Origin of the sequence: Mycobacterium lentiflavum, from assembly GCF_022374895.2 — a bacterium.
Lineage (GTDB): Bacteria > Actinomycetota > Actinomycetes > Mycobacteriales > Mycobacteriaceae > Mycobacterium > Mycobacterium lentiflavum.
Map to the genome: position 1 here is coordinate 2,386,205 of NZ_CP092423.2, position 230,686 is coordinate 2,616,890.

The following is a 230,686-nucleotide window of genomic DNA, read 5'->3' on the forward strand; positions in this document are numbered from 1 at the left end:
ACCGAGTCCGCCACCGCCGGTGGCAAACCCCCATTCGTATCCCGGTCGGTCCTGGTGACCGGCGGAAACCGGGGGATCGGTCTGGCGATCGCCCGGCGGCTGGCCGCCGACGGCCACAAGGTGGCTGTCACCCACCGCGGATCCGGAGCGCCCGAGGGGTTGTTCGGCGTCGTGTGCGATGTCACCGACAACGAAGCCGTCGACCGCGCCTTCAAGGAGGTCGAGGAGCATCAGGGGCCGGTCGAGGTGCTGGTCTCCAATGCCGGCATCTCCAAGGATGCGTTTCTGATCCGGATGACCGAGGAGCGATTCGAAGAGGTCATCAATGCCAACCTCACCGGGGCGTTCCGGGTGGCTCAGCGCGCCTCGCGCAGCATGCAGCGCAAGCGATTCGGCCGCATCATCTTCATCGGTTCGGTGTCCGGCAGCTGGGGCATCGGCAACCAGGCCAACTACGCTGCCGCCAAGGCCGGCCTGATCGGCATGGCCCGCTCGATCTCCCGGGAGCTGTCCAAGGCCGGTGTCACCGCGAACGTGGTCGCCCCGGGCTATATCGACACCGAGATGACCCGCGCGCTCGACGAGCGCATCCAGGAGGGCGCCCTGGACTTCATCCCCGCCAAGCGGGTCGGCACCGCCGAGGAGGTCGCCGGGGCGGTCAGCTTCCTGGCGTCCGAGGACGCGAGTTACATCGCCGGTGCGGTGATCCCGGTTGACGGCGGCATGGGCATGGGCCACTGAGAGACGAAGGACGGACGAGAGAAAAATGTCAGGACTACTCGAAGGCAAGCGGATCCTCGTCACGGGGATCATCACCGACTCGTCGATCGCCTTTCACATCGCCAAGGTGGCGCAGGAGGCCGGCGCGCAGCTGGTGCTGACCGGGTTCGACCGGTTGCGGCTGATCCAGCGCATTGCCGACCGGCTGCCCGAGCAGGCCCCGCTGATCGAACTCGACGTGCAAAACGAAAAGCACCTGGACACCTTGGCCGAGCGGGTGACCGCCGAGATCGGTGAGGGCAACAAGCTGGACGGTGTGGTGCACTCCATCGGCTTCATGCCGCAGACGGGGATGGGCATCAACCCCTTCTTCGACGCGCCTTACGAAGACGTGTCCAAGGGCATCCACATCTCGGCGTACTCTTACGCTTCGCTGGCGAAAGCGCTTCTGCCGATTATGAATTCCGGCGGATCCATCGTCGGCATGGACTTCGACCCGACCCGCGCGATGCCGGCTTACAACTGGATGACGGTCGCCAAGAGCGCACTCGAGTCGGTCAACCGGTTCGTGGCTCGCGAGGCCGGTAAATCCGGTGTTCGCTCGAATCTCGTTGCCGCCGGGCCGATCCGGACGCTCGCGATGAGCGCGATCGTCGGTGGCGCGCTCGGCGAGGAGGCCGGCGCCCAGATGCAGCTGCTGGAGGAGGGCTGGGACCAGCGCGCTCCGATCGGCTGGAATATGAAGGACCCGACGCCGGTGGCCAAGACGGTATGCGCGCTGCTTTCGGACTGGCTGCCGGCGACCACCGGCACCATCATTTACGCCGACGGCGGCGCCAGCACCCAACTGCTCTAGACGGCAATGGATTTCGTGGATTTTGACGCCGTTCTGCTGCTTTCCTTCGGCGGACCAGAGGGTCCGGAGCAGGTCCGGCCGTTCCTGGAGAACGTCACCCGGGGCCGCAACGTGCCGCCGGAACGACTCGACGACGTCGCCGAGCACTACCTGCATTTCGGCGGCGTCTCACCGATCAATGCCATCAACCGCGCGCTGGTGATGCAGCTGGAAGCCGCGCTGGCCGGCCGCGGTCTGGATCTGCCGGTGTACTTCGGCAACCGCAACTGGGAGCCGTACGTCGAAGATGCGGTGACGGCGATGCGCGACAACGGTATTCGTCGCGCCGCGGTGTTCACCACGTCGGCGTGGAGCGGGTATTCCAGCTGCTCGCAATATGGTGAAGACATCGCCCGCGCCCGCGCCGCCGCAGGTCCCGATGCGCCCGAGTTGGTAAAGCTGCGCCCCTATTTCGATCACCCGCGGTTCGTGCAGATCTTCGCCGATACCATCGGTGCCGCCTCGGGGGCCCTCACCGCCGAGCAACAGGCCGGCGCGCGGCTGGTGTTCACCGCGCATTCGATTCCGGTGGCCGCCGATGAGCGCCTTGGGCCACGACTGTACAGCCGCCAAGTCGCCTACGCCGCAAGCCTTGTCGCGGCGGCCGCCGGGTACACAGAGTACGACCTGGCCTGGCAGTCGCGCTCGGGTCCGCCGCAGGTGCCATGGCTGGAACCCGATGTCGCCGACCATCTCACGGCGCTGGCCGCGGCGGGCACCAAGTCGGTCATCATCTGCCCGATCGGTTTTGTGGCAGACCACATCGAGGTGGTGTGGGACCTCGATCTCGAGCTGGCGGCTCAGGCCGAGGCGGCCGGCTTGGAGCTGGTGCGGGCCTCGACGCCCAACGCCCACCCGCGTTTCGCGCAGCTCGCCGCCGACCTGATCGACGAACTTCGGTACGGCCGTGCCCCCGAGCGGGTGGCGGGCCCGGATCCGGTGGCGGGCTGCCTGGGCAGCGTCAACGGCGCGGCCTGCCGCCCGCCGCATTGCGTTGCGCGAGAAGGTGTTTAGTCGGCCCAGGCCGAGTACATGATCGCATTTACCGCGGCCATTCGCGCCGAACGCACCACCGCGTTGAGCGGTCGCAGTGCTTCGCCGGCGATCCGCGCCTCCGACGACGATTGGGTGCCCACCGGCTCCAGCCCGGATGCCACGCGGGCCGCGAAGCGATCCGGCGCAGCTGCATCCGGGGCCCGGCTGAGTCCGGAGCTCACCGTGATGATCGCGTCGACGTGTGCGGCGTTCTCCAGCACCCGCAATGCACGCGACGGTGCGTGGTCGGGAATCCGATGTTGCCGTGTGGATTCCAGTAACTGCTCGACGAGCCCACGCGGGTCGTCGATGTCGCTGGCCGAGCCCAACCCGATTGCGCCGAGCGCATCAGCGGCCGACCGCACCGCCGACCGCAGCGAGTATTCGGCATCGCCCAGCTCGTGGTGATCGAACACCGGCGCGCTGGGCAGCGAGTACACCGTCCAGGCCAGCGCACACGGCTCCGGTGAATCCGGCTCGTCGTCGCCGGCGTCGTCGAGATCGGCATAGGAGCACTCGGGGACCAGACCGACGGCCGCCGTGGGATCGTCGGGGTGCGTGATGATCACCGCCTCACCGGCGGCCAGGGCGTCGCGCTCGAACTGCGTCCCGGGGGCCAGGCCGCGCACGTCGCCGGGCACCGGCAACACCACGTTGATCGTCCCGCGCAGTGCACCCGGGGCAGCGGCGATCCCCGGCAGTGCCACCCGGCCAACCGCGGCGCGCAGCGTCTGCAACAACGACACGGTCCCGGCGTCGTGGATGTCGGGCCACGGCAGTCCGGTGTGACCGGCCGCGACGGCATCATACGCGGTGACGGATTGCTTTGGCGCCCAAAGAGATAACGCGTCCAACACGTCGTCGGGCGCGGCCTTGCCCGCGAGCCAGGCGTTGGCCCACACGGACAGCGAAACACTGGGACACCACATGATCTCGCAGTGTAGTTGTTCGGTCCGGCAAAGGCCGATCACGCGTATTCTGACGGCATGGCGATCGCGCTGAGCTGGCTGATCTTCGCGCTGGCTCTTGCCGGTGCCGAGGCGCTGACGGGCGATATGTTCCTGCTGATGCTGGGAGGCGGTGCGCTGGCCGCCTCGGCCACGGCCTGGTTCACGCATTGGCCGGTCCTGGCCGACGGCGCGGTGTTCCTGGTCGTCTCGGTCCTGCTGGTCGTGCTGGTCCGGCCCGCATTGCGGCAGCGGATGACTCCCAAGTCGTTGCCGACGGGCATCGAGGCGCTCGAGGGCAAAAGTGCGCTGGTGCTCGATCGGGTTGCCCGCGACGAGGGTCAGGTGAAACTTGACGGGCAGGTGTGGACGGCGCGTCCGTTCAACGACGGCGACGTCTACGAGCCCGGCGAATCGGTCACCGTCGTGCACATCGACGGCGCGACCGCGGTGGTGTTCAAGCACTGATCGGTCTGCGCAGGCGCTGCGAAGACGCTGCGAGAGAAAGGAACTCCGGTGGAAGGTGCGGTTGCGGGTTTGGTGTTGCTGGCCGTCCTGGTGATCTTTGCGATCATCGTGGTGGCCAAGTCCGTGGCGTTGATACCGCAGGCCGAGGCGGCGGTGATCGAGCGTCTGGGTCGGTACAGCCGCACGGTCAGCGGGCAGCTGACGCTGCTGGTGCCGTTCATCGATCGCGTCCGGGCCCGGGTCGATCTGCGCGAGCGGGTGGTATCGTTCCCGCCGCAGCCGGTGATCACCGAGGACAACCTGACGCTCAACATCGACACCGTGGTCTATTTCCAGGTCACCGTTCCGCAGGCGGCCGTCTACGAGATCAGCAACTACATCGTCGGCGTCGAGCAGCTCACCACGACCACGCTGCGCAACGTCGTCGGCGGCATGACGCTAGAGCAGACCCTGACCTCACGCGACATGATCAACGGCCAGTTGCGCGGTGTGCTCGACGAGGCGACCGGCCGCTGGGGCCTGCGGGTCGCCCGGGTCGAGCTGCGCAGCATCGACCCGCCGCCCTCGATTCAGGCCTCGATGGAAAAGCAGATGAAGGCCGACCGGGAGAAGCGGGCGATGATTTTGACCGCGGAAGGCAACCGGCAGGCGGCGATCACACAGGCCGAGGGTGCCAAGCAAGCGCAGATCCTGGCCGCCGAGGGTGCCAAGCAGGCCGCGATCCTGGCCGCCGAGGCCGACCGGCAGTCCCGGATGCTGCGCGCCCAGGGTGAGCGCGCCGCGGCCTACCTGCGGGCGCAAGGTCAGGCCAAGGCCATCGAGAAGACGTTCGCCGCGATCAAGGCCGGCCGGCCCACCCCGGAGATGCTGGCCTACCAGTACCTGCAGACGCTGCCGGAGATGGCACGCGGGGACGCCAACAAGGTGTGGGTGGTGCCCAGCGACTTCAGCGCGGCGCTGCAGGGTTTCACCAAGCTGCTGGGCACGCCAGGCGAGGACGGGGTGTTCCGGTTCCAGCCGTCTCCGGTCGAGGACGTGCCACAGCACGCCGCCGCCGCGGACGACGCCGAGGTGGCCGACTGGTTCTCCACCGAGACCGACCCCCAGATCGCCCAGGCGGTTGCCAAGGCCGAGGCGATAGCCCGCCAGCCCGTCGATGGCCGGCCGGACGCGCCGCCGGAATTGACCCAATAGGATTGCCAGATGAGCGTTTTGACTTCCCCAAAGACGTATGCGGCGCTGGGCGCGTTTCACGCCGTCGACGCCGTGTTGTGCGGCGTCCAGATCGCGCCGATCAGGAAAATCCTCGATGACGTCGGACTCCCGGAGAACGTCAGGCCCGTGCTGCCGGTGGTGAAGGCCGCCGCCGCGGTCGGCTTGCTGTCGGTCACCCGATTCCCCGCGCTGGCGAGGCTGACGACGGCGATGCTGACGCTGTACTTCGTGCTCGCGGTGGGCGCGCACGTGCGAGTGCGGGACAAGGTCGTCAACGGTCTGCCGGCCGCGCTGTTTCTGGGCCTGGTCGCCGCGATGACGGTGCAGGGACCGGATCAGAATTAGATTCGCCCGAGTGAATGTGCTGGTGCCACCTGAGCTGCGCCGCGGCCGCTGCCCGGGCCTACGGTGATACCGGTGCCGGCAACGCGTGGGGCGTAATGCCCTCCGGGGGCCCAGGTGGGCGCGGGGGCATCGGCGCCACGCTCGTCGGGGCGGGGTAGCCGGCGGTCTGCGAGAACGGCGGTGGATAAGGCGGCGGGGGCAGCTGGACGCGGATCGTGAACACCAGCCCGGTGATCGCGAAGGCGGCAATCGCGCCGACGACCAGGCCTACCAACCCGGCAGCGACGAGCGCGGCGGTGGAAAAGCGCCGTCCGGGTGCGCCGGTGTGCGTGGTGTCGGAGGTCATCTCGCTCCCGAGTGGTCTCGAGGCCGCTCAGCGCGGTCCGGATGATGGTGCGGTCATGGCGGTCAGATGCCATTGGTCCAGCCACGGCTGCACGAGTTCGGCAACCGAGAACTTAGCCGGGGCCAGGCACCCGGCGGCGGGATCGGCGGGATTGCTGCCCCGAATGTCGATGCCGACCGCGGTGGCGGTGCCGTCGTTTCGGATGAGGTAGACCGGGCCGCCGGAATCACCGCATTGGCCGCCCGCCGCGAACGAGACCTTGCTCTCGGTGACGTCGAGGATCGCGCCACATTCGGCCTCGCCACTGCTCATGCCGTACTTGCACAGCTGCTGTCCGATCGTCAGGTCGGTGCTGACCCCTGTGATCGGCAACGCGGCGGCGATGGCCGGACTCTGCGGGACATTGTCGCCGTCGAGCACGATCAGACCGATGTCGTGCTGTTCGTCGTGGACGCCCTCGTTGACGGTCTGGACGAACGTACCCAGCTTCGCGTACGGGAGGATCCCGGCGAGGTTCATCATCACCTTGCTCGGTTGCCGGGATCGATTACAGTGCCCCGCGGTGAGAACAGCGGCCTTGCCCTCGCTGGTGCGCACCAAAAACCCAGCCGTGCAACCCATCCCACCGGAACCGTCGGTGTATTCGACATAGATGCCCGCACCCGGTCCCGCGGCAGCGGACGCGGGCAAGGCGATGGGCGTCAGGTCGGGCTGCACCGGTTCTTGGGCGTATTGGACATTCTTGGGTGCCAGCCAGATGGCCGTGATACACCCGACGGCGGCGATCGCCGCGCCGATCGTCAGCCATGAGGTATGCGTCCGATCTCGCGGTACCGGCGGGTAGCGGATCGCCGGTGAGGCGAGGACGCCGCCGGCCGGCACCCGATACAGCTTGATTCGGCCGAACAGGAAGGACAACAGCGCGACGGCCACCGACGCGAGGGCGCCGAGCAAGAGCACGAGGAGGCCGGCCCGCGACGGCTGCAAGCCGATACTTGCCAGCTGCTGCGCGTAGACCCGCTCCATTGAATAGATCTTTCAGGCAAGCGGCGGCCCGCTCAAGAAAACGGCGCAGTTAGCTGAAAATGACCGGTTCGGCGGCGGCCTGGTCGGGTGCGCGGTGGTGCCGGCGGTAATGACGTATTTCGAGGAGCAGCCCGGTGAGCCCCAGCGCACCGGTGACCAACGACACTCCGAACAGCAGCGGACTGGGGTGGCCGGCCAGCGCGTCGCCGAGAAACACGACCGCGGCGGTTCCGGGTAGCAGGCCGGCCAGCGTGGCCAGCGTGTACGGCAGGATGCCGACGGCAGAGGCGGCGGCCGCATAGTTCACCACGGAAAACGGCAGCACCGGAATCAACCGCAGCGACACGACGGACACCCAGCCGCGCTCGCGCAGACGCTCGTCGGCCCGGTGGATCGCCCGGTAGCGAACCAGCCGGGACAGGCGCCATCCCGCGGCGCGCACCAACACCAGCGCCAGCACCGCGCTCGCCGTGCTGGCGACCACCGCGATCACCACGCCCAGGGCCGGCCCGAACAGCAGACCTGCGGCGAGGGTGAACGCCGTGCGGGGCACCGGCACCACTGTGACGACGATGTGCGCCGCCAGAAATGCCAGCGGGAACCACGGCCCCAGCGATTGGGCCCAATCGCGCAGCTGCACCGCGCCGGGCAGCGGAACCCATAGCGCCACAGCCACCAAGACTGTGATACCGACCACTGCCGCGATGGCGCGTGGCCGGGACAGCTGGCGCGCGCTCACCGCCAGCGCGCGCCAGAGACTGCGCAGCGTACTGGTGGTTTTGGCGGTGGCCGGACCCGTCACGGCACTCAACGTTACGGGCCGGATATGAATACCTTGTATCTCAGCCTTGGGTGTTTCGGCACCGACCTGGACCGACCGATTCACCGCACGGTTTTTTGGCGGCGGGGGCAATCAATTAGCCTGATTAGCGAGTCGCGTGTCCTCCGCAACCTCAAGCAACGTTGCCAATAGCTGCGAAAACAGGAGCAGTCGGTGTCCATTGATGTACCCGAGCTCGCCGACCTGGAACAGGTTCGCGAGCGCTGGCGCACCGCGGTTGCCGGTGTGCTCGCCAAGAGCACCCGCAAGGATCCCGCCGAGTTGGGGGGCGAACCCGAGCAGCTGCTGGACAGTCCGACCTACGACGGGTTCGCCGTTCGTCCGCTTTACACCGCGTTCGACGAGCTGCCCGAGCCGCCGCTGCCCGGCGAGTGGCCCTACCTGCGCGGCGCGGACCCCTGCCGCGACGTCAAGTCCGGCTGGAAGGTCGTCGAGGCGTTCCCGTCCGCCGGCGCCACCGCCGCTGAAACCAACGCGGCCGTGCTGGGTGCGCTCGGTGACGGGGCCAGCGCGCTGCTGCTCCGGGTCGGGGCGGACGGCGTGGCGCCGCAGGACCTCGAAGGGCTGCTCGCGGGTGTCTACCTGAGCATGGCGCCGATCATCCTCGAGGCAGGCGCACAGTATGCGGCGGCAGCCGACGCGCTGCTGGCACTGGTGGACGAGGTCGAATCCGACCAGCGCGCCACCCTCTCGATAGACCTGGGCGCCGACCCGCTGACCGCGGCGCACAGCGGACGCCCCGCGCCGACGCTCGACGACGTCGTCGTGGTCGCGTCGCGCGTGGCCGGCGATCACGGCGTGCGGGCGATCACCGTCGACGGGCCCGCGTTCCACAACCTTGGCGCCAACGCGACTTGGGAGCTGGCCGCCAGTGTCGCCGCCGCGGTGGCCTATCTTCGGGTGCTCACCGAGTCGGGGATGCCGGTCCGCCGGGCGCTGGCCCAGATCAGCTTCCGGTTGGCCGCCGACGACGACCAGTTCATGACGATCGCCAAAATGCGTGCCGTGCGCCAACTGTGGGCGCGGGTCGCCGAGGTCGTGGGGGAGCCCGATGCCGGCGGGGCCATCGTGCACGCGGAGACGTCGCTGCCGATGATGACCCAACGCGACCCGTGGGTGAACATGCTGCGCTGCACACTTGCCGCCTTCGGCGCCGGTGTCGGCGGTGTCGACACCGTGCTCGTCTTCCCGTTCGACGTCGCAATCCCGGGCGGCTTTCCCGGTACGGCGCGAAGCTTCGCGCGGCGCATCGCGCGCAACACCCAGCTGCTGCTGCTGGAGGAGTCGCACGTTGGCCGGGTGCTGGACCCCGCCGGTGGGTCGTGGTTCGTCGAAGACCTCACCAAACGCATTGCCGAGGGCGCGTGGGCACACTTTCAGGACATCGAGGGCCGCGGCGGATTCATCGACGCTCGTGACTACATTGGCGAGGCGATCGCCGACGTCGCCGCCCGGCGTGCCGACGACATCGCGCACCGCCGCACCGCGATCACCGGCGTCAACGAATTCCCGAACTTGGCCGAACCTGCACTGCCGCAAAGCGATTCGATCGGCCAACCCGACGTCGGAAACTTGCAGCGCTACGCCGCGGGATTCGAGGCGTTGCGCGACCGCTCGGATGCCTTCCTGGCCCGCACCGATGCCCGCCCCAAGGTGCTCCTGCTTCCACTGGGCCCGCTGGCCGAGCACAACATCCGCACCACGTTCGCGGCGAACCTGCTGGCCTCGGGCGGCATCGAGGCGGTCAACCCGGGTACGCTCGACGCAGCCGGGGTCGCCGCGGCGGTGTCCGACGCGGGATCGCCCGCCGCGGCGGTGATCTGCGGCACCGACAAGCGTTACGCGACGGAGGTGGCCGCGATCGTCGACGCGGCCCGCGACGCCGGAGTGTCGCGGGTCTACCTGGCGGGACCGGAAAAAGCGGTCGCCGATACCGATCCCGAGCACCGGCCCGACGAGTACCTGACAGCTAAAATCAATGCGATCCAAGCCCTTTCGGATCTACTGACTCGGTTGGGGGCCTAATACGATGACGACGTCGACTCCTGTGATCGGCAGCTTCGCCGACATCCCGCTGCACGGTGATCGCGAGGGGCGGCGGCCCACCGGAGCGGCCGTGGACAAGCACATCGCCGCGGCCGCGGCGGCGCACCTGTACACGCCCGATCAGTTGGTGTGGCATACGCCGGAAGACATTGCGGTCAAACCGGTTTACATCGCGGCCGACCGTGCTGCCGTAGAGGCCGACGGCTACCCGTTGAACAGCTTCCCCGGTGAACCGCCGTTCGTGCGCGGCCCGTACCCGACGATGTATGTCAACCAGCCGTGGACAATCCGCCAATACGCCGGCTTCTCCACCGCTGCCGAGTCCAACGCGTTCTACCGCCGCAACCTGGCCGCCGGCCAGAAGGGCCTGTCGGTGGCCTTCGACCTGGCTACCCACCGCGGATACGACTCCGACCATCCCCGCGTTCAGGGTGACGTCGGAATGGCCGGTGTGGCAATCGATTCCATCCTGGACATGCGACAGCTGTTCGACGGCATCGACCTGTCGTCGGTGTCGGTGTCGATGACCATGAACGGCGCCGTGCTGCCGATCCTGGCGCTGTACGTGGTGGCCGCCGAGGAGCAGGGGGTGCCGCCGGAGAAGCTGGCCGGCACCATCCAGAACGACATCCTCAAAGAGTTCATGGTGCGCAACACCTATATCTATCCGCCCAAGCCGTCGATGCGCATCATCTCCGACATCTTCGGCTACACCAGCGCCAAGATGCCGAAGTTCAACTCCATCTCCATCTCCGGCTACCACATCCAAGAAGCCGGTGCCACAGCGGATTTGGAGCTGGCCTACACGCTGGCCGACGGTGTGGACTACATCAAAGCCGGGCTGGACGCCGACCTGGACATCGACAAATTCGCGCCGCGGCTGTCCTTCTTCTGGGGCATCGGGATGAACTTCTTCATGGAGGTCGCCAAACTGCGCGCGGGCCGGTTGCTGTGGAGCGAACTGGTCGGCCAGTTCAACCCCAAGAGCGCGAAATCGCTTTCCCTGCGCACACACTCGCAGACCTCGGGCTGGTCGCTGACCGCGCAGGACGCGTTCAACAATGTCGCCCGGACCTGTATCGAGGCGATGGCCGCGACCCAGGGCCACACCCAGTCGCTGCACACCAACGCGCTCGACGAGGCGCTGGCGCTGCCCACCGACTTCTCCGCGCGGATCGCCCGTAACACCCAGCTGGTGCTGCAGCAGGAGTCTGGCACCACGCGGCCGATCGACCCGTGGGGCGGCTCCTATTACGTGGAGTGGCTGACCCATCAGCTCGCGCAGCGCGCGCGGGCCCACATCGCCGAAGTCGCCGAGCACGGCGGTATGGCCCAGGCCATCGACGACGGCATTCCCAAGCTGCGCATCGAGGAGGCCGCCGCACGCACCCAGGCCCGGATTGACTCGGGGATTCAGCCCGTGATCGGGATCAACAAGTATCAGGTCGAGGAGGACCAGGAGGTCGAGGTCCTCAAGGTCGAAAACAGCCGGGTGCGCGCCGAACAGCTGGCGAAGCTGAAAGACCTACGGGCGAACCGGGATTCGCAGGCTGTCGAGGCCGCACTGGCCGATTTGTCCCGGGCTGCCGCCGCGCACGGCCGCGCCGGCGAAGACGGGCTGGGCAATAACCTGCTGGCGCTGGCCATCAACGCCGCGCGGGTGAAGGCCACGGTCGGGGAGATCTCGGACGCGCTGGAGAAGGTGTACGGCCGCCACCAGGCGGAGATCCGTACGATTGCCGGCGTCTACCGCGACGAAGCATCGGGAGGCGGAAACATGACGTCCCTCTCTGACGCCACCGAACTCGTCGAGAAATTCGCCGAGGCAGACGGCCGCCGGCCCAGGATTCTGGTGGCCAAGATGGGTCAGGACGGCCACGACCGCGGGCAGAAGGTGATCGCGACGGCATTCGCCGACATCGGATTCGACGTGGACGTCGGATCGCTGTTCTCCACACCCGAGGAAGTGGCACGCCAGGCCGCCGACAACGATGTGCACGTCGTCGGCGTGTCCTCGCTGGCCGCCGGACACCTGACCCTGGTTCCCGCGCTGCGCGACGCACTCGCCGAAGCGGGCCGACCCGACATCATGATCGTGGTGGGTGGCGTCATCCCGCCCGGCGACTTCGACGAGCTTTACCAGGCGGGTGCCGCAGCCATCTTCCCGCCCGGAACGGTGATCGCCGACGCCGCAATCGGCTTGCTGCACAAGCTCGCCGAGCGGTTGGGCTACCACCTCAGCTAGATGGCGACCAGTGCCGGCAAGGCCGACAACGCCGTCGAAGGGTTAGCCGAGGCCATTCGCGGCGGTGATCGTGCGGCGCTGCCACGAGCCATCACGATGCTGGAGTCCACCCGTGCCGACCATCGTGAGCGGGCCCAGCAGTTGCTGCTGGAATTGCTGCCCGACTCCGGCAACGCCCATCGGGTGGGCATCACCGGAGTGCCCGGGGTCGGAAAGTCCACCACCATCGAGGCGCTGGGTATGCACCTGATCGACCGCGGCCACCGGGTGGCGGTCCTGGCGGTCGATCCGTCCTCGACGCGGACCGGCGGCTCGATCCTCGGCGACAAGACCCGGATGTCCCGATTGGCGGCGCACCCGAACGCCTACATCCGGCCGTCGCCGACATCGGGGACTTTAGGTGGCGTAGCAAAGGCCACCCGGGAGACGGTCGTCCTCCTGGAGGCGGCCGGTTTCGACGTGATCCTGATCGAAACCGTCGGCGTGGGTCAGTCCGAGGTGGCCGTGGCCAACATGGTCGACACCTTCGTGCTGCTCACCTTGGCCCGCACCGGTGACCAGCTGCAAGGCATCAAAAAGGGCGTGCTGGAGCTGGCCGACATTGTCGTGGTCAACAAGGCCGACGGCGAGCATCTGTCCGAGGCACGCAAAGCCGCCCGGGAGCTGTCGTCGGCGATCAGGCTGATCTATCCACGCGAAACCCTATGGCGGCCACCGGTTCTCACGATGAGCGCGGTGGAGCTCAGTGGGCTGGCCGAGATGTGGGACACCGTGGAGCGTCACCGCCAGGTGCTCACCGAGGCCGGAGAGTTCGAAGCCCGTCGGCGCGAGCAGCAAGTCGACTGGACCTGGCAGATGGTCCGCGACACGGTCCTGGACCGGGTGCTGTCCAACCCGGCGGTGCGCAAGATGCGCGCCGATCTGGAGCGGCAAGTCAAGGCCGGCGAGCTGACCCCGGCGATGGCCGCCCAGCAAATACTGGACGCAGCGTCGCGCTAACGGAAAGGTAAATTAATTCGCGTTTGTGCCACCGTCGGGCCGATCCGAAGTAAATTCGGAATCGTGACGGTAGACAACGGGGTCGATCGCCGCACGAACCCCTCCCGCGATGTCCCTGACGCAGGTCATCGCGTGTTCGGTGCGGTGGACCCAAACTTCTCCTGCGTTGTACGCGGCTTTTCGAGCCTGTTCCCCGGTCGCCGCTTCGGCGGTGGAGCGCTGGCGGTCTACCTCGATGGCCAACCGGTTGTTGACGTATGGACGGGCTGGTCGGACCGGGCGGGCAAAGTGCCCTGGACGGCCGACCGGGCTCCAATGGTTTTCTCCGCCACCAAGGGGATGGCCGCGACGGTCATCCACCGGCTCGCCGATCGGGGGCTGATCGACTACGAAGCGCCCGTCGCCGAGTACTGGCGTGAGTTCGCGGCCAACGGGAAGTCCACCCTCACCGTCCGCGAGGTGATGAGACACCGCGGCGGTCTGTCGGGATTGCGTGGCGCCACCCAGGACGACCTGCTGGATCACCGGGTGATGGAAGAGCGGCTGGCGGCGGCGCCGCCCGGACGGTTGCTGGGCAAACCGGCTTACCACGCCCTGACCTTCGGCTGGCTGATGTCGGGCTTGGCCCGGGCCGTGACCGGCAAGGGTATGCGCACGCTGATCCGCGAGGAACTGGCCGAGCCGCTGGGCACCGATGGCATGCACCTGGGGCGCCCACCCGCCGGCGCGCCGACCAAGGTTGCGGAGATCATCATGCCGCAGAACGTCATCGGCAACCCCGTCATCGGCTACGCGGCGCGCAAAGTAGCAACCGAACTGTCGGGTGGATTCCGCTCGTTGTACTTTCGCGGCGTCATGGCTGCCGTGCAGGGCGAGATTCCATTGCTGGACGCCGAGATGCCGGCAGCCAACGGGGTGGCGACGGCTCGCGGATTGGCGCGGATGTACGGCGCCATCGCCAACAACGGTGAGATCGACGGCACGCGCTTCTTGTCGCCGGAGATCGTCGCCGGGCTGACCGGACGGCGCAGCCTGAAGCGGGACCGAAACATCATGGTGCCCTTGTCATTCCACCTCGGCTATCACACCGTGCCGTTCGGCAATGTGATGCCGGGCTTCGGGCATGTCGGAATGGGCGGATCGTTCGGCTGGGCCGACCCCGCGTCGGGGCTGGCATTCGCTTTCGTGCACAACCGGCTGCTGTCGCCCTTCCTGGTGCTCGATCACTCTGGCGTGGCCACGCTGGGCAATTTGCTCCGGGTGGGGGTCGGCAAGGCCCGCAAGCGTGGTTTCCGGCCGGTCACCGAGTTCGGGGCGCCGTTCAGCGAACCCGACGCCGCCGTCGGCTGACCTGCGTTCCCCCGCGCAAATTCGGGTGCGGCGGTAGAATCGGTCAATCCTCGATGGTGAACACCCGGTTACCAGCCAACAAACCACGAGGTAGGGGGCCGAGTGAGAGGCTTTCCGTGCGTACACACCCCTACGCAATCGCCGCCCGAGGGCCGATTTTCCCGCAGTCGCGTAAATTAGCTCCGGTAGTGATCGGAAGTCGATGTTGCGGCTCGATACACGGGGTGGGGGCGCCGCACGTCTGGCCCGCGGGCCAGATCGACCGACGTAGGGCGGCCTCCGCATCCGGTTTGGAGTCGTGTTCGTGACGGCGACGGACGGCCGGGCCAAGGGCAATCCCCAGCCCAAGAGCGCACATCGCAGGGTCGTCCTTTTCGTACTGGGGCCGCAACGATCCGGCACGTCGGCAATTACCCGCGTTCTTTCCCTCTCCGGTGGTGTGCTGCCTGCCGGGATGCTGGGCGCCGACGCGGGCAATCCGCGCGGTTACTGGGAACCGCGCAAGGCCATCGCCATCAACGAAACCATTCTGTATCGCCACCACACCGCCTGGTTCGATCCGTCACTGCGCTCCGTGGACGGCGACGCGCTCGACGCCGACGAGCGAGCCGCCTGCATCGGCCAGATCGAGGCCTATCTGGCCCAGCTGCCCGTCGCACCGGTGCTGGTGATCAAGGAACCCCGGATAACCACGCTGTCCCCGCTGTGGTTTGAAGCCGCGCGACGGGCCGGTTTCGACGTAGGGGCCGTCATCGCGGTCCGCCACCCGCTGGAGGTCATCTCGTCGGTGGCCGCGACCTGGCAAGTCTCGCGCGAGCTCTCGGGTGCCCTGTGGTTGAAATACAGCCTGCTGGCAGAGCGCTACACGCGCGGCCTGCCGCGCGTGTTCGTTGACTACACCGACTTCCTCGACAACTGGCGCCGGGAAGTAAAGCGGATCGCCACCACACTCGACATCGATCTGAACACGCAGCGAGAGGACGCAATCGAGGAGTTCCTCACTCCTGATCTGCGGCGTCAGCGCCAGTCCGGATGCGTGAAGGGGCTCGGCGGCGCGGATTGGATTTCCACGGTCCATAACACGTTGTGCGACGCCGCGCACGACGAGCCGCTGGACACCGCCGCGCTCGACAGCATTTTCGATTCGTATCGCGCGAGCGATCAGTTGTGCACGGCCTTCGAGGATTTCCGCACTCTCTCCAAGAAAGCCCTCTACCGGTTCCTGCGGCCGTCGATCGCGATGCCGATGATGGAGCTTGTCGCGATGGCCCACGGGCGCCGGGGGACCTGGGCCTAGCGGTTTGCCAGACTGCCGAAAAAGCTTGTCCCGCAGGCATAACGAAGCTGTTCATAATCCGGAACGAGCAGTCTAAACCCGTCGATCCGGCACCACATCCGCTGTCGGGTGCGTGGTAGCTGCGGACCTATATCGGAAATGCCACTAGCGCGAGGGCGCTGCTCGATATGATCGACCAGACCCATTGACGAACGGGAGACTTTGGCTCTTGTCACAATCCGTGCTTATCACCGGTGGAGCTGGATTTATCGGGTCTGCGCTGTCGCGCCGTCTCGTCAAGGCCGGTTACGACGTCGCGGTGATGGATGTCCTGCATCCACAGGTGCACGCCCCTGGTCAGGCGATCGACTTGCCGGCAGCGGTGCGGTTGTTCACCGGCGACGTCACCCACGCGCCCGACTGGGATGCCGTGCTGCGGTTGTTCCGGCCTTCCCAGATCGTCCATCTGGCCGCCGAGACGGGCACAGCGCAGTCGCTCTCTGAGGCGACGCGGCATGGTTCGGTCAACGTAGTGGGCACCACCCAGCTTCTGGACGGCTTGAGCCGCTCGGGATTCGTGCCCGATCAGCTGGTGCTGGCGTCATCACGGGCCGTCTACGGCGAGGGCGCTTGGCAGACCGGCGGGCACATCTTCTATCCGCGGCCGCGCAGCCACGCGCAATTGGTGGCGGGCATCTGGGATCCGCAAAGCCCGACGGGTGAAGCCGCGGTGCCGCTGCCCAGCTGCGCGGGCCGAACCGAGCCTCGACCCACCAATGTCTACGCCGCGACCAAACTCGCCCAGGAGCACACGTTGGCGGCCTGGGCCGCCGCACACGACACGAATGTCAGTGTGCTGCGCCTGCAGAACGTTTATGGGCCGGGCCAGTCGTTGACCAATTCGTACACCGGAATAGTCGCTCTCTTCGCGCGATTGGCCCGCGAGCGTCATTCGCTGGAGGTCTACGAAGACGGTCGAATTGTGCGCGATTTCGTGTACATCGACGACGTTATCGACGCGCTGTTCGCGGCGGTGCAGCAACCCGCGGCCGAGCCGCGCTGCCTTGACGTCGGATCAGGTACCCCGACGACGATTCATGAGCTGGCACAAACGATTAGCGTCGTTTGCGGGGCTCCCGAACCGGTCATCGTATCGAAATTCCGCGATGGCGATGTTCGTGCCGCGAGCTGCGACGTCGGGCCCGCGAAAGAGGCACTGGATTGGCGCCCGAAATGGTCGCTCGACGACGGTTTGCAAAAGCTCCTGGAATGGATCGGCCAGCAACGCGAATCTTCTTCCGCGGCAACCGATCACACCGTCGATGCCCACCGCTCGGTAGCGGAACATGCCGGGCGGAATTAGCGGAACCCACACGTCATACGGCGTGGTTGGTAGCGACGGGGGCACGCACCGCACTCGGTCGTTGGCGCCGATCCCGCCGCGGGTCAAAGGTCAGGCCCGTCGGGTGGTTTGGGCTAGCGATGTCGGGTTCGCTGCACGGCTCGTGGTGACTTATGAGCAATCGTGTGGTTCATTCAATAACTTGGAGCGATTCGCCTTAGTCTAGCCAGAACAGGGAGGTGAACCGGTGGGCGTCGTAGCTGACAGGCCGCAAGTGGAGCGGGCGGCAGTTCATCGTCTGTGGCAAGCGGTGCTCATTGGCACTGCGCTTGTCGTAGCTGCGGCGTGCTTCTACGTGCCGGCTCTCCTCATCCCGATCGCCGCAGTCCTGGTGTTGCTGGTAGGCGCACGCATTCTTTATCCGGGACGAGATCGCTACATTCCCAATTTGTATGCCCGTGACACCAGGATTTATGACGACGGCTACCGTGATTTCATTCGCCAGACCATGTCAGATTTGCGACGGCGCCGAATTCGAAATCACACATTGTTGTCGGAAGCATCGAGCCTGGCCGGGCCGTCCCTGGGCGATTCCGACGAACTGATCCTCGACCTCGGCGTTTGGATCGGTTGGTCGACGAGGCTGATATCCGATGCCAGCGACCGGATGGTCTACGGTTTCGACAGCTTTGAGGGTCTCGTCGAGGACTGGAAACTCGAGGACCATGTCGTCAAGCGCGGAACGTTCTCCTTGTCGGATCCGTTCGCGCAACGATTCATGCAAGATACCGGCGTCAGTTTCCACGACGGCCTGCCCGACGCCCTCGGCCGGAAAGTCCAGTTCATCAAGGGCAGCACCTACGACACGCTCGCGCCATTTTTGGCCGACCGGCCAAATGCGCCGATCAGGCTGTTTCACATGGACCTGGACACCTACGAGAGTTGCCTGCATGCATTGGAGACGTGCAAGGAACACTTCGTTCCGGGGTCGATCCTGGTGTTCGACGAGTACCTCGTCACCAACGGCGAAATGCGGGCGTTCTTCGAGTTTCAGTCTCGCTACGGGCTGGAATGGCAATACCGGGCCTGGGGTCTCGAGATGATGGAGATGAATCTCGAGATGGTCACCGCCCGTTGGAAACGCATCTTCTACCGTATGGTCGCGATTCCGGTGTATTGGCTGATCGGCGAGGGCAGCTTCGCGGTGAAGTTCTTACGAAAGCCGTTCTGGCGATTTTGGTTGGGCGCTCCGATAAGCGACATGATTTTCCTGCTCGGCGCGGCCGGGTCGCGCAAGTCGGTCAGTCTCGAGATCACCGGTCTGGGCAAGCTCGAGCAGACGCGCTAGTTTGGCCGGCGATCGACGGTAGACTCCCACACGCTGCGGGGGCGGGTCAGCTGGCGCGCGGACGCGAAGTCGCTTGAGGGAAAACCGCGAAACGCGTTGCCGACCTCGGTCGGCCACTAGGCTGAACAACCGGTTCACACATGGGAGTTAGAGGATGGGACATTGGGGGCAGATTTGACCGCGACTGAATGCGATTCGCGATCGGCTTATCTCGACCTGCTCCGCCGTGACCTCACCAGATATGGTCAGGATCAGCTGGTGCCGGTGGGGTGGTATCGCTTGGGCCGGCCGGTATTCAATAGCCGCAATTTCATGCTGGTGCGTAAGTATCCGTTCGACAAGCATGCGCGTGACTTGGGCCTGGATTGGCCGACGGATGCCTTGACGATGATCGGAATGCAGCGGCTGACCAGTCTGCAGCACTGCGTCGAGACGGTGCTGGCCGACGGGGTCCCCGGCGATCTGGTCGAGTGCGGCGTATGGCGTGGTGGCGCTTCAATCTTGATGCGTGCGGTTCTTTCGGCTTACGGCGATCGGACGCGCACGGTGTGGCTGGCCGATTCGTTCGCCGGTGTACCGCCCCCGGACACCGCGAATTACAAGGCCGATAAAGGGATTAAGCTGCACCGCCACGCGAAGATCCTGGGCGTTCCGGAGGCGGAAGTCAGGTCGAATTTCGAGCGTTACGGGTTGCTCGATGACCAGGTCCGCTTCATCCCCGGCTGGTTCAAGGACACGTTGGCCGACGCTCCGGTCGAGCAGATTGCGGTCTTGCGGCTCGACGGCGATCTCTACGAATCCACGATCCAGGCCCTCGACGCCCTTTACCCACGCTTGTCGTCCGGCGGCTATTGCATCATCGACGACTACCACGCCCTGAAAGCGTGCGAGCAGGCCGTGGCCGACTACCGCGCGAAGCATGGGATCGCCGCCAAGATCGAAGAAATCGACGGCACCGGCGTGCTCTGGCGTAAGCCATAACGCCACACGAACCTAAAGGCCGGAGTTCGCAATGAAATTCGTGCTGGCAAATTACGGAACTCGAGGCGATGTCGAGCCCTCCCTCGTTGTCGCACGCGAACTGCAGCGCAGAGGCCACGACGTGCAGATGGCCGTCGCGCCTGACCTGATGGAATTCGTCGAGGCGGCCGGTCTTCCCGCGGTCGCCTACGGGCTGGACACGCGGACCTGGCTGGACGTGTACCGCGACCTGTGGACGTCCTTCTTCAGCAGGTTCTGGCGGGTCCGGCGGCTGAGACGACTGTGGCACGAAATGTGGGAGTTCAGCGACGAGTGCTGGGCCAAGATGAACACCACGCTGGTGTCGCTGGCCGAAGGTGCCGACCTGCTGTTCGCCGGGTTGAGTTACCAGGAAACCGCCGCCAATGTCGCGGAGTATTACGACCTTCCGTTGGTCACGTTGCATCACGTCCCGATGCGGCCCAACGGCCAGGTCGTCTCGTTCCTGCCGGCAGCGCTGGCCCGCTACTCGATGACTGCGTTCGATTGGTTCTGCTGGCGGCTGAACAAGAAGGTCGAGGACGCGCAGCGCCGTGAACTCGGCCTGCCGAAGGCGACCGGCCCTTCGCCGGGGCGCATCGCCAGACGCCAATCCCTGGAAATCCAGGCGTACGACGAGGCGTGCTTTCCCGGGCTGGCAGACGAATGGGCGAAGTGGGACGGCCATCGCCCGTTCGTCGGCACGCTGACGATGGAGCTGACGACTGAGGTCGACGAGGAGGTGGTGTCCTGGATCGCGGCGGGCACACCGCCCATCTGCTTTGGTTTCGGCAGCATGGCGGTGGAATCTCCGGCCGACACGATCGAGATGATCAGTTCGGCCTGCGCGGAGTTGGGGGAGCGGGCACTAGTGTGCGCCGGCTGGAGTGACTTCAGTGGCGTCACGCTTCCCGACCACGTCAAGGTGGTGGGCGCGGTGAACTACGCGAAGGTCTTTCCCGCCTGCCGCGCCGTCGTGCACCACGGCGGCTCGGGCACCACTGCAGCAAGCATGCGGGCGGGCGTTCCCACCTTGATTCTCTCGATGGACCCCAACCAAACGATCTGGGGGTCCCAGCTCAAGAAACTCAAAGTGGGGACCACCCGGCGTTTCTCGAGCACCAACCGCGAATCGCTGGTCGCGGATCTGCGCCGGATCCTCGACCCGGATTACGCGACGAGAGCCCGCGAGCTTGCCACCCGGATGACCAAACCCGCCGACAGCGTCAGTGCCGCCGCCGATCTGGTGGAAAACTTTGCCCGCGCGAAGCACCTTGCCTAATCCCGAATGGAGCCGCGAATTGCGCGGAATCAATCGCCCGCGTCATGCTCAATTCGCCAGAGGTTGTTCGCTGCGCTCACATCCGCCGCGGGACGTCTCTGAATATCAAGTTTGCCGACCACCATTAGCCTTCCGATCACGATGTCTGATGGTCGGCCCGAGCACATTAAAGAAGAACGCTGACGCGTTCGCGGCGACGGCGAATTTGCGGCTGATCGGGACAGCCAAAAGCCGATGTGAACCAGGAGTAAACGCGCTCGCCTGGGCTTGCCTAGGTCGACGGGAAGTGATAGGTCTAGCCTCGCGATGAAATTTGCTCTGGCATGTTATGGAACCCGGGGGGATGTCGAGCCCTCGCTGGCTGCTGGGCGCGAACTGTTACGCAGGGGCCACGAAGTTCGCATGGCCATCCCGCCCAATCTCCTTGGCCTGGCTGAGACGGCCGGCCTCGACGCGGTCGCCTATGGACCAGACATGCAGGCGTTCTGGGACGACGAGTTCCTGCGCAACTTCTGGTCGAGGTTCCGCCGCACGTTCTGGACCATCAAGGGTCCGATCGACCTGGTGCGCGAAGCCTGGGAGCCCGTGCTGCGGTCCTGGACGGATATGAGCGAGACCCTGACGGCGCTGACCGCCGGCGCCGACGTGCTCTTCACTGGCCAGCTGTACCAGGACCTCGCGACTAACGTCGCGGAGTACTACGACATCCCTTTGGCAGTGCTGCATTACATCCCGATGCGGCCCAACGGGCAGCTCATCCCAAACCTGCCGGCACCGCTGGTACGCACCGGTATGGCCGCGTACGACTGGATGGTCTGGCGGATGAACAAGAAGGCAGAGGACGCCCAGCGGCGCAAGCTCGGCCTGCCGAAAACCACCTGCGCGTCTCCGAAGCGGATTGCCCAGCGCGGATCACTGGAACTACAGGCCTACGACGAGGTGTGCTTCCCCGGGCTGGCCTCCGAATGGGCGAAATGGGGCGAGCGACGCCCGTTTGTCGGCGCGCTGACGATGGGGTTGACGACGGACATCGACGACGAGGTCGCGGCGTGGGCCAACGCGGGAACACCGCCCATCGTTTTCGGCTTTGGCAGCATGCCGGTCAGCGAAACCCCGACCGACACGGTCGAAATGATCGCCGCGGCCTGCGAGCAATTGGGCGAGCGGGCGTTGATCTGCGCCGGTTGGGCCGACTTCAGCGAGGTGCCGCATTTCGAGCACGTCAAGGTGGTCGGTGCGGTGAATTACGCGAAAGTCTTCCCTAGCTGCCGTGCGGTGGTACACCATGGCGGCTCGGGCACCACGGCCGCCGGCCTGCGCGCCGGGATCCCCACGCTGATCCTCTGGACGGCAGGCGATCAGCCGTTCTGGGGTGGCCACCTCAAACGCCTGAAAGTTGGTGCGGCCCGGAAGTTTTCGGTCACCACCAAAGAAACGTTGATCGAGGATCTGCGAGAGATCCTCACTCCGGAATGCGCGGTCAAAGCGCGGGCGCTGGCAACCCGGATGACGTCGGCCGAGGACAGTGTCACCCGCGCCGCGGATCTGCTGGAAAGTTTCGCCTACTCGGGACGTTTCGCGTGATCGGCGGGAGCGCCGGCGCGGTCGCGTAGTCGGCCCAAGCCGCACGCCAGCGCCTCGATTCGGAGGTTTGCTGCGGGGTACTCAGTTAACATGCTGTTGGGGTTGGTACGGTCTTGAGCCTTGTCGGGGATCGGGACTTGTCGAGCTGGGGAGTTGACGGAAAACCGTGGAACGCTTTGGTGACGTCGAAGGGCGTCTAGGCTCCATGATTGGGAGTAGTCGTATGCGAGGAGAGGGCCGTTTTGACCGTGACTGATACCGACGCGCGGTCTGCGTACCTTGACCTGCTCCGTCGTGACCTCACCCGATATGGTCAGGATGAGTTGGTGCCGGTCGGGTGGTACCGGCTGGGGCGGCCGATTTTCAACGCCCGCAACTTTATGCTGGTGCGTAAATATCCGTTCAACGCGTATGCGCGGGACCGGGGCCTGGATTGGCCGGCGGACGCGTTGACGATGATCGGCATGCAGCGACTCACCAGCTTGCAGAAGTGTGTCGAGACGGTGCTCAACGAGGGTGTTCCCGGTGATCTGGTCGAGTGTGGCGTATGGCGTGGCGGCGCTTCGATTTTGATGCGCGCGGTTCTCTCGGCTTACGGAGACCGGACGCGCAAGGTGTGGCTATGTGATTCGTTCGCCGGCGTACCTCCGCCGGATACGGCGAATTACCAAGCCGATAAAGGGATTAAGCTGCATCGGCATGCGAGCATCCTTGGAGTCTCGCAGGAGCAGGTCAAGGCGAATTTCGAGCGCTACGGGTTGCTGGACGAGCAGGTCGGTTTTGTCCCCGGCTGGTTCAAGGACACGCTCGCCGATGCTCCGATTGAACAGATTGCGGTGCTGCGGCTCGACGGCGATCTCTATGAATCGACGATTCAGGGCCTCGATGCGCTCTACCCACGCCTGTCGTCGGGTGGTTACTGCATCATCGACGACTACCACGCTCTGAAAGCGTGTGAGCAAGCGGTGACTGACTACCGCGAGAAGCACCATATAACCGCCGAAATCGAGGAAATCGACGGCACCGGTGTGCTGTGGCGCAAGCCATGACCACCACACGGCCCTAGGTCTGAATCCGGTTTCCCAACGCACGGACGGCAATCGCCGTTCGCCGTAAACCCATGTCCGAGAACGCGTTTGCGTTATCTGGCGCAGCGCGATCGGTCAACTAAGTTGGCGGTGAACCCATCCCATTCGCCGGAGACCCGGTTCGCGCCAATGCTATCGTTGCCGCCGTGGCAAACGGTCTAGACGTTAAGACTCGCTTCCTGATGTGGTGGGTGCGCGGTGAGTATTGGCTCGCGCGCAAGGTGCTGCCCGACGTGTACGCAAGCGACGGCCTGATCAGCTTCCACAACGACGCGTTTCTGGACGACCCCGCGTTCCAGCGTGCCTACAAACGTGGCGCGCGTGCGCTCCCCGACCAGGACTGGTATCAGTGGCAGTGGCGGGTGCATGTGGGGTTGTGGGCGGCAAAGACCGCGAGCCGGCTGGACGGCGATTTCGTCGAGTGTGGCGTCAGCTACGGGTTCTTGAGCAGCGCCATCATGGAGTACCTCGACTGGGACAGCCTGGGCAAAACGTTCTATCTGCTCGACACCTTCGCCGGAATCGATTCGCGGTTCGTCACCGAGGCGGAACGCGAATCCGGCGAGTATGAGCGAAGCCAGTTGAAGCTGCGCAACGGGATGTACGTCAGCGGAGTCGAGGGCGTCCGCGCCAATTTCGCCCAGTGGAAAAACCAGCGCATCATCGTCGGTGCGGTGCCGGAAACCCTCGACGAGGTCGAGGCGCAGACGGTGGCCTACCTGCACATCGACATGAACTGTGCGCCACCCGAAGTCGCGGCCCTGCGCCATTTTTGGCCACGGCTCACGCCGGGTGCCGTAGTGCTCCTCGACGACTACGCCAATCGGGGGCGCGACGAGCAGCGTGCTGCGATGGATGCCTTGGCCGCCGAATTCGGTGTGGTGATCTGTGCGCTGCCCACCGGTCAGGGCTTGCTGCTCAAGCCGGTGCAGTGACCCGCTTAGACGGACGTATCTCTGCGGGCGGCACCCTCTAGGAGATCGGCAGCGCGGCCGATGCTTTCGGCGGGTTTGGTCATTCGGCTCGCGAGTTCGCGGGCGCGGGTGGCGTATTGCGGGGCCAGAATCTCGCGCAGATCCGCGATCAGCGTTTCTCGCGTGGCCGACGAAAAGCGCCGAGCAGCGCCGACCTTCAGCCGTTTCACCTGCGCGCCCCAGTACGGCTGATCGGCCGAGCTCCACAGGATCAGCGTGGGAATCCCGGCGCGCATGCTCGCGGCCGTGGTTCCCGAGCCACCGTGGTGGACCACTGCGCGGCAGGCCGGGAAAATCGTGGCGTAGTTCACCGGGCCCACCAGCTTGACGTGGTCGGGATGCGGCACGTCGGTGAAGTCGGTGCCGCCGAAGCACACCAAGGCTCGCTCACCCAACTGCGCGCACGTCGTGCCGATCATCTCCACCAGTTCGGTCGGAGATTCGACCGGGATGCTGCCCGAGCTGAAGCAGATCGGGGGCGTTCCCGCGGCGATCCACGACGTGACCCCTTCGTCGGCGTCCGTGGCCAATTCCATTGTCAGCGCACCGACAAAGGGTCTGCGGCCGTCCCATTTCGCCCACTCGGCGGCGAGCCCTGGATAGCACACCTCGTCGTAGCCCTGGATTTCCAGGGCTCCCCGGTCGGCGATGCGTCGCTGTGAGCGAGCCGTCGCGTTCGGCAGCCCCAGTGCGCGGCGCTGCTCGTCCTCGACCTTCTTCGTCGCGCGCCAAAACAGCCATTCGATCGCGGTCATCGAGGAGCGGACCAGCGGCGCCGGCACGGTCGGGACCAGTTGGCCGTTGGCCCGCATCGGGAAGTGATGCAGGGTGACCAACGGAATGTCGTAATGCTCGGCCACATTGGCGGCGGCCTGCTCGAAATTGATGCCGGTGGACACCAGGTCGGCCCCGTGGGCCAGCGACATCAGCGTCGTACTCACCTGGGCCCAGTGCACGATGATGGGCTCCCAGACTTTGCGCACCGTGTTGATCGGGCCGCTGATCGTCCAGGCGCTGCGAAAGAAATCCGTCCACATGTTGCGCAGGAAATCCTCGTCCAGGAAATCTTCGATGGGCGGCCCGTAAGACACGGCCCGCAGCCCCGCCGTCTCGGTGAAGTCCACCAGCCCCGGCGGGACCGCCAGGGCCACGTCGTGCCCTCGGCGCTGCAGTTCGCGACCGACGGCGGCGGACGGCTCGATATCGCCGCGTGTTCCGTAGCTAGCCAGCACGAATTTCATCAGGATGCCAGCCTTTCAGATGCCGTGCGCCGGCGCGCTCCGGGTATCGGTGGCGGGAATGATCCGGTACCGATCCGACATCCGCGGTTGTCGTATGCGTAGGTACATCGGTGATGTATTTGTTAATGCGCTACCTATCGGACGAATTCGAGTAAGGTGTTGGTGTTCTGCTGTTCGTCTTGGTTTTGGCGGCCGGAATGAGTACGCGGTAGACGGGGGAGCACGAAGGGATTCACTCCTTGTCGGACCCGTCGGTCACGAATGCATCGCAGCAGGCCGAGAATAGAATTCACTTCCAAAACGCCGCATCAACGCTGCCTAAACCTACCGCCGGCGCGGGCGCGCGCCCGGCGCACGCGAAGTTCCGCCCGGACATCGAAGGCCTGCGCGCCGTCGCGGTGTTGGGAGTTGTCCTCTTTCATGCCGGTGTGCCCGGAGTCGGTGGTGGCTTCATCGGCGTGGATGTCTTCTTTGTCATCTCGGGTTTCCTTATCACCGGGCTGCTTTGGCGCGAGGTGAGCACGGCTGGGACCATCCGGTTGCGCCGCTTTTACGGGGCGCGCGCCCGTAGATTGCTGCCGGCGTCGGCCACGGTGGGGGTGATCACCGCGATTGCCGCGTTCCTGCTGTTGCCCCCGTTGGCGATCCGGCCCGTCCTGCTCGACGGGATCACCAGCGCGCTGTACGTCGGAAATTGCTGGTTCTTTCTCGAGGCCACCGATTACTTTTCCGCTACCGACAGTGCGTCGCCTTTCCTGCACTATTGGTCGCTGGGCGTGGAGGAGCAGGTCTATCTGGTCTGGCCGGCGATCATCCTCGGTGCGGCTTGGGTGATCCGCCGCACGCGCCGACGCGCTGGCGCCACCGGTCCGTCGTCGAAGATCCCGTACCTGATCATCCTGGTGCTGATCGGTGCGGCGTCGTTTGCGGCGGCGCTGGTGATTACCCGCATGTGGCCTCCCGCCGGGTTCTTCTTGATGCCCAGCCGCGCGTGGGAGTTGGCCGCCGGCGGCCTGGTGGCTCTCACGGCGGGACAGTGGAGCCGCCTGTCGCCACGGTTAGCTGCGGCTGCCGGTTGGCTTGGCCTGGGCGCGGTCGTGTTGACCTGTGTCCGGCTGAGCTCCTCCACGCAGTATCCGGGTATCGCCACGCTGGTGCCCGTTCTTGGGACCGCGCTGGTCATTGGCGCGGGGTGTGCGGCACCTGACCGGGGAGCCGGGCGGGCGCTGTCGTTGGCGCCGATGCGAGCGATCGGCCGGGTGTCGTACTCGTGGTATCTATGGCACTGGCCCGTGCTGCTGCTTGCGGTGCCGTTGCTGGGTCATCCGCTGGGGCTGACGGGCAGGCTGGTGACCGTCGTGATCTCCGCCGGCTTGGCCGTACTGACGCTGCACTACATCGAGAACCCGGTCCGGCTCTCCACCGCGGTGAACAGCTCGCCCGGCCGCAGCTTGGCGGTCGGGGGCGCGGCCACCGCGGTAGCGGTTTGTGTGGGAATGGTGCTGCTGATGTTCGTGCCCATCCCCGTTGGCCCCGGTCCGGCGGCTCCAACGCTGACTGTCAGCGAGCCATCTCGCTCCGCGATCCAGGGCTTCGACGGTTACAACGCGGCGGTGAACTATGCGCTCGAGCAGGTGCAGGCGGCGGTCGCGGCGTCGGCCAACCTGAACGCCGTGCCGTCGAATCTTGAACCCCCCCTTGCCGATGCGGCCGCAGAAGAACCCCGGATGTACGTCCACGGCTGCATGCGCGATTTCTTCCAAGTCGATCTGCCGGAGTGCGCGTCCGGCGACACCGCATCGAAGACGACGGTGGCGTTGGTCGGCGATTCGAATGCCGCGATGTGGAACCCGGCGTTCGAGTGGGTCGCCGCGCGGCGGCACTGGCGGTTGGAGAGCATGGACAAGGTCGGCTGCGCACTGGTCGATCTGCCGTTGACTACGCCGCACCTTCGCCGGGAGTACACCGAGTGTGAGCGGTGGCGGGAGCAGGTGATCACCCGGTTACAGGCCGAGCATCCGCGACTGATCGTGCTGGGGATGTCACGCGCCTATCTCAACCAGGGTTTTACGTCCTACGACCCGGCGTGGATCGCCGGCCTGAGCCGGCTGATGCAGCAACTACGCGGCACCGGCGCGAACGTGCTGGTCCTCGGGCCGATTCCGGATCCGCAGTCAGCTGTGCCGGCGTGTCTTTCCGGGCACCTCGACGACGTGCTGGCGTGTTCACCGCGACGGTCGGTTGCGGTCAACGAAGCTGGCATTGCGGCCGAGGCGGTCGCCACGAATGTTGGTGGGGGGCAATACGTCGACGTCACCCGGTTGTTCTGCGCCGGTGACCGCTGCCCGGTGATCGTGGGCAACGCCCTGGTGTACCTGGACAGGGTGCACTTGACGTACGAATACTCCCGGCTGCTGGCGCCGGTGATGGGCCTGCTGGCCGACCGAACGCTAGCTTCGGGATGACCGGGCGTTAGGTGGGAACCGCGTGTTGCCGTAGCACATCGTCGTACACGCGCTTGACCGTGACGGGAAACGGCGTGATCGCCACGGCCTGGAACTCGTGCGGGAAGTCTGTGCAAACCCGCAGGTCCCGCACGTGATAACGAGAGGACGGGCTGGACCCGAGTGCGATCCGAACGCTACGGTGGGCGACCTGCTGCACCGTCCGCATGACGGTGCAGACGGACACGGGTCGCCGCGACGCGATGTTGCGCAGCACCGGTGTCGACGGCTGATTCTGCACGGCGTTCTCGACCAGCATGCGCACCATCGCGGCGGCATCGTCGACGTAGAGGTAGTCGCGGAGTGTCTCCATCGGTACGAAAACGTTCAGCGATTGACGCGTGACCGCGGCTCGGCAGAGCTGGCTGACCAGACCCTGCTGCTTGGTGAGGTTCTGACCGGGCCCGGCGAGATTGGAGAACCGGCCGATGACGACGGGCAGGCAGCCGCCGAGCGTCGCCCGCAGCATCTCTTCCTGAGCGAGTTTTGTCTCGCCGTACGGACTTAGCGGCCGTGGCGTGGTGGACTCACTGAACGGTGGGCGAGCCGATCCGGCGTAGATGCCTCCGGCCGAGGACGACAGAAAGAACGCGCCCCGACCGGCTGGCCGCGCGTCGCGCAGCCGGGTGACCAGGTGAGTCAGGATGCGCGTCTCGGCCGCGAGTGTCTCTGTCGTGGAACCGATTACGCCGCTACCGGCGGCCCAGATAATCGACCAACGGTCGTCTCCGGCCGCATGAGTGAACCGCTCGAGTTCGGCGTCCAGCACATCGGTCGCGGCGGCGTGATCCTGCCATGGCACCGGGTGTTCGACGTACGTCGAACCCACGGCCCGCGATACGGCGCTGCCAAGCAGGCCGCCGCGGCCGACGATCCAGGTAAGCACCCGTCACTCCACCGGGCTGTCGAATACCTCAGCGGGATCACGTACCACGACGTACACCGGCCGACCCATCGCCATGCTGGCCGACGCGGCGATGTATTCGGCGATGATTCCCAGCGCGAACAGGATGGCTCCGCCGACGACGAGCACCGCCACGAATACCGATGTCCACCCCTCGACGCTGATGTCCCCGACCGCTTTCTGGATCGCGCTGTAGATCGCCACGCCGAAACCGAGTAGTGCCAACACAATGCCCATCGTGGAGACGAAGCGCAGCGGCCGGGTCCCCGATGAGATGACGAGCCGCCAGAAATGCGAGACGAGACGACGCAGGGTGTACGCACTGGCGGGCCGCCCTTCTTGGCGCATCGCCACTGGACAGGTCGAGGGGTTCGCAACCACCCACGACAGCGCTACGTCCAGAAACACCCCCGCGCCGGCGTACGCCGCGACACTGCGCCCGGCCTCGCCGAGGATCAATCGATAACTGTTGAAGGCCCTCACCCCGTCGGCGGCCACCAGGATGTGCAGGAATATCCACTTCGTCAGCCAGGACGCCGCGTTGCGAAAAACGCCGTGCGGTGGCCGGTTCGTCGGGGAGGCGTACACGAGCTGGGTGCGATCGCGGTAGGCGATGTCGAGAAATTCGCCGATGTACGCCGGATCGTGTTGGCCGTCCTCGTCCATCGTGACGATCCAGTCACCGCCCGACGACGTCATGCCGGCGAGGGTGGCGGGATGCTGGCCGAAGTTGCGGGACAACCAAACTGGGCGGACCCATTCGTCGCGCTCGGCCAGCTCGCGCACGGCTTCTTCGCTGCCGCGAATGCCCCGGTCCCACACCAGGAGCACCTCGTCGACGCGGAATTGCCGGCCGGTCGGTGTTTTCTGGGGCGAACGTAGCTCCTCGAGCTCCTTCACCACATCGGGCAAAGTCACAGCTCCGCTGTAGACGGGGATCACAACGCTGATCGAATCCACACGGGCCGATTGACGGTCGTCAGTCACCCATTGCCTCCCGAACGGACGGTCCGGGGAGTAACTGTACCGATGGCGTACCGACCAAGTGACGCCAACTCCGATTTTGTGCATGTCAGCCGCCGAGAACAGCGCCGGGACTTCCGAAGACGCCAACTCTTGGACAGGGTGCGGTGATGTCGGGTAATTTGCCGCGAAGCTGAGCGCGCGGGTATCGAGAAGGGTGGGCACGTGTCGAACCGCAATGCCCGAAACGGGGACCGAAAACTTGGCTGAGCTGAAATGCCTGTAACGACAGAACGCCGAACCGCGACGGTGCATCGTCGGACAACGAGGCCGCCGCGACCGGCCGTTATGCTCCGGCCCAGGCCATCGCGAGGGCCGTCGCCGGTGTACGCTCACCGCGTGTCCCTGGTCACGGCTCCGGTGTTCGGGCAGCGGTTGGGATCCCTTTTCCGCATTCGTCCGCTTTCAGGAAATTCCACACCAGGGCGGCCCCGATGAAAGCCGTTCTGCTGGCCGGCGGTCTGGGCACTCGCCTGAGCGAGGAAACCACGGTCCGCCCCAAACCGATGGTGGAGATCGGCGGCCGACCGATCCTCTGGCACATCATGAAGCTGTACTCGCACCACGGTATTCATGAATTCGTCGTTTGCTGTGGCTATAAGGGCTACGTCATCAAGGAGTATTTCGCCAACTATTTCCTGCACATGTCCGACGTCACTTTTGATATGTCGGCCAACAAAATGGAAGTGCATCGGCGTCATGCGGAACCCTGGCGCGTAACGCTGGTCGACACTGGTGAGGACACCATGACGGGCGGCCGCCTGAAGCGGGTAGCGAGCTACATCCGCGATGACGAGGCGTTCTGCTTCACCTACGGTGACGGCCTCAGCGACGTGAATATTGGTGCGAGCATCGAATTCCATCGACAGCACGGTCGGCACGCCACGGTTACCGCGGTGCTTCCCCCGGGACGTTATGGGGCTCTCGAATGTAAGGGCGACGTCGTCACCGGCTTTGCCGAGAAGCCACGTGGCGACGGTGGCTTGATCAACGGCGGATTCTTCGTCCTTTCGCCCGCGGTGCTCGATTACATCGACGGCGACCAGACCTCGTGGGAAAGCGTACCGCTGACTCGGCTGGCCGCCGACGGCCAAATGATGGCGTTCGAACATTCCGGTTTCTGGCAACCCATGGACACGCTCCGGGAAAAGAATATGCTCGAGGATCTGTGGAGCAGCGGCGAAGCGCCGTGGAAATGCTGGAATTGAACGCCTTCGACTCGGCTTATCGCGGGCGCCGGGTGTTGGTCACCGGTCACACGGGCTTCAAGGGCAGCTGGCTATGTCTGTGGCTGCAATCGCTGGGCGCCGAGGTCACCGGGTTGGCGTTGGATCCGCCGTCCGAGCCCAGCCACTGGGACCTGTTGAAGTTGGCGATCCAAGACCACCGCGTCGACATCCGCGACGAAGCGGCCGTCGGCGCGGTCTTCGCCGCTGCACAGCCCGAGATCGTATTCCATTTGGCGGCACAGCCTTTGGTCCGTCGCTCCTACCACGAGCCGATCACCACCTGGGCCACGAATGTGATGGGCACCGCGCACGTACTCGAGGCGGCCCGCCATGCTCCGGACGTGCGTGCCATCGTCGTCGTCACGACCGACAAGTGCTACGAAAACCGCGAATGGCCTTGGGCCTACCGGGAACGAGACCGCCTCGGGGGCCACGACCCCTACAGCGCGTCCAAGGCCGGCGCCGAGTTGGTGGCCGCGAGCTATCGGACCGCGTTTCTGCAACAGCCGTCGGCTCCGCTGCTCGCAACCGCCCGGGGCGGCAACGTAATTGGCGGTGGTGACTGGTCCGAGGACCGACTCATTCCAGACCTGGTGCGTTCGGTCGCCGTCGGCGAGCCACTCGTGATTCGCTCGCCCCAGGCGACGCGACCCTGGCAGCACGTATTGGATTGCCTCAGCGGCTATCTGCTGCTAGGTCAGCGGCTCCTCGCCGGTGACGATGCCTGCGCAGGCGCGTGGAACTTTGGCCCGGACGGTGACGCAAATCGGACCGTCGAGCAGGTCCTCCAGGACCTTGCTCACACCTGGCCGCAGCTTCGGTGGCAGGTGACATCCGATCCCCAGCCGCACGAGGCGGGATTGCTGCAACTGGACAGCGCCAAGGCGAGGATGCAGTTGGGCTGGCGCCCCGTCTGGAAGCTTGAAAAGGCGATCCACCGCACGGCCGACTGGTATCGACTCCTGATGGAATCGGGTGAACTGCCGAGCACCGACGAACTGAGGGCCTACATCGCCGATGCGGCCAGCGCCGGATTGGGTTGGGCGACAGCATGAAAATCCTTGACACCCCGCTGGCCGATCTGAAGATTGCGCACTCGGTGCCGCACCGGGACCAACGCGGTGCGTTCACTCGCCTTTTCTGCGCCGAGGAACTTCAGCCCGTGCTGGGTCAGCGCCACGTCGTGCAGATCAATCACTCCCGAACCAGTAGCGTCGGGGCCGTGCGCGGCATGCACTTCCAATACCCGCCGCACGCGGAAATGAAGATGATCCGCTGCCTTCGCGGGCGGGTCTGGGACGTCGCGGTCGACCTGCGCGCGGGCTCCAGCACGTTCTTGCACTGGCACGCCCAGGAACTCGCACAGGACGACGCGCAAATGTTAGTCATCCCAGAAGGTTTCGCGCACGGCTTCCAGGTCTTGGAGCCCGAGAGCGAGTTGCTCTATCTGCACACCGCGTTCTATCACCCGCCAGCCGAGGGAGGGCTACGGCACGACGACCCGCGGCTAGACATCGCGTGGCCATTGCCGCCACAGGACCTTTCATCTCGTGACCTTTCCCATCCGCTGTTGGGTGCCGATTTCACCGGAGTCGCCGTATGAAATGCCGACACTGCGGCATGGCATTGGAGCACAGCTTTGTGGACCTCGGCTTTGCGCCCCCTTCGAACGCCTACGTCTATGCCGAGGAACTGTCCAATCCGGAGGTGCACTATCCGCTGCGGGTGAAGGTGTGCCACCAGTGTTGGTTGGTGCAGACCGAGGACTACGCCCAGGCGGAGAAACTCTTCAGCGCCGACTACGCCTACTTCTCCAGCACCTCGAGCAGCTGGCTCGAACATGCGGCCGGCTACGCGCGCATGATCACCGACCGGCTGCAGCTTGGGCCCGAGAGTTTCGTCATCGAAGTCGCTTCCAACGATGGCTATCTGCTCAAAAACTTTGTGGCAGAAGGCATTCCATGCCTAGGGATCGAGCCGACGGCGAGCACGGCCGTGGCCGCCGAGGCGTTGGGCATCCCGGTCATGCGGGAATTCTTCGGCGAAGACCTAGGGCGCCGGCTGGCGGATGAAGGACGGTCGGCGGATCTGATCGCGGGCAACAATGTGTATGCTCACGTGCCCGACATCAACGACTTCACCCGCGGATTGACGGCCGCACTGAAGCCCGAAGGCACTGTCACACTGGAATTTCCGCATCTTGTCCCGTTGATCGAACAGACCCAGTTCGACACGATCTACCACGAACACTTCTCATACCTGTCCCTCACCACGGTGGCCCGCATCTTCGCCGAAGCCGGCCTGCGCGTGTGGGATGTCGAGGAGCTGCCAACGCACGGCAACAGCCTGCGGGTGTATGGCTGCCACGCCGATGCGGCGATCGCCACCACCGACCGCGTCGACGCGCTGCTCGCACGTGAGGACGCGTTCGGGGTGACCCGGCTGGAGACCTACACCGAATTCCAGAACCGCGCCGACCGGGTCAAGGACGACCTGCTGACCTTCCTGATCGAGCAGAAGCGTGCCGGCCGGCGCGTGGCGGCCTACGGAGCGGCCGCCAAAGGTAACACCCTGCTGAACTACGCGGGTGTCAGGCCGGACCTGCTGCCGTACGTATGTGACGCCGCACCATCGAAACAGGGGAAATTCCTGCCGGGAAGCCATATTCCAATCCGCGCACCCGAGGCGCTGTGGGAAAATTCGCCAGACTACGTGGTGATTTTGCCCAGGAACATCGCCCACGAAGTACGGACGCAGTTGAAGGATCTTGCCGAGAAAGGCGCGAGTTTTGTGATAGCGGTTCCTGAATTGAGCTTCCTGTGAAGCCCAGCAGGGGTTCTATCAGAGCAACTTCGAGTGAAATTTACCGGCGCTCAATGCTAATCAGCTTGTATCGGTCGTGGGTCATCGCGCGAATCTCCTCCAAGTAATTGGAGTTCATCACATAGATGTCTGCCCCCGGAGCAAGCCGTGCCATCCCCTCGTCCGGGGACATCACTCGCAGGCCGGTGGCCGGCACGAACTTGTCGCACTTGTCGGGATTGATGTCGATAAGAACATCGACTGGATGGCCGTAGCGTTCCCGCAACAGCGAATAGATGACGCCTTTCGACGCAGCGCCCCATACGGCACTTAGCCCGCCTGCGCCCTTAGACGGTGCGAGGTTCGCCATGGCGAGAAAATCTTGTGGGAAGTCCACCCGGTCGGCCGGGCCGGCCACCGGTGCCCGCAGGCTGCCGAGGTCTGCGACCACGTATATATATTGACCGCCGAACAGGCGCCCGCTGTCTTGCACCTTGCCGAACATTCTCGAAAAATCCCCGAGCCGGAAATAGTTGACGTGCTCGTAGAAGATGTCGAACCAGGCGTTTGCGCCAAGAATCCACTCGAAGCACGGCACCTCGATGTAAATCAGCCCGCCCCCGTTCGCGTCACGCAGACCTTCGAGGAAGGTGAAGGGGTCCTGTACATGTTCCAGCACATGACGCAGGACAATTCCCTTGGCCGACACCTTCACGCCAACGCCGAAGTAGTGACGCTGGACGTCAGGATTGTCACCCTCATAGGTCGGATCGAAGCCGGTGATGGAGCAGCCGCGGGACAGCAACAATTCGAGGAAATGCGCTTTGCCGCAACCGACTTCGACCAACTGATCAGTGCCCAAGTTCCGCTCGACGATGGCAGCGACTTCCTCTAGATGGCTCTGGAACAGCTGACTATGCGCCTGCTCGTTTTGATACGCGGCATCGTAGTTCATCAACTCCGGCTGGAAGGCGGCGTTGTAGATCAGGCCACTGGTCTCGTTCTGAACCAGGCGAATGTCGCCGCGGGGACAATCGCGTGCCTCCTGGGCGGAGTTGTACATCCGATTCTGAAAGATCGGAAAATTGGACTGTTCGTAAAGTTGTGTAATCTCGGTCACCCTATGTCCTTCCGCACGCCGACGATTCGCGGCGGGTCAAACGCGTTTTCGGGCCGGGCCCCAAAACGCAACAGTTCGCGCCGACCGAATTCGTCAGCAATGCGTTCGGCGAGTTGCCGAACGGTCGTCTCTTCGCCCGAGCAAATATTGACGGCGCCTTGCTGTGGCCCCACCGCGACGTCAGCGATCATCCTGGCGGCATCTTTTACATCGAGGAAGTCGCGAACCTGCTCCCCGCGCGTGAGGAGCACTTCTTGGCCCGCCGCCATTTGCTTCCGAATGTATGGAATCAGCCGGCGCTCGTCTTCTCCTTCGCCATACAGGTAGAAGATCCGACACCACGCAAACGTCATGCACTCCGGATCGAGAAGAGAGCTGAGTACCTGAAAGGCAGCGGCCTTGCACGCCGCGTAGAGGGTGTTCGGCGACAAGGGGGTATCGGTCGTCAGCAAACCTGCTGAAGTGTCGTACTCCGCGCAGGTTCCGACTCCGACGAAACGTTTGCCGTTGACCGAGCTGAATGCGCGGGCAAGATTGAGTGTGCCGGTGAGACAATCGACGTTCAGTATCGAGGTGAGATATTCGCCTGGCTTCGCGTACCAAGCCGCATGCACCAAGGTTTCCGAACCTTCGAGCAACTCTTCCAGCCTGCCAGTCGACTCCGCGAACAAGTCGGGAGTTTTCACGATCTCGAGCCGGCCGCCCGGCGCGATGCGTTGCAGATGAGACGGATCGCGAACTATCGCTCGCACTGGGTAGCCGCGCTCCAGCAGGTGATGCAGAATCTGTCTCCCGACGAAACCGGTGGCTCCGGTCAGAGTGATAGTCATGAGAATCTCGGCGTAGGTCGAGTCGGAGGCCGTGTCCGGCGAACCAAATTGGCGCGCGTGTCGATATTCACGTCTCCTTCACCGAAGCTCTTCATCAAGATCTCGAACGCCAACGTAGTATGACCGCTTCGAAAGAGCCACGGCTGATTTTCCGGCCGACCGACTACCAGCGGCAAAGACTCACGCGTTTGCCGTTGCGGGCTAGTGCTCCCGGTTGCCGTCCGGTCGGTCGTCTGCCGTGTCTGTGTCCGGCCCCGGCTACGGACGGATTGCGCGCGTCGCGCTATGCGGCGCGATCGGTAGCGGCGGGGCGCATCCGCCGGCCGAGCCAGCGGTACATGGCGTGGCGGGCCAGGGCGTTGATCCGGGCTCGCGTGGCACCGATCAGCAGGTCCCGCCGGCCGAGCAGGCCGGGGTGCTCGGCGGCCAAGGCGTGGAAGAATTCCACGACCTGGCCGGCCTGGGTCTGTATCTGCGTTCCGACGCTTACCTGCGAACCGCTCATGCGGAATGCCCACAGTGGCCGCGGTACCGCGACGAGATTCGCGTTGCCGCGCAGTAGCACCGCGCTGTACGTCACGAAATCCATCAGGTAGGGGAATCGCGAGTCCCAACCCCCGACTTCAATCAGTGCAGAGCGCCTGAACAAGGCAGAAGGCGGCTCCCCGAAAATGTTTGTGCCGGTGAGCACGCTGCGTCGGACTGCCTCGGCACCGGGGACGCGACCGCGTAGTCCGGCCAAACCGTGGTTGCGAAATACCGTCTTTCCGGTGGCATCGATGACGTCTCGGGAACTGACAGCCAAGACCGCTGACGGGTCCGCTGTCAATTCCGCGACCTGCACCTCGAGATTGTCTGGATAGAGCAGATCATCAGCGCAAACCAGCTTGACGAACTCACCCGTGGCGAGTTTGGTGACGTGATTGAAGTTCTCGTTCGCCGTGATGGTGGAGGGCAGCCTGGTCAATCGGACCCGCGGGTCGGAGGTGTGCCGCTGCAGTGCCTCCCAGGTGCCGTCGGTAGACGCATTGTCCGAAATCACTAGTTCGAAGTCGGACAGAGTCTGCGCCAAAATCGACTCGACGGTCGCATTCACGTACGCGACGTTGTTGTAAACCGGCACGACGACCGATACCAATGGGGTCACAACACTGCCTCCTACTGCTCAGCTGGCGGAATTCGGCGGGGTTATGGGGAGCAACACGCCCCCAAGTGCAGACCAACCGTATAACACGGTCCGGGATCGCGATGACCAGCTGCGGCCATCGATGAAACTTCGCGCAGTCCTCGTCGTTCCAATATGTTCTGCGCTGCCGCCGCAGTTTGCGTGATAGCTTTCAACGCTGTGTCCGCATATGAGATCGCGGTATCGACGATGAGTCCGCCCGGGGTGCCGCTGGTCTGGCCCCAGGCTGTGCCGACTAGGACTCCGCCCAAGTGAGCCTGGTGGCGAAAGTCAAAGCGCGGTTCGGGACGCCCGTGCTGCTTAATGTGCGTCCGCTGCGTGATCGCCGCACCGACGAACCCGGCCGCTGTGTCTCGTGCGGCGCCGACACTACTTTCGCCTTCAATTCCTGGACCCTGCCCAACGAGTTGCACGCCTTCTGGGCTGATGCTGCTGTGTCGCGCGCGTACACCCGGCGCGAGAGCATGTTCTGCCGGTCCTGCTGTAGCAACCTAAGAGTGCGGCGGATCGCCGAGGTTCTCGTCGCTCTGTACGGGGCCCCCGGGTGTAAGTCGTTCAGCGAACTCGTCGAGGACCCGTCGTTCCGCAATCTCGATGTCGCCGAGATAAACACGATCGGCCCGCCCGATTCGCTACACGGACTGCTGCGGAAACTCCCGCGGCTGATGTTCTCCGACTATCGGGGTCCAGAGGGCCTGGGTGAGGTTGCCGACGGCGCCCGTAACGAAGACATCTGTCGGCTTACCTACCCCGATGCCTCCTTCGACATCGTCCTGTCGTCCGACACGTTGGAGCACGTCCCCGACTTCCGGATCGCGTTGGCCGAGACGCGGCGAGTACTGCGGCCCGGCGGCCGTCACATCTTCACGGTGCCGATCGTCTGGACTCGTGCGGCGACGGAAACACGCGCCCGGGTTGGCGACGACGGCGAGATCGAGCATCTGCTGCCGGCTCTGTACCACGGCCGGGGTAGCGGTGCTTACCGATACATCCCGGTCGGCGTCGACATGCTGACCTTCACCGAATTCGGCCGCGACATAGTCGATTTCGTGCGTGAAGCGGGATTCGAACCTGAGGTCTACGCGGGGTCCGATGATGGTTCCGGCGCCGAGATCGTATTCGCGGGTCGCGTCCCCGGGTGAGGGCGCTCGGCGTATGCTCGCAGACTCGCCCGCGCTGACCCGGGACCAGGTCGTCTCGCATGACTGAATTCGACCTCCCGCCCGAATCGGCACCACCGGGGCCGCTGATCCGGCTAGTGCGCGACCAGCGCGTCGCGTTCCTGCTGGTGGGAGGCATCAACACCGTCGTTGGATTCGGCCTCTTTGTCGCCTGTTCGGTGACCGTGGGCCACCTCGTCGACCGCCAGTTCGGCTCGGTTGCCGGGGCGCTGATGACCGTCACCATTTCGCACATCCTGAGTGTGTTGTTCGCCTTCGTAATGCACCGCCGGCTGGTGTTCCGCGTCAGGGGCCACGTCCTTCGTGATCTCGTGCGCTTCGAGAGCGTCTACCTCACCACATTTGGCCTCAACGCCGTCGCCCTGACTGCGCTGGTCGAGCTGGGTGTGCAGCGCGTCGCAGCGCAAGCGATAGTGTTTGTGCCCATCCTGCTGCTGAATTACGTTGGCCACCGTTTCTTTTCGTTCCGGCGTACTGCCAGAGACCCGCTCAACGCCGAGGACGAGACCTCGCACTCCACCTAGCGCCGGTACGGCCGCGTCCGAGGCCTAGGACGCGCTCGTGGAGGCGGGCTCGGGCGACTCGGTAGCTGTGCTTGCCTCCGGTGGCGAGCCCGCGGCGGACGTTTTGCGAGCGTACGTGACGATGACTATGGCGATCGTGACGAGCCATAGCATCGGCACCAGTGTCGCCGTGGTGAGCACCGTCAGCTCCGAGATCGGCGGGCCGTCTTTTCGGTACAGCAGGACTTGCATCGGCGGGCTCGGAAGGGCGATCGTCGCAATGGTGAGCGCTGTCGACAGGCTCAACCAGATGCCGACTGTGCGATGGCCCCCGGCAACTGCCGCGAGCCGGTCGAAGATCCCGGAGCCCGGCTCCCCATCCGGGTCTCGCACCAGTAGCGCCGCAATCGGGAGAGCGAACACGAAGTAGTAGCTCATGCTCACGATCGGGAACAGGGACGCCGTAACCAGCAGCACAATGCCCGCCATGACGGGCGGGATGCGTCGCCCGAGAGCCAGTACGGCGACGATGACGATGGCGAGGACGACGTACCCGATCAGCGCTCGGGGACCCGCCAGGTAGCCGTCGGGCATTTTGCCGCCGGTTTGCATGAACATCAGAATGTCGGGCGCCAGGAGTAGCGACCTGGAAAACGACACGTTTGAGGTCGCGACGACACCGACACTGCCGCTTGCATAGCCAAGGGTGCTGGCGGCCGATTGCATGATCGTGTGCGGAAAGTCCTGCGGCCAGAACAGATATGCGGCGGCGTTCAGCACCACGGCGCCGCCGATCGCGATGCCCCCCCATCGCCACTGACGGACGGCGAACAGCACGATGGCCAACACGACGAACTGCGGTTTCAACAGCGCTGCTAGCACGACCATGGCCGTGGCGAGTCCCCACCGTTGCCTAACCAGCGCGATCAGAAACACCAGCCCGATCGGGGCCAAGAAGCCGACCGAGTTCGCCCGATCGATCACCGACCACACCGGGACGGCCGCGGCGCCGCATGCCACGAAGACCACGATCCGCTCGAGACCACGTGCGCCCCGGGCCGCCCAGACAGCGGGCGACAGCACGGCGACCGCCAACGCGAGCAGGTACCCCAAGACGCCGATCACCGGCGCGCCCAATAATTTGCCTATCCACCCGAAAATGAGCGGTGGAAGCGTTCCGGCGGCCGGGTAGTTGTTCACGGCCATCTGGTGGATGTCCGGCTGCAGAATGATCTCGAAAGGTTGCCACGGATTGGCCCGCATGCCGAACATGACTTCATAGGCATAGTCGCTGAAGCAATGCCGACCGATGTTGGTGCCCCAATCGAGGTAGCAATCGGCGTACGGGAATGCGAGCAGCGATGAAATGGCGTCGATCGCGAAATACTGCGTGAGAACGAAACCGGTAAATCCTGAAAGTGCAGACGCTAGCAGGATGGTGCCGAGCAGGATCGTGCGCGGGGATTGGGCGGTAACCGCTGAATACCCGTCCCGGAAGGCAGCTACCGGCCCGCGGCGGGACTTGGCGGGTTGATTCATCTGCATTCTCCTCGGTTCTGTGCGAAACGAAGCAAAGCAGGGACTTCAACTGCCGCCGGGCAGCCCAGACCCATTGGGTGGCACACTACCGGGTGCGGCGCGTTGCAGGGCAAGGACGAAGGAGATGTTTACCGCATGTCGAAGCCGTGCTTGGAGAGCATTTGGCGCCGCAGATCCGGCCGGTTCGGCAATGATTGGCACATCGACTGTCGGGAGGGACCATGGCTCTGCCAGTTTCGCACTACGACGTAGGCGTCATCGGCCTTGGCTACGTCGGGCTGACGCTCGCGACCGTGCTGGCCGAGGCTGGCAACAAAGTGATCGGTGTTGAGAAGCGGTCCGAGGTGGTCGACCAGACCAACGCCGGTATCCCGCACTTCTCCGAGACCGGATTGCCGGAAGCGTTGTCGCGGGTCGTCGGCTCGGGAAGCCTGGTGGCCGTCGGTCAACTCAGTCCAGATGCGGTGTGCGACACGTACATCATCACGGTCGGCACGCCGCTGTCCAGCGATGGGCTGGTGCGCACCGACATGATCGAGGCGGCCAGCCGCGAGGTCACCGCGAACATGGGCGACGGCGCGCTGGTGATCCTGCGTTCCACGGTCAAGGTCGGGACCACCCGCGAGGTGGTCTCGCCCATCCTCGCCGAGTCCGGCAAGCGCTTCGACATCGCCATGTGCCCCGAGCGAACACTCGAAGGCCAAGCGCTGCAAGAGCTGCGCGAATTGCCGCAAATCGTGGGCGCGGATGACCCCGCTGTCAGCGACCGCGCCGCTGCTGTCTTCCGGCGGCTGACCAACTCCATCGTCGCGGTGTCGAGCCCGGAGACCGCCGAAATCATCAAACTCGTCGACAACACCTATCGCGACGTGCATTTCGCGTTCGCCAACGAAGTGGCGCGACTCTGCGATGCGTTCGCGGTCAACGCGCACGAGGTGATCTCCTCGGGGAAGCTCGGTTACAAGCGGACCAACGTTCCGCTGCCCGGCCTGGTGGGGGGGCCGTGCCTGGAAAAGGATCCGCACATCCTGCTGCAAAGCGCTCGCACCCGCGGCATCGAATTGGAGATCACCGTTGCGGGCCGGCTCGTCAACGAACGGCAGCCGGTGGAAACCGTCAAATTCATCAGCGACGAGGTCGCCAGGCGTAACCTGCCTTCGCCGTTGCGAATAGCGTTGCTAGGCATGGCATTTAAAGGCATCCCGGCCACCGACGATCTTCGCGGATCGATGTCCATCAAAGTGCTGGACCAACTGAAGAAGGCCCATCCGGACGCCGAAATTCGGTTGTTCGACCCGGTGATCAGGCCCGAGCAGCTGGCGGCCAGTTTCCCGGACGAGCGCATCTTCGACCGGCTCGGTGATGCGGTGAGCGGCGCCTCCGTCGTGATCATCGGCAACAACCATCCGGAGCTGGGCAGGATTTGGCCGCGCACGATCAGCGAGTTCATCCTGTCGGACGGCTTCGTGTTCGACTACTGGAATCACTTCAGCCACTTGCCCTCGTCCGAGCTGGGCAACTCGTACTTCGCGGTCGGCAACAGCAGGGCGGAGCTTTCGTGAGCACTCGCGTGGTAGTCACCGGCGGCGGCGGGTTCATCGGCGCGTATCTGGTCAGACGTCTGGTCTCCGAAGGCTGGGATGTCGCCGTCATCGACACCATGGTGCGCGGCGAGGCCGGGCGGCTGGCCGAAGTAGCCGACGATATCGAGCTTTTCAATTGCGACGTCCGCGACCAGGACGCGCTCGAGCGGGTGTTTGCCGGCGCCGAGGTCGTCATGCATCTCGCGGCGATCAATGGCACCGAAAACTTCTACAAACGCCCAGAGTTGGTGTTGGACGTGGGATTACGCGGTGCGTTGGCGGTGGTCAATGCCGGGCGCAACGCTGGTGTGCCGGATCTGGTGGTGGCCTCTAGCGCGGAGGTGTATCAGACGCCCTCGGTTGTGCCGACACCGGAGACGATTCCGCTGATGCTGCCGGACAGCCTCAATCCCAGGTATTCGTATGGCGGGTCGAAGATCGTCAGCGAGTTGATCGCATTCGACTACGCACAGGATCACTACCGCAAGGTTCAGGTGTTTCGCCCGCACAACGTATATGGCCCCGACATGGGCTACAAGCACGTCATACCGCAATTCATCGCCAGGGCCAAGGCAGCGCGGGACGCCACACCGAGCGGGCCGGCGCCGTTTGAAATCCAGGGTGACGGCACTCAGACGCGCGCGTTCTGTTACGTCGACGACATCGTCGACGGCGTGCTCACCATGTACGAGAACGGTGGGCACCGCGAGATTTTCCACATCGGCAACGACGAAGAGGTGTCGATTCGGGACTTGGCCGGCCGGGTGGCAACGGCGGTCGGGATCGAGGTGGAGATTCGTCCCACCGAGGAGGCCGAGGGCGGGACCCCGCGCCGGTGCCCTGACATCCGAAAGATGCGCGGCCTTGGCTATCAGCCGGGCGTCGGCCTGGACGAAGGCCTGAAGCGCACCGCCGCTTGGTACCTTCGACACGGCAGCGACGCCGTGACCAATGAGTTGTTGTGAGGTGTCAGAGGTGTCAGAGGTGTCAGTGGATCTAGGTTCACGGATTTACGTTGCCGGTCATCGCGGCATGGTGGGCTCCGCGATCACCCGGCGGCTGGTGGGCGAGGGTTTCACCGACGTCGTGACCCGCACCCATGACGAATTGCCACTCGACGATCATGGCGCGGTCGAGGAATTCTTCGCCGCGCAGCGCCCGGAGTACGTCGTCCTGGCGGCCGCGAAGGTCGGTGGGATCGTCGCGAATGCGACGTATGGCGCCGACTTCATCCGGGAAAACCTGAAAATCCAGACGAATGTCATCGACGCCGCGTATCGGTACGGCGCACAAAAGCTGCTCTTTCTGGGATCAAGTTGCATCTATCCGCGAGACGCCGAGCAACCGATTCGTGAGGACGCGCTGCTCACGGGTCCGTTGGAGGAAACCAACCTGCCCTATGCTGTGGCCAAAATCGCCGGCAAGACGATGTGCGACGCGTATCGAAAGCAATACGGCTTCAACGCATTTACGGTGATGCCGTCGAATGTCTACGGCGTCGGCGACAACTTTCACCCCGAGCACTCCCACGTCGTCGCGGGCATGTTGCGCCGGTTCCACGAGGCCAAAATGGCCGGCGCCGACGAGGTTGTCGTATGGGGGAGTGGCTCGCCGCTGCGTGAGCTCATCGACGCCGACGACCTCGCCGATGCGTGCGTCCTGCTGCTGCGTTCCTACGACGGTGGCGGAATGATCAATGTTGGCTCAGGTGAAGAGATTTCGATCCGAGACCTGGCTCTGTTGATCAAATCCATCGTGGAGTTCGACGGGCGGGTCGAGTTCGACCGCTCTCGCCCTGACGGCACGCCCCGCAAGATCATGGACAATACGAACCTCACCGCACTCGGATGGCGGCCTTCGGTGACCATCGAAGCCGGCTTGAAGAAGATGTACGACTGGTACCTCGAGTCAGATGCGTTGCGCCTGAGCTGATTGCGAGGCACCAACCGGAGCGCGGATCGACAACGTTGCTGGTGAGCGAAGCTGCCTGCTCAGAGGTATTGGCGTGTTAATGTGACGCAGTGCCTTTGTTGGACAATGCCCGCTTGATCGCGCGTGGCGTCTCACTCGAGGTGCCACGCTATCTTTCTGAGCGGGCCTGGAAGCGCGAGTTCGTCAACCAGCTCAAATCACGGCGGGTTGACGTCGTGTTAGATGTGGGCGCCAACTCCGGCCAATACGCCATGGGCTTGCGCAAGCGGGGCTACCAGGGGCGCCTCGTCTCGTTCGAACCGCTGGCCGGGCCATTTTCCGAATTGCAGAGCAACGCGTCCAAGGATCCGCTTTGGGACTGCCGGCGGCACGCACTGGGCGATGTCGATGGGACGATCTCGATCAATGTCGCGGGCAACTCCGGTGAAAGCAGTTCGGTCTTACCGATGCTGAAAAGCCATCAAGACGTCTTCCCCGCCGCGAATTATGTTGGTGCCGAAGAGGTTCCGATTCACCGGCTTGATACGGTAGCGCCCGAGATTCTGCGGCCGTCTGATCGGATTTTCCTCAAGATCGATGTCCAGGGGTTCGAGAAACAGGTACTCGCCGGGAGCACGGCAACGGTGAACGATCGCTGCGTCGGCATGCAACTCGAACTTTCCTTCCTGCCGCTATACGAAGGCGGAATGCTGATCCGCGAAGCGCTGGACCTGGCCTACTCCTTGGGGTTCACCCTGACCGGAATGCTGCCCTGTTTCACCGACATTCGTAACGGCCGGATGTTGCAGGCCGACGGCATCTTTTTCCGTGACGATTCGTGATCAAATGCACAGCGATGCTGGGGAGGGCCCATATGCCGAAAACCGTGAGTCGCGCATGAGCGGACCGATGTTTTCGATCATCGTCCCGACCTGGAAGGCCGCGGGGCACGTCGGCGGCTGCGCCGAGAGCCTGCTGCGCCAGACCTACACCGATTTCGAGCTGGTCGTGGTGGACGGCGCCTCGACCGACGGGACCCTCGACGTCGTGAAGAGCTACGCCGACGATTTCGGCCCACGCTTGGTCGTGCACAGCGAGCCCGACAAGGGCATCTACGACGCGATGAACCGCGGCGTCAGCATGGCGACCGGGCAGTGGTTGCTCTTTCTCGGGTCTGACGACAGACTGCACGACGCGGACACCCTGGCCCGGGTGGCGGAGTTCATCGGCGACAACGAGCCGTGCGACCTGGTGTACGGCGATGTGATCATGGGTTCGACCGGTGCCCGCCACGCCGGCGAATTCGACCTCGACCGGCTACAGTTCGAGACCAACATCTGCCACCAGTCGATCTTCTATCGGCGCGAGCTGTTCGCCGGCATCGGCCCGTATAACCTGCGTTACCCGATCTGGGCCGACTGGGATTTCAACATCCGTTGCTTCTCCAACCCCGCGCTGAACATCCGGTACATGGACATCGTCGTTGCCGACTACAACGACATGACCGGCCTCAGCATGCGGACCGGCACGGACAAGGAGTTCAGAAAGCGGCTGCCGATGTACTTCTGGGTCGGCGCCATCGAAACCGGCAGCCGCATGCTGGCGTTTTTCAAGGAAAAGGAAAACCGCCAGTTAGCGGTGCGGGCCTGGCGTACCCGGTTCAAGGCGGCGTCAAAGGCCCGGGCAGACAACGCCGGAACGTAGGTCGGCGGCTACAGGTTGCTGGTCTCGGCGCAGATCCGGTAACCGCGCAAGCCCACCGGGACGAATAGCGCGAGCATCGCGGCGGTCCAGAGGATCGTCATCGCCAACGGCCAGAGAATCGGACCGTCGTACGCTAGCGCCCGCATCGTCTCGATGGGCGGCGATATCGGTTGGAAGCGGACAAACGGCCGAAGCCAATCCGGGAACATCCCGATCGGTGTGGTTCCCGGATTCACGAATGCCAGCGTGACCGTCCCACCCATGATCCAAGTCAACACGGCGGGGCTGGTGGTGCGAAGAACCAGCGCGATCACCAGTGCGGTGAATCCGAGCACCATGATCGACGGAACCAGGATGTACAGCAGCGCCCCGGCCAACCCGTGCTTGAAGCGCAGTCCCATCATCACTCCGAGCGCAGTGATCAGGATTGTTCCGACGAGCGCCCGCGCAGCCTCCGCGGTGAGCCGTCCGGTGAGCGCGCTCGCTCGATGCACCGGAAGCACCCACATTCGGCTGAGCAACCCCGACTGGCGATCCATCGTGATGCCCACCGCATTGCCCAAGGCACCGAATAGCGCGGACAGCACCGCACAGAACGGGACGAGCCCGTAAAGGCTGTCCACGCCGGTGACCTTGCGCACCTGCTCGCCCAACACCACGTGGTACAGGAGCAGCAGAAAGACCGGCAGGAGCAAGGAACCCATCAGCACCGCTCGGTCGCGCCGCCACCGGATAAGGAGCCGAATGGCTTGCAACCAGCTCTGATTCAGCAATGAGCCTTGATCTGCGGCATGCGATGTCACACGCTGCGCCTCTGCATCCGGATCGTGATCGCGCCGAAGACCAGCACCATACCGAAACACCAGGCCAGGCTGATCACCAAGTTATTGATCGCCACGTGCCCGCTGCCGAGCCCACGCAGCGTCTCGGCGACCTGTGAGACCGGCTGGTTGCGCACCCACGGACGTAGCCACGCGGGGAAGGTCTTCTCGGGGGCGATTCCGGTGGACAGCAGGAACAGCAGCAACTGGGGGACAAAGAGCATGTAACTGGCCCCCTGAAGGCTGTTCGAGCTCGATCCCAGTGCATCGGCGCCCAGCCCCACCGCGAGGCACAGCAGCAGCGCGATGAACACGAAAGCGATCGAGTCGACCAGCCCGCCGGTCATCCGGAATCCGAAGGCATAGCCGGCCACCAGCGCCACCAAAAGTGCTAGTACGGCGCGGATTTGGGTGGCGGCCATGCGGGCGGTCACCGGGGTTGCCGCGGAGATTGGCTGCGATCGCAAACGCACGCCCAGTCCACTGAGGTGGTCGCGGATCGCGCGGTCCGCGGTGAGCAGGCCGACGAAGATCATCGACTGGACGACCACGGCGGGCACCAGATATTGCGAATAGGTCACCGGACCGGTGTCGATCAGGCCATGCAGGGCCACGCTGAAGCCGGCCAGGTATGCGATCGGCGACAGCACCTCGAAAATCATCTCGCCGTCGCGCGTCGCTGACACCAGCGACCGTTCGGTGAGAGCGGCCAAAGCACTCATGATCGGGCGGCGGTCCGCTCGGTGATGTGCAGGAATGCCTCGTCCAAAGAGGGTTTCCGCAGCGAGATGTCGGCGAGTTCGACGCCTAGCGCGTCGACTCGGCGAAAGACCTCGGCCAGCGTCGCCACCCCGTCGGGGGCAAGCACCGACACCGAGTTGGTGTCGCCGTCGACATCGATCCCGCTGAGGCCGGTCAGCGCCGTCGCGACCTGAGGCAGGTCGTCCGGATTAGCCGGGCTGACCTGGCAGTAGCTGGTGCCCACCCGGCGCTTGAGATCCTCGGCGGTCCCACTGGCGATCACCTTTCCCTGGTCGATGACGACGATCGAGTCGCTGAGCACATCGGCCTCATCCAGGTACTGCGTGGTCAGCAACACGGTGATCCCTTGCTGGGCCAACGAACTCACCAGCGCCCAGACGTCGCGACGGCTGCGCGGATCGAGTCCGGCGGTCGGCTCGTCGAGAAACAGCACATTCGGCAGCACCATCAGGGCGCCGGCCAGGTCGACGCGGCGCTGCATGCCGCCGGAATACGTGGACACGTGGCGGTCGGCGGCCGCGACGAGGTCGAACCGTTCGATCAGCTCGTCGGCGCGGGCCTTGGCCTCACGGCGGCGCAGACCCCGCATCCTGCCGAACAGCACCAGGTTCTCCCGCGCGGTGAGTAACGAATCCAGTGCGACGAACTGTCCGGTCATCGCGATGCTGGCGCGCACCTTGGCCGGTTGGCGGACGACGTCGTATCCGGCGACGGTGGCGCTGCCGGATGTGGGGCGCAGCAATGTCGACAGGATGTTGATCGTGGTTGTCTTGCCGGCGCCGTTGTGGCCGAGCAAACCGCAGACCGTACCGGCCGGAACCGAGAAACTCACGCCGGACAGCGCAGACGTGTTTCCCCCGAAAGTCTTTGTGAGATCTGCGACCTCGATTGCCAGTGGAGACACAGTAGGGAGTATCTCATGTTGGTCCCGGCCGCTTGGCCGTATTGACGGTAGAGGACGATTGCCCCCGCGGTCCTATATCAATCGCAACTCCAAATGGTCTGGAGCGCAACCGTCGAAAAATTGTCGACAAACCCTCGCCGTTTGCTGTCCGCATAATCGCCGGGGCGGAACTAGACCGATTGCCTCGGGATCTCGGCCGGAGGCGCATCGTCGGGGAACTGTCGGCCCAGCAAAGCGCGCACCAGCGGACGGGATCCTTCGGGGCGCAACATCTGACTGGACGGGCGCGGACGAACAATCTGTGGCCACCAGAACCAACGTCCGAGTATCGCGGCAATGCTCGGAGTCATAAACGAGCGCACGATCAGGGTGTCGAACATCAGGCCAATGCCAATGGTGGTACCAACCTGGCCGATGATTCGCAAATCGCTGGACGCCATTGACGCCATCGTGAATGCGAACACCAAACCCGCGTTGGTCACGACCTTGCCGGTACCACCCATTGCGCGGATGATGCCGGTATTGACGCCGGCGCTGATTTCCTCTTTCATGCGGGATACCAGCAGCAAGTTGTAGTCAGACCCCACCGCGAGTAGGACGATCACCGACATCGGCAGGACCATCCAGTACAGCTTAATGCCCAAAATGTATTGCCAGATCAGCACCGAAAGCCCGAATGACGAACCCAGCGAAAGAGCCACCGTACCCACGATGACCAGCGCGGCCACAAAACTGCGCGTGATGATCAGCATGATCGTGAAAATCAGGCATAGCGCGCCGATTCCGGCGATCAATAGGTCGAATTTCGAGCCGTCTTTGAAGTCCTTGAAGGTCGACGCGGTGCCTGCGAGATAGATCTTGGCGTCTTCCAGCGGCGTCGTCTTGAGTGCCTCTTCGGCGGCGGTCTTGATTTTATCGACGCGCTCCACGCTTTCGGGTGTGGCGGGGTCACCCTTGTGGGAAATGATGAACCGCGCTGCTTTCCCGTCGGGGGACAGGAATTGATTCATCGCCTTCTGGAAGTCCGCGTTCTTGAAAATCTCCGGCGGCAGGTAGAACGAATCGTCGTTTCTGGAGTTGTCGAACGCCTGACCCATAGTGGTGGCGTCCTTGTTGTCGACGTCCACCTGGCCGATGATCCCCGACATGGTGCTGTGCATTGTCAGCGTCGTTTGCTTGAAGAACTCCATCGACGCCAGCATCTGGGGGTACTGCTCGAGTAGCTGAGGCAGCAGGACGTCCATATGGTGGAGATCCACCAGCAGGTCCTTGAGTTTGTCGCTCAGTTCGTCGACTCCGTCGAGCGTGTCGAAGATTGACCGCAAGGACCAGCAGATCGGGATATCGAAGCAGTGCTTCTCCCAGTAGAAGTAGCTCTTGATCGGCCTGAGGAAATCTTCGAAGTCCGCGAAGTGATTTCTCAACTCGTACAAGATCGCGGTCATTTCGTCGGTCTTGGTGATCGAGTCATGTGTATAGGTGGTGAGTAGCTTCTGCAGTTCGTAAAGCCGCTTCATCGACGCGATCTGGACGTCCATCATGTGGACCTGCTCGAGCAGGTCGTCCATGCGAGCCTTCATATACTTGATGTTTTGTGATTGAGCCGAGTTCTGCATGGCCAACATGAAGGGGATCGAGGTGTGTTCGATCGGTGTGCCCTCGGGTCGTGTTATGCCCTGAACCCGGGCGATTCCGGGGACTTTGAAGATGGCTCTGGCCAGCCGGTGCAGCACGATGAAATCGGCCGGGTTGCGCATATCGTGATCGGATTCGATCATCAGGATTTCGGGCAGCATTCGGGCCTGGGAGAAGTGCCGGTCGGCGGCCGCATAGCCGATGTTCGCCGGGATATCGTCGGGCATATAGAGCCGGTTGTTGTAACTCGTCTGGTAGCCCGGCAGTGTCACCAATCCAACCAGTGCGACGGCGATCGTCGCGACGAGGATGGGCACCGGCCAGCGGACAATTGCCGTGCCGATGCGCCGCCAGCGACCGAAGCGGATTGCCCGGGTGGGATCGAGCAACCCGAACCGGCCTCCGATAGTCAGGACCGCCGGAACCAGCGTCAGCGCGATTACGACGGAAATGACCAAGCCGATGGCGCACGGCACGCCCATGGTCTGGAAGATGGGCATCCGGGTGAAGCTCAGACACAACATCGCTCCGGCGATCGTCATACCGGAACCCAAGACGACGGGAACAACCCCGCGAAAAGTGTTGTAGTAGGCGGTTTCCCGATCCTCGCCGGCCTGACGTGCTTCTTGATATCGGCCGAAGAAGAAGATCCCATAGTCGGTCCCGGCCGCCATCGCCAGGGCCACCAGCAGGTTGACCGCGAATGTCGATAACTGCACGAGGCTGTTATCGCCGAGAAACGCGACAATCCCGCGAGCCGCGAGCACCTCGACGCCGACCGTGATCAACAACAGGATCACCGTCGTGATCGACCGATAGACAAACAGCAGTACCACGAAGATGATCGCGGCACCGATTGCGGTCATCTTCAGAATCGATCTGTCACCGGCCTCTTGCATGTCCGAGAACAGCGCGGACGGACCGGTCACGTAGGCCTTGATCCCGGGCGGTGGCGGATTCTTCGCGATAATGTCCCGGACTGCGGCAATGGAATCTTGACCCTGCGTCGTGCCCTGATTACCGGCCAGATTCATCTGGACGTAAACGGCCTTGCTGTCGGCGCTTTGTGCACCCGCCGCAGTGAGTCGATCTCCCCACAAATCCTGTACGTGCTCAACATGTTTCGTGTCGGCTTTCAACAGCCGCATCAGTTTGTCGTAGTACTTGTGCGCGTTGTCCCCGAGTTCCTGCTGCCCCTCGATCACGAGCATCACGAAGCTATCCGAGTCGGACTCCTTGAAGACCTTGCCCATCCGCATCATTGCCTGCACCGCCGGCGCGTCTTGCGGCGCCAATGGCACGGAGTGCTCGCGGCCCACCCGCTCTAGCGGTGGGACTGCGAAAGTCACCAGCAGCGTCAGCGCCACCCATCCCAGGATGAAGAGCACCGAAAGGTTGCGGAGCATCCGCGCGAAGAACGGCTTCTCGACGGGCGGCTGGATGCGGTCGGTGGCAATGGGTTCCGTGGTCATGCGGGCCTCACCGCGTTTCCTTCAGCAGCAACGAACGCACCAGTGGACGTGGCCCCAACGGTCGCAGCATTTGGCTGGCGGGGCGGGTGCGCACTTGTTGTGGCCACCAGAACCAGCGGCCCAGCAACGCCGCGACGGCCGGCGTCATGAAGGCGCGCACCACCAATGTGTCGAACAGCAGACCCATACCGATCGTGGTGCCCAGCTGGGCGATGCTGCGCAGGTCGCTGACCGCCATGGATGCCATTGTGAAGGCGAAAACCAGGCCTGCGTTGGTGACCACTTTTCCGGTGCCCGCCATCGCGCGGATGATGCCGGTGTGGATGCCGGCGGCCAGCTCCTCTTTCATCCGGGAGACCAAAAGCAAGTTGTAGTCGGACCCCACCGCCAACAGGACGATCACCGACATCGAGAGGACCGTCCAGTGTATTTGCAGCCCAAGCAAATACTGCCAAACCAGAATGGAAAGCCCGAAGGACGCGCCCAGTGAAAGCAATACCGTACCGACGATGACCAGCGCGGCGAGGAAACTCCGCGTCATGATCAGCATAATAATGAAAATAAGGCAGATCGCTGCGACGCCCGCGATCAAGAGATCGTATTGGGCGCCTTCGACCAAGTCCTTCACTACTGCTGCGGTTCCGGTGAGATAAACCTTCGCGTCTTCCAGGGGCGTGCCCTTGAGCGATTCCTCGGCCGCCGTTCTGATCGGTTCGACGCGCGAAAGGCCCTCGGGCGTTGCCGGGTCGCCCTTTTGGGCGATGAGCATGCGGGCGTTCTTTCCGTCCGGCGACAGGAAGATCTTCATGACACGCTTGAAAGTATCCGAACTGTCAATAATGCTCGGCGGGATATAGAAACTATCGTCATTTTTGGAGGTGTCGAACGCCTGCCCCATGGCGTTCGGGTTTTTGCCGCCGTTGACCTCCATCTGACCGATGGTTCCTTCCATGGTGCTGTGCATTGTCAGCATCATGGTCCGCATGCTCTGCATGGTTTCGATCAACTGCGGGATTTGGATAAGCAACTGCGGCAGGAGCGCATCCAATTTATCGAGGTCGCCCACCAATTCGGTGAACTTGTCGTTGACTTCGTCTACGCCATCGATTGCGTCGAATACGGATCTAAGCGCGTAACAAACCGGAATGTCGTAACAGTGCTTTTCCCAGTAGAAGTAGCTACGCAACGGCCTGAAGAAATCCTCGAAGTCCGAGACGCGATCCCGCAACTCCGCTGTAGTTTTTTGAACGTCATGCGTTCGGGCGACCATGTCGTGGGTCGTGGCGGTGAGCTCTTTCATCAGCTCTACCATGTGCTGCATGAGCTTAATCATCTTGGCCATTTCATCGGCCTGCTTCAGCATGTCATTCATGCGGTCCTTCTGAAACGCCATATTCGTCAGCTGAGACGACTGCGACATGCTCATGATGTAAGGAATGCTGGTGTGCGCGAGCGGGGTGCCTTCGGGCCGGGTCACGCTCTGAACTGTAGAAACGCCCGGCACCGCGAGAATGCCCTTGGCTAATTGGTTCAATACCAACATGTCCGTGGGATTGCGTAGGTCGTGATCGGCTTCGACCAAAAGGATTTCCGGCATCATCATTCGCGACTCAGGGAAATGTCGCCCCGCGGCCGCATTTCCTAAGCTGGCGGGAATGTTTTCGGGGATGAATTTCTGGTCGTCGTAGCTCGGGTTGTATCCGGGTAGGGTCAGCAGCCCGATCAGGGCGACCGCCAAGGTGGAAATGAAGATGGGCGCCGGCCAGCGCACGATCGCCGTTCCAATTCGTCGCCAACCGCGGACCCGGATCTTCCGCTTCGGCTCGAACAAGCCGAAACGTCCCCCGATAGCAAGAAGTGCCGGATTGAGCGTGAGCGCGACCAGGACCGCAACCGCGATGCCTACCGCATTGGGCAGGCCCAGCGGCTGGAAGTAGGGGAGCCGGGTGAAGCTGAGGCACAGCACCGCGCCGGCGATTGTCAGGCCGGAAGCCAACACGACTTTGGCGACACTACTAAATGTTGTATAAAAGGCGGTTTCGCGATCTTCACCGGCTTGCCGGGCCTCCTGATACCGCCCGACGAAGAAGATCCCATAGTCGGTTCCGGTCGCGATGACCGCGGCGACGAGCAGATTGACCGCGAAGGTAGTCAGGCCAATGACTCCGCTATTCGCGAGAAGCGCGACCATCCCGCGGGATACGGTCAATTGCAGCCCGACCGTCAGCAACAAGAGAACGACGGTAAAGAGCGACCGATAGACGAGCAGCAACGTAATAAAGATCACCGACAGGCTCGCCAGGGTAACCGTCGTGACCGTCTCCTGGCCCGCCTTGTTCATATCCGCGACGGTTGCGGCGGGGCCGGTGACAAAGACCTTGAGGCCGGGCGGAGCGGGCAATCCCGCCACGATGTTCCGGACTACCTGTACCGACTCGTCGCCCGCCGCCGCACCCTGGCCGCCAACGATGTTCAACTGAACATAGGCGGCCTTGCCGTCGATACTCTGCGCGGCGGCGGCCGTGACCGGGTCGCCCCAGAAGTTCTGAATGTGCTGGACGTGTTTCTTATCGGCCTCGAGCCGACGCATCAACTCGTCGTAATACTGGTGCGCGTCATGGCCAAGGGGTTGGTCCCCCTCCAGCACGATCATCGCGAGAGCGCCGGAGTTGGATTCCTTGAAATCCTGACCGAGGCGCAGCATCGCCTTGAAGGACGGCGCATCGGCGGGATTCAGTGATACCGAATGCTGTTGCTCCACCACCTCGAGCGGAGGGACGCCGACCGTCACGAAGACGGCCAGACCCAACCAGCCCAGAACGATGAGTATCGAAAACCGGTGGACGGTCCGCGCCAAAAATGGTCGCGCGGGCCGCTCCGTGCCCAAGTTTTCGTCGCTCATGCAGCCGTCAGCACGCAGTACGTGAAGGCGTTCACCTCGTGTGAGACCTTCTCGGACCTGACGGTGCCGTCGACAATGATGCGGCAGCCGATGGTGTCGGTATCACCTTGTGCCACTACGTTTCCCACGATGGACGGCAGCGTTGTCGAAAGGTCCATCGACCATGGCAGCGTGACGCCGTTGATGTGCTGTGGGTCGGCGTTGACGTCGAAATAGCTGATGTCGGCCACGGTTCCCGGTGCACCGAAGACCTCGTACTTCAGATGCTTGGGGTTGAACGGCTTGCTGTCTTTGACTCGGGAATCGGCGTAGGACTGGCGCTTTTCGGAGCCGAATATTCCGTGCAACCGTGAGACCGTGAACCCGCCGGCGGTGAGGACCGCAACGATGAGCAGTGGAATCCAGAGCCGCCCAAGAAGCTTGAACGCCCCGGCGCCAGGGCGCCGCTTGTTCTTTCGAGAGTCGTTCGGTGCCTGGGATCCGGACTGACGACCGAACCGCCCGAAGCGGCCGGGGGGCTGGCTCACGCCCTGGCTGCCTTCGGTGGCGACGTCGGACCGGGCTCGAACGTCGTGTTCGACCACCGCACCCCCTTCAACCCGTTCACAGACTCGCTTACCTCAACCGCTCGGACACTACCCAAACCTCGATCGCACCACACCAGACCTGCGGCGGTCAGCTCAAACGAGCGGCGTTCGGCGAGTGCAACCAGATCTTGATGAGTAAACCATGCGATTGGCCCCGACATCAGATCTTTCGTAACCCGGTACGGGATCGTTACTCCGATCGCATGCCTAAGGGCACGCTAGCAATGCGTGATATCCGCCGCCCGAGCGGGTGTTGTATGTGTCATTGTCCCGAGCGATGGTGACACACATTACATTCCGGTGCGATCTCGTGCAGATGACATCACCCCGCCGCGGTCAGCTAACGAAGTGCGAATGGTTCGCTGAGGTGGGTAAACGCGCGATTTGTCGTCGTCGCAGCAACGTCGCGTGAGCCAGCCCCGCGGCAATGGGGGAACGGTGCAGTCGCGCGATCACATGGCCCTCTCGATGGCCCGTTCGGCGGCCTTCTCGACCAGGTAGCTACCGTGCTGTGCCGGTATTTGCTGTCGGCGTCCCGCCGTCGTTTCCGCTCTGATCTGCGGGTCCGCCGCGAGACTGTGCGACGGTATTCCGTGGCGGCAACTAAGGAGCAACGAGAGCGTAACTTGGTCGTTTTCTAAGCCTAGGTAACGTACTCTTGGCGGTCGGCAGACAGCCCGTACCGTAGCTGCAGGTCACTGCACTTCAAGGCGCCAGCGTCGGAGCGTTGCGCCTGGCGCCGAATTGCCAACAGGTGTCACGAGTGCTTAACAGATCACATCAGGAACTTTGTCGAAACCTCCGACCGAGCCTGTGGGCCTCCAGTATGGTTTGGAACGACCCCACCTATATCGAGAGAACGCCTGGAGAACTGTGAGCACCAATCCGTTCGACGACGATAATGGCAGTTTTTTCGTGTTGGTCAATGACGAGGAGCAACACAGTCTGTGGCCGACCTTCGCCGATGTCCCCGCTGGATGGCGGGTGGTATATGGCGAGGCCGACCGTGCGGCGTGTCTCGAGTACATCGAGCAGAACTGGCCCGATATCCGGCCGAAGAGTCTGCGCGAGCGGCTGGCAGCGGGTCGGAGTTTTGATAAGTAAACCGCCTGGGTATGGGGACTCGGGTGGAGCTTTGGGGGACTCACATGGAACGTGGTGAGCGGGCACACCCGCTGACGCGTGGGCAGCTCGATATTTGGCTCTCGCAGGAAACTGGTTTCGCGGGTACCGAGTGGCAGCTTGGCCTTTTGGTGTTGATCGAGGGCGCAGTCCATCACGATTTGCTGCAGCAGGCGATCCGGCAAGTGGTCGCCGAGTCCGAGTCGGGCCGGGTGGCGTTCTTCGAGGCCGACGGCCACGTTGTTTTACAGAAGGCTGTCGATTATCCGGATGCCGAGCTGGGCTTCTATGATTTCCGGGGCTCGGATGACCCTGTGCGAAAAGTCCGGGAAATGGCGTCTTCAATTCAGCGCACGCCCATGCCATTCTCGGGTCCGCTTTTTATTTTTACTTTATTCCAGACGCAAGATAACGAATTCTATTTGTTCGCCTGCTGTCACCACATCGCCGTAGACGGCATGGGCATGGCGCTGGTGAGCCGCCGCGTCGCCACCGTCTACACGGCGCTGGTCGCCGGCGATCCGGTGCCTGACGCGTACTTCGGTTCCCTGCAGGACCTGATCGATTGCGAGTCCGGTTACGAGGCCTCCGCCGACTACCGGGAAGACGAGGCCTATTGGCAGGAACACCTGCCTACCGAAAGCGGATTCCATTACCGGCTACCTCAGGTCACCGAGGAGCGCGACCCCTATCTGACTTCCGCATCGGTCCAGTTGGACCCGGCGGTAGTGGGTCGAATGCAGCAGTTGACCAAGCAGTTGCGGGTGCGCCGGTATTCGGCCATTACCGCCGCGTGCGCGCTGCTGGTGCGCGGATGGTCCGGGAACGCCAACGAGGTGACGCTGGATTTCCCGGTCAGCCGCCGAGTGACCGAAGAGTCGAAGAAATTGCCCGCGATGTTGGCCGGCGTTGTCCCGCTGGTGTTGACGACATCGCCGGAAACGACCGTCGGTGACTTTGTCGCCCACGTCGACACACGTATCCGGGAGTTGTTGCAGCATCAGCGCTACCCGGTACATGTCCTGGAGGGCGAGGGCGGCGCCCGGCAGGGCGCAAACCGCGTGGGCGTGAACTTCATCCCGTCTCGCCTGACCCTCAACCTTGCCGGGGCACCGGCACATGCGGGGTACACGAACCACGGCCCGGTCGGTCACTTCGGGTTCTTCTTCCTCGGCGCCGGCGATCAGCTCTTCCTGAGTACGGCCGGGCCCGGGCAACCGTATGCGAATTTCGATGTGGCCGATCTCGCGGCGAAGTTGCAGCAGGTGCTGCTGGCGATGGTCGAGGACCCCACCGCGACGCTGTCGTCGATCGAGGCGCTCGACGCCGATGACACGGCCCGCCTCGACGACATCGGCAACCGGGCGGTCCTAACCGAGCCCGCGCCGGCGAAGGTGTCGATTCCGGCGACGTTTGCCAAGCACGTGGAGCGCACGCCCGAGGCGGTCGCGGTCACCTTCGAGGGGCGCTCCACCACCTACCGGGAACTCGACGAGGCCGCCAACCGGTTGGCGCATTTGCTGGTCAGCGAGGGCGTCGGCCCGGGGCACGTTGTGGCGCTTCAGTTTTCGCGTTCCGCCGACGCGATCATCGCGATCCTGGCCGTGTTGAAGACGGGTGCGGCATACCTGCCGATTGATCCGGCACTACCCGCAGCGCGCACCGAGTTCATGCTTGCCGACGCCGCGCCGACGGCCGCGGTGACCACCGCGGACCTGCGCTCGCGGCTGGACGGACAGGATCTGGTGGTCATCGACGTCGCCGATCCGCGGATCGCGGCCCAACCCAGCACGGCACTGCCGATGCCGGACCCGGACAACCTCGCCCACGTCATCTACACGTCCGGCACCACCGGCACACCCAAAGGTGTTGCCGTCACGCATCACAACGTCACGCAGCTGTTCGCCTGCTTCGATGCCGGCCTGCCGCGGACCGGTGTGTGGTCGCAGTGCCACTCCCTGGCCTTCGACTTCTCGGTCTGGGAGATTTGGGCCGCCCTGCTCGGGGGCCGTCGACTGGTGGTCGTACCCGAGTCGGTGACTCGCTCGCCAGAAGACTTCCACGCCTTACTCGTTGGCGAACACGTCAGCGTGCTCACCCAGACACCGTCGGCGGTCGGGATGCTCTCACCCGAGGGTTTGGAGACCGCTGCGCTGGTGGTCGCCGGCGAGGCGTGCCCGCCCGAGGTCATGGATCAGTGGGCGCCCGGGCGGGTGATGATCAACGGCTATGGCCCCACCGAAACCACGGTGTGTGTGGCGATCAGCGCTCCGCTGGTGCCGGGATCCGGTGTGGTGCCGATCGGTTCGCCGGTCCCGGGTGCGGCACTGTTCGTCCTGGACCGGTGGCTCAAGCCGGTGCCGCCGGGCGTGGTCGGTGAGTTGTACGTGGCCGGCGCCGGGGTGGCATGCGGCTATATCCGCCGGGCTGGTCTGACTTCTTCCCGATTTGTGGCATGCCCGTTCGGGCAGCCGGGCGAGCGGATGTACCGCACCGGGGACCTGGTCTCATGGGGCGACGACGGACAGCTTCTTTATTTGGGCCGCGCTGACGAGCAGGTCAAGATCCGCGGGTATCGCATCGAACTGGGTGAGGTCCAGGCCGCCTTGGCCGCGCTCGACGAGGTCAAGCAGGCCGCGGTCATCGCCCGCGAGGACCGCCCGGGCGACAAGCGGCTGGTCGGCTACGTCACCGGCACCGTCGACCCCGCCGCGGCCCGCGCCCGGCTGGCCGAGCGGCTGCCGGCGTACATGGTGCCCGCCGCGGTGGTGGTGTTGGAGGCGCTCCCGCTGACGCCCAACGGCAAGCTGGACACCCGCGCCCTGCCGGCGCCCGAGTACCACAACGTCGGTGGCGCTTACCGTGCCCCGACCACCGCGGTCGAAGAGGTCCTGGCCGGTATCTACTCCGAAATCCTGGGCCTGGAGCGGGTCGGCATCGACGACTCGTTCTTCGACTTGGGCGGCGACAGCATCTTGTCGATGCAGGTCGTGGCGCGGGCGCGGGCGGCCGGTGTGCTGCTGCGTCCGCGCGACGTTTTCGTCGAGCAGTCCGTGGCCCGGCTGGCCCAGGTGGCCAGCGTGGCCACCGGTGAGATCGGAGTGGCCGACGAGGGTCTCGGCGCGGTGGTGTCCACCCCGATCATCCGCTGGCTGCAAGACGTCGACGGTCCGGTCGAGCAGTTCAACCAGGCGATGGTGGTGCAGGCCCCGGCCGGGGTGACCGAGGCCGACGTGGCGGTTTTGCTGCAGGCACTGGTTGATCGGCATGCCACCCTGCGGATGCGGGCCGACGACGACGGCACCGGCGGCTGGTCGTTGTGGGTGCCCGAAGTGGAGTCGCTGGCAGGCGCTGGCCTGGTGCAGTCGGTCGAGGTGTTGACCGACGAGGCGCTCGCCGAGGCCCGGTCGCGGCTGAACCCGGCCACCGGGGCGATGCTGAGCGCGCTGTGGGTGACCTCGACGTCGCAATTGGCGTTGATCATTCACCACTTGGCTGTCGACGGTGTCTCGTGGCGAATCTTGTTGGAAGACTTGAATATTGCGTGGGCCCAGCATCACAGCGGGCAAGAGGTGGAGCTGCCTGCGCCGGGGACTTCGTTTGCCCGGTGGTCATCGCTGCTCGAAGAGCACGCCTGCGACGCGGCCGTCGTGGCGCAGGCGGATGCCTGGCGCCAGGTGGCGTCGACCCCGGCCGTGTTGCCTGCGGTACAGCCGGCGGTGGACACGCATGCCAACGCCGGACGGTTGTCGGTGGACCTCGATGTCGACACGACCCGTCAGATCCTGGGCGAGGTCCCGGCCGCGTTTCATGCCGGGGTGCAAGACATTCTTTTGATCGCGTTCGGCTTGGCCTGGGCGGAATTCCTGGGGTCCCCGGGTCGGCCGCTCGCCATCGACGTCGAGGGTCACGGCCGCCACGAAGAGCTGAATCCCTACGTGGACCTGTCGCGCACGGTCGGGTGGTTCACCACCAAGTACCCCGTGGCGCTGACCGTGGGTGGCCTGGACTGGGCGCGGGTGGTCGACGGCGATCCCGCACTCGGCGCGGTCATCAAAGAGGTCAAGGAGCAGCTGCGTGCCCTGCCCGATGGGCTGACCTACGGTCTGCTGCGGTACCTGAACCCCGACGTCGACCTGGCGGGGGCCGACCCCGCGATCGGCTTCAACTACCTGGGCCGCATGGGCGCCTCGGCGGCCGAGCTCTCCGAGGACCTGTGGCGGGTGAGCCAGGAAAGCCTCGCCCTGGCCGGTGCTGCGGCATCCATCCCAATGCCGTTGGCGCACACCGTGGAACTCAACGCCGGAACCGTCGACAGTGACGCGGGTCCGCACTTGCACGCCAACTGGACCTGGGCGCCGTCGGCACTCGACGACGCCCAGATCAACCGGCTCAGCCGGCTGTGGTTCGAAGCCCTGGCCGGCATCTGCGCGCTGGTCCGCCGCGGCGGCGGCGGCCTGACCCCGTCCGACGTGGCCCCCGCGCGGCTGACCCAGGAGCAGATCGACGACCTGTCCCGGCAGCTCCGCATTGCCGACGTGCTCCCGTTGACCCCGGTGCAGCAGGGGCTGCTGTTCCACGCCGCGCTCGCGGAGGGCTCCGGCGACGACTTGTATGCGGTGCAGCTGGGCATCACCGTGACCGGCCCGCTCGACCAGAAGCGGCTGCGCGAGGCGGTGCAGACGGTGGTCAATCGCCACCCCAACCTGGCGGCGCGGTTCTGCCAGCAGTTCGACGAGCCGATCCAGATCATCCCGGCCGAGCCCGTCATGGCGTGGCAATACGTCGAAATGGCCGGCGGCGAAGCCGAAGTCGATCAGTGGGTCCAGCAGCTGTGCGCCGACGAGCGCGCCGCGGTGTGCGACATCGCCGACCAGCCGGCCTTCCGGGTCGCCCTGATCCGCACCGCGGACAACCGGCACCGGCTCGTGTTGACCATCCATCACATCGTGATCGATGGCTGGTCGCTGCCGATCCTGCTGCAGGAGATCTTCACGCTCTACTACGGACAGCGGCTGGCCGCGCCGCCGTCGTACCGCAGCTTTGTCAGCTGGCTGGCCGGGCAGGACCGCGACGCGGCGCGAGCGGCGTGGGGCGAAGTACTGGCCGGTTTTGACACGCCCACGTTGGTGAGTCCGCCGGGCCAGGCGGCCGAGCGCGGCGTGGAGTCGTATCGGGTGCCTGCCGACGTCACCCAGTCCCTCACCGAGCTGGCGCGCTCGAACCACACCACCGTCAGCAACGTCTTGCAGGCGGCGTGGGCGCAGGTGCTGATGTGGCTGACCGGGCATCACGATGTCGCGTTCGGCACCGCGGTCTCCGGCCGGCCCACCGAGTTGCCCGGTGCGGACGCGCTGGTGGGTCTGTTGATCAACACCGTGCCGGTGCGGGCCAGCGCCACGGCCTCGACCACGATCGCCGACCTGATGGCCCAACTGCAGCGGTTCCACAACGACACCCTCGAGTACGACCACCTGGCGCTGCGCGACATTCACCACGTAACCGGCCACGACCAGCTCTTCGACACGCTTTTCCTGTACGAGAACTACCCGATCGACGCGGGCGCGCTGTTCGGTGTCCAAGAGTTGGCCATCACCGATTTCAGCAGCCGCGAATTCAACCACTACCCGCTGTCGGTGGTGGTGACGCCGGGCCACGAATTGAGCCTGCGCGTCGAATTCGACAGCCACGTCTTCGATGTCGCCACTATTGATTCGCTGATCGAGCGGTTGCGGCGGGTGCTGGTCATGATGACCACCGATCCCACCCGACGGCTGTCGTCGATCGACCTGCTCGACGCCGATGAGCATGCCCGGCTCGAGGAATGGGGCAATCGCGAGGTGCTGACGCTGCCCGCGAGCGCGCCGGTGTCGATTCCCGAACTGTTCGCCGCGCAGGTCGCGCGCGCTCCCGAGGCCGTCGCCGTCAACTGCGGGGACGGGTCGTGGACCTACCGCGAGCTCGACGAGGCCGCAAACCGGTTGGCGCACTGGCTATCCGATCGCGGCGCCGGCCCGGGCGAGCGAGTTGCGGTGCTGCTCAACCGATCCGCCGAGGCGATCGTGTCGCTGTTGGCGGTGCTGAAGACGGGTGCGGCTTATCTGCCGATGGATCCCGCGCACCCAACGGCGCGAATGGAGTTCATGCTGTCGGACTCCGCGCCGATCGCCGCTCTGACCACCGCGGACCTGCGCCCGCGGCTGGACAGCGCCGACCTGCTGGTCATCGATGTCGAGGACCCGGCCATCGGCGCGGCGCCCGACACCGCGTTGCCGACACCGGCGGCCGACCACGTCGCGTACATCATCTACACCTCGGGCACCACCGGTAAGCCCAAGGGCGTGGCCGTCACCCACCGCAACGTCACCCAGCTGCTGGAGTCTCTGGACGCCGAGATGGAGCTGGGACAGGTTTGGACGCAATGCCATTCGCTGGCCTTCGACTACTCGGTCTGGGAGATCTGGGGCGCGCTGCTGCACGGCGGCCGGGTGGTCGTGGTGCCCGACGCCGTGGTCCGCTCACCGGAAGACCTGCACGCCCTGCTGGTCAGCGAACAAGTCAGCGTGTTGAGCCAAACGCCGTCGGCGTTCTACGCGCTGCAGGCCGCCGACGCGCTGCAACCCGAGCTGGGACAGCAGCTGAAGCTGCAGACGGTGGTATTCGGTGGCGAAGCGCTTGAGCCGCAACGTCTTCAGACGTGGTTGCACAACCACCCCGGGCTGCCGCGGATGATCAATATGTACGGCATCACCGAGACGACCGTGCACGCCTCGTTCCGGGAGATCGTCGACGCCGATGTGGACAGCAACAACAGCCCCATCGGGGTGCCGTTGGCGCATCTCGCCTTCTTCGTGCTGGACGGCTGGCTGCGGCCCGTTGCCCCCGGCGTGGTCGGCGAGCTGTATGTGGCCGGCGCCGGTGTGGCGAGCGGATACGTCGGGCGCCCGGACCTGACCACGACGCGGTTCGTCGCCTGCCCGTTCGGCGGACCCGGATCGCGGATGTATCGCACCGGCGACCTGGTGTCCTGGGGTACCGACGGACAGTTGCGGTACATGGGACGCGCCGACAAGCAGGTCAAGATCCGCGGCTACCGCATCGAACTCGGGGAGATCCAGGCGGCGCTGGCCGGTGTGGCCGGGGTCTCGCAGGCTGCGGTGATCGCCCGCGAGGACCGTCCCGGCGACAAGCGCCTGGTCGGCTACGTCACCGGAACCGCGGACCCGACCGAGATCCGCAGCCAGCTGGCCGAGCGGCTCCCGTCGTACATGGTGCCGGTCGCGGTGGTGGTGCTGGACGCGCTGCCTTTGACGGTCAACGGAAAACTCGACACCCGCGCGCTGCCCGCGCCCGAGTTCTCCGACGTCGATAGCTATCGCGCACCGACCGACGCGATCGAGGAGATCCTGGCCGGGGTCTACGCCCAGGTGCTCGGCGTGGAGCGGGTCGGTGTCGACGACTCGTTCTTCGATCTGGGCGGCGACAGCATTCTGTCGATGCAGGTGGTGGCACGGGCACGGGCGGCCGGTGTGGTGTGCCGTCCCCGTGACGTCTTCGTCGAGCAGACCGTGGCGCGGCTGGCTCGCGTGGCCAGGATGGGCGCCGAGGGCGATGGCGCGGCCGACGAGGGGCTGGGCGAGGTCATCGCCACTCCGATCATCCGCTGGCTGCAGGAAACCGATGGCCCCGTCGAGCAGTTCAACCAGACGATGGTGGTCCAGGCGCCCCACGGGGTGACCGAATCCGACGCGCTGGTGGTGTTGCAGGCGCTGGTGGATCGGCACGCGATGCTGCGACTGCGCGTGGACGACGACGGCGCCGGTGGTTGGTCGTTGTGGGTGCCCGAGGTCGGCGCGGTGGATGCCGGCGCGCTGCTGCGGTCGGTCGACGTGTTGTCCGACAACGCGCTCGTCGACGCGCGGTCGCGGCTGAGCCCGGCCGCCGGGGTGATGCTCAGTGCGCTGTGGGTTGACTCCACGTCCCAGTTGGTGCTGATCGTTCATCACCTCGCTGTCGATGGTGTGTCGTGGCGAATCCTGTTGGAAGACTTGAACATCGGCTGGGCTCAGCATCACAGCGGGCAAGAGGTGGCGTTGCCGGCACCGGGCACGTCGTTCGCCCGTTGGTCGTCGCTGCTGGACCAGCACGCCCGCGTCCCCGAGGTCGTCGCCCGGGCCGAGGCGTGGCGGCAGGTGGCAGCCGTACCCGCCGCGCTGCCGGCAGCGCAGCCCAGTGACACGTTCGCGACGGCCGGACAACTGTCGGTCGGGCTGGACGTGGAGACGACGCGGATGCTGCTGGGTGAGGTGCCGGCGGCGTTTCACGCTGGGGTGCAAGACATTCTGCTGATCGCGTTCGGGTTGGCCTGGTCGGAGTTCCTGGGCACCGGCGCGCCGATCGGTGTCGACGTCGAGGGCCACGGGCGTCACGAGGAATTGGCTGCCGACGTCGACCTGTCGCGCACGGTCGGCTGGTTCACCACCAAGTACCCGGTGTCGTTGGCGGTCGGTGAGCTGGGCTGGACGAAGGTGGTCTCCGGCGACACCGCACTGGGCCCGGTGATCAAGGACGCCAAGGAGCAGCTGCGCGGCCTGCCCGACCCGCTGACCTATGGTCTGCTGCGCTACCTGAACCCCGATGTCGAGCTGGACAAATCCGATCCGGTGATCGGCTTCAACTACCTCGGCCGTCTCGGCGCGGGCGCGACGGACCTGTCCGGTGACCTGTGGCAGCTCTCCCAGGACGACCTGCCGGCCGCGGCGGCCGCGACGGCCGTCGCCATGCCGCTGGCCCACACCGTCGAGCTCAACGCCGGCACCATGGACACCGACGGTGGCCCGCAGCTGCAGGCCAACTGGACGTGGGCGACCTCCGCGCTCGACGAGGCTCAGGTCAATCGGTTGAGCCAGTTGTGGTTTGACGCGCTGTCGGGCATCTGCGAGCACGTGCGGGGCGGCGGCGGCGGCTTGACGCCGTCCGACCTGGCGCCGGCGCGGATGACCCAGCAGCAGATCGACGAACTGCAGCAGACCGAGCAGATCGCCGATGTGTTGCCGCTGACCCCGCTGCAACAGGGCCTGTTCTTCCACGCCAGCACGGCCGAGGACCTCGGCGTCAGCGGCGACGACCTGTACGCGGTGCAGCTCGACATCAGCATCACCGGTGCCGTGGATCCGGACCGGCTGCGCGATGCGGTGCACACCGTCGTCACCCGGCACCCGCACCTGGTCGCCCGCTTCAGCGGTGACTTCGACGAGCCCCTGCAGATTCTGCCGGCCAAGCCCGAATTGACTTGGCAGTACCTCGAATTGGACGACGGCGACGTCGACGGGCAGGTTGAGCAGGTGTCCGCCGCCGAACGTGCCGCCGTGTGCGATCTGGTAGACAAGCCGGCCTTCCGCGCGGCATTGCTGCGCACCGCGCAAGACCAGTACCGGTTCGTGCTGACCAACCACCACATCGTCCTCGATGGCTGGTCGAAACCGCTTCTGCTGCAAGAGATTTTCGCCGGCTACTACGGTGCCCGGCTTCCTGCGGCCGTGTCGTACCGCAAGTTCGTCACCTGGCTGGCCGATCAGGACCGCACTGCGGCCCGGGCGGCGTGGCGCGAGGTGTTCGACGGCTTTGACACCCCGACCCTGGTCGGCCCGTCGCAACGGATGGGTCTTGGACAGCGAGGCGTGGAAGAGTTCCAGGTGTCCGCCGAGACCACTGCCGCCCTGGGCGAGCTGGCCCGCTCCTGCCGCACCACCGTCAGCACCGTGCTGCAGGCGGCGTGGGCCCAGCTGCTGATGCGGATGACCGGTCAGCCGGATGTCGCGTTCGGTACCGCGGTCTCGGGACGCCCGACCGACCTGCCCGGCGCGGAATCCATTGTCGGCCTGATGATCAACACGGTGCCGATCCGCGCCAACATCAACTCGGCGAGCACCATCGGCGACCTGCTGGACCAACTGCAAAGCTCTTACACCGAAACACTTGAGCACCAGTATCTGGGGTTGAACGAAATTCACCGAATCACCGGGCACGACCAGCTGTTCGACACTATGTTCGTGTACGAGAACTACCCGATCGACACCGCAGCATTGTCGGGGGTTCAGGATCTGACGATCACCAAGTTCACGAACCGCGAGTACAACCACTACCCGCTGTCAGTGCAAGCCGTGCCGGGCCACGAACTGGGCCTTCGAGTCGAATATGACACCGATGTCTTCGACAAGGCCAGTATCGAAACGTTGGTCGAGCGGTTACGGCGAGTGCTGGTAGCCATGACTGACGATTCAGGGGATGAGTAATGGCCGACGGTAAACGGCGGCTCTTATCGATTGATCTCCTCGACGGGGGTGAAGTCGCGCGGCTGGACGAGTGGGGCAACCGCGCCGTATTGACCCGCCCGGCGAAGGGCGTGACGATTCCCGAGCTGTTTGCGGTGCAGGTCGCGAACGCCCCGGAGGCCGTCGCGCTGGTGTGCGGGGACCGGTCGTGGACCTACCGCGAGCTCGATGAGACTGCGGAGCTGTTGGCGCGGGTGCTGACCGCCCACGGTGCGGGCCCGGGACAGACTGTGGCACTGCTGTTTTCGCGCTCCACCGAGGCGATCGTGTCGATGATGGCGGTACTCAAAGCCGGAGCTGCCTATCTGCCGATCGACCCCGCGCTGCCGGACGCGCGGGTGGAATTCATGCTCGGCGACGCCACACCGGTCGCGGCGCTCACGACCGCGGCCCACCGGTCGCGGTTAGACGGGACCGATCTGGTCGTCGTCGACTTCGACGAGCCGGGGGAGAACCCCGGCACCGAACTGTCCGCGCCGGCGCCGGAGGATCTGGCGTACATGATCTACACCTCGGGGACGACCGGGGTGCCCAAGGGCGTGGCGATCACTCACCGAAATGCGACGTCCCTACTCGAGAAGCTGCACGCGGCGGTGCCGGCCGGTCCGGGGCAGGTGTGGTCGCAGTGGCATTCCTACAGCTTCGACGTTTCGGTGTGGGAGATCTTCGGCGCGCTGCTGCACGGCGGCCGGCTGGTGATCGTCCCCGAGACGGTGGCCAGTTCACCCGACGATCTGCATGCCCTGCTGATCGCCGAAAAGGTCAACGTTCTGTGCCAAACCCCTTCTGCGGCAGCGATGTTGTCGTCGGAAGGCTTGGAGTCGACCACGGTGTTCGTGGCCGGCGAGGCGCTCCCATCCGAGGTGCTCGATAGGTGGGCGCCCGGGCGGGTGCTGATCAACGCCTACGGGCCGACCGAGGGCACGATCTATGCGGCGATGAGCGCGCCGTTGACCCCGGACACGGGCGCGCCGATTGGTTCGCCGGTGCCGGGTGCGGCGTTGTTCGTGCTGGACAAGTGGCTGCGGCCGGCGCTCGAGGGGGTGACCGGTGAGTTGTACATCGCCGGTCGGGGTGTGGCCGTCGGTTATCTGCGCCGGGCCGGCCTGACCGCGTCGCGGTTCGTGGCGTGCCCGTTCGGCGAGCCGGGCGATCGGATGTATCGCACCGGGGACCTGGTGCGTTGGGGTGCCGACGGGCAGTTGCAGTACTTGGGCCGTGCCGACGAGCAGGTCAAGATTCGCGGTTACCGCATCGAGCTCGGTGAGGTGCAGGCGGCGTTGGCCGGCCTCGACGGGGTGCAGGCCGCGGCGGTGATCGCGCGCGAGGATCGTCCGGGCGACAAGCGGCTGGTCGGGTATGTCACGGTCACCGCGGACGTGGACACCGCGGTGATGCGCAGCACGCTGGGCGAGCGGCTGCCGGCGTACATGGTTCCGACGGCGATCGTCGTGCTCGACACGCTGCCGCTGACCGTGAACGGCAAGCTCGACAAACGCGCCCTGCCCGCACCCGAATACGCCGGCGGCGGCGAATATCGCGCACCGTCGGACGCGGTCGAGGAGATCCTGGCCGGAATTTACGCCCAGGTGTTGGGCGTGGAGCGGGTCGGTGTCGACGACTCCTTCTTCGACCTGGGCGGTGACAGCATCCTGTCGATGCAGGTGTCGGCGCGCGCCCGGGCCGCCGGCGTAATGTGCCGTCCCCGTGACATTTTCGTCGAGCAGACGGTAGCCCGGCTGGCCCGGGTGGCCACGATGACCGACGGCGCCGACGGTGTCGTCGACGAGGGTATCGGCGATGTGGTCGCCACCCCGATCATCCGTTGGCTGCAGGGCGTGGTGGGTCCCGTCGAGCAGTTCAACCAGACGATGGTGGTGCAGGCTCCGTCCGCAGCGACCGAGGCCGACGTGGCGCCCGTGCTGCAGGCGTTGATCGATCGGCATGCCACCCTGCGGCTACGCGTCGAGGACGACGACGCGGGCGAATGGTCGCTTCAGGTACCAGAAGTCGGGACCGTGGACGCCACGGAACTGCTGCAGTCGGTCGAGGTGCTGTCCGACGAGGCGCTCGTCGAGGCGCGGTCGCGGCTCAACCCCGCCGCCGGTGTGATGCTGAGCGCGTTGTGGGTGAGCTCCGCCTCGCAGTTGGTGCTGATCATTCATCACCTGGCCGTCGATGGTGTGTCGTGGCGAATCCTGTTGGAAGACTTGAACATTGCCTGGGCTCAGCACCACAGCGGACAACCGATCGAGTTGCCGCCGGGCGGGACGTCGTTTGCCCGCTGGTCGTCGCTGCTCGAGGAGTACGCGCAGCGCCCCGCGGTAACCGAGCAGGCCGAGGCGTGGCGGCGAGTGGCGTCGGTCCCCGCCGCGCTGCCCGCCGTGCGTCCCGAGGTGGACACCTACGTCAGCGCCGAGCAGATGTCGGCCGAGCTCGACGTCGAGACGACGCGGTTGCTGCTGGGTGAGGTGCCGGCGGCGTTTCACGCTGGGGTGCAAGACATTCTGCTGATCGCGTTCGGGTTGGCCTGGTCGGAGTTCCTGGGCACCGGCGCGCCGATCGGCATCGGCGTCGAGGGCCACGGCCGCCACGAAGAGCTGGCCCCCAACGTCGACTTGTCGCGCACGGTCGGCTGGTTCACCACCAAGTACCCGGTGTCGTTGGCCGTCGCCGGACTGGACTGGTCGCAGGTGGTCGCGGGTGACGCGGCGCTGGGGCCGCTGATCAAGGATGCCAAGGAGCAGCTGCGCGGGCTGCCCGACCCGCTGACCTACGGACTGCTGCGCTACGCGAACGACGAGGTCGACCTGCCCGGCAACGATCCGGCGATCGGGTTCAACTACCTCGGCCGGCTAGGCGCCGGCACGGCGGCGGAGCTCTCCGGTGACCTGTGGCGAATCTCCGAAGAAGGCTTGTCGGTCGCCGGCGCGGCCACCGCGGTACCGCTGCCACTCATGCACACCGTCGACCTCAACGCCGGCACCATGGACACCGACGCGGGTCCGCACTTGCACGCCAGCTGGACCTGGGCGCCCTCGGCGCTGGACGGCGACCAGATCAGCCGGCTGAGCAAGCTGTGGTTCGAGGCCCTCACCGGCATCTGTGTCCACGTGCGCAACGGGGGCGGCGGTCTGACGCCGTCGGACCTGGCGCCGGCACGGCTGACCCAGCAGCAGCTCGACCAACTCGAGCAGCAGTACCACCTCGCCGACGTCTTGCCGCTGACCCCCGTGCAGCAGGGTCTGCTGTTTCACGCCAGCGTTGCCCAGGGCGGCGACAACGGCGACGACGTCTACGCGGTGCAGCTGGGTGTCACGATCGCCGGTGCCATCGACCCGCAGCGGCTGCGGGAGGCGGTGCAGACGGTGGTCAACCGGCACCCCAACCTGGCGGCCCGGTTCTGCGCCCAGTTCGACGAGCCGGTGCAGGTCATCCCCGCCGAGCCCGTCATGGCCTGGCGATACATCCAGCTCGACAGCGACGAAGCCGGCCACGACGAGCAAATCGAGCAGCTATGCGCCGACGAGCGCGACGCGGTCAGCGACCTGCTCGGCCGGCCCGCCTTCCGCGCGGCGCTGATCCGGATCGCCGAAAACAAGCATCGGTTCGTGCTCACCAACCACCACATCGTGATGGACGGGTGGTCGCTGCCGATCCTGCTGCGCGAAATCTTCGCCAGTTACTACGGCGAGCGCCTGCCCGCGCCCGCGTCGTACCGCAGCATTCTCACCTGGCTCGCCGAACAGGACCGCCCGGCCGCGCAGGCGGCATGGCGCCAGATGTTCGAAGGCTTCGACAACCCGACCCTGGTCGGCCCCGCAACGCGGATCGGGCTGGGGCGCCGGCGCGTCGACTCGTACCGGGTGTCCGCCGAGACCACTCGCGAGCTGAGCACGCTGGCGCGCTCCTGCCACACCACCGTCAACACGGTGCTGCAGGCCGGTTGGGCACAGCTGCTGATGTGGCTGACCGGACAGCGCGACGTCGCGTTCGGCACCGCGGTCTCGGGCCGGCCCCCGGAGGTGCCGGGCTCGGATTCGATTGTCGGCCTGCTGATTAACACCGTCGCGGTGCGGGCGAACACGACGGTGGCCACCACGGTCGCCGAGCTGCTCGACCAGCTGCAGACCGCGCACAACAACCGGCTCGAGCATGAGCACCTGGGTCTGTCCGACATTCACCGCGCCACCGGCCACGACCAGTTGTTCGACACGCTGTTCCTGTACGAGAACTACCCGATCGACACGAACGTGCCGGTGGGCGTGCACGAGCTGGCCATCACCGACGTCACGAACCGCGAATACAACCACTACCCGCTTTCCGTGATGGCCTTGCCGGGCCACGAACTAGGCATCCGCGTCGAGTACGACACGGACGTGTTCGACCCGGCGAGCATCGAAACTCTGGTGGAGCGATTCCAGCGGGTGCTGGTGGCGATGACCGCCGACCCGAGCCAGCGATTGTCGTCGATGGACGTGCTGGATGCCGGTGAGCATGCCCGCCTGGACGAGTGGGGCAACCGCGCCGTGCTGACCCGGCCGGCGGAGGGCACGACGATCCCGGCGATGTTCGCCGCGCAGGTGGCCCGGACCCCGGACGGGGTGGCGCTGGTGGACGGCGAGCGGTCGTGGACCTACCGCGGCCTCGACGAGGCGGCCGAGCGGCTAGCGCGAGTGCTGGTCGGTAAGGGCGCGCGCCCGGGCGAATGTGTGGCGCTGCTGTTCAACCGCTCGGCCGAGGCGATCATCGCGATGGTCGCGGTACTCAAGTCTGGCGCGGCCTACCTTCCGATCGACCCGGCGATGCCCGACGCGCGACTGGAGTTCATGCTCGGGGACGCCACGCCGGTCGCCGCGATGACCGACGCGACCATGCGGTCCCGGTTCGACGGGGCCGACCTGCCGGTCATCGACGTCCACGACCCAGACCTGTCGATCCCGTCCGATATCACCTTCCCGGTGGTGACGCCGGAGGACCTGGCGTACACGATCTATACCTCGGGGACGACCGGGGTGCCCAAGGGCGTGGCGATCACCCACCACAACGCGACGTCGTTGCTGGAAGCGCCCGACCCCGGCGCGCCGACCGGCCCGGGCCAGGTGTGGTCGCAGTGGCACTCCTACAGCTTCGACGTCTCGGTGTGGGAGATCTTCACCGCGCTGCTGCACGGTGCACGGCTGGTCGTGGTGCCCGAATCGGCGGCGGCGTCGGCTCATGAGCTACGCGACTTGCTGGTCGCCGAGCAGGTGACCGTGGTGGGTCAGACTCCGTCGGCGCTGGCGATGATGCCGGGCGAGGGGTTGGAGTCCGCGACGTTGGTGATGGCGGGGGAGGCCAGCCCGAACGAGTTGGTGGACAAGTGGGCGCCGGGACGGGTGATGATCAACGCCTACGGTCCGACCGAAGCCACCATCTATGCCGCGATCAGTGCGCCGATGAAGGCCGGCGAGGGCGCGCCGATCGGCGTGCCGGTGCCGGGTGCGGCGTTGTTCGTGCTGGACAAGTGGCTGCGGCCGGCTCCCGAGGGCGTGGTCGGTGAGTTGTACATCGCCGGTCGGGGTGTGGCCGTCGGTTATCTGCGCCGGGCCGGCCTGACCGCGTCGCGGTTCGTGGCGTGCCCGTTCGGCGAGCGAGGCGATCGGATGTATCGCACCGGGGACCTGGTGCGTTGGGGTGCCGACGGGCAGTTGCAGTACTTGGGCCGTGCCGACGAGCAGGTCAAGATTCGCGGTTACCGCATTGAGCTCGGTGAGGTGCAGGCGGCGTTGGCCGGCCTCGACGGGGTGCAGGCCGCGGCGGTGATCGCGCGCGAGGATCGTCCGGGTGACAAGCGGCTGGTCGGGTATGTCACCGTCACGGGCGATGTCGACACCGCTCAGATGCGCGCCCTGCTGGGCGAGCGGCTGCCGGCGTACATGGTTCCGACGGCGATCGTCGTGCTCGACACGCTGCCGCGCACCGTCAACGGCAAGCTCGACAAACGCGCCCTGCCCGCACCCGAATACCAGAGTGCGGTCCGCTACACCCCGCCCGCGACGCCCACCGAGGAGATCGTGGCCGGGATCTACGGCCAGGTGCTCGGCATCGAGCGGGTCGGCGTCGAGAACTCCTTCTTCGACCTGGGTGGCGATTCGCTGTCGGCGATGCGGGTGGTCGCCGCGATCAACACGGCGTTCGATTCCAACCTGTCGGTGCGCACGCTGTTCGAGGCGCCGTCGGTTCGCGCCATGAGCCAGCGCCTGGACAGTGACGTGGATGCCGACGAGACCGATGCCAACGGCCCGAGTTACGTTGCCGTGCACGGCCGCGACACCGAGGAGCTGCGTGCCAGCGACCTCACCCTGGACAAGTTCATCGACGAGACGACGCTGCTCGGCGCTCCGACGCTGCCGGGCCCGAGCGCCGAGGCGCGCACGGTGTTGTTGACCGGGGCGACCGGCTTCCTGGGGCGTTACCTGGCGCTGGAGTGGCTCAAGCAACTGAAACGTGTTGACGGCAAGCTGATCTGCCTGGTGCGAGCCGGCTCCGATCAGGAGGCATGGCGTCGTCTGGAGAAGACATTCGACAGCGGCGACCCGCAATTGGTGGACCACTTCCACCAGCTGGCCGCAGATCATCTCGAGGTCGTCGCCGGCGACAAGAGCGAAGCCAATCTGGGGCTCGACGAGCAGACCTACCAGCGGCTGGCCGAAACCGTCGATCTGATCGTCGACTCGGCCGCCGTGGTCAACGGCGTGCTGCCGTACCGAGAGTTGTTCGGGCCCAACGTCGTTGGCACCGGCGAACTGATCAAGTTCGCGCTGACCTCGCGGATGAAGCCGTATACGTACGTGTCGACCTCCGACCTCGGCCGCCAGGTCGAGCCGGCGCTGTTCACCGAGGACGCCGACATCCGCGTGGTCAGTCCGACCCGCGTCCTCGACGGCAGCTACGCCAACGGCTACGGCAACAGCAAGTGGGCCGGTGAGGTGCTGCTGCGGGAGGCCAATGAGCAGTTCGGGCTTCCGGTTTCGGTGTTCCGCAGCGACATGATCCTGTCCGACGTCAGCTATGCGGGCCAGTTCAACGTGACCGATATCGTCACCCGGATGATCCTGAGCCTGGTGGCCACCGGCGTCGCGCCCGCTTCGTTCTACCGCCGTGACGAGAACGGCAACCGGCAGCGGGCGCACTACGACGCGCTGCCCGTCGAATTCGTCGCCGAGTCGATCGCCACTCTGGGGGCCCAAGTGGTCGACGGGTTCGAGACCTATCACGTGATGAACCCGCACGACGACGGCATCGGCATCGACACCTACGTCGACTGGCTGATCGAGGCCGGCTATCCGATCCAGCGCATCGACGACTTCGCGGAGTGGGTGCGGCAGTTCGAGATCGGCCTGCGGGCCCTGCCGGACCGGCAGCGCCAGCATTCCGTGCTGCAGATGCTGCAGCTGATGCTGCACAACCCTGAGCAGATCCAGCCGCTCGAGCCGACCCGCGGGTCGTTCGCGCCGACCGACCGATTCCGTGCCGCGGTGCAGGAAGCGAAAATTGGTGCGGACAACGACATCCCGCATATCACGGCACCGGTCATCATCAAGTACGTCACCGACTTGCAACTGGTGGGATTGCTCTAGCCGACGGGCGAATGCGCCCCGATTGTCAACTGCTGCAGAGTATTAAGCCGCGTTGGGCTGCTGCACGCCGGGCGCGCTGCGGGCCCTTGCGCCCGGCAGGCGGTCCCGCAGCTTTGCCAATGTGAATTCGTGTCGGTCGGCGTCGTAGAAGAACCGCATCGTCCGGAACGGGTAATACAGCAGCAGTAGGGTGGCAATGGTCGTATGTGCCGTGGGGCTCTTGATGCCGTGCAGTTTGGTCGTCCGCGTGTAACGCGTGGCATACCGGTAGAAATCGCGCGGTGAGTCTTCCACCCGCCGGCCTGAGATAGCGGCGACCATGGACGGTGCGTAGGAAATCACGAAATCATTTTTGAACAGCGTCAGCGCCAGGTCGATATCTTCGTGCAGGCGCACTTCCGGGTCCAGCTGCGTCTTAAGACGGACGCCCTTCCACGCTGTGGCGCGAATTGCCATGTTGCAGCCGAGCAGAAACCGTTCACTGCGGACGTGCTTGTGCAGGTGGTGGCGAAGCGTGGAATCGACCCAGAAGAGGAAGCCCCGAAAAGGCAGGTCGTAAATAGCGATCGGACCACTCGCGGCGTCGATGTCGGGATCCTGGAAGTAGTTGCGAACCTTCTCGACCCAATCCGGCGGAATGACGGTATCGGCGTCAATGCGGCCGAACACGTCGCCGCGTGCATGATCGAAGCCGTAGTCACGGGTGGGCGCGGCGCCCTGGTAGGTGCTCTGGTCGAGTAGCTGGATGTCCAGATGCGGCGCCGCTGCTTGATATTTGCGCACAATCGATGCCGTGTCGTCGGTCGACTTGTTGTTGACCACAATTATTTCGTCCGGCGCTGAGGTCTGATTGATGCACGATTCCAGGCATTTGCCGATGAACCGTTCTTCGTTGTAGGCGGGAATGACGATCGTGACCGAGGGCTGTTGCGCCATGGCTTACACCCAATCTGCGGACGTGGGGGGACAGCCAGCGCCTTAGACAGCCGGCCCCGAATTCAGCTGCGAGGGGCACCAATTCATTGCGCCCTTTTGTTCAAACCGTATTGTGATGGCGACCGGGAAGCGGGGTGAGTAGCCGCATTTTCGTAGAACGTTCACCGGTAAACGCCCGTTGTTCAACACGCGTCTATCTGTGGGCGGCCCCCGATGACTGCCGCGCCCTGAAGCCCGGGTACCGCTGACTACCATTGCAAACGTTCCGCCAGTTGATCGGAGTGCCCGATGACAACAGCCCGTGTGCCGGGACTGCCGCTCGGCGAGGCCAAGGCCGCTGCCGACGAGGCGGCGATACCGGATTACATGGCCGAGCTCAGCATCTTCCAGGTGTTGCTCAACCATCCGCCGCTGGCGCGCGCGGTCAATGATCTGCTCGCGACGATGCTGTGGCACGGTTCGCTCGACGCGCGGTTGCGGGAGCTGGTGATCATGCGGATCGGTTGGCTCACCGCGTGCGAATACGAATGGACGCAGCATTGGCGCGTCGCCACTCGGTTAGGCGTCACGACCGAGGACCTGCTCGCTGTGCGGGATTGGCAACAGCACGAGGGTTTCGGGCCCAGCGAGCGAGCGGTGCTGGCGGCCACCGACGACGTGGTGCGCGACGGCGCGGTCAGCAGCCAAAGCTGGGCCGCCTGCGAGCGCGAATTGCAAGGCGACACAGCGACTCTCGTCGAACTCGTCACCGCGATCAGCGCGTGGCGGATGATCTCGTCGATCCTGCAGAGCCTCGAGGTCCCGTTGGAGGACGGCGTGGCGGGCTGGCCGCCGGACGGGCGTGCTCCGGCGGGCTGATTGCCTTGCCCGGCGATAACTCCTAGCGTCGAGGGATGCGGACCAGAGTCGCCGAGATGCTCGGTGTGGAGTTCCCGATATGCGCGTTCAGCCACTGTCGCGACGTCGTCGCCGCGGTCACCAACGCGGGCGGATTCGGAGTTCTGGGCGCCGTCGCGCACAGTCCGAAACGGCTGCAGAACGAACTGGACTGGATCGAGGAGCAGACCGGCGGCAAGCCCTACGGGGTCGACCTGTTGTTGCCGCCGAAATACGTCGGCGCCGAGAAAGGTGGCATCGACGCTAAGCAAGTCAGGGAGTTGCTCCCCGAGGAACATCGTGCGTTCGTCGAAGACTTGCTCGCCCGGTACGGCATCTCGGCTCCGGCAGAACCGCCGCGGGCATCCGTCGGCGGCCTCAACATCTCACCCAAGGGTTACGAGCCATTACTGGAAGTGGCGTTCGCGCATGACATTCGGTTGATCGCCAGTGCGCTCGGTTCACCCCCGGCCGACCTCGTCGAACGCGCGCACCGCCACGAGGTGTTGGTCGCCGCGCTGGCCGGCACCACCGCACACGCGCGACGGCATGCCGCGGCCGGCGTCGACCTGATCGTCGCGCAGGGCACCGAAGCCGGCGGCCACACCGGCGAGGTGGCGACCATGGTCCTGGTTCCCGAAGTCGTCGACGCGGTCGCGCCGGTCCCGGTCCTGGCGGCGGGCGGGATCGCCCGCGGGCGTCAGATCGCGGCGGCCCTGGCGCTGGGCGCCGAGGGCGTGTGGTGCGGCTCGGTGTGGCTGACCACCGAGGAGGCCGAGACCGATCCGGTGGTCAAGGAGAAGTTCCTGGCCGCCAGTTCCTCGGACACCGTGCGATCGCGGTCGATGACGGGCAAGCCGGCGCGGATGCTGCGGACCGCTTGGACCGACGAGTGGGAGCGGCCCGAAAACCCGGCTCCGCTGGGGATGCCGCTGCAGACCAACCTCGTCGCCGAACCGCAGCTGCGCATCAACCAAGCGGCCGCCCATCCCGGTGCGAAGGCACGTGAGCTGGCAACCTATTTCGTCGGCCAGGTGGTCGGTTCGCTCGACCGCGTCCGGCCGACACGCGCGGTCGTGCTCGACATGATCGAGGAGTTCGCCGACACCATCGGACGGCTGGAAGACTTAGCCGACAACTGACTGTCAGGGCGGGTTCGGATTGGTGTGAACCATGCCACAGCGAGGCGTTCGTCCAGGTCAGGGCTGTCAAACCTGATCGAAAGCTGTGAAGCGGCGTAGTAAACCCATAAAGTTGCGCGACACGGCTTAGATCACATTGACCCGGGCCGGGTGCCTCGTGGAGTATCTACAGCAGCACCTCGTTAGGTGAGGCGGCTACACGAACACAGGCCACTGACCCCGAACGTCGAAAGACGCCCCGGGTCAGGACAGCTCTTCCCGGCTTAAGGGTTGAGTCCAAGTGGCTTCCGGAGTTTCCGGACACGTCGTGTGGTGCCAAAGCTCTGACGAGAGGGGTGCGGATTTCCGGCGGTCGCCGGATTCTGAACTCCTTGTGGTGCGCGCAGATAGGCGCGGGTAACCCGCACGCGTCGTGGCCGTGGAGGAGGTGAGGGACGTATGAGTTCCAGTGGCAGTCCGGATGGATATCCAGCACAGGCTCCGTCCCAATCCGGCCTCCGGCCCGACGCCTCGAGCTAGCGAATCGATTTAGCGCTCAAGCGTTCTCGGATCGGAACCCGGACGGGTCGGGACACATCAGTCCAGTCAGAACCCGTTTGCAATTCCGTTAGGAGACGATCATGACCGCAGTACTCTTCGACGAAGTAGTGGCCGTAGCGCCCGTCCGCAACCTGCGTGTCGTGCGCGACACGGCGCCCACGTCGGTGCCCACGCGGGCGCCGGTGCCCACGCAGGCCGCCCGGCCCGCCGACGCCGGATACTTCGGCGCCGGCGACCCACTGGTGACCGGTGCCGCCCGCCTGCTGAGCGTCCCCGTCCGTCACCTCTACGCGGCGCTGTGGCGCGTCGGGTTCATCGAGGTTCGGTGACGATGGATGTGGCCCAGCCGATGGCTCCAAGGGGCTAGTCGACCGCAGACACGATGTGCGGCCAGCTGGCCCCTTGGAGCCGGCAGTGATTGATTTGCAGTAGTCCGTAGAATCTTGTTCACGGCATCGATCCGGCTATCACCGGGGAGCCTTCGGAAGAACAGCCCGCTCCACTATCGGGGCGGCCCAGTAGAACCGAACGGGGAGGCCCGTCACAGCCTGAATCGAGCGGCCGCGTGCGAGCGTGGCAAGCGGGGTGGTACCGCGGTGCTCGCGCAGATTGCGCGACCTCGTCCCCGGCCTGACCGTAGGCACGCAGGAGACGACGCGCACCGTGACCGACTCAATCAGCGGCGAAGCCGGCGCCAGGGCCTATCCCAAGCTGGCCGGGGGAGCCCCCGACTTTCCGGCGCTCGAACTCGAAGTCCTCGACTACTGGACCCGCGACGACACCTTCCGGGCCAGCATCTCGCAGCGCGACGGCGCCGAAGAGTACGTGTTCTACGACGGGCCGCCGTTCGCCAACGGGCTGCCGCACTACGGACACTTGCTGACCGGGTATGTGAAAGACATCGTCCCGCGCTACCGCACCATGCGGGGCTACAAGGTGGACCGCCGCTTCGGCTGGGACACCCATGGGCTGCCCGCCGAACTCGAAGTCGAACGCCAGCTGGGCATCACCGACAAGTCCCAAATCGACGACATGGGCATCGCCGCCTTCAACGAGGCCTGCCGGGAATCGGTATTGCGCTACACGGCCGAATGGCAGGCCTACGTCACCCGCCAGGCGCGCTGGGTCGACTTCGACAACGACTACAAGACGCTTGACCTGCCCTATATGGAGTCGGTGATCTGGGCGTTCAAACAGCTGTGGGACAAGGGCCTGGCCTACGAGGGTTACCGGGTGCTGCCGTACTGCTGGCGCGACGAAACCCCGTTGTCCAACCACGAATTGCGGATGGACGACGACGTCTACCAAAGCCGCCAGGACCCGGCCGTGACGGTGGGTTTCCCGGTAGCAGCCGGTGGTGCCCCGAAAGGATTAGCCGGCGCTTACCTGCTGGTGTGGACGACCACGCCGTGGACGCTGCCGTCGAACCTGGCCGTTGCCGTCAACCCCGAGGTGACCTACGTCCAGGTCACCGTCGGGGACCGGCGCTTCGTGCTGGCCGAGTCGCGCCTGGCGGCCTACGCAAAAGAACTCGGTGAAGAGCCCGAGATACTTGGCACCTATTCGGGCGCCGACCTGCTGGGCACCCGCTACCTGCCCCCGTTCCCGTATTTCATGGACCCAGAACCAGGGCGAGCCAAGGCGTTTCAGGTGCTGCCGGGCGACTTCGTCACCACCGACGACGGCACCGGAATCGTGCACATGGCGCCGGCCTACGGTGAGGACGACATGGCGACCACCGACAAGGTGGGCATCGTGCCGGTCACGCCGGTCGACTCCAAGGGCCGCTTCGACGTCACGGTCCCGGATTACCAGGGGCAGCACGTCTTTGATGCCAACCCGCACATCATCCGCGACCTGAAGAACCAGAGCGGTCCGGCGGCGGTGAACCAGCCGGTACTGATCCGTCACGAAACCTACGAGCATCCCTACCCGCACTGCTGGCGATGCCGCAATCCGCTGATCTACCGGGCGGTATCGTCGTGGTTCGTCTCGGTCACCGAATTCCGGGATCGCATGGTGGAACTCAACCAGCAGATCACCTGGTACCCCGAGCACGTCAAGGACGGCCAGTTCGGTAAGTGGCTGCAGGGCGCGCGTGACTGGTCGATCTCGCGAAATCGCTACTGGGGCAGCCCGATTCCGGTGTGGAAATCCGATGACCCGGCCTACCCGCGCATCGACGTCTACGGCAGCCTCGACGAGCTGGAGCGGGACTTCGGGGTGCGGCCCACCAACTTACACCGGCCCTACATCGACGAACTCACCCGGCCCAACCCTGACGATCCTTCCGGAAACAGCACGATGCGGCGCATTCCCGACGTGCTCGACGTGTGGTTCGACTCGGGATCGATGCCGTATGCCCAGGTGCACTTCCCGTTCGAGAATGCGGACTGGTTCGCGGGCGGGGCGGCCGGAGAGGGTGGGCACTATCCGGGTGACTTCATCGTGGAATACATCGGGCAGACTCGTGGCTGGTTCTACACGCTGCATGTGCTGGCCACCGCGCTGTTCGACCGGCCAGCCTTCAAAACCTGTGTGGCACACGGGATTGTGCTCGGATCCGACGGGCAGAAGATGAGCAAGTCGCTGCGCAACTACCCCGACGTCAGCGAGGTGTTCGACCGCGACGGCTCCGACGCGATGCGCTGGTTCCTGATGGCCTCACCGATCCTGCGGGGCGGCAACCTGATCGTCACCGAACAGGGCATCCGCGAGGGTGTGCGCCAGGTGTTGCTGCCGCTGTGGAACGCCTACAGCTTCCTGGCTCTTTACGCGCCGAAAGTCGGCACCTGGCGTACCGATTCGGCACACGTGCTGGACCGCTACATCCTGGCGAAGGTGGCCGTGCTGCGCGACGAGCTCACCGACTCGCTGGAGGTCTGCGACATCTCCGGGGCCTGCGAGCAGCTGCGCCAGTTCACCGAGGCGCTGACGAATTGGTATGTGCGACGGTCACGTTCGCGGTTCTGGGAGGAAGACACCGACGCGATCGACACCCTGCACACCGTGCTGGAGATGACCTCGCGACTGGCGGCACCGCTGCTGCCGTTGATTACCGAGATCATCTGGCGTGGTCTGACCGGCGAACGTTCGGTGCACCTGACGGATTGGCCGCAGGCCGGCGCGCTGCCCGCGGACGCCGATCTGGTGGCCGCGATGGACCAGGTTCGCGAGGTGTGCTCGGCAGCGTCGTCGCTGCGCAAGGCCAAGAAGTTGCGGGTGCGGCTGCCACTGCCGAAACTGACTGTGGCGGTGGAGGATCCGCAGCAGCTGGTGCCATTCACCGACTTGATCGCCGACGAGCTCAACGTCAAGCAGGTGGAACTGACCGACGCGATCGACACCTACGGCCGCTTCGAGCTCACCGTCAACGCCCGGGTGGCCGGGCCGCGGCTGGGCAAGGACGTGCAGGCCGCGATCAAGGCGGTCAAGGCCGGCGAGGGCGTCGTCAACCCCGACGGCACCTTGACCGCCGGGCCCGCGGTGCTGCAGCCCGAGGAGTACAGCTCGCGGCTGGTGGCCGCCGACCCGGAGTTCACCGCGGCGCTGCCCGGGGGCGCCGGCCTGGTGGTGCTGGACGGCACGGTGACCCCGGAGCTGGAGGCCGAAGGTTGGGCCAAGGACCGGATCCGCGAGCTGCAGGAGTTGCGCAAGTCGACCGGACTGGACGTCTCGGATCGCATTCGCGTCGTGATGTCGGTGCCCGCCGAACGGGCCGACTGGGCGCGCGCGCACCGCGACCTGATCGCGGGTGAAATCCTGGCCACCAGTTTCGAATTCGGCGATCTAGTGGATGCGGCGGAGATCGGCGACGGCGTGCGGGTCGAGATCGCCAAATCCTGACCGCGGACGTCGCGGTGGCACGCCGCGCTGCCTGTCGTCAGCAAGCGGTAGCGTCCGGTTAGGGGAAACCAACACGGGAGAGGCGTCGTTGCGGATACTGGGCGTGTTCCGGGTGCACAACGGTGCCGACGTCTTGCCCCGCGTCCTGGACGCGTTGGCCGGGTGGTGCGACGACATCTACGCAATCGACGACCGCAGCACCGACGACAGTGCGGAGATCCTGCGCCGGCACCCCGCGGTGACCAACCTGGTGCGGGCCCGCCCCGACCTGCCCCGGACGCCGTGGCTGATCCCCGAACCGCCCGGGCTGGAACTGCTGTACCGGATGGCCGATTTCTGCCGGCCGGACTGGATCGTGATGATCGACTCCGACCAAATCGTCGAGGCGGACGTCGATATCCGCGAGGTATTGGCGGGCACGCCGGACGACGTCGCGGCGCTGATGTGCCCGATGATCCCGGCCTGGAACGACCCGGATTATCCGGACATGATCCCCGTGATGGGAACGGCGGAATCGGTGCGCGGGCCGTTCTGGCGGTGGCGACCCGGGCTGCGGGCCGGCACCCGGGTGATCCACAACCCGCACTGGCCCGCCAATATCACCGAGCACGGCCGCATTGGCCTGGTGAACGAGATCCGGTTGCACCACACCGGATGGGCAACCCTGGCCGAACGGATCGGCAAGGTCGAGCACTACCGCAAGATCGATCCGGACTCCGAGTTGAACTACGGCGTGCCCTACGACCGCGCCCTGCTGTTCGGCTACGCCTATGAGGAGATCGAACTGCTCAAGGCCGACTACCGGCGTCGGGTGCGTGGCGACTTCGACCGGGCCGAGCCGGGCACCCGGCTACCCATCGATCGCGACAGCCTGGCGGTCGGTTCCGGCTACGGACGCCGGGCCGCGTCGTTTCATCCCGGCGTCGACTTCGCCGCGGATCCCGGCACCCCGATCCATGCGGTGACGTCGGGAACCGTCTCGGCCGTGCGCGATCTCGGCCCCGACGGGCTTCGGTCGGTCACCGTCTCGTGCCGCGACCTCGAGACGGTCTACGTGTTCCGTCCGGGCGACGAGAGCCGGATCGCCGTCGACGACCGGGTGGCCGCGGGAGCACGGATCGGCGCCCTCGGCCCGGAAACCCAATCCCGAGACGGCTTCTTGCATTTCGAGGTTCGCGTCGACGGTGAGCACACCAGTCCGGTCCGCTATCTGGCCAACTTGGGGTTGCAACCGTGGCCTCCGGCCGGCCGCCCGCGACCGGTGTCGGGGACCTTCCCGGCGTCCTCGCCGTGCACGATCACCGGGTGAGCTGTTCGAGCTGTTCGAGCAGCCCGCGTGCGGACCGAATCGCCGAGCGGACCTCCTGTAGCACCTTGGCAGGATGCTGCTCGTCTTTTTCGCCGAGCCGGTTGTAGCGCTCGACGCCGAAACTCGCTGATGCCACCCGTATCCCGAACGGCACCGCCAACGATCGCAGCGCCTCGAAGTGCAGGTAGTGGCCCACCGGTTGGCCGGTCACCATCAGACACGACGAGCCACGCATGCCTACCGTCCGAGCGGCGAAGGTGTAGGTGTCCGACGAGTTCGCCCGGCGACGGTCCGGATCCGGCGATGGCGTCTCGAGCAGCGTGATCGGCACACCGAGCTCGTTGCTCGCCGGCGCGAAGCGCCATACCGTCTCGTCGCCCTGCGGCTTGCCGACCCGCCCGCGCACATGCTCCATCAGCTCGCGGGTGTCGAGCCCGAACGCGTCGGCCGCGCCGAAGGCCATCAGCTCGAATTCGGTGCGGGCACCCGGCGCACACGCGTCGATCGCATCCTGCTCGGAGTCGAGCACGGGCCGGGACGCGGCGGCCAGCACCACGTGGCCGACGCGGCGGCCGGTGGCGATCTCACGCGCATACCGGGCGCGCAGCAGGTTGGTGTATCGCGCGCCGCCGATGACCAGGATGTGATCGAAATCCGTTCCTTCAGGCAAGGTTTCGCCCGTCACGCCCAACGCGGCCGTCGCCGCCTCGATCCTGTCTTGCTGCGCGGCAGGCAGGGGCAACCGAGGGATCAGCCACCTGGCCGCGCCTGCGGCGTCCTGGCTGCTGAGCCGTTCCGCGGCGGCTGCGCGGGCCCGGCCCCGATAGTCCCACGCGTTGCTGAACTCGTCGAGGAACGCCAGCCGGTCGCTCAGGCTCAGTCCGTCAGGGATGGCACCGCCGAACAGCCCGACGAGCTCGGCCAGCGCGGGGTGGGCAGACCACGACGCGACCTGCTGCTCGAGCTCAAAGGTGTCGATCGCGGCAGACCCGGCATGTGGCGAACACACGTGACGTTCTCTGTTCCTTCGAAAGCTGGGCGCTCGTTGGGCGATTCACAACGTACCGCCAATCCGCGGCACCCATCGCGCACTTCACGGAATTTGCATTAGCGACAAATCCGGCCCGTGCAATGGCTAGGATGCGCCACAACACGCATATGACGGGAGAGCGGAAAGTCGTGCGAATTCTCGTAACTGGCGGGGCGGGCTTCCAGGGCAGCCATCTGTCGGAGGCCCTGCTCGCCATCGGACACCAGGTGACCGTCCTCAACACGTTGTCCATTGCTGCCAAGGAAAATCTGCGTAGTTTCCAGATGAACGAATCGGCGGACGTCGTATTCGGTTCCGTGACCGATTGGGAGTTGGTCAGCAAGACCGCGCGCGACCACGACGTCATTTTCCACCTGGCGGCAAATGTAAACGTGGACAAGTCACTTGACGATCCTCGAAGCTTTCTCGAGACCAATGTGATGGGCACGCACCACGTTCTCGAGGCCGCACGCGAATACGGTTCGCGAGTCATCTTCGCGTCGACCTGTGAGGTGTACGGAGACGGTCACAGCCTGGCCCCCGATGCGCTGCTCGACGAAACGGCAGAACCGAGACCGAACAGCCCATACGCCGCGTCGAAGGCCGCCGCCGACCGGCTGTGTTACTCGTACTTCCGCTCGTATGGCATGGACATCGCGATTGTTCGTCCGTTCAACATCTTTGGTGAGCGACAGAAAAGTGGAGCCTTCGGCGCGCTGATTCCGATCCTGGTGCGCCGCGCCATCGCCGGTCAGGACCTCACCGTCTTCGGCGACGGCTCCGCGACGCGCGACTACCTCCACGTCAGCGATGCGGTGGACGCCTACCGACTGGTGCTCGACACCCCAGATCTCAAGGGCCGCGCGATCAACTTCGCCAGCGGCACCAATACCCGGGTACGCGACATCGCCGAATACATCGCCGCGAGATTCCACACCCGAGTGGTCAACGGACCCGCGCGCCCGGGCGAAGTGAGCCGATTTCCCGCCAGCATCGCGCTGGCACGCAGCATCGGGTTCGCGCCGAAGGTCGACATCTGGGCAGGCATCGACCGCTACATCGCGTGGGCCAAGGAGCAGCCGCAGCAACTAGTCGGCTAGTTTGACCGCGCGCCAGCGCAGCCGACCGCCGCGCACCTCGACCTCGACGTGGCCGAATCCCGCCGCGCGCAAGCGATCCGGCAGGGTGTCCGGCGAGACGGTGTTGCAGATGTCGCGAAAATGCAGGATCCGGAAGCGCAGCGAGTTCACGCTGTCGCTGCCGGCGAACACCCCGCCGGGGCGCAGCACCCGGAAAGCTTCGGCGAACAACCGGTCCTGCAGTTCGACCGTCGGCACGTGGTGCAGCATCGTGAACGACACCACCGAGCTGAACTCGTCGTCCGGCAACCCGGTCGCAGTGGCGTCGCCGTTGATGATTCGCGCCCGGTCGCCGTAGCGGCGCTGCAGTCGCTGCGCCATCGGCGTGTCGATCTCCACCGAGGTGAGCTTCGGCGTCTTGTCGAGCAGCACCCGCAGGATCGCGCCGTAACCGGGCCCGATCTCCAGGGTGTTGTCGCCCAAGTCAACGTCGGCCAGCGCCCAGGGCAGCAGATCATCTTCGACTGCTTTAGCCCAGCGCTGCGAGCTGCAGATCCGGCGATGCGCGAGGTTCATGGCCATGCGGAAAACGTTAGCCCAGTAGCGCAATAGCATTTATCGGATGGAGTCGCGTTGGGTCCTGCACCTGGACATGGACGCGTTCTTCGCCTCCGTCGAGCAGCTCACCCGCCCGACGCTGCGAGGCCGGCCGGTGCTGGTCGGCGGGCTGGGCGGCCGGGGGGTGGTGGCCGGGGCGAGTTACGAGGCGCGGGTGTTCGGGGCGCGCTCAGCCATGCCGATGCACCAGGCCCGCCGGATGATCGGTGTGACCGCGGTGGTGCTGCCGCCGCGCGGCGTGGTGTACGGGGTGGCCAGCCGGCGGGTGTTCGACGTAGTACGCGCCGTGGTTCCGGTCGTCGAGCAGCTGTCCTTCGACGAGGCGTTCGGGGAGCCGCCGCAGCTCGCCGGGGCGTCCGCGGCGGACGTCGAGCGGTTCTGCGAGGGGTTGCGGCGACGAGTGCGCGACGAGACCGGGTTGATCGCCTCGGTGGGCGCCGGCTCGGGCAAGCAGATCGCCAAGATCGCCTCCGGGCTGGCCAAACCCGACGGCATCCGGGTGGTCGGGCGCGCCGAGGAACGGTTGCTGCTCGACGGGCTGCCGGTGCGGCGGCTGTGGGGAATCGGCCCGGTCGCCGAGGAGAAGCTGAATCGGCTCGGCATCGAGACGATCGGGCAGCTGGCCGCGCTGACCGACGCCGAGGTCGCCAACATCCTGGGCGCGACGGTCGGCCTGGCGCTGCACCGGCTGGCCCGCGGCATCGACGATCGCCCCGTCGCCGAGCGCGCCGAGGCCAAGCAGATCAGCGCCGAATCCACCTTCGCGGTCGACCTGACCAGTCTCGAGCAGTTGCACGATGCGATCGCTCCGATCGCCGAGCATGCCTATCAGCGGCTGCTGCGCGACGGTCGCGGCGCCCGCACCGTCACGGTGAAGCTGAAGAAGTCCGACATGAGCACGCTGACCCGCTCCGCGACCTTGCCGTATGCGACGACGGAGTCCGGCGCGCTGGTCGCGCTGGCCCGGCGACTGCTGCTCGATCCGCGCGAGGTCGGGCCGATTCGTCTACTCGGCGTTGGGTTTTCTGGGTTGAGCGACGTGCGCCAGGAGTCGCTGTTCCCGGACCTCGAGCTCGCGGCGCCGGAACCGGAGGCGCAGCACTTTGTGCAAACGGTAACGCAGACCGCGACCGACGCGATGTTCGCCCCCGAGGCCTCGCCGTGGCGGGTCGGCCTCGACGTCGAGCACCGCGAACTCGGGCACGGCTGGGTGCAGGGCGCCGGCCACGGCGTCGTCACTGTGCGGTTCGAAACCCGAAGCAGCGGGCCGGGCGTCGCCCGGACGTTTCCCGCCGACACCGCCGATCTCGTCGGCGCCAACCCGATCGATTCGCTGGATTGGCCGGACTACCTGGGCGAGCTGCGCACCGGGGCCACCGCCGAGGCCTCAGCCCCAGCGGGCGATGACGTCGCCGACCGGTGAGCCCGCGGCCAGCGCGGCCATCAGCAGCACCCGGGCCTGCGGCGGCCGCAACCGTGGCACCAGCACGGCACCGGCTTCGACCAGGTCGTGGCCGGGGCCGTAGCCCGCGCTGACCCCGCCGCCGGGGACCCGGGTGGACACCCCGACGACGATCCCGTTCGCGCAGTGCCGGCGCACGCCGTCGACCACCGCGGCCCCGGCATTGCCCGAGCCCAGCGCCTCGAGCACGACGGCCCGCGCTCCAGCGCCCACGAAGGCGTCCAGCGCCACCGAGTCGCTGCCCAGATAGGCCGCGACGATGTCGACCCGCGGCGCTTCGGCCGCCCGCAGCTCACCGAGGTAGGGACGGAGTTTGGCGCCGTTGAGTGCCACGCCGCCCGGCGTCGTGCCGACCAGCTCGCCGGCGAAGCCGCTCAGGTCCTGGGTGGCCACCTTGTGCATGCCCAGCGGTTGCAGTACCCGCCCGGCGAAGGACACCAGCACACCGAGGCCGCGCGCGGCCGGACTGGCCGCCACCGCCACCGCGTCGCGCAGGTTGGCGGGCCCGTCGGAGTCCGGGGCGTCGGCGCTGCGCATCGCGCCGGTCAGGACGACCGGCGGACTGCCGGAGTAGGTGAGGTCGAGCCACAGCGCGGTCTCCTCCATGGTGTCGGTGCCGTGCGCGACGACCACGCCCTGGGCGCCGTCGGCGACCGCGACCCGCACCGCATCGCCGATCCGGTCCCAGTCGGGCATCGTCAGTTCCGAGCTGTCCACCGCCATCAGGTCGACGACGTCGACGTCGAGGCCGGCGGTGAGGTCGGACCCGGTGCGGCTGGGGCGGCGCACGCCGTCGGCGCCGGTGCTGGTCGAAATCGTGCCGCCGGTGGCGATGACGGTGATGCGGCCCATAGCCGAATCATTCCGCACCTGCCGGGGCGGCGAGGCCGCACCCAACGGAGCCGGGCGCTAGGGGATGATGGGGAGGTGCCCGAAGAACCAACAGGATCGGCCGAGCCGGTGACGTCCGCGGCGCAGGCCGAAACGTCCGGGGAAGTGGCAGAGCCCGAAGCACCCGCGCCGCCGTCCGCTCCGAGGCGGCTGCGGCTGCTGTTGTCGGTCGCGGCCGTCGTGCTGGCGCTCGACGTCGTGACCAAAGTGCTCGCCGTCCGACTGCTGCCGCCTGGACAGCCGGTGTCGATCATCGGCGACACGGTGACCTGGACGTTGGTGCGCAATTCCGGGGCCGCATTCTCGATGGCGACCGGCTACACCTGGATGTTGACACTGATCGCCACCGGTGTGGTGCTCGGCATTTTCTGGATGGGCCGGCGGCTGGTGTCGCCGTGGTGGGCGGTGGGCCTCGGCATGATCCTCGGCGGCGCCACCGGCAACCTGGTGGACCGCTTCTTCCGCGCGCCGGGACCGCTTCGGGGCCATGTCGTCGATTTCTTGTCGATCGGCTGGTGGCCGGTGTTCAACGTCGCGGACCCGGCCGTGGTCGGCGGCGCGATCCTGCTGGTCGTGCTCTCGGTGTTCGGCTTCGATTTCGACTCGGTAGGTCGTCGTAAGCCCGACCGCACCACATGACCAACCGCTCGATGCCCGTTCCGGAGGGATTGGCGGGCATGCGTGTCGACGCCGGGCTGTCGCGCCTGTTGGGCCTGTCCCGCAGCGCGGTGGCGGCCATCGCCGAGGACGGCGGCGTCGAACTCGACGGTGTGCAGGCGGGCAAGTCAGACCGACTGACACCCGGCGCCTGGCTGGAGGTGCGGTTGCCCGAGGCGCCGGCGCCGCTGGAGAACACGCCCGTCGAGATCGAGGGCATGGCCGTCCTGTACTCCGACGACGACATCGTCGTCGTCGACAAGCCGGCGGCGGTGGCCGCGCACGCCTCGGTGGGCTGGAGCGGGCCGACCGTGCTCGGCGGCCTGGCCGCCGCGGGCTACCGGATCACCACGTCGGGTGTGCACGAGCGGCAGGGCATCGTGCACCGCCTCGACGTGGGGACCTCCGGGGTGATGGTGGTCGCGATCTCTGAACGGGCCTACACCGTGCTCAAGCGGGCGTTCAAACAGCGCACCGTCGACAAGCGCTACCACGCTCTGGTGCAAGGACATCCGGACCCGTCCAGCGGGACCATCGACGCGCCGATCGGACGGCATCGTGGCGGGGAGTGGAAGTTCGCGGTCACCCAGAACGGTCGGCACAGCGTCACCCACTACGACACCGTCGAAGCGTTCGTCGCCGCCAGCCTGCTCGACGTGCACCTGGAAACCGGTCGCACCCACCAGATTCGGGTGCATTTCGCCGCGTTGCACCATCCGTGCTGCGGCGACCTCGTCTACGGCGCCGACCCAAAACTCGCGAAAAGGCTTGGCCTGGAACGTCAATGGCTGCACGCGCGGTCGCTGGCGTTCGCCCATCCGGCCGACGGGCGGTGGGTGGAATTCGTCAGCCCCTACCCGGCCGACCTGCACCACGCGTTGGGTGTGCTGCGCGACGAGGGCTGATCAGCCGGGCTTGCGGGCCTCGACCAGCACCCGCGTCGGGTGCGTGACGAATCGGCCGTCCGCCTCGATGATGTCGTGCAGGGCCCGCAGTCGCCCGTAGTAGGGCTCGACGGTGAAGTCCGGCACGGTCCAAATCAGCTTGCGCAGGAAGTAGACCACCGCGCCGATGTCGAAGAACTCCGCGCGCAGCGTCTCCATGCGGAGGTCCACGATCTGCAACCCGGCGGCCTGTGCGTCGGCACGCTGCACGGCCGGCTCGAGGTGGGCGCCCAACTCGGGGTGCGTTCCCATCACGAATTCGACCAGCTCGCACATCGTCGCGGGGCCGGGGTGCTGCGCGAAGTAAGTGCCACCGGGCCGCAAAATGCGGGCAATTTCGCTCCACCACACGGCAATTGGATGCCGGCTGGTCACCAGGTCGAAGGCCTCGGCGGCGAACGGCAGCGGGGGCTCGTCGCGGGTCCGGATGACCACCACGCCGCGCTGATGTAATCGCTGGGTAGCCAGTGCGGCGTTGGGCGGCCACGACTCGGTGGCCGCCATCGTCGGGGGGAACGACGGCACGCCGTCGAGCACCTCGCCGCCCCCGGTGTTGATGTCCAGGGCGGCCGACACCGCGGCGAGCCGAGCGCTGAGCTGCCGCTGGTATCCCCAGGACGGGCGTTGCTCGGTGGCCCTGCCGTCCAGCCAGGAGAAGTCCCAGCCCACGACTGACGCCGCGACGGCCTCCGCCATCAGCTCGTCGAACGACCGTCGCATCCCGGGCTCAGCGGGCATCCGGCTTGCGGGCCTCGACGAGAACCCGCGTCGCGTGCGCGACGAAAGAGCCGTCGGATTCGATGCGCTCGTGCAGCTCGCGCAGTCGATCGCGGTAGCGCTCGACGGTGAAGTCCGGCACCCACCAGATCACCTTGCGCAGGACGTAGACCACCGCGCCGATGTCGAAATACTCCTGGCGCAGGCGTTCCGGCCGCATGTTGACGATCTCCAGCCCGGCTGCCCGCGCCGCCGCGCTTTCGTTGTCCGGGTGTCGCAGATCCGATGCTTCGGGCTGTGGCCCGGTGAAGTACTCGATCAGCTCGGCCACCGTCGCGGGTCCGATGTGTTGAGCCAGGTAGGTACCGCCGGGCCGTAACACCCGGGCGATCTCGGGCCAGAACAGCGTGTGCGGATGCCGGCTGGTGACCAGGTCGAAGGCCTCGTCGGCGAACGGCAGGGCCGACTCGTCGGAGGTACCCACCACGACCACGCCGCGCGGGTGCAGGAGCCGGGTCGCCAGCGGGATGTTCGGTGGCCAGGACTCGACGGCCGCGATCGTGGGGGGGAATGGCGCGGCGCCGGCCAGCACTTCGCCGCCACCGGTTTGCAGATCCACGGCGGCCGTCACAGTCGCGAAGCGACGGCTGATCAGCTGTTGGTAGCCCCAGGACGGCCGCTCCTCGGTGGCCCGCCCGTCCAGCCACGAGAAATCCCAGCCGTCGACGGATACCGAATCGGCTTCCGCGACAAGATCGTCGAATGTGCGGCCCACATAAGGCATTGTGGGGCATCAGGACGTGGTGCAGACGAACTTGGTGCCGTTGAGGTCAATTGTTACCTCGCCCTGGTGCTCCCAGTATTCGGAGCCCTGCCGGCCGTACCTCGCCCCGCTGCCGGACGGCAGCAGGAACAGAATCTCCTGGTTGCCTTTCCAGTTGAGCACCGCCGTGCGCGGGTCGAACTGGTTGTAGAACTGGGCGGTCAGCGGGCCGGCGTCGGCGGGGCAGCGATAGGTGATGACCGGCGGAGCCACCGTCGCGGGGTCGGCGATGGCCAATTGGACCAGCCGGGTCTGATAGGCCTCCAGCACGCAGGTGTGCACATCGACGTTGCGCGCACAGTCGTCGCGGGCCGTCGTCCAGCCGGTTTGGGCCTCCGCCAGCGTGGCGGGATCGGCGCCGGTGCGGGCGAGCGCTTGCTGATAGGCGGTTTGCAGGCGGTGGTCGAGCTCGGTCAGGTGGGGGTCACTGCAGACCAGCTGCTGCGCGGCGTTGGCGGGTTTGCCGCAGTCGACCGCGACCGACGCCGGTGGCTTGCTGGTGACGCTCGGCATCCCCGAACCGGACGGCCGGGTGGTCGGCGAGCTGCACGCGCCCACGATCAGTGCCGCGGCGATGACTGCGATCGGCCTCATACGTGTTGACTACCGGCTGCGCCGCGATTGCCGGGCGCGACACGCCCGCGCGCCGGCGAATTCATGTCCGCTGCGCGGCTCAGCGCTTGGCGCTGCCGGCGTCGCTCGATGCGATCTCGGGGGCCAGAGGTGCGACGACGCTCAGAATCTCCGTCACCGTCATCGGCGAGACGCCGGCCGCGGCCAACGCATCGGCCAGATGCCCGGCCACCAGGTTGAAGTGGTGCATCGTGATGCCGCGCCCCTGATGCACTTGCTTCATCGGGGCACCGGTGTAGACATCGGGTGCGCCAAGTGCGGCCGCGAAGAACTCGATCTGCTTTCCTTTGAGGCGGTTCATGTTGCTTCCGGTGAAGAAGCCGGCCAGTTGGGCATCGGCGAGCACCCGGACGTAGAAGTCCTCGACGACGACTTCGAGCGCCTCGTGCCCGCCGATCCGGTCGAAGATGGTTGTCGGCTCCGGTTTGTGGAACGTTGCCAAGAGTTTCATGTAACCAGCGGACCACTGCGGCGTTGCCCCTCAGTTAGTCCGCGATCACGCTCGGATTGCCTGACGTAACAAGCCGATTGCCGGCAGCTAGCCGCATCTTCGGGTGCTCGGTGAGTCGATTCCCCCCGTTCAGGTGACGGTCATCCGTTCGTCGCCGCCGCGTCATGCCCGAGGGGCGTTGAGCTGGGGCACCTCCGGCTTGCGAGCGTCACGCCAGCGTGGCGTTGAGCGCCGAGCGTCATGCCAGCGTGGCGTTCGCGGGCGTTAGGCTCCGCTGATGGCCGCTGTGGAGCTGACCGCCGACGTCCCGATGACCCCGCAGGACATGTGGGATCACGTCTCGGACCTGTCGGACCTGGGGGACTGGCTGACGATGCACGAGGGGTGGCGCAGCGAGCTGCCCGACGTGATCGCCGAAGGCACCCAAATCATCGGCGTGGCCCGCGCCAAGGGCATGCGCAACCGCGTGACCTGGACGGTGACCAGGTGGGACCCGCCGCATGAGGTCGCGATGTCGGGTTCGGGCAAGGGGGGCACCAAATACGGCGTCACCCTCACCGTGCGGTCCACCGGCGACGGATCGACCCTCGGTTTGCGCCTGGAGCTGGGCGGTCGGGCGTTGTTCGGCCCGGTCGGATCGGCGGCAGCGCGAGCCGTCAAGGGCGACGTCGAGAAGTCACTGCAGAACTTCGTCGAGCTGTACGGATAAACCGGGCAAGACACACGCCGCGACACGCCGAACCAGTGTCGGTGGTCGGTCATAGACTGACGTGCCTATGAGTCAGTCGTCCTTCGTGCACTTGCATAACCACACCGAGTACTCGATGTTGGATGGTGCCGCGAAGATCACGCCGATGCTGGCCGAGGTGGAGCGGCTGGAAATGCCCGCGGTCGGCATGACTGACCACGGAAACATGTTCGGCGCCAGCGAGTTCTACAACGCGGCGACCAAGGTCGGGATCAAGCCGATCATCGGCGTCGAGGCCTACATCGCGCCGGCATCGCGCTTCGACACCAAGCGGATCCTGTGGGGTGATCCCAGCCAGAAGTCCGACGACGTCTCGGGCAGCGGCTCCTACACCCATATGACGATGGTGGCCGAAAACGCCACCGGTCTGCGCAACCTGTTCAAGCTGTCGTCGTTGGCCTCCTTCGAGGGACAACTCGGCAAGTGGTCGCGCATGGACGCCGAACTGATCGCCGAGCACGCCGAGGGCATCATCGCCACGACCGGCTGCCCGTCGGGCGAGGTGCAGACGCGGCTTCGGCTGGGGCATGAGCGCGAGGCCCTGGAGTCGGCCGCCAAGTGGCGCGAGATCTTCGGCGCCGACAACTTCTTCCTCGAGCTGATGGACCACGGGCTGTCCATCGAGACGCGAGTCCGCGACGGCTTGCTCGAGATCGGCCGCAAGCTGGGCATCCCGCCGCTGGCCACCAACGACTGCCACTACGTCACCCGCGACGCCTCCCACAACCACGAGGCGCTGTTGTGCGTGCAGACGGGCAAGACGCTGTCGGATCCGAATCGCTTCAAGTTCGACGGCGACGGCTACTACCTGAAGTCGGCCGCGGAGATGCGCCAGATCTGGGACGGCGAGGTGCCCGGCGCCTGCGACTCCACCCTGCTGATCGCCGAGCGGGTGCAGTCCTACGCCGACGTGTGGACGCCGCGCGACCGGATGCCGGTCTTCCCGGTGCCCGAGGGGCACGATCAGGCGACCTGGCTGCACCACGAGGTGATGGCGGGCCTGCAGCGGCGCTTTGGATCCGGTGTCGGCCAGGAATACATCGACCGGGCCGAGTACGAGATCAAGGTCATCTGCGACAAGGGTTTTCCGGCCTACTTCCTGATCGTCGCCGACCTGATCAACCACGCGAAGTCGATCGACATCCGGGTCGGGCCGGGGCGTGGTTCGGCGGCGGGATCGCTGGTGGCCTACGCGCTGGGCATCACCAACATCGACCCGATTCCACACGGTCTGCTGTTCGAGCGCTTCCTCAACCCGGAGCGCCCGTCGGCCCCCGATATCGATATCGACTTCGACGACCGTCGCCGCGGAGAGATGGTGCGCTACGCCGCCGACAAGTGGGGCTCCGACCGCGTCGCGCAGGTCATCACCTTCGGCACGATTAAAACCAAAGCGGCCCTGAAGGATTCGGCACGGATTCACTACGGGCAGCCCGGCTTCGCGATCGCCGACCGGATCACCAAGGCGTTGCCTCCGCCGATCATGGCCAAGGACATCCCGTTGTCCGGCATCACCGACCCGAACCACGAGCGGTACAAGGAAGCATCCGAGGTTCGCAGCCTGATCGAAACCGATCCGGACGTACGCACGATCTACCAGACGGCGCGCGGCCTGGAGGGACTGATCCGCAACGCCGGTGTGCACGCCTGCGCGGTGATCATGAGCAGCGAGCCGCTCACCGAGGCGATCCCGCTGTGGAAGCGGCCGCAGGACGGCGCCATCATCACCGGCTGGGACTACCCCTCGTGTGAGGCCATCGGCCTGCTGAAGATGGACTTCCTGGGCCTGCGCAACCTGACGATCATCGGCGACGCCCTGGATAACATCAAGGCCAACAGGGGAATTGACCTCGACCTGGAGTCGGTGCCGCTCGACGACAAGGCCACCTACGAGCTGCTGGGCCGCGGCGACACCCTGGGTGTCTTCCAGCTCGACGGCGGGCCGATGCGCGACCTGCTGCGCCGTATGCAGCCCACCGAATTCAACGACATCGTCGCCGTGTTGGCGCTGTACCGGCCGGGGCCGATGGGCATGAACGCCCACAACGACTACGCCGACCGCAAGAACGGCCGGCAGCCGATCAAGCCGATCCACCCGCAGCTCGAGGAGCCGCTACGCGAAATCCTCTCCGAGACTTACGGTTTGATCGTCTATCAAGAGCAGATCATGTTCATCGCCCAGAAGGTCGCCTCCTACACGATGGGTAAGGCCGACGCGCTGCGCAAGGCGATGGGCAAGAAGAAGCTCGAGGTGCTCGAGGCGGAGTACAAGGGCTTCTACGAAGGCATGACCGCCAACGGCTTCTCCGAAAAAGCGGTGAAAGCGTTGTGGGACACCATTCTTCCGTTCGCCGGATATGCGTTCAACAAGTCGCACGCGGCCGGCTACGGCCTGGTCTCGTACTGGACCGCGTATCTGAAGGCCAACTATCCGGCCGAGTACATGGCCGGGCTGTTGACGTCGGTGGGCGACGACAAGGACAAGGCCGCGGTCTATCTGGCCGACTGTCGCAAGCTCGGCATCACCGTGCTGCCGCCGGACGTCAACGAGTCTCTGGTCAACTTCGCGTCGGTCGGCAAGGACATCCGCTTCGGCCTGGGCGCGGTGCGCAATGTCGGTGCCAACGTGGTGAGCTCGCTGATCAAAACCCGAAGCGAGAAAAGCAAATTCACCGATTTCTCGGACTACCTGAACAAGATCGACATCTCGGCATGCAACAAGAAGGTCACCGAGTCGCTGATCAAGGCCGGTGCGTTCGATTCGCTGGGGCATGCCCGCAAGGGACTGTTCCTGGTGCACACCGATGCCGTCGACTCGGTGCTGGGTACCAAGAAGGCCGAGGCGATGGGCCAGTACGACCTGTTCGGCGGCGGCGATGCCGGCGGCGACGCGGTGTTCACCATCCGGGTGCCTGAGGACGAATGGGAAGACAAGCACAAGCTTGCCTTGGAGCGAGAAATGCTGGGGCTCTATGTATCCGGGCATCCGCTCAACGGGGTGGCGCATCTGCTGTCCGCGCAGGTGGACACGCAGATACCGGCGATCCTGGACGGCGATGTCAACAACGAGGCCCAGGTGCGGGTGGGCGGCATCCTGGCTTCGGTGAACCGTCGGGTCAACAAGAATGGAATGCCTTGGGCGTCGGCCCAATTGGAAGACCTCACTGGTGGCATCGAGGTGATGTTCTTCCCGCACGCGTACTCCGCCTACGGTGCCGACATCGTCGACGACGCGGTGGTGCTGATCAACGCCAAGGTTGCGATCCGCGACGACCGGATCTCGCTGATCGCCAATGAGCTTGTGGTGCCCGACTTTTCCAACGCCCAGCCGAACCGTCCGATCGCGGTCAGCCTGCCCACCCGGCAGTGCACGATCGACAAGGTGAGCGCACTCAAGCAGGTGCTGGCGCGCCATCCGGGCACCTCGCAGGTGCATCTGCGGCTGATCAGCGGCGACCGGATCACCACGCTGGAGCTCGACCAATCGCTGCGCGTGACGCCGTCGCCCGCGCTGATGGGCGACTTGAAGGAACTGCTGGGCCCGGGCTGCCTGGGCAGCTGAGCGCTTGGCTGTGCGGCCAGGGCGGGACCCCTCGGCGTGTCGTCACCATCAGCGCACACTCGAATCCGCAAGCGCACGCCGAACGCCGTCGGGCACGCTGATTACGACAGCTGGACCCCGACGATGACGCTGTCGGGCCAGACCCCGCGATCGCACGCCCGGCGCAGCTTCTCCCGCAGACCCAGATCCCGGTGCACGTTGGTCACGCCCGGCACTTTGACCAGCGGGACGATGTTCCATTGCCAGCCGTAGCGCCGGTGCAGGATCCGATTGGCCCGCTGCGCGTCGGCGCCCGAGAGCAGCATGGCGCGCCCGGCCACCGTCGGCGCGCCGTCGCGCACCCGGCCGCGGTGATCGCACGCCCGCAGCTCGATGTCGGGATGGGCCGTCAGCCGTTTGGTCTTGGGGCCGACCTTGGTCCGGAACACCAATGTGTCGCCGTCCATCGCGAACCAGATCGCAGTGTCGCGGGGGGTGCCGTCGCGTCGGAAAGTTCGGAGCAGGGCGTAACGGGCATCGCCGAGTGCGCTGTGGTGCATGGTCATCAGTCAACGACTTAGAGTTGACTCGAAGTCAAGTGCCGGGATTTCGGGAGGTTCGATGGCCGCCATGGCAACCAGCCGCTCGCTCACGATCGGCGAGGTCGCGCGGGCGACCGGGGTGGCCGCGACGACGTTGCGCTACTACGAGCAGATCGGGCTGCTGCCGTCACCGGCGCGGTTGTCGGGCCGGCGCCGCTACGACGACTCGGTCCTGGCCCGTCTCGAGGTCATCCGGCTGTGCAAATCCGCCGGCTTCGCGCTGGAAGAAATCCAGCTGCTGTTCGCCGACGACGCGCCGGGTCGCCCCGCCAGCCGCGCCTTGGCGGCGGCCAAACTCGCCCAGATCGACGACCAGATGGCGTCGCTGGCACGGGCGCGGGCCGTCATCGAGTGGGGGATGAGCTGCACCTGTCCGTCGATCGACGCCTGCACCTGCGGCATCCATCCGCCCTAGAACCGGTAGCGCAAGATCCGCGCTTTGCGGGCGGACACCTCGAACATCCCGGACACTTTGGTGGCAAACCGAATCCAGCCCGGAAACAGGTCGACCTCGGGAGCGTGGGCGAGGCTGACCTCGTCGACGAGCTTCAGCGCCGGATTCCACTTTTCGGGCGTACGCGGGTCTTCGAACCCCGGATAACCCCATTGGGCGCCGACGGTGCTGAACATGCGCTGCGGCGCCAGCTTCACCGCAAGCCGGGTGAACCAGCCGATCCGGCCGTAGTCGTTGAAGGCCAGTTCCCCCGAGGTGAAATACGTGGTGATGCGCCGAAAGACGGCGATCAGCACCGGCTCGGACAAGAACGCGAACAGCCCGTCGGCGATCACCATGACCGGCCGGTCGGCGGGAATGCTGTTGGGCCAGCTTTGGTCGGCCAGCGAGGCGGTCACCACGTGGGCGCGCTTGCTGGGCGGCAACAGCTGGCGGCGCAGCGCGCTGACACCCGGAAGGTCGACGCTGTACCAGTCGACGGTGGCGGGCGGCTGCACCCGAAACGGGCCCGAGTCCAGCCCGGCGCCCAGATCGACGACGACGGCATCGGGATGCTCGGCGGTGAAGGCCCGCACCCGTTCGTCGAGCATCTTGGCGCGCAGCGCCGTCTGGCAGACCACGCTCGCCGGGACGCCGAGGCCCGCGAAGTCGTAGTCGATCTTGTCGACGATGTCGGCGGCGAGCGAGTCGCCGAGAATCGGCCGCGCCCATTGGCTGTCCAGCGCTCGGGCGTATTGGGTCAGCAACGCGGTCTCCTCGAGCGGCGAGAGATCGCTCGCGCCGATCTCGGGTGGGGGCCGCATGATCCGAACGTACTCGGCGCCCACCGATCGGGCAGGCCGGTCGGGCCGCGAAATCGCGGAATGTGTTCCGTGCCACCCAACGGCGGACGTACGCTCACCGAGTGGAGAACGCGCATGGTGAGAGGCCGGTCCCGCCACCCGGCGACACCTGAAGGAGCACGCGAATGACGAGAACGGTGCGAGCGGTATGACCGGCGGGCGGCTCGCGACAGTGCGCGAACTCGGCCGCGTTAGAGCGCGAAAGCTGTTGCAGCACAGCGGAATTATCGACGAATCCGTGACTCCGCTATCGTCCGATCCGGTTGCCGTGGCCCAATTGCTGGGCGCGCCGTGGTACGACGAGAAGCTGGCCAAGCTGGCCGACGAGCTCGACCGCGATCCCGGTGACGTGCGCGCCGAGGCGGCCGGCCATCTACGCGAGATGGCGGCTTCCCTGGACGAGCGGGCGGTGCAGGGGTGGCGCGGGTTCAGCCGGTGGCTGATGCGGGCTTACGACGTGCTGGTCGACGAGGACCAGATCGCGCAGTTGCGCAAGCTGGATCGAAAAGCGACGTTGGCCTTTGCCTTTTCGCACCGGTCGTACCTGGACGGCATGCTGCTGCCGGAGATGATCGTGGCCAACCGGCTCTCCCCCGCCTTCACGTTCGGCGGGGCCAACCTGAATTTCTTCCCGATGGGCGCCTTCGCCAAGCGCACCGGAACGATCTTCATCCGGCGTCAGACCAAAGACATTCCCGTCTACCGGTTCGTGTTGCGCGCGTACACCGCTCAATTGGTGCAAAACCACACGAACCTCACCTGGTCGATCGAAGGGGGGCGCACCCGTACCGGCAAGCTGCGGCCGCCGGTGTTCGGCATCCTGCGCTACCTCACCGACGCCGTCGACGAAATCGACGGTCCCGAAGTGTTTTTGGTGCCGACCTCGATCGTGTACGACCAGCTGCACGAGGTCGAGGCGATGACCACCGAAGCCTACGGGGCAAAGAAACGGCCCGAAGACCTTCGCTTCCTGGTCGGCTTGGCGCGCCAGCAGGGCAAGCGGCTCGGTCGCGCTTACCTGGACTTCGGCGAACCGCTGCCGCTGCGCAAGCGCCTGGAGGAGATGCGCGGCGAGGAGGCGGGGACCGGCACCGAGATCGAACGTATCGCTTTGGATGTCGAGCACCGGATCAACCGCGCGACGCCGGTCACTCCCACCGCGGTGGTGAACCTGGCGTTGCTGGGCGCGGACCGGTCGTTGTCGATCAGCGAGGTGCTGGCCACCGTGCGACCGCTGGCCAGCTACATCACGGCGCGAAACTGGTCCGTCGCCGGCGCCGCGGACCTGACGAATCGCTCCACCATCCGGTGGACGTTGCACCAGCTCGTCGCCTCCGGTGTGGTCAGCGTGTATGAGGCCGGCACCGAGGCGGTGTGGGGGATCGGCGAGGACCAGCATCTGGTCGCGGCGTTCTACCGCAATACCGCGATCCACATTCTGGTCGATCGTGCGATCGCCGAGACGGCGTTGCTGGCCGCTGCCGAAAACGCCGAGAATTCCGCGGACGGCATGGTGTCGCCGGTGACGGTGCGCGACGAGGCGCTGAGTTTGCGTGAGTTGCTGAAGTTCGAGTTCCTGTTCTCCGGCCGTGCCCAGTTCGAAAAGGAGCTCGCCGACGAGGTACGTCTGATCGGGGCGGTGGACACCAGCCACGCCGCGGCCGCCGCCGATGTGCGCGGATTGCTGGCATCGGCCGATGTGCTGTTGGCGCACTTGGTGTTGCGGCCGTTCCTCGACGCCTATCACATCGTCGCCGACCGGCTGGCCGCCCTCGAGGACGAGTCCCTGGACGAAAACGACTTCCTCGCCGAATGTCTGGAGCTGGGCAAGCAGTGGGAGCTGCAGCGCAGAATCGCCAGCGCCGAGTCGAGGTCGATGGAGTTGTTCAAGACCGCGCTGCGCCTGGCGCGCCACCGCGAGCTGGTCGACGGTTCGGATTCCGAGCAACTCGGCAAGCGCCGCCAGGAGTTCGCGGACGAGATCGCGACCGCGACCCGACGCGTCAACGCGATCGCCGAACTCGCCCGGGCGCGGGTCTAACGCCAAACCGCTTGGGCGCCAAGTCGCGCCCGCCCCGCGGCATCGAAACGGGCATACAGTGGTGCCATGCCACTCGAAGGTGAATACGCCCCCAGCCCCTGGGATTGGTCCCGCGAACAAGCCGACAAGTACGCCGAATCCGGCGGAGCCGAGGCAGCGGACATGAAGGGCAAGCCCATCATTTTGCTGACCACGGTCGGAGCCAAGACCGGCAAGCTGCGCAAGACTCCGCTGATGCGCGTCGAGCACGACGGCGAGTACGCCGTCGTCGCCTCGCTGGGTGGCGCGCCGAAGAACCCGGTCTGGTACTACAACATCGTCAAGAACCCGCGAGTCGAGCTCCAGGACGGGTCGGTCACCCGCGACTACGACGCCCGCGAGGTGTTCGGCGACGAGAAGGCCGTGTGGTGGGAGCGCGCCGTGGCGGCCTGGCCGGACTACGCCGAGTACCAGACGAAGACCGACCGCCAGATTCCGGTGTTCGTGCTGACCCCGGTGAGCTGAGCCGATTAGGCAGGTGGCGGGGGGTGCGTGGCACCATTAACCGGTGTCCGCCGAACCGACCCAGAGCCCGAGCATGTCACCGCTGCGCGCGGCCGACATTGACAGCGCTGCTCAGCGGATCGCCGCGGTAGTCACTCCGACACCGCTGCAGTACAGCGATCGGCTGTCGGCGATCACCGGTGCGCAGGTTTACCTCAAGCGCGAAGACCTGCAGATCGTGCGTTCCTACAAGCTGCGCGGCGCCTACAACCTGCTGGTGCAACTGTCCGACGCGGAGATCGGCGCCGGCGTGGTGTGCTCCTCGGCCGGCAACCACGCGCAGGGCTTCGCCTACGCCTGCCGGACCCTCGGCGTGCACGGCCGCGTCTACGTACCGGCCAAAACGCCCAAGCAGAAGCGCGACCGGATCCGCTACCACGGAAAGAGCTTCATCGAGCTGATCGTGGGCGGATCGACCTACGACCTGGCCGCTGAGGCCGCACTCGAGGATGTGAAGCGCACCGGTGCGACGCTGGTGCCGCCGTACGACGACCCGCGCACGATCGCCGGCCAGGGCACGATCGCCGTCGAGCTGCTCGACCAGCTGGACAAGCTCGGTTTTGCGGAACCCGACCTGGTGGTGGTCCCGGTGGGCGGCGGTGGCTGCATCGCGGGCATCACGACCTATCTATCCGAACGCACGACGAACACCGCGGTGCTGGGCGTCGAACCGGCCGGGGCCGCGGCGATGATGGCGGCGCTGGCCGCCGGCGAGCCGGTGACGCTCGACCATGTCGACCAGTTCGTCGACGGCGCCGCGGTGAAGCGGGCGGGAACGCTGACGCATGCCGCGCTGGCCGCCGCGGGCGACATGGTGTCGATCACGGCGGTCGACGAGGGCGCCGTGTGCACCGCGATGCTGGACCTCTACCAGAACGAGGGCATCATCGCCGAGCCCGCGGGCGCGCTGTCCGTGGCCGGGCTGCTGGAAGCCGACGTCGAGCCCGGGTCCACCGTCGTGTGCCTCATCTCGGGCGGCAACAACGACGTGTCGCGCTACGGCGAGGTGCTCGAGCGCTCGTTGGTCCACCTCGGCCTCAAGCACTACTTCCTGGTTGACTTCCCGCAGGAGCCCGGTGCGTTGCGCCGGTTCCTCGACGACGTGCTGGGGCCAAACGACGACATCACCTTGTTCGAGTACGTCAAGCGCAACAACCGCGAGACCGGTGCGGCGCTGGTCGGCATTCAGCTGGGTTCGTCGGCCGACCTGGACGACCTGCTGGACCGGATGCGCGAGACCGAGATCCACTTCGAGACGCTGCATCCAAGCTCACCGGCCTATCGCTATCTGCTGCACTAGTCAGCAGCGCGAGTACGACGTCAGATAGTCCGGCGCCGGGGTAGCGGGATCGAGGTCCTCGGCCGGTATCGGTGCACCGGCCGTCAGTCTCAGCGGAACCACGCCGGCCCAGTGGGCCAGCGCGTGATCCTCCGGCTCGTCGACGGGCCCGCCGTCGCGCACCTTGGCCGAGACCTCGACCAGGTCCAGGGCGAGCACCGCGGTCGCGGCGAGCTCGCGCGCATTCGGCGCCCGGCAGTCGGCGGCACGTCCGGGGGCGATGTGGTCGAGTAGCGTCGCGAGTGCCCGCGACTTCTCCGCCGGGTCGTCGACCAGGTGGGCGTCGCCGAGCACGATCACCGAGCGATAGACCAGCGAATGGTGCAGCGCCGAGCGGGCCAGCACGAGCCCGTCGACGAGGGTGACGGTGACGCACACGGGCAGACCCTCGCCGGCGTTGCGCATGGGCCGGCTGCCGGTGGACCCGTGCAGGTAGAGGGTTTCGCCCAGGCGGGCGTGCGTGGTCGGTAACACCACCGGCCGGCCGTCGTTGAGGTAGCCCAGGTGACAGATCAGGGCCTCGTCCAGGATGCGATGGACCGTGTCGCGGTCGTAGCGGGCGCGGTCCCGGTAGCGGGTGGGCGTCGTGCGAGACGTGGGGCGGTAGTCCATCGAATTGCCTCCACTATTGTAATAGTACATAATAATTAATGTGCCAGTGCAATACAGCATAGCCGGGACGGGCGCGGAGTCCATAGCCGCCAACGTCCAAGAGGCAATCTCGAGTGGCGCCCTGGCGCCCGGCGACGCGTTGCCCCCGGTGCGCGAGCTGGCCGCGCGACTCGGCGTGAACGCCAACACGGCGGCCGCGGCCTACCGCCTGCTGCGCGATCGCGGGGCCGTCGAAACCTCGGGCCGGCGAGGTACCCGGGTGCGGCACCGTCCCGCGACCACGCCCCGGTCACAGCTCGGCCTGGACATCCCGGCCGGCGTGCGTGACTTGTCTACCGGCAACCCGGATCCTGCGCTGCTACCCATTGCTGCTGTGCCGCTTAATGATTCGCGCGGGCGCCCGGTGTTGTACGGCGAGTCCGCCATGTCGCCGGAACTGGTCGCCGCTGCCCGTGCCGCGCTGAGTGCCGACGGCGTTCCGGCCGACCATCTCGCCGTGACCAGTGGGGCGTTGGACGGCATCGAGCGCGCGCTCACTGCGCATCTGCGCCCCGGCGACCGGATAGGCGTCGAGGATCCGGGCTGGGCGAACCTGTTGGATCTGATTGCCGCGCTGGGACTTTCGGTCGAACCGGTACGAGTGGACGACGACGGGCCCCTGCTCGCCGACGTCGAGCGGGCGCTGAGCCGTGGGGTGCGCTCGCTGGTCGTCACCACCCGCGCGCAGAACCCGACCGGCGCGGCGCTGTCCGCACGGCGCGCCGGGGAGCTGCGCGCGCTATTGACCGGTCGTGACGTTTTCGTGGTCGAGGATGACCATTGCGCGGGCATCTCCGGTGTGCCGCTGCATTCGCTGGCCGGATCGAGCGGGCACTGGGCATTCGTGCGGTCGGCTTCGAAGGCGTATGGCCCCGATCTGCGGGTGGCCGTTCTCGCCGGAGATCAGCGCACCGTCGAGCGCGTGCACGGACGACTGCGGCTGGGGCCGGGATGGGTGAGCCATCTACTGCAGGATCTCGCGGTCCGGTTGTGGTCCGACGCCGCCGCCGAGCGTCTCATTCACCAAGCAGAGCGGCGCTACACCGACAACCGCACCCGACTGTGTGCCGCGTTGGGCGACCGTAGGATTTCCGCGCACGGCCGCTCCGGACTCAATGTATGGATCCCGGTGCCCGACGAGACGGTCGCGATCACCCGGCTGATCAATTCGGGATGGGCCGCCGCACCAGGTTCGCGGTTCCGGATCGCTACACCGCCCGGAATCCGGGTCACCATCGCCGATTTGGCCGACGCCGAGATCGATCCGCTTGCGGAGTGCATCGCCGAGTCGATGCGCACCGCCGGACGTTCCAGTGTTTAGACTTGCCGCCTGCTGCCCAGGGTTTCGTGGAATAGCGCGTTGCGCAGGGCGAGTTCCCGCGGATCACTCATCAAGTGGAATCCCAGCTTGTTCATCACGTAGCCGTATCCGATGCCGGTGTCTGGATCGGCGAAGCCGAACGAGCCGCCCGCCCCCGGCGTTCCGAAGGCGTTTTCGGACGAGCCGAAAACGCACATCGGGATGGGTTTGTTGAAGCCGAGCGAGAATGTGGTGTCGACGTGTAACACCTTGTCGCGCAGTCCTTTTGTCGGTGGCAGCGCCGGCTTGTGCAGGGCGTCTAGGGTGGCGGCCGTCAACCCGAGCTGGGGCGAACCGGTGGCGGCGCTACCGTACAGCTTGGCGATCGAGCGCGCGGTGCCGGTGCCGTTGACGGCCGGCATCTCGACCACGCGCAGCTCGTCGCGATTGAACATACCGAGACCTTGGATGCCTTCGGCGACCGTCAGCGACGGGGCCGCGAGGTCGAACGGATTGAACAACGCCAGCACGAAACGCCGCGGCATTGTATTCAGATGCAATAGAAGTCGCGGGAACGACCAGGCATCCAGGTGTGCCACGCGGGCACGGTCCACCGAATCCGGCAGCCCGATATAGAGATCCAGCCCCAACGGGCCGGCGATCTCGTCGGCGAAGAACCGGCCCAATGTCCGTCCGGCGGGGTCGGTGCGACGGATCAGCTCGCCTTCGTACCAGCCGAGCGTGATGCCGTGGTACCCGTGTCGCGTGCCGGGTGTCCACGCGGGCACCTGCGCGGCGAGCTTGGCCGACATCTTCGGCGGATCGGCCAGTTCCTGCAACGTCAGCGGCGGCTTGACGACGGGCAATCCGGCCTGATGCGCCAGCAGCCGGCGAACCGTGATCGACTCTTTGCCGGCCTGGCCGAACTCCGGCCAGTAATCGGTGACCTTGGCGTCATAGCTGAGGTAGCCCCGCGAGGCCGCCACCGCGACGGCCAGGGAGGCGATGCCTTTGGTGGTCGAGAAGACGTTGACCAGGGTGTCCTCTTGCCATGGGGCCCGGGTGTTGCCGTTGCGATAGCCACCCCACAGGTCGACGACCTTGCGCCCGTCCCGATAGACCGCGACCGCGGCGCCGATCTCCTGGCCGCCGCTGAAGCCGCGGCGGAAGGCATCCGCGACCTTGCCGTACCCTTCGTCGGCCTCGCCGCCGATCAGATCGGCCGGAATCTGTACCTGTTGCGCCATGTCTGCTCCGTCGCAGTCGTCGGTGCGGTGATGGTAGCGCTAGCCGACCAGGCGCGGTAGTTCGAGTCTTATCCGTGTCGCAGGATCGCGACCGAATGCCGTTGCAGCACCGTGCCGCCATCGCCGGGGCTCGGGTCTCCCCACGCCAGGACGACATCGCCCGCGGCCGGTACCGTGACCGGTTCGTCGCCGAGGTTGCACGCGATGCGCAACTGCCCGCGCGACAACGTGATCCAGCGTAGATCCTCGTCGTAATCGACGATAAGATGTTCGAGCCAGGGGTCGGCCATGTCGGGATCGCTGCGCCGCAAGGCGATCAAGTCCCGATAGAACGCGAGCAGCCGTGCATGCTCCCCGGCATCGACCTCGCCCCAGTTCAGCTTGGAGCGCTGGAAGGTCTGCGGATCCTGCGGATCGGGGATATCGTCGGCATCCCAGCCGTGCTCGGCGAACTCGGCCTTTCGCCCCTCCACGGTTGCTCGGGCCAGCTCCGGTTCGGGATGCGAACTGAAGAACTGAAACGGTGTCGACGCTCCCCATTCCTCGCCCATGAAAAGCATTGTGGTGTAAGGCGACCCGAGAACCAGGGCGGCCTTGATCGCCAGCTGTCCGCCGGTGAGGTGCTGGGACGGTCGGTCGCCGAGCGCGCGATTGCCGACCTGGTCGTGCGTGCAGGTATAGGCGAGCAACCGGCTCGCCGGGATCGCTTTGGTGTCCAGCGGCCGGCCGTGCCGGCGCCGGCGGAACGACGAATAGGTGCCGGCGTGAAAGAAGCCACGGCGCAGGGTGTCGGCCAGCGTGGCCAGCGAACCGAAGTCCGCGTAATAGCCCTGGCGTTCGCCGGACACCGCGGTGTGGATGGCATGGTGGATGTCGTCGTCCCATTGCGCGGTGATCCCGTAGCCGTAGTGATCACGCGGGGTGATCAGCCGCGGGTCGTTCATGTCGCTTTCGGCGACCAGCGATAGCGGCCGGCCCACTTGTTGTGACAGCCAGTCGGTTTCGCTCGCCATTTCTTCGAGGATGTGGACGGCCGTGGTGTCCACCAACGCGTGCACCGCGTCCAGCCGCAGCCCGTCGGCGTGAAAGTCGCGCATCCACCGCAGCGCGCAACCGATGATGTAACGGCGTACCTCGTCGGAGTCGGCATCGGCGATGTTGACGCCCTCGCCCCACGGGTTGCTCCCCGACGACAGGTACGGGCCGAACCGCGGCAGGTAATTTCCCGATGGGCCGAAGTGGTTGAACACCGCGTCGATCAACACGCCTAAACCTCGTGCGTGGCAGGCGTCGACGAACCGGACCAAGCCGTCCGGGCCGCCGTACGGTTCGTGCACGCTGTACCACAGCACGCCGTCGTATCCCCAGCCGTGGGTTCCGGCGAAGGAGTTGACCGGCATCAGCTCGACGAAGTCGATCCCGAGATCGACCAGGTAGTCTAGCTTTTCGACCGCCGCATCGAAGGTACCCGCCGCGGTGAAGGTGCCGATGTGCAGCTCGTAGATCACCGCGCCTTCGATCGACCGGCCCGTCCAGTCGCCGTCCGTCCAGGTGTCGCCGGGCTCCCACAATTGTGAGCGGGCGTGCACGCCGTCGGGTTGGCGCGGGGACCGCGGGTCGGGCAGCACCGTGGGGTCGTCGTCGAGCAGGAACCCGTAGCGGCCATCCGACGGTGCGTCGACGGTCGCATGCCACCAGCCGTCTTGCGTGCGCGTCATCGCGTGCACCGCGCCGTCGACGTCGAGTCGTACCTGTTTGGGCTTGGGAGCCCAGACCCGGAAATCAGCCATGGTGGCGCTCCAATAAGACGACGGGCAGGTCTGCGAACAGCTGGGCCGCCGACGTCGGACCGTCGGCGACGGCGCCGGTGAGCGTGTCTTTCCAGGTGCCGTCGGGCAATGCCAAAATGGTATTGCCCCAGCCTGTTTCGGTCAGGCGCACCGTCCAGCGAGTCACCGCGACCACGATGTCCGCACCTCGGCCGAAGGCCAGGACGTGGTCACTGGCGTCGCCGTCGGCGAGCACGGGAACGTAGCCACCGTGCGAGAAGGTCTCCGGATGGGAACGGCGCAGCCGCAACGCTGTGGTGACGACGCGCAGCTTGGGGTGCTGTAACTCGCCGAGAGCGGCTCTACGTGCGGCATAGTCTATCGGCCGGCGGTTGTCGGGGTCGACCAGGCTGTCGTCCCAGAGCTCGGTGCCCTGGTAGACGTCGGGGATGCCGGGCACCGTCAGCGCGAGTAACTTCTGGCCCAGCGCATCGCTGGCGGCGTGCGGATTGAGTTGGGCGACAAGCTCGGTCAGCTGGCCGGCCACCGGCCCGTCCAGCACCGCGTCCAACCATCCGTGCACAGCATCCTCGAACTCGGAGTCCGGCTCGTTCCATGAGGTGTGCAGCGCCGCCTCGCGGATCGCCTTCTCCGCATATCCGTGCAACCGGTCGCGCAGCTGGTCGGTGACTTCGCCGGTGAGCGGCCACACGCCGAAGATGTTCTGCCATAGGAACTGTCCGGTGGCGGCGTCGGGGGACGGTGTCTCGGCTTCCCACCGGCCGACGAACTCCGCCCACAGCGAGGGCACCTGGGACAGCACCCCGATGCGGGCGCGCACGTCCTCGCCGCGTTTGGTGTCGTGAGTGGACAACGTGGTCATCGCCTGCGGCCACAGCCGGGCGCGGGTGGCGGCGCTCTGGTGAAACTCCGCGGCGCCGACGCCGAACCGGTGCGGTTCGCCGCCCACCTCGTTGAGCGAGACCAGCCGGGCGTCGCGATAGAACAAGCAGTCCTCGACGGACTTAGCGGTCACCGCGCCGCACAGTTGTTGCAGGCGGGCGGCGGGTTCGCCGCCGTGGGCCAGCGCCGCGGTGAGCACCTGCAGTGCCGGCCCCAGTTCCGGTTGCGCGGCTTGGGTTTCGGCGAGCGCGGTGGGCAAGACGGCGCTAAGACCCAGGTAGTCGCTGCGGTAGACCTCGATATGGCTGAGCAGCGCGGCCACCGCCTCGGGCAGCTGCGGGTGATCCATCCCGGCGGCGGCCACGACGGCCCGCCGCAGCCTGCCCAGCTCACTGCCGAGCGTCTCGGTGGCCACCGCAACCTTGAGGTCGGCCAATAGCTGTGGGATACCGCGATAGTCCACCCCGGCGGACTCGACAAGCTCGGTCAGTGCGGGGGCCCCGGCCGGGTCGACGAAAACGCCACCGACTTCCCGCAATACGTCGTAGCCGGTGGTGCCCTGGATCGGCAACGTCAGCTCCAGCGCCTCGTCGACGCCCAGGATCTTCTCGATCACGATCCACGCCGTGGGCCCGAGCAATTCGCGCAGCCACGCCAAATACCCGCTGGGATCGGTCAATCCGTCGGGGTGATCGATGCGTACCCCGTCGACAAGTTCCTCGCGGAACCAGCGGGCGATCTCCGCGTGATTGGCGTCGAACACCGCGCGATCCTCCTGGCGCAGCCCGGCCAGCGAGGTGATCGAGAAGAAACGCCGATAGCCGACGATGCCGTTACGCCAGCCCACCAAACGGTAGTGCTGGCGTGCGTGTACCTCGGGGCCGGTGCCTGCGCCGGTGCCGGGGGCGATCGGCAGCGCCAGATCGCCCAACCGCAGCAGGTCGCCGTCAACGGTCAGAGCTGCGGCGTCGTCGTCGGAACCCAGCACCGGCAGCACGATGCGGCCCTGCGGGTCGAGATCCCAGTCGATATCGAAAAACGTTGCGTAGTCCGATGATCGGCCGTGCCGCAACACATCCCACCACCAAGGATTCTGCTGGGGCTGGTCGACGCCCACGTGGTTGGGCACGATGTCGACGATCAGCCCCATGCCGCGCGCCCGCGCCGCGGCCGACAGTCGTGCCAATCCTTCGGCGCCGCCCAGCTCCGGCGACACCGTCGTCGGATCCGTGACGTCGTATCCGTGACCCGAGCCGCTGACCGCGGTCAGGATCGGGGACAGGTACAGGTGCGACACCCCGAGCTCGTCGAGGTAGTCCAGCACGTTTTCGGCGTCGGCGAAGGTAAAGGCGCTACCACTGTCGGCTCCGCGCAACTGTAACCGGTAGGTAGAACGAACCGGAAAAGCCATGTGTTAGGCGGTCTTTCGCAGGATCAGCACCGAGCGCCCAGGCACCGCGATCTTTTCTTCGGCCGCAACAACCAGATCGGCCTTGCCGGCGGGATGATTGGTATCCAGCTCCACGGTCCATTCCTGGGCATAGTCGTCGTGCGGCGTGACGAATTCCACGTCGCGGCTGTGGGCGTTGAAACACAACAGGAATGAATCGTCCACTACGCGTTCCCCCCGGGCATTGGGTGCGGTAATCGCCTCACCGTTGAGGAATACCCCGACACACTTGTCCAAACCCTGGTTCCAGTCGTCGTGCGTCATCTCCCGGCCACTTGCGGTCAGCCAGGCGATATCGCGGACTTCGTCCCCGCTGCGAATCGGCTCGCCGTCGAAGAACCGGCGCCGACGAAATACCGGGTGCTTCCTGCGCAGCTTGGTCACCTTGCGGGTGAAGGTCAGCAGGTCGGCATTCTTGTCCACCAAAGACCAGTCCATCCAAGCCAATTCGGAATCCTGGCAGTACGCGTTGTTGTTGCCAAGCTGGGTACGTCCCACCTCGTCGCCGTGCGCGATCATCGGCGTGCCCTGGCTGACCATCAGGGTGGTCCAGAAGTTGCGCATTTGCCGGTAGCGCAGCTCGGTGATCTCGGGGTCGTCGGTGGGACCCTCGACCCCGCAGTTCCAGGACCGGTTGTGGCTTTCCCCGTCGCGGTTGTCCTCGCCGTTGGCCTCGTTGTGTTTCTCGTTGTAGGAGACCAGGTCGTTGAGAGTGAACCCGTCGTGCGCGGTGACGAAGTTGATGCTGGCGCTGGGGCGCCGGCTGCTCGCCTCATACAGGTCCGACGACCCGGTCAGCCGGGAAGCGAACTCGCCCAGAGTCGCGGGCTCGCCCCGCCAGTAGTCACGCACAGTATCGCGATACTTCCCGTTCCACTCGGTCCACAAACCCGGGAAGTTGCCGACTTGATAACCGCCTTCGCCCACATCCCAGGGCTCGGCGATCAATTTGACCTGGCTGACGATCGGATCCTGTTGCACCAGATCGAAGAACGCGCTCAAGCGGTCCACGTCGTGTAGCTCGCGGGCCAGCGTGGCGGCCAGGTCGAAGCGGAACCCGTCGACGTGCATCTCTGTCACCCAGTAGCGCAGCGAGTCCATGATCAGCTGCAGGACGTGCGGGTGGCGGGCGTTGAGGCTGTTGCCGGTGCCGGTGTAGTCCTTGTACAACCGCAGGTCCTCGTCGAGCAGCCGGTAGTAGGCGCCGTTGTCGATGCCGCGGAAGTTGATCGTCGGTCCCAGGTGGTTGCCTTCGGCCGTGTGGTTGTAGACCACGTCGAGGATGACCTCGATGCCGGCTTCGTGCAGGCTGCGCACCATCATCTTGAATTCGGCGACCGCGCCGCCCGCCTGCCGGTTCGATGCGTACTGGTAGTGCGGGGCGAAGAACCCGAAGGTGTTGTAGCCCCAGTAGTTTCGCAACCCGAGGTCGAGCAGCCGCTCGTCGTGCATGAACTGGTGTACCGGCATGAGTTCCAGCGCGGTGACGTTGAGCGACTTGAGGTGATCGATGATCACGGGATGGGCCAGCGCGGCGTAGGTGCCGCGCAGTCCCTCGGGTATGCCGGGATGGGTTTTGGTCAGGCCCTTGACGTGGGCCTCGTAGATCACCGTCTCGTGATACGGGGTCAGCGGCGCGCGATCGAAGGCCCAGTCGAAGAACGGATTGATCACCACGCTGGTCATCGTGTGGCCCAGCGAGTCGATCATCGGGGGAGTGCCGGTGGCCGCGGTGTCGCCGTTGGGGTCGACGGCCTTGAGGTCATAGGAGAACAGCGCCTGTCCCCAGGTGAAATCCCCGTCGAACGACTTCCCGTACGGGTCAAGCAGCAGCTTGCTCGGATCGCACCGATGGCCGGCCGCCGGATCGAAGGGTCCGTGCACCCGGAATCCGTAGCGCTGACCCGGGGTGATGTTCGGCAGATAGGCGTGCCAGACGTATCCGTCCACCTCGTCGAGCGGGATGCGCGATTCGTGGCCGCGCTCGTCGATCAGGCACAAGTCGACCCGCTCGGCGATCTCGGAAAACAGCGAAAAGTTAGTGCCCGCCCCGTCATAGGTGGCCCCGAGGGGATAGGCGCCCCCTGGCCAAACGGTGGGCAGCGTGGGTATGGCCTCGTCCGGTGTCGCAGCACCCGATGCTGCGGCCGCTCGGGAAGCCGGGTTGGTTGACGGCACCACTTGACCTTATCCGCGGCGGACGGTCCTGTCCGGGCTACCACCAGCCTGTGGCGGCCGCGATCTGCAGGCCGAGCGCATGGGCCAGGGTTCGCATGTAGGTGGGGGTCAGGTGATGTGCGCCGTGGTAGATCAGCACGTTTCCCTCGACTGGGCGGCAGACATCGGCGCGGCAGATGGCATCTGACATGTCGAGCACCTTCAGTAGCGGGAATTGCTCGACGAAATCCAGGGTCTGGTTGCGGTCGGACAGCACATCGGAGCGTTTGATCGCGCAGGAGGTCGCGTTGCCGCCCTTTTTAGCCAAGCAGTCCGCGGGATCGAACGGCTGGCCGTTCTTGACCAGCCACGGGGTGTCGCGCATGCCGAGGATCGGAATGTTGTTGTCGGACAACGTCTGCCAGATCCCGATGTAGGTCGCGGGCATCACGTCACCGCTCTTGATGTTCCACGGCCGGGTGGTGGTGGTGAAGACGTAGTCGGGGCGATCGGAGACCAGCTTGTCCATCGTCGCCTGCACCCACTCCCGACACTGTGGGTAGGGCGCATTGTTCCCCATGATCAGCGGGACCTGCTCGGTGGACAACGGGCAGCCCATTTTGAGATATGTCACAACTTTGAAGTGATGGGCGTGTCCGAGCACATCCAGTGCCGGCAGCCAGTGCTCGGCGTGCGACCCGCCGGCCAGTGCGATGGTCCGGGTCGCGGCGAGGTCGCCGTAGACGCAGTTGACCACCGCCGGGTTGACGAAGTCGCTGATGCAGCCGTCCCGGGTGGAGGCCGGCAAGTCGTTCCTGACCTCGAGGACGCTGGGCCGCATCGGCAGCGTCGGGACCCGGACGTGTTCGGTCAGGGCGCGGGCGCCGGGATAGTCCTGCGGGTTGAGTACGGACAGTTCCTTGCCCGCCGCCCGCAAGACCGTGACGTGCTGGCGCCAGGTGAACGACGTCGCGGTCAGCGTGACGCCCAGCAGCACCACCGAGGCGCCCAGCGCCATCGTCGGCCTGCGCAACCGCGACCACAACGGCAGTGCCGGCGCCGCGACCGAACCCTGGGGCGCCCGGTAGCGCAGCGGGTCCTCGACGAGCTGGGTGGTCAGGTACGCCAGCACGCCGGAGATCAGCAGCACCGCCGCGCCTTCGACGAAGTCGGCGTGTTTGTGGCCGGTGTAGGACAGCCAGAAGATAAGCAGCGGCCAGTGCCATAGGTACAGCGAGTAGGCGATGGCGCCCAGCTCCACCAGGGGCCGGGTGGCCAGCAGCCGATTCGGCAGCGGCATCCGCCCGCTGGTGTGCGCGTCACCCGCCAGGTTGGCCCCGGCCAGGATCATCAGCATCGCCGCGCCGACCGGTACCAGGGCCCACGGGCCCGGAAACTCGTCGACGCCGTCGATCAGGGCGCCGCACGACACGACCGCCGCCAGCGCGATGGAGGCGGCCGCGGTCCGTAGCCACATCGGCCACCGGATGTCGGCCACAACCGCGCCGACGAGCGCGCCCAGCAGCAGCTCCCAGGCGCGGGCGAAGCTGTCGTAATAGGCGTTCGACTGGTCGTCGGCGTGGGCGAAGATCGCATAAACGAACGAGGCGATCGTCAGGGCGCTCAGCAGCACCACGAACAGCGCGCGCAAGCGGGTCTTGAGCAGGCGGCGGAACAGGACGGCGCAGCCCGCGACCAATAGCAGGAAGGCGACGTAGAACTGCCCCTGCACCGACATGGACCAGATGTGCTGCAACGGACTGACGGCTTCGCCCGCCCGCAGGTAGTCCGACGCGCTGTTCGCCAGCTCCCAGTTCTGGTAGTAGCCGAGGCTGGCCAGGCTCTGGTCGGCGAAGGTCTCCCAGCGGGTTTGCGGCTGCACCACGATGGTGAGCACCGCACACGCGGCCAGCACCACGACCAGGGCGGGCACCAGACGCCGGATCAGCCGGGTGATTTCGGCGACGGGCGACAGCGAGACGGCCGGGTTGAGCGCGGCGCGCAGGATTTTGCCGCCGAAGAAGAACCCCGACAGCGCCAGGAACACGTCCACACCGCCGGAGACCCGGCCAAACCAGATATGGAACACCGCGACCAGTGCGATCGCGATGCCGCGTAGGCCATCGAGATCGTAGCGATAGAACCCCCCAGACCCCGTCGGGCGCGCCTCTGAGCTGCCCGCATTCGCCGTGGCGGCAGGGGTCTGAGGCGGTGAGGTCTGCATGATCACCAGTAATTTACCCAAAACGCCACCTGCTCCTCAGCGCTCGCCGGGCGGCGAGGCTGCTCAGCGGAGCAGGTGGCGTTTGTGGACGGTCGCGGAAATTACCGCGCAGGAGCCGGCTGCAGAAGTGTCTGCAGGTTCGGCAGTTGCGGCAGCGCCGGCTGCGCGGGTGCCGGCTGAGCTGGCAGCTGCTGCAGCGGGGCTTGCTGCAGCGGTGCCTGCTGGGCGGGTAGCTGCTGCAGCGGGGCTTGCTGGAGGGGTGCCTGCTGGGTGGGTAGCTGCTGCAGCGGGGCTTGCTGGAGGGGTGCTTGCTGGGTCGGCGGCTGCTGCAGCGGGGCCTGACCCGGCACTTGCTGGCCCGGGACCTGCTGCGCTGGAGCCGGCTGCGCGGGCAGTTGCTGCAGCGGGACACCGATGACGCGGACCAGGTACGGCGTCATGCCGGTCGAACGCACCGGCGAGACCTGCACGACGTCGCCGACCTCGAGCATCTGGTTGTTGCCGAGGTACATCGCGACGCTTTGCGTGCCTTCAGGGCCGTAGAAGATCATGTCGCCCTTCTGGGCCTGCTGCGGCAGGACCTTCTGGCCGGCCCGGTAGATCGCGCCCGACGACCGCGGCAACCTGATGCCGGCACCGGCGTAGGCGTACTGCATCAGACCGGAGGCGTCGAAGCCGACGGTGTTGATGCCGGTACCGGTGCCGCGGGAGGGGCCGTTGATACCGCCGCCGGCCCACGAGAACGGCACGCCGCGCTGCGACAGACCGCGCATCACGACGACGTCGGTGGCCTGCTGGTAGTCCATCGACCGGGCGCCCGGGTCGGCGGCCGCGATCTCCGGGGCGGCGGCCATCGGGGCCGCCAAGATGGCGAGACCGATGGCAAACGAATAGATGCGCTTCATTGGAGTTCCAGCCTTCTGTCGGGTTACGGCCTCGGCTCTGTGGGCGCCGCGACCGCCGTTCGTTGACTCGCGACGACCCCAGTCGGTGTCGGCCGCCGCCTCCTTGCGGGGACGTGAATCAGTCGGTTGGCCCGTTGAGTCACACCAGTCACTACAGAAACTTTTACAACAGAAATCGCGCCCGGAAAATAGCTGGTGAGGTCGACGAAAGATTTGCCGCTGGACCGTGACCGGATGGTGACTGCCGATCCCAAATCTTTATCGGCAGTTGTGATTTCGGTCTCACACCGGCGCCCAGTCGCAACAAGCCGCAACGTCTGACCGCGCGGACGGAGCAGTTGAGAATCAGTGCCAATAGCGGGCGCTGAACACCGTGAGCGCGTCCCCGATCACGGAGCTCATCAAGATGATCGCGAGCGACAACACCGGCCAGAAGGACATGTACCAGCCCTTGAGCAGGGAGACGAACGGGCCGATCCCCGCCGCGGCGATCGCGGCCCCGATCCCGCCCCACACCACCGGGTAGATATACACGTCGATCTGGAAAGGAACCAGGCCACACGAATCGTCCGAGCACACCTCGCCGAGGAAGCCGTAGAGCCGCGTCGGCCACGTCGTCGCCGTGGCCAGCACGACAAGCAGCGCCACCAGGGTGAGCGTAGCGATCAGATCCCAGGGGGCTACCCGGAGCCGAATGACACGCGGCTTGACGTCAGAGTCGTTGTCGCCGTATGTCATTGGCCGGAAAGTGTCCGACTCGCCGGCCTCGTGAGCCTGCTGTTGGGACTCGGGACGACCGCCGCGATGCGGGTCTTCGAACGGGTACGGCAACGCCATGCCGATAGATGCTCCCCGATGGTCGGCTTTTGTGCGAGCCGGCTGCTTTACGCTCGATCTCTATGCCTGCGGCGAGATCCGGGTTGACGCCCGAGCAAATCAGCGCGATCGACGCCGCTCACCTCTGGCACCCCTACAGCACCATCGGCAGTGAATCCGTTCCTCCCGTGGTGGCCGTCGGCGCCCGCGGCGCCTGGTTGACGCTGGTCAGAGACGGTAAGCCGGTCGACGTGCTGGACGCGATGAGTTCCTGGTGGACCGCTATCCACGGCCACGGCCACCCGGTGCTGGACGCGGCGCTGACGGCCCAGCTGAGCTCGATGAACCACGTGATGTTCGGCGGGCTGACCCACGAACCGGCGGCGAGGCTGGCCCAGTTGCTGGTGGAGATCACCCCGGCCGGTCTGGAGACGGTGTTCTTCAGCGACTCCGGCTCGGTCTCGGTCGAGGTCGCAGTCAAAATGGCGCTGCAGTACTGGCGCAGCCGGGGCCGATTTCGCAAGCATCGGCTGATGACCTGGCGGGGTGGCTACCACGGCGACACCTTCACGCCGATGAGCGTTTGCGACCCCGACGGCGGCATGCACTCGCTGTGGACCGACATCCTGGCCGCCCAGGTGTTCGCCCCGCAGGTGCCCCGCGACTACGACGCTGCCTACAGCGTGGCGTTCGAGGAGCAGTTGACCCGGCACGCGACCGAGTTGGCGGCGGTGGTTGTCGAACCCGTGGTCCAGGGCGCCGGTGGGATGCGCTTCCACGACCCCCGCTACCTGCGCGACCTGCGCGAGATCTGCAGCCGCCACGACGTGCTGCTCATCTTCGACGAGATCGCGACAGGGTTCGGCCGCACCGGCGAGCTGTTCGCCGCCGACCACGCCGGTGTCAGCCCGGACATCATGTGCGTCGGCAAGGCGCTGACCGGCGGATACCTCAGCCTGGCCGCCACGTTGTGCACCAATCACATCGCGCACACGATCAGCTCCGGTGAGGCCGGCGCGTTGATGCACGGCCCGACGTTCATGGCCAACCCGTTGGCCTGTGCGGTCTCGGTGGCCAGCGTCGAGGTGCTGCTGGGCCAGGATTGGCGGTCGCGCGTCGCCGACATCGCGGCGGGCCTCGCGGCGGGACTCGAGCCGGCCCGGGACCTGCCCGGCGTGGCCGACGTGCGGGTGTGCGGTGCCATCGGCGTCATCGAATGCGCCGGGCCGGTCGACCTGGCCGTGGCCACCCCGGCGGCGCTGGATCACGGCATCTGGCTACGCCCGTTCCGCAATCTGATCTACGCGATGCCGCCGTACATCTGCGGGCCCGACGAGATCGACCGGATCACCTCGGCGATGGTCGAGGTCAGCCGGCTCACCGGCTCTCGTAGTCTTTAGGGCTATGAAGGCCACCCAGCAGGCACCGATCGAGGTTTCCCCGCTGGCCTGGCTGGCGGCGACCGAGCGGCAGCGTCGCGAGGCCGGGCTGCGCCGGTCGCTGCGGCCGCGCCCGGCGGTTACCACCGAGCTCGACCTGGCGTCCAACGACTACCTCGGCCTGTCGCAGCACCCCGACGCGATCGAAGGCGGCGTCGCGGCGCTGCGGATCTGGGGTGCCGGCGCCACCGGATCCCGCCTGGTCACCGGCGATACCGAGCTGCACCAGCAGTTCGAGACCGAGCTTGCCGACTACGTCGGCGCCGCCGCCGGCCTGCTGTTCTCCTCGGGCTACACCGCCAACCTCGGCACGGTCGTCGGCCTGTCCGGCCCGGGCTCGCTGCTGGTTTCCGAGGCCCGATCGCACGCGTCGCTGGTGGACGCCTGCCGGCTGTCGCGCGCGCGGGTGGTGGTGACGCCGCACCGTGACGTGGATGCCGTCGAGGCGGCCCTGGGCGCCCGCGACGAGGAGCGCGCCGTCGTCATCACCGAATCGGTCTTCAGCGCCGACGGCGTGCTGGCCCCGCTGCGCGAGCTGCACGAGGTCTGCCGCCGCCACGGCGCGCTGCTGATCGTCGACGAGGCACACGGCCTCGGGGTGCGCGGCGGCGGGCGCGGGCTGCTGCACGAGCTGGGACTTGCGGGTGCGCCCGACGTGGTGATGACCACGACGCTGTCCAAGGCGCTCGGCAGCCAGGGCGGCATGGTGCTGGGACCCGCCGAGGTGCGCGCTCACCTGATCGATGCGGCCCGCCCGTTCATCTTCGACACCGGCCTGGCTCCGGCCGCCGTCGGTGCCGCGATGGCCGCACTGCACGTGTTGCGTACCGAGCTTTGGCGGCCCGAGGCGGTGTTGCGCCATGCTCGCGAGTTGGCCGATGCCTGCGGCGTGTCCGAGACTCCGGAATCGGCGGTGGTATCGGTGGTTCTGGGTGACCCGCAGGTGGCGGTGGCCGCCGCGACCGCCTGCCTCGACGCCGGGGTGCGGGTGGGCTGCTTCCGGCCGCCCACCGTGCCTGCCGGGACGTCGCGCCTTCGGCTGACCGCGCGGGCGTCGCTCGACGCCGCCGAACTCGAGGTCGCCCGGCGGGTCTTGACCGATGTCCTTGCCGTGGCGCGCCGTTGACCGTCCTGGCCGTTACGGGTACCGGCACGGGGGTTGGCAAGACGGTCGCCGTCGCGGCGCTGGCCTGTCACGCGCGTCTGGCCGGGATGGACGTCGCGGTGTGTAAACCCGCGCAGACCGGCACCGAATCCGGCGACGACGACCTCGCCGAGGTGACTCGGCTGTCCGGGGTGACCGAAACCGCGGGCCTGGCCAGGTATCCGCAGCCGCTGGCGCCCGTGGCCGCCGCCGAGCAGGCCGGGATGCCGCTGCCGACCCGGGATCAGATGCTGCGGCTCATCCGCGACCTGGACCGCCCCGGCCGGCTCACCCTGGTCGAGGGTGCGGGCGGGCTGCTGGTCGAACTCGCCGCCGCCGGCGTCACCCTGCGCGATCTCGCCGTCGAGTTAGGTGCCGCGGTGCTGGTCACCGTCACCGCCGAGCTGGGCACGCTGAACCACACCGCGCTAACCCTGGAATCGATTGCTGGACAAGGGCTTTCCTGCGCCGGTGTGGTGATCGGCAGCTGGCCGTCGCGCCCTACAGAGGTAGAGACGTCGAACCGTTCGGCCCTGGAGCGGCTGGCGCCGGTGCGGGCCGCGCTGCCCGCGGGGGCCGGCGCGCTGAGCGTCGACGCCTTCGCCACGATGAGCGCCGCGGCATTCGACCGTGACTGGGTGAGTGCGCTGGTGCGCTGATGGTCCATTCGATCGAGCTGGTCTTCGACCGCGACACCGAAGCCGCGGTTCGGCGAATCTGGGACGAGCTGGCCAGTGCCGGGATTCCCAGCCAGGCCCCGGCCAGCCGGCCGCACGTCACACTTGCTGTCGCGGAGAGCATTTCGGCCGACGTCGACGAGCTGTTGCGTCCGGTGAGCGCGCGGCTTGCGCTGAGCGCGCTGATCGGCGCGCCGGTGCTGTTCGGCCGCACTAGCGTGGTGTTCGCCCGGTTGCTGGTGCCCAGCGGCGAGCTGCTGGCGCTGCACGCCGAGGTGCACCGGCTCTGCCGGCCGTATCTGGCGCCCGCACCGATGCCCAACAGCCTGCCCGGCCAGTGGACCGCACACGTCACGCTGGCGCGCCGGGTCGGCGGCGCCCAGCTGGGGCGGGCGCTGCGGATCGCGGGCCGGCCGTCGCAGATCGAGGGCAGCTTCGCGGGCGTGCGGCGCTGGGACGGCAACAAGCGGGTCGAACACCTGCTCTAGCCGCCGAAGAGCAGGTACAGGCCGGTGAACGTATAGCCGACCATGACCAGCATCATGGTGAGCTGCCCGGTGAGCTGATGGCCGGCCGGCAACAGCCGCAACGCCCGGTCATGCGCCGCGATCACCGCGACGATGTGCCCGGTCACCACGCAGGCCACCTTGATTCCGGCCAGCAACGGCGGATGCTGGCTCAGCACGTAGGCCACCTGTAAACGGGCCAGCCCCAACAGGTTCCAACCATGCCCGAGCGGATCGGCCAGCGCGATCACGGCCTGCTGCCCGCGCTCCACCAGATAGGAGAGGTAGTGCGCGAAGATGTAGCCCACCACGATCGGGATCAGCGAGTGTGCCAGCTGACCGGGCAGGGCGCGCCGCTGCTCGCGGTCCACCCCGCCGGTTGCTCGAGCTGCCAGCGAAAAGGTCAGCGCGACAACCGAAACGAAGAACACCAGCCCGGCGGTCCGCAGCGCCGACGACATCAGCGTCGGGGGAACGTCGTGCGCCAGACGCGAAAGCCGATCGGCGAAGTTGCGCCAGGTCGGCGACGACGAGTAGCTGTCGAACGCCGTCGACCCGAGCAGCACCGCGAGCATCGCGACCACACCGGGCCGCACCGGCAGCGACGGCAGATGGTCGAACGGATTGCCGATGACGATCTGCCCGTTGGCTTTTGAGCGCCAAAACGGAGACAGCCGCGACACCGCCATGCTGTACGCGCCGAACGGGTCGACCCTGGCCAGCCAGCGTTGCCCGCACAGCCACGACCCGACCAGCAACGCAGACGCGTAGACCAGCAGCCAACACCGCACCCAGGCCGGCGATGCCGAGTTCGGGCTCGCCAACTCCAGCCACACGAAGGCGAACAGTCCGACCGCGGCCGGACGGTAGCCCCAGCTCTCGGGGTAGGACAGTCGCGGCCGGCTCAGCCGCTCGGGCACGGCACGTCGCAGCAGCAGGTACACCGTGCGCACCGGGGAGATCACTCGCCACACCGGCCCGAACGCCAGCGACAGCGCGACCAGCCCGACCCACAGCAGCACGTAGAACGCCCCGAGCAAGCCGTTGGCCTGCGTCTGCGGACCAAAGACCCCGGCCAGCACCACCCACACCGCGAAGGCCAGGGCCACACCGGCAACCGTCCAGCGCGTCGCGCGGGCGTCGACCAGCGTCGTCACCCATACGGGCAGCGGATGGCCCGGCGCCTCCGGGTCGAATCGCGGCCGCCGCCAAGCGAAGGCGACCAGCGCGAACGTGAACGTCAGCGCCCAGGCGGCGCCGACCATCGCGTACGCATAGGGGACCGGAAGATCGCTCGATCCGCCCAGACCGTGCGCCAGCAGCTGCGTCACGGCTCGACTTGAATCGTCGCTATCGTCCGGTCCAGATGGTGGAGTTCCACTTCGACGTTGCCGGGGACGTCGACGCTGAAGCGAAAGCTCTGGTTGGGCTCGGCGGCGACCTGAAACTTGTGATCAGGCACCGAGTGCACATGCAGTTCATCGGTCGCGTCGCTGGTGACGTGCAGCACGATCGGCTGCTTGACCTTCGCCTGCAACATCGCGTTCGTCGGGGTGACCTGCTTTTGGAAGATCTTCACGTCGATGTCCAGGGCGCCCGGCGGAGGCTGGCCCTTAGGACCGCCGCAGGCGATCAGGCAGCACATCAGCACCGTCACCCACGCCGCATTGAGCTTGCCGCGCAACGTCATCGGCTCATGCTGCCCGCGGTAGTGGTTGTTTTTCCTCGACCGGCTCCGGTTCGGACAGCGCATCGTTGAGGCGGCCCGCACCCCACGCCAGACCGGTGATGACCAGCAGCGTCAGGACCAGCACGACGAGTGAACCGGCGTTGTACAGCCAGCCGGGAGCGTTCTGGTCGCGTTCCCGCTGCAGGATGGTGATCTCGTGCACGAACGGCCGGTCGATCGAGGACAGCGCGGGAACCTCGGCCGCGGGAATGGCCTCGTCGGCCGGCTCGTAGATCGGCACGCCCGTCATCGTGTAGCCGTCCTGAATCCGCAGCAGCGTCTTCCACGATCCCCAGACCGGAACGGGCTGCGTGGACCGGTAGTGGCCCGGGCCGACTTTCTCGAGCCGGTCGATCACCAAGCCGCGCTGGTTTTCCATGCGGCCCTGCCAGGACAGAATTGTTAGCCAATCCGGTTGCGAGCCAACGACATCGGGCGGTGTTAGTTGCACATCGGCGGACACCATGCGCTGGCCCGGAGCGCTGGGCAGCTGGGTCAGCGTGACGGCGGCTTTGCCGTGCTCGGGCACCACGATGTGCAGGCCGTTGGCCACCGCGCCACCGATCACCAGGACGGTGGCCACGACCGTCGAGATGCCGATCCAGCGGTGCGGCAGCCGCTGCCCGGTCAGCACCATGCCGAACAGCGCCCCGCACATTCCGGAGAGCACCCCCACCGGAACCGCCATGGCCAGGGCCTCGCCCCACATGCTGACCGGCCACGGGTAGTGGTACACCGCTGCGATCCACAGCGATTCCAGCCCCAGTCCCACCGTCGCCACGCCCAGACCAGCCGCGGCGCCAAAGGCGATGGGGCGCTTGAACAACGGGGTCAGCGCCACCAGTTCGACCACCAGCGCCGGGCCCAGGTAGAGGGGGAACCAGTTGATCGGTGCCCCCAGGATGGGGCCCACCAGCACCGCGACTGCACCGCGCAGCGCGATAGCGAACAACGCCGCGATGACCGCGGCGCCGCGACCCATCGTGATGCGGGCCGCGGCGGCCGCCAGTGCCGAGGCAAAGGCGATCATCATCGGCTGCAGGACCAGGCGGAATTGCTCGACACCGAAGTCGTACTCGATTTGGTAGACCGACAGACCGATGAACATTCCGCCGAACGACAGGTAGCGCAAGAAGGTGATGAACACGCCGTGGGCGACCTCGTCACCCTGCGCGGCCTCGCCTTCGCGCTCCAGCATCAGCACCGCGAACAGCGAGAAGCAAGCACCGCCAATCATCATCAAATGCGTTGGGCCCCAGAGGGTGACGTCTTGTCCGAAGATGCGGTGCCAAATGTCGTCGAGTGGGAAGCCGATCATCGCGTAGAGCCCGCAGCCGGCCATTAGCACGCCACCGACCGGTGCGTGCCAGGTGCGGGTGATGCGCACCGCCGCCGGACCGGGCTTGTCGTAGGGGATGACGATCGCGATCATGCCGGCCAGGAACACCCCGAACAGGCCGATGATGATGAAGTAGTGCGCCGGGTTGGCCAACGGCCCGGGATCGCGGCCGTTACCGATGTGCCAGCTGACGTCCCAGATGAAGCCGAACAGGGCGCAGATGATCGACGTCGTGAAGACCAGGACCGGTAGCGCCACCCAATTGGGGCGATGGAATTTCTCGCCGAGTTTGTCGGCGAGGCGGGTCAGCCAGGTAATGCGATGAGTGCGGTGCGCGTAGCCCACCCACAGCATGATCAACGTGATGACGATCGCGGCCACCGACAGACCGATCACCTGGTTGAGTCCGGCTCCGCGAGCCGACGGCTCGGCGAGCAGCGGCAGCCCAGTTGGCACCATTGTCATGTCCTCCCTACAAGCGCCGGGACGTCCCGGGAGATCCAATCCGACTAGTTGTTACTGGCAGGTAAGTTCACGCAATCCAAGGGGTAATGCCCCGATTCGGGGCGTGTCAATCACGCTTTTCGCCCAGCGTGTCGCCCCGCTGGTGGGCTTCGTCGGCTTGTCCGGAGCGACGGTCCTTCAGCGCGGCGTAGAGGATCACGGCGACGACGATGACGGCCGGCAAGAAGGCCGGCAGCGCCAACAGCAGCATGTGGTGCCCCAGATACTCGACGTGCTGAGCAGCCATGGTTCCCGTATACCCCTGAAGTCGACATATCCACGGCCCCGGCTCGCCCACGTCGCGGGCCTGCACGCGCGGGCCGTTACCCTACGTTGAACACCGTTTCGTTCAGGCTGCCACGACGTCGTGGCGGATGTGACCGCTGACGCGGACGCGACAAAGATGCAGGGGAGTACTTGGTGACTCAAGCGGCAACTCGACCCACCACCGAAGCTGGCCATGACGCAGACATCCTGGCGGTAGCCCGCCGGCAGGTGCTCGAGGGCGGCGAGGGATTGAGCCGGGACCAGGTCCTTGCGGTGTTGCAACTGTCCGACGACCGGCTCGAGGAGCTGCTGGCGCTGGCCCACGAGGTGCGGATGCGCTGGTGCGGCCCCGAGGTCGAGGTCGAGGGCATCATCAGCCTCAAGACCGGCGGTTGTCCCGAGGATTGCCACTTCTGCTCGCAGTCCGGGCTGTTCGCCTCGCCGGTGCGCAGCGCCTGGCTGGACATCCCGAGCCTGGTCGAAGCTGCCAAGCAAACCGCGAAGTCGGGTGCCACCGAATTCTGCATCGTGGCCGCGGTCCGCGGTCCGGACAAGCGGCTGATGTCCCAGGTCGCGGCGGGTATCGAGGCGATTCGCAACGAGGTCGAGATCAACGTCGCCTGCTCGCTGGGCATGCTGACCGCCGAGCAGGTCGACGAGCTCGCCGCGATGGGCGTGCACCGCTACAACCACAACCTGGAGACCGCCAAGTCGTTCTTCACCAATGTCGTCACCACCCACACCTGGGAAGAGCGCTGGCAGACGCTGACGATGGTGCGCGACGCGGGCATGGAGGTGTGCTGCGGCGGCATCCTCGGCATGGGAGAAACCTTGGAGCAGCGCGCGGAATTCGCCGCCGACCTCGCCGAGCTCGGCCCCGACGAGGTGCCCCTGAACTTCCTCAACCCGCGGCCCGGCACGCCGTTCGGCGACCTCGAAGTGATGCCGGTCAGCGAAGCCCTGAAGTCGGTGGCCGCGTTCCGGCTGGCGTTGCCGCGCACGATGCTGCGCTTCGCCGGTGGCCGGGAGATCACGCTGGGGGACCTCGGCGCCAAGCAGGGCATCCTCGGTGGGATCAACGCCGTGATCGTCGGGAACTACCTGACCACCCTGGGCCGGCCCGCCGAATCCGATCTGGAGCTGCTCGAGGATCTGCAGATGCCCATCAAGGCGCTCAATGCCAGCTTGTAAGCCACTCCGTAGCGGCCAGGTTTGAGTCCCGTGGTTCCAGATCTGGGCGCTCCGGTCAGCGCTGGCGTCTATAACGTCTACACCGGGGAATTGGGGGGTACGACGGTGCCCACCGCGGCCCAGCTGGGCCTTGAGCCCCCGCGCTTCTGCGCCGAATGTGGGCGCCGGATGATCGTTCAGGTCCGCCCCGACGGCTGGCGCGCGCGCTGCTCGCGGCACGGCGACGTGGACTCGGCGGATCTGGAGACTCGGCGGTGACCGAACCCTGGGTGCCCGTTGCTCCCGAACCCGCCGTATCGACGACAGCGCCGCCCGCCGGGCCGTCGCGGTTGCGCGCGATAATCGTTGCGGTCCTTGGGTTTTCGGCGACCGGCGTGTTGGTGGGCGGCCTGTGGGCGTGGATGGCCCCGCCGATTCACCTGGTGGTGGCGATCACCCGCTCCGGCGAGCGGGTGCACGACTACCTGGGCGCCGAGTCTGAGCACTTCTTCGATGTGCCGTGCCTGATGCTGGGTCTGCTGACGGTGTTGGCGGTGGTGGCCGCGGTGCTGGCGTGGCAGTGGCGCCGGCTGCGGGGCCCGGGCATGGTGGTCGGGCTGGCGCTCGGCATGGTTGGCGCGGCCAGCGGGGCATCGGCGGTGGGGGCGGTGCTGGCCCTGCTGCGCTACGGCGCACTCGACGTCGACAAGGTGCCGGTGGTGGGCAGCCCCGCCGTGTCCTACGTCATCCAGGCGCCGCCGGTGTTCTTCGGGCCCGGCCCGCTGCAGATTGCCACGACGCTGCTGTGGCCCGCGGCCATCGCCGCACTGGTCTATGCCCTGTTGGCGGCCGGAAGCGCCCACGACGACCTGGGCAGTTCCGGGCTCACCGATCAGCCGTCACACCCGCGGCCGATGGAGCCGGAAGCCTCCGTCTCCTAGCCGACGTCTCACAGCGGGCGGCGATGAATCTTTCGTCCGGTGAGGACCTTGGCCGCGATCACGCCCAGTCGCATCATGCCCGCATAGGTCATGGGGTTGAACGCCGTCGGCCAAACGGTCCTGATCAGGTGTTCATTGATCGGTCGGCGGGCGAAGCGGTCGGTGAGCCAGCGCAGCGTCATCGGCGCCGACAGCGGGTGCAGGAGCATGTGCTCGTTGAACGCGTCGCGGTGATAGGTGACGCTGGCGCCGCCGGCCGAATAGGCGTCCGCCAGCGCGTCGATGTCGTGGACGTCGATCAGGTAGTCGTGGACGGCCTGCACGATCAAGACCGGCGGCGCGGGTGTTGCGACGCCCAGCTTGATGTTGTCGAAGACGTACGACACCTCGGGGGTCGACAAGATGTCTTCGAGCGGCTCGTCGAGATAGTCGCCCATGTTCTTGCCGGCCATTCGCAGCACGGCCTCGACCGTCGTCATCGACTCCAGCCGGTCCAACAGGGCGCGTCCTTCGTCGTTCGTGTGCTCTTGGATGACCTTGTTCAAATCGGGGTAAATGTGTGCGAGCGCGGCCACCACCATCGCAGGTAGGCCCGCCAGGAAGCCGCCGTTGAGGCGCCGGAAGGTATGACCCAGATCGCCGACCGGCGATCCCAGCACCGCCCCGACAATGTCGAGCTCGGGCGCGTAGTCGGCGCACATTTCGGCGGCCCACGCGCTGGCCAGCCCGCCGCCGGAGTATCCCCACAGCCCGACCGGCGCCGATCGAGAAGTTGGGATCCGGGCCGAATTCATGGCAGCCCGGATGCCGTCGAGGGTGCGGTAGCCCGGCTCGTAGGGGGCACCCCACATGCCCAGCAGCCCTTCGTGGTCGGGCACCGAGACCACCCAACCTTCGGCGACGGCCGCGGCCACCAGGAAGAGCTCCAATTGGGCGATGGAACCGAGAGCCTTCGATCTCCTGCGCAGCGCATAGGACGGAAAGCAGCGCGCCGACATGGCGTCGATCGCGCACTGATACGAAAGCAGCGGGCTGTTCTGTCCGACCACGCGTTCGGCCGGGATGAGGACCGTCGTCACGCACGCCTCGGGGGCGCCGTTCATGTCCGTGGTCCGGTAGAGCAGCTGGATGGCCGAAACCGATTGCGGAATCAGGCCGAGAAAGGCCAGTTCCACCTCGCGGGAGCGCAGCACGGTGCCGGGCTCGGCGTGTCGGAAACCGGAAGGCGGCTGATAGAACGGGTCGTCCGAGGGCAGCAGCGGGCGCGCCTTGGGCTGCAATTCCTCGTGTGGCGGCCGACCAATCCATTCCGCACCGTCGGTACCTGCCAAATTGCCGAGTTCAACCAATTCAGGATCCCTTCTAGGCCATCGGGCATCTTCCCGCATGAACAGTCGGTAACCAAACTGTAATGGCCAGGCTGTGAGCGATTGCTCGTCAAGCCGGTCCGGTGGCGCAGATTAAGGCTGGCCGGGCGGCCGCAGCGCGGCAAATTCGTCGGTCACTCGCAGTGCGGCTTCGGTGAAGTGGTACAAAGCCGCCGGTCGCCCACCGCTGCGACCCGACTGCGCGATGGTGCCGGTCTGGGTGATCACGCCGCGACGGACCAGCACCCGCTGCAGATTCGTCGCATCCACTTGGTAGCCCAGCGTAGCGCTGTAGATGTCGCGCAGCGTAGAGAGCGCGAATTCCTTTGGCGCTAAGGCGAATCCGATGTTGGTGTAGGACATCTTGGCGACCAGCCGGGCATGTGCGTGCGTCACCATCGGGCCGTGGTCGAACGCCATCGGCGGCAGCGCACTCACCGGGTGCCACCGGGTGTCCGGCGGCAGCTCCGGAGTGGCGGGGGAGGGCACCAGGCCCAGGAAGGTCGACGCGATCACCCGCGCGCCCGGCACGCGGCCCGGGTCGGAAAAAACGGCGAGCTGCTCCAGGTGGGCCAGCTCGCGCAAATCCACTTTCTCGGCCAGTTGGCGCCGCACCGACGTGGTCATGTCCTCGTCGTTACGCAACCGTCCGCCCGGCAGCGACCAGGAGCCGCGTTGGGGATCGCGCGCACGTTCCCATAACAGCACGTTAAGCTGCGGTTTTCCCTTTCGGGAGGCTCCCTTAACCTGCTCGGTCGCCTGGTGAACCTGGAACACGACCGCGAGCACTTCATGCGCGGTGCTACCATTGGGCATGTTTTCGATTGTAAGTCGAAAACCTCCTAAGTCGAAAGGAGTCGCCGTGACGGTCATGAATCGCACGGACCCGCTCGCCGAAGACATGATTGCCGGCATCACCAATTCCCCCGCCGGTTACGGCGGCGTCGATGGTGATGAGCAGTGGGCCAACGAGATTCGCCGTCTGGCGAACCTGCGGGGCGCCACCGTCCTCGCCCACAACTACCAGCTGCCCGCGATTCAGGACGTGGCCGATCACGTCGGCGATTCGCTGGCGCTGTCGCGGATCGCCGCCGAAGCGCCGGAGGACACCATCGTGTTCTGCGGTGTGCACTTCATGGCCGAGACCGCCAAGATTCTGAGCCCGCAGAAGACCGTGCTGATCCCGGATCAGCGGGCCGGTTGCTCGCTGGCCGATTCGATCACACCCGACGAGCTGAGCGCCTGGAAGGACGAACACCCCGGCGCCGTCGTCGTCTCCTACGTCAACACCACCGCGGCGGTGAAGGCGCTCACCGACATCTGCTGCACCTCGTCCAACGCGGTCGACGTGGTCGAGTCGATCGACCCCGATCGCGAGGTGCTGTTCTGCCCGGACCAGTTCCTGGGCGCCCACGTCCGTCGGGTGACCGGCCGCAAGAACATCCACGTGTGGGCCGGCGAATGCCACGTGCACGCCGGAATCAACGGCGACGAGCTCACCGATCAGGCCCGCGCCAATCCCGACGCCGAACTGTATGTGCACCCCGAATGTGGTTGCGCCACTTCGGCGCTGTACCTCGCCGGCGAGGGAGCCTTCCCCGCCGAGCGGGTCAAGATCCTTTCCACCGGCGGCATGTTGGACGCCGCATACCAGACGCGGGCCCGCAAGGTCCTGGTTGCTACCGAGGTCGGCATGCTGCACCAATTACGCCGAGCCGCACCGGAAGTCGACTTCCAGGCGGTCAACGACCGCGCGTCCTGCAAGTACATGAAGATGATCACCCCTGCGGCGCTGCTGCGCTGCCTGGTCGAAGGCGCCGACGAGGTGCACGTCGACCCGGAAATCGCGGCGGCGGGCCGACGCAGCGTGCAGCGCATGATCGAAATCGGCCAGCCGGGCGGCGGCGAATGATGCCCCGCCCCGCCTGGACCGATAGCGCCGACGTCGTCGTCATCGGCACGGGTGTCGGGGGGTTGGCCGCCGCGCTGGCGGCGCACCGTGCCGGCCGCAACGTCGTCGTTCTCAGCAAGTCTGAAGAAACCCACGGGGGCACGGCTACGCACTACGCGCAGGGCGGGATCGCGGTCGTGCTGCCGGACAACGACGACTCCGTCGAGGCCCATGTCGCCGACACCCTGGCCGCGGGTGCCGGAATGTGCGATCCCGGCGCGGTCTACTCGATCGTCGCCGACGGCTACCGCGCGGTCAGCGAATTAGTCTCGGCCGGTGCGCGATTCGACGAGTCAATGCCCGGCCAGTGGGCGCTGACCCGCGAGGGCGGGCATTCGCGACGGCGCATCGTTCATGCCGGCGGCGACGCCACCGGCGCCGAGGTGCAGCGGGCACTCGACCACGCCGCCCGGATGCTGGATATCCGCTGCAGTCACGTGGCGTTGCGGGTGCTGCACGACGGCACGGCGGTGACCGGCGTGGCCGTGGGCAATCCGGACGGCGTCGGGATCATCAGCGCGCCCTCGGTGATCCTGGCCTCCGGCGGCCTCGGGCATCTCTACAGCGCGACCACCAACCCCGACGGATCCACCGGCGACGGAATCGCTTTGGCGTTGTGGGCCGGCGTCGCGGTGAGCGACCTCGAGTTCATCCAGTTCCACCCGACCATGTTATTCGGCGGCCAGGCCGACGGTCGTCGGCCGCTGATCACCGAGGCCATCCGCGGCGAGGGTGCGGTATTGGTTGATCGGCAAGGCAATTCGGTCACCGCCGGAGTGCACCCGATGGGCGACCTGGCGCCGCGCGATGTCGTCGCGGGGGCCATCGACGCGCGGCTGAGGGCCACCGGCGACGAATGCGTCTTCCTCGACGCGCGTGGCATCGACGGCTTCGAGGCCCGTTTCCCCAACGTGACCGCCGCGTGCCGGGCAGCCGGCGTAGACCCTGTCCGCCAACCTATCCCGGTGGTGCCGGGAGCCCACTACAGCTGCGGCGGCGTGGTCACCGATGTGCACGGTCAGACCGAGCTGCCCGGGCTGTTCGCCGCCGGTGAGGTGGCCCGCACCGGCATGCACGGGGCTAATCGCTTGGCGTCCAACAGCTTGCTGGAAGGCCTGGTGGTGGGTGGCCGCGCGGGGAAGGCCGCTTCCATACATGCGCTGTCGGCCGGACGGGCGCTCGCGATCCCGCCCGATCCGATCGCCCACACCGCGTCGAAACGCCGCGAACTGCAATCCGCGATGACGCGCGACGCGTCGGTGGTCCGTGACGCGTCAGGGCTGCAGCGCTTGTCCGAGACGCTGTCTCGGGCGCGGGTGCGCGTGATCGAGGGCCGTCGCGATTTCGAGGACGTCGCGTTGACGCTGACCGCCCGCGCGGTGGCCGCTGCGGCGTTGGCCCGCAGTGAAAGCCGGGGGTGCCACCACCGCGCCGAGTACCCGGAGTCCGCGCCGCAAAAGGCCCGCAGCATCATGGTCCGGTCGGCCGACACGGTGTACGCCGAAGAGCTGGCGGCGGTGTCCTGATGGCTGCCCTGATGACACTGTCCGACGCCGAGCTGGCCGTTGCCCTCGACACCGTGCGGCGTGGCCTGGACGAGGATCTGCGCTACGGACCCGACATCACCACCCTCGCGACGGTGCCCGCCGGCGACGCGACGGCGGCCATGGTGCCCCGGGAAGCAGGCGTCATCGCCGGGTTGGATGTCGGCCTGCTGGTGCTCGACGAGGTGCTCGGTGCCGGCGGCTATCAGGTGCTCGATCGCGTCGACGACGGTGCCCGTGTGCAGCCCGGCCAGCCTGTTTTGACCGTGCGGGCCGAGAACCGCGGGCTGTTGACCGCCGAGCGCACGATGCTGAACCTGATCTGCCACCTGTCGGGGATCGCCACCGCGACCGCGGCCTGGGTGGACGCCGTCAGCGGCACCAAGGCGCAGGTCCGCGACACCCGCAAGACGCTGCCCGGCCTGCGTGCCCTGCAGAAGTACGCGGTCCGGGTCGGCGGCGGGGTCAACCACCGCCTCGGGCTGGGCGACGCCGCACTGATCAAGGACAACCACGTCGCGGCGGCCGGATCCGTCGTCGAGGCGCTGCGCGCGGTGCGCGAGGCCGCACCCGATCTGCCGTGCGAGGTCGAAGTCGACTCGCTCGAGCAGCTCGACGAGGTACTGCCCGAAAAGCCGGAGCTGATCCTGTTGGACAATTTCCCGGTGTGGCAGACCCAGATCGCCGTGCAGCGTCGTGACTCCCGCGCGCCCACGGTGCTGCTCGAGTCGTCGGGCGGGCTGAGCCTGCAGACCGCCGCGGATTACGCCGGCACCGGAGTGGACTACCTGGCCGTCGGCGCGCTGACGCACTCGGTACGCGTGCTCGATATCGGGCTGGACATGTAGGGCTGGCCCAGATGCGGCAGCTGACCTTCGAAGACGCCGGGCGGTATATCTGGCGCGACGTGCCGGAGCCGGAAATCACCGCGCCGGACCAAGCCGTGGTCAGGCCGCTGGTGGTGGCCTGCTGCGACCTCGACATCGCGGTTGCCAACGGCCAGGCGCCGCTGCCGCCCGGCTACGCCGTCGGGCACGAGGGGCTGGCCGAGGTGGTGGCCGTCGGCGATGCCGTCGGCACCGTCCGGCCGGGCGACTGGGTCGTGGTGCCGTTCCAGATCAGCTGCGGCAGCTGCTCGGCTTGCCGCCGCGGCGTGACCGGCTCGTGTGGCTCGGTGCCGCTGATGGCGATGTACGGTCTCGGCCCGCTCGCCGGTCTCAACGGCGGCGGATTCATGTCGGACGAGGTGCTGGTGCCCTACGCCGACGCGATGCTGCTCCCCGTCCCGGACGGCGTGCAGCCCAACGCGATCGCCTCGCTGTCGGACAACATCCCCGACGGCTGGCGGGCGGTGGGGCCGTATGCGGCCGAGTTGGCCGCGCTCGATCCGGCCGACCGCCGCGTGCTGGTGGTGGGCAAGCTCTCGATCGGGCTGTACGCCGCCGCGTTCGCGGCCGCGCTGGGAGCGCGCGTCGACTACGTCGACCACGATGTGCGCCGGCTGGCGGCCGCCGAGAAGCTCGGCGCGGTGGTCCACGATCGGGTGAAGCCCGACAAGACCTGGGAGCCTTACCCGGTGACGGTGCACACCTCCGCCGATCCGTCGCTGCTGGCCGCCACGCTGCGGGCGACCTGGCCGGACGGCGTGTGCACCGATACCGGGATCTACTACCAGCCGATCGTCGAGATGCCGCTGCTGCCGATGTACACCCGCGGGGTGAGGTTCGTCACCGGGCGGGTCAACGCGCGGTCGGCCATTCCGCGGGTGCTGGAGCTGCTGGCCGGCGGATGCGACCTGTCACCGGCCCTCGACCGGGTGGTGCCCTGGGCCGAAGCGCCCTCGGTGTGGCCGACGATGACCGGCAAGACCGTCTTCACCCGGGCGTAGACCTTCTGGCGTCGCTCGTCCGGTGTCGAGTGTGCGTCCTGGGCGGCGACCCGCCGGCGCAGGCCGCCGCCAGCGCACGGTCAAGGGCGCGGGCGCACACTCAACGCGGCAGTAGGCCGCGCCGCGGTTCAGGCGATGTCGCTGACCAGCACCGCCATCCGGCGCAACTGCAGACGCACCAGCCGGGGCAGGCCCGTGCCATCGGACCCCGCGGGCAGGATCCGGGGATTGGTGATGTGCACGACGCTGCGGGCAAAGTGCAGGTCAGCCTGCCCGGCGGCCAGCACGTTCTTCACCCAGTCGGTCTTGCCGTGGCCCAGCGCAATCGCCAACACATTGCCGTTGCGATAGGCCGTCACGATGGTCTTGTACGTCTTGCCCGACGTGCGGCCGCGATGCTCGATCGTGCCCGTGCCGGGCAGGAAGCGCGCGATCGGCTTCAAGGCCGGGTTGACGTATTTGACCTGGAAGTTCTCAAACCACGTCGGATATACCATCGGGATGCCCGGAGCGTTGTTCGGGTGATCCTTTGTGGACATGCCGGCTCCCTTGTGGAACGTCTGTGCGCTGATTATCGGCACTGTACCGGCCGGATATTGATTTGAGTTCCTCTGGGACAATGGACGCTGTGACTGCCACATCCCGATCTGTGCTGGCCCGCATCGACCTGCGGGGCGCGGAGCTGACGGCTGCCCGGCTGCGGGCGGCGTTACCGCGTGGCGGCGCCGATGTGGAGTCGGTGTTGTCGAAGGTGCAGCCGATCGTGCAGGCCGTTGCCGAGCGCGGGGCCGAGGCGGCGCTGGAATACGGCGAGTCGTTCGACGGCGTACGCCCGGCGGCGGTCCGGGTACCCGGGGCCGCGTTGCGGGCCGCGCTGGACGGGCTGGACGCTGACGTCCGCGACGCCCTGCAGGTGATGATCGAGCGGACCCGCGCCGTACACGCCGACCAGTGCCGGACCGACACCACCACCGTGCTCGGGCCGGGTGCCACCGTCACCGAGCGCTGGGTGCCCGTCGAGCGGGTCGGCCTGTATGTGCCCGGCGGCAACGCGGTGTATCCGTCCAGCGTGGTGATGAACGTCGTCCCCGCGCAGGCCGCGGGAGTCGACTCGCTGGTGGTGACCAGTCCGCCGCAGGCACAGTGCCAGGGCCAGTTCGAAGGCCTGCCGCACCCGACGATCCTGGCCGCGGCCCGGCTGCTCGGCGTCGACGAGGTGTGGGCCGTCGGCGGGGCGCAGGCCGTCGCACTGCTGGCCTACGGCGGCGTCGACACCGACGGCACGCAGCTGGCGCCGGTCGACCTGATCACCGGGCCCGGCAATGTCTACGTCACGGCCGCCAAGCGGCTCTGCCGCTCGCTGGTCGGCATCGACGCCGAAGCCGGGCCGACCGAGATCGCCATCCTGGCCGACCACACCGCCGACCCGGCGCACGTGGCCGCCGACCTGATCAGCCAAGCCGAACACGACGAGATGGCCGGCAGTGTGCTGGTGACCGCGAGCGAAGACCTGGCCGCGGCCACCGACACCGAGGTCGCCGCGCAGCTGCAGACCACGGTGCATCGTGAACGGGTGACGAGCGCGCTCAGCGGCCCGCAATCGGCGATCATCCTGGTTGACGATCTCGACGCCGGTGTCAAGGTGGTCAACGCCTATGCCGCCGAGCACCTCGAGATCCAGACCGCTGACGCGCCGCAGGTTGCCGGCCGAATACGTTCGGCCGGAGCGATTTTCGTCGGCCCGTACTCTCCGGTAAGCCTCGGCGACTACTGTGCCGGCTCCAACCACGTGTTGCCGACCGCGGGCAGCGCCCGGCACTCCAGCGGTCTTTCGGTGCAGACCTTCCTGCGTGGCATCCACGTCGTGGACTACACCGAGGCGGCCCTCAAGGACGTCTCCGGACACGTGGTCACCCTCGCGAAAGCCGAAGACCTGCCCGCCCACGGCGAGGCGGTCCGGCGGAGGTTCGAACGATGACCGCATCCGAGCGGCAGGTGACCCTCGACGACCTGCCGCTACGCGCCGACTTGCGCGGCAAATCGCCTTACGGCGCACCGCAATTGGCGGTTCCGGTGCGGCTGAACACCAATGAGAACCCGCACCCGCCCAGTCAGGCTTTGGTCGACGACGTCGTCCGGTCCGTGCGGGAGGTCGCCGCCGATTTGCACCGCTATCCGGACCGTGACGCGGTGGCGCTGCGCACCGATCTGGCGCGTTACCTCACCGCGCAGACCGGAACCCGGCTCGGTTTCGAAAACCTCTGGGCCGCCAATGGATCCAACGAGATCCTGCAGCAGCTGTTGCAGGCGTTCGGCGGGCCGGGACGCAGCGCGATCGGATTCGTCCCGTCTTACTCGATGCACCCGCTGATTTCCGAGGGCACCCGCACCGAATGGCTCGAGGCCCCGCGCAGTGACGACTTCAACCTCGACATCGACGCGGCCGTCGCCGCCATCACCGAGCGCAAACCGGACGTGGTATTCGTCACCAGCCCGAACAACCCGACTGGACAAAGCATTGCGCTGCCGGATCTGCGCCGGCTACTCGACGTGACACCGGGCATTCTGATCGTCGACGAGGCCTACGGCGAGTTCTCGTCGCAGCCCAGCGCCGTCGAGCTGATCGAGGAGTACCCGACCCGGCTCGTGGTCAGCCGCACGATGAGCAAGGCGTTCGCGTTCGCCGGCGGCCGGCTGGGGTATCTGGTCGCCACGCCTGCGCTGATCGACGCGATGCTGTTGGTGCGATTGCCCTATCACCTGTCGTCGGTCACCCAGGCCGCCGCCCGGGCCGCGCTGCGCCACGCCGACGACACCCTGGGCAGCGTGGCCACCTTGATCGCCGAACGCGAACGAGTGATGGCGGCCTTGAGCCGCTTGGGCTTTCGGGTGATCCCCAGCGACGCGAACTTCGTGCTGTTCGGCGAATTCGCGGACGCGCCCGCCGCCTGGCAGCGCTACCTGGAGGTGGGCGTGCTGATCCGCGACGTCGGCATTACCGGCTACCTGCGCACCACCATCGGACTTGCCGACGAGAACGACGGGTTCCTCAGGGCGAGCGCCCAGATCGCCGCCACCGAGCTGGCCCCAGCCAATCCCAGCCCGCTAGGCGCGATCGCAAGCGCGACGACGCCGCGTGCGGCGGGGCGCGACCACGTATTAGGAGCCTCGTGACGACCCCCGAAACAGGAAAAGCGACGCGCCGCGCGCGCATCGAACGCCGCACCAAGGAATCCGACATCGTCGTCGAGCTGGACCTCGATGGCACCGGTCAGGTGCACGTCGACACCGGTGTGCCGTTCTATGACCACATGCTGACCGCGTTGGGCAGTCACGCCAGCTTCGACCTGACCGTGCGCACCGAGGGCGACGTGGAAATCGAAGGACACCACACGATCGAGGACACCGCGATCGTGCTGGGCCAGGCCCTCCGGGAGGCCCTTGGCGACAAGAAGGGTATCCGCCGGTTCGGGGATGCCTTCATTCCGATGGACGAGACGCTCGCGCACGCCGCCGTCGACGTGTCCGGCCGGCCGTACTGCGTGCACAGTGGCGAGCCGGATCACCTGCAGCACACCACCATCGCTGGCAGCTCGGTGCCCTATCACACCGTGATCAACCGGCACGTGTTCGAATCGCTGGCGGCCAACGCCCGCATCGCCCTGCACGTGCGGGTGCTGTACGGGCGCGACCCGCACCACATCACCGAAGCGCAGTACAAGGCCGTCGCACGCGCGTTGCGCCAGGCGGTCGAACCCGACCCCCGTGTGTCGGGTGTACCGTCCACCAAAGGTGTTCTGTGACAACACGATCAGTCGTGGTGCTGGACTACGGCTCGGGCAATCTCCGGTCTGCGCAGCGTGCGCTGGAGCGCGTCGGTGCGACGGTGGAGGTCACCGCCGACGCGCGTGCGGCCGCGGCCGCCGACGGGCTGGTGGTGCCCGGGGTCGGCGCGTACGAGGCGTGCATGACCGGACTGCGCAAGATCGCCGGGGAGCGGATCATCGCCGAACGGGTGGCCGCCGGGCGCCCGGTGCTCGGGGTCTGCGTCGGCATGCAGATCCTGTTCGCGCGCGGCGTGGAATTCGGGGTCGAGACGTCCGGGTGTGGGCAGTGGCCCGGATCCGTGACCCGGCTGGACGCCCCGGTGATCCCGCACATGGGCTGGAATGTCGTCCAATCCGGCTCGGGCAGTCGACTTTTCAACGGTCTGGATGCGTCCGCCCGGTTCTACTTCGTGCATTCCTACGCCGCGCAGCGGTGGGAAGGCTCGCCGGAGGCCGTGCTGACGTGGGCCACCCATCAGGTGCCGTTTCTGGCGGCGGTCGAGGACGGTCCGCTGGCCGCCACCCAATTCCACCCGGAGAAGAGTGGGGACGCCGGTGCGGCCGTATTGAGCAACTGGGTTGAGGGACTGTAGATGTCATTGATTTTGTTACCCGCTGTCGATGTTGTCGAAGGTCGTGCCGTGCGCCTGGTGCAGGGCAAGGCCGGCAGCGAAACCGAGTACGGCTCGGCGCTGGACGCGGCACTGAACTGGCAGCGCGACGGTGCCGACTGGATCCATCTCGTGGACTTGGACGCGGCGTTCGGCCGCGGTTCCAACCGCGAATTGCTTGCCGAGGTGGTCGGAAAGCTCGACGTGTCGGTGGAGTTGTCCGGCGGGATTCGCGACGACGACTCGCTGGCGGCGGCGCTGGCCACCGGCTGCGCCCGGGTCAACCTGGGGACCGCGGCGCTGGAGAATCCGCAGTGGTGTGCCCGGGCGATCACCGAGCACGGTGAGAAGGTCGCCGTCGGTTTGGACGTCCAGATCGACCCGAGCCATCCACACGGCGAGTACCGACTGCGCGGACGGGGCTGGGAAACCGACGGTGGCGATCTGTGGGATGTGCTGGAACGCCTTGACGCCGAAGGATGTTCGCGGTTCGTCGTCACCGACGTCACCAAGGACGGCACGCTGGGCGGCCCGAACCTCGACCTGCTGGCCCGTGTCGCCGAGCGCACCGACGCCCCGGTCATCGCGTCCGGTGGCGTGTCGAGCCTGGACGACCTGCGCGCGATCGCCACTCTCACCGACCGCGGCGTCGAGGGAGCCATTGTGGGCAAGGCGCTCTACGCCGGGCGGTTCACCTTGCCGCAGGCACTGGACGCGGTGCGGCGGTAGAACGATGGATCTGCACGCACTGCTGGCCGAGGCGTCGACAATCCTCGACGCAGCGGTGGAGCCGTTCGTGGCGGGGCACCGCGCCGATTCGGCGGTACGCAAGAAGGGCAACGACTTCGCCACCCAGGTTGATCTGGCGATCGAGCGGCAGGTTGTCGCGGCGCTGCAAGCGGCCACCGGAATCGGGGTGCACGGCGAGGAATTCGGTGGCACACCGGTCGATTCACCATGGGTGTGGGTGCTGGATCCGATCGACGGCACCTTCAACTACGCCGCCGGTTCACCCATGGCGGCGATACTGCTGGGCCTGTTGCACGACGGCGAGCCGGTGGCCGGCCTGACCTGGATACCGTTCACCGACGACCGCTATGCGGCTCTCGCCGAGGGGCCGTTGATGAAGAATGATGTCGCGCAGGCGCCGTTGAACCACACGCCGCTGGCCGACACCCTGATCGGCGTCGGCACATTCAACGCCGACTCTCGGGGACGATTCCCGGGACGTTATCGACTCGCGGTGCTGGAAAAGCTGAGCCGGGTGTCCTCGCGACTGCGCATGCACGGTTCGACCGGCCTTGACCTGGTTTATGTGGCCGACGGAATCCTTTCGTGCGCAGTTCATTTCGGCGGCCAGGTGTGGGATCACGCCGCCGGGGTCGCGCAGGTTCGCGCCGCGGGTGGCACCGTCACCGATCTGCTCGGTCAACCCTGGACCCCCGAGTCTCGGTCGGTGCTGGCCGCCGCCCCCGGCGCGTACGAAGAGATCCTCGAGATTCTGCGCAGTGCCGGTCGACCGGAGGACTACTGAGATGCATGCGGGTACCGACCTTGCCGTGCGCGTGATTCCGTGCCTGGACGTCGACGACGGGCGCGTGGTCAAGGGAGTCAATTTCGAGAATCTGCGCGACGCGGGTGACCCCGTCGAACTCGCCGCGGCCTATGACGCCGAGGGCGCCGACGAGCTGACCTTTCTGGACGTGACCGCGTCCTCGTCGGGCCGGGCGACGATGTTGGATGTGGTACGCCACACCGCCGAGCAGGTGTTCATCCCGCTGACCGTCGGCGGCGGCGTCCGCGCCGTCGCCGACGTCGATGTCCTGCTGCGGGCGGGGGCGGACAAGGTCTCGGTGAATACCGCCGCGATCGCACGCCCGGACCTATTGGCAGAGATGTCAAGGCAATTCGGCTCGCAATGCATCGTGTTGTCCGTCGACGCTCGCAGGGTGCCGTCCGGTTCGACCCCCACGCCATCGGGCTGGGAGGTCACCACGCACGGCGGGCGCCGCGGCACCGGCATCGACGCCGTCGAGTGGGCGGCCCGGGGTGCCGACCTCGGAGTGGGGGAGATTCTGCTCAATTCGATGGACGCCGACGGCACCAAGGCCGGTTTCGATCTGGCGATGTTGCGCGCGGTTCGTGCCGCGGTCACGGTTCCGGTGATCGCCAGCGGCGGCGCGGGCACGGTCGACCACTTCGCGCCCGCGGTTGCGGCCGGTGCCGATGCGGTGTTGGCGGCCAGCGTCTTTCACTTCCGCGAGCTGACGATCGGGCAGGTGAAGGCGGCGATGGCCGCGGCAGGGATCACGGTACGATGACACTCGATCCCGACATCGCCGCGCGCCTCAAGCGCAACGCCGACGGCCTGTTCACCGCCGTCGTGCAGGAGCGAGGCAGCGGCGACGTGCTGATGGTCGCCTGGATGGATGACGCGGCGCTGGCCCGCACCCTGGAAACCCGTGAGGCCACTTACTTTTCGCGATCCCGCGGCGAGCAGTGGATCAAGGGTGCGACGTCGGGGCACACCCAGTATGTGCACTCGCTGCGCCTGGACTGCGACGGTGACGCCGTGCTGCTGACTGTCGACCAGGTCGGCGGAGCCTGCCACACCGGAGACCACAGCTGCTTCGATGCCGGCGCGCTGCTCGAACCCGAGAACTAGCGGGGCGCCACGTCCAGGCTATTGGCCGCCTCGATCGCGGCGCGCGTCCATTCATGACGAAAGACCGCCGGTGAGATGCGATCCCGGCGAACGACTTCCAGATCGATGGGCTTGCCGTTGATCACCGCGTTGGGCACCCGGAACGAGTACGCGGGCTCCTCGGTGGCGACGGCAAGGATGGCGTCGTTGTCGGTGAAGTTGTTGGCGCGCATGACTTCCTCCGCCCAGCGGAATGGCTTGAGGCCATCGAAGCGTTTGACGTAGACGACCCATAGCCGGGTGCCGCGGGTGTCGTAGAGCTTCCTGAGGGCCCGGTCCACCGCGTCGTACTCCAGCGGGCCAAGCACTCCCGATTGGTCGGTGATCTGGCCGGAGAGCTTGATTGCCGGATTCGTGGGAGTCGAGGCCTGCCCGCTCGTTGGCGCGACAGAATGCGCGTTGGCGTTGCCGGATTGGTGCGAGCCGCCGAACACCCGGACCCCGACGAGGACGGCAAGGCCGACCAGGGCCAGACCGACGACCGCGGCGACCGCCACCGCCGTGCGCCGGGTGCTGCGTGCGGCCGGCGTTGCGGGTGAGGCGGTTTGGGGCGCAGCGATTGCTTCGGTGTCCGCGATCGGGGCCGCTTGGGTCGGACCGACGGCGTCGGCCGCGGTGTCGAGCTGGCTGCCGAGCGCGGCGGCGAAATCCGTACACGTCGCGAAACGATCGGCGGGGTTCTTGGCCAACGCCTTGGCGAGTGCGCCGTCGAGATCCGCCAGCTCGGGCCGGCGCCCGCTGACCGGCGGCGGCGGCGTGGACAAATGCTGTGTGATGACCACCGCGGGATTGGAATTCTGAAAAGGGGCGGCACCGGTCAACAGATTGAACGCGGTACATCCCAGCGCGTATTGGTCGGCCCGTCCATCGATGTCGAGTCCCTGCAGCTGCTCGGGCGCGCAATAGGCGGTGGTGCCCATCATCATGTTTGTCGCTGTCAGGCCGCTGATTTCACCCAGCTCGCGAGCAATGCCGAAATCGGCCAGCAGGATGCGCCGTCGCGGCGCGGCATCGCTGATCAAAATGTTCGCTGGTTTGACGTCGCGGTGCAGCAGGCCGCGCGAATGCGCGTAATCCAGCGCGTCGGCCACGGCGGCGACGATTTCGAGGACGTCGGCTTTCGGCAACCCCGACGGGTACTGGCGCAGCAGCTGCGCGGCGTCGGTGCCCTCCACGTAGTCTATCGAAATCCACAGTTGCCCTTCGTATTCGCCGCGGTCGTGGATACCGACGATGTGCTCGTTGTACAGGCTGGCGGCGAGATCGGCCTCCCGGTTGAAGCGCTGCCGAAACTCGACGTTGTCGGTGAGCTCGGCGGGCAAGATCTTCAGGGCGTCACGGCGCGGCAGCCGCGGATGCTGCGCCAGATACACCTCGCCCATCCCGCCGGCCCCCAGCCGCCGAATGATCCTGAATCCAGCGAACAGCGCGCCTTCGGGTAAACCATTGCTTTGCGGCATGTGAGCATGCTACTGAGACGATGGTTGCGGCGGCCGGCAAATCGCGGCCGTGCGGCGCAGCGTCACGCGGCGCGCCCCGAGTCGGCACCGGCCGACGATTTCGATCAGAATGGCGGGCGATGCGCGAACGAATCTCGTGGAACGTGGTGGTGCCGCTGCTGGCCCTCGTCACGCTGGCACTGACCTGGGGCACGGAGCCTGGGCCGTCGCTGGCGGCGCTCGAGGCGGTCGTTCTGATCGGTGCCGTGTTGGCCGCGGTGCACCACGCGGAGGTGGTCGCGCACCGGGTGGGCGAGCCGTTCGGGTCGCTGGTGCTCGCCACCGCGGTAACCGTCATCGAGCTGGCTCTGATCATCGAGCTGATGGCCTCGGGCGGAAATGAGGCGGAGACGCTGGCCCGGGATACCGCGTTTGCCGCCCTGATGATCACCACCAACGGCATCGCCGGGCTGTCGCTGCTGCTGGGATCGCATCGCTACGGCGTGACGTTGTTCAACCCGCACGGCAGCGGTGCGGCGCTGGCGACGCTCACCACGCTGGCGACGCTGAGCCTGGTGCTGCCCAGCTTCACCACGACTCGTGGTCGGCAAGAGTTCTCGCCCGGGCAGCTGGTATTCGCCGCCGTCGCCTCGCTGCTGCTGTACCTGCTGTTCGTCTTCACCCAGACGGTGCGGCATCGCGACTTCTTTCTGCCGGTCGCGCAGCGCGGTCAGCAGGGCAGCATGTTCGACGAGGAAAGCCACGCGGAACCGCCGAGCCAAGCCGCGGCGCTGCGCAGCGTCGCGCTGCTGGCGGGCGCGCTTGTCGCGGTCGTGGGCCTGGCCGAACAGGAGTCGCCGGCCGTCGAGAAACTGGTGTCGGTCGCGGGCTTTCCGCACTCGTTCGTCGGCGTGGTGATCGCGGGCCTGGTGTTGCTGCCCGAGACGCTGGCGGCGGTGCGAGCGGCGCGACAGGGCCGCATTCAGACCAGTCTGAACCTCGCGTACGGCTCGGCGATGGCCAGCATCGGGCTCACTATTCCGGGCATCGCGCTGGCGTCGATCTGGATCAAAGGGCCGCTGCTTCTCGGGTTGGGTCCGACACAGTTGGTGCTGTTTGCCCTGACCGTGGTGATCAGCATGCTCACCGTGATCCCCGGCCGGGCGACCCGGTTACAGGGCGAGGTACATCTGGTGCTGCTGGCCGCGTTCGTGTTCCTGGCGATCGTCCCGTAACGGCAAGCAGCGCAAGCGATTACGCCGACGAACGGGCCCGCAGGGTCTGCAGCGCCTGGTCGGCATGGGTGTCCATGCTGAACTCGCTGGAAATCACGTTGAGCACCGTGCGGTCGGTGTCGATCACGAACGTCGTGCGTTTGACCGGCATCAACTTGCCGAGCAGACCACGCTTGACGCCGAACTGGGCGGCCACCGTGCCGTCGGAGTCGGACAGCAGCGGGTAGTCGAAGCTTTCCTTGTCGGCGAACTTGGCCTGCTTCTGCACGGCATCGGTGCTGATGCCGACGCGGTTGGCGCCGACCGCCGCGAATTCGGCGGCCAGGTCGCGGAAATGGCAGGCTTCCTTGGTGCACCCAGGAGTCATTGCCGCGGGGTAGAAGAACAGCACCACCGGTCCGTCGGCAAGCAGGGCGCTGAGCTTGCGGGGCGTTCCGGTCTGATCGGGAAGTTCGAAGTCGGCCACCGTGTCACCAGTTTTCATGGGCGTCAGGCTACGCCCGATCGTCCACCAGATGATGCCGGGCCGCGGGCCTAACGGCACCGGCGGGACCGCCTGGGCCGCGCAAACGCATCTGCGAGGATGGTTGGGTGCGCCCACACCTCGCCGACACGACCTCACGGGAGGAATTCCGCCTGCTCGCGGCGGCGCACCGCTTTGTTCCGGTGACCCGGAAGGTCTTGGCTGACAGCGAGACGCCGCTGTCGGCGTATCGCAAGCTGGCCGCCAATCGACCCGGCACGTTCTTGCTGGAGTCCGCCGAAAACGGCCGATCGTGGTCGCGATGGTCGTTCATCGGCGCCGGCGCACCCTCGGCGTTGACCGTGCGCGACGGCGAAGCGGTGTGGTTGGGTGCGGTTCCGCAGGACGCGCCGACCGGCGGCGATCCCCTCGAGGCGCTGCAGGCCACCCTGGAGCTGCTGTCCACCCGACAAACCAGAGCGGCCCCCGACCAGTCCGAGTCGGGGCTTCCGCCGCTGTCGGGCGGCCTGGTCGGGTTCTTCGCCTACGACATGGTGCGGCGCCTGGAACGCCTGCCGGAAATGGCCGTCGACGATCTGCAGCTACCGGAAATGCTGATGCTGCTGGCCACGGATGTCGCGGCGGTCGACCATCACGAGGGCACTATCACGCTGATCGCCAACGCGGTGAACTGGAACGGCACCGACGAGCGGGTCGACGAGGCCTACGACGACGCCGTCGCGCGCCTGGATGTGATGACCGAGGCGCTGGGCCAGCCGCTGCCGTCGACGGTGGCCACCTTCAGCAAGCCCGAGCCCGACTATCGAGCGCAGCGCACGGTCGAGGAATACGGGAAGATCGTCGACTATCTCGTCGACCAGATCGCGGCCGGCGAAGCCTTTCAGGTGGTGCCCTCGCAGCGCTTCGAAATGGACACCGACGTCGACCCGATCGACGTCTACCGGATTCTGCGAGTGACCAACCCCAGTCCCTACATGTACTTGCTGCATGTGCCGAATAGTGCTGGTGCGACTGACTTTTCGATTGTCGGATCTAGTCCCGAGGCACTCGTCACCGTCGCCGATGGCCGCGCGACGACGCATCCGATCGCCGGTACCCGGTGGCGTGGACAGAACGAGGAAGAAGATCAGCTGCTGGAAAAGGAGCTGCTGTCCGACGACAAGGAACGCGCCGAGCACTTGATGCTGGTCGACCTCGGCCGCAACGACCTCGGCCGGGTCTGCACGCCCGGCACGGTCCGCGTCGAGGATTACAGCCACATCGAGCGCTACAGCCATGTCATGCACCTGGTCTCGACGGTGACTGGCCTGCTCGGCGAGGGCCGCACCGCCTTGGACGCCGTCACGGCCTGTTTCCCGGCCGGCACGCTGTCCGGAGCGCCCAAGGTGCGGGCGATGGAGCTGATCGAAGAAGTGGAGAAGACACGCCGCGGCGTATACGGCGGCGTGCTCGGGTATCTCGACTTCGCCGGCAACGCGGACTTCGCGATCGCCATTCGCACGGCGCTGATACGCAACGGCACCGCCTATGTCCAGGCGGGCGGCGGAGTAGTGGCCGACTCCAACGGTCCTTATGAGTACACCGAGGCGAGCAACAAGGCGCGCGCGGTGCTTAACGCCATCGCCGCGGCGCAGACGCTCAGCGCCCCGGACGCCACCCGCAATGGCTGATGCCCCGCCGGACCGGCGGGCCCGGCTGACGATCGGCCTCGCCCAGCTGCTGCTGGTCATCGCCGCGGGCCTGCTGTGGACCGCCTCGCGGCTGCCGTGGGTGGTGATCCGGTCGTTCGACGGGCTGGGGCCACCCAGGGAAGTGATCCTGGCCGGCGCGTCCTGGTCGACGGTCCTGCTGCCGTCGGCCCTGCTGCTGCTGGCCACCGCCGTGGCGGCGCTCGCGGTGCGGGGCTGGGCGCTGCGCGCGCTGGCCGGGCTGCTCGCCGTGATCAGCCTGGCGATCGGCTATCTGGGCGTCAGCCTGTGGGTGCTGCCGGATGTGGCGGTGCGAGGATCCGAACTTGCCCACATTTCGCTGCTGACGCTGGTGGGCAGCGAGCGGCGGTACGCCGGCGCCGGGTTCGCGGTGGGTGCCGCGGTGTGCACATTGATCGCCGCCGTCCTGTTGATGCGTTCGGCGATGACGGGAGGGGCGAAAAAATACGCCGCGCCGGCGACCCGCCGCTCAATTGCGAGACGCGAAGGTGCCGACGGGGCGATGCTGGAGGAGCCGGGGGCGCCAGAGATGTCGGAGCGGATGATCTGGGACGCACTCGATGAGGGGCATGACCCGACTGATCGGCCCCGCGAGTCTGACACCGAGGGTCGGTGACGGGCCGCGAGCCGACGGTCGCTACCCTTCATTGACGTCGTCGAAATCGGCTCGGAACCGGTTAGGTGACCGTCTGTATGGCTGTAGAAGGGAAACACAGGTATGAGTCCGGCGACTGTCCTTGACTCCATCCTTGAGGGAGTCCGGGCCGATGTTGCCGCGCGCGAAGCGCGTATTCCTCTTCCCGAGATCAAAGCGGCCGCCGCCGCAGCGCCCCCACCTCTTGATGTGATGGCCGCGCTGCGCGAGCCGGGGATCGGCGTCATCGCCGAGGTCAAGCGCGCCAGTCCGTCGGCGGGTTCGTTGGCGCCCATTGCCGATCCGGCGAAGCTGGCTCAGGCCTACGAAGACGGCGGTGCCCGCATTATCAGTGTCTTGACCGAGGAGCGGCGTTTCAACGGCTCGCTCGACGACCTGGATGCGGTTCGGGCCGCGGTGTCGATTCCGGTCTTGCGCAAAGACTTTGTGGTGCAGCCGTATCAGATTCACGAGGCGCGTGCGCACGGCGCCGACATGTTGCTGCTGATCGTCGCCGCCTTGGAGCAGTCGGCGCTGGCGGCGATGCTCGACCGCACCGAATCACTTGGCATGACAGCGCTTGTCGAGGTCCACACCGAAGAAGAGGCGGACCGCGCACTCAAGGCCGGCGCCAACGTGATCGGGGTCAATGCCCGCGACCTCAAGACGCTGGAGGTGGACCGGGATAGCTTTTCGCGGATCGCACCCGGACTGCCCAGCAAGGTGATCAGGATCGCCGAATCGGGTGTGCGGGGTACCGCGGACCTGTTGGCGTACGCCGGTGCCGGCGCCGATGCCGTCCTCGTCGGTGAGGGGTTGGTCAAAAGTGGCGACCCGCGTGCCGCAGTCGCCGATCTGGTGACCGCGGGTACCCATCCGTCCTGTCCGAAACCGGCTCGTTAGTCAGAGCCGCTGCGTTGAAACGTTGAACCCCATGAGCCATCCCCGCGTTGAGCATTGGTGATGGTGGATCTCACTCGCCCCGCCCTTCCGCTTGCGAGCGCGGCCATTTCCGAACCCACCCGACACGACCCTGACTCGGGTGGACATTTCGGTGTGTACGGTGGCCGCTACGTCGCCGAGGCGTTGATGGCGGTGATCGAAGAAGTCACCGCGGCCTACGAGAAGGAACGCGTCAATCCAGAATTCCTGGATCTGCTGGACGACTTGCTGGCCAACTACGCCGGCCGGCCGTCACCCCTCTACGAGGCCACCCGCCTGAGCGAACACGCCGGTTCGGCACGCATCTTCCTCAAGCGAGAAGACTTGAACCACACCGGTTCTCACAAGATCAACAACGTGCTCGGCCAGGCGTTGCTGGCCAAGAGGATGGGCAAGAACCGGGTGATCGCCGAGACCGGCGCCGGGCAGCACGGCGTGGCGACGGCCACCGCCTGCGCATTGCTCGGCCTGGAGTGCGTGATCTACATGGGCGCGGTCGATACCGCCCGCCAAGCGCTCAACGTGGCGCGGATGCGGCTGTTGGGCGCCGAGGTCGTCTCGGTCGACACGGGTTCGCAAACGTTGAAGGACGCCATCAACGAGGCGTTCCGGGATTGGGTCACCAACGCCCACAACACGTACTACTGCTTCGGCACGGCGGCAGGCCCACACCCCTTCCCGACGATGGTCCGCGATTTCCAGCGCATCATCGGGCTGGAGGCGCGCGCGCAGATCCAGGCGCAGGCGGGCCGGTTGCCCGACGCCGTCACGGCCTGCGTCGGAGGCGGGTCAAACGCCATTGGCATCTTCCACGCCTTCATCGACGACCCGGGCGTGCGGCTGATTGGCTACGAGGCAGCGGGCGACGGCGTCGAGACCGGCAGGCACGCGGCGACATTCAGCGGGGGTTCACCGGGGGCCTTTCAAGGGTCGTTCTCCTATCTGCTGCAGGACGAGGACGGCCAGACGATCGAATCTCATTCGATCTCAGCGGGTTTGGACTACCCGGGAGTAGGCCCGGAGCACGCGTGGCTGCGGGAGACAGGGCGCGCCGAATACCGGCCGATCACCGACGCCGAGGCCATGGACGCGTTTCGCCTGCTGTGCCGGACCGAGGGCATCATCCCGGCCATCGAATCCGCCCACGCCGTCGCCGGTGTGCTCAAGCTCGGCACTGAATTGGGCAGCGGCGCAGTCATTGTGGTGAACCTGTCGGGCCGCGGCGACAAGGACGTCGAGACGGCAGCGAAGTGGTTCGGCCTGATGGACGAGCAGGACAAGTGATGACGGTGGAGCAAAGCCATGCCAGCAGGCTGGCACCGCTTTTCGACGCGTGCCGGGCCGAAAACCGCGCCGCGCTGATCGGCTACCTGCCCACGGGCTATCCCGACGTGTCGACTTCGGTAGACGCGATGACCGCCCTGGTCGAATCGGGTTGTGACCTGGTCGAAGTCGGGGTGCCGTATTCGGATCCCGGCATGGACGGCCCGACCATCGCCCGGGCCACCGAGGTCGCGTTGCGCGGGGGAGTGCGCGTGCGTGACACCTTGGCCGCGGTCGAGGCGATCAGCATGGCAGGCGGTCGTGCCGTGGTCATGACGTATTGGAACCCGGTGCTGCGCTACGGGGTTGATGCGTTCGCGCGGGACCTCGCATCGGCAGGCGGACACGGGCTCATCACGCCGGACCTGATCCCCGACGAAGCCGAAGAGTGGATGGCCGCGTCCGAGGAGCATCGGCTGGATCGCATCTTCCTGGTGGCGCCCTCGTCGACACCGCAGCGTCTGGTGAGCACGGTCGAGGCATCGCGTGGATTCGTCTATGCGGCCTCGACGATGGGCGTGACCGGGGCACGCGACGCGGTGTCCAACGCCGCCCCCGAATTGGTCAGCCGAGTCAAAGCGGTATCCGACATCCCCGTTGGCGTCGGCCTCGGCGTGCGATCGCGTGAGCAGGCCGCGCAGATCGGCGGTTACGCCGACGGTGTCATCGTCGGTTCGGCCTTGGTATCGGCACTCGCCGACGGTCTGGCGAGCTTGCGTGCGTTGACCCAGGAATTGGCCGAAGGTGTGCGAGTGTCGACATCATGACGATGTTGCCCACGTATTTCCCCAGCCCACCGCAAGGTGTCTGGCACCTGGGTCCGTTGCCGATTCGCGCGTACGCGCTGTTCATCATCACCGGGATCGTGGTCGCGCTGATTATCGGAGACCGGCGCTGGGCAGCTCGCGGCGGGCAGCGTGGGGTGATTTACGACATCGCGCTGTGGGTGGTCCCGTTCGGCTTGATTGGCGGCCGGCTGTATCACCTGGCCACCGATTGGCGGACGTATTGGGGCCCGGGTGGTGCCGGGTTCGGCGCGGCGTTCCGCATCTGGGACGGCGGGCTGGGCATCTGGGGTGCGGTGGCCCTCGGCGTGCTTGGGGCATGGATCGGTTGCCGACGGCTCGGAATTCCGTTGCCGGCCTTCCTCGATTCGGTCGCACCGGGAATCATCTTGGCGCAGGCCATCGGTCGGCTCGGGAACTACTTCAATCAGGAGCTTTACGGCCGGGAGACGACGCTGCCGTGGGGCCTGGAAATCTTCTATCGCCGCGATCCTTCGGGATACATCGACCCGCATTCACTTGACGGCGTGTCGACGGGCCAGCTCGCGGTCGTGGTGCAACCGACCTTTCTGTACGAATTGCTCTGGAACGTATTGGTTTTCGCCATCCTGCTCTACATCGACCGGCGTTACGCGATCGGTCACGGACGGCTCTTTGCGGCGTACGTCGCGCTCTACTGTGTCGGGCGCTTCTGGGTCGAGCTGCTGCGAGACGACACCGCCACCCACATCGCCGGCATTCGCATCAACTCGTTTACAGCGACTTTCGTGTTCATCGGCGCCGTCGTCTACATCGTTCTGGCGCCGAAGGGCCGCGAGGATCCCGAAAGTTTGCGCGGCAAGGATCACCCGACCGACGCGGAATCCAAGCCCGAAGTCGAGCCGACGGAGGAGCTCGTCAGTGTCGCCGCGGCTTCGACGGTGGCGGCGACTGTGGCCGGTGCGGACGATGACGCCGGCTCGGCGGCGTCATCGGAGTCCGTCGAAACGGCGAGGGTCGAGGAGCCGGAAGCGACCGAGACCGGCGGACCCCAAGCCGAAGCCGACGAGCCGGAAGTCGAGGAGCCGGTCGCCGAGGAGCCGGTCGCCGAGGAGCCGGAAGTCGAGGAGCCGGTCGCCGAGGAGCCGGTCGCCGAGGAGCCGGAAGTCGAGGAGCCGGTCGCCGAGGAGGCGGTAGCCGAGGAGCCGGAAGTCGAGGAGCCGGAAGTCCAGGACGCGGAAGCCGAGGAGGCGACGGCCGAGGCTGAGGCTGAGCAGCCGGAAGCCGACGAGCCGGAAGCCGACGAACCTGAGGCCGAGGAGCCGGAAGTCGAGGAGGCGGTCGCCGAGGAGCCGGCGGCTGAGGCGGAAGAGGCGACGGCCGAGGCTGAGGCTGAGCAGCCGGAAGCCGACGAGCCGGAAGCCGAAGAACCCGAAGCAGAAAAGTTGGACGCTGATCCCGAAACCGCCGAACCCGAGGCGGGGGCCAGCGAACCCGATGAAGGTGCCGAAGCAGCCGCGGAAACCGAAGAAAGCGAGCCGGAGCCGTCAACCCCGGCCGTCGACGTGAAGCCCGAGGAACCCGCAGCTGAGCCGCCTGCGTCGGACCCCGCCCCCAGCGCGGACGACCACCAGACTCGGCGCCGCTGGGCGCTGCGTCGCCGCAACCGGCGTCCCGGCAGCTAGCAAACGACTCGTCGAGGCTGGGGTATACCCAGTTCATCTGGCATGCTGAACACCGTGACCGAACCGTCGTGGAGCACAGCCCCGGACCCCGGCGCACCACCACCGCAGCCGTCGGGATATCCACCGCCATATCCGCAATACCCGCCGTATCCCGGCCCCGTCGGATACGACCCGTCGGCACCCTACGGCCGCCACCCGGTGACGGGGCTGCCGTATTCGGACAAGTCGAAAACCATCGCCGGTCTGCTGCAGCTGCTCAGCCTGGTCGGCATCGGCGGCATCGGCCGCTTCTACATCGGCGACGTCGGACTGGGTATCGCGCAACTACTCGTCGGCTTGCTCACCTGCGGAGTCGGTCTGCTCTGGAGCATCATCGACGCAATCTTGATCCTGACCGACAAGGTCAACGATCCCCAGGGCCGACCACTGCGCGATGGAACCTGACTCGGCCTCCCGCACGGGAGCCCATCGTCACCGCCACGGCCGCTACATCGCTGCCGGTACCGGCGTCCTGTTCGCCGGGGCGCTCGGTTACGTCGGATCCGTCGACCCGCACAACGCGAATTCGGCGTACCCGCTCTGCCCGTTCAAGTGGCTCACCGGCTGGAACTGCCCCTTCTGCGGCGGGCTTCGGATGACCCATGACCTGCTGCACGGCCATCTGGCGGCCGGCATCTACGACAACGCTTTTCTGCTCGTCGGCCTCCCGACCTTGGCCGTATGGCTGCTGGTGCGGTGGCGGCAGGGCCGGCGCGCACTACCGATAGTGGCGGTGATCACGATCACGGTCGCGGCGATCGCGTGGACGGTGCTGCGCAATATGCCGGGGTTTCCGCTGGTTCCGACGATGCTCAGTGGGTAGTCGGCCACAAATCGCAGGGCAACCCGTCGGGACGATTTTCCGATGGCTCAGCGCGGCTACCGTTGGGTCACCCCGACAGCCCACGGCACGACTAAGCTGATCGGCGTGAGTAGACGCGGAAAGATCGTCTGCACCCTTGGCCCTGCAACCCAAACGGATGAGTTGATTCTGGCGCTGGTCGAAGCCGGAATGGACGTCGCCCGAATGAACTTCAGCCACGGCGACTACGCCGACCATAAAGCCGCATACGAGCGGGTCCGTGCCGCCTCGGATGCCACCGGGCGCGCCGTCGGTGTGCTCGCCGACCTGCAAGGCCCAAAGATCAGGCTCGGGCGCTTCGCCACCGGTTCGACCTACTGGGCCGACGGGGAAACGATCCGGATCACGGTCGAGGATTGCGACGGCACCCACGACCGAGTGTCGACGACCTATAAGAGGCTGGCCCAGGACGCCGTGCCCGGTGACCGGGTTCTGGTCGATGACGGCAAGGTCGGGCTCGTCGTTGCAGGTATCGATGGCGACGACGTGATCTGCACTGTGACCGAGGGTGGACCCGTCAGCAACAACAAGGGCATGTCGCTGCCGGGGATGAACGTGACCGCACCGGCGTTGTCGGACAAGGACATTGACGACCTCACGTTCGCGCTGGACCTGGGCGTCGACCTGATCGCGCTGTCGTTCGTGCGCTCGCCGGCGGACGTCGAGCTGGTGCATGAGGTGATGGATAGGATCGGCCGGCGAGTGCCGGTGATCGCCAAGCTGGAGAAGCCGGAAGCCGTCGACAACCTGGAAGCGATCGTGCTGGCGTTCGACGCCATCATGGTGGCCCGCGGCGACCTGGGCGTCGAGCTGCCGCTGGAAGAGGTGCCGCTGGTGCAGAAGCGGGCCATTCAGATGGCCCGAGAGAACGCAAAACCGGTCATCGTGGCGACTCAGATGCTCGAGTCGATGATCGAGAATTCGCGGCCGACCCGCGCCGAGGCCTCCGACGTCGCCAACGCCGTGCTCGACGGCGCCGATGCGGTGATGTTGTCCGGGGAGACCTCCGTCGGTAAGTTCCCGCTGGCAGCCGTCCGGACGATGGCACGAATCATCTGCGCGGTTGAGGACAATTCCACCGCGGCACCGCCGTTGACCCACGTGCCGCGCACCAAACGCGGGGTGATCTCGTATGCCGCCCGCGACATCGGCGAACGGCTCGACGCCAAGGCGCTGGTCGCCTTCACCCAGTCCGGAGACACGGTGAAACGGCTGGCGCGGCTGCACACCCCGCTGCCGCTGCTCGCGTTCACGGCGTGGCCCGAGGTGCGCAGCCAGCTGGCCATGACCTGGGGTACCGAGACGTTCCTCGTTCCGATCATGGAATCCACGGACGAGATGATCCGCCAAGCGGACAAGTCGCTGATTGATCTGGGCCGTTACAAGCGGGGCGACCTGGTGGTGATCGTCGCTGGTGCGCCGCCTGGCACAGTAGGGTCAACCAACCTGATCCACGTCCACCGGATCGGCGAGGACGACCTCTAAGCGCAAGGAGAGCCCGTGCCGGCCGGCAATCAGCCGAATACCGAATTTTCGTCTGATTTTCAAGAACTGCTGGCGGTCCTAGACCTCAATCGCGTTGATGACGAGCTGTTCGTCGGGTCTCATCCCAGCAAGAACCCCATGCGGACCTTCGGCGGGCAGCTGATGGCGCAATCGTTCGTTGCGAGCAGCCGCAGCCTGCTCCGGGACGATCTGCCGCCCAGCGCGCTGTCGGTGCATTTCGTCAACGGCGGCGACACGACCAAGGACATCGAATTCCACGTCTCCCGGTTGCGCGACGAGCGGCGCTTTGCCAACCGGCGCGTCGACGCTGTGCAGAACGGCACACTGTTGTCCTCGGCGATGATCGCCTACATGTCCGGCGGCCGCGGCCTAGAGCACGCCGTCGAACCGCCTCAGGTGGGCGAGGCCCTCGCTCAGCCGCCGCTCGGTGAGCTGTTGCGCGGCTACGAGGAGACCGTCCCGCACTTCGTCAACGCGCTGCAGCCGATCGAATGGCGCTACACCAACGATCCGGCGTGGGTGATGCGGGACAAGGGGGAGCGGCTGCCGCACAACCGGGTGTGGCTCAAGGCGCTCGGCAAAGTACCCGACGACCCGGTGCTGCACACCGCGACGATGGTGTACTCCTCGGACACCACAGTGCTGGATTCGGTGATCACCACCCACGGCCTGTCGTGGGGCTTCGACCGCATTTTCGCAGCGTCGGCCAACCATACGGTGTGGTTTCACCGGCAGGTCGACTTCAACGACTGGGTGCTGTATTCGACATCGTCGCCGGTGGCCGCGGATTCCCGCGGGCTGGGCACCGGCCATTTCTTCGACGGCACCGGCCAAATCGTCGCGACCGTGACCCAAGAAGGCGTGCTGAAATACTTTCCGCCCTCGGGCCGCTAACGGTTATCGAATAGTTACCCAACCGCGGTTCGAATTCGATTCTGCGGGAACGTAATCGAGCGTGCCGTCGGATAAGCCGGATATTCGAGCTGCTAAAGAGGCTGGTGCACAACGTGTTTCGTTATCTTTCGCGGCGTTTCCGGAGATCTTCGACGACACGGATCGCGGCCGGTTGGAGCGAGTTTTCTACTGGTTGATCCATCTGCTCGACGCGTTGATCGCTCTCGAGTCGTTGTATCGATACGTGCGCAAGTTCCATGCGCTGGGCGCCCGACGTTAGGCGCTGGTATCGCTGACACAGCTGGTGCCGCTGGTGTTCGTCTTGCTGGCACTGGAATTCACGCCACGCCGACGTCACCTCTGAGTACAGGCTCTTGGCCGATGTGCAGCTCGGCACAGCGCACCGCCGCGGGCAGGTGGTGAGTGGCCACCACCACCGTCCGCTCACTGCTCATCAGCCCGGACGACGAGGTCAGCAAGTCCGTCAAGACCCGTTCGGCGTCGAGCGCGTCGAGATGTTCGGTGGGCTCGTCGAGCAGCACGATACGAGCCGGCGATAGCATTGCCCGGGCCAGCAGCAGCCGTCTGCGCTGACCCGCCGAGATCGCGTGCGCGCCGCCGATCAGCACCGTCGACAGCCCCTCGGGCAGACGCGCGAGCCAGTCACCGAGGCCAACCGAACTCAGTGCTGCCGCCAGTTCGTCGTCGCCGCAGTCGCCGCGGGCGACCAAGAGGTTGTCTCGAACCGTGGTGGCAAAGATGTGCGCGTCCTCCGCGAAAAAGCACACTGCACTGGGCAATTCGTGCTCGTCGAACCGGCTCAGGTCCGTACCGTTCAACATTGCGTGGCCGTGCAATGGCGGCACCAGGCCCGCGAGTGTCATCAGCAGTGTCGTCTTCCCGGCGCCACTGGCGCCGGTGACGGCCAGCCGTGCGCCCGGCTCGAGGTCGACGGTCACCGGGTGTGAGAAAGCCTGCGGGTGGCCGAATCGCAGGTCGGCCGACAACCTCGCGGTGCCGACCGGTATTGGTGTCGGCGCAGGAGATTCGGATTCGGCGTCCTGGACCGTCGGCGCCAGATCGAGCAGACGTCGCGCGGCGATTCGTGAACGCGTCAGCTGAATAGCGGCCCTCGGTAGGGGAGTCATCGCCTCGAATGCGGACAGGGGCAACAACATCAAGACGGCCAATGTGGTAGGGGCGACCGCGTGTGCCAGCCCGATCCCGGCCACGACCGCGCCGAGCACGCTGGCTCCGATCGCGGCGGTGGGCATGGCCTCGGCCACCGCGGCCGGCCTGGCGGCCGCGTCCAGCGCATCACTCCAGCGGAGCTGGCGACGATGCGATTCCGCGATGACGTCGGACAGGGCGCCGGCGACGCGGAGCTCGGGGGCGTGCTCGAGGGCGGTCATCGCCGCCGTGTCACGCTCGGAATGCTGTTGGCGGGCAACCTCTTCCTGGGTAGCCGCCGCCCTGCCCGCCAGCAGGGGAGCCACCACGCCGGTGATCAACAGGCAGATCGCCAGCACCGTGCCCGCCGCCGGCGAGATGACCGCGACCGCGACCGTTGCCGCCACCGCCAACACGGATGCGACGCCGATCGGGACAACGGCCCGCACCAGGACGTCGGCGAGTTCGTCCACATCGGCGCCGACGCGGGCCACCAGTTCACCGCTGTGCAGCCGAACAGCCACCGCGGCCGGTCCGTGCGCCAGCCGGTGATAGATCTGCGACCGCGCAGCGCCGGCCGCGCGCAGCGCGGTGTTGTGCGTGGCCAGTCGCTCACAGTAGTGCAGCACGCCCCGCGAGATCGCGAACAAGCGCACCGCGACGACCGCGACGGACAAGTCGAGGATGGGCGGCATCTGCCAGGCCCGCGTGATGAGCCATGCCGAAACGCCGGCCAAGGCCAGCGCGCTGCCCAGCGACAGCACTCCCAACGCGATGGCGGCCAGGATGCGGGGCAGCCGCGGCTGCAGCAGGCTCGACGCCGCAACCAGCGGATCAGACTCGCGCACAACGCACCTCGCTGTCCGAAACCACCTCGACCACGTGGTCACCGATTGCCACGACGGGTTGCCGGTGGCCCACGACCACGACCGTCGCCCCGGAGCGCGCCCGCTCCACGATGGCCCGCAGTACCCGCTGCTCGGTGTCGGCGTCCAAATGGGCGGTGGGCTCATCCAGTAGCAGCACCGAAGCCGACGACCCGAACGCGCGGGCCAGGCCCAGCCGCTGGCGCTGTCCCAGCGATAACCCGGCGCCGTCGCGTCCCAGCGTGGTCTCCAGCCCGTCCGGCAGCTCGGCCAGAACGGCATCGAAGCCTGATGCGGCACAAGCAGTTTCGAGGTCATCCAACTCGCCGAACAGGGCTAGGTTGTCGCGGACCGTGCCGGGGACCAGCACCGGGCGCTGCGGCAGCCAGGACACATGTCGCCACCACGCGCTCTGTTCCAACTCCGCCACGTCGACCCCGTCGACCAGGACTCGACCGGACGACGGCACCGTGAGTCCCGCGATCGCCTGCAGCGTGGTGCTCTTGCCGGCGCCGTTGCGGCCGGTTAGGACCGTCACACGACCCGGCGGGATCGCCCCGGTCAACTCGCAGGGCGAATTGCCGTCGCGGCCGGCCACACTGAGCTGCTCCAGCCGGATCTCCGTTCCACTCGCGACGACCGTTCGGTCGCGCCGCGCGGCCACGGTGTGTTCGCCGATCAGCGCGAACGCCTCGTTGGCCGCGGCCCGACCGTCTTGAGCGGCATGGAATTCCACGCCGATGCGGCGCAGCGGCCAGTACACGTCGGGAGCCAGCAGCAGCACGGTCAATCCGGTGGTCAGGGTCATCTCGCCGAACACCAGGCGCAGACCGATACCGACCGCGATCAGCGCGACGCCCAAGGTGGCCAGCAATTCGAGCACCAGCGCGGACAGGAATGCGATCCGCAGCGTCGCCATCGCCGAGCGTCGATGGGCCGCAGCGAGTTCAGCGATGCGATGTTCGGGGCCCGACGCGCGGCCCAACGCCCGCAGCGTGGGGATACCCGCGATCAGGTCCAGCAGCCGGCCCTGCAGTGTCGTCATGGCGGCCAGCGCGGCCGCTGATCGTTCCGCTGTCGCGAGCCCGATCAACACCATGAAAATCGGTATCAGCGGCAGCGTGATCACCACGATCACCGTGGATTTCAGGTCGTAGAGCGCGATCACGGCCACGGTCGCCGGAGTCAGGATCGCGGCAAGCAGCAGTGTGGGCAGATAGCCGGTGAAATAAGGACGTAAGCCGTCCAGGCCGCGGGTTACCACAACCGCGGCCGCATCCCGCTGCGCGTCGATTTCGGTGGGTGGCCGGGCGGTGACCGCCGTCAGCACCTGATCGTTGAGATCGGCGATCACCGCGCTGGCGCCGCGCTGGCCCAGGCGCGTCTGCAACCACTGTGTCACTGTGCGGACGACCCACAGCGTCAACAGGATTGACAGCGGTCCCAGCCAGCCCCGCAGATCACGAGCCAAGGGATCGGCGATGATGCCCGCGACGATGCCGGCCAGCACGATCGCCGAGCCGATCGCGCAGCCGGCGATCACCACTCCGCAGCTCACCGTGGCGGCCAGGTAGCGACGTAACGCGATCGATGCCCGCCACAGTCGCGGGTCCAGGGGCGCCCGGGAATTGCGTGTGCTCAGGACGGGCGCCTTGCCAGGCCGATCGACGGGGGTATCCGGTCAGTCGAGATCCGTTGCCGGAAGACCCAATACGTCCACGCCTGGTACACGACCGTCAGCGGGGCGAAGAATGCGGTCACCCACGTCATGATCTTGAGCGTGTAGGGCGTCGACGACGAGTTGTAGATCGTCAGGCTCCACTGCTTGTTCAGCGTGGAGGGCACCAAATCGGGATACAGCACGCCGAACAACAGAATCACCACGGCCGCAACGACCACTGCTGTGCTGGCGAACGCCCAGCCGTCGGAGGCGCGGCGCCACACCAACGCCACGGCGGCCAGCTGTGCGACGACTGCCACGGCCAGCACCAGCCAGGTCCAGGTCTTGCCATGCGCCAGCTGTGTCCAAAGCCCAAAGGCGCCAACGAGTCCCGTAACCGGAAGCGATAGCTGCTTGGCGAATCGGTGCGCGTCGTCGCGGATCGTGCCGGACGTCTTCAACGCGACGAACACCGCGCCGTAGAACAAGAACAGCCCGGCGGTGGCCAGACCGCCCAGTAGCGTGTAGGCGTTGAGCACGTCGCCGATGGAGAGATGAATGTGACCGTTGGCGTCCACCGGCAGGCCGCGCACCAGGATGGCGAACGCCACACCCCACAGCACCGCGGGCAGCCAGGACCCGGCCGCGATGGCGAAATCGGCCAGGGCGCGCCATTTCGTGTCGTCGATCTTGCCGCGCCATTCGATGGCCACAGCACGCACGATCATGCCGAACAGGATCGCGAGCAACGGTAAATAGAGCGTGGAGAACACGCTCGCGTACCAGCCGGGGAAGGCGGCGAACATCCCGGCGCCGGCGGTGAGTAGCCAGACCTCGTTGCCGTCCCATACCGGGCCGATGGTGTTTAGCGCGGCGCGTCGGTGGTTCTCCCTGTCGCCGGTGCCGGCGCGACCGAAGGGTTCCATCAGCATGCCCACGCCAAAGTCGAAGCCCTCCAGGATGAAGAAGCCCAGGAACAATACGGCGATGATGCCGAACCATAACTCTTGCAGCGCCATTGGTTAACTCCTTCCCGGGTCAGTAGGCGAACGACAACGGGGCCACTTCGTCGTCGCCGGGTACTTTTGGCGGTGCGGGTTCCGCATCGTGTTCCATCGGACCCTCGGCGACGTAGCGCTTCAGCAGCCAGAACCAGATGACCGCGAGCACCGCGTAGACAAGGGTGAACAGCACCAGCGAGGTGACGACCATGCCGGCCGCGTGATCCGACACGCCTTGGCTGACCGTCAGCCGGACCTGCTGGTCGCCGGTCGGATTCGGCGCCACAAGCCATGGCTGGCGGCCCATTTCGGTGAAGACCCATCCGGCGCTGTTGGCCAGGAACGGAGTCGGGATGGTCAGTAGCGCGAACCAGGAGTACCACGATTGGGTGGGGGTGCGGCCGCCGCGGGTCAACCACAAGGTGGCGAGCGCGAACAGCACCGGGATCGCCATCAAGCCGATCATCATGCGGAACGACCAATAGGTGACGAATAGGTTGGGCCGGTAGTCATTTGGCCCGAACTTGCGTTGATCGTCCTGTTGGATGTCGCGTACGCCCTGCAACGTCACACCGGTGAATTTGCTCTCGGCGAGGAACGGCAGGACGTAGGGCACCTGGATCACGCGGGTGATGCTGTCGCAGTTGTTGTGCGAACCGACCGTCAGGATAGAGAAGTCCGGATCGGTTTCGGTGTTGCATAACGATTCCGCCGATGCCATTTTCATCGGCTGCTGCTGGAACATCAGCTTGCCCTGCTGGTCGCCGGTGAAGAACAGCCCGACGGTGGCGAACAGTGCCACCCAACACCCGAGGATCGCCGCCGGACGAAACACTTTGCCGAGATCCACGTTCCCTGTCTTTTGCGCGCGAATCAGCCACCAGGCGCTCACCGCGGCGACGAAGGTGGCGGCGGTCAGCAACGAGCCGTTGACCGCGTGTGAAAACGCCGCACGGGCGGTGTTATTGCTGAGGAACGCCCCGATGCTGTCCATCTCGGCGCGCTTGGTCGCCGGGTTGTAGTGCGCGCCAACCGGATGCTGCATGAACGAGTTCGCCGAGATGATGAAGAACGCGGACACGTTGACGGCGATCGCGACGATCCAGATGCAGGCCAGGTGCACGAGTCGCGGCAACCTGCTCCAGCCGAAGATCCACAAGCCGAGGAAGGTGGATTCGAAGAAGAAGGCGGCCAGGCCTTCCATCGCGAGTGGGGCGCCGAAGATGTCGCCGACGAACCGCGAGTATTCGCTCCAGTTCATGCCGAACTGGAACTCCTGCACAATCCCGGTCGCCACCCCGATCGCGAAGTTGATCAGGAGCAGCTTGCCGAAGAACTTGGTCAGGCGATACCAGGCGGTATTACCGGTCGCCACCCACACGGTCTGCATGACGGCGACCAATGGGGCCAGGCCGATCGTGAGCGGCACAAAGATGAAGTGGTAGACGGTGGTGATACCGAACTGCCACCGCGAAATGTCGACGACATTCATCCGTCATCTCCCGTGACTGCAGCGTTCTACGACGCAGTGTAGTAGTTAAACGCTTCCCGCGCCATTCCCGAGTTCTTTGGAGGCCTTGCGGATTCCGAAGGACGCGATCACTTCGAAGACGCCGATGACGGCCAGCCATATGCCGACAACGATCGCCAGCGTGATGATCGATGCGAAGGGATAGGCGAGCACGACAACGCCCGCTATCAGGGTGATGGCGCCGACGAAAATCGACCAGCCGCGTCCCGGCAGCGTCGGATCGCTGATCGCGGAAACCGTTGTGGCCACACCACGGAAGACGAATCCGATGCCAATCCAGATGGCTAGCAACAGGACCGCATACCCCTGGCCGAAGTGGCGAAATGCCAGCACGGCCAGGATCAACGATGCGGCACCGCTGATGAACAGCAGGATGCGACTGCCCGCCGAAACATGCAGGCTGAAAGCGAATACGACTTGTGCGACACCGGTAATCAGCAGATAGACACCGAAGGCGATCGCGGCGGCCAGGACGGATATCCCCGGCCACGCCAGCACCAGGACACCGACGATCAGCGTCAGGACTCCCGATACCAGCGTGGATTTCCACAGATGCGGCAACATGCTTGGAACTTCGGTGGGCTGCATAGGCTCACTGTGGCACAACCGCGCAAGCGAAAATAGGGGCTTTAGACCGTGGCGTCGTGCGTCGTTCGGGGTTCCTCGGCGGGCATGTCTCCGGGTTCGGCGGCTGCCGGCTTGCGGCCGATCAGGTACCAGGTGTGCATCACGCCTTTACCTTTGACCTCGATCCGGCCACGCTCGCGCAGCACGAACTCGTCCTTCAGGCGCTCGTACACGTCCTCGGGCACTTGAATCTGTCCCACCGAGTCCGTCGATTCCATCCGGGCCGCGACATTGACCGCGTCGCCCCACACGTCGTAGAAGAAGCGTCGCGATCCCACGACGCCCGCGACCACGGTGCCCGTCGCGAAGCCGACGCGCATCGGCACCGAGTCACCCTGTGCGTCTTGGATTTTCGCCGCGGTGGCGACCATGTCGAGGGCAAAGTCGGCCAGTGCGTGCAAGTGGTCGGGCCTGGGTCGCGGGACCCCGCTAACCACCATGTAGGAGTCTCCGCTGACTTTGATCTTCTCCAGCCCGTGTTTGTCCACCAGTTCGTCGAAAGCGCTGTAGACGCGGTCCAGGAACTTGACGAGGTCGCACGGTGCGGTCGAGCTGGCGCGCTCGGTGAAGCCGACCATGTCGGCGAACAGCACCGAGGCCTCCTCGTATCGGTCGGCGATGACGTCGCGCTCGGGTTCTTTGAGCCGGTCGGCGACGCTGGCCGGCAACATGTTGGCCAGCAGGGCTTCCGAGCGCTCGTGTTCGGACTCCATGACGTCTTCGGCGCGTTTGGTATCGCGCAGCGCGAACCACACCGTCACCACCGCCATCGTGCAGGCCGAGATGGTCGTGATGATAAAGCTCGTCCGTTCGGCCCAGGGCTGTTCGAGCCCGGTCGAGCGGGGGACGAGGAACTGCAGGGCGATCACCAGCCCGGCGCCGATGGCTGCCAGCAGCGCGGCCAGGCCGATGCGCTCGATGCCGAGCTGCAGCACAACCAGGCTCGCGTTGGCGATGAAGTAGTACTGGACGCCGGAGCCGGTGCCGACCTCCAGGCAGATGAAGAAGATGACGAGATACGCCGAGACGATGTAGGTAAGGGGCGCAACCAATTCCCCGAAGCGATGCAGCCACGGGACGGTCAGGAAGATCATCGCCGCGATGAGGGTGATCACCTGGGTTCGCTGGGCGAAAGTTCCGGCCCAGATGCCCAGGATCCCGAAGAGCAGGCTGATGACCACCGCCATCATGGCGTTGATATTGAGCACCCGGGCGCGGCGGTCGTGGCTGTCGGCGTAGTGATCGTTGCGGGCGCGATTCTTGGCCCGCACCGCCGCTTTACAGTCCGGGCGTGCCGAGTCATCCGGCCGACTGGGTGGGGCACCACATTTTCTAGCCACCACTTTCAAAGAGTAACCGTTGGCCAGGACATTCCCCAACGCCGCGGTGGGCTAACTCGGGCCGGGACTCCCGGTCGGCGGCGCCCCGCGCAAATGGATGTGCGTGTCACGGAGGCGAGTGGTCCGCCGTCCGCCGGATGGGGTGAACCCGGGCAGGTGCTCGACGGGCACCGTTCCGGCATGGGTTCGGACCACGACCGGCATGGCCAGCATCATGGCGAACACCCGCGACTCGCGCTTTGCCTGCTCTCTCGCGATGAACAGCACATCCAGGGGGTACCACAGGCCAACCCACGCCACCACGAGGAACACGCCGTTGCCGAGCAGTTCACCGGCGAGCTCACCCACCATCGGGCGAGTAAAGATGTACGACAGCGCGATGCCCGCAACGAAGAGCACCGAGCCGCTGATGAGTGACCGCATGCCCTGGCGCCAGATCAGGTCATGCTGCCGATCGGCCCGGCGCACTGCCAAAGCGCAGTAGCGGCGGACCGACGACTCCAGGGTCGCTGCCAGTTCTTCGGAGCATTCGCCGGTGATATCCAAAACGATGCGCTGAACATTGGAATGTCTTTTCTGGGCCAACATCAGCTCGACGAGTTCGTCCATGCCGCTGTCGATTCGGTGCGCGCCGGATAGCAGGGCCCGCTCGTCGACGGCGAACAGGTCGGCGGGCTCGTCCAGTTCAATGACGATGTCCGACAACGGTTCCTGTCGATCGCGTCGCAGGTTCACGCCACCACCTCCCGCACGAGAAGGCGCCGCTTGTCACGGCATGCCCGAATACTACTGAGGTCGGCGTGCGTAGCCCGGATTTTCACCGAATATATTGGTGGACAAGCGATCTCAGTTGTCCACTAGCTGCCCGTGAAATGACTATCCACCCCTCCGTGGAGGGGTGGATAGAGCCGAGCCACTTAGATGCTGATGCAGGAACCGCCGGGAATGCAGAAGCTTCCGCATCCCGAAGTGGTGAGCGGGGTCAGCACGATAACGATGGCAACGAACAGTTTGCTGAAACGCGACACGACGAACTCCATTCTGGGTGAACGGGGTAAAGCGTGCTTACTGTACGTCTGTTGAACAAGTGAAAAACGTGTCGCGAATCAACCGTGTCGCATTTGGGATTGCGGTGTTATTTCGGCGTTGCGCGAACGCAACAGGCGGCTCGTCTTGAGTCGGCGGAAATAATAGCGGTGAAGCTCGCGCAGGCCAGTTGGATGGGGCGCCCGGCGGGTGGGTTTGTTGTCAGGGTTGGGTAGTGCTCCGCTCGCGGCGATTTCGTTCGGTCTTGACCATCCAAATGGCGGCGAACTCCTCGTGGCGCTGCAGACCGAGCCGGACGCACAGCAGGTGGCTCGCGCTTTGCAGCACGTCGGGCGTCATCACCGCGTCGCGCTGGGCCGGGTCGGCCCAGAACGCGCGCAGGACGGCGCCCAGGTCGTTGTCCGCCTTGATGCGCGGATGTTGTTTGCGCAGCCCGGTTTTGATTTTGTGTACCGCCGTGCCCAGCTCTCGGCTGTAATTCTCGACGGCGACGTCGATCACCTCACCGGCGTGCGCCCGGCTCGGGTCGAGGCCGTCGAGCCATTGGGTCAGGACACCGGCCGCGGCCTCGACGCCTGGCCTGATGAGCGGAGCGGAGATGGCCGGGGTCGGTGAGTTGGGGTCGACGATCGGCAGCATGGCAACGATCTGCGCGGTCTCCAGACAAAATAGCCGTTCGTAGCACGGAAAGCTTCGGGTTCCGCCGTACCGTTCCAGTTCACGGTGGTACACGGGGATCGTGTAGTCGCCGATGCGCCCGGCCAGGCGAGCCTCGGCCATCCAGGCCAGGACGTCGCTAAGCTCGACAATTGGGCGTTGCACGCGCATGCGTAGCTGGTCTCGGTCGTTTTCTCGGTAGCGTACGAAGTACCAGGCGCCGGCGAGCTCCGGGAAGGCGTCTGCGAATGCCAGCAGGGTGCGGTCGTGGGAGCCGCGGGCAGCGGAGATGGTGAACGCGGTCCACTCGCCGCCCGGCGCCAGCAGCCGGTGCTCGTCGTCGGCGGGGTCGTGCAGAGGGTAGTTGGTCAGGTCGGGCTCGACGCGCGACGTTCCCGGGGCGACGACGGTGACCACCACCTCGGCCGGGTGCGCTGCCGCCCGGTCGTCCCGCACGACACCCATCTGATCGGGCCCCGGTGCGCGGAACAACCACCGGTTGCCAGCACTGATTTCGTCGAGCAGCAGCTCGAGGTGCGCCGGATGTTTCGTGTCGAGGTGCAGCTGGTTGTCGTGCGGGCCGATGCGGATATACCGGCTGACGCCGGTATCGGCGAGCCAGTCCCGCAGCGCAACCTGGGTTCGGTCGGCGGCCTCCGGGTAGCGCCATCGCTCCTCGGCCAGAGTGACGCCCCGGTATCGGACTGCCGGGAGATGGTTCAAGATCGCCTCGGCCTCGCCCCAGGACCAGAACGGCAGCCGGATCCCGGCATCGGAGATTTCCCGCAGTAGCCGGATGGCTTTGGCAGAAGCGCGGGTCGTGGCCATGTTGAGCTGGCGCACGCTCGCCGGTGTGCCGTCGGCCAGGACCGTCCGAACGCGCCCGTCCGCATGACCGAGGTAGACGTCGGCAAGGGTGAGGACCGGGCCGCTCGGGAGGTGCGGACGCGCATTGACCGCGAGTGTCACCGAGTACAACGGCGCGGTCGCGGCGACCTCGTTGATGGAGTCGGTGCCTGCGATGTAGTCGACTCCGCACAGGATTCCCCGGCCGCCGGTGTTGTTGGACCACCAGGCGGTGTCGACATCGACGCAGCGCTGCGCGTGTTCCCGCACCCGGGGAATGACGGCGGTGAAGCGTCCGGCAGCGGATCCGCCCGGGAAGCCGATTCCGTTGATCGTTGCCCGCAGACCCGCCGGCTCGCGGTGGAGTCCAAGGATGAGATCGAAGCTGCCGGGCATGCCTTCGGGCGCCGGGAAGCTCGCCAGGTCGGTGTCGGTGAGCTCCACGACGCCGGACGCCGCCCGTCGCAAAAGGCGGGCGATCAGGTCTCGACGCCGGTCGGCAGCGGGGTCGTCGTCCGCGGCGCGGGCGGGAGGGGCGACAGTCTCGTAGGTCCTCGGGTAGCCGATCCCGAGTTCCTCGTCGACCGCGGTCAGGAACGGCACCCGCGTATTGCCGTATCGCTCCAGGAAAGCGGCGCTGAACTCATCGAGCGCGGGGGTGGCCGGCAAGTGCGCCATCGTCGCGGCCAGGGACGTCATGGCATCGCAGGCCGCGTCGACGACCGACTCGGACACCTTCCCCGACGCATCGAGTTCCACATCGACGTGGACATCGCGCTGGGTGTCCTCTGCTGAACACAGCTGCAGCAGCGAGTCGAGGCTGCCGTCGCCGACCGGGTCAGACGCTTCGGCATACCGCGCGAGGGCAGCCCGCATCTCGGCGGCGCCGGGCACGCGCGCCAAGGGGTCGGCATCGAATGCAGAGTGCTCCGCCTCGCACAACAGCACCTCGGCCTGCAGCAAGTCGTCAACGAGCTTCTGGACTTTCAGCGAGCCGGCGGCGGGATAGGCCACGGCGACCCGCCGCTCGATGTCTAGCCGTGCCGCGGTTCCGGTAGCGGCGTCGATGGCCAGCCGGGCCGGCCCGGTCGCCCTGATCGAGGCGAGGGTGTGGGTCTCGTCGATGCCACGCATGACGGTCACGACCAGCCGGTCGGCTCTTTCGATCAGCGCCGGGTTGGGGTGCAGCCGCGCCTGAGGCATCGCCCGCATCTCTTCCACGAGCCGCCTGGTCACCGCGCCCGCTGCCCTGACGTGGCGGATGTGTGACTTCCCGAGCATCGGTTCCCCGTCGCCGACCGGCAGCACCGCCACGCCCGCGAACATGCCGAACGGTGTACACCTGGTGCTGAGTCGCAGCGCGTACTTCAGCAGGCTCTTGTGCAGGCGCTTGCGCTTCTTCTCCGGTGTGCCCGTACCCGGCGACGACAGCAGCTTGTCAACCTCGGCCGCCAGCACCGGGCTGGCAAGCAGCACCGCCTCCCGGATGATGTCACCCGACCAAAGCCGGGCGATGGCATCGCGGTCACCCCACTCACCAGGGTCATCGGGATATTCGGCGACCGTCCCTAGCGAACACCGGATGATCACGCTGTCGCTGAGTGAACGCATGTACGAGGGCGGATTCTGGCGAGGGTGATCGGTCATTAAAGTTTCATCCGTGAACGAGCGCGATCACGAAAGCCGATACAGTCGACCGGACATATTCGCCAGCCGGGCGTATGGCCGGAATAAGCAATAATCACGTAGTGTGGCAATGTTGACCAATGTTTAATCTGCCAACTCTTCAACATAGTCAGGTACTACCTGTCATCAGCGCAGCGGGCATATCCGAAACCCGCTCCTTAACTGTTGAGGTTTGCTACCTGGAAATGGCAACCGGCATCACTGCCGGTCGGATCGGGGGCCCTGTAGTCCATCGATTCTCGGGCCGGGCGCTGACTCAGATCTGAGGGAACTCCTGAATAAGAGCAAAAGGTTGAACACGACGAGTACCGCGTTGATGTAGCTTCCGGGCCGGTGCATTAAAGGAATTAGCAGAATGATCACGCAGTTGATTCCCAGCGCAATTTTAGGCCACGTTCTTGCGCCTGTTCCACGGCGGCTTAAAACTATAATAGAAATAGCTAGCAGAATGACATATAAGAGCGATGCTACGATCCACCAGTACTCAAACCACCAATCTTTGAGCATGGTTACGATCTACCCTGAATCATCGCGGTGCGCATTGACGGACCCCATTACTTGCAATGCTTCCCATTAGATCCTCCCGGTTGCGTCCACCACGTTTTTGTCTGCGTGACTTGAACGACCGTCATCGTGACTGCGGTAACCCCGGCTACGCACTCATAACCTGATGCGGGGGCGGGAGCCGTAAGGCCCGCCGGGCGAATATACTGCGTGTCTAGATCGAACTCGTCGGGGCCTGCAGCGGGAACGTTCAAGGCGCCGGCCGCGCTGGACAGCTGTGCCGACGCCTGTGTTTCTGCATTCAGCAGTGCGGTGGCGCGCTGATAAATAACCGTGGCCAACTCGTCGGCCTCAGCTTGCCGGGCGGCCCGCTCCACCGGATCGGTGTAGTAGTACCTGTCGGTGACCGAAAGGTCCTCTTCCACAGTGAATTCCGCGTTCTGGGCATCTTCGACCGCATACAGAGCCTGTCGCTTAGCCGCGGCAATGTTGCCGGCACTGGTACGCGCAACCTGGGCCACACTCCGTAGTGTGTCGGCTTTGGCGCTCACCGTGGCCAGGTCGCCTCCCGTTCGGGTGCGCAAAGCGTCACCGCCCTGGCCTTCCCACTCCAGCGCATGCGATTGATTGTTGACTTGGGTGAAGGTGTCTTGCCACCGGTTGGCAGTGTTCGTCCAGTAGGTGGCGGCGTTGATCAAATGGTCAGTGTCCCAGTTCTGCAGCTGCGACAGCGTCAAAACCATCGTCACGCAATCTGTACCGATGGCGCCACGCCTGCGATCTGGGCTTGCCCGGTCGCATCTTCATTGGCGTAGCCAGCGGCCGCTGAAATGACCCTAGCCGCGGTGTCTTGGATGCGAGCCGCGCACGCGGCCGTAGCCGCCGCGATCGCCGCGTCGATCGCGCTAATCGCCGCAGCGGTGGGTTGAAATTGCTGCCCCGGTGACGGTGGCGTGACGGTCAACCCTGCACTCAATGCCTGCCATTGGTTTGCCCCCCGAACAAGCTGGTCGGAAGGCACTTTTAGCTGATCTGCCCCCATGTTGGGAAGCATACGGCGGGTCGGAGCGAGGCGGTAGTCACTGGCTTAACCAGCTTGCCAGATCGCCGCCGCGATGCCCGACTCATTGACGATCAACGCCCGGTTGTCCCGCAAGGATCAATGGGAGCGCGACGAGAAGGCGCGTCGACAGGCATGTGCGCGCGACAGAGCTAGTAACGACGTGACGTAGACGCCGCCCAGCCGCTTGCCGACCCGGTTGGCCCTACTCCCTTCGGGGGCCTTCCGGGTCGATTGCCCGCCACTGATAAGCGCCGAGCGCCCAAAACGAGCCGCTTTGTTGTCAGCGGACTACGTGGTGGCTATTGCCAGCAACGCCTCAGCGAGGGCCTGCGGTCTTGAAAGAAACGGCGAATGACTACCAGGAAGCTCGACTAGTTTGGCGCCTAGCCTGTCTCGCGCGACCAGCTTTGCCCACTCGCCGCCGAGGAGGCGATCTTCGCTGCAGATGATGGAAGTACAACTCACAGTGGGAAACTCAGGCAGTGAGAAGGGCAACGTTGTCGCGTAGGCCGATTGTGGGCGAAGGCGCTTGATAGCGGCCTCCACACTCGATTCGTCGCAATCCGCGTACATCAACGCCCGAGCAGCTTCAAGGTCGCTCCAAACCATCCGCGATTGCTTATCGGACTCCAGCGCGCCATAACACTCCGGCAAGAGCATCACAGGCTCGTCAACGAGTTGGTCCATGAAGCTTCGCCCGACGTCCGGAATATAGGCGCATAAGTAGACCAGATGTCGGACAGGGCGGCGAGCCGCGACGAGCGGAATAATGTGCCCACCATACGAGTGCCCGACGAGCACCAAATCGCCACCACAGTCGTCGATGGCAGCACATACAAGATCGGCGTAAGTGTCGAAGCTCGCCGAATTGTCATCTATAGGCAAGTCCATGGCAACCACGTCTTGACCAGCCTGCTGCAGGAGTCGAGTCAGCCGTTCCCAACACCACGCGCCATGCCATGCCCCGTGTATCAAGGCAAAAGTCGTCACGCGCTGAGCATAGGGTCGGCGTCCCTTCCGGCAAGCGAATCGTCTAGGTTATCGGCGGACTACCGACCCCATTGGCCCCTACCTTCGGGGCCTTCCCGGTCGGCCTCGGCCGAGTTAGCTACGGCGGTAGGTAGCCCGCCCGCGCGCCGGGGTGACGCCGGGGCGAACGGCCTCTAGAACGAGTGTTCGGACAGCTGCAATGCCCGGTACCAGGCGATATGGTGGTGCCCTCGGTGAGATTCGAACTCACACTGGACGGGTTTTGAATCCGTTTCCTCTGCCAGTTGGGATACGAGGGCGTGTCCGGCGTATTAACTTAAGCGGCCTCCCACCATAGAGGATCGGTGCGGTCGTCCGCTCTCACCGCCCCCGATGTCGCTGGTCGTCGCGATCCACGAGACAATGTCCGTCATGACAGGCCCCACGACCGACACCGACGCCGCTGTGCCGCGCCGGGTCCTGATCGCGGAAGACGAAGCGCTGATCCGCATGGACTTGGCCGAGATGCTGCGAGAGGAGGGCTACGACATCGTCGGCGAGGCCGGCGACGGCCAGGAAGCCGTCGAGTTGGCCGAGCTGCATAAGCCCGACCTCGTGATCATGGACGTGAAGATGCCGCGTCGGGACGGCATCGACGCCGCGTCCGAGATAGCCAGCAAACGTATCGCGCCGATCGTGGTGCTGACCGCGTTCAGCCAGCGCGATCTCGTCGAACGGGCGCGCGATGCCGGGGCGATGGCATACCTGGTGAAGCCGTTCACGATCAGCGATCTGATCCCGGCCATCGAGCTCGCCGTCAGTCGCTTCAGCGAGATCACCGAGCTGGAACGCGAAGTGGCGACGCTGTCCGACCGGCTGGAGACCCGCAAGGTCGTCGAACGCGCCAAGGGCCTGCTGCAGTCCAAGCAGGGCATGACCGAGCCCGAGGCGTTCAAGTGGATTCAGCGTGCCGCCATGGATCGCCGGACCACGATGAAGCGGGTGGCCGAAGTCGTGCTGGAAACTCTTAGCGGCGAATCCGACGAGGAGTCCGGCTAACCATCGAGTGTGCGGGACGGCGATGAGTGCGGGATCAGGGCGACGACATGCCGGGGCGGGCCGCCGTGAGCGCACACTCGACGCGCGCAGCAGCTGAGAGCCCTAGCGGGCGACGATTACCGACGAGCCGTGGCCGAACAGGCCCTGGTTCGCGGTGACGCCGACCGTGGCGTTCTCCACCTGCCGGCCGGTGGCCTGACCACGCAGCTGCCAGGTCAGCTCGCAGACCTGAGCGATCGCCTGGGCCGGGATGGCCTCACCGAAGCACGCCAGACCGCCGGACGGGTTGACCGGAACCTTGCCACCGATGGCGGTCGCGCCGCTGCGCAGCAGCTGCTCGGCCTCACCCTTGGGGCACAATCCCAGGTGCTCGTACCAGTCGAGCTCGAGCGCGGTCGACAGGTCGTAGACCTCGGCCAGGCTCACGTCCTCGGGCCCGATACCCGCTTCGGCGTAGGCCGCGTCGAGGATCTGGTCCTTGAACACCCGCTCCGGCCCCGGCACCACCGCGGTGGAATCCGTTGCGATGTCCGGCAATTCGGGCAGGTGCTGCGGGTACTGCGGCGTCACCGTGCTAACCGCACGCACCGAGGGCACGCCGTCGAGCGAGCCGAGGTGCTTGCGGGCGAAGTCGGCGCTGGCCACGATCAGTGCCGCGGCGCCGTCGGAGGTGGCGCAGATGTCGAGCTGGCGCAGCGGGTCCGAGACCACCGGGCTGGCCAGCACGTCCTCGACCGAAGATTCCTTGCGGTAGCGGGCATTCGGGTTCTGCAGGCCGTGCTGGGAGTTCTTGACCTTCACCTGAGCGAAGTCCTCCGAGGTCGCCCCGTACAGGTCCATCCGCCGGCGCGCGAGCAGCGCGAAGTACACCGGGTTCATCGCGCCGATCAGGTGAAACCGCTGCCAGTCGGGGTCGTTCTTGCGTTCCCCGCCGACCGGGGCGAACGCCCCCTTCGGCGTGGTGTCGGCACCGATCACCAGCGCGACGTCGCAGAAGCCGGCCAGGATGTGGGCCCGGGCGCTCTGCAGCGCCTGCGAACCGCTCGCGCAGGCGGCGTAGCTGGAGCTGACGGGAACCCCGTTCCAGCCGAGCTTCTGTGCGAACGTCGACCCCGCGATGAAGCCCGGGTAGCCGTTGCGGATGGTGTCGGCGCCGGCGACCAGTTGGATCTGTTGCCAGTCCAGGCCGGCTTCGGCAAGCGCGGCGCGCGCCGCGACGACGCCGTATTCGGTGAAGTCGCGACCCCATTTGCCCCATGGGTGCATCCCCGCGCCGAGGATGTACAGCGGTTCGGGTGCAGTCATGACGCTTGTCATTTGCGCCGCTCCTCCGACCCTTTTCCGATCGCACTGCTCTGTTTATTGTCGCCGGCGCGCCTCCAAGCGTGCACGATGCGTTGCACACCGTCGTCGTCGGTGAACAGCGGCATGGTGGTCAGTTCCATCTGCATGCCGACCTTCAGGTCGGCGGCCAGCGTGCCCTCGATCACCTTGCCCAGCACGATGATTCCCTCGTCGGCCAGCTCCACCGCGGCGATCGCGAACGGCTCGAACGGGTCCGCGGCGGGGTAGGGCGCGGGCGGCGGATAGCGGTTTTCGGTGTAGCTCCACAGCGTTCCCCGGGTCGACAACGCGACAGGCTCCAGGGTGTCGCTGGCGCACGCCGGGTTCGGGCAGTTGTTCTCGCGGGGCGGGAAAACGTAAGTGCCGCACGCCGGGCACTTGCTACCGATCAGATGGGGCTTTCCGGCGTCGTCGGTGGCGAACCATCCGTCGATCGCGGCTTCTTGACTGGTGACCTCTGGCACTCGGCCAGACTACCCAGCTCACCGACAAAACTGAAACGTGTTGCAGTTCTGCCGGGGCGGTTGGCTCGTCATAGCGGGTGCCTAGAGTGAGAGCCGTGCCCGTCGCGACCACAATTCCCAGCCAGGATCAGACCAAGCCGACACTGATGTTGCTGGACGGCAATTCGCTGGCGTTTCGGGCGTTCTACGCGCTGCCCGCGGAGAACTTCAAGACCCGCGGCGGGCTGACCACCAACGCGGTCTACGGCTTCACCGCCATGCTGATCAACCTGCTGCGCGACGAGGCCCCGACGCACATCGCGGCGGCGTTCGACGTCTCGCGCCAGACGTTCCGGCTGGAGCGCTACCCGGAGTACAAGGCCGGCCGGTCGGAAACGCCCGACGAGTTCCGCGGCCAGATCGACATCACCAAGGAAGTGTTGGGCGCCCTGGGCATTACGGTGCTCGCCGAGCCCGGATTCGAAGCCGACGACCTGATCGCGACGCTGGCCACTCAGGCCGAGAACGAGGGCTACCGGGTCCTGGTGGTCACCGGCGACCGTGACTCCCTGCAGCTGGTCAGCGACGACGTCACGGTGCTCTACCCACGCAAGGGTGTCAGTGAACTGACCCGCTTCACCCCGGACGCGGTCGTCGAGAAGTATGGGCTGACGCCCGCGCAGTACCCCGACTTCGCCGCGCTGCGTGGCGATCCCAGCGACAACCTGCCCGGCATCCCCGGTGTGGGGGAGAAGACCGCGTCCAAGTGGATCGTCGAGTACGGGTCGCTGCAGGGTCTGGTCGACAACGTCGACTCGGTGCGCGGCAAGGTCGGCGACGCGCTGCGGGCCCACCTGGCCAACGTTATCCGCAACCGCGAGCTCACCGACCTCGTCAAAGACGTGCCGCTGGCGCAAACCCCGGACACGCTGCGGATGCTGCCGTGGGATCGCGACCAGATCCACCGGCTCTTCGACGACCTCGAGTTCCGCGTGCTGCGCGATCGGCTGTTCGAAACCCTGGCCTCGGTGGACCCCGAAGTGGACGAGGGATTCGACGTGCGCGGCGGTGCGCTGGAGGCCGGTCAGCTTGCCGTGTGGCTGGCCGAACACAGCTCCGGCAAGCGATTCGGTCTGGCCGTCGTCGGCACTCACCTGGCCTACGACGCCGACGCCACCGCGCTGGCCATCGTGTCCGCCGACGGCGAGGGCCGCTACATCGACACCTCGTCGCTGGATCCCGACGACGAGGCGGCGCTGGCGTCCTGGCTCGCCGACCCCGGGCCGCCCAAGGCGCTGCACGAGGCCAAACTGGCGATGCACGACCTCGCCGGGCGGGGCTGGACGCTGGCCGGCGTCACCTCCGATACCGCGCTGGCGGCCTACCTGGTGCGGCCCGGACAGCGCAGCTTTGCCCTCGACGATCTTTCGCTGCGCTATCTGCGCCGCGAACTGCGCGCCGAAACCGCAGAGCAGCAACAGCTTTCGCTTCTCGACGATTCCGACGGGGTGGACGACCAAGCGGTGCAGACGCTGATCCTGCGCGCCGTCGCGGTGCTGGACCTGGCCGACGCACTGGACGAGGAGCTGGCCCGGATCAACTCCACGTCGCTGCTGGGTGGCATGGAGCTGCCGGTGCAGCGGGTGCTCGCGGACCTCGAGCATGTCGGCATCGCGGTCGATCTGCCGAAACTGTCGGAGCTGCAAAGCGATTTCGCGGCCCAGATCCGCGACGCGGCCGAGGCGGCCTACCAGGTGATTGGCAAGCAGATCAACCTGGGCTCGCCAAAACAGTTGCAGACGGTGCTATTCGACGAGCTGGGGATGCCGAAGACCAAGCGCACCAAGACCGGCTACACCACCGACGCGGATGCCCTGCAGTCGCTGTTCGACAAGACCGGCCATCCGTTCCTACAGCATCTGCTGGCCCACCGGGACGCCACCCGGCTCAAGGTCACCGTCGACGGGCTGCTGAATTCGGTGGCCTCCGACGGGCGAATCCACACCACGTTCAACCAGACCATTGCCGCGACGGGCCGGTTGTCGTCGACCGAGCCCAATCTGCAGAACATTCCGATCCGCACCGAGGCCGGCCGCCGCATCCGCGACGCGTTCGTGGTCGGCGACGGTTATGCCGAGCTGATGACCGCCGACTACAGCCAGATCGAGATGCGGATCATGGCGCATCTGTCGCAGGACGCAGGCCTGATCGAGGCGTTCAACACCGGCGAAGACCTGCACTCGTTCGTCGCCTCTCGGGCCTTCGGGGTGCCGATCGAGGAGGTCACCGCCGAGCTGCGCCGCCGGGTCAAGGCGATGTCCTACGGGCTGGCCTACGGGTTGAGCGCCTACGGATTGGCCGCCCAGCTCAAGATCTCCACCGAAGAAGCCAAAGAGCAGATGGACCAGTACTTCGCCCGATTCGGCGGCATCCGCGACTACCTGCGTGACGTCGTCGAACAGGCCCGCAAGGACGGCTACACCTCCACGGTGTTCGGCCGCCGGCGCTACCTGCCCGAGCTGGACAGCAGCAACCGCAACGTGCGCGAGGCCGCGGAACGGGCGGCGCTCAACGCGCCGATTCAGGGCAGCGCGGCCGACATCATCAAGGTGGCGATGATCGAGGTCGACAAGGCGATCAAGGTTGCCGGGCTCAAATCCCGGATGCTGTTGCAGGTACACGACGAATTGCTGTTCGAGATCGCGCCCGGCGAGCGCGCACAGGTCGAGGAGCTGGCGCGCGACAAGATGGGCTCCGCCTACCCGTTGGACGTCCCGCTCGAGGTTTCCGTCGGCTACGGCCGGTCCTGGGACTCGGCAGCACACTAAGCCGCGGATTAGCCGAAAAGGAGTGGCATGAACGCCGCCTGGATCATCCCGTTCATCATCCTGGGCGGAGCGCTTCAGACTTGCGGAGCCGCCATGAATGGCCAGCTTTACAAGCATCTGATCAACCCGTGGCTCGCGTCCGCGATCTCGTTCGCGGTCATCACCGTTTTCTTCGTCGCCGCGTTCCTGTTGATGCCGAAACCGCTGCCCACCGCTCGCGACGTCGCGTCCATGCCGTGGTGGGCCGTGATCGGTGGTCTGGTCGGAGCGGTCCAGGTCTACGCCGGCCTCACACTGGTCAACCGGGTCGGAGCCGGCACCTTCATGGCTTTCACCGTCACCTCAGCGCTCGTCATGTCGTTGCTTCTCGACCACTTTGGCTGGTTGCGGCTGGATCCTCACCCGATCACGCTGCTGCGGGCCCTGGGCGGCGTGCTCCTGGTGGGTGGAGTGTTGCTGATCGCCAAGTTCTGACCGGGGAATTGGCGCACGGGTCGTCCCAGCCGCAGGCCCGGCCGTTTTCGGGCCGGCATGATGACAACAATCGACTTCAAATTCCGGGTTGCGCGAGGGTGCCGCGGTCGAATATTGGGCGTGGCGAACGTGGCGCGCCGGGCGAGTTTGTCCAGCGTGTGCCCTGTCGAGTAGCCTTATCAGTTAAATCCCAGTTTTATCCCTACGACCCAACCTGTCCGGAGCACCCCAACAATATGCCGAGTCCCGCCGTCACCTCGCCGCAAGTAGCCGTCAACGACATTGGCTCGAGCGAGGACTTTCTCGCCGCAATAGACAAAACGATCAAGTACTTCAACGATGGCGACATCGTCGAAGGCACGATCGTCAAAGTGGACCGGGACGAGGTGCTCCTCGATATCGGCTACAAGACCGAAGGGGTCATCCCCGCCCGCGAACTCTCCATCAAGCACGATGTCGACCCCAACGAGGTCGTTACCGTCGGCGATGAGGTCGAGGCCCTTGTTCTCACCAAGGAGGACAAAGAAGGCCGTCTGATCCTGTCCAAGAAGCGCGCGCAGTACGAGCGCGCCTGGGGCACCATCGAAGCGCTCAAGGAGAAGGACGAGGCCGTCAAGGGCACCGTCATCGAGGTCGTCAAGGGCGGCCTGATCCTCGACATCGGGCTGCGTGGCTTCCTGCCCGCCTCGCTGGTCGAGATGCGCCGGGTGCGCGATCTGCAGCCTTACATCGGCAAGGAGATCGAAGCCAAGATCATCGAGCTGGACAAGAACCGCAACAACGTGGTGCTGTCGCGGCGCGCCTGGCTGGAGCAGACCCAGTCCGAGGTGCGCAGCGAGTTCCTCAACCAGCTGCAGAAGGGCACCATCCGTAAGGGTGTGGTCTCCTCGATCGTCAACTTCGGCGCGTTCGTCGATCTCGGCGGTGTCGACGGTCTGGTGCACGTTTCCGAATTGTCTTGGAAGCACATCGATCACCCGTCCGAGGTGGTCCAGGTTGGCGACGAGGTCACCGTCGAGGTGCTTGATGTCGACATGGACCGCGAGCGGGTTTCGTTGTCGCTCAAGGCGACTCAGGAAGACCCGTGGCGCCACTTCGCCCGCACCCACGCCATCGGTCAGATCGTTCCCGGCAAGGTCACCAAGCTGGTGCCGTTCGGTGCGTTCGTGCGGGTCGAGGAGGGCATCGAAGGTCTGGTGCACATCTCGGAGCTGGCCGAGCGCCACGTCGAGGTGCCCGACCAGGTGGTGGCCGTCGGCGACGACGCGATGGTCAAGGTCATCGACATCGACCTGGAGCGTCGCCGAATCTCGTTGTCGCTCAAGCAGGCCAACGAGGACTACACCGACGAGTTCGACCCCGCCAAGTACGGCATGGCCGACAGCTACGACGAGCAGGGCAACTACATCTTCCCCGAGGGCTTCGACTCCGAAACCAACGAGTGGATGGAAGGCTTCGACACTCAGCGCAACGAGTGGGAGGCCCGCTACGCCGAGGCCGAGCGCCGGCACAAGATGCACACCGCGCAGATGGAGAAGTTCGCCGCCGCCGAAGCCGCCGGGCACGCCGACAGCGATCACACGCCGGGCAACGGGGCGTCCTCGCCGAAGGAGGCGGGCGGCTCGCTCGCCAGCGACGCTCAGCTGGCCGCGCTGCGCGAAAAGCTCGCCGGGAACGCCTAACCTTCGCCTCGGATGCTGCGCATCGGGTTGACCGGTGGCATCGGCGCCGGGAAATCGGCGCTGTCCGCCACCTTCGCGGAATGCGGTGGGATCATCGTCGACGGCGACGTTATCTCCCGGGAGGTCGTCCAGCCGGGCACCCCGGGGTTGGCGTCGCTCGTCGAGGCGTTCGGTGAGGACATCCTGCAGCCGGACGGATCACTGGATCGTCCGGCCTTGGCCGCCAAGGCTTTTGCCGACGACGAGGCCCGCCAGAAGCTGAACTCGATCGTTCACCCGTTGGTGGGCAAGCGGCGCGAGGAGATCATCGCGTCGGTCCCGGAGGACTCGGTCGTCGTCGAGGACATTCCGCTGCTGGTGGAGTCCGGTATGGCGCCGCTGTTTCCGTTGGTGATCATCGTGCACGCTGATGTGGAACTCCGGGTGCGCCGGCTGGTCGAGCAGCGCGGCATGACCGAGGACGATGCCCGCGCCCGGATCGCGGCCCAGGCCAACGACGAGCAGCGTGAGGCCGTCGCCGATATCTGGCTGGATAACTCGGGCAGTCAAGAGGATTTGGTCAAGCGGGCCCGCGAGTTGTGGAACGACCGGATTGTGCCGTTCGCGCACAATCTGGCCGAGCGGCGGTTCGTCCGCGCACCGGCGCGCGTGGTGCCGGCCGATCCGACCTGGCCGGACCAGGCGCGGCGCATTGTCAACCGGCTGTCGGTGTCGTGCGGGCATAAAGCGTTGCGCGTCGACCACATTGGGTCCACCGCGGTACCGGAGTTCGACGCCAAGGATGTCATCGACATCCAGATCACCGTCGAATCACTGACGGTGGCAGATGAACTCGCCGACGCCTTGCTGTCGGCTGGTTACCCGCGCATCGAGCATATCGAGCGGGACGATGTCAAGGCCGATGCCCGCAGCACGGTCAGCGATTACGATCACAGCGACGATCCGACTCTGTGGCGCAAGCGAATTCATGCCTCGGCCGATCCTGGCCGCCCCACCAATGTCCACATCAGGGTGACTGGCTGGCCCAATCAGCAGTTCGCCTTGTTGTTCGTCGACTGGCTGGCCGCCAACCCCGCGGAGCGGGTCAATTACCTGGCCGTCAAACACGAGGCCGAAAAACCCGCCGACGGCGACACCGCGATCTACGTCGAGGCCAAGGAGCCATGGTTCGCCGACGCCTACCGCCGGGCCTGGGAGTGGGCGGATTTCACCGGCTGGCGGCCTTAGCTGCTACGTCGGCTTCCTAGGTAGGCAAGGGCGCTCCACATTGCAGCGCACCGTTATTGGGGTCGGAATTGCCCGGCGTCGGCCGGACCATTTGGTCGGCCTGCACGAAAACGTTGTCGTCGACGTCGATCTCGCAGTGCACGTTCGCGGCGTAGGGGAAGCGCAGCACGATCCGCAGGCCGGCCAGGGCCGGGTCGGGCAACACGGTGTTGGCCTCGAACGCGTTGCCGGGCATCGACGGAAGGTTCGTGGTGTTGGTCTGGCCGCCGTTGGTGATGAAGGTGGCCTGACTGCCGGTCGTCAGGGCGTCGATCCTGGCCCGGTAGGTGATGTTGTGCAGGTCCGCATGGGCCGTCGCGGGAATCAGCTGCGCGCCGATGACGATCGCGACCACCGGCATAGACCAGTGCTTACGAGGGGTCATAGCAGCAGAGATTACGCCCAGCCGCTAACGCTGGCAGTTCGGGCACCACAACGACATCCGGCCGCCCACCCGGCGATGGCACAGGCGCGTCCGGCAGCGCGGGCAACCCGGATCCGGTTCGTCACGCACCCGCGTCAGCCATCGGGGGAGTCCGGGCACCCGGCCGTGCCGGACCGCGGTGTGCAGCACCTGGGTCATCGCGGTGTGCAGGTGCTTCACCTCGTCAACCGCCAAGTCGGCGACCGGGCGGGTGGGTCGCAACCTGGCGCGCCAGCAGATTTCGTCGGTCAGCAGATTGCCGAGGCCGGCAATTACCGATTGGTCCATCAGCGTCGGCTTCAATTGACCGTGCCGGCCGCCGAGCACGTCGCGAAAGACCGGCAGGCTCATGTCCAGCGCGTCGGGTCCCTGTCGCCCGAGTACGTCCGCGAGGTCGTCGTCGCCATCGGCCAGCCACACCCCGCGCAGTTTGCGCAGGTCGGCGTAGCGCAGTTCGCCTTTGTCCAGCGAGACCACCAGCCGCTCGTACTTCTCCCGCTCGGTGTCGGCGTCGGCGAAGTACGGGTGCCCGGTCATGCCGCTGTGGATCAGCAGCGTCGGACCGTCGGTGGGCAGGATCAGCCACTTGCCATGGCGGCGCGGGGTGCGGAAGCGGTGCCCGTCGAGGCGCCGGCCCAGTGCGGTGGCGGACGTGTTGCGCAGGATGCCGGGGTCGCGGACCTGCACGTGCTGAATACGGCGGCGGGGCAAGGTGTTTGACAACGCCCGCCGGAAGCCCTCAACGTCGGGTAGTTCAGGCACGCAGCTTCGCCAATCGCTTTTGCGGTCCAGTCAGTGAGCGGGCGTGTCGGTACATTTCTGCCCACGGATCGCCTTGGCCCGCCAGCCGTTTGGGAAGGTCGCGGATGGTGAACCGGTCCGCTCGCAGGCCGCGAGTGTCCAGTTCGTCCCACTCCAGCGGAGTTGCCACCGGGGCGGCAGTGCGAGCTCGGACCGAGTACGGTGCAACAGCAGTCTGCGCGTACGCATTTCGCATGATGTCGAGGTACACTCGGCCGCCGCGCTTGTCCTTGCGGGCTTCCACGGTGCGGTGTGCGTCGTCGTCGGCCACGACGACTTCGGCGACGTTGCGGGCGAATTGCCGGGCGGTATCGAAGTCGGCTTCGGGGCGCAGCGGCACCACAACGTGCAGCCCGCGCGATCCGGTGGTCTGCAGGTAGCGTGCCAGCCCCAGCTCGTCCAGCACGTCGGCCATCGCGCGGGCGGTTGCGCGGACCACCGCGAAGTCGGTATCCGACGGGTCGAGGTCGAAGACCAATCGGTCCGGATTGTGCAGCCGATCCTTGCGCGACTGCCAGATATGCAGGGTGATGCAACTCTGGTTCGCGAGCCAGCGCAGGGCTTCCGGCCGGTCGACGAGCGGATGCACCACGGTGCCACCTTCCTTGGCGACTTCGACGCAGCTCATCCAGTCCGGCAGGGTTTCAGCGAAATCCTGTTGCACAAAGCCTTTTTCACCAATCCCGCGGGGGAACCTCTGCACGGTTAAGGGGCGCCCCTTGAGGTGCGGGAGCATGGTGTCGGCCACTTCACCGTAGTAGTCGGCCAGTTCCCGCTTGGTGGTCCCGCACTGCGGGAACAAGACACGATCCGGATGGGTGATCTCGACTTCACGCGGCATCAGCGTGTCTCCCGCACCCGGCGAGATCGGTCATGACGATGCATCCAGGTCGTCCAACGTACGGCCGGACAACACCGAGTTGGGTTGACTTTTAACAGGTTTGCGCCGCGCGTCGGCGTCCTCGTCCTTGCGTTTGAGCAGCAGCCAGGTCTCGTCCTTGCCGCCGCGAATTCTGGTGAGCGCCCATCCGCCCTGCAGCTTCTCGCCCTGCAAACGGAATGACAGATGGCCGCGGCGCAGACCTTCGACCATCGCGCGCTCCGTCGCATTGGCGTAGGTGCCGCGGTCCCAGACGATGACCGGACCGGCGCCGTACTCACCCTCGGGGATGACGCCCTCGAAATCCGCGTAGTCCAGCGGATGATCCTCGGTGCGGCGCGCCATCCGCCGGTCCTTGGGATTCGTCGACGGTCCTCTCGGTATCGCCCACGACACCAGCACGCCGTCGATTTCCAACCGAAGGTCGTAGTGGTCGCTGCGGGCGGCATGGTGCTGGATCACGAAGGACGGCTCGGTCGTGCCGGCCCGGCGGCGACGTCCCAGCCGCCGCCCGCGCGGTTCGGGGCTGCGGCGGAAGCGCCGTTTACGCCGGTACTCACTCAAGGGCATACCGCAGAGTTACCCGGGCGCCCGCTCCGAAAACTGCTATCGCTGCCGCCAGGTGAGTTCGATGCCGTCGCCGCGCAGCCAGCGGTCCAGGTCATAGCCGTTGCGGGCCAGCCCCTCGACGGCGTGCACGGCACGACGCACCGCCTGCTCGGCAGCCTCGGGTGTCAGCAGCCCCTGCCGCACCGCGTCGAATAGCTCGTCGACGTCGGCCAGCCCGGCGCCCGAGCCGGTGCGCACCTCGATATCGAGGTAGTGGTCCTCGGAGCGCCAGACATCCGGGCCGGCGATGTATTCGCCCACATCGAGGTAGAAGTCGTGGTCGCGCTCGTGACCCGGGTTGAAGTGGAACACGGTGGCGCGCAACCCCAGCGACGGCAGCAGCCACGATTCCAGGTAGCGGAACTGGGCGCGGCCCGGAGTCGGCCGAGCGACATAGAGCCCCCACGGATGCACCGCATACTCGTCGACCGCCCGCACAATGCCTTTGGGATCGGTGTTGGTGCGGGCGCGCAGGTCGAACGTTTCGTGCTTCGGAGGATGGATGGCGTCACCTTACCGGGATCGCGACGGTCAGCGGCGCAGCCGGATCTTCCACCGGACAAAGCCGAGATAGAACAACGACAGGCCGGCCAGCATGCCCATGTCGAACAGCCAGGTCTTCAAGGTGTGCTGCCAGAAGCGGTCCTGGGAGAGCAGCGAATCCGGTACCAAGTGCCGTAGGTCAACCGTCGCGGCCGCCGCGGCATAACCCCAGCGCGCCGGCATCACGAACGACAGCTGATCGAGCCCGAGCCGGCCGGTCACCGGGACCATGCCGCCGCACAGCACCAGCTGCGCCATCACGGCCACCACGAACAGCGGCATGATCTGCTCGCTGGAGCGGACCAGCGACGAAATCCCCAGGCCGAGAACGGCCGACGCGACACAGGTCGCGGCGACGGTCGCGAACAGCTCGACATTGGCCGCGACCGTGCCGTGCCCCAGCAGCAGGCCGCCTCGGGTGGGGGCGCTCTTGCCGATCACGACGATCGCGGTGATGATCGCCGATTGCACGATCGCGAATCCGCAAAAGACCGCGGTCTTCGCCAGCAGGTAAGCGGTCGTGGACAGCCCGACCGCTTGCTCGCGTTGGAAGATGGGGCGTTCACCGACCAGGTCGCGGATCGTTAGCGCGGTACCCATGAACGCCGCGGCGGGCATCAACAGCGCTAGTATCTGGGCGGCTTCGTCGGGTGTGCCCGCGTTTGCCCCGGGCAGATGGAATCCGTTCGAGCCCGGAACCGTCAGCGACAGCGACCCCAGGATGAACGGCAACAGCGCCAGGAAGACGAAGTAGGCGCGGTCGGCGACGACCAGGCGGACCTGCCGGCGGGCGATCGTCGAGATCTGGCGCCGCACGCTGGTATGGACCGGTTCGCCGAGCTCACCCGGCTCATCGTCCTTGGCCGCCAACGGTTTTCGGCGCTGGGCCGCGTCGCGTTCCAGGAAGCGCCGGTTGGCCTCCTCGGGATCGGCGCCCACCTTGGTGAAGATCTTGGCCCAGTTGGTGGTGCCCATCGCCGTCCCGATCTGGTCCGGCGGGCCGCAGTAGGCCGTCTTGCCGCCCGGCGCCACCAACAGCAGCTGGTCGCACAGTTCGAGGTAGGACAGCATGTGCGTCACCACGATCACCACTCGGCCGGCGTCGGCCAGCTGGCGCAGCATCATCATGACCTGGTGGTCGAGCGCGGGATCCAGGCCCGACGTCGGTTCGTCCAGGATCAGCAGCGACGGACCGGTCAGCAGCTCCAGCGCCACCGAGGCGCGTTTGCGCTGGCCGCCGGAGAGCTTGTCGACTCGGGTTTCGGCGTGTTTGGTCAGGTCGAGTTCCGCGAGGACCTGCGTGACGACCTTGGCGCGGTCAGCTTTGCTGGTATCGGGGGGCAGCCGCAGTTCAGCGGCATAGCCCAGCGCTTGGTTCACGGTCAGCTGGCGGTGCACGACGTCGTCCTGCGGCACCATGCCGATCCTGCTGCGCAGGGACGCATATTCGGCGTGAATGTTGTGGCCCTCGAACGTCGCTGAGCCGGAGCTGGGTGTGGTGTAGCCGGCGATCAGCCGGGCCAGCGTGCTCTTCCCCGCGCCCGATCCGCCGATGACCGCGGTTAACGTCCCGGGACGGGCGGTCAGCGAGATATTGTCCAGCAGTTGTTTGCCGTTGTCGACGACGTACTTGACATCGCGCACCTCGAGGCCGCCGGAACGCGTCGCGGCCGCACTGAGCTGGATCAGGGTGCCGTCGCGCAGCACCAGGTCGACGTTGCCGATGGTTACCACGTCGTCGTCGCTCAGGATGGCCGAGCCGACCCGGGTGCCGTTGACGAACGTCCCGTTGATGCTGCTGTCCCGGATCTCCAGGCCCAGTGGCGTCGGCACCAACGTGGCGTGCCGGCGCGAGGCCAGGACGTCGGACACGACGATGTCGTTCTCGGGGGCGCGCCCGATCGTCATCGCGCCGGCGGTGCCCGCAGCCGACGACGAACGCGGTGAGAGCAACTTCACAAAGCGTGTAGCGAGGTTCGACACGTCGGCGGTCTTGGCGTCGATCACGGTGGACTGGGCGGGCGGCGCCGCGTCCACCCGGGCCGGCGGCGCGGCGTTGACGATGGTGCGTTGGTCGGGGGGTGTCGCGCGCGGCGGCGGTGGCATCCGCGCCGGAGCCTTGCGCGGATGTGTCCCGGGATACCTTGGCGGGCCGGGCATTTGAGGTGGCGTGCGCCGGAGTGGCCGCCGTGGCGGCGGGGGGAGCGGCTGCGACGTATCGGTCGGCGGGTCGGGCATCGCGGACCAGGCGATCGTGGGAGGGCCCGAATCCGGCGTCGGCCTGGCCTGGGGCGGTCGGCTGGACTGGCCTTGTTGCGGTCCGATGGCGAAGGTCAGCCGGGGTCCCTGGGGATTTCCGACGTGAATGCTCTGGCCGTCGTGGAGGTCGACGACCGGCATCCGATAGCCGTTGACGTACGTCCCGTTCAGCGACCCGTTGTCGATTGCCAGCCAGCGGCCTTGATCGAAGCGCAGGATCAGGTGCGCACGGGATATCCGCGGGTCGGCGATGTGCAGATCTGCGTGCTGATCGCGTCCGACGATCACCTCTTGGCCTGCGGCGAAGGTTCGTTGAGACCCGTCGTGCCGAATTGTCAGGACAGGAGGTGCGGGTCGATTCACTACTCAAGTATCGGTGTACGGAGTCAGTGCCCCCCATTGGATCGGCCTGTGACTTAGCTTTGTTTCCGTTCGGACGCTTCATAGCTGGTTCATAGCCTCCAGCGGACTTTCGCCCAGCCACGTTCGGCAGGATGCAAGACGGGGACAGGGCGGGAGTTGTGCCGACGCGCGCACGAATGCCGACACACGAGGGGGCAATCACACATGGACGAGCTGAAGCGCCCGACCCGGCGCCTCGGCAGCGGCCGGCGGCTGCTGACTAATCCGCGACTGGCCGGTGAGGCGCTGCGCGCCGGATTTCATGCGCGCCCTTCAATGACCGTCGTGACCGTCGCCCAGCTGTTTCGCCGCGTCCCCCCTTCGAATCCGAACCCGGTGCCCCAGCTGGCCGACGAGCAGGGCAGCGGCTCGCGCCCGGCGATGTCCAACGGTGCGTCCTTCGCCGGCTACACCGTCCTGCGGCCGCTGGGCGCCGGCGGGATGGCCGAGGTCTATCTGGCCCTGCACCCGCGGTTGCCGCGTCGCGACGTGATCAAAGTCCTCGCCGAGGCCGTCACCGCGGACCGCGAGTTCCGCGAAAGATTCAACCGCGAAGCCGATCTCGCCGCGACGCTGTGGCACCCGCACATCGTCGGCGTCCACGATCGCGGCGAAGTCGACGGTCAGCTCTGGATTTCGATGGACTACGTTGAGGGCACCGACGCGTCCCGGCTGGTGAAAGAGCGCTACTCCGAAGGGATGCCGATCGGACAGGTGTGCGCCATTCTGCACGCCGTCGCGGGTGCACTGGATTACGCGCACGATCGCGGCTTGCTGCACCGCGACGTCAAACCCGCCAACATTCTGCTTACCCATCCCGGTGACGACGAACAGCGAATCCTGTTGGCGGACTTCGGTGTAGCGCGGCATCTGGGCAACATCAGTGGGATCACCGAGACCAATGTCGCAGTCGGGACGGTCGCGTACGCGGCGCCCGAGCAGTTGACCGGATCCAACATCGACGGCCGTGCCGACCAATACGCGTTGGCGGCCACGGCATTTCACTTGCTCACCGGCGCTCCGCCGTTTCAGCATGCCAACCCCATCGCGGTGATCAGCCAGCATCTGCACGAGGATCCGCCGCGGCTCAGCGATTACCGCCCGGACTTGGCGTACCTGGACGACCTGTTCTTCAAAGCCCTTGGCAAGCAACCTGCGCAGCGCTTCGAGCGGTGTCGCGCGTTCGCCGCCGCCGTCGGCGAACGAGTCGACGCCGTCGCGGAAACCGGCGTGGTCGGTGACGCGCCCGTCGTGGCGCACCGGCGGCGTGGCGACGGTGGCCTCGTTTCTGGTGCCTACCATAGGTTTTCGTCGCGGACCCGCTGGTCGGCCGCGCTGGTCTGCGCAGTGCTGATCGCCATCGCGGCGACCTGGTCGACGCTGTACTCCGTTGCGCCGGCAAGCCCGCAACCCAACCCCACGCTGGCCTCGCGACCGTCCAACCCCAGTGCCGCACCGAGACCCGGGGGACCGGTCCTCAACGGCACCTACCAACTGACCTACGACCAAACCAAGCGGACCACGAACGGTGTCCCGATTCGCCACGACGGCTCCGCCACAAACTGGTGGGCGTTTCGTTCCGTGTGCACCACCAACGGATGCGCGGCCACCGGAACCGAGCTCAACGACACCAACCACCAAGTGGCCAGCGCCGACAACGGCGGCGAGACCGACACCTTGCGCTACCTCGGCGGGTACTGGCAGGGAGCGCCGCAGCAGGAGCGGGTCGGCTGCCGCCTGCCCAAGGGGCAGGCTACTCAGCAGGAGACCGTCGCGTGGTCGTTGGCCCCCCAGCCGGACGGCACGTTGCGGGGCACCAAGACCGAAACCGTGCTGAGCAACGAGTGCGCCGCGCAGGGCGCCGTGGTGCGGGTCCCGGTCGTGGCGACCCGGGTCGGTGACGCACCGCCAGGGGTTGCGTTGGCCGATCCCAATCAGGTGATCAGCACCTCGACCACACCCGCGCACCCGGCGCCGGCCGTGCTCGGCGGGTTGTGCACCGACATCGACAAACTCGGCTACGACCCGACCAGCAACCAGCAGGTCGTGTGCGAAGGCAACACCTGGGACAAGGCGCCCATCGCGACCGGGGTGCACGCCGCGGGCAGCTCATGCGACCTGCCCGACGTCCCGGTGTTCGCGATGTCGACCTCGAACGACGGCTATCTGCTGCAGTGCGATCCGGTCACCCGGATGTGGACCAGACACTGAGCGTTTGCCTTTTCGGACCGATAGGCGACTTTCACACGCGATACCACCGGCGATATCGCGTTTGCGGATCAGATGGTGGTTCCCGGCGTGGTGCCGGTGTGACGGATGTGGTTGTGCACTCTGAGTGACTTTCGCTGCGTGACGGTCGGCCTAAACTTTTCGCTCATGGAGCAGTTGCGTGTGGACACCGCCGCTCTACAAGCGATGGCCAGTCGGTGGGGCGCCTCGGCGGGCCGACTAGGCGAGATGACGGCTCCGGCGGGGCTCGGGCTGTCGTGTCAGGCCAGCGCCGTGGCGGTCAGCGCCGCTCACGCCGACGTCGGCGCTTTCGTATCCGCGCTGGCTGCCCGGGTTGGTACCCGCGCAACTGGCATCTCCGCAGCCGATACTCGCTACATCGGCAACGAAGCGGACTCGGCCGACGAGATCGAGGCCGTCGCCCCTCCGGTGACAGGCGTGTAGATGTCCGCGGTCGCCGGCTTTCCCGGCCTCTCGCAGTTGCTGACTTGGCCGACCCAACATCTCACGGATGGAGCCGCGCATTGGGAGGCTGTCGGCGAGCACAGCTATGGGTTGGCTCAACGGACCTGGCGGGACGCGGTTTCGATCGATTGGCAGGGTGCAGGCGCCGACGCAATGCGCGCCGCAACCCACGCCGATTTGTTGACCACCAGCGCGGCAGTGGACCAGCTGCAAGCGGCGGCCAAAGTGGCCCGCAGCGGCGCCTCCGAACTGTATGCGGGGCGCTCGCGGATGCGCTACGTGGTCGAGGACGCTCGCGCGGCGGGTTTCGTTGTGGGAGAGGATCTTTCAGTCACCGATCGTTCGACTGGTGGGTCGGCTGCGCAACGAGCCGCCCGGCAAGCAGAGGCGCAAGCCTTGGCTGCCGATATCCGTCAACGCGCTGCGGAACTCGTCGCGCTCGATCAACAGGTTGCTGGCAAAGTCACCGCGGCCATAGCTGGGGTCCGCGATACTTTCCCGCCGAACCCGGGGCCCGACAGGGCTCCAGAGAACGGACACGTCGAAGCGGTCGACAACCACACCTTCAAAGAAGATCCGCCGCCTCCCGGGCCACCGGGCAATCCATTTGCGGGCTGGACCGAGGAGCAAAAGGCTCAGGTGGCAGCAGAGATTGCCCACGGTCACGCCTTGGAGCATTTCCCGGGCAAATCACCACAGGACTTGGCCAGGTGGATATACGACGCAATGAATGATCCAACTACTCGAGTTGGTACGAGCACGAGATCCGGCGGATTAGCGCTTCTGCGGGATGGTCAGGTCATTTTTATCAATCCGCAAGATGGGGACTACGGGACGGCGTTCGTCCCCAAACCACTTCCCGGCGACTCCTGGCGGACGCCGTCGGAATACTTTGAGCGGAACACCAGAGCGCTCGAGCCCATGCCGCCTCCCACACCCGGCCGGTTGCCGCCGCTGACACCCGGAGAAATGGCACCTGCCACTCCCTCGTCGCCGACGGCACCCGCCGCGCGGCCCGCATCCCCGGCGCCAGCTGAGACACCCCAGGCGCCGAAGCCGTCACCACCGGTAAAGGGCGGCAGAAGTTTTGGGGGCGGACCGGCTACGCCTCTAGGGCCTCAGCTAGTGCCGCCTCCGCATGCAGGTCATCACCACCCGCCCGTCCTTGGCGACATGGACCCTGACCCATGGGATCACGGTGAATGAACTGCGACAGGGTATAGAAGCACCGTTCCAGGCTAGAGTCCGGGGGGATAATCTCGTTCTTGCTGGTCCCTGCGTACGTTTTGCCAGTAGCGATCGTCTTCCTCAATTTCCGCGGCGGTGCGGGTGCGGCCACCGTCGGGAAACAACAATCTTGCGCGGGTGCGCCCGCCGATCTTGCGGCGGCGCTGCAGGCTACGCAATAAGCTGACCGCTTCGGTGTCTGAGAACCCGGTCACGGTAGCGAAGTCCAGGCCCGCGCCGACCAGACCGCTAGCCCAGGTGATTTCGGTTAGAAAAAGCACTCGGGCCCAATCCAGGTCCGTGAGCGACTCGCCGTCGGCCACAGCCCGCTTAAGTCGGACAGTGAGGTCGCCGAACTCATCCCAGGTCGACAGCCCGAGTGCCTGAAACGGAAACGGCGAGTCCGCCGCCGACAATGCCCATTGCTCCAGCGCCTGCTGGATGAACTCGCGTTCTCGCTCGGTGAGATCGACTGCCACCAACTCAGAAGAATCCGTCATCGAATCGATCCTAAGACCGGCGTCGACACACTTGTCGGTGCTCGCCTCTACCCTGGGGGCATGGCTTTCGCCACTGAACACCCCGTAGTCGCGCATTCGGAGTATCGCGCGGTCGACCAGATGGTGCGCGCCGGCGGCCGGTTCGAAGTGGTCAGCCCGCATGAGCCCGCCGGTGACCAGCCGGCCGCCATCGACGAGCTGGAACGACGGATACTGGCCGGCGAGCGTGACGTGGTGCTGCTCGGGGCGACCGGCACCGGCAAGTCCGCCACCACCGCCTGGCTGATCGAGCGGCTGCAGCGGCCCACCCTCGTCATGGCGCCGAACAAGACGCTGGCCGCCCAGCTGGCCAACGAGCTACGAGAGATGTTGCCGCACAACGCAGTCGAGTACTTCGTCTCGTACTACGACTACTACCAGCCCGAGGCCTACATCGCGCAGACCGACACCTACATCGAGAAGGACAGCTCGATCAACGACGACGTCGAACGGTTGCGGCACTCCGCGACGTCGTCCCTGCTGTCTCGTCGCGACGTGGTCGTGGTGGCCTCGGTGTCCTGCATCTACGGCCTGGGCACGCCGCAGTCCTACCTGGACCGTTCGGTCGAGCTGCGGGTAGGCGCCGAGGTGCCTCGCGACGGGCTGTTGCGGTTGCTGGTCGACGTGCAGTACACCCGCAACGACCTGTCCTTCACCCGCGGCTCGTTCCGGGTGCGCGGCGACACCGTGGAGATCATCCCGTCGTACGAAGAGCTCGCGGTGCGCATCGAGTTCTTCGGCGACGAAATCGAGGCGCTGTACTACCTGCACCCGTTGACCGGCGACGTGGTCCGTCAGGTCGACTCGCTGCGGATCTTTCCCGCCACCCACTATGTGGCCGGCCCGGAGCGGATGGCGCAGGCGATCGCGACCATCGAGCAGGAACTCGAGGAGCGGCTCGCCGAATTCGAGGGCCAAGGCAAGCTGCTGGAGGCCCAGCGGCTGCGAATGCGGACCAACTACGACATCGAGATGATGCGGCAGGTCGGGTTCTGTTCCGGCATCGAGAACTACTCCCGCCACATCGACGGCCGTGGGGCCGGTTCGCCCCCGGCGACGCTGCTGGACTATTTCCCGGAGGACTTTCTGCTGGTCATCGACGAGTCGCACGTGACCGTGCCGCAGATCGGCGGCATGTACGAGGGCGACATGTCGCGCAAGCGCAACCTCGTCGACTACGGATTCCGGCTACCGTCGGCATGCGATAACCGCCCGCTGACCTGGGAGGAGTTCGCAGACCGGATCGGGCAGACGGTGTATCTGTCGGCCACCCCGGGCCCGTATGAGCTCGGCCAGGCCGCCGGCGAGTTCGTCGAGCAGGTGATTCGGCCGACCGGCCTGGTGGACCCGAAGGTCGTGGTCAAGCCGACCAAGGGGCAGATCGACGATCTGATCGGGGAGATCCGCAAGCGGGCCGAGGCCGACGAGCGGGTGCTGGTGACGACCCTGACCAAGAAGATGGCCGAAGATCTCACCGACTACCTGTTGGAGATGGGCATACGGGTGCGCTACCTGCACTCCGAGGTGGATACGCTGCGCCGGGTGGAGTTGCTGCGCCAGCTGCGGCTCGGCGACTACGACGTGCTCGTCGGCATCAACCTGCTGCGTGAGGGTCTGGACCTGCCCGAGGTGTCGCTGGTGTCCATCCTCGACGCCGACAAGGAAGGCTTCCTGCGGTCCGCCCGCAGCCTGATCCAGACAATCGGGCGCGCCGCCCGCAACGTCTCGGGCGAAGTCCACATGTACGCCGACAAGATGACCGACTCGATGACGGAGGCCATCGACGAAACCGAACGGCGGCGCGCCAAGCAGATCGCCTACAACGAGGCCAACGGCATCGACCCGCAGCCGCTGCGCAAGAAGATCGCCGACATCCTCGACCAGGTCTATCGCGAGGCGGACGACTCCGAAAACGTCCAGATCGGCGGGTCGGGGCGCAACGCGTCGCGCGGCCGGCGCGCGCAGGGGGAGGCCGGGCGCGCCGTGAGCGCGGGCATCATCGAGGGCCGCGACACCAGCAGCATGCCCCGCGCCGAATTGGCCGACCTGATCAAAGACCTCACCGCCCAGATGATGGCCGCCGCACGCGACTTGCAATTCGAACTGGCCGCGCGGTTCCGTGACGAGATCGCCGACCTCAAAAAGGAACTGCGCGGGATGGACGCTGCCGGTCTGAAGTGACGCGCGCGCCTCATACGGTGTAGGGGTGTCGAATACGACGAGCGAGACCGGCAGTTGGCGCCAACTGCTGGGCGGCTATCTCGGAACGTCCACCGTGCTGGCCGGCGGGGTTCTGCTGTACGCCACCACCGAGTTTCTGACCACCAGCCTGCTCCCGAGCACCGTCGCCGAAATCGGCGGCAGCCGGCTGTATGCGTGGGTGATCACGCTGTACCTGGTCGGATCCGTCGTGGCGGCCGCCACCGTGAACACCCTGCGACTGCGCATAGGTGCGCGCTCGTCATTCCTGTGGGGACTGGCCGTCTTCGGCATCGCGAGCATCGTGTGCGGGCTGGCGCCGAACATGGAGGTGTTGATCGGTGGACGTGCCCTGCAGGGTGTGGCCGGCGGCCTGCTGGCCGGCCTGGGCTACTCGCTGATCAACACCGCCCTCCCGCGTTCGCTGTGGACTCGCGGCTCGGCGCTGGTGTCGGCGATGTGGGGGGTCGCGACCTTGGTCGGGCCGGCGATTGGCGGCCTTTTTGCGCAATTTGGATTGTGGCGGTGGGCATTTGGTGCCATGGCCATTCTCGCCGTGCTGATGGCGGTGTTGGTGCCGAGGGTTCTCACCAACGCCGACGTCGGCCCCCGCGACGAGGCAGCGATTACCAAGGTGCCGCTGTTGTCGCTGCTGCTGATGGGCGCCGCCGCGTTGGCTGTCAGCGTTGCGGAATTGCCGCACAACGTCTTTGCGATGGCGGGACTGCTGATCGCCGGTGTGCTGCTGGTCGTCGTGTTCGTCCTGGTCGACTGGCGGATGCATGCAAAAGCATTGCCGCCCAGCGTGTTTAGGCGTGGCCCGTTGAAGTGGATCTACCTGACGATGGCGGTGCAGATGGCCGCGGTGATGGTCGACACCTACGTGCCGCTGTTCGGTCAGCGGTTGGCCCATCTGGCACCGGTCGCGGCGGGATTTTTGGGTGCCGTGTTGGCCATGGGCTGGACCATCGCCGAGTTGTCCAGCGCCTCGCTGAGCGACCCCCGCGTCGTCGACCGGGTGATCGCGGTGGCGCCGTTGGTGATGGCGTCGGGTCTGGCGCTGGCCGCCGCAACTCAGCGCGCTGATGCGCCGACGGGGGTCGTGCTGGTCTGGGCGGCGGGATTCCTGGTCGCCGGGATCGGGATGGGGATGACCTGGCCGCATCTCTCGATGCGTGCGATGGACACCGTCGACGACCCCTCCGAGGGCGGTGCGGCCGCCGCCGCGATCAATACCGTCCAACTGATCTCCGCGGCGTTCGGTGCCGGGCTGGCGGGCGTGGTCGTCAACCACGCTGCGGGTGGGGACTTGGCGGCGGCCCGGTGGCTGTACGCCGTCATCGCGGGGCTGGCGGCGTCGGCCGTCGTCGCGTCCACGTTGGCCAGCCGGCGCGATCGTCACGCACGGCGCTGATGCTTTGCTGACGAAACGGGGGACGCGCACCATACCGTGTACGAGTGACCGTCACCAAGGATGAGACCGGCAGTTGGCGCGAGCTGCTCGGCGAGCACCTGGGGATGTCCACGGTTCTTGCGGGCGGCGTTCTGCTCTACTCCACCAACGAATTCCTCACCGTCAGCATGCTTCCGAGCATCATCGCCGACATTGGCGGAGCTCGGCTGTTCTCCTGGGCGACGACGCTGTATCTGATCGGTTCCGTTGTCTCCGCCTCGGCAGTCCACCCGATACTGCAGCGCATCGGGGCCCGACGGGCATACCTGCTCGGGCTCAGTGTGTTTGCCCTCGCCAGTGTGGTGAACGCGCTGGCGCCGAGCATGGCGGTTCTGGTCGCCGGGCGCGCGTTGCGCGGTGTGTCCGGTGGACTGTTGGCCGGTCTCGGCTATGCGCTGATCAATACCACCCTCCCGCGCTCGCTATGGACCCGCGGCTCGGCGCTGGTGTCCGCGATGTGGGGAGTATCGACGCTGATCGGCCCGGTGGCAGGCGGGATCTTCGCCCAGCTCGGGCTATGGCGCTGGGGGCATACCGCAACAGGCATCGGGGCCGTGCTGATGGTCGTGCTGGTGCGCAGAGTCATGGAGCCCGGCCACGTCGTCCACAATCCGGTGACGCCCGTCCGCAAGGTGCCCATTTGGTCACTGCTGCTGATGAGTTCGGCCGCATTGACCGTCAGCGTTGCGGCGCTTCCGCATCAGTTGATGCAGAACCTGGGATTGCTGCTCGCCGCCGTGCTGCTGGTCTTCGTCTTCGTCGTCGTCGACAGACGACTGCCGGTAGCGGTGTTGCCGCGCAGCGTATTTGGCCCCGGACCGGCCAAGTGGATCTTCATCGTCATGTCGGTGGAGATGGCCGCCGCGATGGCCAATATCTATGTGCCGTTGTTCGGCCAGAAGTTGGCTGACCTCAGCCCGGTGGAATCCGGGTTTCTCGCCGCGGCGCTGGCGACCGGATGGACCGGCAGCGAGATCGTCAGCGCTTCACTGACCGATCGACGCGTGATCCGGCGCTTCGTCGTCGCGGGCCCACTGGTGATGGCAGCGGGCCTGGCGCTGGCGGCGGTGACTCAGCGCGCATATGCCCCGCTGGGGTTCGTCGCGCTGTGGGCGCTCGCGCTGCTGATCACCGGGGCGGGCATCGGGGTCGCCTGGCCGCACCTGGTGGTGCGCGCGATGGATTCCGACGACCCGGAGCAGAGCAGTGCGGCGGCCGCGGCGATCAACACGGTCCAGCTGGTCTCGGCGGCATTCGGGGGCGGGCTGGCGGGTGTGGTGGTCAACCTGGCCGAGGCCGACGATGCCGTGGCGGCCCGCACGTTGTATCTCGTTTTCGCGGTGCTGGCGGGCAGCGGCGTCGTGGCGTCGTATCGCGCGGCCCGCGACGAGCGCTGACCCGGTCGGCGGCACTTTCATTCCTGGTCAGCGGGTGGACTTGACCACCTGCGAGTAATGGAACTGCCAGCGCTCGACGATGTGGAAGCCCAGGTAGCTGGGGAACTTATACGCCGGCGTGCGGCCGAATGCGCCCGGCGGCAACGACTGCCCGGACTGATGATCGGGGAACGAGTTGTCGTAGTTGGTGATGGTCCACAACGTGGTGCACTTGTTGATCTTCGCCGTCGTCAGCCACACCGCGACGTGACCGTCCCACAGCGAACCGACCTTGGGCCCGTACACCCCTCGCTCGACGTCGATCAGCGATCGAAACGCGGCGGGCCGGGTGGCCAGCAGCGCGCGGATCGGGCCGGGTCGCCACGGCACGGTGTTGTCCGCCAGCAGACAGTCGCCGGCAGCGGCGTGCGAGCTGATCAGGTCGGCGACCTGGCTATAGTCCCAGCCCTCCTTGGCGTAGGGCCAGCGCTGGACGAACAGGTAATCGGGGACCGCTGCGACCACGAACAGCAGCACGACACCGACGATGGCCCACCGCCGTCGCGCCACCGTGACAATGCAGACCGCCAGCAGCACGGCCATCGCGGGCGTGGTCAGGATCAGATAGCGGGGAAAGTACATCGGCTCACCGATCGCCGAATAGACCACGACCGCGGTGGTGGGCAACACGATCCACCCGACGCAGCTGGTCAGCAGGCGGCGCATGTCGCCCGCCGGACCAGGCGCGCCGAACCGCCGGGCGACGATCGCAGCCACCATGATCACCCCGCTGAGCACCGCGAACGGAACGCTGTGGTCGAAATACTGCCGTTGGGCGATGTCGAACGCGTAGTGCCAGCTGACCGGGAAAAGCCAGTTGACCTGAAATGCCTGACCGTGCGCGAACAGGATGAACGGCGTCATCACGCCCAGCGCGACGGCCGTGCTGGCCGCCCACCAGAGGACCGGCGACTTCCGGGATCCCTTGGGCGCCAGCAGCGGCAGCATCATCGCGTAGACACCGACCAGCAACACCAGATTGAGGCTCAGCAGAATCGACGCCATCAGCGCCGCGGCATAACCCACCCAGAGCAGGCGCCGATTGCGCCGCACCGCGGTGACCAGCAGAACGGTCAGCCAGATCGCCGCGGCCACCGACATGGCATACGGGCGTGCCTCGATACCCGCCCAGGTGGTGCGCGGCAGGATCGCGAACATGACGCCCGCGCATACCGCGGTGCCGCGTCCCGCGGTGAATTGCCTGGTGAACACGACGACACCGGCGGCAGCGACGCCGATCGCGAGCGCGCTGGGAACTCGCGACCAGAACTCGGTCGGCGGAAAGATGGCGAACCACCCGTGCATCACCAGGTAGTACAGGCCGTGCACGGCATCGATGTGGCCCAGCAGCCGCCACAGTTCGGGCAAAGTTCGGCTCGCCGCGGCCGAGATCGTGGCTCCCTCGTCGAACCACAGCGAAGGCCGACAGGCCCAGGCCCCGCTGATGACGGCGGCGAGAACGGCGATCGCCCACGGGTCGAGCAACCTGCCACGCGCGGACCCGGGCCCGGGCTCGGCGGTCACATCCGGGGAGCGCTGCTCGAGGGCGGACGTAGCCATGATGCTTGTCACTGTAAGGCGCACCCGATCGACCTGGTCACCAGCAGTCCGGCCAGCCGGCCCGAGATACCCCGGCGGGGCCGGCGGGCCTCGCTTGCTGCATCCATAGTTCCTGGAAAGCGCCGCAGTTCCTGGAAAGCGCCGCCACGCAAGGCCTTCCGGTATGGGCGGGGACATTCCATGGCTTCATTATCGGGAATCGAGGCCGTTGCCGCAGCGTGGCGCGGTAAATGGAGGCTTGCGCCACACCACTTCGGTGTGGGTAATCTGACCCATCCAGATCGGACAACGCGCTACTGTCTTGAGGTTGGCCTGGCAAACGATCCTGGGAGGGTAAATGTCCGCTTATCGGACCGTGGTGGTCGGCACTGACGGCTCGGACTCATCGATGCGTGCCGTCGAACGGGCGGCAGCCATCGCCGGGACGGATGCCAAGCTGATCGTCGCGTCGGCGTATCTGCCTCAGCACCAGGACGGCCGGGCCGCCGACGTGCTGAAGGAAGAGAGCTACAAGGTCTCGGGCACCGCCCCGATCTACGCGATCTTGCAGGACGCCAAAGAGCGGGCGCACAAGGCCGGTGCCAAGAACGTCGAAGAGCGCCCGATCGTCGGCGCCCCCGTTGACGCCCTGGTCAACCTGGCCGAAGACGTGAAGGCCGACCTACTGGTCGTCGGTAACGTGGGCCTGAGCACGATCGCGGGCCGCCTGCTCGGCTCGGTGCCGGCCAACGTGTCACGTCGGGCCAAGGTCGACGTATTGATCGTGCACACCACGTCCTGACGAACGAGTTCTGCGCTAGATCTGTTTGCGCAGCTCGTTGATCTCGTCGCGCAGCGTCTCGCCCGTCACCAGCCTCGCTCGCGCCATTCGCTTAGATGGGGGCGCTCGGTGCCCAGTACCGTGTCGTCGCCGTGGCCGGGATAGATGACGGTGGAGTCGTCATACACCTCGAACACCCGGCTGGTGACGTCGTCGAGCAGCTGGGTGAAGTCGCCCTCCTGCCACGTCTTGCCCACCCCGCCGGGGAAGAGGCAGTCGCCGGTGAACAACTGCGTGACGCCGCCCGTCGCCGGACCGTCGAGGGCCAACGCGACCGACCCCGGCGTGTGGCCGCGCAAGTGGATCACGTGGAAGCTCAGCTCGCCGATTTGCACAGTGTCGCCGTTGGCGAGAAACCGATCCGGTTTAACGGGCAGCGGTTCGGCGTCGATCTCGTGTGCTGCGGTCGGCGCGCCGGTGGCGGCGGCGACGGCCTCCAGCGCCTGCCAGTGATCGAAGTGCTGATGGCTGGTCACGATCAGCGAGACCTTCGGGGCGTACCGTCGGACCAGGTCGATCAGGACGTCGGCGTCATTGGCGGCGTCGATCAGCAGCGTTTCGCCGGTCGCCGAACATGTCACCAGGTAAGCGTTGTTGTCCATGGGGCCCACCGACGCCTTGACGATGGTGACCCCGGGCAGGGTGCGACGGGCGGCGCTACCGGCGTCGACGTGTCCGGTGTAGTTGTCGTCGAGGGCTGTCATAGCGGCCAGGTTACTGCTCCGTCGGCTGGGATGGGTGTCTTGTCGGTGGGGCCACCTAGCATGGAATGCGCCGTGCGCAGTAGCCGCCGTTAGGCGTGAGAGTTACTAGATAATTTTGGAGAGGGGCAGCGTTGGCTGACCGCCTAATCGTCAAGGGTGCCCGTGAGCACAACCTGCGCGGTGTCGATCTCGACTTGCCGCGCGACTCGTTGATCGTCTTCACCGGGTTGTCCGGATCGGGCAAGTCGTCCCTGGCCTTCGACACCATCTTCGCCGAAGGCCAGCGCCGCTACGTGGAGTCGCTGTCGGCCTACGCGCGCCAATTCCTGGGGCAGATGGACAAGCCGGACGTCGACTTCATCGAGGGTCTATCGCCGGCGGTGTCCATCGATCAGAAGTCGACGAACCGCAACCCCCGATCGACCGTCGGCACCATCACCGAGGTCTACGACTACCTGCGGTTGCTTTATGCGCGCGCCGGCACCCCGCACTGCCCGATCTGCGGCGAGCGGATCGCTCGTCAGACCCCGCAGCAAATCGTCGATCAGGTGCTGGCCATGGAGGAGGGCACCCGGTTTCTGGTGTTGGCCCCGGTGGTCCGCACCCGCAAGGGCGAGTTCGCCGACCTCTTCGACAAGCTCAACGCGCAGGGCTACAGCCGGGTGCGGGTCGACGGCGTGGTGCACCCGCTGTCCGATCCGCCGAAACTGAAAAAGCAGGAGAAGCACGACATCGAGGTGGTGGTCGATCGTCTCACCGTCAAGACCGCCGCCAAGCAGCGCCTCACCGACTCGGTGGAAACCGCGCTGAACCTGGCCGACGGCATTGTGGTGCTGGAATTCCCGGACGAACGCTCGTCCAGTGCAGAAGAGCACGACGCACCGCGCGAGCAACGCTTCTCCGAGAAGCTGGCCTGCCCCAACGGGCATCCGCTGGCCGTCGACGACCTGGAACCGCGTTCGTTCTCCTTCAACTCGCCCTACGGCGCCTGCCCTGAATGCGTGGGCCTGGGCATCCGCAAAGAGGTCGACCCCGACCTGGTGGTGCCCGACCCGGAGCGCACCCTGGCCGAGGGCGCGGTGGCGCCGTGGTCGGCCGGCCATACCGCGGAGTACTTCACCCGGATGATGGCCGGTCTCGGCGAGGAGCTGGGATTCGACGTCGACACCCCGTGGCGCAAGTTGCCGGCCAAGGCCCGCAAGGCGATCCTCGAGGGTTCCGATCACCAGGTGCACGTGCGCTACCGCAACCGCTACGGCCGAACCCGTTCGTACTACGCCGATTTCGAAGGTGTGCTGGCGTTTCTGCAGCGCAAGATGGAACAGACCGAGTCCGAGCAGATGAAGGAGCGCTACGAGGGCTTCATGCGGGATATCCCGTGCCCGGTCTGCGAGGGGACGCGGCTCAAACCGGAGATTCTGGCGGTCACGCTCGCCGCGGGGGACCGCGGTCCCAAATCCATCGCCGAGGTCTGCGAGCTGTCCATTTCCGACTGCGCCGACTTTCTCAACGCGCTCACCCTCGGTACGCGTGAGCAGGCGATCGCGGGGCAGGTGCTCAAGGAGATCCAGTCGCGGCTGGGCTTTCTGCTCGACGTGGGGCTGGAGTACCTATCGCTGTCCCGCGCGGCCGCCACGCTCTCCGGTGGTGAGGCCCAACGCATTCGGCTGGCCACCCAGATCGGTTCCGGTCTGGTCGGTGTGCTGTACGTGCTCGACGAGCCGTCGATCGGGTTGCATCAGCGCGACAACCGCCGTCTCATCGAAACGCTCACGCGCCTAAGGGCTTTGGGCAACACGTTGATCGTCGTCGAGCATGACGAGGACACCATCGCGCATGCCGACTGGATCGTCGACATCGGGCCCGGCGCCGGCGAGCACGGTGGCCAGATCGTGCACAGCGGGACCTATCAGGAGCTGCTGAGCAACGAGGACTCGATCACCGGGGCGTACCTGTCGGGCCGGGAAAGCATTGCCACACCCAAACATCGGCGTGCTGTCGACAAGAAGCGTCAGCTCACCGTCGTCGGGGCGCGCGAGCACAACCTGCGCGGCATCGACGTGTCGTTCCCGCTCGGCGTGCTGACCTCGGTGACGGGCGTGTCCGGCTCGGGCAAGTCGACGTTGGTCAACGACATCCTGGCGGCAGTGCTGGCCAACCGGCTCAACGGTGCCCGGCAGGTGCCGGGCCGGCACACCCGGGTCAACGGAATAGACCAGCTGGACAAGCTCGTTCGCGTCGACCAGTCGCCAATCGGGCGCACGCCGCGCTCCAATCCGGCCACCTACACCGGGGTGTTCGACAAGATCCGCACCTTGTTCGCCGCGACCACCGAGGCGAAAGTCCGCGGCTACCAACCGGGCCGATTCTCGTTCAACGTCAAGGGCGGCCGCTGCGAGGCATGCACCGGCGACGGAACCATCAAGATCGAGATGAACTTCCTGCCCGACGTCTATGTTCCGTGTGAGGTGTGCCAGGGCGCGCGCTACAACCGGGAAACCCTTGAGGTGCATTACAAGGGCAAGACCATTTCCGAAGTGCTGGACATGTCAATCGAGGAGGCGTGCGAGTTCTTCGAACCCATCAGCGGCATTCACCGCTACCTGCGCACGCTGGTCGACGTCGGCCTGGGCTACGTCCGGCTCGGACAGCCCGCGCCGACGCTGTCCGGGGGTGAGGCGCAGCGGGTCAAGTTGGCCTCCGAACTGCAGAAGCGTTCGACCGGGCGGACCATTTACATCCTCGACGAGCCCACCACCGGGCTGCATTTCGACGACATCCGCAAGCTGCTCAGCGTGATCAATGGCCTTGTGGACAAGGGCAATACGGTCGTCGTGATCGAGCACAACCTGGACGTGATCAAGACGGCGGACTGGATCGTCGACATGGGCCCGGAGGGTGGCGCCGAAGGCGGAACCGTTGTCGCCGAAGGCACTCCGGAGGACGTCGCCGCGGTGCCCGAAAGCTACACCGGCAAGTTTCTCGCCGAGGTCGTCGGACGCCGTACCGTATCGGCGGCCAAGCCGCGGGCCGCCCGGCGGCGCAAGGTCAGCGCTTAACGGGAGCGCCGATTAGCCTGCGCCAGAGAACAACTCGCCAAACGACTCGTCCATGCACGCGGCGTACCGCGCCGGGTCCGGCAGGGCGTCGCGATCGGCGGTCGCGCTGATCGACAGCGTCCCGTTATAGCTGGCGACGACGTGGATGAGGTTTGCGCCGCCCACGAGCGGTCCGAGACCGGCGGCGCGGACGAGTCGGGCACCGCTGAAGAACAGCGGTTCGGCGGGGCCCGCAACATTGGTGACGGTCGTGTTGGCGATCGTCGGGCCGGAGAACGGGAGCGCGCTGGCGGCCTTCGCCGTCATTCCGAGTAGCGAAGTCGGCACTGTGCCAATCAATTCGAGAAGTTGAGTGGTGGTATTCGATTCCGCATTGGCGCGGCTCCCGGCGGTCGATTCCGCGATGGCCGCGAGCCGTTTGATCGGATCGGCGATGTCGGTTCCGAGCGTTTGCAGTCGGCCGAACAACTCGTTTCCGTTGCTGGTGGCATCGCCTGGCTTGCGTACCGACATCGGGCAGGCCGCGACGAGCGGTTCGTCCGGCAGCTCGCCGTGGCCATCCAGGTACGCGCGAAGCGCACCGCCCACGTAGGCGAGTGCCACGTCGTTGATCGTCGCACCGGGGACAGCGGCCTTGATCCTTTTGAAATCGGCGAGATCGTGGAACCGGGCCTCGAAGACACGGTGCGGCGACACCGACTGGTTGAAACGGGTCTTCGGCGGAAAGGACGGTGCCGCGCCACCCGCGGCCGTGCGCACGGCACCTCCGATCAGCTTGCCCGGCAGACCGGCTAGGCCGCGCGCCGCCTTGGGGGCGTTGGAGGCCAGAATCCCACTCGCGCGCCAGGGGTACAGCGCCGCGTTGATCGTCGCCCGCGAGAGTAGTGCTGCGGTCGAGGGGAGCGGTTCGGGCTGCCAGGGACGGTCGGGCCCGGCGGGGCGCGGGCTGTCCGCGGCAAGGTCGTGCAACGCCGCGATCATCTGAACACTGGCCATCCCGTCAACCGCGCAGTGGTGCAGTTTCAACGCCATGGCGAAGCATCCCTTCGGCACCCCCGACACCGCATCGAGTCCTTCGATCACGGTGATCTCCCAGGGTGGACGCCGCAGGTCGACCTGCCGGGCGTGGAGCCGCGCGACCTGGATACACAATTGCCGCCAGTCGCCGGGGTGGGGAAGCCCGATATGCCGGACGTGATATTCCAGATCGAAGTTCGGGTCGTCCACCCAATAGGGCCGCTGCAAACCGCCGGGCAACTCGGTGAGCCGGCGACGAAAGACATCCGCCAGGTGCAACCGGGCGTCGAGTTCCTCGAGAATTCCTTTGAAGGTCACCTTGCCGCCCGGAGCGGTCGCCGGATCATAAATCAGCAGCAGCTGAATTTGTATCGGCGTCGCCGGCGTCTCCGCGCGCAACATCATGTCGTCGGTCCAGCTAAGTTGCCGCATTGGCGCCCCCTGCGCTCGCTCCTGTGGGCCAGCGTAGGCCGGTTACGGCGGAGCGCGGAAAATTTGGTCCGGGCCACCGGGGCTCATGCGTATATCCGCATACCGCGCGGCTCATGTAGCCTCAGAGATCAACCAACGCCTAGGGGGGTAGGGCAGGTGCCCAATCACACGGGTCGGCCGCTGTCAGGAGCAGTACGTTCCTGGGACGTCCGTGGGCTGCGCATCGCCATTCCGCTCGACAGAGGTGGCCCGGCCCCACAGTTCTGCTGTGCCGATTGAGACGATCTCGACTATCTGACCTCGCGCCCAAATTCTTCTCTCGCGCGCGCAACGAATCACCCAAAGATCGGACGTTACCTAGGATGCTGCGGCCTGCAAGCCTTTCTCGACCGTGCCCTGTCGCACGAACACCGCGCGGCCTTGCGCGAATTGCGTTGAGCGTCAATGGCCATCACTGACGTTCCGGAATATGCCCATCTGAGCGACGCGGATCTCGAGGCGTTCGGGGCTGCACTGGACGAAATTCGCTGCGATATCGAATCGTCGCGCGGCGCCGCGGATTGGTTATATATCAAGCGCGCCATCGCTTTTCATCGATTTCTGGAAGTAGCGGCGAGGCTGGTCGTCGGACTCAGCAGGGGCAAGTTCGGCTGGGCGGCCGGGACTGCCGCCCTGGCCGCGGCCAAATGCATCGAGAACATGGAACTGGGCCACAACATCAGCCACGGTCAATGGGATTGGATGAACGACCCGGAGATCCATTCCGCGACCTGGGAATGGGACATGGCCGGTCTGACATCCCAGTGGCAGAACTCCCATAACTACAAGCACCACGTTTTCGCGAACGTCGTCGGCATCGACGACGACCTCGGTTTCGGCATCCTGCGGGTGACTCGAGACGAGGAGTGGCGGCCACGCGCCTGGATGCAGCCGTTGCGCGCGGTGCTGCTGGCCCTGTTGTTCGAGTGGGGCGTTGCCCTGCACTGCTTGTATTCGGTGCAGGAGCGCGAGACGACCAGCGCCGCCAAAGCCGTTCACCGAACCGCGCTGCTCCGCAAGATCGCTCGGCAGGCCGGCAAGGACTACGTCATGTTTCCCGCGCTGAGTCACCGGCGGTGGTGGCGCACACTGGGGGCGAATGTGGTTGCCAACGGGCTGCGCAACGTGTGGGCCTACATGGTGATTGTCTGCGGTCACTTCGCCGATGGGGCGGAAAAGTTCGCTCCGTCAGTGCTGGTGGGGGAGACGAAGCCCGAATGGTATCTGCGACAAATGCTGGGTACCGCGAACTTTCGGGCCGGGACGGTGATGAGGTTCATGAGCGGCAGCCTCTGCTATCAAATCGAACACCACATGTTCCCGGATCTGCCCAGCAATCGGTATCCCGAAATCGCCGAGCGGGTCCGCGAGGTGTGCGCGACCTACGACCTGCCGTACACGACGGGCCCGCTGCATCGCCAGTTCCTGCTCACCGTGCGTACGATTTGCAAACTGGCGCTGCCGGACCGGTTTCTGACCGCTACCTCCGACGACGCACCAGAGACCGCGTCCGAGCACAGGTTCCGCAACACTGCGCCTCGATCGCACGTCCCCGGCGCGGGGCGGCGCGGACTGGCGACCGCAATTCTTGCCCTTCGGACTAGGTGACCGCATCGGCGCGCAACCGCACCAAGCGCGTGGTGCTGGTCTCGTCGAGTTCGACGAGCTCGGAGCGGGACCTCAGGAAATCGCTGAATGATTTGAAGCCCAGCGACTTCTCGCTGAACGATGGATCCATGCGCTTCATCTGGGCTTTGACCGCTGAGTTGTGCAGCCACTCGGTGTCGTCCTTCTCCAGCCCGATACGCAGCGCGCGCTCGAGCAACCCGGTGGCGGCGGCCTGCGCATCGCCCGGTGCGTCGTCGGCCTCTGCAGCGGTGCTCTGCCGCCGGCCGCGTTTCTTGGGATCGGTGGATTGCACTGCGGCAGTGGGTATCCCGGGCAGCGCATCGTAGGTGACGAACTCGTCGCAGGCCGCGGCCAGGGACCGGCTGCTGGCACCGGCCACACCGATGCCCACGACGTATCTGCCGAGCCGCTTGCACCGCTGCGCCAACGCGATGTAGTCCGAATCGCCACCCACGATCACCACGTGGGTCAGATCGGGCAACCGGAACATATCCTCGACCGCGTCGACGGCTAACCGGATATCCGCACCGTTTTTTCCGTAAGCAGCGGCCGGGAAGAGTTGTACGAGATCGACCGCGCGGCCCACGAGCTGGCCGTGGTAGGCCGCGTTGACGTCCGCGGACCAGTCCGCGTAGGCGCGGGTGAGCACGAGGGTGCCGAACGACGACGCGAAGTCGATGATGGCGCCGACGTCGACGGTCGCCGACTGCAGCCGGTCCGCCTCGAGCCCCTTGGCCTTGTCCTTCTGGAAGGAGTTGCGCCCGTGCACCTGGTCGTAGCGGGAGATGACGATGTTGTCGAAGTCGAGGTAGACGGCGACGCGGGTGGTGGTGGATTCGGTCATCCGGCGTTCACCCCCTGGACTATCGGGGCCAGCGTTTGGAGAACAGCCATCCGGTCATGGTGCGCCACCGGGTCCAACGCATCAAGCCCCGGTGCGGCAGTAACGACGGCGCACCCGGTTGTGGGTGTAGCGTGTTAGTTGTTGAGACTTTCAACCAAACCCACGTCGTTTTGGTTTTCGGGGTCCTTCTCTTCTTCGCCGGCCCGCTACTGGCATCGGTGGAACTGATGGGGCCCGCGGTGGGCGACCGCCGCCACTACTGCTAAGGAGCCAGAGCTACTCGGCGCGGCTGCCCGGCCAGGTCAGCCGCGGCTCCGGTTGCGACAAACTTCGCTTCGTTGGGTAACCTCCCGGCCAGGCCCACTTCACCAAGGCTACAAATAACATTGGTGTGCAAAGCAATTGGGTGCAGACAACCACCCAGCCAGCTATCGCAGGTAAACCCGTCGCGCCCGCGGCCTCGGTTGCCGACAGGCGCCCGGCGACGGCTCCGCGATACGGGCTGCGGTGAAACTCTGCCCTACGAAAGGACAAACCATGGCAATCAGTAACATTGCCGCCTTCGCTCACCTGACCGAGCCCGACATCGAGGCGTTGGCCGCCGAGCTGGATTCGATCCGCGTGGACGTCGAGGAATCCCTCGGTGAGCGCGACGCGCGTTACATCCGTCGCACCATCGCCGCGCAACGTGGCCTTGAGGGGGCGGGCCGGATCCTGCTGGCCGCTAGTTCGAAACGCTGGGCGTGGTGGGCGGGAACGGTGACCCTGGCACTGGCCAAGATCGTCGAGAACATGGAGATCGGCCACAACGTCATGCACGGCCAATGGAACTGGATGAACGACCCCGAGATCCATTCCTCAACGTGGGAGTGGGACATGACTGGAGTGTCAAAACACTGGCGGTCGACCCACAACTTCCAGCATCACAAATACACCAACATCGTCGGAATGGACGACGACATCGGCTACGCCATCCTCCGGGTTACTCGTGACCAGCCGTGGAAGCCGTTCAACGCCGGCAATCTGCTGTTCAACGCCATCCTGGCGTTGAGCTTCGAGTGGGGAATTGGCTTCCAGCCCATCGAATTAGGCAAGATCCTCAAGCCCGGCGCGGACCGCGAGACTACCCTGCGGCAGGTGCGCGAGTTGGCGGTCAAGGCGGGACGCCAGGCGGTCAAGGACTACGTCGGGTTCCCGGGTCTCACCTCGCTGTCGCCCGCCGCGAGCTACAAATCCACGCTCACGGCGAATCTCACGGCCAACGTGGTCCGCAACGTCTGGGCCGACACCGTGATCTTCTGTGGGCATTTCCCCGACGGCGCAGAGAAATTCACCAAGACCGACATGGTCGGCGAATCGAAAGGGCAGTGGTATCTGCGCCAGATGCTGGGCAGTGCCAATTTTGACGCCGGACCGACGCTGCGGTTCATGAGTGGGAATTTGTGCTACCAGATTGAGCACCACCTGTACCCCGACCTGCCGAGTAACCGGTTGCACGGGATTTCGGTGCGAGTGCGCGCGTTGTGCGACAAGTACGACTTGCCTTACACCACAGGCTCATTCCTGGTGCAGTGCGGCAAGACGTGGCGCACCATCGCCAAACTCTCACTGCCGGACCGCTACCTGCGCGATACTGCTGACGACGCAGCGGAGACGCGCAGCGAGCGGATGTTTGCCGCGCTGACGCCCGGTTTCGCCGGGACCGACCCGGCGACAGGTCGTCACCGTGGCCTCAAGACAGCGATCGCGGCCGTCCGACGATGGCGTCGAGATGCGGTATTGCAAAAGCCCCCGGGGCCGACGGTTGCTCGTCGCCGAACTGCGACGACATCCACTCCGCCCCAGGGGATTTCGTACTAAAAGGCTAGACGATGGTCACTTGCACGGCCTGGGGGCCTTTGGGTCCCTGGTTGATTTCGAACTGCACTCGCTGATTCTCTTCAAGGGAGCGAAAACCGCTGCCTTGGATCTCCGAGTGGTGGACGAACACATCCTTTGCGCCGTCATCAGGGGCGATGAAGCCAAAGCCCTTGTCGTTGTTGAACCATTTCACAGTTCCCTGTGTCATTCTTTTCTCTCTCTTTTTCAACTAGATGCAATTCGGATGCACCTAAGATTCTGACCCGACCGCGGTGTGCCCAAAGGCACCGCCGCACGTCAACGACGTTAGGTCGGAGGATTTCGCCGGGCCTGCACGATGTGGCTGGATTTCGACGGGCTATCGACTCAACGCTTCTTGGTCGGCGCCAACACCTCAGCCGCCGAAGTGTGGGCGACTTTGGCGCGCTTATCGGCGCGCTTCTCTTTCAGGGATTTACTCGATTTCTTCGTCATGGCTTGGCGGGGAGACTTGTCGGTCATCACGGCCCTTCGATGGGGGCCTGTGTGGTCCCGATTTGTTGAGTGTACGCCCCGTTGCGAGGTTGACGTAACGGCTTTGGTGCCGCATCGGCCTGTCTCAGCGCCCCGGCGTCCAATCCACACCGCACCCGAGGGCGGGCGCGGGTTCCAACGCACGACCGAAATCGGGTGCCCGTTGGCGGACCATTTGCCGCAACACGCTGGCATTCATCGGTTGTGCCGACGCGGTGACCTCGCCGAGAAGGTGCTTCACTTCGTCGGCGGAACTGGCCGGCGACAGCACGAACAGCACGGCGTCGCGAGACCTGGCGCCCTTCAGGTAGATGGTGTCGCTGAAGACCATCCGATAGGGGTCAAGTGAGACCATCTCATTGCGGCGGAGAACCCGCGACGGGGCGGGCAACCATGCGGTTGGGTCGTAAACGACCCGGCGCACCCGGCCCAGCCATAAGTTGAACACCGTTACGAGGTCGAGTAGCTCCACGCTCAGGTCCAAGCTTTTCGGCCACCACACGCCGTCCACTGCTGCCTGGCTGAGGTCGCGTTCACACAGCGTCAATCGGGTTGGGCTGGCGGGGGACGACGAAACGTGCGCCACAGTGACGCTCCCGTCTAACAATTTCTGCCATCGCAGACGGCTACCGAAGGAAGCGGTACTCGACAAACCCACGACGGCAACAGCATAACTCCCCCGTCTGCAGGAACGACGCGCGAATCGCCGAACGGTGGTATTCGATGCGCGGTGCCGGTCGTCGCACGCTCAATCTTCGTGTGCGATAAGGGTGCGGCCTCTGCGTTGCGCTGGCGGTGTTTCCGAGCCCGAATTATCTCTCGAGGTCTTTCATACTTGACCGAAAACTACTCCGGTGCAGTGTAATTCGGCGCTGTCGACGAAGGTGTGTCGTGGTGGGAGGACTGCAGGCTTACGCATGACCAGATAATGGCGTAACGTCGTTACTGAGCTGTTTCGTTGTCGGCGCTACGGGCAATGCGATTCCTCCGTCGGCCCGACTCGCGGGCCGATTGCTTCCAACCTCGAGGGGCCGCGGCATGAATCGCGCAGATGCATTGGTCGATGTTATTGCTTCTCAACAGAATTTAGCGGCGGATACCAGCGTATCCGCGGGTGTGCTAGAGGCGCGACACCCCGCCAGCCCCGTGCGGCTCACTCTTGCATCTGGGCTCGGGAACAAGATTGATGGGGCGTGGTGGCCCCGTACCGGGCTGATCTCACGAGAGCTCCCGGAATTGGTCTCTGTTTTGGAGGCGCGGTTAGGCCAGGTGATCGATATCAATGTCAACTGGCCATCGATACAACGCCAGCCGGATCTGAATTGGGCCTGGTGGCAGGGTATCCACCCGCACGTGATGACAGTTTTTGGCCACGATGCACGGGCAAAGATTCTGATCGTTCCCTACCGAACCGGCACGGCACTCGCGGTGATGCTCTTGCGCCGGTCTGCGGGCCTGTCCGTCTTGTCGGTGCATCGTGATTCCCGGGCGTTCGCGACCGCCGACTCCATCCTCCGCGCCGCCCGCGGCGAGCGAGTGTTTGAAATCCGTCGCACCCGGCGTGCTGAGGTTAAGAGCGAATTGGGTTGATTCCCAGTAATGTTGCCTGAGGGCTGCCGCTATGAGTGCACCTTCAGGAGGCTTTCGGTGGTCGAGATATTGCTTGGGGCGGCGGCGCTCATCATGATGGCGTGCGCCTGGTTCGGGTCGGCATCCGGTGATACCACCAAGAGGGCGATTTTATTGCGATTGACCCCAATGACTTCGACGGTATTGATCGGGTGGCGGCGGTACCCATCGAGCCGTACCGTACGTCCGTCGGTCGTGAATTTTGCAGGCGACGTTGCCCATTCGTTCATGTTGTAGATCACGCGACCGATCGGCCCGAGTCGAACTGACAGCACGGAGAGCAGATCTGGCAACTCTGCGGTCAAGTCCGGACCATGTGGCCACCACGCCCCATCGACATACCCCTGGTGCGGCGCTTTGGGCTTGAGCTTCAGGCGCGGCGTATTCATCGGAGGAGTATGCCGGTGCCCGGTGTCGGTGTGGTCTCTTTTCAGCGTCATCGTGACGCTCCCGTCTTGACTGCGAAACCAGCCAAATCAATCGAATCCGCGATGACACGACTTTGGATAGCCACATGCGAGATATCGCAGACCACCCCTACACTACGCGCACCCGGCGAACGCCGACGGCGAGCTAGGTTACCGGGATCAGCAGGCGGGGCGCGTTCAGCGGATGGAAACCAGTTGATCGATTGAATCCGCGGGCAAGGCGCCATCGCTCACCGCGGTCACCACCAGCTGGTTGAGTGTGATCGCGCCCTTGTGATTGTCGAGAAACGCGGTGTCGGAGGCATCACGACCCGTTGCGATGCGGACCAGGGTTTGCCGCGGCGCCAACAGCGTCGCATCGACTACCCGCCATTGCTGCTGGACGAAAGCCTCGGCCACCGCGTGAAAGTCCATGGGGGCCAGGCCGGGGGCATACACCGACACCAGGCGGGCGGGGACTTTCACCGCGCGAAGCAGCGCCACGACCAGATGCGCGAAGTCGCGGCACACACCTTTGCCGGCGAGCAGCGTCTCCACCGCCCCGTCGATCGGATCGCTGGAGCCGGGCACATAGTTCAGCCTGGTACCCACCCACGAGCTCACGTGCTCCAGCAGGGTTGCCGAATCGTGGTCGTTGCCGAATTCGGTTGCGGCAAAACCATAGAACTTATCAGCCTCGGCGTAGCGGCTGGGCCGCAGATACATCGACTGGTCGTAATCGGTCACCGGAGCGGGATCAGTCTGGCCCACCACGGTGGCCGCGTAGTCGACCTTCAGCGTCCCGACCCCGGCATCGAACTTGTGGATACGGTTACCGTGCACACCGCTGATTTCCAACGGGTGGACCTGCTGGCCGTTCAAGACGAAGCGCAGCGACTCGAAGACATCCGCGCCTGGATGCGGTGCAACAGCGATTTGAAACTCCAACGTCGTGGCCGCGGTGATTTCGACTTCGAGCTCCACGCCCACTTCTCGTCTCATAACGCCATACTGCGCCAGTGGCCCCGGATACGCCAACCGCAGGACCGGCCCTCGTGACTACCCAAGCGCTATTAGCCTGTGCCGCAACGTTTTAGCTGGGAACCTTAGTTGCCATCTCGTTGGCGATCTGCCTGGCCTGGTTGATCAGTCCGGGTGCACAGCCGTTGACGTCGAAGACCACATTGGACACCGCGGACAGAACATGCTGACATACCACGGGGCTGTTGGCCAACGTGTGCTGCAGGGCGATATTCGGCGGATTCCCGCTGATCTCTCGGAATGTCCACTCGGAGGTGGTTCCCTTGTTGACTTGAGTGACGGTTCTCCCGGCGCAATTCCGCCATTGCTCCGCCTGGGCGGTCACGAACGCCTGAGCCTGGTTTGCGGATGCGAAGATCACCGCACCCTGCACCACCACGTAGCCGGGGTTGCTCTGCGGCTTCTCCATCAACTGGGCCAGCATCGCGGTGTAGCCACTGCTCTTGTAGGTCTTGGTCTGGAAGCCGATCAGCGCTCCCAGGCACCTGTCGTCGGACAAGGTGTTGTCGGGGCCGGGATCTGTCATGTCCGTGGTGGAGTGATCGACGACGATGCCGGTGGTGCTGAGCAGAGTGTTGACCAGATCCGGTGACGCCAGCACCGAATTCAGTTGCGCGGGAGTCACTGTCGGTGCGGCGCCACGAGACGGGGTGCTGCTGCTGCTGGTCGCCGGGGCCCCGGTGGTGATGTCGGGTTGCGATGCGCCGGATTTGCGCACGGCCGCCCAGATCCCGGTGCCGGCGACGGCCGCGACGACGACCGCGATGGCGCCGATCATCAGCCCCAGCCGGCGCTTGGGTGGTGGAGGCGGCGTCCAGGGTGGCGGGTTGGTGACCCAGGCCGGCGGGACGGGTGCCGGTTGGGTCCAGGGCTGCGGCGGTGGGGCGAAGTGCCGGCTGTGGTGAATCAGGTCGGTCGCCCGGTCCTGGTCGGGGGTGCTGAGCGCGTGCAGGGCCGCCTGCGCAAGATCGCCCGCGGTGGCGTAGCGGTCGTTGGGGTTTTTCGCCATCCCGCGGGCGATGACCGCGTCGAATGCCGCCGGGATCGCGGGATTACGCTGGCTGGGCCGCGGGATCGGCTCCATCATGTGCGCGGCCATCAGGCTGCTGAGGCTGTCGGTCTGGAAAGGTGTTGCACCCGTGAGGCATTCATACAGCAGGCACGCCAGCGCGTAGATGTCGACGCGGTAGGTGGGGTCCTGCTTGCCGAATCGCTCCGGCGCCATGTAGTTCCAACTGCCCACGGCGGCACCGGTTTTGGTCACCCGCTGGTCGGTGGCCGCGGCGGCGATGCCGAAGTCGACCAGGTAGGCGAAGTCGCCCTCGGTGAGCAGGATGTTCTCCGGTTTGATGTCGCGATGGATGACGCCGGCGCGGTGGGCGGCGTCGAGCGCGGACGCGATCTGCTCGACGATGGCGACCGCGCGCGGCGGGGGCAGCGGTCCGCTGCGCAGCACCGAGCCGACGTCCTTGCCCTCGATGAAGCGCATGTCGATGAACAGCTGGCCGTCGATTTCGCCGTAATCGTGGATGGGCACGATGTGTGGTTCGGCCAGCCGGCCGGCGGTCTGCGCTTCCCGCTGCATGCGGCGGCGAAAGACGTCGTCGGAACCGACCTGCTCGGACACCAGCTTGAGCGCCACCACGCGGTCTTTGACGGAGTCGTAAGCCTCGTAGACCTCGCCCATCCCGCCGCGGCCCAGCAGTCGGCGCAGCTGGTAGTGCCCGAACCGGCTCCCAACGCGCGTTTCACTCATCGATGCCCCCCGGCGTCAAGCAACGGCCCTAACCCTCATCCGCGCGCATCGACTCGCGGATCTGCGCCAGCCGTTCGGCCGCGGCGCGCTGGCGCTCGTCGTACTGCTCGTCGGCGGAGCGACCCTCCGGGGATTCGGCGTCGAGTTCCGCGTCGCCCAGTGACGCCGCGTAGCGGGTTTCGATTTTCTCACGCACCGAGTCGAAAGTCGGTACACCCGCGCTGTCGTACCCGGGGTCGGGCGGGGCGGTACCGGGGTTTGCTGGTTCGTCGGGCATGGTTGTCACGCTACTGCCGGGTGGCTGCGTCCGGCCCCTCACGCTCGAGATAGCGCACCATCTGCTCCCAATAGACGAGCGACATCTGCAGCGCGGTAGCGATCGCCGCGGGCGCCAATCGACGGCGGCGGGCGGCTACCAGCGCGAACAGCGCCGCCCCGCGCACTGAATGCCATCCAGCGGTTACCTGGACGCGGTGTTGGCATGCTGGGCCGGAACCACCACCGGCGCGACCGTCGTCGCCTCGGCTGGCGGTGTACCGGGCAACGGAGCCCGCGGCACGCCGGGCGTGCCCAGCCGGCCGGCCAGCCACGGCAGCGCGGCCGCGAAGACGCGGTCGGCGAAGGGCCAGTCGTGCTTGCCGGGCTGGGGGAGCACCGCGCAGTCGATGCCATTGGCACGGCCGAGCGCACACAGTGAGTAGGCGGCCGCGGTCTGGTTGCTCGGGTTGGCGGCGGCCTCGCGCTGCGCCAGCCGCATCGCCGCGGTGTCCGCGACGGCGTGTGTGGCGGGCCCGCCATCCGACGAGATCGCGAACCAGCCGGACACGTCGTGGTACGGGCCGTGCCGGCGGATCACCGTGCTCGGGTCGAACGACGCCCACGCGTCGGCGTTTCCGCCGAACAGCCGGCTGATGGTTTGCGCCTTGGTGCCGGCGTTGGGGAAGAAGTCACCCGCGACGTCGACGAACGCGCTGAACATGTCGGGGTGCATGACGGTCAAGTCCACCGCGCAGGTGCCGCCCATGGACCAGCCGGTCACGCCCCAGTTGGCCCGGTCTCCGCTGACGCCGAAGCTGGTAACCATATACGGGACAACATCTTTGGTGAGGTGGTCGGCGGCGTTGCCGCGGACGCCGTTGACGCACTCGGTGTCGTTGTTGAAAGCCCCGCCGGAATCCACGAATACCAGCACCGGGGCCTCGCCGCGGTGGGTCGAGGCGAAGTCGTCGATCGTCTTGATCGCATTGCCGGCCCGCGTCCAGTCGGCCGGTGTATTGAACTGTCCGCCGATCATCATCACCGTCGGCAGCGCCGGCGGTGGGCTAGAGGCGAACCATGCGGGCGGCAGGTACACCAGCTCGCCGCGGTGCCTGAAGTGCGAGGCGGACGACGGGATGACCACCGGCACCACGCTGCCGTGTGCCGGCCGGCTTCCCTTCGCCGCCATCGCGGTAACGGTGGCCCGATCGGTCTGGTCGGGCAGCGGGCCGGAGGTGAGCTGACCCCACGCGGACTGCACGGTGGGGAAGTAGCCGACCCACAGATTGAGCATCAGCGCGGCGCACAGCAGGCACAACGGTACCGAGACCAGGGCAGCACCGCGCCGCCAGGCGGGTACGCCGCGCCAGCCCAGCAGCAGCACCGCCCCGGCCATGCCGGCGACCGCGGTCCACAGCCACAGCGCGGCCGGCGCGGGTTCATCGGACAGGCCCTGATCGACGACGTACCAGTGCGTTCCATACGCCGCGGCCCCACCGATCGCGGCCGCCAGCGGCAAGCACACCGCCCGCCAGCGCCGGGAACGCCAGCCAACGGCCAGCACCAGCACGATCGCGGTGACGACTTGGACGGTGATCGGTACCCAGCCGTGCATCAGCGAGGTATGGCTACTGGCGATTAACTGCCCGGTGGCATCCGGCGCCGGCGGTGTCACGCGATCCATTGTGATGGATTGTTAACCATCCCGGAACACATTCAACCGATGTTCCCGGCGGGGCCCGCTGCCCCCCGGCGCCGGGGCTAATGCGGTCTGGCCAGCGGGAATGGCAATGTCTCGCGGATGCTGCGACCGGTTATGAGCATCACGAGCCGATCGATGCCCATCCCGAGCCCGCCGGTCGGCGGCATCGCGTATTCCATGGCCTGCAGGAAGTCCTCGTCGAGTTCCATGGCCTCCGGGTCACCGCCGGCGGCCAGCAGCGATTGCGCCAGCAGCCGGCGCCGCTGTTCCACCGGATCGGTGAGCTCGCTGTAGGCGGTGCCCAGCTCGACACCCCACGCCACCAGGTCCCATCGCTCGGCGACGCCGGGTTGGCTGCGGTGCGGCCGGGTCAGCGGTGACACCGACGTCGGAAAGTCGATGTAGAACGTCGGCGCCTCGGTCCGGTGCTCGACCAGGTGCTCGTAGAGCTCCAGCACCACCGCGCCGGCATCCCAGTGGTCCCGATACGGAATGCGGGCGCGGTCGGACAGCTTGCGCAGCGCGCTCAGCGACGTGTTCGGGTTGATGCGTTCGCCTAGCGCGTCGGAGACCGCGTCGTGCACGGTCTTCACCGGCCACATCCCGGAGATGTCGATCGGTTCGAGACGGGCCTCGTCGTCCGGGTGAGGCCGCAGCACCGTCTGTGCGCCGTTGGCCGCTTCGGCGGCGTTCTGGATGAGCTCGCGGCAGCCGTCGATCCACACCCGGTAGTCGGCGTGCGCCTGGTAGGCCTCGAGCAGCGTGAACTCCGGGTTGTGGCTGAAGTCGACACCTTCGTTGCGGAAGGCCCGGCCCAGTTCGAACACCCGCTCCACGCCGCCGACGCACAACCGCTTCAGGTAGAGCTCGGGCGCGATGCGCAAAAACAGGTCCATGTCATAGGTATTGATGTGCGTGACGAACGGGCGGGCCGCGGCGCCGCCGTGAATCGGCTGCAGGATCGGGGTTTCCACCTCGATGAAATCCTTGGCGAACAACGTTTCCCGCACCGAACGCAGCACGCTGCTGCGGGCCGTCACCAGATTGCGTGACTCGGCATTGACCGCCAGGTCGACATACCGCGTGCGCACCCGCGTCTCCGGGTCGGTTAGCCCTTTCCACTTATTGGGCAACGGCCGCAAGCACTTCCCGACCATTCGCCAGTCGCTGACGATCAACGAGCGGGTTCCGCGCTTGCTGAATCCCATGTGCCCGGTCATTTCGACCAGATCACCAAGGTCGATGGCCGCGGTGAAATCGGCGGTCCGGCCGGACTCCAGGCGCGAATTGTCTAGCAGCACTTGCATTTCGCCCGACCAGTCACGCAGTTCGGCGAACAGCACACCGCCGAAGTCGCGTATCCGCAAAATCCGGCCCGCTACCGAAACCACGTCCTGGTCGTCGCTGTCGAGGGCGCGCGCGATGGTGTGGCTGGGCGGAGACCCCACCGGGTAGGCGTCAATCCCGTTGCGCTGCAGCGTTCTCAGCTTTGTCAGGCGGACCCGGACCTGTTCGGGTAGCCGTCGCCGATATTCCTCGGAGTCGACTTCGTCGCCGCGCTTGAGCCCGCTGACGTCCGGAGCCGATCCGTCCTCGTGCAGCAACCCGGATTCCGCGAGCCTGGCCGGCACGGCGGAGTGGTGCCCGGTGTGTACCTTGTCGCGCCGGCTGAACGGCAACACCAGGAAGCCTTCGGCCATGGCCGAGGCGACACCCACCCGCGGGATCAGCCGGGCGTCTTCGTAGCACGCATAGCGGGGCACCCATTCGGGTTGGTATTTCATGTTGGAGCGGTACAGCGTCTCCAGCTGCCACCACCGGGAGAAGAACAGCAGCAGCCCCCGCCACAGCCGTGCGATCGGACCGGCGCCAAGTTGCGCGCCCTGCTCGAATGCCGACCGGAACATGGCGAAGTTCAGCGAAACACGGTTGATACCAAGCCCTTCCGCGTTCAGGGCAAGTTCGCTGACCATGAATTCGTTGGTGCCGTTGGGCGAGTCGGGGGAGCGACGCATCACATCCAGGGAGACCCCGGTGCTTCCCCACGGAACCAGCGACAGCATCGCGACCACCTGCTCGTCGCGGTCCAGCGCCTCGACCAGCAGGCACTCCCCGTCGGCCGGATCACCCAATCGCCCCAGCGCCATGGAAAACCCCCGCTCGGACTGGGTGTCGCGCCAGGCGTTGGCGCGTGAAATCGTCTCGGCCATCTCCTCGGCGTCGATGTCGCGGTGCCGGCGGATGCGCACCGTCAGCCCGGCCCGACGCGCCCGCGTCACGGCCTGACGTACCCCGCGCATGTCCGGGCCGGACAGCTTGAAATCGGAAGTGCGCAGAATGGCCTCGTCGCCGAGCTCGAGGGCGTTGAGGCCGCGCTCCCGATAGGACTGGGCGCCTTGGGAACTGGCGCCCATCACGCCGGGCGCCCAGCCGTAGGTCTTGCACAACGCCAGCCATGCCTCGACGGCCTGTGACCAGGCCCGGGGGTCGCCGACCGGGTCGCCGCTGGCCAGGCAGACGCCCACCTCGACCCGGTAGGTGATCGCGGCGCGGCCGCTATGGGCGAATACCACCGACTTGTCGCGGCGGGTGGCGAAGTAGCCCAGCGAATCGTTCTTTCCGTACAGCTCGAGCAGACCGCGGATCGCGGACTCGTCCTCGCCGGTGAGCGCGTTGTCGGCGCGCTGGGATTGGAACAGCACGATCGCGGCCGCGATCAGGGCGAGCGCGCCGAACAACCCGAAGATCGCATTGAGCAGCACGTGCGGTTTGCCGGTGAACAAGTCGGGGTCGGCCAGCGCGAACCCGACGACCCGGTTGGCCACGTAGCCCAGCCGATCCTGTCGGGCCAGCGACCCCGGGAAGAGCTCGACCAGGCCCCAGGACAACAGGATTCCGATCACGTCCCCGACGACCAGGACGGCGGCCGCTTTGAACAGCGCGGCCCGTCGGACCTTGGCCCAGAACTCCCGATAACTCAACACCAGCAGGACGATCACGACGATGTGCATCGCGAACCCGAGGTTTTCGCCGAACGTCTCGGCTGCGGTGTTGTCGCCGGCTGCGATGTCGGCGGCGTTCCAGAATGCGGCCAGCACCATTTGGCCCAGCAGCACCCACCAGGCGATGCGTTTGCGGGCGGTCAGCGCCGCCGCCAGCAACGCCAGCACGAACGACCACGCGATGCTGGTGTCCGGGAAGTTGAACAGGTAGTCGTTGATGAACTCCCGCGGGCCCTTGATCAACCACCGGATCAGGGGCGACACGCTGCCGATCAGGGACAGGGTGGCGATGACGCCAACGGTCCAGCCGGCCGCCGCCGGTACCCACCTATACCGGGAACTCGACCGGCTGCCTGAACGAGGCCCCGAAGCAGCAGAAGCGAGAGTCACAGACCGCGAGGATAAGCCTTTAAACCATGAAATGCCTGGCGAAGCGCCAATCACGTCGGGACATGTTGTCCACTTCGGGCGTGGCGCGAACGCGCGGGTCCGGACGGCCTACCCTCGGCGGCCTCCGGCAGCTGAAATGCAGGAAGACGCCAGATGGCTGCTAGACTTGCCTCCGCGACCATCCCGGCTTTGGCCTGGGACAGTTAAGTGGAGTCCCACTCCCACCGCTAGCCGCGAGATATTTCAAGGCTTAGCGGTCCGGTCACCGGCACCGCAAGGTGCCTGTTTCGCGCATGGCGCGGACGGCCTGAACGTTTTCCAGGTCGCGATCGGTCGGCATTGGGCCCTGCTTCTGCAGGGCTTTTTTGCTGATGGTGTGGCGTTTCCACCGCTGAATCCCGACGGGCCCGAGCCACCGGTCGTTGCGAGACGACGAAAAGCCCAACAAGGGAGGCCCCATCAGCACTGAGACCCGCGTCAACGAGCGCATCCGCGTACCTGAAGTTCGACTGATCGGCCCAGGGGGGGAGCAGGTAGGCATCGTGCGCATCGAAGACGCATTGCGCGTCGCCGCGGACGCCGATCTCGACCTCGTCGAAGTTGCCCCGAACGCCAGGCCACCGGTCTGCAAGATCATGGACTACGGCAAGTTCAAGTACGAGGCGGCGCAAAAGGCGCGCGAATCCCGCCGGAACCAGCAGCAGACCGTGGTCAAAGAGCAAAAGCTGCGACCCAAGATCGACGACCACGATTACGAGACCAAGAAGGGCCACGTAATCCGCTTCCTGGAGGCGGGGTCGAAGGTAAAGGTCACCATCATGTTCCGCGGGCGCGAGCAATCCAGGCCCGAGTTGGGCTACCGACTGCTGCAGCGTCTGGGCGCGGACGTCGCGGAGTACGGCTTCGTCGAAACGTCGGCCAAGCAGGACGGCCGCAACATGACGATGGTGCTGGCACCGCACCGCGGCGCCAAGACTCGCGCCAGGGCGCAGCACCCCGAACAACCGGGACCCGCGCCGACGCAGGAGGCCGATGAGACCGATGCAGCCGGCGACGACGCAGCTTCACCCAACTGACCTGATAGCCAAACAGCGAAACAGTAAGAACTAGAGGAAACATGCCCAAGGCCAAGTCCCACAGCGGGGCGAGCAAGCGATTCCGGCGCACCGGGACCGGAAAGATCGTCCGCCAGAAAGTCAATCGTCGACACCTGCTCGAGCACAAGCCGAGCAAGCGCACCCGGCGGCTCGACGGCCGCACCGAGGTTGCGGCCAACGACACCAAGCGTGTCAACGCGATGCTGAACGGCTGACCTCAGCCACACCGAGCGCCGGCCAGGGCATACACCGACCTGGCAGGGCACCGAAGACCAGTTACGTCTGAACGAGAGTAGGAACATCCATGGCACGCGTGAAGCGGGCAGTCAACGCCCACAAGAAGAGGCGCAGCGTCCTGACGGCCTCCAAAGGGTATCGCGGCCAGCGGTCTCGGCTCTACCGCAAAGCCAAAGAGCAGCAGCTGCATTCGTTGCAGTACGCGTACCGCGACCGCCGTGCCCGCAAGGGTGAGTTCCGCAAGTTGTGGATCTCGCGGATCAACGCGGCGGCCCGCGCCAACGACATCACCTACAACCGGCTGATCCAGGGCCTCAAGGCCGCCGGTGTGGAAGTCGATCGCAAAAACCTTGCCGACATCGCGATCACCGATCCGGCAGCGTTCACCGCGCTGGTCGATGTCGCCCGGGCGGCATTGCCCAAGGACGTCAACGCGCCCTCCGGAGAAGCTGCTTAACCCCGGTGCTCACCGAGCGCTCGGCCCGGGTGGCCGCGGCGGTCAAATTGCATCGCCACGTCGTGCGACGGCGGGCGAACCAGTTCCTGGCCGAAGGCCAAAATCTGGTCGAGGCCGCGTCGTCGCGCGGCTTGGTTCGCGAGGTGTTCGTCACCGAACTCGCGGCGCAGCGGCATGCGACCTTGCTGGCCACCCAGCAGAGTCCGGTCCACCTGGTCACCGACCGTGCCGCAAAAGCCTTGTCCGACACCGTTACTCCGGCGGGGCTGGTCGCCGTCTGCGACATGCCGGCAACCGGACTCGAGCAGGCGCTGACCGGCTCACCACAGCTCGTCGCGGTGGCCGTCGAGATCGGCGAGCCGGGCAACGCGGGCACGCTGATCCGTCTCGCCGACGCCATGGGCGCCGCGGCGGTGATTCTCGCGGGACACAGCGTCGACCCTTATAACGGCAAGTGCTTGCGCGCGTCGGCCGGCAGCATCTTCTCGCTGCCGGTCGTCGCCGACCCCGACGTCGACGCGGTGCTGGGCGCGCTGCGTGCCGCCGGGCTGCAGGCGCTGGCCACCACCGTCGACGGCGGGACGCGTCTGGACGAGGCCGACGAGCTGCTGAGCAGGCCGACCGCGTGGCTGTTCGGCCCCGAATCGCACGGCCTGCCCGAAGAGATCACCGACCAGGCGGACCATCGGGTGCGCATCCCGATGTCGGGCGGCGCCGAGAGCCTGAATGTGGCTGCCGCCGCGGCGATCTGCCTGTACCAGAGCGCCCTGGCGCTGGGTGTGCTGCGGGGTTTCTAAGCGACTTTCTTTCGCCCGCCGGCGGGGCGCAGCCCGGCCAGCGAGAGCGTGGTGTGCACCAGCGACCCGGCCCGCTCGATCAGCGACTTGTTGCGAAGTGAACCGGGCGGAAAATAGTGCATCGGCAGCCCGCGGCGGTCACGCGGCGGCGCCATGAACTCGGGCGCCTCGACCAGCGGCGCGTTGAGCGGAACCCGGCCCTCGGCGCGGCGGTAGGCGGCCAGCGCCCGCGGATGCAGCCGGATCTCGTCGGGCACCGCCAGGAACGCCAGCGCGATCAGCTTGCCGAACACCCGCAGCAGGATTTCGTCACCCGGCGTCCAGCGCATGCCCGCCTTCTCGCGTACCGCCGGCTCGAATAGCCCGGCCGCGATCCAGCGCTGTCCGGCCACCAGCGGCTTGAAGATCTGGTCCCAGATCGGCGTGGGCATCAGGACGAACTTCGGCTTCGGGATGCGGATTTGGAAGATGTCCAGCGTCGCCTGGTTGATCTCCAGCTCGTCGCGGCAGACCCGGTCCCAGTACTCCTGGAATTCCTCCCAAGACTGCGGCACCGGCCGCATGCTCATGCCGTACATCCGGTACCACTGCACGTGTTCGTCGAACAGCTGGCGCTTCTCGGCCTCGGTCAGGCCGCCGCAAAAGTATTCGGCGACCTTGACGATGAGCATGAAGAAGGTGGCGTGCGCCCAGTAGAAGGTCTCGGGGTTCAGCGCGTGGTAGCGACGGCCTTCGGCGTCGATCCCTTTGATGGTGTCGTGGTAGTGCTTGATCTGCTCACCCGTCAGGGGCGCGCGATCGCCGTCGTAGACCACGCCCATGATCGGGTACACCGACCGGGCCACCCGCTGCAGGGGTTCGCGCAGCAGGATCGAATGCTGCTCGACGCCCGCACCGAGCTGTGGGTACATGTTCTGGATCGCCCCGATCCAGACCCCCATCATTCCGGTGCGCAAGTCGCCAAAGTACTTCCAGGTAAGGGAATCTGGCCCAAGAGGATCAGCGGCTGTGGTCGAAGTGGTTGTCATCACGACCTCCTACGTGCCCAGTGAGCTCACGATAACTCTGACAACGCGTGTTGTCTGCGTTTCGGCGTGCGCCACGCGAAGCGTTACCGAGATTCCACGCCCGCGTGGCAGCGTCGTGATCAGTCGGTTTCGTGCGATGTGTGACACAAACCGGACGGGCGTCATTGCCCGGCTCAGCCGAAACTACTTACCCTTGCCAGGTGGAACTCGCGCCGCGCGATCCGGATCCGGGCGAGTCCTTGGACAAGGACTCGGATTCGGTGACGACGGTGACGCCTCCCGGCTCAACGTCTTTCTCAGGAAGACGGTCTCCGGTGTCCAAACACGCCGCGGCCCAGTGGTGGCGGACCGCCAATCACAGCCCGGGCGTGGTGGCCTTCATCCGGCGGGCGCGGCGGATGCTGCCGGGCGATCCCGAATTCGGCGACCCGCTGTCGATGGCGGGTGACGGCGGTCCGCGGGCGGCGGCCCGCGCCGCGGATCGACTGCTGGGGGATCGCGACGCCGCGTCGCGCGAAGTCAGCCTGAGCGTGCTGCAGGTCTGGCAGGCGCTGACCGAGGCGGTGTCGCGTCGGCCGGCGAATCCAGAGGTGACGCTCGTCTTCACCGACCTGGTCGGCTTCTCGACATGGTCGCTGCAGGCCGGTGACGATGCGGCCCTCACCTTGCTGCGTCAGGTGGCTCGCGCGGTGGAGCCGCCGCTGCTCGATGCCGGCGGGCACATCGTCAAGCGGATGGGCGACGGCATCATGGCGGTGTTCCGGCGTCCCGACGTCGCGGTGCGGGCCGTGGTGCAAGCCGACACCGCGATGCGGGAGGTCGAGGTGGGCGGCTATCGCCCCCGGATGCGGGTCGGGATCCACACCGGGCGGCCGCAGCGGTTGGCCGCCGACTGGCTCGGTGTCGACGTCAATATCGCCGCGCGCGTGATGGAGCGTGCCACCAAGGGCGGGATCATGATCTCGAGTTCGGCGCTGGATCTGGTCCCGCAGCACGAGCTGGACGCCTTGGGTGTCGTCGCTAAACGCGCACGTAAATCCCTGTTCACGCCCAAGACCCCGGGCATCCCGCCGGATTTGGCGATATACCGCTTGGAACACTATTAGCGAAGTCACAGCGTCCCATCACGAAGACGAAACAATTCAGCCCGCATAATGGAATCAGTGTTTGGGGGATTCCTATCCCGGCTCGGCCGGATCCGTTTCACCGTGGGGTATGCCGCGGTGCTGCTTGCGGTGAGCTGCGCCATCCTGGTGCTCGGCCGGCACGCGCATGACATCATCGTCGCCCGTGCCAGCACCAACCTGCACAACTTGGCGCACGGACACATCGGAACACTGCTGGGCAGTGCGCTGGTCGTCGACGCCGGTCCGCTGTGGTTCTGGTTACCGTTTTTGACCTGCCTGCTGGCGCTGGCCGAGCTGCATCTGCAGACCGTCCGGTTGATGATCGCGTTCGTCGTCGGCCACATCGGCGCGACGTTGGTCGTGGCGGCTGCTCTTGCCTCCGCGGTCGAGTTCGGCTGGCTGCCGATATCGATCTCGCGGGCCAGCGACGTCGGGATGAGCTATGGCGCACTGGCGGTGCTCGGCGCGATGACGGCCGCGATACCGCAGCGCTGGCGTCCGGCGTGGATCGGCTGGTGGGTCTCGGCGGGCCTGGCCTCGGCGATCATCGGCGCCGACTTCACCGACGCGGGGCACACCGTCGCCGTGATCCTGGGCGTCCTGGTTTCCGCCCGGTTCCGTCAACCGATCCGCTGGACGCCGGTGCTGATCGCGATGCTGGTGGCGTCGTCCGGCTTCGGTTTCCTGGTCCTGGCTCACCACTGGGGAACGATGGTCGCGGCTCCGGTCGTCGGGGCGCTCGGCGCCGTGGTGGCGTACAAGCTCGCCCAGCTCAGGGCGTCGCGCAGCACGGCGCCGGTCTCGGCGGCAGCCGGCGAACAGGCGCCCACCGCCCTGCAGCCGGCCCTGGTCGGCTAATCCTTCGCTGCCCGCCGAAGCGCGTTCAGTTCACTGGACTCGGTCACATATGATCGGCACTCGACCCGTGCCTGTTTTTCAGCACCGCTCGCTGGCAATACGGGCAGCCCCTACAGCCTCGTCAGCAAGGAGAGTGTCGCCGCGTGGGTGATCAACCCGTCGACCTGTCGCCGGAAGCGTTGGCCGAGGCGGTCGATGCCGCCCGCGGGGCTCTTGCCGGGGCCGGCAGCCTGGAAGCGCTGGCACAGATCAAAACGGAGCACCTCGGCGACCGTTCGCCGATCGCCCTCGCGCGACAGTCGCTGGGCACCCTGCCCAAGGAGGAGCGCTCCGACGCCGGCAAGCGCGTGAACACCGCGCGTGGCGAGGTGCAAAGTGCCTACGACGAACGTTTGGCGGCGCTGCGTGCCGAGCGCGACGCGGCCGTGCTGGTCGCCGAAAGCATCGATGTCACACTGCCCTCGACCCGCCAACCTCCCGGCGCCCGACACCCGATCACGATCCTGGCCGAACACGTCGCGGACACCTTCATCGCGATGGGGTGGGAGCTGGCCGAGGGCCCCGAGGTCGAAACCGAGCAGTTCAACTTCGACGCCCTGAACTTCCCGCCCGACCACCCGGCGCGCAGCGAGCAGGACACCTTCTACGTCGCGCCGGAGGATTCCCGCCAGTTGCTGCGCACCCACACCTCGCCCGTTCAGGTACGCACGCTGCTGGAGCGCGAACTACCGGTCTACGTCGTCTCGATCGGCCGCACCTTCCGTACCGACGAGCTCGACTCCACCCACACGCCGGTGTTCCACCAAGTCGAGGGCCTGGCGGTGGACCGCGGCTTGTCGATGGCGCATCTGCGCGGGACCCTGGATGCGTTCGCGCGCGCGGAGTTCGGCCCCGAGGCGCGTACCCGGATCCGGCCGCACTTCTTCCCGTTCACCGAGCCCTCCGCCGAGGTCGACGTGTGGTTCGTCGGCAAAAAGGGCGGTGCCGGGTGGGTGGAATGGGGCGGCTGCGGCATGGTCCATCCAAACGTGTTGCGCGCGGCTGGAATTGATGCCGAGGTCTACTCGGGCTTCGCATTCGGGATGGGCCTGGAGCGCACCCTACAGTTCCGCAACGGCATCCCCGACATGCGCGACATGGTCGAAGGTGACATCCGGTTCTCGTTGCCGTTCGGGGTGGGTCTGTAATGCGTATTCCGTATAGCTGGTTGCGCGAAGTGGTTGCCGTCGGAACACCCGGCTGGGACGTCGGCGCCGACGAGCTCGAGCAGACGCTGGTGCGCATCGGCCACGAGGTCGAGGAAGTCGTCACCCTGGGCCCGGTCGATGGCCCCTTGACCGTGGGTCGGGTGTCCGCGATCGAGGAACTCACCGAATTCAAGAAGCCGATCCGCGCCTGCCTGGTCGACGTAGGCGAGGGTGAGGATCGTGGAATCGTCTGCGGTGCAACCAATTTCGCGGTGGGTGATCTGGTGGTGGTGGCGCTGCCCGGCAGCACGCTGCCCGGCGGATTCGCGATCACTGCCCGCAAGACCTACGGCCGCAGCTCCGACGGAATGATCTGCTCGGCATCTGAACTCGGCTTGGGCTCAGACCATTCCGGGATTCTGGTGCTGCCACCGGGAACCGCCGAACCTGGTGCCGGCGGCGCCGAGGTGCTCGGCCTGGACGACGTGGTCTTCAACCTGGCCGTCACGCCGGACCGCGGCTACTGCATGTCGGTGCGCGGCCTGGCCCGCGAGATCGCCTGCGCCTACGACCTGAATTTCGTCGACCCGGCCTCTGACGCCGTGGTCAAGCCGCTGCCGGCCGACGGCGAGGCGTGGCCGCTGACCGTGCAGGCCGGGACCGGTGTGCAGCGGTTCGCCCTGCGGCCGGTCACGGGGATCGATCCGGCCGCGGTGTCACCGTGGTGGTTGCAGCGCCGGCTGATGCTGTCCGGCATCCGCGCGATGTCGCCGGCCGTGGACGTGACCAACTACGTGATGCTGGAACTGGGCCACCCGATGCACGCCCACGACCGCAATCGCATCACCGGGGGATTCAAGGTGCGCTTCGCGCAGCCCGGAGAGACCGTCGTCACGCTGGATGACATTGCGCGCAAACTCGATCCGGCCGATGTGCTGATCGTCGACGACGTCGCGACGACCGCGATCGGCGGCGTGATGGGCGCGGCGAGCACCGAGGTGCGCGCCGACTCCACCGACGTGCTGTTGGAAGCCGCGGTGTGGGACCCGGCCGCGATTTCGCGCACGCAGCGGCGGCTGCACCTGCCCAGCGAGGCCGCGCGTCGCTACGAGCGCGCCGTCGACCCGGCCATTTCGGTGGCCGCGCTGGACCGCTGTGCCGCGCTGCTGGCCGACATCACCGGGGGAGCGGTATCGCCGACGCTGACCGATTGGCGCGGGGATCCGCCGCGCGACGACTGGTCGCTACCGCCGATCTCGATCGCCGCCGACCTGGCGGACCGGTTCGCCGGCGTGGCCTACGCCGCGGGCACCACTACCCGGCGACTCACCCAAATCGGTGCCGCGGTAACCGAAAACGGTGACACGCTGACCGTCACCCCGCCGAGCTGGCGGCCCGATCTGTTGCAGCCCGCCGACCTCGTCGAGGAGGTGCTGCGGCTGGAAGGCCTCGAGGTCATTCCGTCGCTGCTGCCGCCGGCGCCGGCGGGCCGCGGCCTGACGCGGGTGCAGAAGCGTCGCCGCGCGATCGGGAAGTCGCTCGCTCAGTCGGGGTATGTCGAGATCCTCCCGACCCCGTTCTTGCCGGCCGGTGTGTTCGACCTCTGGGGTCTGCCGGCCGACGATCCGCGGCGCACCGCGACGCGGGTGCTCAACCCGCTGGACGCGGATCGCCCCGAGCTGGCCACCACGCTGCTGCCCGGATTACTGGAAGCATTGGGGCGCAACGTATCCCGAGGCCTTGTCGATGTCGCGTTGTATGCCGTCGCGCAGGTGGTGCGGCCGACCGAGCAGACCCGCGGCGTCGAGCTGATCCCCGTCCACCGCCGGCCGACCGACGCCGAGATCGCGACACTCGACACCTCGCTGCCCCGCCAGCCCCAGCACGTCGCCGCGGTGCTGGCCGGGCTGCGCGAACCGCGGGGCCCGTGGGGCCCCGGCCGTGCCGTCGACGCCGCCGACGCCCTCGAGGCGGTGCGAATCATTGCGCGCGCCAGCGGAATCGACGTCACGTTGCGCGCGGCGCAGTACCTGCCGTGGCATCCCGGCCGCTGCGCCGAGGTCGTCGTCGCCGACGCCGTCGTCGGCCACGCGGGTCAATTGCATCCGGCGGTCATCGAGCGGTCGGGCCTGCCGAAGGGGACCTGCGCACTGGAGCTCAACCTCGACGCGCTGCCGCTCACCGAGCTGTTGCCGGCGCCCAAGGTGTCACCGTTCCCGGCCGTCTTCCAGGACGTCAGCCTGGTGGTGGCGGCGGACGTGCCGGCCCAGGCGGTGGCCGACGCGGTGCGCGAGGGCGCGGGCGAGCTGCTGGAAGACATGCAGCTGTTCGACGTGTTCAGCGGCCCGCAGATCGGCGAGAATCGCAAGTCGCTGACCTTCGCGCTGCGGTTCCGCGCCCCGGACCGCACGCTGACTGAAGACGACGCCAGCGCGGCCCGCGATGCCGCGGTGCGGCGCGCCGCCGAGGTGGTCGGCGCCGAAATGCGCGCCTAGGCTTCAGCTTTGGCTGACGGCCGCACGCAGCCGCTCGCCCGGCAATCGCCACAGCACGGTACCGGCGGCGGCGGTGGCGGTGGCGGCGCGGGTCGCGCCCGGCCGTAACACGGCGACCTCGCCGAAAATCCGGCCCGGGCCCAGCGCGCGAATGCGTTCGCCGGCCCGGTCGAAGTCGACGCGTCCGTCGACGATGAAGTACGCGTCGCGGGCGGGGTCGTTCTCGCCGAAGACGACGGTGGCGGTGTCATATCCCTCGGTGGTCGCCGAGGCCGCCAGGTCGCGGATGGTGTCGGCGGGCAGAGCGGCCAACAGGGGCGCACTCGCCAGCGCGGCGTCGCGACCGTTGGCCGTCGCGGGCATGTTCGCTTGTCGCTCGGCGGACGCCGCGTCGATGGTTTGACCCGTCGGGTAGAAGCCGGTCAGCACCGTCAGGAACGCCCGTCGCGGTAGGACCCAGAGCCGGCAGTCGGACGTCGCGCGCACGGTAGCGCTGCGGGTGGTGTCGCGCAGCAGTGCGAGCTCGCCGAAGAAGTCGCCCGCGCCCAGGGAGCGGACGTGACGCCCGTCGACACATACGTCGAGGGTGCCGGACTCGACGATGTAGAAGGAGTCGCCGTACTCACCTTGGTAGGTAACGACTTCGCCGGCGCCGACCTCTTCGCCGTAGATCTGGGTGGCGATCCGTTCCCGCAGCACGTTGGTCAGCGGCGCAAACAGTGCGATCTCGTCGAGGGCACCCACCCGCTCACGCGTGGCCGCGACCCTGGCGTCGGTGCGCAGCAAGGAGCGCGCAACGGCCAGCATGGCCAACACCGTGAGCACGGCCAGGGCCAGCAGGCTGGTGCGCAGCGACCAGCCCTGGGTCACGCGTGTCGTGGCCCACGCGCCCGCGGCCATCGCGAACTGGCTCAGGCCTTCCACCGCCCCGAGCACCCGCCCGCCCGCGGACAACGGGATGAGACTTTGGATCTGCACTTGGCCTGCCATCATCAGCAGGGCACTCCCGGCGCCGAACGCGATGGTGGAGGCGAGCACCACGACATAGTGCGGCGCGGCCGCCATCAGTGTCAGCGCCATCGCCATGACGGCCCCGGCGACGACGAACCAGGGGCCCAGCCGGCGCTTGCCGATCGCGCCGAGCGCCAACCCGCCGAGCAATCCGCCCCCGGCAATCAGGGCGGTGAGGACGCCGGGTCCGGCCTGTCCCCAGTGCAATAGGTCGATCGCCAACGGCACGACGAAGACTTCGCTTGCCGCCAGCATCAGGAACGCCAGCGCCGTCACGACAACGATCGAACGCACGTGGGGTCCGGCGACGGTGCGGACCCCTTTCGCGGTTTCGCCCAATGCATGCCGGGGACCGTCACCGGCGGCGCCATGCAGGCGCTCCGTGACGTCCACCCGCACGGTCATCACCGCGGCCACGGCACCAAGGGCGAAGATGGCGGAGACGCTGAGCGCGGCGGCGGGTGACGTGGAAGCCAGCATCAGGCCGCCCGCGACCGGCCCGATCAGGATTCCCATCTTGTCCGTGGTGCCCAGCGCCGCGTGCGCCCGAACCAGGTCCTGGGGTCGCTGGGTGATGGAGGGCAGCAGCGCCGCGGTCGTCGGCCGCACGAACATCGTGGTGGTGCCCTCGACCGCGATCACCGCGACCAGGATGGACACCGCCGGGAAGAATGCCGCCGAGACCGCCGTGACCACGATCGAAACCAGGCGCATCGCAAACACACCGGTGAGGACGCGTTCGTGCGGGTACTTGTCGATGACGTAGCCCAGCGTGGGCGACAGCAGCGCGGCGGGCAGCACCGCTGCGACGCTGATGGCCCCGACCGCGCCCACCCCGGAGAGGGTGAACGCGTACACCATCGCGACCGTGTACCACATCCATTCCGCGACAGTGGCCAGCAAGCGCCCCACCACCAGGCGTCGCAGGTTGGGGTTCCGCGTCACGGACTCCGGGGTCTGCAGGCGCACCTATCCCGCATACCCGCGCCGAGTAACGCCAACGTTCACGACAAGCGAAAACTTCTGCGCCTTGCCACCGGACCATGACCCGACCTTCGAACTGGATATCGCCCGCGATATCACTTCCGCAAGTCGGGTGATAGTTGCCCAGCGGTGCTGGTGGGACGAATGGGACTGGTATGAATTTGCAATGAATCGCATAACCATGCAGAATTGGCGAAATGGCCGACGTGATACGGGTGGCGGTTGCCGGTGCCAGCGGTTATGCCGGTGGGGAGATTCTGCGCCTGCTGCTCGGGCACCCGGCCTACGCCGACGGCCGGCTGACGATCGGCTCGGTGACCGCCGCGGCGAGCGCCGGCAGCTCGCTCGGCGAGCACCACCCGCATCTGACACCGCTGGCCCGACGCGTGATCGAGCCCACCGAGCTCGACGTGCTGCGCGGACACGACGTGGTCTTCCTGGGCTTGCCGCATGGACATTCGGCGCCGCTGGCCGAACAGCTCGGCCCCGAGGCCCTGGTCATCGACTGCGGCGCGGACTTCCGGCTCACCGATCCGGCCGCGTGGGAACGGTTTTACGGATCCCCGCATGCCGGCAGTTGGCCCTACGGCCTGCCGGAGTTGCCCGGTGCCCGGGAGCGGCTGCGCGGTACGCGCCGCGTCGCGGTGCCGGGTTGCTATCCGACCGCGGCGCTGCTGGCATTACTGCCCGCGGTGGCCGAGGACCTGGTCGAACCGGCCGTCACCGTGGTCGCGGTCAGCGGCACCTCCGGAGCCGGCCGCGCTGCCAAACCCGACCTGCTCGGCTCCGAGGTCATGGGATCGGCGCGGGCCTACAACATCGCCGGTGCCCACCGGCACACGCCCGAGATCGCCCAGGGGTTGCGGGCCGTCACCGATCGCGACGTCACGGTGTCGTTCACCCCGGTGCTGATCCCGACGTCCCGCGGCATCCTGGCCACCTGCACCGCGCGCACCAAGGCGCCGCTGTCGCAAGTACGGGCGGCATACGAAAAGGCTTACGACGCCGAGCCTTTCATCTACCTGATGCCCGAGGGGCAACTGCCCCGCACCGGCTCGGTGATCGGCAGCAACGCCGCGCACGTCGCCGTCGCGGTCGACGAGGACGCCGAGACGCTCGTCGCGATCGCCGCGATCGACAATCTGGTCAAGGGGACCGGCGGTGCCGCCGTGCAGTCGATGAACCTGGCGCTGGGTTGGCCGGAGACTGAAGGACTTTCGGTGGTCGGGGTGGCGCCATGACCGGCGTCACTGCCGACGAGCCCGCCGAGTGGTCCGCTGCGCGGTTGGTGCGCACCCAGGGCGTCACCGCGGCCGCCGGCTTTCGGGCGGCCGGAATCGCGGCCGGGATCAAGGCCTCCGGCGCCCGTGACCTCGCGCTGGTGTTCAACGAAGGACCCGACTATGCGGCCGCCGGGGTGGTCACCCGCAACCAGGTCAAGGCCGCGCCGGTGCTGTGGACCCAGCAGGTGCTCACCACCGGTCGGCTGCGCGCGGTGATCCTCAACTCCGGCGGTGCCAACGCCTGCACCGGGCCCGGCGGATTCCAGGACACTCACGCCACCGCGGAGGCGGTTGCGAGCGCGTTGTCGGACTGGGGAACCGAGACCGGGGCCGTCGAGATCGCGGTGTGCTCCACCGGGTTGATCGGCGACCGGCTGCCGATGGACAAGGTGCTCGACGGCGTCACGCACATCGTGCACGAGATGCACGGCGGGCTCAGTGGTGGCGACGAGGCCGCCCAGGCGATCATGACCACCGACACGGTGCCGAAAAAGGTTGCGCTGCATCATCAAAGCAACTGGACGGTCGGCGGGATGGCTAAGGGCGCGGGCATGCTCGCGCCGTCGCTGGCCACCATGCTGTGTGTCCTGACCACCGACGCGGTCGCCGACTCCGCGGCACTCGACCACGCGTTGCGCGTCGCGACCGCGCGCACCTTCGATCGGCTCGACATCGACGGCTGCTGCTCCACCAACGACACCGTGCTGCTGCTGGCCTCCGGCGCCAGTGGAATCACGCCGTCTCAGGCCGAGCTCGACGACGCCGTGCGGCAGGTCTGCGACGACCTGTGTCTTCAGTTGCAATCCGACGCCGAGGGGGTGACCAAGCGTGTCACCGTGACGGTGATCGGCGCTTCCTCCGAGGCCGACGCTGTGACGGCCGCCCGCGCTGTCGCCCGCGACAGCCTGGTCAAGACGGCGATGTTCGGCTCGGACCCCAACTGGGGCCGGGTGGTGGCCGCCGTCGGCCTGGCGCCCGGGGTCTTCGTTGATCCCGATCGAATTACCGTGTCGTTCAACGGGTTTACCGTCTGCATCAACGGGACCGGGGCTCCGGGCTCGCGCGACGTGGACCTGTCCGGGACCGACATCGACGTCACCGTGGACCTCGGCCTGGGCGACGGCACCGCGTCGATCCGCACCACTGACCTGTCGCATGCCTATGTCGAAGAGAACTCGGCCTACAGCACATGACGACGAACATCAACACCGACGAACTGTCCACTCACGTCAAAGCACAAGTGCTCGCCGAAGCGCTGCCCTGGCTCATCCAGTTGCACGGCAAGATCGTCGTGGTCAAATACGGCGGCAACGCGATGACCGACGAGACGCTGCGGCAGGCCTTCGCCGCCGACATGGCATTCCTGCGCAACTGCGGAATCCATCCCGTCGTCGTGCACGGCGGTGGCCCGCAGATCACCGCGATGCTGCGCCGCCTCGGCATCGACAAGGGTGGCTTTAAGGGCGGATTCCGGGTCACCACACCGGAAGTGCTCGACGTCGCGCGGATGGTGCTGTTCGGACAGGTGGGCCGCGAACTGGTCAACCTGATCAACGCCTACGGTCCGTACGCCGTCGGCATCACCGGTGAGGACGCTCAGCTGTTCACCGCGGTGCGGCGCAGCGTCACCGTCGACGGTGTGGTCACCGACATCGGCCTGGTCGGCGACGTCGACAAGGTCAACACCGCCGCAGTGTTGGATCTGATTGCGGCGCGGCGTATTCCGGTGGTCTCGACGCTTGCGCCCGACGCCGAGGGCGTGGTGCACAACATCAACGCCGATACCGCCGCGGCCGCGCTGGCCGAGGCGCTGGGCGCCGAAAAGCTGTTGATGCTCACCGATGTCGAGGGCCTGTACACCAGCTGGCCGGATCGCGATTCGCTGGTCAGCGAAATCGACACCGCCACATTGGCGCAACTGCTACCCACTTTGGAGGCGGGCATGATCCCGAAGGTAGAAGCGTGTCTGCGGGCCGTCACCGCGGGCGTGCCCAGCGCACATGTCATCGACGGCAGGGTCAAGCACTGTGTGCTGGTCGAGCTGTTCACCCACGCCGGGACCGGCACCAAGGTGGTGCCGACGTGAGTCAGACCGACACCATGCGGCAGCGGTGGGAAGCCGTGATGATGAACAACTACGGCACCCCGCCGATCGCGCTGGCCAGCGGTGCGGGCGCGGTGGTCACCGACGTGGACGGCAAGAGCTACCTGGACCTGCTCGCCGGCATCGCGGTCAACGTGCTCGGCCACGGCCACCCGGCCGTCGTTGAGGCTGTCACACAACAGCTGTCGACGCTGGGGCACACGTCGAACCTGTACGTTACCGAACCCGGTGTCGCGCTGGCCGAGGAACTGGTGGCCCTGTTGGGCACCGACGCCGTGACCCGGGTCTTCTTCTGCAACTCGGGCACCGAGGCCAACGAGATGGCGTTCAAGATGTCCCGGCTGACCGGCCGTACGAAATTGGTTGCGGCGCAAGAGGGTTTCCACGGCCGAACGATGGGCTCGTTGGCGCTGACCGGCCAGCCGGCCAAGCAGGCGCCGTTCGAGCCGTTGCCCGGCGACATCACGCATGTCCCCTACGGCGACGCCGATGCGCTGGCGGCCGCCGTCGACGACCAGACCGCGGCGGTATTCCTGGAGCCGATCATGGGGGAGAGCGGTGTCGTCGTCCCGCCCCCGGGCTACCTGGCCGCGGCCCGCGAGATCACGGCGCGACACGGCGCCCTGCTGGTGCTCGACGAGGTGCAGACCGGAATCGGGCGCACCGGAGCCTTTTTCGCCCACCAGCACGACGGCATCACTCCCGATGTGGTGACGCTGGCCAAGGGACTCGGCGGCGGACTGCCGATCGGAGCGGTGCTGGCCATCGGGCCCGCTGCCGACCTGTTGACACCCGGCCTGCACGGCAGCACGTTCGGCGGCAACCCGGTGTGCACCGCCGCCGCACGCGCGGTGCTGCGAGTACTCCTCGACGACGACCTGATCCGGCGCGCCGAGATATTGGGCAAGTCGCTGCGCCAGGGCATCGAAGCGCTGGGCCACCCGCTGATCGAGCACACCCGCGGCCGCGGGCTGTTGTGCGGCGTGGTGCTGACCGAGCCACGGGCCAAGGACGTCGAGGCCGCCGCGCGTGAGGCCGGATTCCTGGTCAATGCCACCGGAGCCAACGTCATCCGGTTGGCGCCGCCGCTGGTGATCACCGACGCCCAGATCGACAGCTTCCTCACCGCGCTGCCCGCGATCCTCGACAAGGCCGCGGCATGACCCGGCACTTCCTGCGCGACGACGACCTGTCCCCGGCCGAACAGGCCGAGGTCCTCGAGCTGGCCGCCGAGCTGAAGAAGAACCCGTTCAGCCGTCGCCCGCTGGACGGGCCGCGCGGGGTCGCGGTGTTGTTCGACAAGAACTCCACCCGGACCCGCTTCTCCTTCGAGGTGGGTATCGCGCAGCTGGGCGGACACCCCGTCGTCGTCGACAGCAGCAGCACACAGTTGGGCCGCGACGAGACGCTGCAGGACACTGCGCGGGT

Annotated in this window: 188 protein-coding genes, 1 tRNA gene, 1 pseudogene and 1 riboswitch (2 of these 191 cut by a window edge); of the genes and pseudogenes, 109 read left to right on the forward strand and 81 right to left on the reverse strand. The window is 66.3% G+C overall.

Translation table 11 applies throughout. From position 1 onward, the window contains the following. The 3 genes in view from fabG1 to MJO58_RS11485 are tightly spaced (at most 25 nt apart) and all read left to right on the forward strand, a layout consistent with a single transcriptional unit that may run on beyond the window. Positions 1-741 carry the 3' portion of a 3-oxoacyl-ACP reductase FabG1 gene (gene fabG1 / locus MJO58_RS11475; RefSeq protein WP_239722893.1) on the forward strand. It extends 15 nt beyond the left edge of the window, so only the last 741 of its 756 coding nucleotides appear in the window; the start codon falls outside the window, past its left edge; it ends in the stop codon at positions 739-741. A 25-nt stretch (positions 742-766) separates the two neighbouring features. Next, a complete protein-coding gene (gene inhA / locus MJO58_RS11480; RefSeq protein WP_090601601.1) occupies positions 767-1,576 on the forward strand; it encodes an NADH-dependent enoyl-ACP reductase InhA in 810 nt (269 codons plus the stop codon). Between the two features lie 15 nt (positions 1,577-1,591). Then, entirely contained in the window at positions 1,592-2,629 is a 1,038-nt protein-coding gene (locus tag MJO58_RS11485) for a ferrochelatase (protein ID WP_239723235.1), read from the forward strand. Here the strand turns inward: MJO58_RS11485 and MJO58_RS11490 are convergent. Continuing rightward, positions 2,626-3,579, reverse strand: coding sequence for an Rv1486c family protein (locus MJO58_RS11490; protein ID WP_090608843.1), 954 nt, complete (start codon positions 3,577-3,579; stop codon positions 2,626-2,628). The genes MJO58_RS11485 and MJO58_RS11490 overlap by 4 nt on opposite strands. Positions 3,580-3,636: 57 nt before the next feature. Between MJO58_RS11490 and MJO58_RS11495 the strand changes: the two genes are divergently transcribed. Genes MJO58_RS11495 through MJO58_RS11505 form a run of 3 tightly spaced genes read left to right on the forward strand, consistent with a single transcriptional unit; the run spans position 3,637 to position 5,625 of the window. Further along, positions 3,637-4,065, forward strand: coding sequence for an NfeD family protein (locus MJO58_RS11495; protein WP_090601602.1), 429 nt, complete (start codon positions 3,637-3,639; stop codon positions 4,063-4,065). A 48-nt stretch (positions 4,066-4,113) separates the two neighbouring features. Then, positions 4,114-5,259, forward strand: coding sequence for an SPFH domain-containing protein (locus MJO58_RS11500; RefSeq protein ID WP_090601603.1), 1,146 nt, complete (start codon positions 4,114-4,116; stop codon positions 5,257-5,259). A 9-nt stretch (positions 5,260-5,268) separates the two neighbouring features. Further along, a complete protein-coding gene (locus MJO58_RS11505; protein ID WP_239722894.1) occupies positions 5,269-5,625 on the forward strand; it encodes a DoxX family protein in 357 nt (118 codons plus the stop codon). A gap of 58 nt (positions 5,626-5,683) precedes the next feature. On the opposite strand, the gene MJO58_RS11510 is transcribed toward MJO58_RS11505, so the two are convergent. From MJO58_RS11510 to MJO58_RS11520, 3 genes are read right to left on the reverse strand one after another with little or no spacing between them, the layout of a single operon-like run. After that, positions 5,684-5,971: a hypothetical protein gene (locus tag MJO58_RS11510; RefSeq protein WP_239722895.1), complete on the reverse strand. Its 288-nt coding sequence runs from the start codon at positions 5,969-5,971 to the stop codon at positions 5,684-5,686. Between the two features lie 27 nt (positions 5,972-5,998). Continuing rightward, positions 5,999-6,997 carry a S1 family peptidase gene (locus MJO58_RS11515; protein WP_239722896.1) on the reverse strand — a complete coding sequence of 333 codons (999 nt, stop codon included), beginning with the start codon at positions 6,995-6,997 and terminating at the stop codon, positions 5,999-6,001. Between the two features lie 49 nt (positions 6,998-7,046). Continuing rightward, positions 7,047-7,799 carry a TVP38/TMEM64 family protein gene (locus tag MJO58_RS11520; protein ID WP_434086341.1) on the reverse strand — a complete coding sequence of 251 codons (753 nt, stop codon included), beginning with the start codon at positions 7,797-7,799 and terminating at the stop codon, positions 7,047-7,049. A gap of 192 nt (positions 7,800-7,991) precedes the next feature. On the opposite strand from MJO58_RS11520, the gene mutA reads away from it, so the two are divergent. From mutA to MJO58_RS11580, 12 genes are all read left to right on the forward strand, one after another. Then, entirely contained in the window at positions 7,992-9,863 is a 1,872-nt protein-coding gene (gene mutA / locus MJO58_RS11525) for a methylmalonyl-CoA mutase small subunit (RefSeq protein ID WP_239722897.1), read from the forward strand. A 4-nt stretch (positions 9,864-9,867) separates the two neighbouring features. Next, positions 9,868-12,129, forward strand: a complete 2,262-nt coding sequence (scpA, locus tag MJO58_RS11530; protein WP_239722899.1) for a methylmalonyl-CoA mutase — start codon at positions 9,868-9,870, stop codon at positions 12,127-12,129. Beyond that, the gene (meaB, locus tag MJO58_RS11535; protein ID WP_090601609.1) at positions 12,130-13,128 is read left to right on the forward strand and encodes a methylmalonyl Co-A mutase-associated GTPase MeaB; all 999 of its coding nucleotides are present in this window, start codon (positions 12,130-12,132) and stop codon (positions 13,126-13,128) included. A gap of 63 nt (positions 13,129-13,191) precedes the next feature. Further along, complete coding sequence (gene lipL / locus MJO58_RS11540) at positions 13,192-14,478, forward strand: esterase/beta-lactamase LipL (protein ID WP_090601610.1); 1,287 nt, start codon at positions 13,192-13,194, stop codon at positions 14,476-14,478. Positions 14,479-14,776: 298 nt separating this feature from the next. Continuing rightward, positions 14,777-15,775: a sulfotransferase family protein gene (locus MJO58_RS11545; RefSeq protein ID WP_434086342.1), complete on the forward strand. Its 999-nt coding sequence runs from the start codon at positions 14,777-14,779 to the stop codon at positions 15,773-15,775. A 220-nt stretch (positions 15,776-15,995) separates the two neighbouring features. Further along, positions 15,996-17,117 (forward strand): NAD-dependent epimerase/dehydratase family protein, encoded by a 1,122-nt coding sequence (locus tag MJO58_RS11550; RefSeq protein ID WP_239723238.1) that lies wholly within the window; start codon positions 15,996-15,998, stop codon positions 17,115-17,117. 226 nt (positions 17,118-17,343) lie between these two features. Continuing rightward, positions 17,344-18,444, forward strand: a complete 1,101-nt coding sequence (locus tag MJO58_RS11555) for a class I SAM-dependent methyltransferase (RefSeq protein ID WP_244890073.1) — start codon at positions 17,344-17,346, stop codon at positions 18,442-18,444. A gap of 162 nt (positions 18,445-18,606) precedes the next feature. Beyond that, positions 18,607-19,425, forward strand: coding sequence for a TylF/MycF/NovP-related O-methyltransferase (locus MJO58_RS11560; RefSeq protein WP_420845341.1), 819 nt, complete (start codon positions 18,607-18,609; stop codon positions 19,423-19,425). A 31-nt stretch (positions 19,426-19,456) separates the two neighbouring features. Then, positions 19,457-20,725, forward strand: a complete 1,269-nt coding sequence (locus tag MJO58_RS11565; protein ID WP_239722900.1) for a glycosyltransferase — start codon at positions 19,457-19,459, stop codon at positions 20,723-20,725. Positions 20,726-21,031: 306 nt separating this feature from the next. Beyond that, complete coding sequence (locus MJO58_RS11570; RefSeq protein ID WP_239722901.1) at positions 21,032-22,309, forward strand: glycosyltransferase; 1,278 nt, start codon at positions 21,032-21,034, stop codon at positions 22,307-22,309. A gap of 242 nt (positions 22,310-22,551) precedes the next feature. After that, positions 22,552-23,358 carry a TylF/MycF/NovP-related O-methyltransferase gene (locus MJO58_RS11575; RefSeq protein WP_090601615.1) on the forward strand — a complete coding sequence of 269 codons (807 nt, stop codon included), beginning with the start codon at positions 22,552-22,554 and terminating at the stop codon, positions 23,356-23,358. A gap of 185 nt (positions 23,359-23,543) precedes the next feature. After that, positions 23,544-24,332 carry a class I SAM-dependent methyltransferase gene (locus MJO58_RS11580; protein ID WP_090601616.1) on the forward strand — a complete coding sequence of 263 codons (789 nt, stop codon included), beginning with the start codon at positions 23,544-23,546 and terminating at the stop codon, positions 24,330-24,332. A 5-nt stretch (positions 24,333-24,337) separates the two neighbouring features. On the opposite strand, the gene MJO58_RS11585 is transcribed toward MJO58_RS11580, so the two are convergent. Next, positions 24,338-25,612 carry a glycosyltransferase gene (locus tag MJO58_RS11585; protein WP_239722902.1) on the reverse strand — a complete coding sequence of 425 codons (1,275 nt, stop codon included), beginning with the start codon at positions 25,610-25,612 and terminating at the stop codon, positions 24,338-24,340. Positions 25,613-25,926: 314 nt separating this feature from the next. On the opposite strand from MJO58_RS11585, the gene MJO58_RS11590 reads away from it, so the two are divergent. Then, entirely contained in the window at positions 25,927-28,077 is a 2,151-nt protein-coding gene (locus tag MJO58_RS11590) for an acyltransferase family protein (RefSeq protein ID WP_239723240.1), read from the forward strand. A 7-nt stretch (positions 28,078-28,084) separates the two neighbouring features. Here the strand turns inward: MJO58_RS11590 and MJO58_RS11595 are convergent, their stop codons facing one another. Together MJO58_RS11595 and MJO58_RS11600 are read right to left on the reverse strand one after the other, a co-directional pair. After that, positions 28,085-29,002, reverse strand: a complete 918-nt coding sequence (locus MJO58_RS11595; RefSeq protein ID WP_090601618.1) for an NAD-dependent epimerase/dehydratase family protein — start codon at positions 29,000-29,002, stop codon at positions 28,085-28,087. Positions 29,003-29,005: 3 nt separating this feature from the next. Further along, positions 29,006-30,007 (reverse strand): glycosyltransferase, encoded by a 1,002-nt coding sequence (locus tag MJO58_RS11600; RefSeq protein WP_239722903.1) that lies wholly within the window; start codon positions 30,005-30,007, stop codon positions 29,006-29,008. A gap of 470 nt (positions 30,008-30,477) precedes the next feature. Here MJO58_RS11600 and rfbF point away from each other — a divergent pair, with 470 nt between their 5' ends. The 4 genes from rfbF to MJO58_RS11620 are packed head-to-tail and all read left to right on the forward strand — an operon-like array spanning position 30,478 to position 34,095. Continuing rightward, positions 30,478-31,251, forward strand: coding sequence for a glucose-1-phosphate cytidylyltransferase (gene rfbF, locus MJO58_RS11605; RefSeq protein ID WP_090601619.1), 774 nt, complete (start codon positions 30,478-30,480; stop codon positions 31,249-31,251). Continuing rightward, positions 31,212-32,327 carry a CDP-glucose 4,6-dehydratase gene (rfbG, locus tag MJO58_RS11610; protein WP_239722904.1) on the forward strand — a complete coding sequence of 372 codons (1,116 nt, stop codon included), beginning with the start codon at positions 31,212-31,214 and terminating at the stop codon, positions 32,325-32,327. The genes rfbF and rfbG overlap by 40 nt, the downstream gene beginning before the upstream one ends. Next, positions 32,324-32,875: a dTDP-4-dehydrorhamnose 3,5-epimerase family protein gene (locus MJO58_RS11615; protein WP_090601620.1), complete on the forward strand. Its 552-nt coding sequence runs from the start codon at positions 32,324-32,326 to the stop codon at positions 32,873-32,875. The genes rfbG and MJO58_RS11615 overlap by 4 nt, the downstream gene beginning before the upstream one ends. After that, positions 32,872-34,095, forward strand: a complete 1,224-nt coding sequence (locus tag MJO58_RS11620) for a class I SAM-dependent methyltransferase (protein WP_259608756.1) — start codon at positions 32,872-32,874, stop codon at positions 34,093-34,095. Before MJO58_RS11615 ends, MJO58_RS11620 begins: the two co-directional genes overlap by 4 nt. 40 nt (positions 34,096-34,135) lie before the next feature. On the opposite strand, the gene MJO58_RS11625 is transcribed toward MJO58_RS11620, so the two are convergent. The 3 genes from MJO58_RS11625 to MJO58_RS11635 all read right to left on the reverse strand — a co-directional run bounded on the left by MJO58_RS11625 (position 34,136) and on the right by MJO58_RS11635 (position 37,171). Further along, entirely contained in the window at positions 34,136-35,194 is a 1,059-nt protein-coding gene (locus MJO58_RS11625) for a class I SAM-dependent methyltransferase (RefSeq protein WP_217493120.1), read from the reverse strand. After that, on the reverse strand, positions 35,191-36,024 hold the full coding sequence (locus MJO58_RS11630; protein ID WP_090608859.1) for an NAD-dependent epimerase/dehydratase family protein: 834 nt from the start codon (positions 36,022-36,024) through the stop codon (positions 35,191-35,193). The genes MJO58_RS11625 and MJO58_RS11630 overlap by 4 nt, the downstream gene beginning before the upstream one ends. A 283-nt stretch (positions 36,025-36,307) precedes the next feature. Continuing rightward, positions 36,308-37,171 (reverse strand): glycosyltransferase family 2 protein, encoded by an 864-nt coding sequence (locus MJO58_RS11635; protein ID WP_090601622.1) that lies wholly within the window; start codon positions 37,169-37,171, stop codon positions 36,308-36,310. 290 nt (positions 37,172-37,461) lie between these two features. On the opposite strand from MJO58_RS11635, the gene MJO58_RS11640 reads away from it, so the two are divergent. Both MJO58_RS11640 and MJO58_RS11645 read left to right on the forward strand, forming a co-directional pair. Next, a complete protein-coding gene (locus MJO58_RS11640; protein WP_090601623.1) occupies positions 37,462-38,352 on the forward strand; it encodes a class I SAM-dependent methyltransferase in 891 nt (296 codons plus the stop codon). 59 nt (positions 38,353-38,411) lie between these two features. Further along, positions 38,412-38,915 (forward strand): GtrA family protein, encoded by a 504-nt coding sequence (locus tag MJO58_RS11645; protein ID WP_239722906.1) that lies wholly within the window; start codon positions 38,412-38,414, stop codon positions 38,913-38,915. A 24-nt stretch (positions 38,916-38,939) separates the two neighbouring features. Here the strand turns inward: MJO58_RS11645 and MJO58_RS11650 are convergent, their stop codons facing one another. Continuing rightward, entirely contained in the window at positions 38,940-40,433 is a 1,494-nt protein-coding gene (locus MJO58_RS11650; protein WP_090608861.1) for a glycosyltransferase family 87 protein, read from the reverse strand. Positions 40,434-40,654: 221 nt separating this feature from the next. Here MJO58_RS11650 and MJO58_RS11655 point away from each other — a divergent pair, with 221 nt between their 5' ends. The 5 genes from MJO58_RS11655 to MJO58_RS11675 all read left to right on the forward strand — a co-directional run bounded on the left by MJO58_RS11655 (position 40,655) and on the right by MJO58_RS11675 (position 45,631). Next, positions 40,655-41,995: a nucleotide sugar dehydrogenase gene (locus MJO58_RS11655; RefSeq protein ID WP_239722907.1), complete on the forward strand. Its 1,341-nt coding sequence runs from the start codon at positions 40,655-40,657 to the stop codon at positions 41,993-41,995. Next, complete coding sequence (locus tag MJO58_RS11660; RefSeq protein ID WP_239722908.1) at positions 41,992-42,981, forward strand: NAD-dependent epimerase/dehydratase family protein; 990 nt, start codon at positions 41,992-41,994, stop codon at positions 42,979-42,981. Before MJO58_RS11655 ends, MJO58_RS11660 begins: the two co-directional genes overlap by 4 nt. A gap of 19 nt (positions 42,982-43,000) precedes the next feature. Further along, entirely contained in the window at positions 43,001-43,948 is a 948-nt protein-coding gene (locus MJO58_RS11665; protein ID WP_338048771.1) for a GDP-L-fucose synthase family protein, read from the forward strand. Positions 43,949-44,037: 89 nt separating this feature from the next. Then, positions 44,038-44,769 (forward strand): FkbM family methyltransferase, encoded by a 732-nt coding sequence (locus MJO58_RS11670; RefSeq protein ID WP_239722909.1) that lies wholly within the window; start codon positions 44,038-44,040, stop codon positions 44,767-44,769. A 55-nt stretch (positions 44,770-44,824) separates the two neighbouring features. Beyond that, complete coding sequence (locus tag MJO58_RS11675) at positions 44,825-45,631, forward strand: glycosyltransferase family 2 protein (protein WP_090601628.1); 807 nt, start codon at positions 44,825-44,827, stop codon at positions 45,629-45,631. Positions 45,632-45,639: 8 nt separating this feature from the next. Here the strand turns inward: MJO58_RS11675 and MJO58_RS11680 are convergent, their stop codons facing one another. From MJO58_RS11680 to MJO58_RS11705, 6 genes are all read right to left on the reverse strand, one after another. Then, the gene (locus tag MJO58_RS11680; RefSeq protein WP_175364415.1) at positions 45,640-46,335 is read right to left on the reverse strand and encodes an ABC transporter permease; all 696 of its coding nucleotides are present in this window, start codon (positions 46,333-46,335) and stop codon (positions 45,640-45,642) included. Between the two features lie 95 nt (positions 46,336-46,430). Next, positions 46,431-47,174: an ABC transporter permease gene (locus MJO58_RS11685; protein WP_090601629.1), complete on the reverse strand. Its 744-nt coding sequence runs from the start codon at positions 47,172-47,174 to the stop codon at positions 46,431-46,433. Continuing rightward, positions 47,171-48,118, reverse strand: coding sequence for an ATP-binding cassette domain-containing protein (locus tag MJO58_RS11690; protein ID WP_090601630.1), 948 nt, complete (start codon positions 48,116-48,118; stop codon positions 47,171-47,173). The genes MJO58_RS11685 and MJO58_RS11690 overlap by 4 nt, the downstream gene beginning before the upstream one ends. A 170-nt stretch (positions 48,119-48,288) precedes the next feature. Further along, positions 48,289-51,225 (reverse strand): MMPL/RND family transporter, encoded by a 2,937-nt coding sequence (locus MJO58_RS11695; protein WP_276553207.1) that lies wholly within the window; start codon positions 51,223-51,225, stop codon positions 48,289-48,291. A 7-nt stretch (positions 51,226-51,232) separates the two neighbouring features. Beyond that, positions 51,233-54,127 carry an MMPL/RND family transporter gene (locus MJO58_RS11700; protein WP_090601632.1) on the reverse strand — a complete coding sequence of 965 codons (2,895 nt, stop codon included), beginning with the start codon at positions 54,125-54,127 and terminating at the stop codon, positions 51,233-51,235. Next, a complete protein-coding gene (locus MJO58_RS11705; protein ID WP_090608869.1) occupies positions 54,124-54,528 on the reverse strand; it encodes an MmpS family transport accessory protein in 405 nt (134 codons plus the stop codon). The genes MJO58_RS11700 and MJO58_RS11705 overlap by 4 nt, the downstream gene beginning before the upstream one ends. Before the next feature lie 1,059 nt (positions 54,529-55,587). Here MJO58_RS11705 and MJO58_RS11710 point away from each other — a divergent pair. The 3 genes from MJO58_RS11710 to MJO58_RS11720 are packed head-to-tail and all read left to right on the forward strand — an operon-like array spanning position 55,588 to position 73,792. Further along, positions 55,588-55,818: an MbtH family protein gene (locus MJO58_RS11710; protein ID WP_025735785.1), complete on the forward strand. Its 231-nt coding sequence runs from the start codon at positions 55,588-55,590 to the stop codon at positions 55,816-55,818. A gap of 44 nt (positions 55,819-55,862) precedes the next feature. Beyond that, on the forward strand, positions 55,863-66,131 hold the full coding sequence (locus tag MJO58_RS11715) for a non-ribosomal peptide synthetase (RefSeq protein WP_239722910.1): 10,269 nt from the start codon (positions 55,863-55,865) through the stop codon (positions 66,129-66,131). Beyond that, complete coding sequence (locus tag MJO58_RS11720; RefSeq protein ID WP_239722911.1) at positions 66,131-73,792, forward strand: amino acid adenylation domain-containing protein; 7,662 nt, start codon at positions 66,131-66,133, stop codon at positions 73,790-73,792. Before MJO58_RS11715 ends, MJO58_RS11720 begins: the two co-directional genes overlap by 1 nt. Positions 73,793-73,834: 42 nt before the next feature. Here MJO58_RS11720 and MJO58_RS11725 read toward each other — a convergent pair whose 3' ends face one another. Beyond that, positions 73,835-74,728, reverse strand: a complete 894-nt coding sequence (locus MJO58_RS11725) for a glycosyltransferase family 2 protein (RefSeq protein ID WP_239722912.1) — start codon at positions 74,726-74,728, stop codon at positions 73,835-73,837. A gap of 288 nt (positions 74,729-75,016) precedes the next feature. Here MJO58_RS11725 and MJO58_RS11730 point away from each other — a divergent pair, with 288 nt between their 5' ends. The 5 genes from MJO58_RS11730 to MJO58_RS11750 all read left to right on the forward strand — a co-directional run bounded on the left by MJO58_RS11730 (position 75,017) and on the right by MJO58_RS11750 (position 82,441). Next, entirely contained in the window at positions 75,017-75,586 is a 570-nt protein-coding gene (locus MJO58_RS11730) for a carboxymuconolactone decarboxylase family protein (RefSeq protein WP_090601636.1), read from the forward strand. Positions 75,587-75,621: 35 nt separating this feature from the next. After that, a complete protein-coding gene (locus tag MJO58_RS11735; RefSeq protein ID WP_239722913.1) occupies positions 75,622-76,746 on the forward strand; it encodes an NAD(P)H-dependent flavin oxidoreductase in 1,125 nt (374 codons plus the stop codon). Between the two features lie 171 nt (positions 76,747-76,917). After that, positions 76,918-77,088: riboswitch (M-box (ykoK) riboswitch) on the forward strand. A 278-nt stretch (positions 77,089-77,366) separates the two neighbouring features. Next, the gene (locus tag MJO58_RS11740) at positions 77,367-77,615 is read left to right on the forward strand and encodes an Rv1535 family protein (RefSeq protein ID WP_239722914.1); all 249 of its coding nucleotides are present in this window, start codon (positions 77,367-77,369) and stop codon (positions 77,613-77,615) included. Between the two features lie 346 nt (positions 77,616-77,961). Then, complete coding sequence (ileS, locus tag MJO58_RS11745; protein WP_239723242.1) at positions 77,962-81,132, forward strand: isoleucine--tRNA ligase; 3,171 nt, start codon at positions 77,962-77,964, stop codon at positions 81,130-81,132. 88 nt (positions 81,133-81,220) lie between these two features. After that, entirely contained in the window at positions 81,221-82,441 is a 1,221-nt protein-coding gene (locus tag MJO58_RS11750; RefSeq protein ID WP_239722915.1) for a peptidoglycan DD-metalloendopeptidase family protein, read from the forward strand. Here MJO58_RS11750 and MJO58_RS11755 read toward each other — a convergent pair. Then, positions 82,431-83,450, reverse strand: a complete 1,020-nt coding sequence (locus MJO58_RS11755) for a hypothetical protein (RefSeq protein ID WP_239722916.1) — start codon at positions 83,448-83,450, stop codon at positions 82,431-82,433. The two genes, MJO58_RS11750 and MJO58_RS11755, sit on opposite strands and share 11 nt — an antisense overlap. Before the next feature lie 170 nt (positions 83,451-83,620). Here MJO58_RS11755 and MJO58_RS11760 point away from each other — a divergent pair, with 170 nt between their 5' ends. Next, positions 83,621-84,571 carry a dTDP-glucose 4,6-dehydratase gene (locus tag MJO58_RS11760; RefSeq protein WP_239722917.1) on the forward strand — a complete coding sequence of 317 codons (951 nt, stop codon included), beginning with the start codon at positions 83,621-83,623 and terminating at the stop codon, positions 84,569-84,571. Here MJO58_RS11760 and MJO58_RS11765 read toward each other — a convergent pair. Next, positions 84,560-85,132: a class I SAM-dependent methyltransferase gene (locus MJO58_RS11765; protein WP_090608877.1), complete on the reverse strand. Its 573-nt coding sequence runs from the start codon at positions 85,130-85,132 to the stop codon at positions 84,560-84,562. The two genes, MJO58_RS11760 and MJO58_RS11765, sit on opposite strands and share 12 nt — an antisense overlap. A gap of 40 nt (positions 85,133-85,172) precedes the next feature. Between MJO58_RS11765 and MJO58_RS11770 the strand changes: the two genes are divergently transcribed. Continuing rightward, on the forward strand, positions 85,173-86,591 hold the full coding sequence (locus MJO58_RS11770) for a DNA polymerase IV (RefSeq protein ID WP_239722918.1): 1,419 nt from the start codon (positions 85,173-85,175) through the stop codon (positions 86,589-86,591). Here MJO58_RS11770 and MJO58_RS11775 read toward each other — a convergent pair. After that, entirely contained in the window at positions 86,556-87,482 is a 927-nt protein-coding gene (locus MJO58_RS11775) for an asparaginase (protein ID WP_239722919.1), read from the reverse strand. The genes MJO58_RS11770 and MJO58_RS11775 overlap by 36 nt on opposite strands. A gap of 75 nt (positions 87,483-87,557) precedes the next feature. On the opposite strand from MJO58_RS11775, the gene lspA reads away from it, so the two are divergent. Then, positions 87,558-88,160, forward strand: coding sequence for a signal peptidase II (gene lspA / locus MJO58_RS11780; protein WP_090601640.1), 603 nt, complete (start codon positions 87,558-87,560; stop codon positions 88,158-88,160). Then, on the forward strand, positions 88,157-89,083 hold the full coding sequence (locus tag MJO58_RS11785) for an RluA family pseudouridine synthase (RefSeq protein ID WP_090601641.1): 927 nt from the start codon (positions 88,157-88,159) through the stop codon (positions 89,081-89,083). Before lspA ends, MJO58_RS11785 begins: the two co-directional genes overlap by 4 nt. Here MJO58_RS11785 and MJO58_RS11790 read toward each other — a convergent pair whose 3' ends face one another. The 4 genes from MJO58_RS11790 to MJO58_RS11805 form a co-directional block, all read right to left on the reverse strand. Then, entirely contained in the window at positions 89,084-89,842 is a 759-nt protein-coding gene (locus MJO58_RS11790; protein WP_090601642.1) for a methyltransferase domain-containing protein, read from the reverse strand. It abuts the gene before it with no gap. 7 nt (positions 89,843-89,849) lie between these two features. Continuing rightward, positions 89,850-90,614: a class I SAM-dependent methyltransferase gene (locus MJO58_RS11795; RefSeq protein ID WP_239722920.1), complete on the reverse strand. Its 765-nt coding sequence runs from the start codon at positions 90,612-90,614 to the stop codon at positions 89,850-89,852. Positions 90,615-90,632: 18 nt separating this feature from the next. Beyond that, entirely contained in the window at positions 90,633-91,256 is a 624-nt protein-coding gene (locus MJO58_RS11800) for a lysozyme inhibitor LprI family protein (RefSeq protein WP_239722921.1), read from the reverse strand. A gap of 79 nt (positions 91,257-91,335) precedes the next feature. Then, a complete protein-coding gene (locus tag MJO58_RS11805; RefSeq protein WP_239722922.1) occupies positions 91,336-91,746 on the reverse strand; it encodes a group I truncated hemoglobin in 411 nt (136 codons plus the stop codon). A 277-nt stretch (positions 91,747-92,023) separates the two neighbouring features. Here MJO58_RS11805 and MJO58_RS11810 point away from each other — a divergent pair, with 277 nt between their 5' ends. Next, positions 92,024-92,455: a type II toxin-antitoxin system Rv0910 family toxin gene (locus MJO58_RS11810; protein WP_239722923.1), complete on the forward strand. Its 432-nt coding sequence runs from the start codon at positions 92,024-92,026 to the stop codon at positions 92,453-92,455. Positions 92,456-92,522: 67 nt separating this feature from the next. Then, a complete protein-coding gene (gene dnaE, locus MJO58_RS11815) occupies positions 92,523-96,056 on the forward strand; it encodes a DNA polymerase III subunit alpha (protein ID WP_239722924.1) in 3,534 nt (1,177 codons plus the stop codon). 101 nt (positions 96,057-96,157) lie between these two features. Here the strand turns inward: dnaE and MJO58_RS11820 are convergent, their stop codons facing one another. Further along, positions 96,158-96,601, reverse strand: a complete 444-nt coding sequence (locus tag MJO58_RS11820) for a PPOX class F420-dependent oxidoreductase (RefSeq protein WP_239722925.1) — start codon at positions 96,599-96,601, stop codon at positions 96,158-96,160. Positions 96,602-96,665: 64 nt separating this feature from the next. On the opposite strand from MJO58_RS11820, the gene MJO58_RS11825 reads away from it, so the two are divergent. Further along, positions 96,666-97,052 carry a MerR family transcriptional regulator gene (locus MJO58_RS11825; protein ID WP_090608882.1) on the forward strand — a complete coding sequence of 129 codons (387 nt, stop codon included), beginning with the start codon at positions 96,666-96,668 and terminating at the stop codon, positions 97,050-97,052. Here the strand turns inward: MJO58_RS11825 and MJO58_RS11830 are convergent. After that, a complete protein-coding gene (locus MJO58_RS11830) occupies positions 97,049-97,894 on the reverse strand; it encodes a class I SAM-dependent methyltransferase (RefSeq protein ID WP_090608885.1) in 846 nt (281 codons plus the stop codon). The genes MJO58_RS11825 and MJO58_RS11830 overlap by 4 nt on opposite strands. Before the next feature lie 187 nt (positions 97,895-98,081). Here MJO58_RS11830 and MJO58_RS11835 point away from each other — a divergent pair, with 187 nt between their 5' ends. The 3 genes from MJO58_RS11835 (at position 98,082) to ilvA (ending at position 101,817) form a co-directional block, all read left to right on the forward strand. Beyond that, positions 98,082-99,974: a lysophospholipid acyltransferase gene (locus tag MJO58_RS11835; RefSeq protein ID WP_239722926.1), complete on the forward strand. Its 1,893-nt coding sequence runs from the start codon at positions 98,082-98,084 to the stop codon at positions 99,972-99,974. A 66-nt stretch (positions 99,975-100,040) separates the two neighbouring features. Next, positions 100,041-100,478 carry a nitroreductase family deazaflavin-dependent oxidoreductase gene (locus tag MJO58_RS11840; RefSeq protein WP_239722927.1) on the forward strand — a complete coding sequence of 146 codons (438 nt, stop codon included), beginning with the start codon at positions 100,041-100,043 and terminating at the stop codon, positions 100,476-100,478. Positions 100,479-100,521: 43 nt separating this feature from the next. Then, positions 100,522-101,817: a threonine ammonia-lyase gene (gene ilvA / locus MJO58_RS11845; RefSeq protein WP_239722928.1), complete on the forward strand. Its 1,296-nt coding sequence runs from the start codon at positions 100,522-100,524 to the stop codon at positions 101,815-101,817. On the opposite strand, the gene MJO58_RS11850 is transcribed toward ilvA, so the two are convergent. Continuing rightward, positions 101,818-102,468: a pyridoxamine 5'-phosphate oxidase family protein gene (locus MJO58_RS11850; protein ID WP_239722929.1), complete on the reverse strand. Its 651-nt coding sequence runs from the start codon at positions 102,466-102,468 to the stop codon at positions 101,818-101,820. Between the two features lie 40 nt (positions 102,469-102,508). Here MJO58_RS11850 and MJO58_RS11855 point away from each other — a divergent pair, with 40 nt between their 5' ends. Next, positions 102,509-103,828 carry an aminotransferase class I/II-fold pyridoxal phosphate-dependent enzyme gene (locus MJO58_RS11855; RefSeq protein WP_239722930.1) on the forward strand — a complete coding sequence of 440 codons (1,320 nt, stop codon included), beginning with the start codon at positions 102,509-102,511 and terminating at the stop codon, positions 103,826-103,828. Here the strand turns inward: MJO58_RS11855 and MJO58_RS11860 are convergent. The 7 genes from MJO58_RS11860 to MJO58_RS11890 all read right to left on the reverse strand — a co-directional run bounded on the left by MJO58_RS11860 (position 103,825) and on the right by MJO58_RS11890 (position 115,200). Continuing rightward, positions 103,825-105,054 (reverse strand): serine hydrolase domain-containing protein, encoded by a 1,230-nt coding sequence (locus tag MJO58_RS11860; RefSeq protein ID WP_239722931.1) that lies wholly within the window; start codon positions 105,052-105,054, stop codon positions 103,825-103,827. The two genes, MJO58_RS11855 and MJO58_RS11860, sit on opposite strands and share 4 nt — an antisense overlap. 68 nt (positions 105,055-105,122) lie before the next feature. Further along, the gene (gene treZ, locus MJO58_RS11865) at positions 105,123-106,844 is read right to left on the reverse strand and encodes a malto-oligosyltrehalose trehalohydrolase (RefSeq protein WP_239722932.1); all 1,722 of its coding nucleotides are present in this window, start codon (positions 106,842-106,844) and stop codon (positions 105,123-105,125) included. Next, positions 106,837-109,137, reverse strand: a complete 2,301-nt coding sequence (gene treY, locus MJO58_RS11870) for a malto-oligosyltrehalose synthase (protein ID WP_239722933.1) — start codon at positions 109,135-109,137, stop codon at positions 106,837-106,839. The genes treZ and treY overlap by 8 nt, the downstream gene beginning before the upstream one ends. A gap of 3 nt (positions 109,138-109,140) precedes the next feature. Next, positions 109,141-111,288 carry a glycogen debranching protein GlgX gene (gene glgX / locus MJO58_RS11875; RefSeq protein WP_239723243.1) on the reverse strand — a complete coding sequence of 716 codons (2,148 nt, stop codon included), beginning with the start codon at positions 111,286-111,288 and terminating at the stop codon, positions 109,141-109,143. A 103-nt stretch (positions 111,289-111,391) separates the two neighbouring features. Further along, positions 111,392-113,560 (reverse strand): acetyltransferase SucT, encoded by a 2,169-nt coding sequence (gene sucT, locus MJO58_RS11880; protein WP_434086366.1) that lies wholly within the window; start codon positions 113,558-113,560, stop codon positions 111,392-111,394. Between the two features lie 98 nt (positions 113,561-113,658). Beyond that, entirely contained in the window at positions 113,659-114,462 is an 804-nt protein-coding gene (ripD, locus tag MJO58_RS11885) for an NlpC/P60 family peptidoglycan-binding protein RipD (RefSeq protein ID WP_090601657.1), read from the reverse strand. A 345-nt stretch (positions 114,463-114,807) separates the two neighbouring features. Next, the gene (locus MJO58_RS11890) at positions 114,808-115,200 is read right to left on the reverse strand and encodes a hypothetical protein (RefSeq protein ID WP_175364630.1); all 393 of its coding nucleotides are present in this window, start codon (positions 115,198-115,200) and stop codon (positions 114,808-114,810) included. Positions 115,201-115,361: 161 nt separating this feature from the next. On the opposite strand from MJO58_RS11890, the gene MJO58_RS11895 reads away from it, so the two are divergent. The 4 genes from MJO58_RS11895 to MJO58_RS11910 are packed head-to-tail and all read left to right on the forward strand — an operon-like array spanning position 115,362 to position 119,026. Beyond that, entirely contained in the window at positions 115,362-116,678 is a 1,317-nt protein-coding gene (locus MJO58_RS11895; protein WP_090601658.1) for an adenosylmethionine--8-amino-7-oxononanoate transaminase, read from the forward strand. A 4-nt stretch (positions 116,679-116,682) separates the two neighbouring features. Beyond that, positions 116,683-117,843 (forward strand): 8-amino-7-oxononanoate synthase, encoded by a 1,161-nt coding sequence (locus tag MJO58_RS11900; RefSeq protein WP_239722934.1) that lies wholly within the window; start codon positions 116,683-116,685, stop codon positions 117,841-117,843. Then, positions 117,840-118,520, forward strand: a complete 681-nt coding sequence (gene bioD, locus MJO58_RS11905) for a dethiobiotin synthase (RefSeq protein WP_239722935.1) — start codon at positions 117,840-117,842, stop codon at positions 118,518-118,520. The genes MJO58_RS11900 and bioD overlap by 4 nt, the downstream gene beginning before the upstream one ends. Continuing rightward, on the forward strand, positions 118,520-119,026 hold the full coding sequence (locus MJO58_RS11910) for a 2'-5' RNA ligase family protein (RefSeq protein ID WP_239722936.1): 507 nt from the start codon (positions 118,520-118,522) through the stop codon (positions 119,024-119,026). Before bioD ends, MJO58_RS11910 begins: the two co-directional genes overlap by 1 nt. On the opposite strand, the gene MJO58_RS11915 is transcribed toward MJO58_RS11910, so the two are convergent. The 4 genes from MJO58_RS11915 to MJO58_RS11930 form a co-directional block, all read right to left on the reverse strand. Further along, a complete protein-coding gene (locus MJO58_RS11915; RefSeq protein ID WP_239722937.1) occupies positions 119,023-120,375 on the reverse strand; it encodes a hypothetical protein in 1,353 nt (450 codons plus the stop codon). The two genes, MJO58_RS11910 and MJO58_RS11915, sit on opposite strands and share 4 nt — an antisense overlap. Continuing rightward, positions 120,372-120,734, reverse strand: coding sequence for a cupredoxin domain-containing protein (locus MJO58_RS11920; protein WP_239722938.1), 363 nt, complete (start codon positions 120,732-120,734; stop codon positions 120,372-120,374). The genes MJO58_RS11915 and MJO58_RS11920 overlap by 4 nt, the downstream gene beginning before the upstream one ends. Before the next feature lie 4 nt (positions 120,735-120,738). Beyond that, positions 120,739-122,571, reverse strand: a complete 1,833-nt coding sequence (locus MJO58_RS11925; RefSeq protein ID WP_239722939.1) for a hypothetical protein — start codon at positions 122,569-122,571, stop codon at positions 120,739-120,741. Positions 122,572-122,683: 112 nt separating this feature from the next. Continuing rightward, positions 122,684-122,863 carry a hypothetical protein gene (locus MJO58_RS11930; RefSeq protein WP_239722940.1) on the reverse strand — a complete coding sequence of 60 codons (180 nt, stop codon included), beginning with the start codon at positions 122,861-122,863 and terminating at the stop codon, positions 122,684-122,686. Between the two features lie 173 nt (positions 122,864-123,036). On the opposite strand from MJO58_RS11930, the gene bioB reads away from it, so the two are divergent. Genes bioB through MJO58_RS11945 form a run of 3 tightly spaced genes read left to right on the forward strand, consistent with a single transcriptional unit; the run spans position 123,037 to position 124,994 of the window. Next, positions 123,037-124,074: a biotin synthase BioB gene (gene bioB / locus MJO58_RS11935; RefSeq protein ID WP_090601665.1), complete on the forward strand. Its 1,038-nt coding sequence runs from the start codon at positions 123,037-123,039 to the stop codon at positions 124,072-124,074. Between the two features lie 30 nt (positions 124,075-124,104). Further along, a complete protein-coding gene (bsaP, locus tag MJO58_RS11940; protein ID WP_090601666.1) occupies positions 124,105-124,332 on the forward strand; it encodes a biotin synthase auxiliary protein BsaP in 228 nt (75 codons plus the stop codon). Next, positions 124,329-124,994 (forward strand): DUF2567 domain-containing protein, encoded by a 666-nt coding sequence (locus MJO58_RS11945; RefSeq protein WP_434086343.1) that lies wholly within the window; start codon positions 124,329-124,331, stop codon positions 124,992-124,994. Before bsaP ends, MJO58_RS11945 begins: the two co-directional genes overlap by 4 nt. 8 nt (positions 124,995-125,002) lie before the next feature. Here MJO58_RS11945 and MJO58_RS11950 read toward each other — a convergent pair whose 3' ends face one another. Further along, positions 125,003-126,343 (reverse strand): lipase family protein, encoded by a 1,341-nt coding sequence (locus tag MJO58_RS11950; protein ID WP_239722941.1) that lies wholly within the window; start codon positions 126,341-126,343, stop codon positions 125,003-125,005. A gap of 111 nt (positions 126,344-126,454) precedes the next feature. Beyond that, complete coding sequence (locus MJO58_RS11955) at positions 126,455-127,177, reverse strand: NUDIX hydrolase (RefSeq protein ID WP_090601669.1); 723 nt, start codon at positions 127,175-127,177, stop codon at positions 126,455-126,457. 46 nt (positions 127,178-127,223) lie between these two features. On the opposite strand from MJO58_RS11955, the gene nadA reads away from it, so the two are divergent. From nadA to MJO58_RS11975, 4 genes are read left to right on the forward strand one after another with little or no spacing between them, the layout of a single operon-like run. Further along, on the forward strand, positions 127,224-128,273 hold the full coding sequence (gene nadA, locus MJO58_RS11960; protein WP_090601670.1) for a quinolinate synthase NadA: 1,050 nt from the start codon (positions 127,224-127,226) through the stop codon (positions 128,271-128,273). Beyond that, positions 128,273-129,838 (forward strand): L-aspartate oxidase, encoded by a 1,566-nt coding sequence (locus MJO58_RS11965; protein ID WP_239723246.1) that lies wholly within the window; start codon positions 128,273-128,275, stop codon positions 129,836-129,838. The genes nadA and MJO58_RS11965 overlap by 1 nt, the downstream gene beginning before the upstream one ends. Positions 129,839-129,849: 11 nt before the next feature. Continuing rightward, positions 129,850-130,704, forward strand: coding sequence for a carboxylating nicotinate-nucleotide diphosphorylase (nadC, locus tag MJO58_RS11970; RefSeq protein ID WP_090608897.1), 855 nt, complete (start codon positions 129,850-129,852; stop codon positions 130,702-130,704). A gap of 11 nt (positions 130,705-130,715) precedes the next feature. Beyond that, positions 130,716-131,744, forward strand: coding sequence for an alcohol dehydrogenase catalytic domain-containing protein (locus MJO58_RS11975; protein WP_090601671.1), 1,029 nt, complete (start codon positions 130,716-130,718; stop codon positions 131,742-131,744). A 128-nt stretch (positions 131,745-131,872) separates the two neighbouring features. Here MJO58_RS11975 and MJO58_RS11980 read toward each other — a convergent pair whose 3' ends face one another. After that, positions 131,873-132,283 carry a nitroreductase family deazaflavin-dependent oxidoreductase gene (locus MJO58_RS11980; RefSeq protein WP_090608898.1) on the reverse strand — a complete coding sequence of 137 codons (411 nt, stop codon included), beginning with the start codon at positions 132,281-132,283 and terminating at the stop codon, positions 131,873-131,875. Between the two features lie 110 nt (positions 132,284-132,393). Between MJO58_RS11980 and hisD the strand changes: the two genes are divergently transcribed. From hisD to hisI, 8 genes are read left to right on the forward strand one after another with little or no spacing between them, the layout of a single operon-like run. Next, complete coding sequence (gene hisD / locus MJO58_RS11985; protein WP_239723247.1) at positions 132,394-133,722, forward strand: histidinol dehydrogenase; 1,329 nt, start codon at positions 132,394-132,396, stop codon at positions 133,720-133,722. Beyond that, positions 133,719-134,918, forward strand: a complete 1,200-nt coding sequence (locus MJO58_RS11990) for a histidinol-phosphate transaminase (RefSeq protein ID WP_239722942.1) — start codon at positions 133,719-133,721, stop codon at positions 134,916-134,918. The genes hisD and MJO58_RS11990 overlap by 4 nt, the downstream gene beginning before the upstream one ends. Further along, positions 134,915-135,547: an imidazoleglycerol-phosphate dehydratase HisB gene (hisB, locus tag MJO58_RS11995; RefSeq protein WP_090601674.1), complete on the forward strand. Its 633-nt coding sequence runs from the start codon at positions 134,915-134,917 to the stop codon at positions 135,545-135,547. Before MJO58_RS11990 ends, hisB begins: the two co-directional genes overlap by 4 nt. Beyond that, entirely contained in the window at positions 135,544-136,164 is a 621-nt protein-coding gene (gene hisH / locus MJO58_RS12000; protein WP_239722943.1) for an imidazole glycerol phosphate synthase subunit HisH, read from the forward strand. Before hisB ends, hisH begins: the two co-directional genes overlap by 4 nt. Beyond that, positions 136,165-136,911, forward strand: coding sequence for a bifunctional 1-(5-phosphoribosyl)-5-((5-phosphoribosylamino)methylideneamino)imidazole-4-carboxamide isomerase/phosphoribosylanthranilate isomerase PriA (gene priA / locus MJO58_RS12005; protein WP_239722944.1), 747 nt, complete (start codon positions 136,165-136,167; stop codon positions 136,909-136,911). Positions 136,912-136,915: 4 nt separating this feature from the next. Next, positions 136,916-137,716, forward strand: coding sequence for an inositol monophosphatase family protein (locus MJO58_RS12010; protein ID WP_239722945.1), 801 nt, complete (start codon positions 136,916-136,918; stop codon positions 137,714-137,716). Between the two features lies 1 nt (position 137,717). After that, on the forward strand, positions 137,718-138,503 hold the full coding sequence (gene hisF / locus MJO58_RS12015; RefSeq protein WP_090601678.1) for an imidazole glycerol phosphate synthase subunit HisF: 786 nt from the start codon (positions 137,718-137,720) through the stop codon (positions 138,501-138,503). Beyond that, on the forward strand, positions 138,500-138,847 hold the full coding sequence (gene hisI, locus MJO58_RS12020) for a phosphoribosyl-AMP cyclohydrolase (protein WP_090601679.1): 348 nt from the start codon (positions 138,500-138,502) through the stop codon (positions 138,845-138,847). The genes hisF and hisI overlap by 4 nt, the downstream gene beginning before the upstream one ends. Here the strand turns inward: hisI and MJO58_RS12025 are convergent. Continuing rightward, positions 138,844-140,346, reverse strand: a complete 1,503-nt coding sequence (locus MJO58_RS12025; RefSeq protein ID WP_239722946.1) for a serine/threonine-protein kinase — start codon at positions 140,344-140,346, stop codon at positions 138,844-138,846. The genes hisI and MJO58_RS12025 overlap by 4 nt on opposite strands. Before the next feature lie 119 nt (positions 140,347-140,465). Between MJO58_RS12025 and MJO58_RS12030 the strand changes: the two genes are divergently transcribed. Then, on the forward strand, positions 140,466-141,560 hold the full coding sequence (locus MJO58_RS12030) for a calcium:cation antiporter (RefSeq protein WP_090601681.1): 1,095 nt from the start codon (positions 140,466-140,468) through the stop codon (positions 141,558-141,560). Between the two features lie 19 nt (positions 141,561-141,579). Here MJO58_RS12030 and MJO58_RS12035 read toward each other — a convergent pair whose 3' ends face one another. Continuing rightward, positions 141,580-142,044 (reverse strand): peroxiredoxin, encoded by a 465-nt coding sequence (locus tag MJO58_RS12035; RefSeq protein ID WP_090601682.1) that lies wholly within the window; start codon positions 142,042-142,044, stop codon positions 141,580-141,582. Positions 142,045-142,151: 107 nt separating this feature from the next. Between MJO58_RS12035 and MJO58_RS12040 the strand changes: the two genes are divergently transcribed. The 11 genes and pseudogenes from MJO58_RS12040 to MJO58_RS12090 form a co-directional block, all read left to right on the forward strand. Continuing rightward, entirely contained in the window at positions 142,152-143,714 is a 1,563-nt protein-coding gene (locus tag MJO58_RS12040; protein WP_239722947.1) for an anthranilate synthase component I, read from the forward strand. Beyond that, on the forward strand, positions 143,707-144,369 hold the full coding sequence (locus MJO58_RS12045; protein ID WP_239722948.1) for a TIGR02234 family membrane protein: 663 nt from the start codon (positions 143,707-143,709) through the stop codon (positions 144,367-144,369). The genes MJO58_RS12040 and MJO58_RS12045 overlap by 8 nt, the downstream gene beginning before the upstream one ends. A 102-nt stretch (positions 144,370-144,471) precedes the next feature. Next, positions 144,472-145,290, forward strand: a complete 819-nt coding sequence (gene trpC, locus MJO58_RS12050) for an indole-3-glycerol phosphate synthase TrpC (protein WP_090601685.1) — start codon at positions 144,472-144,474, stop codon at positions 145,288-145,290. A 60-nt stretch (positions 145,291-145,350) separates the two neighbouring features. Beyond that, positions 145,351-146,613 (forward strand): tryptophan synthase subunit beta, encoded by a 1,263-nt coding sequence (gene trpB, locus MJO58_RS12055; protein ID WP_434086344.1) that lies wholly within the window; start codon positions 145,351-145,353, stop codon positions 146,611-146,613. Then, positions 146,610-147,419 (forward strand): tryptophan synthase subunit alpha, encoded by an 810-nt coding sequence (gene trpA / locus MJO58_RS12060; protein WP_090601687.1) that lies wholly within the window; start codon positions 146,610-146,612, stop codon positions 147,417-147,419. Before trpB ends, trpA begins: the two co-directional genes overlap by 4 nt. Then, on the forward strand, positions 147,416-149,101 hold the full coding sequence (locus tag MJO58_RS12065; protein WP_239722950.1) for a prolipoprotein diacylglyceryl transferase: 1,686 nt from the start codon (positions 147,416-147,418) through the stop codon (positions 149,099-149,101). The genes trpA and MJO58_RS12065 overlap by 4 nt, the downstream gene beginning before the upstream one ends. Before the next feature lie 42 nt (positions 149,102-149,143). Continuing rightward, complete coding sequence (locus tag MJO58_RS12070; RefSeq protein WP_239722951.1) at positions 149,144-149,545, forward strand: TM2 domain-containing protein; 402 nt, start codon at positions 149,144-149,146, stop codon at positions 149,543-149,545. After that, a complete protein-coding gene (locus tag MJO58_RS12075) occupies positions 149,535-149,963 on the forward strand; it encodes a DUF2752 domain-containing protein (protein ID WP_239722952.1) in 429 nt (142 codons plus the stop codon). The genes MJO58_RS12070 and MJO58_RS12075 overlap by 11 nt, the downstream gene beginning before the upstream one ends. A gap of 105 nt (positions 149,964-150,068) precedes the next feature. Further along, entirely contained in the window at positions 150,069-151,487 is a 1,419-nt protein-coding gene (gene pyk / locus MJO58_RS12080; protein WP_090608901.1) for a pyruvate kinase, read from the forward strand. A gap of 15 nt (positions 151,488-151,502) precedes the next feature. Continuing rightward, a complete protein-coding gene (locus tag MJO58_RS12085) occupies positions 151,503-152,402 on the forward strand; it encodes an acyl-CoA thioesterase II (RefSeq protein ID WP_239722953.1) in 900 nt (299 codons plus the stop codon). Between the two features lie 82 nt (positions 152,403-152,484). Continuing rightward, a pseudogene (locus MJO58_RS12090) lies at positions 152,485-152,766 on the forward strand (phosphatidylglycerol lysyltransferase domain-containing protein); the annotation flags it as partial. On the opposite strand, the gene cydC reads toward MJO58_RS12090, so the two are convergent. From cydC to MJO58_RS12145, 11 genes are all read right to left on the reverse strand, one after another. Further along, positions 152,741-154,420 carry a thiol reductant ABC exporter subunit CydC gene (gene cydC / locus MJO58_RS12095; RefSeq protein WP_434086345.1) on the reverse strand — a complete coding sequence of 560 codons (1,680 nt, stop codon included), beginning with the start codon at positions 154,418-154,420 and terminating at the stop codon, positions 152,741-152,743. The pseudogene MJO58_RS12090 and the gene cydC overlap by 26 nt on opposite strands. Beyond that, positions 154,407-155,996, reverse strand: a complete 1,590-nt coding sequence (cydD, locus tag MJO58_RS12100; RefSeq protein WP_239722954.1) for a thiol reductant ABC exporter subunit CydD — start codon at positions 155,994-155,996, stop codon at positions 154,407-154,409. The genes cydC and cydD overlap by 14 nt, the downstream gene beginning before the upstream one ends. 80 nt (positions 155,997-156,076) lie before the next feature. After that, entirely contained in the window at positions 156,077-157,117 is a 1,041-nt protein-coding gene (gene cydB, locus MJO58_RS12105; protein ID WP_090601694.1) for a cytochrome d ubiquinol oxidase subunit II, read from the reverse strand. A gap of 19 nt (positions 157,118-157,136) precedes the next feature. Continuing rightward, positions 157,137-158,591, reverse strand: coding sequence for a cytochrome ubiquinol oxidase subunit I (locus MJO58_RS12110; RefSeq protein ID WP_090601695.1), 1,455 nt, complete (start codon positions 158,589-158,591; stop codon positions 157,137-157,139). A gap of 45 nt (positions 158,592-158,636) precedes the next feature. Then, positions 158,637-159,236, reverse strand: coding sequence for an HdeD family acid-resistance protein (locus MJO58_RS12115; RefSeq protein WP_239722955.1), 600 nt, complete (start codon positions 159,234-159,236; stop codon positions 158,637-158,639). Positions 159,237-159,259: 23 nt separating this feature from the next. Next, positions 159,260-160,600, reverse strand: a complete 1,341-nt coding sequence (locus MJO58_RS12120) for an adenylate/guanylate cyclase domain-containing protein (RefSeq protein WP_239722956.1) — start codon at positions 160,598-160,600, stop codon at positions 159,260-159,262. A gap of 48 nt (positions 160,601-160,648) precedes the next feature. Then, a complete protein-coding gene (locus MJO58_RS12125; protein WP_239722957.1) occupies positions 160,649-161,332 on the reverse strand; it encodes a hypothetical protein in 684 nt (227 codons plus the stop codon). 513 nt (positions 161,333-161,845) lie between these two features. Further along, complete coding sequence (locus MJO58_RS12130) at positions 161,846-164,794, reverse strand: lantibiotic dehydratase (RefSeq protein WP_239722958.1); 2,949 nt, start codon at positions 164,792-164,794, stop codon at positions 161,846-161,848. 593 nt (positions 164,795-165,387) lie between these two features. Further along, positions 165,388-166,080: a hypothetical protein gene (locus tag MJO58_RS12135; protein ID WP_239722959.1), complete on the reverse strand. Its 693-nt coding sequence runs from the start codon at positions 166,078-166,080 to the stop codon at positions 165,388-165,390. 608 nt (positions 166,081-166,688) lie between these two features. Further along, a complete protein-coding gene (locus MJO58_RS12140; RefSeq protein WP_239722960.1) occupies positions 166,689-167,390 on the reverse strand; it encodes an alpha/beta fold hydrolase in 702 nt (233 codons plus the stop codon). Between the two features lie 222 nt (positions 167,391-167,612). After that, positions 167,613-167,689, reverse strand: a tRNA-Leu gene (locus MJO58_RS12145). Positions 167,690-167,801: 112 nt separating this feature from the next. Here MJO58_RS12145 and MJO58_RS12150 point away from each other — a divergent pair. Beyond that, positions 167,802-168,428: an ANTAR domain-containing response regulator gene (locus MJO58_RS12150; RefSeq protein WP_239722961.1), complete on the forward strand. Its 627-nt coding sequence runs from the start codon at positions 167,802-167,804 to the stop codon at positions 168,426-168,428. A gap of 102 nt (positions 168,429-168,530) precedes the next feature. Here MJO58_RS12150 and MJO58_RS12155 read toward each other — a convergent pair whose 3' ends face one another. Together MJO58_RS12155 and MJO58_RS12160 are read right to left on the reverse strand one after the other, a co-directional pair. Beyond that, positions 168,531-169,733: a lipid-transfer protein gene (locus MJO58_RS12155; protein WP_090608904.1), complete on the reverse strand. Its 1,203-nt coding sequence runs from the start codon at positions 169,731-169,733 to the stop codon at positions 168,531-168,533. A gap of 8 nt (positions 169,734-169,741) precedes the next feature. Next, positions 169,742-170,236 carry a Zn-ribbon domain-containing OB-fold protein gene (locus tag MJO58_RS12160; RefSeq protein ID WP_239722962.1) on the reverse strand — a complete coding sequence of 165 codons (495 nt, stop codon included), beginning with the start codon at positions 170,234-170,236 and terminating at the stop codon, positions 169,742-169,744. Positions 170,237-170,382: 146 nt separating this feature from the next. On the opposite strand from MJO58_RS12160, the gene polA reads away from it, so the two are divergent. From polA to coaE, 4 genes are all read left to right on the forward strand, one after another. Further along, entirely contained in the window at positions 170,383-173,043 is a 2,661-nt protein-coding gene (gene polA / locus MJO58_RS12165) for a DNA polymerase I (protein ID WP_239723248.1), read from the forward strand. A 27-nt stretch (positions 173,044-173,070) separates the two neighbouring features. Then, complete coding sequence (locus MJO58_RS12170; protein WP_239722963.1) at positions 173,071-173,517, forward strand: DMT family transporter; 447 nt, start codon at positions 173,071-173,073, stop codon at positions 173,515-173,517. Positions 173,518-173,753: 236 nt separating this feature from the next. Then, positions 173,754-175,199, forward strand: a complete 1,446-nt coding sequence (rpsA, locus tag MJO58_RS12175; protein WP_090601705.1) for a 30S ribosomal protein S1 — start codon at positions 173,754-173,756, stop codon at positions 175,197-175,199. A 12-nt stretch (positions 175,200-175,211) separates the two neighbouring features. Beyond that, positions 175,212-176,426, forward strand: coding sequence for a dephospho-CoA kinase (gene coaE, locus MJO58_RS12180; RefSeq protein WP_090601706.1), 1,215 nt, complete (start codon positions 175,212-175,214; stop codon positions 176,424-176,426). A gap of 16 nt (positions 176,427-176,442) precedes the next feature. Here coaE and MJO58_RS12185 read toward each other — a convergent pair whose 3' ends face one another. The 6 genes from MJO58_RS12185 to MJO58_RS12210 all read right to left on the reverse strand — a co-directional run bounded on the left by MJO58_RS12185 (position 176,443) and on the right by MJO58_RS12210 (position 182,344). Next, the gene (locus tag MJO58_RS12185) at positions 176,443-176,850 is read right to left on the reverse strand and encodes a hypothetical protein (RefSeq protein WP_239722964.1); all 408 of its coding nucleotides are present in this window, start codon (positions 176,848-176,850) and stop codon (positions 176,443-176,445) included. A 24-nt stretch (positions 176,851-176,874) separates the two neighbouring features. Further along, the gene (locus MJO58_RS12190) at positions 176,875-177,651 is read right to left on the reverse strand and encodes an Fpg/Nei family DNA glycosylase (protein ID WP_239722965.1); all 777 of its coding nucleotides are present in this window, start codon (positions 177,649-177,651) and stop codon (positions 176,875-176,877) included. Beyond that, positions 177,644-178,531: a non-homologous end-joining DNA ligase gene (ligD, locus tag MJO58_RS12195; RefSeq protein WP_239722966.1), complete on the reverse strand. Its 888-nt coding sequence runs from the start codon at positions 178,529-178,531 to the stop codon at positions 177,644-177,646. Before ligD ends, MJO58_RS12190 begins: the two co-directional genes overlap by 8 nt. Positions 178,532-178,561: 30 nt before the next feature. Continuing rightward, positions 178,562-179,140: a DNA polymerase ligase N-terminal domain-containing protein gene (locus MJO58_RS12200; RefSeq protein WP_239722967.1), complete on the reverse strand. Its 579-nt coding sequence runs from the start codon at positions 179,138-179,140 to the stop codon at positions 178,562-178,564. Positions 179,141-179,176: 36 nt separating this feature from the next. Further along, entirely contained in the window at positions 179,177-179,617 is a 441-nt protein-coding gene (locus MJO58_RS12205) for a ribonuclease FAU-1 family protein (protein ID WP_090601710.1), read from the reverse strand. Between the two features lie 93 nt (positions 179,618-179,710). Then, a complete protein-coding gene (locus MJO58_RS12210) occupies positions 179,711-182,344 on the reverse strand; it encodes an FHA domain-containing protein (protein ID WP_239722968.1) in 2,634 nt (877 codons plus the stop codon). A 204-nt stretch (positions 182,345-182,548) separates the two neighbouring features. Between MJO58_RS12210 and MJO58_RS12215 the strand changes: the two genes are divergently transcribed. Together MJO58_RS12215 and MJO58_RS12220 are read left to right on the forward strand one after the other, a co-directional pair. Next, positions 182,549-184,594 (forward strand): serine/threonine-protein kinase, encoded by a 2,046-nt coding sequence (locus tag MJO58_RS12215; protein WP_239722969.1) that lies wholly within the window; start codon positions 182,549-182,551, stop codon positions 184,592-184,594. Positions 184,595-184,759: 165 nt separating this feature from the next. Then, the gene (locus MJO58_RS12220; RefSeq protein WP_090601713.1) at positions 184,760-185,056 is read left to right on the forward strand and encodes a hypothetical protein; all 297 of its coding nucleotides are present in this window, start codon (positions 184,760-184,762) and stop codon (positions 185,054-185,056) included. A gap of 348 nt (positions 185,057-185,404) precedes the next feature. Here MJO58_RS12220 and MJO58_RS28930 read toward each other — a convergent pair whose 3' ends face one another. Both MJO58_RS28930 and MJO58_RS12230 read right to left on the reverse strand, forming a co-directional pair. Further along, the gene (locus MJO58_RS28930) at positions 185,405-185,743 is read right to left on the reverse strand and encodes a hypothetical protein (RefSeq protein WP_434086346.1); all 339 of its coding nucleotides are present in this window, start codon (positions 185,741-185,743) and stop codon (positions 185,405-185,407) included. A 572-nt stretch (positions 185,744-186,315) separates the two neighbouring features. Then, on the reverse strand, positions 186,316-186,804 hold the full coding sequence (locus MJO58_RS12230; RefSeq protein WP_259608757.1) for a hypothetical protein: 489 nt from the start codon (positions 186,802-186,804) through the stop codon (positions 186,316-186,318). 60 nt (positions 186,805-186,864) lie between these two features. Here MJO58_RS12230 and uvrB point away from each other — a divergent pair, with 60 nt between their 5' ends. The 3 genes from uvrB to MJO58_RS12245 are packed head-to-tail and all read left to right on the forward strand — an operon-like array spanning position 186,865 to position 191,892. Further along, positions 186,865-189,024: an excinuclease ABC subunit UvrB gene (gene uvrB, locus MJO58_RS12235; protein ID WP_239722971.1), complete on the forward strand. Its 2,160-nt coding sequence runs from the start codon at positions 186,865-186,867 to the stop codon at positions 189,022-189,024. Between the two features lie 25 nt (positions 189,025-189,049). Further along, complete coding sequence (locus MJO58_RS12240) at positions 189,050-190,456, forward strand: MFS transporter (RefSeq protein WP_090601716.1); 1,407 nt, start codon at positions 189,050-189,052, stop codon at positions 190,454-190,456. Positions 190,457-190,500: 44 nt separating this feature from the next. Continuing rightward, complete coding sequence (locus MJO58_RS12245; RefSeq protein ID WP_090601717.1) at positions 190,501-191,892, forward strand: MFS transporter; 1,392 nt, start codon at positions 190,501-190,503, stop codon at positions 191,890-191,892. Positions 191,893-191,919: 27 nt separating this feature from the next. Here MJO58_RS12245 and MJO58_RS12250 read toward each other — a convergent pair whose 3' ends face one another. Further along, on the reverse strand, positions 191,920-193,491 hold the full coding sequence (locus MJO58_RS12250; RefSeq protein WP_090601718.1) for a mannosyltransferase: 1,572 nt from the start codon (positions 193,489-193,491) through the stop codon (positions 191,920-191,922). Between the two features lie 337 nt (positions 193,492-193,828). Between MJO58_RS12250 and MJO58_RS12255 the strand changes: the two genes are divergently transcribed. Continuing rightward, complete coding sequence (locus MJO58_RS12255) at positions 193,829-194,272, forward strand: universal stress protein (RefSeq protein WP_090601719.1); 444 nt, start codon at positions 193,829-193,831, stop codon at positions 194,270-194,272. A 65-nt stretch (positions 194,273-194,337) separates the two neighbouring features. On the opposite strand, the gene MJO58_RS12260 is transcribed toward MJO58_RS12255, so the two are convergent. Then, positions 194,338-195,015 (reverse strand): MBL fold metallo-hydrolase, encoded by a 678-nt coding sequence (locus tag MJO58_RS12260; protein ID WP_090601720.1) that lies wholly within the window; start codon positions 195,013-195,015, stop codon positions 194,338-194,340. A 131-nt stretch (positions 195,016-195,146) separates the two neighbouring features. On the opposite strand from MJO58_RS12260, the gene uvrA reads away from it, so the two are divergent. After that, a complete protein-coding gene (gene uvrA, locus MJO58_RS12265; RefSeq protein WP_090601721.1) occupies positions 195,147-198,074 on the forward strand; it encodes an excinuclease ABC subunit UvrA in 2,928 nt (975 codons plus the stop codon). Positions 198,075-198,086: 12 nt separating this feature from the next. On the opposite strand, the gene MJO58_RS12270 is transcribed toward uvrA, so the two are convergent. After that, complete coding sequence (locus MJO58_RS12270) at positions 198,087-199,523, reverse strand: WS/DGAT/MGAT family O-acyltransferase (protein ID WP_239722972.1); 1,437 nt, start codon at positions 199,521-199,523, stop codon at positions 198,087-198,089. A 444-nt stretch (positions 199,524-199,967) separates the two neighbouring features. Here MJO58_RS12270 and MJO58_RS12275 point away from each other — a divergent pair, with 444 nt between their 5' ends. Further along, positions 199,968-201,170: a fatty acid desaturase family protein gene (locus MJO58_RS12275; RefSeq protein ID WP_090601723.1), complete on the forward strand. Its 1,203-nt coding sequence runs from the start codon at positions 199,968-199,970 to the stop codon at positions 201,168-201,170. Here the strand turns inward: MJO58_RS12275 and MJO58_RS12280 are convergent. Further along, complete coding sequence (locus tag MJO58_RS12280) at positions 201,163-202,035, reverse strand: NYN domain-containing protein (protein ID WP_239722973.1); 873 nt, start codon at positions 202,033-202,035, stop codon at positions 201,163-201,165. The two genes, MJO58_RS12275 and MJO58_RS12280, sit on opposite strands and share 8 nt — an antisense overlap. A 56-nt stretch (positions 202,036-202,091) precedes the next feature. On the opposite strand from MJO58_RS12280, the gene MJO58_RS28800 reads away from it, so the two are divergent. Together MJO58_RS28800 and MJO58_RS12285 are read left to right on the forward strand one after the other, a co-directional pair. Further along, the gene (locus MJO58_RS28800) at positions 202,092-202,301 is read left to right on the forward strand and encodes a DUF6131 family protein (protein ID WP_350355917.1); all 210 of its coding nucleotides are present in this window, start codon (positions 202,092-202,094) and stop codon (positions 202,299-202,301) included. 271 nt (positions 202,302-202,572) lie between these two features. After that, complete coding sequence (locus MJO58_RS12285) at positions 202,573-203,895, forward strand: fatty acid desaturase family protein (RefSeq protein WP_239722974.1); 1,323 nt, start codon at positions 202,573-202,575, stop codon at positions 203,893-203,895. A 4-nt stretch (positions 203,896-203,899) separates the two neighbouring features. Here MJO58_RS12285 and MJO58_RS12290 read toward each other — a convergent pair whose 3' ends face one another. From MJO58_RS12290 to MJO58_RS12300, 3 genes are all read right to left on the reverse strand, one after another. Next, on the reverse strand, positions 203,900-204,103 hold the full coding sequence (locus MJO58_RS12290) for a cold-shock protein (protein ID WP_085225497.1): 204 nt from the start codon (positions 204,101-204,103) through the stop codon (positions 203,900-203,902). A 158-nt stretch (positions 204,104-204,261) separates the two neighbouring features. Continuing rightward, positions 204,262-204,396, reverse strand: coding sequence for a hypothetical protein (locus MJO58_RS12295; RefSeq protein ID WP_259608758.1), 135 nt, complete (start codon positions 204,394-204,396; stop codon positions 204,262-204,264). Positions 204,397-204,493: 97 nt separating this feature from the next. Beyond that, positions 204,494-204,994, reverse strand: coding sequence for a DUF5994 family protein (locus MJO58_RS12300; RefSeq protein WP_139043267.1), 501 nt, complete (start codon positions 204,992-204,994; stop codon positions 204,494-204,496). 452 nt (positions 204,995-205,446) lie between these two features. Between MJO58_RS12300 and MJO58_RS12305 the strand changes: the two genes are divergently transcribed. After that, complete coding sequence (locus MJO58_RS12305) at positions 205,447-205,998, forward strand: DUF5994 family protein (protein WP_350355911.1); 552 nt, start codon at positions 205,447-205,449, stop codon at positions 205,996-205,998. 29 nt (positions 205,999-206,027) lie between these two features. On the opposite strand, the gene MJO58_RS12310 is transcribed toward MJO58_RS12305, so the two are convergent. From MJO58_RS12310 to lysX, 7 genes are all read right to left on the reverse strand, one after another. Beyond that, positions 206,028-206,477: a DUF5994 family protein gene (locus MJO58_RS12310; RefSeq protein WP_090601727.1), complete on the reverse strand. Its 450-nt coding sequence runs from the start codon at positions 206,475-206,477 to the stop codon at positions 206,028-206,030. 165 nt (positions 206,478-206,642) lie between these two features. After that, a complete protein-coding gene (locus MJO58_RS12315) occupies positions 206,643-207,446 on the reverse strand; it encodes a transglutaminase-like domain-containing protein (protein WP_090601728.1) in 804 nt (267 codons plus the stop codon). A 91-nt stretch (positions 207,447-207,537) separates the two neighbouring features. After that, on the reverse strand, positions 207,538-209,241 hold the full coding sequence (locus tag MJO58_RS12320) for a serine/threonine-protein kinase PknH/PknJ (RefSeq protein ID WP_239722975.1): 1,704 nt from the start codon (positions 209,239-209,241) through the stop codon (positions 207,538-207,540). Between the two features lie 28 nt (positions 209,242-209,269). After that, positions 209,270-209,518, reverse strand: a complete 249-nt coding sequence (locus MJO58_RS12325; protein WP_239722976.1) for a hypothetical protein — start codon at positions 209,516-209,518, stop codon at positions 209,270-209,272. A gap of 10 nt (positions 209,519-209,528) precedes the next feature. Further along, entirely contained in the window at positions 209,529-209,684 is a 156-nt protein-coding gene (locus MJO58_RS12330) for a hypothetical protein (RefSeq protein ID WP_239723491.1), read from the reverse strand. 17 nt (positions 209,685-209,701) lie between these two features. Continuing rightward, entirely contained in the window at positions 209,702-211,183 is a 1,482-nt protein-coding gene (locus tag MJO58_RS12335) for an alpha/beta hydrolase (RefSeq protein WP_434086347.1), read from the reverse strand. 77 nt (positions 211,184-211,260) lie between these two features. Then, entirely contained in the window at positions 211,261-214,593 is a 3,333-nt protein-coding gene (gene lysX / locus MJO58_RS12340; protein ID WP_090601730.1) for a bifunctional lysylphosphatidylglycerol synthetase/lysine--tRNA ligase LysX, read from the reverse strand. 458 nt (positions 214,594-215,051) lie between these two features. Between lysX and infC the strand changes: the two genes are divergently transcribed. From infC to MJO58_RS12360, 4 genes are all read left to right on the forward strand, one after another. Next, a complete protein-coding gene (gene infC, locus MJO58_RS12345) occupies positions 215,052-215,669 on the forward strand; it encodes a translation initiation factor IF-3 (protein ID WP_090608917.1) in 618 nt (205 codons plus the stop codon). Between the two features lie 41 nt (positions 215,670-215,710). After that, entirely contained in the window at positions 215,711-215,905 is a 195-nt protein-coding gene (rpmI, locus tag MJO58_RS12350; RefSeq protein WP_090601731.1) for a 50S ribosomal protein L35, read from the forward strand. 89 nt (positions 215,906-215,994) lie between these two features. Continuing rightward, positions 215,995-216,384 (forward strand): 50S ribosomal protein L20, encoded by a 390-nt coding sequence (rplT, locus tag MJO58_RS12355; RefSeq protein WP_036468879.1) that lies wholly within the window; start codon positions 215,995-215,997, stop codon positions 216,382-216,384. A gap of 5 nt (positions 216,385-216,389) precedes the next feature. Further along, a complete protein-coding gene (locus tag MJO58_RS12360; RefSeq protein ID WP_239722977.1) occupies positions 216,390-217,181 on the forward strand; it encodes a TrmH family RNA methyltransferase in 792 nt (263 codons plus the stop codon). Here the strand turns inward: MJO58_RS12360 and MJO58_RS12365 are convergent. Next, positions 217,178-218,209 (reverse strand): oxygenase MpaB family protein, encoded by a 1,032-nt coding sequence (locus MJO58_RS12365; protein ID WP_090601733.1) that lies wholly within the window; start codon positions 218,207-218,209, stop codon positions 217,178-217,180. The genes MJO58_RS12360 and MJO58_RS12365 overlap by 4 nt on opposite strands. Positions 218,210-218,409: 200 nt before the next feature. Here MJO58_RS12365 and MJO58_RS12370 point away from each other — a divergent pair, with 200 nt between their 5' ends. The 4 genes from MJO58_RS12370 to pheT all read left to right on the forward strand — a co-directional run bounded on the left by MJO58_RS12370 (position 218,410) and on the right by pheT (position 223,876). Next, the gene (locus MJO58_RS12370) at positions 218,410-219,315 is read left to right on the forward strand and encodes an adenylate/guanylate cyclase domain-containing protein (protein WP_434086348.1); all 906 of its coding nucleotides are present in this window, start codon (positions 218,410-218,412) and stop codon (positions 219,313-219,315) included. A gap of 57 nt (positions 219,316-219,372) precedes the next feature. Further along, on the forward strand, positions 219,373-220,194 hold the full coding sequence (locus MJO58_RS12375) for a rhomboid-like protein (RefSeq protein WP_239722978.1): 822 nt from the start codon (positions 219,373-219,375) through the stop codon (positions 220,192-220,194). Between the two features lie 143 nt (positions 220,195-220,337). Next, the gene (gene pheS, locus MJO58_RS12380; RefSeq protein WP_239722979.1) at positions 220,338-221,381 is read left to right on the forward strand and encodes a phenylalanine--tRNA ligase subunit alpha; all 1,044 of its coding nucleotides are present in this window, start codon (positions 220,338-220,340) and stop codon (positions 221,379-221,381) included. Beyond that, positions 221,381-223,876: a phenylalanine--tRNA ligase subunit beta gene (gene pheT / locus MJO58_RS12385; RefSeq protein WP_090601735.1), complete on the forward strand. Its 2,496-nt coding sequence runs from the start codon at positions 221,381-221,383 to the stop codon at positions 223,874-223,876. Before pheS ends, pheT begins: the two co-directional genes overlap by 1 nt. Positions 223,877-223,879: 3 nt before the next feature. Here the strand turns inward: pheT and MJO58_RS12390 are convergent, their stop codons facing one another. Then, positions 223,880-225,832, reverse strand: coding sequence for an MFS transporter (locus MJO58_RS12390; protein WP_239722980.1), 1,953 nt, complete (start codon positions 225,830-225,832; stop codon positions 223,880-223,882). Between the two features lie 236 nt (positions 225,833-226,068). Between MJO58_RS12390 and argC the strand changes: the two genes are divergently transcribed. The 5 genes in view from argC to argF are tightly spaced (each overlapping or abutting the next) and all read left to right on the forward strand, a layout consistent with a single transcriptional unit that may run on beyond the window. Further along, positions 226,069-227,112 (forward strand): N-acetyl-gamma-glutamyl-phosphate reductase, encoded by a 1,044-nt coding sequence (gene argC, locus MJO58_RS12395; protein ID WP_239722981.1) that lies wholly within the window; start codon positions 226,069-226,071, stop codon positions 227,110-227,112. After that, a complete protein-coding gene (argJ, locus tag MJO58_RS12400) occupies positions 227,109-228,347 on the forward strand; it encodes a bifunctional glutamate N-acetyltransferase/amino-acid acetyltransferase ArgJ (RefSeq protein ID WP_239722982.1) in 1,239 nt (412 codons plus the stop codon). Before argC ends, argJ begins: the two co-directional genes overlap by 4 nt. Further along, the gene (gene argB / locus MJO58_RS12405) at positions 228,344-229,240 is read left to right on the forward strand and encodes an acetylglutamate kinase (RefSeq protein ID WP_090601740.1); all 897 of its coding nucleotides are present in this window, start codon (positions 228,344-228,346) and stop codon (positions 229,238-229,240) included. The genes argJ and argB overlap by 4 nt, the downstream gene beginning before the upstream one ends. Next, positions 229,237-230,421 (forward strand): acetylornithine transaminase, encoded by a 1,185-nt coding sequence (locus MJO58_RS12410; RefSeq protein ID WP_259608759.1) that lies wholly within the window; start codon positions 229,237-229,239, stop codon positions 230,419-230,421. The genes argB and MJO58_RS12410 overlap by 4 nt, the downstream gene beginning before the upstream one ends. Beyond that, positions 230,418-230,686: the start of an ornithine carbamoyltransferase gene (gene argF / locus MJO58_RS12415; protein ID WP_239722983.1), read on the forward strand. Its footprint extends 658 nt past the window's final position; the window shows 269 of its 927 coding nt (coding positions 1-269); its start codon is at positions 230,418-230,420; the stop codon falls past the right edge of the window. Before MJO58_RS12410 ends, argF begins: the two co-directional genes overlap by 4 nt.

What these genes read in the sequence shown, in the direction of transcription:
- MJO58_RS12255 (WP_090601719.1), top strand. Translation starts at nt 193,829, where the DNA reads ATGTCCGCTTATCGGACCGTGGTGGTCGGCACTGACGGCTCGGACTCA.
- MJO58_RS11820 (WP_239722925.1), bottom strand. Translation starts at nt 96,601, where the DNA reads ATGACCATGCACCACAGCGCACTCGGCGATGCCCGTTACGCCCTGCTC.
- trpC (WP_090601685.1), top strand. Translation starts at nt 144,472, where the DNA reads ATGAGTCCGGCGACTGTCCTTGACTCCATCCTTGAGGGAGTCCGGGCC.
- MJO58_RS11810 (WP_239722923.1), top strand. Translation starts at nt 92,024, where the DNA reads ATGGCCGCTGTGGAGCTGACCGCCGACGTCCCGATGACCCCGCAGGAC.
- MJO58_RS11785 (WP_090601641.1), top strand. Translation starts at nt 88,157, where the DNA reads ATGACCAACCGCTCGATGCCCGTTCCGGAGGGATTGGCGGGCATGCGT.
- MJO58_RS11615 (WP_090601620.1), top strand. Translation starts at nt 32,324, where the DNA reads ATGAAAATCCTTGACACCCCGCTGGCCGATCTGAAGATTGCGCACTCG.
- MJO58_RS11910 (WP_239722936.1), top strand. Translation starts at nt 118,520, where the DNA reads ATGGTCCATTCGATCGAGCTGGTCTTCGACCGCGACACCGAAGCCGCG.
- ripD (WP_090601657.1), bottom strand. Translation starts at nt 114,462, where the DNA reads ATGAAGCGCATCTATTCGTTTGCCATCGGTCTCGCCATCTTGGCGGCC.
- MJO58_RS11920 (WP_239722938.1), bottom strand. Translation starts at nt 120,734, where the DNA reads ATGACGTTGCGCGGCAAGCTCAATGCGGCGTGGGTGACGGTGCTGATG.
- MJO58_RS11630 (WP_090608859.1), bottom strand. Translation starts at nt 36,024, where the DNA reads ATGACTATCACTCTGACCGGAGCCACCGGTTTCGTCGGGAGACAGATT.
- MJO58_RS11800 (WP_239722921.1), bottom strand. Translation starts at nt 91,256, where the DNA reads ATGAGGCCGATCGCAGTCATCGCCGCGGCACTGATCGTGGGCGCGTGC.
- MJO58_RS12155 (WP_090608904.1), bottom strand. Translation starts at nt 169,733, where the DNA reads ATGACTGCACCCGAACCGCTGTACATCCTCGGCGCGGGGATGCACCCA.
- MJO58_RS11860 (WP_239722931.1), bottom strand. Translation starts at nt 105,054, where the DNA reads ATGGCGCAACAGGTACAGATTCCGGCCGATCTGATCGGCGGCGAGGCC.
- MJO58_RS11930 (WP_239722940.1), bottom strand. Translation starts at nt 122,863, where the DNA reads ATGGCTGCTCAGCACGTCGAGTATCTGGGGCACCACATGCTGCTGTTG.
- scpA (WP_239722899.1), top strand. Translation starts at nt 9,868, where the DNA reads ATGACGACGTCGACTCCTGTGATCGGCAGCTTCGCCGACATCCCGCTG.
- MJO58_RS11675 (WP_090601628.1), top strand. Translation starts at nt 44,825, where the DNA reads ATGAGCGGACCGATGTTTTCGATCATCGTCCCGACCTGGAAGGCCGCG.
- MJO58_RS11975 (WP_090601671.1), top strand. Translation starts at nt 130,716, where the DNA reads ATGCGGCAGCTGACCTTCGAAGACGCCGGGCGGTATATCTGGCGCGAC.
- hisI (WP_090601679.1), top strand. Translation starts at nt 138,500, where the DNA reads ATGACACTCGATCCCGACATCGCCGCGCGCCTCAAGCGCAACGCCGAC.
- MJO58_RS11700 (WP_090601632.1), bottom strand. Translation starts at nt 54,127, where the DNA reads ATGAGCGACGAAAACTTGGGCACGGAGCGGCCCGCGCGACCATTTTTG.
- MJO58_RS11720 (WP_239722911.1), top strand. Translation starts at nt 66,131, where the DNA reads ATGGCCGACGGTAAACGGCGGCTCTTATCGATTGATCTCCTCGACGGG.
- polA (WP_239723248.1), top strand. Translation starts at nt 170,383, where the DNA reads ATGTTGCTGGACGGCAATTCGCTGGCGTTTCGGGCGTTCTACGCGCTG.
- hisF (WP_090601678.1), top strand. Translation starts at nt 137,718, where the DNA reads ATGCATGCGGGTACCGACCTTGCCGTGCGCGTGATTCCGTGCCTGGAC.
- MJO58_RS12230 (WP_259608757.1), bottom strand. Translation starts at nt 186,804, where the DNA reads ATGACGGATTCTTCTGAGTTGGTGGCAGTCGATCTCACCGAGCGAGAA.
- MJO58_RS11490 (WP_090608843.1), bottom strand. Translation starts at nt 3,579, where the DNA reads ATGTGGTGTCCCAGTGTTTCGCTGTCCGTGTGGGCCAACGCCTGGCTC.
- argC (WP_239722981.1), top strand. Translation starts at nt 226,069, where the DNA reads ATGGCCGACGTGATACGGGTGGCGGTTGCCGGTGCCAGCGGTTATGCC.
- MJO58_RS11980 (WP_090608898.1), bottom strand. Translation starts at nt 132,283, where the DNA reads ATGTCCACAAAGGATCACCCGAACAACGCTCCGGGCATCCCGATGGTA.
- treZ (WP_239722932.1), bottom strand. Translation starts at nt 106,844, where the DNA reads ATGGCTGATTTCCGGGTCTGGGCTCCCAAGCCCAAACAGGTACGACTC.
- MJO58_RS12260 (WP_090601720.1), bottom strand. Translation starts at nt 195,015, where the DNA reads ATGACAGCCCTCGACGACAACTACACCGGACACGTCGACGCCGGTAGC.
- MJO58_RS12335 (WP_434086347.1), bottom strand. Translation starts at nt 211,183, where the DNA reads ATGGATCGCGTGACACCGCCGGCGCCGGATGCCACCGGGCAGTTAATC.
- MJO58_RS11990 (WP_239722942.1), top strand. Translation starts at nt 133,719, where the DNA reads ATGACCGCATCCGAGCGGCAGGTGACCCTCGACGACCTGCCGCTACGC.
- MJO58_RS11680 (WP_175364415.1), bottom strand. Translation starts at nt 46,335, where the DNA reads ATGGGTTCCTTGCTCCTGCCGGTCTTTCTGCTGCTCCTGTACCACGTG.
- pheT (WP_090601735.1), top strand. Translation starts at nt 221,381, where the DNA reads ATGCGTATTCCGTATAGCTGGTTGCGCGAAGTGGTTGCCGTCGGAACA.
- MJO58_RS11830 (WP_090608885.1), bottom strand. Translation starts at nt 97,894, where the DNA reads ATGCGGCCCCCACCCGAGATCGGCGCGAGCGATCTCTCGCCGCTCGAG.
- MJO58_RS11805 (WP_239722922.1), bottom strand. Translation starts at nt 91,746, where the DNA reads ATGAAACTCTTGGCAACGTTCCACAAACCGGAGCCGACAACCATCTTC.
- argB (WP_090601740.1), top strand. Translation starts at nt 228,344, where the DNA reads ATGACGACGAACATCAACACCGACGAACTGTCCACTCACGTCAAAGCA.
- MJO58_RS11695 (WP_276553207.1), bottom strand. Translation starts at nt 51,225, where the DNA reads ATGACCACGGAACCCATTGCCACCGACCGCATCCAGCCGCCCGTCGAG.
- MJO58_RS11770 (WP_239722918.1), top strand. Translation starts at nt 85,173, where the DNA reads ATGGAGTCGCGTTGGGTCCTGCACCTGGACATGGACGCGTTCTTCGCC.
- MJO58_RS12325 (WP_239722976.1), bottom strand. Translation starts at nt 209,518, where the DNA reads ATGCCCGACGAACCAGCAAACCCCGGTACCGCCCCGCCCGACCCCGGG.
- MJO58_RS11515 (WP_239722896.1), bottom strand. Translation starts at nt 6,997, where the DNA reads ATGGAGCGGGTCTACGCGCAGCAGCTGGCAAGTATCGGCTTGCAGCCG.
- MJO58_RS12035 (WP_090601682.1), bottom strand. Translation starts at nt 142,044, where the DNA reads ATGAAAACTGGTGACACGGTGGCCGACTTCGAACTTCCCGATCAGACC.
- MJO58_RS11510 (WP_239722895.1), bottom strand. Translation starts at nt 5,971, where the DNA reads ATGACCTCCGACACCACGCACACCGGCGCACCCGGACGGCGCTTTTCC.
- MJO58_RS12215 (WP_239722969.1), top strand. Translation starts at nt 182,549, where the DNA reads ATGGACGAGCTGAAGCGCCCGACCCGGCGCCTCGGCAGCGGCCGGCGG.
- MJO58_RS12110 (WP_090601695.1), bottom strand. Translation starts at nt 158,591, where the DNA reads ATGAATGTCGTCGACATTTCGCGGTGGCAGTTCGGTATCACCACCGTC.
- MJO58_RS12075 (WP_239722952.1), top strand. Translation starts at nt 149,535, where the DNA reads ATGGAACCTGACTCGGCCTCCCGCACGGGAGCCCATCGTCACCGCCAC.
- MJO58_RS12305 (WP_350355911.1), top strand. Translation starts at nt 205,447, where the DNA reads ATGAATCGCGCAGATGCATTGGTCGATGTTATTGCTTCTCAACAGAAT.
- uvrB (WP_239722971.1), top strand. Translation starts at nt 186,865, where the DNA reads ATGGCTTTCGCCACTGAACACCCCGTAGTCGCGCATTCGGAGTATCGC.
- MJO58_RS11685 (WP_090601629.1), bottom strand. Translation starts at nt 47,174, where the DNA reads ATGAGTGCTTTGGCCGCTCTCACCGAACGGTCGCTGGTGTCAGCGACG.
- treY (WP_239722933.1), bottom strand. Translation starts at nt 109,137, where the DNA reads ATGGCTTTTCCGGTTCGTTCTACCTACCGGTTACAGTTGCGCGGAGCC.
- MJO58_RS11825 (WP_090608882.1), top strand. Translation starts at nt 96,666, where the DNA reads ATGGCAACCAGCCGCTCGCTCACGATCGGCGAGGTCGCGCGGGCGACC.
- cydB (WP_090601694.1), bottom strand. Translation starts at nt 157,117, where the DNA reads ATGGCGCTGCAAGAGTTATGGTTCGGCATCATCGCCGTATTGTTCCTG.
- ligD (WP_239722966.1), bottom strand. Translation starts at nt 178,531, where the DNA reads ATGCCGCGTGAAGTCGAGATCACCCATCCGGATCGTGTCTTGTTCCCG.
- MJO58_RS11645 (WP_239722906.1), top strand. Translation starts at nt 38,412, where the DNA reads ATGACTGAATTCGACCTCCCGCCCGAATCGGCACCACCGGGGCCGCTG.
- MJO58_RS11650 (WP_090608861.1), bottom strand. Translation starts at nt 40,433, where the DNA reads ATGAATCAACCCGCCAAGTCCCGCCGCGGGCCGGTAGCTGCCTTCCGG.
- MJO58_RS11730 (WP_090601636.1), top strand. Translation starts at nt 75,017, where the DNA reads ATGACAACAGCCCGTGTGCCGGGACTGCCGCTCGGCGAGGCCAAGGCC.
- MJO58_RS12150 (WP_239722961.1), top strand. Translation starts at nt 167,802, where the DNA reads ATGACAGGCCCCACGACCGACACCGACGCCGCTGTGCCGCGCCGGGTC.
- MJO58_RS12170 (WP_239722963.1), top strand. Translation starts at nt 173,071, where the DNA reads ATGAACGCCGCCTGGATCATCCCGTTCATCATCCTGGGCGGAGCGCTT.
- rpmI (WP_090601731.1), top strand. Translation starts at nt 215,711, where the DNA reads ATGCCCAAGGCCAAGTCCCACAGCGGGGCGAGCAAGCGATTCCGGCGC.
- MJO58_RS11955 (WP_090601669.1), bottom strand. Translation starts at nt 127,177, where the DNA reads ATGCCCAATGGTAGCACCGCGCATGAAGTGCTCGCGGTCGTGTTCCAG.
- MJO58_RS11740 (WP_239722914.1), top strand. Translation starts at nt 77,367, where the DNA reads ATGACCGCAGTACTCTTCGACGAAGTAGTGGCCGTAGCGCCCGTCCGC.
- MJO58_RS12285 (WP_239722974.1), top strand. Translation starts at nt 202,573, where the DNA reads ATGGCAATCAGTAACATTGCCGCCTTCGCTCACCTGACCGAGCCCGAC.
- MJO58_RS11570 (WP_239722901.1), top strand. Translation starts at nt 21,032, where the DNA reads ATGAAATTTGCTCTGGCATGTTATGGAACCCGGGGGGATGTCGAGCCC.
- MJO58_RS12365 (WP_090601733.1), bottom strand. Translation starts at nt 218,209, where the DNA reads ATGACAACCACTTCGACCACAGCCGCTGATCCTCTTGGGCCAGATTCC.
- MJO58_RS12025 (WP_239722946.1), bottom strand. Translation starts at nt 140,346, where the DNA reads ATGCCGCAAAGCAATGGTTTACCCGAAGGCGCGCTGTTCGCTGGATTC.
- rpsA (WP_090601705.1), top strand. Translation starts at nt 173,754, where the DNA reads ATGCCGAGTCCCGCCGTCACCTCGCCGCAAGTAGCCGTCAACGACATT.
- MJO58_RS11725 (WP_239722912.1), bottom strand. Translation starts at nt 74,728, where the DNA reads ATGGCGCAACAGCCCTCGGTCACGATCGTCATTCCCGCCTACAACGAA.
- MJO58_RS12280 (WP_239722973.1), bottom strand. Translation starts at nt 202,035, where the DNA reads ATGACCGAATCCACCACCACCCGCGTCGCCGTCTACCTCGACTTCGAC.
- nadC (WP_090608897.1), top strand. Translation starts at nt 129,850, where the DNA reads ATGACACTGTCCGACGCCGAGCTGGCCGTTGCCCTCGACACCGTGCGG.
- dnaE (WP_239722924.1), top strand. Translation starts at nt 92,523, where the DNA reads ATGAGTCAGTCGTCCTTCGTGCACTTGCATAACCACACCGAGTACTCG.
- MJO58_RS11790 (WP_090601642.1), bottom strand. Translation starts at nt 89,842, where the DNA reads ATGCGACGGTCGTTCGACGAGCTGATGGCGGAGGCCGTCGCGGCGTCA.
- MJO58_RS11655 (WP_239722907.1), top strand. Translation starts at nt 40,655, where the DNA reads ATGGCTCTGCCAGTTTCGCACTACGACGTAGGCGTCATCGGCCTTGGC.
- MJO58_RS11620 (WP_259608756.1), top strand. Translation starts at nt 32,872, where the DNA reads ATGAAATGCCGACACTGCGGCATGGCATTGGAGCACAGCTTTGTGGAC.
- MJO58_RS12270 (WP_239722972.1), bottom strand. Translation starts at nt 199,523, where the DNA reads ATGCGGCAACTTAGCTGGACCGACGACATGATGTTGCGCGCGGAGACG.
- MJO58_RS11965 (WP_239723246.1), top strand. Translation starts at nt 128,273, where the DNA reads ATGCCCCGCCCCGCCTGGACCGATAGCGCCGACGTCGTCGTCATCGGC.
- argJ (WP_239722982.1), top strand. Translation starts at nt 227,109, where the DNA reads ATGACCGGCGTCACTGCCGACGAGCCCGCCGAGTGGTCCGCTGCGCGG.
- MJO58_RS11775 (WP_239722919.1), bottom strand. Translation starts at nt 87,482, where the DNA reads ATGGGCCGCATCACCGTCATCGCCACCGGCGGCACGATTTCGACCAGC.
- MJO58_RS12220 (WP_090601713.1), top strand. Translation starts at nt 184,760, where the DNA reads ATGGAGCAGTTGCGTGTGGACACCGCCGCTCTACAAGCGATGGCCAGT.
- MJO58_RS12130 (WP_239722958.1), bottom strand. Translation starts at nt 164,794, where the DNA reads ATGACCGATCACCCTCGCCAGAATCCGCCCTCGTACATGCGTTCACTC.
- MJO58_RS12045 (WP_239722948.1), top strand. Translation starts at nt 143,707, where the DNA reads ATGGCTGATGCCCCGCCGGACCGGCGGGCCCGGCTGACGATCGGCCTC.
- MJO58_RS12295 (WP_259608758.1), bottom strand. Translation starts at nt 204,396, where the DNA reads ATGACCGACAAGTCTCCCCGCCAAGCCATGACGAAGAAATCGAGTAAA.
- inhA (WP_090601601.1), top strand. Translation starts at nt 767, where the DNA reads ATGTCAGGACTACTCGAAGGCAAGCGGATCCTCGTCACGGGGATCATC.
- MJO58_RS12070 (WP_239722951.1), top strand. Translation starts at nt 149,144, where the DNA reads ATGCTGAACACCGTGACCGAACCGTCGTGGAGCACAGCCCCGGACCCC.
- MJO58_RS11850 (WP_239722929.1), bottom strand. Translation starts at nt 102,468, where the DNA reads ATGGACTACCGCCCCACGTCTCGCACGACGCCCACCCGCTACCGGGAC.
- MJO58_RS12065 (WP_239722950.1), top strand. Translation starts at nt 147,416, where the DNA reads ATGACGATGTTGCCCACGTATTTCCCCAGCCCACCGCAAGGTGTCTGG.
- MJO58_RS12010 (WP_239722945.1), top strand. Translation starts at nt 136,916, where the DNA reads ATGGATCTGCACGCACTGCTGGCCGAGGCGTCGACAATCCTCGACGCA.
- coaE (WP_090601706.1), top strand. Translation starts at nt 175,212, where the DNA reads ATGCTGCGCATCGGGTTGACCGGTGGCATCGGCGCCGGGAAATCGGCG.
- rfbF (WP_090601619.1), top strand. Translation starts at nt 30,478, where the DNA reads ATGAAAGCCGTTCTGCTGGCCGGCGGTCTGGGCACTCGCCTGAGCGAG.
- MJO58_RS12315 (WP_090601728.1), bottom strand. Translation starts at nt 207,446, where the DNA reads ATGAGACGAGAAGTGGGCGTGGAGCTCGAAGTCGAAATCACCGCGGCC.
- MJO58_RS11715 (WP_239722910.1), top strand. Translation starts at nt 55,863, where the DNA reads ATGGAACGTGGTGAGCGGGCACACCCGCTGACGCGTGGGCAGCTCGAT.
- MJO58_RS11925 (WP_239722939.1), bottom strand. Translation starts at nt 122,571, where the DNA reads ATGGTGCCAACTGGGCTGCCGCTGCTCGCCGAGCCGTCGGCTCGCGGA.
- MJO58_RS11890 (WP_175364630.1), bottom strand. Translation starts at nt 115,200, where the DNA reads ATGACATACGGCGACAACGACTCTGACGTCAAGCCGCGTGTCATTCGG.
- MJO58_RS12185 (WP_239722964.1), bottom strand. Translation starts at nt 176,850, where the DNA reads ATGACCCCTCGTAAGCACTGGTCTATGCCGGTGGTCGCGATCGTCATC.
- meaB (WP_090601609.1), top strand. Translation starts at nt 12,130, where the DNA reads ATGGCGACCAGTGCCGGCAAGGCCGACAACGCCGTCGAAGGGTTAGCC.
- MJO58_RS12200 (WP_239722967.1), bottom strand. Translation starts at nt 179,140, where the DNA reads ATGCCCTTGAGTGAGTACCGGCGTAAACGGCGCTTCCGCCGCAGCCCC.
- MJO58_RS11895 (WP_090601658.1), top strand. Translation starts at nt 115,362, where the DNA reads ATGCCTGCGGCGAGATCCGGGTTGACGCCCGAGCAAATCAGCGCGATC.
- MJO58_RS12135 (WP_239722959.1), bottom strand. Translation starts at nt 166,080, where the DNA reads ATGGTTTTGACGCTGTCGCAGCTGCAGAACTGGGACACTGACCATTTG.
- MJO58_RS11765 (WP_090608877.1), bottom strand. Translation starts at nt 85,132, where the DNA reads ATGGCCATGAACCTCGCGCATCGCCGGATCTGCAGCTCGCAGCGCTGG.
- MJO58_RS11900 (WP_239722934.1), top strand. Translation starts at nt 116,683, where the DNA reads ATGAAGGCCACCCAGCAGGCACCGATCGAGGTTTCCCCGCTGGCCTGG.
- MJO58_RS12310 (WP_090601727.1), bottom strand. Translation starts at nt 206,477, where the DNA reads ATGACGCTGAAAAGAGACCACACCGACACCGGGCACCGGCATACTCCT.
- MJO58_RS11840 (WP_239722927.1), top strand. Translation starts at nt 100,041, where the DNA reads ATGCCACTCGAAGGTGAATACGCCCCCAGCCCCTGGGATTGGTCCCGC.
- priA (WP_239722944.1), top strand. Translation starts at nt 136,165, where the DNA reads ATGTCATTGATTTTGTTACCCGCTGTCGATGTTGTCGAAGGTCGTGCC.
- MJO58_RS11495 (WP_090601602.1), top strand. Translation starts at nt 3,637, where the DNA reads ATGGCGATCGCGCTGAGCTGGCTGATCTTCGCGCTGGCTCTTGCCGGT.
- MJO58_RS11835 (WP_239722926.1), top strand. Translation starts at nt 98,082, where the DNA reads ATGACCGGCGGGCGGCTCGCGACAGTGCGCGAACTCGGCCGCGTTAGA.
- MJO58_RS11565 (WP_239722900.1), top strand. Translation starts at nt 19,457, where the DNA reads ATGAAATTCGTGCTGGCAAATTACGGAACTCGAGGCGATGTCGAGCCC.
- rplT (WP_036468879.1), top strand. Translation starts at nt 215,995, where the DNA reads ATGGCACGCGTGAAGCGGGCAGTCAACGCCCACAAGAAGAGGCGCAGC.
- MJO58_RS12030 (WP_090601681.1), top strand. Translation starts at nt 140,466, where the DNA reads ATGCGCGAACGAATCTCGTGGAACGTGGTGGTGCCGCTGCTGGCCCTC.
- MJO58_RS12275 (WP_090601723.1), top strand. Translation starts at nt 199,968, where the DNA reads ATGGCCATCACTGACGTTCCGGAATATGCCCATCTGAGCGACGCGGAT.
- MJO58_RS12320 (WP_239722975.1), bottom strand. Translation starts at nt 209,241, where the DNA reads ATGAGTGAAACGCGCGTTGGGAGCCGGTTCGGGCACTACCAGCTGCGC.
- MJO58_RS11585 (WP_239722902.1), bottom strand. Translation starts at nt 25,612, where the DNA reads ATGAAATTCGTGCTGGCTAGCTACGGAACACGCGGCGATATCGAGCCG.
- trpB (WP_434086344.1), top strand. Translation starts at nt 145,351, where the DNA reads ATGGTGGATCTCACTCGCCCCGCCCTTCCGCTTGCGAGCGCGGCCATT.
- MJO58_RS28800 (WP_350355917.1), top strand. Translation starts at nt 202,092, where the DNA reads ATGGTGCGCCACCGGGTCCAACGCATCAAGCCCCGGTGCGGCAGTAAC.
- MJO58_RS11505 (WP_239722894.1), top strand. Translation starts at nt 5,269, where the DNA reads ATGAGCGTTTTGACTTCCCCAAAGACGTATGCGGCGCTGGGCGCGTTT.
- MJO58_RS12290 (WP_085225497.1), bottom strand. Translation starts at nt 204,103, where the DNA reads ATGACACAGGGAACTGTGAAATGGTTCAACAACGACAAGGGCTTTGGC.
- MJO58_RS11735 (WP_239722913.1), top strand. Translation starts at nt 75,622, where the DNA reads ATGCGGACCAGAGTCGCCGAGATGCTCGGTGTGGAGTTCCCGATATGC.
- MJO58_RS12250 (WP_090601718.1), bottom strand. Translation starts at nt 193,491, where the DNA reads ATGGCTACGTCCGCCCTCGAGCAGCGCTCCCCGGATGTGACCGCCGAG.